Source organism: Pseudomonas mosselii, from assembly GCF_003205295.1.
Classification (GTDB): domain Bacteria; phylum Pseudomonadota; class Gammaproteobacteria; order Pseudomonadales; family Pseudomonadaceae; genus Aquipseudomonas; species Aquipseudomonas mosselii_B.
In genome coordinates, this window is record NZ_QJRP01000003.1 from 113,477 (window position 1) to 324,921 (window position 211,445).

Below are 211,445 nucleotides of genomic sequence, written 5' to 3' on the forward strand. Positions count from 1 at the left end.
GACTGTAACCGGGGGAGAGGACCGTGGGAGCGGGCTTGCCCCGCGATACCCATGCGGCCCTATCGCGGGGCAAGCCCGCTCCCACGACCCGATCTGTGCTTAGTGTCCGGCAGTATTGGAAAACACCTGGATCACCACCACCCCGCCGACGATCATGGCCATGCCCAGCATCGCCGGCATATCCAGTTTCTGCCCGTAGATCACCAGCGCCGCGATGCTGATCAGCACGATCCCCAGCCCCGACCAGATCGCATAGGCGATGCCCACCGGAATGCTGCGCACCACCAGGGTCAGCATCCAGAACGCCACGCCGTAGCCGCACACCATCAGCAGCAGAGGCAGCGGCGTGTTCAGCCCCTTGACCGCTTTCATGGAGGCGGTGGCGATGACTTCGGCACAGATGGCGATGGCGAGATAGGTGTAGGCGTTCATGGTGCGGGTCCTCCGTTGCTGGGTGGGCATTCTAGGGAATCCCTGGATGCGGTAAAGTCATTACCTATCTGTTTTGGAGATAGGGTGGAGATGACTGAGCACTGGAGCCTCGAGCAACTGCGCCTGTTCGTGCGGGCTGCCGAGCTGCGTTCGTTTTCCGCCGTGGCCCGTGAACAGCGCAAGGCCCAGTCGGCGATCAGCAGCGCCATCGCCTTGCTCGAGACGGACTTGGGCGTGACCCTGTTCGAGCGCAGCAGCGGGCGGCAGCCGCGCCTGACCGAAAGCGGCGCCGCGCTGCTGGAGGACGCCCGCGAGTTGTTGCGCCAGTGCGAGCGCCTGGATGGCCGGGCGTTGGCCTTGATGCGCGGGCAGGAGGCATTGCTGCGGGTGGCCCAGGACGAGGCCATGCCCTACCAGCCGGTGATCGACAGCCTCGACGAGCTGGCGGCGCGCTATCCCTACCTGGAGGTGCAATTGGCCAGCGGTGCCCAGGGCGATGTGGCGCGCAAGCTGGTGGAGCGGCGCGCCGACCTGGGGTTGTTCTTCCACCACGAAAGCATTCCCGCCTCGTTGGAGCGGCGCGCCCTGGGCAGTGTCGAGATGGTCACGGTGTGTGCCATCGATCATCCGCTGGCACACCTGGCCAAGGTCAGCCGCCAGCAACTGGCCCGCCATCGCCAATTGCTGATCACCCCGCAGCAGAGCGGCTATCCCGGCGGCGAGGCGATCAGCCCGCAGGTCTGGCGCGCCGACAGTTTCTACGCCATGGCCGAGTTGCTGATGCGCGGCCTGGGCTGGGCCTGGCTGCCCCGGCATGTGGTGCAGTACCCCACCTACCAGACGCAGATGGTCGAGCTGGACAGCGAGTGGCGCCCGCCGGCGCTGGTGGCAGAGCTGGCCTGGCGGCGCGACGAACCGTTGGGCCCGGCTGCGCAGTGGCTGGCCGAGCGCTTCGCCGTGCACCTGCGGGCGATTGGCTGACAGGCCTTTTCATCCAGTTCCTAGTAAACTCCGCCGCCATGAACAGAACCCTCTATACCCTGCTGTTTCACCTGGGCCTGCCGCTGGTCGCGCTGCGCCTGTTCCTGCGCGGGCGCAAGGCGCCGGCGTACCGTGCGCGGATCGCCGAGCGCTTCGCCTGCCAGCTGCCGCCCATGCGCCAGGGCGGCATCTGGGTGCATGCGGTCTCGGTGGGCGAGAGCATTGCCGCCGCGCCGATGGTGCGGGCCCTGCTCAAGCAGTACCCGGACCTGCCGATCACGCTCACCTGCATGACCCCGACCGGTTCCGAGCGCATCCGTGCGATGTTCGAGGGCGAACCACGGGTGCAGCACTGCTACCTGCCTTATGACCTGCCGTGGGCGGCCGGGCGGTTCCTCGACCATGTGCGCCCGCGCCTGGGCATCATCATGGAAACCGAGCTGTGGCCGAACCACATCCACCAGTGCGCCCGGCGCGGCATTCCGGTGGCGCTGGCCAATGCCCGGCTGTCCGAGCGCTCGGCCCGTGGTTATGCCCGCTTCGCCGGCCTGACCCGGCCGATGCTCGAGGAGATGAGCCTGATCGCCGTGCAGACCGAAACCGAGGCCGAGCGTTTCCGTGCGCTCGGTGCGCGCCACGAATGCGTGCAGGTGACCGGTTCGATCAAGTTCGACCTGAAGGTCGACGATCAACTGCTGCCACGGGCCCGCGCATTGCGGGAACAGTGGGCTGCCCAGCAACGTCCGGTATGGATCGCTGCCAGTACCCACGATGGCGAAGACGCGTTGATTCTCGAGGCTCACCGTGAGCTGCTGAAGGTCCACAGCGATGCGTTGCTGATCCTGGTGCCACGCCATCCCGAGCGGTTCGCTGCAGTGCATGAACTGTGCGCCGGCCAGTTCTCCACGGTACGTCGCTCGACTGGCGACGCGGTCACGGCGCAGACCCAGGTGCTGCTGGGCAACACCATGGGTGAGCTGCTGTTCCTCTATGCCCTGGCCGACATTGCCTTTGTCGGCGGCAGCCTGGTGGCCACCGGCGGGCACAACCCGCTGGAGCCGGCGGCGCTGGCACTGCCGGTGCTCATGGGGCCGCATGTGTTCAACTTCCTCGAGATCAGCGCGATGCTGCGCGAGGCGGGGGCGTTGCAGCAGGTGGACGACGCCGAAGGGCTGGCCGGGGCAGTGCGCCGTCTGGTCGAGCTGCCGCGGGATGCGCGGCGCATGGGCGAGGCGGGCAGGGCGGTGATGCAGGCCAACCAGGGCGCGTTGCAACGGTTGCTGGATGGGGTGGCTACGCTAATCCGCTGATCTGTGAGGCGGTGCGGTCCCAGTGGGAGATCGCCCAGCCCTTCGGGCTGCGCTGTTGTGCAGGCAACTGTCTCCTGTGGGAGCGGCCTTGCGTCGCGAAAGGGGCGCGTAGCGGCCCCTGATTTCGAGCCTCCATCGAAATTGCCGGGGCTGCTGCGCAGCCCTTTCGCGACCCAAGGCCGCTCCCACAGGGCCTAGCTAAATCAATGAGTTACGATTTGTTCCATGAGAGCGCCCGCGTGCTTCCTTGGCTCAAGGCCGGCGTTCGAAGTTCTTCGCCGCCGCCGCCGCCAGGTCCGGTGGCAGGAAATCCTTGTCCGGGTTGTAGTCGGCCTTCAGGTACCGCCCCAGGTCCTGCAGGTCCTGCGGGCTCAGGGTGCCGGCAGCCTGCTTCAGGCGCAGGTTGTCGAGAATGTAGTCGTAGCGGCTGTTGTTGTAGTCGCGCACCGAGGTGTACAGCTGGCGCTGCGCGTCGAGCACGTCGACGATGTTGCGGGTGCCGACCTGGTAGCCGATCTCGGTGGCTTCCAGCGCGCTCTGATTGGAGATGATCGACTGCTTGCGCGCCTGCACCTGCTCCACATCGGTGTTCACCGCGCGGTGCAGGTTGCGGGTGTTCTCCACCACCTGGCGGCGCAGGCTTTCGCGTTGCTGCTCGCTCTGGGTCAGACGGGCATAGGCCTCGCGTACCTGGGAGCTGGTCAGGCCGCCGCTGTAGATCGGGATGTTCAGTTGCAGGCCGATGCTGGTCTGCTCCACGTCACTGCCATAGCGCACGTTCGGTTGCGCCGCCGAGTTGGTGAAACCGAGGTTGTCATTGTCGCCCTTCTGGTACTTGGCCACCGCGTCGAGGGTCGGCGCATGGCCGGCCTTGCGCTGGCGCACGGTTTCCTCGGCGGCCGCCACGGCGTGGTTGGTCGCCAGCAGGTTAAGGTTCTGCCGCCCGGCGGTCTCGACCCAGGCCTTGGCGTCGTTGGGGGTCGGCACCTGCACCGGCAGGGTGTGGACCACGCCCTGGATCGCCGAGTACTGGCGGTTGGTCAGGGTGATCAAGGCTTCGAAGGCGTCCTGCACCTGGCGCTCGGCAATGATCCGGTTGGCCCGTGCGGTGTCGTAGCTCGCCTGTGACTGCAGCACGTCGGTCTTGTCAGAGAGGCCGACGTCAAAGCGCTCGTTGGACTGGTCGAGCTGGCGCTTGAAGGCCGCTTCTTCGGCCTTGGTCGAGGCCAGGTTGTCCTGGGCGCGCAGCACCGCGAAGTAGTTCTCGGCGCTTTGCAGGATCAGGTTCTGCTCGGTGGCCGACAGTTCCAGGGCGGCCTGTTCGTTGACCGACTCGGCAGCTTGCAGTTGGAACCAGCGGTCGGCACGGAAGATCGGCTGCGCCAGGGTCGCGCTCCAGGCGTTGCCGCTGCGGTTGGAGGTGACCGATGGTTCGTCGAGCTTGGTCCGGGTGTTCATCATTTCGGCGCCAGCCGAAAGGTTCGGCAGCAGGCCGGCGCGGGCCTGGGGCACCACTTCACGGCGGGCGCCGTAGTCGGCGCGGGCGGCGGCCAGGTCGGCGTTGTTGTCGACCGCTTCCTGGTAGACGCTGACCAGGTCGGTCTTCACCGTCGTGGGCGTATCCACTGCCCAGGCCACTCCGTGGGACGCACAAGACACGGCAATTGCCAGTGAGAGTTTGCGCAGCATAGGGCAATCCTTGATCAAATTTTATTTACTGTACTGTCGGGTATCGAGCGATGCGCCAGTGTAGTGCCGCACGCCGTCATCAACAATCCGCCGCGTGTGCCATTTATCACCCCCGGATTTACCTGCTTGGCTTTGCCGGCCACTCCAGTCTAGACTGCGCATGTTCTTGTCGGGGTGCCTTGAAGCAAAGGCTGAGATCGCAGAGGTGCGGATCCCGTTGAACCTGATCAGGTTAGCGCCTGCGTAGGGAACAAGATTGCTCTCACATCCCGGGAGCCTCTTGTGCCAGGTCCGGGATCGCCTCAGCTGCTTGCAGCCCAAGGCACCCCATGTCCGGCACTGCACTCGTCAACACGGGTGCGTCCACGCCTTTCAGGTTCACCCCGACATTCCACCGCCTGGAAGCTGTCTGGAGAGCCTGTGATGAGCAAACAAGAAAAAACAATCAGTCTGAGCGAGTCGGCCCAAGTCGACCAACAGTCCGTGCAACCCCTGCCCAATTCGCGCAAGGTCTATGTCGAAGGCTCGCGCCCCGACATCCGCGTGCCCATGCGCGAGATCAGCCTTCACGACACCCCCACCGACTTCGGCGGCGAAAAGAACGCCCCGGTACTGGTGTATGACACTTCCGGCCCGTACACCGACCCCAATGTCATCATCGACGTGCGCAAGGGCCTGGGCGACGTGCGCTCGGCCTGGATCGACGCCCGTGGCGACACCGAGCGCCTGGATGGCCTGAGCTCGAACTTCGGCCAGCAGCGCCTGAACGACGCGGAGCTTGCCAAGCTGCGCTTCGCCCATGTGCGCAACCCGCGCCGCGCCAAGGCCGGCGCCAACGTCACGCAGATGCACTACGCGCGCCAGGGCATCATCACCGCCGAGATGGAATACGTCGCCATCCGCGAGAACATGAAACTGCAGGAAGCCCGCGCCGCCGGCTTGCTGAACCAGCAGCACGCCGGCCACAGCTTCGGCGCAAGCATCCCGAAAGAAATCACCCCCGAGTTCGTCCGCGAAGAGATCGCTCGCGGCCGTGCGATCATTCCGGCCAACATCAACCACACCGAGCTGGAGCCGATGATCATCGGCCGCAACTTCCTGGTGAAGATCAACGGCAACATCGGCAACAGCGCCCTGGGTTCCTCGATCGAGGAAGAAGTGGCCAAGCTGACCTGGGGCATCCGCTGGGGCTCGGACACGGTCATGGACCTGTCCACCGGCAAGCACATTCACGAGACCCGTGAGTGGATCATCCGCAACTCGCCGGTGCCGATCGGCACCGTGCCGATCTACCAGGCCCTGGAGAAGGTCAACGGCGTGGCCGAGGACCTGACCTGGGAGCTGTTCCGCGACACCCTGATCGAACAGGCCGAGCAGGGCGTGGACTACTTCACCATCCACGCCGGCGTCCTGCTGCGCTATGTGCCGCTGACCGCCAAGCGCGTCACCGGTATCGTCAGCCGCGGCGGCTCGATCATGGCCAAGTGGTGCCTGGCGCACCACAAGGAAAACTTCCTGTACACGCACTTCGACGAGATCTGCGAGATCATGAAGGCTTACGACGTCAGCTTCTCGCTGGGCGACGGCCTGCGCCCGGGCTCGATCGCCGACGCCAACGACGCCGCCCAGTTCGGTGAACTGGAAACCCTCGGCGAGCTGACCAAGATCGCCTGGAAACACGACGTGCAGTGCATGATCGAAGGCCCCGGCCACGTGCCGATGCAGTTGATCAAGGAGAACATGGACAAGCAGCTCGAGTGCTGCGACGAGGCGCCGTTCTACACCCTCGGCCCGCTGACCACCGATATCGCCCCGGGCTACGACCACATCACCTCAGGGATAGGCGCGGCGATGATCGGCTGGTTCGGTTGCGCCATGCTCTGCTACGTCACGCCCAAGGAGCACCTGGGCCTGCCGAACAAGGATGACGTGAAGACCGGCATCATCACCTACAAGATCGCCGCGCACGCCGCCGACCTTGCCAAGGGCCACCCGGGCGCGCAGATCCGCGACAACGCGCTGTCCAAGGCGCGTTTCGAGTTCCGCTGGGAAGACCAGTTCAACCTCGGCCTGGACCCGGACACCGCCCGTTCCTTCCACGACGAGACGCTCCCCAAGGAGTCGGCCAAGGTCGCGCACTTCTGCTCGATGTGCGGGCCGAAGTTCTGCTCGATGAAGATCACCCAGGAAGTGCGTGAGTACGCGGCCAAGATCGAAACCGTTGATGTGACGGTCGAGCAGGGCATGCGCGAGCAGTCCGAGCGGTTCCGCCAGGAAGGCAGCCAGTTGTACCAGAAGGTCTGAGTAGACCTTGGGGGCCGCTTTGCGGCCCTTTCGCGATGCAAGGCCGCTCCCACAGGTCCTGTATATGGCTCAAGTCATGTACCGAACCTGTGGGAGCGGCCTTGTGTCGCGATACGAGGACGCAGTCCTCGCCAGCAACACCCACAATTTCCCGGCGAGCACCCACATGACCACCCCCAGCCACTTCTCCCCCGACCACCCGGTCCCCACCCATCACCGCCAGTTCGGTGCCCGCGACCTGTTCTCGCTGTGGTTCTCCCTCGGCATCGGCCTGATGGTGTTGCAGGTCGGCGCCCTGCTGGCGCCAGGCCTGGGCCTGGCCGGCTCGATCCTGGCGATCGCCCTCGGCACGGCGGTGGGCGTGCTGCTACTGGCTGCGGCAGGTGTGATCGGCAGCGACACCGGCCTGTCGGCCATGGCCACCCTGCGCCTGACGCTGGGCAGTCATGGCGCGCGTCTGCCGGCCTTGCTCAACCTCCTGCAGCTGGTTGGCTGGGGCTCGTTCGAGATCATCGTCATGCGCGATGCCGCCAGCCTGTTGGGCGCCCGTGCCTTCGGCGAGGGCAGCGGCTGGAGCAGCCCGCTGCTGTGGACCCTTTGCTTTGGCGTCCTGGCCACGCTGCTGGCGGTCAGCGGGCCGCTGGCGTTCGTGCGCAAGGTGCTGCGCAAGTGGGGCATCTGGCTGCTGCTGGGGGCTTGCATCTGGCTGACCTGGAACCTGTTCGCCAAGGCCGACCTGGCCGCTCTGTGGCAGCGCCCGGGGGATGGCTCGCTGTCCCTGGCCCTGGGCTTCGACATCGTCATTGCCATGCCGCTGTCGTGGCTGCCGCTGATCGCCGACTATTCACGCTTCGGCCAGCGGGCCAGCCGGGTGTTCGGCGGTACGGCATTGGGCTTTTTCATCGGCAATGCCTGGCTGATGAGCCTGGGCGTGGCCTATACCCTGGCCTTCGCCCCGAGCGGTGAAGTGAATGCGCTGCTGCTGGCGCTGGCCGGCGCCGGGCTGGGGATCCCGCTGCTGCTGATCCTGCTGGACGAGTCGGAGAACGCCTTTGCCGATATCCACTCGGCAGCGGTCTCCACCGGGCTGCTGGTCAAGCTGAAGGTCGAGCACCTGGCCTTGGCCATCGGCGTGTTGTGCACGCTGATCGCCCTGCTGGCGCCGTTGGCCCAGTACCAGAACTTCCTGCTGCTGATCGGCTCGGTATTCGCGCCGCTGTTCGGCGTGGTGCTGGTGGATCACTTCGTGGTCCGTCGCCGTCGCCTGCCGGCGCTGGTCGAGGGCTTGCACTGGCAGGCGCTGCTGGCCTGGGCGGTGGGGGTGGCGGCCTATCACCTGCTGGCCAGCCAGGCGCCGGAGCTGGGGGCGACCCTGCCGGCACTGCTGCTGGCAGGGGGGCTGCACCTGGTGCTATCGATCAGCCGCGGCCGGGAAACAGCTCGGGCCTGATCACGCCGTTGAGGCGCGGGTAGGGGATCTTCAGCTCGACGTGGCCCATGGAGTAGGGCGCGATGGCGTAGACCTCGTACTTGATCACCACCGCGCCATAGGTCAGGGCGATGTGCGGCGACTGCTTGAACGGCCAGGTCTTGACGAACTCGGGGTCCTTGTCCATGCCGGTGCTGATCAGCCAGGCGCGGTGGGACTCCTCGGCGGTCTTCCAGAAGGTCGCTTCCTGGCCGGGCACCAGCATGTCGTCAAGGGTCAGCACCTTGTCCAGCTTGCGCGAGTAGTTGATGAAGCCGCGCCCGGGCATGCCATGGGCGCCGCCGCTGTCCAGGTAGCTGGACAGCTCGACGATCACCAGCCCGTCATGCTGTTCGCGTACCTTGGCCTGCAGGTAGCTGCTGTTGCGCTTGTCGGCGCGGGCCAGGTACTGCTGTTCATAGGCTTGCAGCGAGGCCGGCGGGGTGCCGCGCTGGTTGTCCTCGGTCAGCATCAGCAGGCGTTTCTCGACGATGGCGTCGAGCTTGGGCAGGGTGGGGAAGTGCACCACGTCGATGTTGACCAGCGGGCAGTCGCTCTCGCTGCAGCCGGGCTTGACGTGCTCCCAGGCCTCGCGCTTGACCTCGAGCGGGGCGCGGTAATTGGGCGTGAACAGGCTCTGGCAGGCGCCGAGCGCCAGTGCCAGGACGGCCACGGAAGTCAGTTTGACAAGCGTCATGTTGCCTCTTTCACAACGGTGATGATCGGCCTTGGACCGCCTGCGCGGCCTTCAGTTCGCCACTAAGCTAACAGAGAGCGGCGCGCCTGTCCCGGCTGCCCGAACGGTCGCCGGAAAGGGGTGAAACCGGGCGGCGCGCAGAGTAGGATTGCGCGATGCGGTAAACGAGGTATCAAGGAGTTTGCATGACGGACACGTCAAATACAGTGCCCACCCAGGTCGAGATTGCCCGGCGCGAGCAATTGTTCAAGGGCTTCTACAAGCTCGACAAGCTGCATCTGCGCCATGAACTGTTCGCCGGTGGCATGAGCCGTGAGTTCACCCGCGAGCTGTTCGTGCGCCATGACGCCGTCTGTGTGCTGCCCTACGATCCGCAGCGCGACGAGGTGGTGCTGATCGAGCAGTTTCGCGTGGGGGCCATGGGCAAGGTCGACAACCCCTGGCTGATCGAGATGGTCGCCGGGTTGATCGACAAGGATGAGCAGCCGGAGGAGGTTGCCCATCGCGAGGCCCAGGAAGAGGCCGGCCTGACCTTTTCGGCACTGTGGCCGATGACGCGCTATTTCCCCTCGCCTGGCGGCAGCGACGAGTACGTCCACCTGTTCCTGGGTCGTTGCATCAGCGAGGGCGCCGGTGGCCTGCATGGCCTGGAAGAAGAGAGCGAGGACATCCGCGTGCGCGTCTGGGCGTTTGAGGACGCCCTGCAGGCGGTACGCGACGGGCGCATCTGCAACGCCGCCGCGATCATCGGCCTGCAATGGCTGGCACTCAACCGTGACGAAGTTCGAGGTATGTGGAAGTGAACCTGCTGCGCGAGCGCTATCGGGTCGACCTGGTCGGGCTGCAGTCGGCCTGCGAGGCCAACTATGCCCGCCTGATGCGCCTGCTGCCGGACATGCGCACCACGCAAAGCTCGCGGCGCATCGGCATGACCCAGGGCGACCAGATGCTCGGCGTGCTGGTGCTCGAAGTGCTGCTGGCCTGTCCCTATACCACCACCCTCAAGGTGCGCCAGGAGCACAGCTTGCCCTGGCTGCCGGTGCCCGAGCTGGAAGTGCAGGTCTATCATGACGCACGCATGGCCGAGGTGGTCAGCGCCGAACATGCCCGGCGCCTGCGCAGCATCTACCCGTATCCCAATACGGCGATGCACCAGCCGGACGAGAAGGCCCAGCTCAACCTGTTCCTCGGTGAATGGCTGAGCCATTGCCTGGCCTGTGGCCACGAACTGGAAGCGGTGCGCTGAAATGTGATGCGCGTCGGTTTCGAGTACTTGCTCGAAACCGATCCGCCGCCATAATCGGTGCTGAATCCGTTCGAGGAGACGGCCGTTGCCGCAACCACACTCACTTCCGTCACCCATCCATGTGGTGCAACTGACCGACGCCCACCTGTTCGCCGACCCGGCGGGCACTTTGCTGGGCCTGAATACCCGCGCAAGCCTCGGGCATGTGATCGCCCAGGTGCGCCGCGAGCAACCGCGCATCGACCTGCTGCTGTGCACGGGTGATCTGTCGCAGGATGCCAGCGTCGCCTCCTATCAGGCGTTTCGTGAGCTGAGCGCGAAGCTCGGTGCGCCGGCGCGCTGGTTGCCGGGCAATCATGACGAGGCCCAGGTGATGCAGGCCGTGGCGCCGGAGCTGGTACGGGCGGTGACGGACATTGGCCAATGGCGCATCGTCATGCTCGATTCGGCAGTGGTTGGTGCCACCTTCGGTTTGTTGGCGGATGACCAGCTGGCGGTGCTTGAACAGGCGCTGGGTGGTGCAGGCGAACGCCATTGCCTGGTGTGCTGCCACCACCAGCCGGTGGATATCGGCTGCGCCTGGATCGCGCCGATCGGGTTGCGCAACGCCGATGTGCTGTTGAACTGCTTGCGCAGTTATCCACAGGTGAAGGCGCTGCTATGGGGGCATATCCATCAGGAATGGGATGAGATGCGCGACGGCATCCGTTGCCTCGCCACGCCTTCGACCTGCATCCAGTTCGCGCCGGGCAGCGAGGAGTTCAAGGTGAGCGAAGAGCAGCCGGGCTACCGCTGGCTGCGGCTGCATGCCGACGGACGGTTGGAGACCGGGGTGGAACGGGCGCGCGATTTCGAGGTGAGGCTGGATTTCGACAGCCCGGGCTACTGAGTCGGGGGACCGCTTTGCGGTCCTTTCGCGACACAGGGCCGCTCCCACAGAGATCGTGGTCCCCGGCTGTTTGAAGAATTTGTTGCGAAAATCCCCACGCTGCGCCAATGCCCTTCGAACACGCTACACTGCGCGTCTTTGCGTCCGGGGGCAGCATGTCGGGTTCCATCCTCTATATCCATGGCTTCAACAGCTCGCCGCTGTCGAAGAAGGCGCGCCAGCTCGAGGCGGTGATGCAGCGGCTCGGCCTGTCCGACCAGCTGCGGGTCCCGGCCCTGCATCACCACCCGCGCCAGGCCATCGCCCAGCTGGAGGCCGCCATCGCCGAGCTTGGCGCCCCCTTGCTGGTCGGCAGCTCCCTCGGCGGCTACTATGCCACCCATCTGGCCGAGCGCCACGGGCTCAAGGCCCTGCTGGTCAATCCGGCGGTAGGCCCGCACCGCCTGTTCGACGGCTACCTCGGCACCCAGCGCAACCTCTATACCGATGAGGCCTGGGAGCTGACCCACGACCACGTAGACGCCCTGGCCGAACTGGAAGTGCCGCCGCCGCAGGACGCCACCCGCTATCAAGTGTGGTTGCAGACCGCCGATGAAACACTGGACTATCGCCACGCCGAGCGCTATTACCGCGCCTGTGCCCTGCGTATCCAGGCCGGTGGCGACCACAGCTACCAGGGCTTCGCCGAGCAGCTCCCGGCCCTGCTGGCCTTCGCCGGCATTGCCCGCGGGCAGTACGCGGCGCTGGATTTTTCTGTATTTTGACTTTTGCATTCACCAGACTGACGACGAGAACCCATGGCCAATCCCAGCGCTAGCGCCTATAACGCAGACGCCATCGAAGTCCTCTCGGGCCTTGACCCGGTCCGCAAGCGGCCGGGCATGTACACCGACACCAGCCGGCCCAACCACCTGGCCCAGGAAGTCATCGACAACAGCGTCGACGAAGCCCTGGCAGGCCACGCCCGCTCGGTGCAGGTGATCCTGCATGCCGACCATTCGCTGGAGGTCAGCGACGATGGCCGCGGCATGCCGGTGGACATCCATCCCGAGGAAGGCGTTTCCGGCGTCGAGCTGATCCTCACCAAGCTGCACGCCGGCGGCAAGTTCTCCAACAAGAACTACCAGTTCTCAGGCGGCCTGCACGGCGTCGGCATCTCGGTGGTCAACGCCCTGTCTAGCCAGGTGCGGGTGCGCGTGAAGCGCGACGGCAACGAATACCAGATGACCTTCGCCGACGGCTTCAAGGCCAGCGAGCTGGAAGTGGTCGGCACCGTCGGCAAGCGCAACACTGGCACCAGCGTGTACTTCACCCCCGATCCGAAGTACTTCGACTCGCCGAAATTCTCCATCAGCCGCCTCAAGCACGTGCTCAAGGCCAAGGCCGTGCTGTGCCCGGGGCTGTCCATCAGCTTCGAGGACAAGGGCACCGGCGAGAAGGTCGAATGGCACTACGAGGACGGCCTGCGTTCCTACCTGGTCGACTCGGTCACCGAGTTCCAGCGCCTGCCCGACGAGCCGTTCTGCGGCAGCCTGGCCGGTAACAAGGAGGCCGTGGACTGGGCCCTGCTGTGGCTGCCCGAAGGCGGTGACAGCATCCAGGAAAGCTACGTCAACCTGATCCCCACCGCCCAGGGCGGTACCCATGTCAACGGCCTGCGCCAGGGCCTGCTGGACGCCATGCGCGAGTTCTGCGAGTTCCGCAACCTGCTGCCGCGTGGGGTCAAGCTGGCGCCGGAGGATGTCTGGGAGCGCATCAGCTTCGTGCTGTCGATGAAGATGCAGGAGCCGCAGTTCTCCGGGCAGACCAAGGAGCGCCTGTCGTCCCGCGAGGCGGCGGCGTTTGTCTCTGGCGTGGTCAAGGACGCCTTCAGCCTGTGGCTCAACGCCCATCCCGAGCTGGGCATGCAGCTGGCCGAGCTGGCCATCAGCAACGCCGGCCGTCGTCTGAAGGCGAGCAAGAAGGTCGAGCGCAAGCGCATCACCCAGGGCCCGGCGCTGCCCGGCAAGCTGGCCGACTGTGCAGGCCAGGATCCGATGCGCGCCGAGCTGTTCCTGGTCGAGGGTGATTCCGCCGGCGGCTCGGCCAAGCAGGCGCGGGACAAGGAATTTCAGGCGATCCTGCCGCTGCGCGGCAAGATCCTCAACACCTGGGAAGTCGATGGCGGCGAAGTCCTGGCCAGCCAGGAAGTACACAACATCGCCGTGGCCATCGGTGTCGACCCGGGTGCCACCGATCTCTCGCAACTGCGTTACGGCAAGGTCTGCATCCTCGCCGACGCCGACTCCGACGGCCTGCACATCGCCACCCTGCTGTGCGCGCTGTTCGTCCAGCACTTCCGTCCGCTGGTCGAGGCCGGGCACGTCTACGTGGCCATGCCGCCGCTGTACCGCATCGACCTGGGCAAGGAGATCTACTACGCCCTGGACGACGCCGAGCGCGACGGCATCCTCGACCGGCTGGTCGCCGAGAAGAAGCGCGGCAAGCCGCAGGTTACCCGATTCAAGGGCCTTGGCGAGATGAACCCGCCGCAGCTGCGCGAGACCACCATGGACCCGAACACCCGGCGCCTGGTCCAGCTCACGCTGGATGACGTGCAGGGCACCACCGAGATCATGGACATGCTGCTGGCCAAGAAGCGTGCCGGTGACCGCAAGAACTGGCTGGAGACCAAAGGCAACCTGGCCGAGGTCCTGGTTTGATTCGTCCGCTGCTCATGGCCTGCCTGGCGTTGTTCGCCCTGCAGGCCCAGGCCGGTGACTGGCCGCAGCTCAAGCTCAGCGGCGAGCACGTGGTCGATGGCATGCGCGGCGGCAACCTGTCGGGCCTGGCCTGGTGCCGGGGGGCGTTGTGGGCGGTGTCCGACCGCGATGACGACCGCATCTACCGCCTGGACCAGGAGGGCGCGGCCTGGCAGGCCCAGCCGCTGACCTTCACTCCGCCGCCGGCCCCCGATACCGGGTTGCCCTGGGGGCTGAAATCGCGCAACTGGGCAGCCTCCTACATCCGTGGCGGCGCGCTGGATTTCGAAGGCATCACCTGCGACCAGGCCGGCAACCTGTTCATCGTCAGCGAGGCCCAGGCCGCCGTGTTGCAATTGCCCCTGGAAGGTGAGCCGGACTGGCTGAGGATCGATCAGGCCATGGTGCGCCAGGCGCGGGCCAGCGGCATGCTGCTGCATTTCAACGCACTGTTCGAAGGGCTGGCGATCAACCCGGCGGGCGACCGTCTGTGGCTGGCTGCCGAGCGTGAGCGGCGCGGCCTGCTGGCCGTGCAGCGTCAGCAATCGGTGTGGACCTGCGGGCGCGGTTGCGTACTGCTCAGCGAAGCCGGTGTCGAGATGCAGCCATCGCAGTTCCCCGAGGCGCGCCCGGTTTCCCGGGACTTCGCCGACCTGGCCTGGTTCGAGGGCAAGCTGTTCACCCTCGAGCGCAACGCGTACCGCATCTGCCGGCGTGATGCCGACAGCGGTGCCGTGGAACGCTGCTGGTCGTTCGCCGCCGATGCGCTGGTGGAGTCGCGCCGTTATTCACAGCCCTATGGCCTGGCCGAGGCGCTGGTGATCGACAAGGACGGCGCCTGGATCGGCGTGGATAACAACGACCGCCCGAGGGCGGACGGTGAAACGCGACCGGTCGTCTGGCGCTTCGGCGCGCCGGCCGGCGGCTGGAGCGCCAAGCCATGAGCCAGCCAGCGGGCAAGCGGGCGGGCAGGGTGCTGATGATCGTAGCCTGGGCGGCGGCGATGTTCCTGGCCACGCGCTTTTTCGGCCAATGGGAGGAGCGCCAGCAGAACCCTAACGCCGTGGTGCAGAGCGAGCAGGGCGACGGCTTCGTCGAGGTGCGTCTGCTGAGCAATGGCCAGGGCCATTTCGTCGCCGACGGCGCAATCAATGGCCGGGTGGTGCATTTCATGCTCGACACCGGCGCCACCGATGTGGCGATCCCCGAGGCGCTGGCCCGCGATCTGGACCTGGCCCGCGGCGCGCCGGTGCAACTGAGTACCGCCAATGGCCGCACCGAAGGCTACCGTACCCGGCTCGACAGTCTGCAGCTGGGCGATATCCACCTGCGCGACGTGCGCGCGCTGGTGGTGCCCGGCCTGGATGGCCAGGCTGTGCTGCTGGGCATGAGTGCCCTGAAACAACTTGAATTTACCCAGCGCGGCGGCACCATGCTGCTGCGCCAGAACCTGAAATGACGAGGCCCGCATGAGCGACTCACTCGAACTCAGCCTTGACGGCGTCGAACGCCGTTCTTTGGCTGACTTCACCGAACAGGCCTACCTCAACTACTCCATGTACGTGATCATGGACCGTGCCCTGCCGCACATCGGCGATGGCCTCAAGCCGGTGCAACGTCGCATCGTCTATGCCATGAGCGAGCTGGGGCTCGATGCCGACTCCAAGCACAAGAAGTCGGCGCGCACCGTCGGCGACGTACTCGGCAAGTTCCACCCCCACGGCGACTCGGCCTGCTACGAGGCCATGGTGCTGATGGCCCAGCCGTTCAGCTACCGCTATACCTTGGTCGATGGCCAGGGCAACTGGGGTGCGCCGGACGATCCGAAGTCGTTCGCCGCCATGCGTTACACCGAGGCGCGCCTGTCGCGCTATTCCGAAGTGCTGCTCAGCGAGCTGGGCCAGGGCACCGTCGACTGGGTGCCGAACTTCGACGGTACCCTGCAGGAGCCGGCGGTACTGCCGGCGCGCCTGCCGAACATCCTGCTCAACGGTACCACCGGCATTGCCGTGGGCATGGCCACCGACGTGCCGCCGCACAACCTGCGCGAAGTGGCCAGTGCCTGTGTGCGCCTGCTCGACGAGCCGAAGGCCACCATCGAGCAGCTGTGCGAGCACATCCAGGGCCCGGACTACCCGACCGAGGCCGAGATCGTCACCCCGCGTGCCGATATCCTGAAGATGTACGAGAGCGGCAAGGGCTCGATCCGCATGCGCGCGGTGTACCGCATCGAGGATGGCGACATCGTCGTCACCGCGCTGCCGCACCAGGTCTCTGGAGCCAAGGTGCTGGAGCAGATTGCCGCGCAGATGCAGGCCAAGAAGCTGCCGATGGTCGCCGACCTGCGCGATGAGTCGGATCACGAGAATCCCTGCCGCATCGTCATCATCCCGCGTTCGAACCGCGTCGATGCCGCCGAACTGATGCAGCACCTGTTCGCCACCACCGACCTTGAGAGCACCTACCGGGTCAACGTCAACATCATCGGCCTTGACGGGCGTCCGCAGCTGAAGAACCTGCGCGCGCTGTTGCTGGAGTGGCTGGAGTACCGGATCGGTACCGTTCGTCGTCGCCTGCAGCATCGCCTGGACAAGGTCGAGAAGCGCCTGCACCTGTTGGAAGGCTTGCTCACCGCGTTCCTCAACCTGGATGAGGTGATCCACATCATCCGCACCGAGGAGCACCCCAAGCAGGCCCTGATCGCCCGTTTCGGCCTTACCGAAATCCAGGCCGACTACATCCTCGAGACCCGTCTGCGCCAGCTGGCCCGTCTGGAAGAGATGAAGATCCGTGGCGAGCAGGACGAGCTGCTCAAGGAGCAGAAGCGCCTGACCACCTTGCTGGGCAGCGATGCCAAGCTGCGCAAGCTGGTGCGCAGCGAACTGATCGAAGACGCCGAAACCTATGGCGACGACCGCCGTTCGCCGATCGTCGAGCGCGCCGAGGCCAAGGCCTTGTCGGAAAACGAGCTGATGCCGACCGAGCCGGTAACCGTGGTGCTGTCGGAGAAGGGCTGGGTGCGTTGCGCCAAGGGCCATGACATCGACGCCACGGGGCTTTCGTACAAGGCTGGGGACGGCTTCAAGGCCGCCGCTGCCGGGCGCTCCAATCAATTCGCCGTGCTCATCGACTCCACCGGCCGCAGCTACTCGGTGGCGGCCCACAGCCTGCCATCGGCCCGTGGCCAGGGCGAACCGCTGACCGGACGCCTGACCCCGCCGCCGGGCGCCACCTTCGAGTGCGTGCTGCTGCCGGAGGACGACGCCCTGTACGTGGTGGCTTCCGACGCCGGCTACGGCTTCGTGGTCAAGGGCGAGGACCTGCAGGCCAAGAACAAGGCCGGCAAGGGCCTGCTCAGCCTGCCCAACGGCGCCAAGGTGATGACCCCGCGCCCGGTGGCCGACCGCGAGCAGGACTGGCTGGCCGCGGTGACCACCGAAGGCCGTCTGCTGGTGTTCAAGGTCGCCGATCTGCCGCAGTTGGGCAAGGGCAAGGGCAACAAGATCATCGGCGTGCCGGGCGATCGGGTGGCCAGTCGCGAGGAGTACGTGACCGACCTGGCGGTGATCAGCGAGGGCTCGACCCTTGTATTGCAGGCTGGCAAGCGTACCCTTTCCCTGAAGCCGGATGATCTCGAGCATTACAAGGGCGAACGTGGTCGCCGTGGTAGCAAATTGCCGCGTGGCTTCCAGCGCGTCGATGGGCTGATGGTGGAAACCCCCGCCTGAGTGGATGGGCCGTCTGTTGCGGCGCTTTCGGCGCCGCTTCAGGCGGAAATGCTGGAGTCTGGCGGCTAATTCGCGGATGATAGTGCCCTCGTGGCGCCGGCGTGGCCGAGTGCCCGGACGAATCTATATGAGTATCACTGCGGTCAGTCTGGTGACGGCCGCCTGGATGGGATGAATGAAATTTCTGCGCCTTCCATTTGCGCTGCTGATGACTGGCTTGCTGGGCCTGAGCGGATGCAGCATGCATCAGCCGGTTGCCCTGTATCAGCTCGACAGTGGTGAACCCGGCCAGCCTACCCAGGCGGCGGGCATGGCAGTGGTGCTCGGCCCGGTATCGGTGGCCGATTACCTGCAACGCGAAACCTTTCTCCAGCGTCAGACCGATGGCAGCCTGACGGCGGCCACCGATGGCCGCTGGGCCGGTAGCCTTTCGTCGGATATCGACCAGTTACTGGTGCGTCAGCTGGCCTGGCGCCTGGACAGCCAGCGCGTGGTGCTGGCGCCGGCGAGCGCCGGTTTTACGCCGGACGTGCAGGTACTGCTGTCGATCACCCGCCTGGACTCGGGCAAGAACCAGCCAGCGATCCTGGATGCCCAGTGGCGCGTGCTGGACCGCCGTGGCCAGGTGCGTGACAACCGCATCGTCCACCTCGAGCAGCCCCATGCGGGCACCGAGTCGGCCCAGGTCCAGGCCCAGGGGCAACTGCTGCAGAAACTGGCCGAACAGCTGAGTGCCGCAGTCAAGCCATTGGCCAACCAGCCGGCCATCGCCGAGGAGACGCCCCGCAAGCCGGCGGCGCCGGTACAGGTGAAGAAAGAGCCGGAGAAGCCGAAGATTCCGATGGCTTCGCCGATTCGTACCGACATGGAAGTGTTCCGCTTCTGATGCTCTAGGTGCGACAAAGCCCGCGCTAACGCGGGCTTTTTTGTGCCTGCTGTCGGTGTTATCCAGTCATTCTGTGCGCAGGGAGCCTATCGGATCGGCAGGTGTTATTTAATTGCCACAGGATACTTCCTATGCAGCGCTACCTTGGTCTCCCACGGTTGAGACACAAGGATCCTGCGCATGAACTACCACTGGGCTACAACGAAGCCCCCCACTTTTGGTGAGCCCTCCAGCCCTGAATCGGCAACGCACCCCGATATCACCTTCGAGCTTGATCAATACCATTTCGCATCACTTGCCCCAGGCACCCCGGAACAAGATGACGATGTTGTGCTTTCGATCCAGCAAGTCTTCGGTCGCGAGCGGATCAGTCTTCCTACACCTCATGACTATGCGAACGTCGTACTGCGCGAGTACCTGAAACTGCAGGGTATCGAAGAGGATCCCGATGACCTCGTCCTTAGCACGCTGTTCCTGGAGCATGTCCATGTGAAAGCCGGCCCCTGGGCTGCCCAGGTGGCGCATTCCATGACCCTGACCCAGGCAATGCTCGCCAACTGGCAGCAGCAGGGGAGTGGTCAGTGGCTGGATCACCTGGGTCACCCGATGGACTGGCGCAAGGAGGGCTATGAAGTGAGTCGGACGGTGCAGCTATCGGCTGCTCAACTGGCCGACAGCGAAGCCTATGATGGCATCTACCGGCGCACCCAGCCGCAAACCTATGGAGCGGCCACTCAGGTCAACCTGGACCCCACCGCTTTTCGCCGGCATGTCTGGGATGCGCAATTGCAGGGGCACTACCTGGAGTACTTGCGTCAGTTCTGGAGCAACCAGGGGCATAACTACCATTTGCTGCTCAAAGGTAACCTGGTGCATGCGGCCTTGTTGCAGCGCGATGAGGGATCGCTCAGCGACGAACATGCGGCGTTGGTGCTCAAGAGCCTGATGCTCAGTCCCGATACCAGCTGGGCGGGCACCTCGTTCCGTTACTTCGCCGACACTCCGGTATCCCGTACGCGTACGATTTCGGCATTCAGGATTTACGGATACGAAGCCACCGACATCATGGTATTCCAGGCGCACGGCCATGACGCCGTCGTGCTTTACATTCCTGGCAACTCCTCGCCACTGCATGGCTTCAGCAGTGCCAGGGAGCTGCGGGACTGGGTCGCCCAGCAATGCCGCGATCCACGCAAGCGGGCATCCCTGGCCAGTCATTTCAGCAGCAAGGACAGGGGAGACGGGGTCATCTACAGTGGCGTCGATACGGCCCTGGCAGGCCTCGGTGCGCACCCCGGGCGGCTGAACGATGCCACTGGTCATTGGTATCCAGGCAGCACCATCACGTTCAGCGAAGCCATATACCCCTATCCCATGAGCTACTTCCGTGACCAGACCCGATCCCGGTTGTTCTCGGATGCCGACTACGGCATTGGTACGCAAGGCAGGTACTACGCGAAATTGACCGCTTACGGCGTGGAGGTGGCGGCCAATGTCGTCGGTGCCATTGCCCTGGCGGTACCCGCGCTGGCACCTGTGGCGGTCGCACTTGGCGTCGGCCTGCTGGCGGTGGGAGCGGGCGAGATGATCACGGCCCACAATCAGGAGCAGGAGGCTGAAGGCGCGCAGCGCATCGTGTTCGGTCTGCTCAATGCTCTGCCGCTTGCCGGAGAGGTGTCGCAGCTTGGCAGGGTCACTGCGGCGCTCGATGAAACGGAGCGCGGCGTCGCTGTCGCTGCACAGACCGAGCATGCGGCCCAGCAGGCGCTGGAGGATGCGGCGGCTGCAGGCGACGTTCCGGTGTCGCCCGAAGAGCTCAAGGCCGTACGCCCTGTCCACGACAGCTTGCAGCACGATCTGCGAGCGCGCCTGCAAGACCTGGCCGTTACGCGGCCGATACGGGTATTGGGTGGTGGCAAGGGCACGTTTCTCGATGAGGGCAAGCTGTATGTGAGGATCCGCCCACGGGTGTATCGGGTGCAGTGGCTGGAGCACGAGCAGCAATTGCGTATCCGCTGCGAGGCCGAGCCGGTGGCATGGGGGCCATTCCTGAGCAGCATGGAAGACGGCTACTGGGATCTGGATCTGCGCTTTGGCCTACGAGGCGGGGCCCCGTTGCCGACCGTGCTGGAGCACCCCAGGCTACCGGTGGAGGTCATCGACTCGATCGAATGCCAGCCCATGGTGCCCAAGGTGGAAGTGAGCTTTGCCGTCGATGACCTGATCTGGAACCATGAGGCGTCTCGCTACGAGGCCGACATTGTTTTTCGTCATGACGATTTTGGTGAGCGGCTCGACGTCAAGCAGGTCTCTCGACAACCGGTCTGGTATGACGCTGATGCCGCTGCCTGGCGCCGCGGCCAGCAATACATATGGCGGGAGCGGCATGGTGGCAAGAACAGCCACCGTTGGCGAGCCGGCGAGGCGCGAGATTTCGAGCGCGTGCGACACAAGCTGCCGCACGAGCAGAGCATCACGACCTATCGCTTTCCCGACCTGCCTCAACTGCCGGTCGGCATGTCGCCGATCGCCCAGCAGGTCCATATGATCTGGGTGGGGGAGCGCGAGCTGGATTTCATGGTCAAGCGCACCATCGTCAAGAACCTGCGCAACAAAGGCTATCGTTTCATCCTGCACCTGGACAACGACAGTGCAGCGCTGGCGGCTAACCAAGCCTGGTGCGGGCAGGTGGGCATCGAGGCGAGGAACCTGCAAGAGCAGGCGTTTTTCCAGCGGTTCACCGCAGGCCGCGAGGGTATTGCCTACAACTATTTCCGCAATCCTGCCGCAGAATCGCGCAACTATGCGGCGGCGTCTGATTTTCTACGCCTGCGTTTGCTCGATGAGTATGGCGGCTTCTACATGGATGTCGATGACAAGTTGCTGACACTGGATGCCAGGCCGCTGTCAGCCGCGCCCAACGACGTGCTGGTCGGCGGGCTGTACAAGATGCCGTGGAACAGGAAGGACCTCGTGAACACCTCGCACTTCGCCAGTCACCCCGGCAACCCAGTGCTCAAGCGTTTGCTGCAGCGCGCCAATGCGCGTTTCGAGGCGCTTCCCGAGGCGTTCAAGGCAACGCCTCGGCCAGTGGTTTCCGCGTTCAAGAGCAAGGTCGAGGCCGAGCGGGCGATAAATGCCTACATGCAGACCATCGCCAGCCTGGCGGGGCCCGATGCTTTCAACAAGGACCTACGGGCGCTTCGACCCGACTACTTCGGACTGATTGGCAGCAAGCCATCGGACTCGTGGGTCGTCTCAACGGTGTATGAAGCGTATTACGACGAAGCCATCGCGCACTGGTTCCCGATGCGCATGGGAGGGGCAGTGTCGATGCAGCCGGGTAGCGCGCACACCTGGATGAGAACCTGAGCGAAACGGCCCCGCCTGCGCGGGGCCCTCGCAGGACGAGCTCGCTCTAGACCCTGCGCTCGTGCATCCGGGCCAATTGGCGTTCCAGCATCGATGGATACGGCTCCATCAACCGTTCCACGCAGCAGGCGCCTTCAGGGCTGGCGATTGGGCGGATACGCGCGCGCTGACGCACCAGCGCATCGTCGCTGATGCGACGCTCGACCAACAGCAGGTTGCGGCTGTGCTGCGACAGGGCCAGGGCGTCCTGGGCCTGCTCGGTCATCAGCAGGTCGACCTGATCCAGGCCTTGTAGGTCGTCGGCCAACACCAGGCCCAGTTGCAGCTGCAGGGTAATGCCGCTATCGGCCACCTCGATCTGCAGGGCGTGGCCCAGGGCGCGCAGCAGCTCGCCACAGCAGATGGCGTTGGTCAGGTAGTCCTCGCCGCTGTCGCTGCTGTGGAACAACAGCAGGGTGCTGCCGTCGTTCAGGGTATGAATTTCCCCTTCGTACAGTGAGGCGGCCTGGTCGAGGCAGTCACGGTAGCGCTCCAGCAGCTCGGTCAGACGGGTGCGTGGCAGGCGGCGCAGTTGCTCCTGAGAGCCCAGTTGCACGGCCAGGACGGCGCTGAACTGCGGTTCGTCGGACTCTGCGATGACAGGCTTGGCCGGAGCGCTTTGCTCATCCATCAGGTCGGAGAAGGCGTCGTCGTCCTCGTCGTGATCGGGCGCCTGCACCACTGCTTTCGCCCGTGGGGCAACCTTGGGCGCCGGTACGTCGTCGAAATCGTCTTCCACATCCTCTTCTTCCGGCTCCGGAGGTGGCGGTGGCGCGAGGCGGGCGTGCAGCTGGCGCGCCAGGTCGCCGATCTCGTCCTGGCGGTCGGTGCCCGGCGTGTAGGGGTGCGGGTCACGCAACCACACGCGCAGCTGCAGCAGCGGGGTCGAGATGAAGCGACCCAGGCGCAGGCTGAGGGTCAGGGCCAGGGCCAGCAGGATCGCGGCAAGAATGCCCATGCTCTGCAGGCTGATCAGCATCGGCTGCTGGAACTGGCTCATGTCGAGGCTGATGCGCAGCTGGCCGGCGGTCACGTCCTGGAAGGTGATCTTGGTCTGGTAGACCCCTTCGGTTTCGCCCAGCAGGCTGTTGCGCGGGCGCTGGCCGGCCTCGGCGAGGATGCGGTTGTCCACGCTGTAGATGGCCGCATGGGCCACCAGCGGGTTCTTCACCAGGTTGCCCAGCAGCACATTGAGGCTGAGGATGTCGTTGGACACCAGCAGCTCGGTGGCAGACGTGGCGGTCTGGGTGGTCAGGCTCTGGCCGACGGCATCGGCCTGCTCATGCATGGCCTGCTTGAACTGCAGGCCCATCACGCAGGCGTAGATCACCAGGGCCAGGGCCACCAGGAAGATGTTATGGCTGGCAATGCGCAGGGCCAATGGGATTCGGCGCTGGCTCAGGGCTCGGTAGATCATCAGGAAGAAGTTGTCGGGTTTTACGGGCGTGGGCCGGTTCACAGAGCTCGGCTCTTCATGGCGAGAAAGTTGCTGCGCAGTATAGCGATACGTGTTTTGTCGGCAAAGTATCGTTGGCGCCCGATGGTCATGGAAAATCGGTAGAATGCGCATTTTTCATCGAGTTGGAGCCCCGGTCTTGCGCGAAATCGTCCTGATCAACATCACTGGTGAAGACCGTCCAGGTCTCACCGCGGCCATCACCGGCGTCCTGCTCCAGGGCGGTGTGAACATTCTCGACATCGGCCTTGCGGTCATGCATGGCACGCTGTCGTTCGGCATCCTGGTCGACATCCCCGACAACGAAGTGGCCACCGCGCTGCTGCAAAGCGTGCAGTCCAAGGCACACGAGCTGAACTTGCAGGCCCGTTACACCCCCATCTCCGAGGCCGACTACCAACATTGGGCCGACAGCCAGGGTGAGGCACGCCATGTCGTCACCCTGCTCAGCCGCCGGGTTACTCCGCAGCAGTTGCAGCGGGTCAGCGCAATCATCAGCCAGTATGGTCTGACCATCGAGCGTATCGAGCGACTGTCCGCCCGCGTGGCGCTGGACGCACAGGCCGACAAGGGCAAGTCCGCGCTGGAAATTTCTGTGCGCGGCGAGGCCAGCGATGCCCAGGCCCTGCGTGCGGATTTCTTCGCCCTGTCCGAAGAGTTGAACATCGACATCGCCTTCCAGCGCGACGACCTGTTCCGCCGCAACCGCCGCCTGGCGGTGTTCGACATGGACTCCACCCTGATCGAGGCCGAAGTGATCGACGAGCTGGCCAAGGCTGCCGGCGTCGGCGAGCAGGTGGCGGCGATCACCGAGCGCGCCATGCGTGGCGAGCTGGATTTTCGCGCCAGCTTCAAGGAGCGCATGGCGCTGCTCAAGGGCCTGGACGTGGGCGTGCTCGACCAGATCGGTGCCTCGCTGCGCCTGACCGAGGGCGCCGAGCATCTGTTCGCCGAACTCAAGCGCCTGGGCTACAAGACGGCCATCCTCTCCGGCGGCTTTACCTACTTTGCCAAGCAGGTGCAGGCGCGCCTGGGGATCGACTATGTGTTCGCCAATGAACTGGAGGTGGTCGACGGCAAGGTGACCGGCGTGGCCGTCGAGCCGATCGTCGATGCCCAGCGCAAGGCCGAACTGTTGCAGAAATTGGCCAGCGAAGAAGGCCTGCAGCTCGAGCAGACCATCGCTGTCGGCGATGGCGCCAACGACCTGCCGATGCTGTCCCTGGCCGGCCTGGGCGTGGCCTTCCGTGCCAAGCCGCTGGTGCGCCAGTCGGCCAGGCAGGCGATCTCGACCTTGGGGCTGGATGGCGTGCTGTACCTGCTCGGCGTACGTGATCGCGAAGCGCGCGGTTGATCTTGAGCCGGGGCTGCAACGCAGCCCCAATAAAAAGGCCCTGCATGATTTGCATCATGCAGGGCCTTTTGCTTACCGGATGATCAAGCCTGGTTCGGCTGCGCCAGCAGCTCACCCATGCGCACGGCGGAGCCGGCACCCAGGCTCTCGGCCCACTTCACCTGCTCCGGCCCGAACAGCACGATGGCGGTGGAGCCCAGCTTGAACCTGCCCAGTTCGGCACCCTTCTCCAGATGGATCGGCGCACGGCTGGCGTCGTCGTAGCGGAAGGTCTTCAGCTCGCGCTTTGGTGGCGTGACCAGGCCGGCCCAGACAGTCTCGATCGAGGCGACGATCATCGCGCCGACCAGTACCACCGCCATCGGCCCACGCTCGGTGTCGAACAGGCAGACCACGCGCTCGTTGCGGGCGAACAGCTCAGGCACGTTTTCCGCGGTGGTCTGGTTGACCGAGAACAGCCGGCCCGGCACATAGACCATCTCGCGCAGGGTACCGGCCAGCGGCATGTGCACGCGGTGGTAGTCCTTGGGCGACAGGTAGATGGTGGCGAACTCGCCGCCCATGAACGGCGCGGCCAGGGCCGGATCGCCGCCCAGCAGCTCCAGGGCGCTGTAGCCGTGGCCCTTGGCCTGGAAAATGCGGCCGTGCTCGATCGGGCCGAGCTGGCTGACCGCGCCGTCGGCCGGGCAGAGGATCGCGCCGGGTGTTTCGTCCAGCGGGCGTGCACCGGGCTTGAGGGCGCGGGTGAAGAAGGCGTTGAAGTGCTCGTAGGCGCTGAGGTCTTCGACCAGTGCCTCGGACATGTTCACCTGGTAGCGCTTGGCGAACCAGGCGGTGAAGGCGTTCTTGAACCAGCGTGCGCGGCACTCGGCGACGCAGCCGGCCAGCCGCGACAGCAGATGGTGCGGCAGCAGGTACTGGCTGATGATGAACAAGCGGGATTTCATTGACTGTCCTTAAACTTCGACGGGCGTGTCGGGGTGGTTGCCCCATTCGCCCCAGGAACCGGCATAACCCTTTACCCGTGGATAGCCGAGGGCCTTGGCCACGAGGTAGGTGAAACCGGAGCGGTGGTGGGTCTGGCAGTGGGTGATCACTTCCTTGTCCGGAGTGATACCCAGGTTTTGCAGGACCTCGGCGATGTCCTTGCGGATGCGCAGGTGGTCGTTGAGATCCATGCCGGCGGTCCACTCGAAGTTGACCGCGCCGGGAATATGCCCGCCCTTGGCCGCCAGTACCTTCTCGCCACTGTATTCCAGTGGCCCGCGGGCGTCCCAGATGACCAGGTCGGCGGCGCCCAGGCGGCTTTGCAGGTATTCGCGGGTGGCAGTGGGTTCGCCATGCAGGTGCAGTTTCACCAGACCGCCAGCGACTTCAGGCGTTTCGGTGGACAGCTTGTCTGCCGGCCAGGCCTGGATGCCGCCGTTCAGGTAGTGGTAACCCTTGTGGCCGATGACGTCGAGCAGCCAGATGAAGCGCCCGGCCCAGCCGCCGCCCTCCTCGTCGTAGACCACATATACTGCATCGTCGCGGTGGCCGAGTTCACCGAACAGTTTTTCCAGGTCGGCCCTGGCCGGCAGCAGGCCGGGGGCCGGGGGCTGGCCCAGCTGGGTGCGTTTCGGGTCGACGAAGCGGGCTCCGGGGATGTGCCCGCTGCCATAGCGGTTGGCGCTGGTCAGGTCGACCAGGATCAGCCGCGGCGAATCCAGACGCGGCAACAGGTCCTTGGCTTCGATCACCAGGGGCAGGCCGGAAAAGTCAGTCATCCACGTTCTCCAGGGTGGAAAGAAGGGCGATTGTAGCGCAAGGGTCAGGCATTGCGGGTGGCAAACACGGCCAGGGCGCGTTCAACGCATTGCGCGGTCTTGCCGAACGCCTGCACGCTGACATCGGCCAGTGGCTTGCCGTCCTGGTCGGCCACCGCCAGCATCAGCACCTGGTCGCCCACCGCCAGCGAGCGCAGCATCAGGTGCTCGCCGCGAAAGAAGGCGCGCAGCGGCGCCGGCAGCAGGGTGCTGAACTGGGCATGGTTGTCGGGCGTCAGGCGCAGTTGGCCGGCTTTTGCCATCAACTTTTGCAACAATTTGTTCTGCGCGACGGGCAACGCCATGGCGGCGGCCTCTCGCGGCAGGCCGGCGGTCTGCTGCACGCGCAGGTAGTCGGTGGCCTTGTCCAGGCTCAGCAGCATGATGCGCTGCATTCCGCAGGCCAGCAGGGCGTCGCGGGCCTGGGTGGCCAGGTGCACGGCGTTGCTGAACGGGCTGGGCTGGGCCAGCAGTTCCTGGCACAGCGCACGCCAGTGGCCGAGATCCTCGGTGCTGGGCGGTGGCGGCGTGAGCATGTCCGGGTGCGGCCGGCGCTGGTGCCAGGGCCAGATCAGCGCCTCGGCCGGGTGGAAAAGCGCATGCCGGGCGTGATGGCGGGCACTGGCCGCAGCCTGTTGGTGGACCTGCTGCTGGACATCGTCCAGGGTGGTCTGCAGATACAGCGCGGTGAGCAGCTGCCAGCGCAGCAGGTGCGGGTTGTCCCAGCCGACCTGCGCCGCCAGGGCCAGGCCGTTGGCCAGCAGCACGGTGTTGGGGGGCTGGTTGAACCAGCGGCGCAGGGCCGGTTCGTCGTCCAGGCGCTGCTGCTGGACCAGCGGGTCCTGCTCGCGGGCGATGTTCAGCACCTGGGCGAGCTGCTCGCGCTCTTCGAGCAGCAGGCGGTAGCCCTGGATGACCCATTCGGGCAGGCGCCAGTGTTCGGCCAGGCTTCGGCACAGCTGCATCAGGCGCACCCCGAACAGCTCCTGCTCGACCACGGCAGCGTCCTCGCCCTTGTGGATCACCCGCAGTTCCCAGGTGTCGAGCAGCTTGGGGTAGGCCAGGGCCAGGGGCCACAGCGGCGAGAGGAACAGCAGGCTGCCCCAGTGGATCTCCTGCCACAGCCGTGCCAGGCGGCTGGCGAACAGGCCGTTGGCCTGCTGGGTGGCATGCTGGCTGATCAGCAGGAACTGGCGCAGTACCGGTGGAATGTCGTCGCCGGGCACCGCCGGCAAGCGTGCCAGCAGTTGGCTGATACGGGCCAGGCCCAGGCGGTTGAGGGCAATTTCCAGGCTTTCGGCAGGCTCCGCCTGGCTGGCATTGGCCGAATGGTTGGCCTCGCGCATCACGCACAGCACCAGCGCGGGGCTGTCCTGCATCAGTTCGGCAATGTCGCGCAGGGAGCGGCGACTGTCGTTGATGGCCTGCAGAACGCGGTCATGGCTCTCTTTCGGGACCGGCACGCGTACCCCGTCGAGCAGCTTTATCCAGCCCTCCAGGCTCGTCGGGACCTGAGTTGGCACCTTGGTTTCAATTGGCATATTGACATCAGTCCGAACTGGCTTTTCGCAATGAGTGGCTATAGTCTGGCGCAGTTCTGCCGATAAGTAGAAGAAGAGTTTTCAAGCTTCCGTTCCCTATCCTGACCACGACAGCAAGTGCTTCCAACTTATGGCTAAAATTATCGGCATCATCGTCGTATTCGCGAGCGTGCTCGGCGGCTACGTGCTTTCCCACGGCAAGATCGCGGCACTGATCCAGCCGTTCGAAGTGCTGATCATCGGCGGCGCGGCCTTTGGTGCGTTCCTCCAGGCCAACCCTGGTTACATGACCATGCATGTAATCAAGAAGTCGCTGAAGATGTTCGGCACCCGTTTCACCCACACCTTCTACCTCGAGGTGCTGGGCCTGGTGTACGAGATCCTCAACAAGAGCCGTCGTGAAGGCATGATGGCGATCGAGGGTGATATCGAGGACGCCGCGGCCAGCCCGATCTTCGCCAAGTACCCGGCAGTGCTGGGCGATGAGCGCATGACCGCGTTCATCTGCGACTACCTGCGGATCATGTCCACCGGCAACATGGCGCCCCATGAGCTCGAAGGCCTGTTCGACATGGAGCTGCTGAGCATGAAGGAAGAGCTGGAGCACCCGTCCCACGCGGTGACCGGCATCGCCGACGGCATGCCCGGCTTCGGTATCGTCGCGGCGGTACTGGGTATCGTGGTGACCATGGCCTCGCTGGGTGACGGCGACCAGAAGTCCATCGGCCTGCACGTGGGTGCGGCGCTGGTCGGTACCTTCTTCGGTATTCTCGCCGCCTACGGCTTCTTCGGCCCGCTGGCCAATGCCCTGCGCCACGATGCGAAAGAGGAACTGAACGTCTACGAGGCGATCAAGGCCTCGCTGGTGGCCTCGGCCTCCGGCATGCCGCCGTCGCTGGCGGTCGAGTTCGGTCGCAAGGTGCTGTACCCGGCGCACCGTCCGAGCTTCGCCGAGCTGGAACAAGCGGTTCGCGGTCGCTAAGCCATGGAGAACAATCAGCCCATCATCGTCAAGCGCGTCAAGCGCTTTGGCGACGGCCATCACGGCGGCGCCTGGAAGATCGCCTTCGCCGACTTCGCCACGGCGATGATGGCGTTCTTCCTCGTGCTCTGGCTGCTGTCGACGGCCACGCCCGAGCAGAAGATCGCCATCGCCGGTTACTTCAAGGATCCGATCGGTTTCTCCGAAAGCGGCACGCCCTACATCATCGACCTGGGCGGTTCGCCGCAGCTGGCGCCGGAAAAGACCATCAACCCGGAAGTAAAGTCCGAGCCGACGCCCGACACCAGCCTGCAGCTGGACAAGGACAAGGTCGAGACCATGGCCGAGCAGGTCGAGCGCGAGCGCCTCGAGTTGCTGTTGCAGGAGCTGCAGAACAAGGTCGAGGAAAACCCGCAGTTGCAGAAGTTCAAGGACCAGATCCTGTTCGAGATCACCCAGGACGGCCTGCGCATCCAGATCATGGATGCCGAGAACCGGCCGATGTTCGACCTGGGCAGCGCGCGTCTGCAACCGTATTTCGAAGACATCCTGCTGGCCATGGCCGACACCATCAAGGCGGTGCCGAACAAGATCAGCATCAGTGGCCACACCGACGCCAAGCCGTATTCCGGCACCGGAGATTTCGGCAACTGGGAACTGTCGGCCAACCGCGCCAACGCCGCGCGTCGTGCCCTGGTTGCCGGTGGCTATCCGGATGAGCAGGTGGCACGGGTGGTCGGCTACGCCTCGTCGTCGCTGTTCGACCGGGCCAATCCGTTCAACCCGGTCAACCGCCGCATCGATATCATCGTCCTGACCAAGAAGGCCCAGCGCGATATCGAGGGTGAGCAGGGCACGCCGGAGGCTACGCCACCGGCCACTGCCACGCCGCCTGCGGGCGCCGCACCTGGTGCCACCCCGGCACCGGGCGATGCGCCGATGCAGCCGCGCGAGCTGCGCCAGAAGCTGAACATCTTCGAGGATGGCGTGTTGAAGATGGATGAGGCCAAGGACCAGTAAATGACGGGGGCCGCTTTGCGGCCCCTGTGCATTCAGAAGCCTCGCCTGATCTTGGCCTTGAGATCGGCGTGAAAGAAATCCGCGTTGTCCCTGTCCGACAGGCTCCTGCGCCCGCTCATCGAGGCCATGGCGCGGCCAAAGGTCTGCTCGTCATGGTAGGCCCGCACGAACAGCTCGATATGTTCTCGCTCGCGCATTGCCGGCCATCTGCCCAGGCAATTCGGCAGCTCGCCGGTGCCTGCGTGATAGAAGCTCACTCTGCGATTGGCCATGGCTGCGGCGCCCAAAAGCCAGGCCGTCCACCAATCGTCGACAGTGTGCTCGGACAGCACGCCGATCCAGTGGGTGGCATCGGCCATGTGCTGGCAGAAGCTGCCATGCAGGTCGTTCAGCGTCTGCCCTTCGCTGTCGAAGGGCACCAGTTGGGTGGGAATGCCTTCGAGCAGCAGGCGTTCGTTGAGGATGAAGGCATCGAGCCGCTCATCCCGGCGGTAACTGATGAAAACCGGCATCCTTGTTGCCCTCCCTGATCAATGCCGACGACAAGGCATGACCATCAGGGAAAGCTGGGATAGGGACAATAGGTGACCGCAAAACCGGAGCGGTCCTACCTGCTCCGGTAACGCTTCCTACAGCTCGGGCAGTTCAACGCGCCAATCAGTAGGTATCTTCCGGCAGGCTGGCGATGATCGAGCGGTAGCTGTTCATGCGTTGCTGGGTCACGCTGCCGTCCTCCAGTGCCTTGAGCAGGGCGCAACCGGGCTCGCGGTCATGCTTGCAGTCGCGGAAGCGGCAGTTGCCGATCAGTTCGCGGAACTCGATGAAACCATCTTCCACATCGTCGCGGCTGACATGCACCAGGCCGAACTCGCGGATGCCCGGCGAGTCGATCAGGTCGCCGCCGTTGGGGAAGTGGTACAGCCGTGCGGTGGTGGTGGTATGAGTACCCTGGCCCGACCACTCCGACAGGTCGCCGACACGGGTGCCGGCCTCGGGCAGCAGGCTGTTGACCAGCGAGGACTTGCCCACGCCGGACTGGCCGACGAACACGCTGATATGGCCGTCGAGGGTCTCCTGCAGGCGCTGCATGCCATCGCCGTGGTGGGCCGAGACCTCCAGCAGCGGGTAGCCCAGGCCACGGTAGACCTCGAGCATCGCATGGAGGGTCGGACCGTTCTCGTCGTCGATCAGGTCGGCCTTGTTCAGCAGCAGCAGCGGGCGGATGCCGGCATGCTCGGCGGCTACCAGATAGCGGTCAATCAGGTTGGGGTGCGGCTCGGGCGCCGGGGCGAAGACGATGACGATCAGGTCGACGTTGGCCGCCACCGGCTTGAGCTGGCCGTGGTTGTTCGGTCGGCACAGCTCGGTGCTGCGCGGCATCTGCGCGACGATCACGCCGATGCCCTGGTTGCCGGCGCGCCAGACTACTCGATCGCCGGTGACCAGCGCCGGCAGGTTGGCCCGCAGATGGCAGCGGAAGACCTGGCCGGCGGCCTCGCCGTCTTGGGCTTCGACCTCGACCTGCACGCCGAAATGGGCGATCACCAGGCCCAGTTGTTCCGGCCCCAGGTCGCCCCCCTCCAGCTCCTGCAGCACGTGCTGCTCGCGTTTGGCGGCGCGGGCGGCGCGCTCGCCCTGGATCTTTTCGATGCGCCAGTTCTGGCGGCGGTTGAGCTGGCGTTTGGCCATGAAGGTTCCGTGTCGGCGGGGCAGAAAGAAAACGGCAGGCAGTTTAGCACGGCACGCCCACGAGCCGCCCCGCTAGGCTAATATGACGGGCTATTCGAGGAGCCTTTTCATGCAGAACCCACAGAACCTGATCTGGATCGATCTGGAGATGACCGGCCTGGATCCGGACAACGACGTCATCATCGAGATGGCCACCATCGTCACCGATAGCGAGCTGAATACCCTGGCCGAGGGGCCGGTGATCGCCATCCATCACAGCGACGAAGTGCTGGCGCGCATGGATGAGTGGAACACCCGCACCCATGGCAACTCAGGGCTCACTCAGCGCGTGCGTGAGAGCAAGGTGAGCATGGCCGAGGCCGAGGCGCAGACCATCGCCTTTCTCGAGCAGTGGGTGCCGAAGGGCAAGTCGCCGATCTGTGGCAACAGCATTTGCCAGGACCGCCGTTTCCTCTACCGCCACATGCGCGAGCTGGAAAACTACTTCCATTATCGCAACCTCGATGTTTCCACACTCAAGGAGCTGGCCGCGCGCTGGGCGCCGGATGTGCGCGACAGCTTCAAGAAGGGCAGCACCCACCTGGCGCTGGATGACATCCGCGAGTCGATCGGTGAGCTGCGCCACTATCGCGAGCACTTCATCAAGGTCTGACCTTGCCGTGCGCCGACGATCGTCGGCGCGCCCCCTTTTGGTGCCCCGCGCGACTGGTTAGACTGCGCGCCTTTCCCGCACGGATCTGCACCATGTTGCTGATGCTCTACCTCATTGCCATCACCGCCGAAGCCATGACCGGCGCCCTGTCCGCTGGCCGCCGCGGCATGGACTGGTTCGGCGTGGTGCTGATCGCCTGTGTCACCGCGCTGGGTGGCGGCTCGGTGCGCGACGTGCTGCTCGGGCACTACCCGCTGACCTGGGTGAAGCACCCGGAGTATCTGGTGCTGACCAGTTTCGCGGCGCTGCTGACCATCTTCATCGCGCCATTGATGCGCCACCTGCGGTCGCTGTTCCTGGTGCTCGATGCCCTGGGGCTGGTGGCGTTTACCCTGATCGGCTGCATGACCGCGCTGGAGATGGGGCAGGGGTTCTTGGTCGCCTCGATCAGCGGGGTGATTACCGGAGTGTTTGGCGGCATCCTGCGGGATATTTTCTGCAACGATATTCCGCTGGTGTTTCGGCGTGAGCTTTACGCCAGTGTTTCGTTTGCGGCGGCTTGGTTCTACCTGGGGTGTGTTTACTTCAAGGTGCCGGCGGAGCAGGCCATGTTGCTGACATTGTTTGGTGGTTTTCTGGTGCGGTTGTTGGCGATTCGGTTTCATTGGGAGATGCCGAAGTTTCATTATAACGATCAACAGTAAATTAGCGCTGAGCTTTGAGGGGTTCGGTTATCCCTGTGGGAGCCGGCTAGTCGCCGAGAGCCTATAACTTCGCTACACTGCCAGTGGTCCAATAGTTGGTTCATGTCTATTGATCTTGATCTTGATCTTGATCTTGCTTCTAAGTGCGCGGTAGTTCAGGCGACGCCAATTGCGACTTCAGGAGGCCGAGCGGAGTTCTTGCGGAGGGAGGTGACGGGCATGGATGCCCGTCAAGCGCTGCGCCCCAGGATGGGGCGTTCAGCGCGGTCCTCCCGGGAGCAAGAACGGAGCGAGGGAACCCCGGAGCGAAGCGTAGGGGCCGGATGAATGGAGCGAGGATTTTTTGGTGACTTTTTGATCCTTCAAAAAGTTACCCGCCGTAAGGGCGGAAAGGTGACTATGCGTCACCATCGCAAATGAATGCGCATATAACTTTCAAGGGGCACTCTCTCAAAGTCAAAGTCAAAGTCAAAGTCAAAGTCAAAGTCAAAGTCAAAGTCAAAGTCAAAGTCAAAGTCAAAGTCAAAGTCAAAGTCAAATGCGATCGGCGTGGGTTTTCACAGTTGTAAGCGCATTCATTAGCTATACTGACGCATAGTCACCTTTTCGCCCTTACGGCGAGTCCCTTTTTGAAGGATCAAAAAGGAACCAAAAAATCCTCGCTCCATTCATCCGGCCCTACGCTTCGCTCCGGGTCCCCTCACTCCGGCCTTGCTCCCGGGAGGACCGCGCTGCAGGGCCCATCCTGGGCCCCAGCGCTTGACGGGCATCCATGCCCGTCACCTCCCTCCGCAAGGCCTGCGTTCGGCCTCCTGAAGTCGCGAAGTTACGGGCGGCGCCTGGGCTGACGCAGCTGTCGCTAGCGGACTGTGGGGTTAGCCTTCTGATCGCCAAAGCCAAAGCCAAAGCCAAAGCCAAAGCCAAAGCCAGCAAGCGTCAAAGGGCGTCGTGGCGAGCCAGCGCCCACTCCACGTGCTCGCGTACCAGCTCCGAAGGATCATCCCGCCGCGCGTTGAGCGCTTCCAAGACGGGAACGGTCGAAGGCGCATTCCCCAGGCCCACCGCCAGGTTACGTAAAAACCGCTCATACCCCGCCCGCCGCAGGGGCGAACCCTCGGTGCAGCCGAGAAAACGCTTTTCATCCCACAGGAACAACTCGGCCAACTCAATATTGTCCAGCCCCCGGCGAGGCATGAAGTCGTCTTCGGTAGTGGTCTTGGCGAAACGGTTCCAAGGACAGACGATCTGGCAATCGTCGCAACCGAACACCCGGTTACCAATCAATGGCCGCAGTTCCAGTGGAATGGCACCGCGCAATTCGATAGTCAGGTACGAAATGCAACGCCGCGCATCGAGCTGGTAAGGCCCGACAAAAGCCTGGGTCGGGCAGATGTCGATGCACGCCTGGCAGCGCCCGCAATGATCGCTGCCCTGCACGCCGTCGATCGGTAACGGCAGGTCGACAAACAGCTCGGCGAGGAAGAAGTAGCTGCCGGCCTTGCGGTTGAGCAACAGGGTGTTCTTGCCGATCCAGCCCAGGCCGGCCTCCTGCGCCAGGGCCTTCTCCAGCACCGGGGCGCTGTCGACGAAGGCACGGTAGCCAAAGGGACCGATGGCCTCCTGGATGCGGTCGGCGAAGTGCTGCACGCGCTTGCGCACCAGCTTGTGGTAATCGCGGCCCAGGGCGTAGCGCGAGATGTAGGCCTTTTCCGGCTCCGCCAGACGCTTGGCCATCTGCGTGTCGCCGGGCAGGTAGTCCATGCGCAACGAAATCACCCGCAGCGTGCCGGGGATCAGCTCGGCCGGGCGCGAGCGCTTGTGGCCATGGTCGCCCATGTACTCCATTTCACCGTTGTAGCCAGCGGCCAGCCAGCGCTGCAGGTGCTGTTCGTGTTCGCCAAGGTCGACGCCGGCGATGCCGACATGGGCAAAACCGAGTTCGCGGCCCCAATCCTTGATCGATTGGGCCAGTGTGGCGATGTCTGGGAGGTTGGCGGACATGGATGAGCAAGCATTACAAGCGGAGGTGCGTATAATTCTGCCAGACATCGGAGCCTTTGACCCCATGCCTCAGACCAAACACCCTCCATTACTGCTGAGCAGCCTGACCTTGGCCGGGCTGCCGCCACGTGTCGCCGATGCCCACAAGGGCGATTTCGGCCATGTGCTGGTGATCGGCGGTGACCTGGGTACCGGCGGCGCAGTGATGCTCAGCAGTGAGGCGGCGCTGCGTTGCGGCGCCGGCCTGGTCAGTGTGGCGACCCGTCCCGAACACGTCACCGCCGGGCTGGCCCGCCTGCCTGAGGTGATGTGGCAGGGCGTGAGTTCGGCCAACCAGTTGCTCGGCCCGCTCGCGCGGGCCTCGGTGCTGGTCGTCGGTCCCGGCCTGGGCCAGGCGGCCTGGGGCCGCAGCTTGCTGTCGACGGTGACCCATGCGCACCTGCCGCAGGTGTGGGACGCCGATGCCCTCAACCTGCTGGCCGCCGCGCCACTGGCGTTGCCCAGCGGCAGCATCCTTACCCCGCACCCGGGCGAGGCGGCGCGTCTTCTGGGCATCTCCACCGAGGCGGTGCAGGCCGACCGACCAGGGGCCGCGCGCAAGCTGGCGCGGCGCTATGCCAGTGTCTGCGTGCTCAAGGGCGCGGGCACGCTGGTGGCCGATCCGGCCGGGCAACTGGCGCAGTGCGGGCGAGGGCACCCGGCCATGGCCGGTGCCGGGCTGGGCGATGTGCTCACCGGCGTGCTGGCGGCGTTGCTGGCCCAGGGGCTGGACGCCTGGCAGGCCGCGTGCCTGGGGGTATGGTTGCATGCTTGTGCGGGTGAGCGCCTGGGTGTCAAAGGTAGAGGGCTGGCGGCCAGCGATCTGGTCCCGGTCATTAGAGCGTTATTGGAGGAGCATTCAGCGTGTCAGGTTTAACCCTGTTTCTGGCCGACGAGCCAGCCACCGTCGCCTTTGGCACGAAGCTGGCCGAAGTGACCGGCGGCCATGGCGTGATCTTTCTCGAAGGCGACCTGGGCGCCGGCAAGACCACGCTGTCCCGTGGCCTGATCCGTGGCCTGGGCCACGATGGCCCGGTGAAAAGTCCGACCTTCACGGTGGTCGAGCCCTACGAAATCGGCGACATCCGCGCCTTCCATTTCGACCTCTATCGCCTGGTCGATCCGGAGGAGCTGGAGTTCATGGGCATTCGCGACTATTTCGAGGACGATGCGCTGTGCCTGTTCGAATGGCCGGATAAAGGCGCGGGCGTTTTGCCAAAGCCCGACCTGACCATTACCATAAGCCCGCAAGCGGGCGGACGTTCGCTGAACCTGTCGCCGCAGGGGGTACGCGGCGAAGCCTGGTGTGCCGTTCTGGCCAAAGAATTCAAACAGTAAGTGGGGAAAGGTATGCGCATACGCGCACTGGTCGCCGTCGTTGGGCTGCTGCTGACCGCGGTGACCGTTGACGCGCTGGCCGTCACTCAAGTCAAGAGCATGCGCCTGTGGCGCGCTCCGGACAACACGCGGCTGGTCTTCGACCTGTCCGGGCCTGTGCAGCACAGCGTCTTCACCCTGACCGCACCCGATCGCCTGGTGATCGACATCAATGGCGCCACCCTGGGCGCGCCGCTGAACGTCTCCACCTCGAACACACCGATCAGCAGCGTGCGTTCGGCCCAGCGCACGCCCACCGACCTGCGCGTGGTGGTCGACCTGAAGAAGGCCGTCTCGCCTAAAAGCTTTGTCCTGGCGCCGAATGCCCAGTATGGCAACCGCCTGGTGGTCGACCTGTACGACCAGGAATCCGACGCCATCGCCGCCAGCAACCCGACCCCGCCACCGACGCCGCAGCCGCCGGCCACCACGCCAGCGGTGCCGGTTACCCCGGCGCAGCCGGCGATCAAGCTGCCGCCAGCCCCGGCCGGCAAGCGTGACATCGTGGTCGCCATCGACGCCGGTCACGGCGGCGAAGACCCGGGTGCTTCCGGCTCGCGTGGCCAGCATGAGAAAGACATCGTGCTGGATATCGCCAAGGAACTGCAGCGCCAGATCAACTCCGAGAAGGGCTACCGCGCCGAGCTGACCCGTACCGGTGACTACTTCATCCCGCTGCGCAAGCGCACCGAGATCGCCCGCAAGAAGGGCGCCGACCTGTTCGTCTCGATCCATGCCGACGCCGCGCCGTCCAAGGCCGCCTTCGGCGCCTCGGTATTCGCCCTGTCCGACCGTGGCGCTACCTCCGAGACCGCTCGCTGGCTGGCCGACACGGAAAACCGATCCGACCTGATCGGTGGTGCCGGCAACGTCAGCCTCGACGACAAGGACCGCATGCTGGCCGGCGTATTGCTCGACCTGTCGATGACTGCGACCCTCAGCTCCAGCCTGAATGTCGGGCAGAAGGTGCTGGGCAACATGGGCCGGGTCACGCCGTTGCACAAGCAACGTGTGGAGCAGGCCGGGTTCATGGTGCTGAAATCGCCGGACATTCCGTCGATCCTGGTCGAGACCGGCTTCATCTCCAACGCCAACGAGGCCGCCAAGCTGGCCACCCGCAGCCACCAGCAGGCACTGGCGCGCTCGATCCACACCGGCGTGCGCCAGTTCTTCCAGCAGAATCCGCCACCGGGCACCTACATCGCCTGGCTGCGCGACAGCGGCAAGATCGCCCAGGGGCCGCGTGAACACACTGTGCGTCCCGGCGAAACACTGGCGATGATCGCGGTGCGCTACCAGGTCAGCGTCGCCAGCCTGCGCAGCAGCAACAGCCTGAAGACAGATGAGCTGAAAGTCGGCCAGCACCTGGACATCCCCACCACCGCCCTGGCGTCCCAGCAATGAGTGGCGGTTCGCGTATCCAGCTGCTCAGCCCGCGGCTGGCCAACCAGATCGCCGCCGGCGAGGTGGTCGAGCGCCCCGCGTCGGTGGCCAAGGAATTGCTGGAAAACAGCCTCGACTCCGGTGCCCGGCGCATCGAGGTCGAAGTCGAACAGGGCGGCGTGAAGCTGCTGCGGGTACGCGACAACGGCAGCGGCATCGCGCCTGACGACCTGCCGCTGGCCCTGGCGCGCCACGCCACCAGCAAGATCCGTGAACTGGAAGACCTTGAAGGCGTGCTCAGCCTCGGTTTTCGCGGTGAGGCCCTGGCCTCGATCAGCTCGGTGGCTCGTCTGACCCTGACCTCGCGCACCGCCGACGCCAGCGAAGCCTGGCAGGTGGAAACCGAAGGACGCGAGATGACGCCACGGGTGCAGCCCGCCGCGCATCCGGTCGGCACCTCGGTCGAAGTACGCGACCTGTTCTTCAACACCCCGGCCCGGCGCAAGTTCCTCAAGGCGGAGAAGACCGAGTTCGACCATCTGCAGGAAGTGATCCGGCGCCTGGCGCTGGCGCGCTTCGACGTCGGCTTCCACCTGCGCCACAACGGCAAGACCATCTTCAGCCTGCACGAGGCCGCCGACGAGATGGCCCGGGCGCGGCGCGTGGGCGCCATCTGCGGCCCGGGCTTCCTCGAGCAGGCGCTGCCCATCGATGTCGAGCGCAACGGCCTGCGGCTGTGGGGCTGGGTCGGCCTGCCGACCTTCTCGCGCAGTCAGGCCGACCTGCAGTACTTCTTCGTCAATGGCCGCGCCGTGCGCGACAAGCTGGTCGCCCACGCGGTGCGCCAGGCCTATCGAGATGTGCTGTTCAATGGCCGGCACCCGACCTTCGTGCTGTTCCTCGAGTGCGACCCGACCGGAGTGGACGTCAACGTACACCCGACCAAGCACGAAGTACGCTTCCGCGAAGGGCGCACGGTCCATGATTTCCTTTATGGCACCCTGCACCGTGCCTTGGCCGATGTGCGCCCGGAAGACCAGCTCGCAGCACCCACCGCGACCAGCGAGATGCTTCGCCCGAGCGGCCTGCAGGCCGGCGAGTTCGGCCCGCAGGGCGAGATGCGCCTGGCTTCGCCGGTGCTCGAGCAACCCCAGGGCGAGGCGCGTCCTGGCGTCTCCTCCGGCGGCTCTGGCGCCGGCTATCAGTACCAGTACACCCCGCGCCCCGCGCAGCCGGTCAACGTCGGCGAGGCCCAGGCGGTCTACCGCGAGTTCTACGCGCCGCTGGACAACACCACCGCCACGCCGAGTGCGCTGCCGGAAAGCCAGGGCGACATCCCACCGTTGGGCTACGCCCTGGCCCAGCTCAAGGGCATCTATATCCTCGCCGAGAACGCTGTCGGCCTGGTGCTGGTGGACATGCACGCCGCCCATGAGCGGATCATGTACGAGCGCCTGAAGGTGGCCATGGCCAGCGAAGGCCTGAGCGGCCAGCCGCTGCTGGTGCCCGAGTCGCTGGCGCTGAGCCAGCGCGAAGCCGATTGCGCCGAGGAACATGCCCAGTGGTTCCAGCGCCTGGGCTTCGAGCTGCAGCGCCTGGGCCCGGAAACCCTGGCGATTCGCCAGATCCCGGCGCTGCTCAAGCAGGCCGAGGCCAACCGCCTGGTGCAGGATGTGCTAGCTGACCTCATGGAATACGGCACCAGCGACCGGATCCAGGCGCACTTGAACGAACTGCTCGGGACCATGGCCTGCCACGGCGCTGTGCGCGCCAACCGGCGCCTGGCCATCCCGGAGATGAACGCGCTGCTGCGCGACATGGAAAACACCGAGCGCAGCGGTCAGTGCAACCATGGCCGGCCGACCTGGACCCAGATGGGCCTGGACGACCTGGACAAGCTGTTCCTGCGGGGTCGATGAGATGAATGCGAAACCCCCGGCGATATTCCTCATGGGGCCGACGGCGGCCGGCAAGACCGATCTTGCCATCGAACTGACCAAAGTGCTGCCCTGCGAGCTGATCAGCGTCGACTCGGCGCTGGTCTATCGCGGCATGGACATCGGCACCGCGAAGCCCTCCAAAGAGCTGCTGGCTGCCCACCCGCACCGCTTGATCGATATCCTCGATCCCGCCGAAAGCTACTCGGCCAAGCGATTCTGCACCGATGCCCTCGAGGCCATGGCCGAGATCACCGCGCGCGGCAAGATCCCGCTGCTGGTCGGCGGCACCATGCTCTATTACAAGGCGCTGATCGATGGCCTGGCCGACATGCCGGCGGCTGACCCGGCGGTGCGCGCCGAACTCGAGGCCCAGGCCGCCACGCTGGGTCTGGCCGAGCTGCACCGGCAGCTGGCCGAAGTGGACCCGGAATCCGCGGCGCGCATCCATCCGAATGACCCGCAGCGGCTGATCCGTGCGCTCGAAGTGTATCGGGTCAGTGGCCAGACCATGACCGCCCACCGGCAGCGTCAATTCGCGGAAAGTAGCGCTGCAGACGCAGGCGCGGGCGGGCATTTGCCCTATACTGTCGCGAGTTTGGCGATTGCTCCTACAGATCGTCACATTTTGCATCAGCGAATTGCGTTACGATTTTCGCAGATGCTGGAACAGGGCTTCGTCGACGAGGTCCGAACGCTGCGGGCCAGAAGTGACTTGCACGCGGAACTGCCGTCTATACGGGCAGTGGGCTATCGACAGGTCTGGGATTATCTCGACGGTCAGCTGACTGAGAATGAGATGCGAGAACGCGGTATCATTGCCACTCGCCAGCTGGCCAAGCGGCAGTTCACCTGGTTGCGCGGCTGGGAAGGCGTGCACTGGCTGGATAGCCTGGCCTGCGACAATCTGTCCCGCACCTTGAAATACCTGGGGACCGTCTCCATATTGAGCTGAGTCCCTGCCAAATGCCGTCTATTCTTGCGGACGGGCGGCATAATTTATCGATTTTCTTGATTTTCTACTATTGATCCTTACAGGAGTGCGGCATATGTCAAAAGGGCATTCGCTACAAGACCCTTACTTGAACACCTTGAGAAAAGAAAAAGTCCCGGTTTCGATCTATCTGGTCAACGGGATCAAGCTGCAGGGCCAGATCGAATCCTTCGACCAGTTCGTTGTGCTGCTGAAGAACACCGTCAGCCAGATGGTCTACAAGCACGCCATTTCGACTGTCGTACCTGCCCGTCCGGTTCGCCTGCCAAGCCCGTCCGATGCCGATCACGGCGACAGCGAGCAAGGCAACGCTTGAAAAAAGTAGGAGCCTGCATTGTTCTTTGAGCGCCACGGTGGTGGTGAGCGAGCGCTGCTCGTTCACTTGGAAGGTCAGAACCCTGAGGCGCGCGAAGACCCGCAGGAGTTTCAGGAGCTGGCGCTGTCGGCCGGAGCCGATATCGTCTCGCTGGTAACAGTGGCGCGGCATCAGCCCACCGCCAAGTTTCTGATCGGCAGCGGCAAGGTCGAGGAATTGCGCGACCTGGTCCAATCGGCCGAAGCCGACCTGGTGATTTTCAATCACACCCTCACGCCCAGCCAGGAACGTAACCTCGAGCGCGTCTTCGAGTGTCGCGTGCTGGACCGCACCGGGCTGATTCTCGATATCTTTGCCCAGCGGGCGCGTACTCACGAAGGCAAGCTGCAGGTCGAACTGGCCCAGCTCGAGCACATGAGCACGCGGCTGGTGCGCGGCTGGACCCACCTGGAGCGGCAGAAGGGCGGTATCGGCCTGCGCGGCCCGGGCGAAACCCAGCTGGAAACCGACCGCCGCCTGCTGCGGGTGCGCCTGCGCCAGATCAAGGCACGCCTGGAGAAGGTGCGCAGCCAGCGCGAACAGGCCCGTCGCGGGCGCAAGCGCGCGGATATCCCGTCGGTGTCGCTGGTGGGCTATACCAACGCCGGCAAGTCGACCCTGTTCAACGCCCTGACGCAATCCGAGGTGTATGCCGCGGACCAGTTGTTCGCCACCCTCGATCCGACCTTGCGCCGGCTCGAACTGGCCGACCTGGGGCCGATCGTGCTGGCCGACACCGTGGGCTTCATCCGCCACCTGCCGCACAAGCTGGTCGAGGCATTTCGGGCTACGCTCGAAGAGTCGAGCAACTCCGACCTGCTGCTGCACGTGATCGACGCCCATGAGCCCGAGCGCATGGAGCAGATCGAACAGGTGCTGGCGGTGCTGGGCGAGATCGGGGCCGAGAGCTTGCCGATCCTCGAGGTCTATAACAAACTCGACCTGCTCGAAGATGTCGAGCCGCAGATCCAGCGCGATGCCGACGGCAAGCCGCAGCGGGTCTGGGTATCGGCGCGGGATGGACGAGGCCTGGAGCTGGTTGGCCAGGCGATTGCCGAGTTGCTGGGGGACGACCTGTATGTCGGAACCCTGTGCCTGGAGCAACGGTTTGCCCGCCTGCGCGCGCAATTCTTTGCCTTGGGTGCTGTGCAGAGTGAAGAGCATGATGAAGAAGGGCGCAGCCTGCTGAGCGTGCGACTGCCCAGGGTCGAGTTGAATCGCCTGGTCAGCCGCGAAGGCATGGAGCCGCAAGTGTTTGTCGAGCAACACACTTTGCAATAAATGCCCGTCGAGGTCGTCGGGCAGCGGTGACAGGCATTCTGTAGCATTGGACGGCGCGCCGTGGGCGCGTCTTTGCTTTATCAGATGGAGAGCGCTATGGCTTGGAACGAGCCGGGTGGCAACTCGAACAATCAGGATCCCTGGGGCGGTCGCCGTAACGGCGGCGGCGGTGGTGGCGACAAGAAAGGTCCACCGGATCTGGACGAGGCCTTCCGCAAGCTGCAGGACAGCCTGAACGGCATGTTCGGCAGTGGCAAGAAACGCGGTGGCGGTGGCGACCGTAATATCGGCAAGGGCGGCAGCTATGGCTTGCTGGGCATCGGCCTGGCGGTATTGGCGGCTATCTGGCTGTACAACGCCGTGTACGTGGTGGACGAGCAGGAGCAGGCCGTGGTGCTGCGCTTCGGCAAGTACTACGAGACCGTCGGTCCCGGCCTGAACATCTACTTCCCGCCGATCGACCGCAAGTACATGGAAAACGTGACCCGCGAGCGGGCCTACACCAAGCAGGGGCAGATGCTCACCGAAGACGAGAACATCGTCGAGGTGCCGCTGACCGTGCAGTACCGCATCAGCAACCTGCAGGACTTCGTGCTCAACGTCGACCAGCCGGAAGTCAGCCTGCAGCATGCGACCGACAGCGCCCTGCGCCACGTGGTGGGTTCCACCTCGATGGACCAGGTGCTGACCGAAGGCCGCGAGCAGATGGCCGTGGATATCCGCGAGCGCCTGCAGCGTTTCCTCGACACCTACCGCACCGGTATCACCGTCACCCAGGTCAACGTACAGAGCGCGGCAGCCCCGCGTGAAGTGCAGGAAGCCTTCGACGACGTGATCCGTGCCCGTGAAGACGAGCAGCGTGCGCGCAACCAGGCCGAGTCCTACGCCAACGGCGTGGTGCCTGAGGCCCGCGGTCAGGCGCAGCGCATCATCGAGGATGCCAATGGCTACCGCGATGAGGTCATCGCCCGTGCCAAGGGTGAGGCCGATCGCTTCACCAAGCTGGTGGCCGAGTACCGCAAGGCGCCGGACGTGACCCGTCAGCGTCTGTACCTGGAAACCATGCAGGAGGTGTACAGCAACTCCAGCAAGGTCATGGTGGCGACCAAGGACGGGCAGAACAACCTGCTCTACCTGCCACTGGACAAGATGGTCGAAGGCAGCCGCAACAGCACGCCAGCGCCGGTCAGCGGTGTTTCGCCGTCGGTCAATGACGCCGCCGCACGCGCCGCGCAGGACCTGCAACAACAACCGCCGCTGCGTTCCAGGGAGAGCCGCTGATGAGCAATAAATCGCTGTTCGCCCTGATTGGCGCCGTGGTGCTGGCGATCGTCGCCTGGAACTGCTTCTACATCGTCTCGCAGACCGAGCGCGCGGTATTGCTGCAGTTCGGCCGCGTGGTCAAGGCTGATGTCCAGCCCGGCCTGCACGTGAAGGTGCCGTACGTGAACCAGGTGCGCAAGTTCGACGCCCGCCTGATGACCCTCGACGCCCCGACCCAGCGTTTCCTGACGCTGGAGAAGAAAGCGGTGATGGTCGATGCCTACGCCAAGTGGCGGGTCAAGGACGCCGAGCGCTTCTACACCGCCACTTCGGGCATGAAGCAGATCGCCGACGAGCGTCTGTCGCGTCGCCTGGAAAGCGGCCTGCGCGACCAGTTCGGCAAGCGCACCCTGCACGAGGTGGTGTCGGGTGAGCGTGACGCGCTGATGGCCGACATCACCGCCTCGCTGAACCGCATGGCCAGCAAGGAACTCGGTATCGAAGTGGTCGACGTCCGCGTCAAGGCCATCGACCTGCCGAAGGAAGTCAACCGCAGCGTGTTCGACCGCATGAGCACCGAGCGTGAGCGTGAGGCCCGCGAGCACCGCGCCAAGGGTAACGAGCTGGCCGAAGGTATTCGTGCCGACGCCGATCGCCAGCGCCGCGTGCTGCTGGCCGAGGCGTATCGTGAAGCGGAAGAGACCCGCGGTGATGGCGACGCCCAGGCGGCTGCCATCTATGCCAAGGCCTACAGCCAGGACGCTGATTTCTATGCGTTCCACCGTAGCCTGCAGGCCTACCGCGAGAGCTTCTCGAGCAAGAGCGACGTACTGGTCCTGGACCCGAAGAACGAGTTCTTCCGTTACCTGGACAAGAGCAAGCCCTGATGCTGCTCTCATGACGGGGCGCCCCGTCTGGCAGCTAAAATGCCAGGCGGGGTGCATCCTGAATGAAAAGGGGTGTATGATGCGGCAGCCGGGAAATTCCCGGCTTTTTTGCGTCTGCAAGGTTGATCGGCCCATGGCTTGTTGACGGTTTGGTCAGGACGCAAGGCAATTCGAGGGTGTTGGCTACGGTGGTTGCGCTGGGATCAGTGCTGCCCGCTATTGTGCGCCAACGCCTGCTTTACTCACGGCTCGCCTGCGGGCAGGCCGCCCGGACCAGAGGGGAAATGGCGTAATGGCAACGGTAGACCGCTGGCTGCTGCCAGATGGCATCGAGGAAGTACTGCCACCTGAGGCCGCGCGCATCGAGATCGCGCGGCGTCAGGTGTTGGACCTGTTCCAGAGTTGGGGTTACGAACTGGTCGTCACGCCGCATATCGAGTACCTGGAGTCGCTGCTCACCGGCGCCGGCCAGGACCTGGACCAGCGCACCTTCAAGGTCGTCGACCCGCAGTCCGGCCGCCTGATGGGCTTCCGTGCCGACTTCACCCCGCAGGTGGCGCGCATCGACGCCCACACCCTGCGCCGTGAAGGTCCGAGCCGCCTGTGCTACGCCGGCAGCGTGCTGCACGCGCAACCGCGTGCCCTGTCCACCTCGCGCAGCCCGATCCAGTTGGGCGCCGAGCTGTACGGCGACGCCAGCCCTACCAGCGATGTCGAGGTCATCAGCCTGATGCTCGCCACGCTGCAACTGACCGATGTGCCGGATGTGCACATGGACCTTGGCCATGTCGGTATCTACCGTGGCCTGGCCCGTGCCGCCAACCTGTCTGGCGCGGTCGAGCAGCAGCTGTTCGACGCCCTGCAGCGCAAGGCTGTCGACGAAGTGCAGGCGCTCACCGCCGACCTGCCGAAGGACCTGGGCAACATGCTGCGCGCCCTGGTCGAGCTGTGCGGCGGCCGTGAAGTGCTGGCCGAGGCCCGCGTGCGCCTGGGTCGTGCCCCGGCCAGCGTGCTGGCGGCGCTGGACGACCTGCTGGCGATCGCCGATCGCCTGGCGTCGCGTTATCCGGACCTGCCGTTGTACTTCGACCTCGGTGAGCTGCGCGGCTACAACTACCACACCGGCGTGGTGTTCGCGGTATTCGTGCCGGGCGAAGGTCAGTCGATCGCCCAGGGTGGCCGTTACGACGACATCGGAGCCGATTTTGGCCGGGCACGCCCGGCCACCGGATTCTCCACGGATTTGAAGACCCTGGTCACACTGGGGCGAGCGGAGGTCGTATTGCCTGCTGGCGGCATCTGGATGCCCGATAGCAGCGATGCGGCCCTCTGGCAGCAAGTCTGCCAGTTGCGCAACGAAGGCCAGCGTGTGGTCCAGGCCCTGCCTGGCCAGCCGTTGAGTGCTGCCTTCGAGGCGGATTGTGATCGGCAATTGATTCAGCAAGACGGGCGCTGGCAGGTACTGCCGCTGACCCACTGAGATTCTTCGCCGGCACTGGGCCGGCAACCAAGTTTGCGTGAATGAGGACAAGTGTTATGGGTAAGAATGTCGTCGTCCTGGGCACCCAGTGGGGTGATGAGGGCAAAGGCAAGATCGTCGATCTGCTGACCGAACATGCTGCCGCCGTAGTGCGCTACCAGGGTGGCCACAACGCGGGTCACACCCTGGTGATCAACGGTGAGAAGACCGTTCTGCACCTGATTCCCTCGGGCATCCTGCGTGAAGGCGTGCAGTGCCTGATCGGCAACGGCGTGGTCGTTGCTCCCGACGCCCTGATGCGTGAAATCACCAAGCTGGAAGAGAAGGGCGTGCCGGTGCGCGAGCGCCTGCGTATCAGCCCGGCTGCCCCGCTGATCCTGTCGTACCACGTGGCCCTCGACCAGGCCCGTGAGAAGGCCCGTGGCGAAGCCAAGATCGGCACCACCGGTCGTGGCATCGGCCCGGCCTACGAAGACAAGGTGGCGCGCCGCGGCCTGCGCGTGGGCGACCTGTTCCACCGCGAGCGTTTCGCCGCCAAGCTCGGTGAGCTGCTGGACTACCACAACTTCCAGCTGGTGAACTACTACAAAGAGCCGGCCATCGACTTCCAGCAGACCCTGGACGAGTGCATGGCCTACGCCGAGCAGCTCAAGCCGATGATGCTCGACGTCACCGCCGAACTGCACAACCTGCGCCGCGCCGGCAAGGACATCATGTTCGAAGGCGCCCAGGGCTCGCTGCTGGACATCGACCACGGTACCTACCCGTACGTCACCAGCTCCAACACCACCGCCGGTGGCATCTCCACCGGTTCCGGCGTTGGCCCGATGTACCTGGACTACATCCTGGGCATCACCAAGGCCTACACCACTCGCGTCGGTTCCGGTCCGTTCCCGACCGAACTGTTCGACGAGACCGGCGCGACCCTGGCCAAGCGTGGCCACGAGTTCGGCTCGACCACCGGCCGTGCCCGTCGTTGCGGCTGGTTCGATGCCGTGATCCTGCGTCGCGCCATCGACGTCAACAGCATCTCGGGTATCTGCCTGACCAAGCTGGACGTGCTGGACGGCCTGGAAACCATCAACATCTGCGTTGGCTACAAGAACGAGAACGGTGCCGTCATCGACGCGCCGTCCGATGCCGACAGCTACATCGGCCTGGAGCCGGTGTACGAAGAGATGCCGGGCTGGAGCGAGTCGACCCTGGGCGTGAAAACCCTGGAAGAGCTGCCGCAAGCCGCGCGCAACTACATCAAGCGCATCGAGGAGCTGGTCGGCGCGCCGATCGACATCATCTCGACTGGCCCGGACCGCAACGAGACCATCGTGCTGCGTCATCCGTTCGCCTGATCGGCCACTTCGGTAGCTGATTGAACGCCGCGCTCTCGCAAGGGAGCGCGGCGTTTTCATTTGCGAGCAAGGGTGGCGTTGCACAAATGCCTTACCCCCTTCTACTCATTGGCGTTTATACCTGCTGCCTCAGGCACAACCCTTGCTGTAAGAAGACTCTGTAGATGCCATCAAAGTAATGGCGCCAGAAACACGAGGGTTACAACGTGTCTGCCATCCTTTCACTGTTACGAAGCCGCCTCTTGCGGCCTGTGTTTGTTGCGCTTGGTATCGCTCTTCTGGTGCAGGTGCTGGTCGCTGTTGCACTGACACGGAGCACGGTCACCGCCCTGGAGGCCGATTTGGGCGCGCGCCTGGGGAACGACAGTCAGAAACTGGCCGCCGAACTGGAGCAGGCCGGGCAGGATGTCCGCGCCGGGCTCGACAGCCTGTCGGCCAGTACCCGCCAGCGCCTCAGTGCCGGCCTCTCCGAGCGTCTGCAGGGCGAGCAGCAGCAGCTGCGGGCCACCCTGGAGAAGAACCTCAAGGACTCGGCCAATGACATGGCCGAGCTGCTGGCCTCGGTCGCGCCGCGGGCGATCTGGGACAACGACGTGCCGACGCTGTCGGACTTTGCCCGTCGCGCCCAGCGCAACCCCAACGTGCTGTTCGTGATCTACGACGACGCTCAGGGGCAGCACCTGACCCGCTACCTCAACCGGCAGAACCCGATCAACCAGGCGTTGATGGACAAGGGGCAGGGCGAGCGGGCGCTGGACAAGGTGCTGGATGCCGCGCGCAAGGATCCGTCGGTGTACTACGTCGAGGCCTCGATCAACCCCAACGGCGCCGAGATCGGCAAGGTGCTGATGGGCGTCTCCACCGCGGGTGTCGACCAGGAACTCAAGGCCCTCGACCAACGTTTCGCCGCGCTGATCGCCAGCGGCGAGCAACTGGTCGGCGACAGCCTGGTGGCTGCCGCAGCCGACAGCGGCAAGGCCCTGCGCGCGCGCCTGGAGACGGCGCAGAACAGCGCCACGGCGATGCAGGCCAATACCGCGCAGACCGTGCGCGACGCCGCCGCCGAGCTGCGCTGGCGTATCGGCCTGGGGCTGGTGCTGGTGGGGCTGGGCGTGCTGCTGGTGGTGGCCGTGGTGCTCGGGCGCCGGGTGCTGAGCAAGCTCGGCCTGCTGATTGCCGCGTTGAACGACCTGGCTGCGGGCGAGGGTGACCTGACCAAGCGGGTCAAGCTCGACAGCCGTGACGAGATCGGCGACATGGCCTCGGCGGTCAACCGCTTCGTCGACAAGCTTCAGCCCATCGTCCGCGAGGCCGGCGAGGTGGCGCAGCGCACCGGTGTCGAGATCGACAGCATGGCCCAGCGCAACGCGGGCGCCGATGCCGCCGCCGCGCTGCAGCGCGACGAAGTGGCGGCCAGCCTGCGCGACCTGTCGAGCATGGCCGACGAGGCCCAGGCCGAGAGCCATGCCATGCAGGCGGCGTTGCAGCAGGTGGTGGACATTCGTCAGGCCACCGACGAGAACAGTCGTGCCTCCACCCAGCTGGCGCGCTTGATCGAGAACCTGGCCGGAGAGGTGCAGACCGGCTCCCAGGTGATCGAGCGATTGGCCAAGCAGAGTGAACAGATCGAGGTGGTGCTGACGGTGATCCATGGCATCGCCGAGCAGACCAACCTGCTGGCGCTGAACGCCGCCATCGAGGCGGCGCGGGCCGGGGAGACCGGGCGCGGCTTCGCCGTGGTGGCCGACGAGGTGCGGGCGCTGGCGAGCAAGACGCAGAGCTCGACCGGGGATATCCAGTCGCATATCGCCGCCCTGCAGCAGGGGGCCAAGGAGGCGGTGGCGACCATCAGCCAGGCCGGGCGCCAGGCCAGCGAAGGCCTGCTGGTGCTGCGTGACAACGAGCGTCGCCAGCAGTCGGTGCAGGCGGCGGTGGAGCAGGTGCATGCGGCGATCGGTCTGGCCACTCGCGCTGCTGAGCAGCAGGCCAATGGTGCTCAGGCGGTACGTGGGCGGGTGGAGAACATCCATGCCCAGGCCGAGCGTTCGGCCGAGGTGGTGATGCAGACCACGGCCAGCAGCAAGGTGCTGGATGACCTGGCGGCGCAGTTGCGGGCCAGCCTGGGGCAGTTCAGGGCATGATTCGGGCGAGGGCTGCGCCCTCGCATCGCGACACAAGGCCGCTCCCACAGGTTCGGCGCTGATCTTGAAGTCGGTGCATTACCTGTGGGAGCGGCCTTGTGTCGCGATTGGGCCGCAAAGCGGCCCCAGCGGGTCTTACGCCTTGTTCAGATACATCCGCGTAGTCAGCAGATACACCGGCAACCCCGACACCACGATCAGCAGTGCCGCATAAGGCGCCGCCGCCGCGAACTCGACGTTGGCGGTGTGCGCCCACACCTCGGTGGCCAGGGTGGTCATCCCGGTCGGGCTGAGCAGCAGGGTTGCGGTCAGCTCCTTCATCGCATCCAGGAACACCAGGGCGAACGCCGCCGCCATCGCCGGGAAGATAATCGGCAGGGTGACTCGGCAGAACGCCGCGAAACTGCTCGCACCCAGGGTTCGCGCGGCTTCTTCCAGCGTCGGCGAGGCCTTGTTCAGCGCCGTGCGCACCGGCGACTGCGCCAGGGGCAGGAACAGCAGGGCATAGGCCAGGATCAGCAGCGCGGTGGTCTGGTACAGCGCCGGCACATAATGCAGGGCGAAAAACACCAGGGTCAGGGCGATCACCAGGCCGGGCAGGGCGTGCAGCAGGTAGGGCAGGCGCTCGGCCCAGATCGCCAGGCGCCCCTTGTAGCGCACCACCAGGAAGCTGATCGGCAGGGCCAGCAGCACGCAGAAGCCGGCGCCGCCCAGGGATACCGACAGCGAAGTGGCCAGGGCCTTGCCGATGGCCGCGACCGGGAAGGCCGCGGACGAACCGACGCTCAGCCAGTAGCCGAGCATGGCGAGCGGAATGCCGCTGCCCAGCACTGCCAGCGCCAGGCAGAACAGTTGTCCCAGCGGCGTCCAGGCGCGCAGGCGCACCGGCTGCGCGCGGCGCGCCACGCCCTGGCCGATGCGCACATGGCGGGCCTTGCCGCGCACCCGCAGTTCTAGCCATAGCATCGCCAGACACAGCACCAGCAGCACCGCCGAGAGCATGGCCGCATTGGCGTTGCTGAATTCCAGCTCGAACTGCTGGTAGATCGCCGTGGTGAAGGTCTGCAGGCCAAGGATGGACAGGGCGCCGAACTCCACCAGCATATGCAGGGCGATCAGCAGCGCGCCGCCGAGCATCGATGGCCACAGCAGCGGCAGGGTGATCTTGCGGAACACGCCCCAGCGGCTGCAGCCCAGGGTGCGCGCCGACTCCTCGAGGGAGGTGTCCAGGTTGCGCAGGGTGGCGGCCACCGGCAGGAACACCAGTGGGTACTTCGACAGCGCCATCACGAAGATGGCCCCGCCCAGCCCCTCGAAGTCCGAACTCAGCGACACCCAGGTGAAGCTGCTGACGAACGACGGCACGGCGAACGGCAGGCACAGCACCACGCCCCACAAGCGCCGACCCGGCAGGTCGCTGCGCTCCAGCAGCCAGGCCAGGGCCACGCCCACCACCAGGCACAGGACCGTGACACCGACCATCAGCAGCAGGGTGTTGCGCAGCAGTCCCCATACAAACGGGCGCCACAGCAGGCGCAGGGCTTCATGCCAGCCGGCGTCCCAGGCCTTGAGCCCGACGTACAGCAATGGCAGCAGGCTCATCGCCACCAGGAACAGCACGGGCAGCAGCACCCAGACGGATGGCCGCTTGCGTTTCGGCACAAAGCGCGACAGGGAGGGCGAGGGCAGGGCGGCGGTCATCAGAGCAGGCCAACCTCACGTTCGAGCTCGATGGCTTCCTCGGCGTTGCCAAGGTCCGCCGGCGAGATCTTCGGCGGGCGCAGCTCATCGAACGGCTTCAGGCCGCGGTCCGAGACCATGCCCTTGTGCAGCGGGTATTCGGCGGTGGTCTGGGTGATCACCCGCTGGCCTTCTTCGCTGGCCATCCAGTTGAGCAGGGCCTGGGCTTCCTTGGGGTGCTTGCTGGCCTTGACCACCGCGGCACCGGAAATGGTGACCAGGTTGCCGGCGTCGCCATCGGCCAGGTAGTAGAGCTTGGAGTCCAGCTTGCCGCGTTCGCGCTCAAGCGCATACCAGTAGTAGTTGTTCACCAGTACGGCGGCCACTTCGCCCTTTTCCACGGCCTTGAGGGCAACCATGTTGTTGGTGTAGGTCTTGCCGAAGGCTTTCAGGCCGGTCAGCCATTCTTCGGTGGCTTCGCGGCCGTGCATCTTCAGGATGGCCACGGCCTGTTCCTGGAAGGCGCCGCTGGTGGGGACATAGCCGACACGTCCTTCCCACTCGGGGTTGGCGAAGTCCATGACCGTGGTCGGCAGGTCTTTCTCGTCGATCTTCTTCGGATTGAACACCACGATGCGGGTGCGGGCGGTGATGCCCATCCAGGTGCCGTTGGCGCCCACGTATTCCTTGGGCATCATGTTCGCGGTGGCGTCGTCGATCTTCGCCAGCAGGCCGAGCTCGCCCAGGTTGTTCAGGGGCGGGGATTCCTCGGTGTAGATGATGTCGGCCGGCGAGCGTTCGCCTTCCTCGATGATCTGGCTGGCCAGCTGGTTGCTGCTGCCCTTGCGGATATTGATATGGATGCCGGTCTTGGTCTCGTAGGCCTTGGCAATGGCGTCGCCGATTTCCTTGTGCTGGCCGTTGTACATCGTCAACGTGACCGGCTCGTCTGCCAGGGCGGCCGGAGCGCCGATCACCAGGCTCAGAACTGCGGCGGCCAGGGTGCGCATCAGCGGTTGCGGGCGGATCGTCATGCGGGTACTTCCTCGCTTACGGCTACATATTTGGAAACAATGGTAAACGAAATCGTTTCTCAAGTGGCCGGATGACGGGAAATTCATGGGATCTGTGTAGAAGCGGCCTTGTGCCGCGAAAGGGGCGCGCAGCGGCCCTCGGTTTTAGCGTTCACGCCAAGATCGCCAGGGTCGCTGTGCGACCCTTTCGCGGCACAAGGCCGCTCCTACAGGGGCGCGTCGGGTGGTTGCAAAAAACGCAGGCAAGAAAAAACCCACTAGCAAGCTAGTGGGTTTTTGTATGGTGCCCAGGAGAAGACTCGAACTTCCACGACCGTTAAGTCACTGATACCTGAAACCAGCGCGTCTACCAATTCCGCCACCTGGGCAAAGCTTTGAATCATCTGATGAAGGCGACTATCGTTCGCTTTCACACAGTAGTAACAGATCCTTGGTCATCTGTTACTTGAAAATTTTGGTGCCCAGGAGAAGACTCGAACTTCCACGACCGTTAAGTCACTGATACCTGAAACCAGCGCGTCTACCAATTCCGCCACCTGGGCACACATTCGAAACTACAAGATGCTTTACAGCGTCGTTCATCTCTACTACAACTTCGGGGTTGTCCGTCGTTGTGGTGCGCACTATACGGACGCTCCTGATGCCTGTAAACCCCCCGAACGAAAAAAATTTCAAAAAATTCAACTTGTTGATTCCATGGGCCTATTGCCGCTCTATGGACATGCTGCCGGGGCTGTCCAAGGCTGACATTTCCGGTTTCAATACGCCTATGCCAGAATTCATATCTATATACCCCAAGGTGAACCCCTTCTGATGGCCGATTGGCAATCCCTCGATCCCGAGGCCGCTCGCGAAGCGGAAAAATACGACAACCCTATCCCCAGCCGTGAGCTGATCCTGCAGCGCCTGGCCGATCGTGGCGAACCGGCTGCCCGTGAACAGCTGGCTGAAGAGTTCGGTCTCTACGAAGAAGACCAGATCGAAGCCCTGCGCCGCCGACTGCGTGCCATGGAGCGCGATGGCCAGCTTATCTATACCCGGCGCGGCACTTATGCCCCGGTAGACAAGCTCGACCTGATCTGCGGCCGCGTTTCCGGCCACCGTGACGGCTTCGGCTTCCTCATCCCCGACGACGGTAGCGAAGACCTGTTCCTCAGCCCGGCGCAGATGCGTCTGGTGTTCGACGGCGACCGCGGCCTGGCCCGGGTATCCGGTGTCGACCGCCGTGGCCGCCGCGAAGGCGTGTTGGTAGAAGTCATCTCCCGAGCCCACGAAAGCGTGGTCGGCCGTTACTTCGAAGAGGGCGGTATCGGCTACGTGACGCCGGACAACCCGAAGATCCAGCAGGAAGTGCTGGTCACCGCCGGTCGCAACGGCGGCGCCAAGATCGGTCAGTTCGTGGCGATCAAGATCACCCACTGGCCGACCCCGCGCTTCCAGCCCCAGGGCGACGTGATCGAGGTCATCGGCAACTACATGGCGCCGGGCATGGAGATCGACATCGCCCTGCGCAGCTATGACATCCCGCATGTCTGGCCGCAGGAGGTGATCAAGGAAGCGCGCAAGTTCCGCTCCGAAGTCGAGGAGAAGGACAAGGAGAAGCGCATAGACCTGCGCCACCTGCCGTTCGTCACCATCGATGGCGAGGACGCCCGCGACTTCGACGACGCCGTCTACTGCGAACCCCTGGGCAAGCTGCGCCTGTTCTCCGGCGGCTGGCGCCTGTACGTGGCGATCGCCGACGTATCCAGCTATGTGCGCCTGGGCTCGGCCCTGGACGTCGAGGCCCAGCAGCGCGGCAACTCGGTATATTTCCCCGAGCGCGTGGTACCGATGCTGCCGGAGGAACTGTCCAACGGCCTGTGCTCGCTGAACCCGCATGTCGATCGCCTGGCCATGGTCTGCGAAATGACCATGAACAAGGCCGGCCAGATGGTCGACTACCAGTTCTACGAAGGGGTGATCCACTCCCATGCCCGCCTGACCTACAACAAGGTCAGCAGCATGCTCGAGCATGCCCGCACCCGCGAGGGCAAGGCGCTGCGCGAGGAATACAAGGAAGTCCTGCCGGACCTGAAGAACCTGTACAACCTGTACAAGGTGCTGGTCGATGCCCGCCACACCCGTGGCGCGATCGATTTCGAAACCCAGGAAACCCGCATCATCTTCGGCGAAGACCGCAAGATCGACGAAATTCGTCCGACTGTGCGCAATGACGCCCACAAGCTGATCGAGGAGTGCATGCTGGCGGCTAACGTTGCCACCGCCGAATTCCTGCAGAAGCACAACGTGCCTTCGCTGTACCGCGTGCACGACGGCCCGCCACCAGAGCGCCTGGAAAAACTGCGTGCCTTCCTCGGTGAGTTGGGCCTGAGCCTGCACAAAGGCAAGGATCCGTCCCCAAAGGATTATCAGGCACTGCTGGCGAGCATCGCCGGGCGCCCGGACTTCCACCTGATCCAGACCGTCATGCTGCGCTCGCTGAGCCAGGCGGTGTACAGCGTCGAGAACAATGGCCACTTCGGTCTGAACTACGAGGCCTACACCCACTTCACCTCACCGATCCGTCGTTATCCGGACCTGCTGGTGCATCGCGCCATCCGCAGCGTGATCCGCTCCAAGGTCGATACCCCGCACGTCAAGCGTGCCGGCGCCATGAGCATCCCCAAGGCGCGCATCTATCCGTACGACGAGAACAGCCTCGAGCAGATGGGCGAGCAGTGCTCGATGACCGAGCGCCGCGCCGACGAGGCCACCCGCGACGTGGTCAACTGGCTCAAGTGCGAGTACATGCGTGATCGTGTCGGCGAGACCTTCCCGGGCGTGATCACCGCAGTGACCGGTTTCGGCCTGTTCATCGAGTTGACCGACATCTATGTCGAAGGCCTGGTGCATGTCAGCGCCCTGCCGGGCGACTACTACCACTTCGACCCGGTACACCACCGCCTGTCGGGTGAGCGCAGCGGTCGCAGCTTCCGCCTGGGCGATACGGTGGAAGTCAAGGTCATGCGCGTCGACCTCGAACAGCGCAAGATCGACTTCGAGATGTCCGAGAAGACCGTTACCGCGCCGGTTGGCCGCAAGCCGCGCAGCGTCGCAGCGCAGCCTGAAACCGAAAAGGCGCCCGCCCCCGAAGCGAAGATTTCGCCCAAGCCGCGTAGCCGCAAGAGCGAAAGCGCCGAGGCCTACTTCCCGAAGGACGCCGTGCAGCGCAACGCCGAGGTGCGTAAAAGCCGCGAGATGAAGAAGGCGCTGATGGGCGAGGCGCGCGCCAGCGGCCATGCCGGCAGCAAGTCGGAGAAGGGTGGCAAGTCTTCCGGCAAGCCGACCAAGCATCGCAAGGGGCCGCCCAAGTCCGGCGCGCCACGTAAAGGCAAGAACAAGTCATGAGTCAGCTGGAAAAGATCTACGGTGTACATGCGGTGCAGGCACTGCTGCAGCACCACCCCAAGCGCGTCAAGCAGATCTGGCTGTCCGAGGGGCGCAGCGAGCCGCGCATCCAGGCCTTGCTGGCCCTGGCCGCGGAAAACCGCGTCCAGGTCGGCCAGGCCGAGCGCCGTGAGCTCGACACCTGGGTCGAGGGCGTGCACCAGGGCGTTGTCGCCGAGGTGAGCCCGAGCCAGGTGTGGGGCGAATTGATGCTCGAGGAGTTGCTCGAACGCACCGAAACGCCGCCGCTGATCCTGGTGCTCGATGGCGTCACGGATCCGCACAACCTTGGCGCCTGCCTGCGCACCGCCGATGCTGCCGGTGCCACCGCCGTGGTGATCCCCAAGGACAAGTCCGCGAGCCTGACTGCCGTGGTGCGCAAGGTGGCCTGCGGCGCCGCGGAAGTGATTCCGCTGGTGGCCGTGACCAACCTCGCCCGCACCCTGGAAAAACTCCAGCAGCGTGGCCTGTGGGTGGTCGGCACCGCCGGCGAAGCCGAGCAGGAGATCTACCAGCAGGACCTGACTGGCCCGCTGGTGATGATCATGGGCGCCGAAGGCAAGGGCATGCGTCGCCTGACCCGCGAGCACTGTGATTTCCTGGTCAAGCTGCCAATGGCGGGCAGCGTCAGCAGCCTGAACGTCTCGGTGGCGACCGGGGTGTGCCTGTTCGAGGCAGTAAGGCAGCGTCAGGCCAAGCGCTGATTCATTGCCTGTGGGGCGGGCTCGTGGGAGCGGGCTTGTCCCGCGATGGCGGTGGAGGGTTTGCCATCGCATCGCGGGGCAAGCCCGCTCCCTCCTTCCATGAATACCCGCGAAATATGTTTCCGGCTGTTCAAATATTCGCCAATCACCTTGCTTGTCCCCCCGGCCTTCTCTACAATTGCGCCCCTTGCCAGCTGGCCGGTGCGCATGCGCCTACACGCCGGGGCAAGACTTACAGTGTCATTCACTCCTTGTCTGACCAGATTCGCTGGCAGACTACTAACCCGTAAGGAGCATTCATGCGTCATTACGAAATCATCTTCCTGGTTCACCCGGACCAGAGCGAGCAAGTCGGCGGCATGGTTGAGCGTTACACCAAGCTGATCGAAGAAGACGGCGGCAAGATCCACCGTCTGGAAGACTGGGGCCGTCGTCAACTGGCCTACGCAATCAACAATGTTCACAAGGCTCACTACGTGATGCTGAACGTTGAGTGCACCGGCAAGGCCCTGGCCGAGCTGGAAGACAACTTCCGCTACAACGATGCCGTGATCCGTAACCTGGTCATCCGTCGCGACGAAGCCGTTACCGGCCCGTCCGAGATGCTCAAGGCAGAAGAGAACCGCAGCGAGCGCCGTGAGCGTCGCGAACGTCCTGAGCATGCTGATGGCGCCGAAGGCGACGACAGCAATGACAGCGACAACAGCGATAACGCTGACGAGTAATCCACGGACCTTTTGAGGAGCCTATTACATGGCACGTTTCTTCCGTCGTCGTAAATTCTGCCGCTTCACTGCTGAAGACGTGAAAGAGATCGACTTCAAAGATCTCAACACCCTGAAAGCTTACGTATCCGAAACCGGCAAGATCGTTCCAAGCCGCATCACCGGTACCAAAGCTCGTTATCAGCGTCAGCTGGCTACCGCTATCAAGCGCGCCCGCTTCCTGGCCCTGCTGCCCTACACCGACAGCCACGGCCGCTGAGACCGGGTCGTCGACTTAAGTAGCAAGGGATAAGCATGCGAGCGTTAGCTGGTTTCATCATGCGCGGTCGTGTGCAGGCCACCCTGGTGGTGGTCATCAGCGCGGTACTGCCGTTGCTGTTCTGGTTGAGTGCCGCCGCCGGGAGCCTGGTGTTCCTGCGGCGCGGGTTCAAGGACGCGTCATCGATTATCGCCTGGGGCCTTTTGCCAGCGGTGATCCTGGCGTACTTCGGCGAACCGAGCACCTTGCTGGTGCTGCTGGGAACGCTGAGTCTGGCCGCCTTGTTGCGGGCCGGGCATTCCTGGACCCGGGTGCTGCTGTCCAGTGTCGCATTAGGCTTGCTGTACAGCCTGATCCTGGATGCGGTGATGCGCGAGACCTTCGAGGTGCTGGCCAAGGCGCTTGAAAAAGCCCTGCCGCAGATCGAGGGCCAACCGGTACTACCTGGTGAGCTGATCGGCCCGTTGCTGGTCGCTTCCAGTGCGGTAATGCTGCAGCTGTTCAGCCTGCTGGCCCTGATGCTGGCGCGCTATTGGCAGGCGGCGTTGTACAACCCTGGTGGTTTCGCCCGCGAGTTTCGCGAGCTGAGGCTGCCGCTGGTGCCAATGCTGGTGCTGGTGTCATTGATGGTGCTGGGCCCGTTCCTCGGGTCGTCGTTCATCGTCCTGGCCACCGCCTCCAGCCTGGTGCTGCTGCTTGCTGGCATCGCCCTGGTTCATGGGTTGGTGGCGCAGCGACGACTGGCCGGTTTCTGGCTGGTGGGGATGTACGTGACGCTGCCGCTGCTCATGCAGCTGATGTATCCGTTGCTCGTGGTTTTGGCCATTGTCGACAGCCTGATTGATTTTCGCGGTCGCAAGTCCCCTTCACAGGGTGACGACTCCGCGAACGGTGAAGGTTAAAAGTTAAGAGGTTTTACCAAATGGAACTGATCCTGCTGGAAAAAGTCGCCAACCTGGGCAACCTGGGCGACAAAGTAAACGTTAAGGCTGGTTACGGCCGTAACTTCCTGCTGCCATTCGGCAAGGCCACCGTTGCCAACGCCGCCAACCTGGCCGCGTTCGAAGAACGTCGCGCCGAGCTGGAAAAAGCCGCAGCAGACAAGAAAGCTTCGGCTGAAAGCCGCGCTGCCCAACTGGCCGAGCTGGAAGTGACCATCACTGCCACCGCTGGCGACGAAGGCAAGCTGTTCGGTTCGATCGGCACCCACGACATCGCTGATGCCCTGACCGCCTCCGGCGTTGAAGTGGCCAAGGCTGAAGTTCGTCTGCCGAACGGCACCATCCGTCAGGTTGGCGAATACGACGTAGCCGTGCACCTGCACAGCGACGTTGAAGCCACCGTACGCGTGGTTGTCGTAGCAGCCTAAGCTGCCTTAATCGACTGGCTCCTCGTGGGTCAGGCGGTTAACATCGGGCACGGTCCTGTTTTGTGCAGGCCGTGCCCTTTGTCTTTTTCATCTTCCAGAATTTTTTCGTGGCCATGAACGAGATCACCACCCCCGAACAACTCGACCTGCAAACCGCTGCCCTGAAGGTGCCGCCGCATTCCATCGAGGCCGAACAGGCCGTGCTCGGTGGCCTGATGCTGGACAACAACGCCTGGGAGCGGGTGCTCGACCAAGTTTCGGACGGCGATTTCTACCGGCATGACCATCGCCTGATCTTCCGTGCCATCCACAAGCTGGTGGATGCGAACCAGCCGTTCGATGTGGTGACCCTGCACGAGCAGTTGGACAAGGAAGGCGTGTCCACCCAGGTGGGCGGCCTGGCCTACCTTGCCGAGCTGGCCAAGAACACCCCGTCGGTGGCCAACATCAAGGCCTACGCCGCGATCATTCGCGAGCGGGCCACGCTGCGCCAGCTGATCAGCATCAGCACCGACATCGCCGACAACGCCTTCAATCCCCAGGGGCGCAACGCCGAGGAGATCCTCGACGACGCCGAACGGCAGATCTTCCAGATCGCCGAGGCGCGGCCGAAGACCGGCGGCCCGGTGGGGGTCAATGAGCTGTTGACCATGGCCATCGACCGTATCGACACGCTGTTCAACTCCGACAGCGATATCACCGGCGTGTCCACCGGTTACACCGACCTGGACGAGAAAACCAGCGGCCTGCAGGCGGCCGACCTGATCATCGTCGCCGGCCGTCCATCGATGGGCAAGACCACCTTCGCCATGAACCTGGTGGAAAACGCCGTGTTGCGCAGCGAGAAGGTGGTGCTGGTGTTCTCTCTCGAGATGCCCGGTGAGTCGCTGATCATGCGTATGCTTTCGTCCCTGGGCCGTATCGACCAGACCAAGGTGCGTTCCGGACAGCTGGACGACGATGACTGGCCGCGCCTCACATCGGCGGTCAACCTGCTCAATGACCGCAAACTGTTCATCGACGATACCGCCGGCATCAGCCCGTCGGAGATGCGCGCACGGACCCGCCGTCTGGCGCGTGAGCATGGCGAGATCGGCATGATCATGGTCGACTACCTGCAGTTGATGCAGATTCCGGGTTCGGCCGGTGACAACCGGACCAACGAGATTTCCGAGATCTCCCGCTCGCTCAAGGCGCTGGCCAAGGAATTCAACTGCCCGGTGATCGCCCTGTCGCAGCTCAACCGCTCCCTGGAGCAGCGCCCCAACAAGCGGCCGGTCAACTCCGACCTTCGTGAATCGGGTGCGATCGAGCAGGACGCCGACGTGATCATGTTCGTCTACCGCGACGAGGTGTATCACCCCGAGACCGAGCACAAGGGCGTGGCCGAGATCATCATCGGCAAGCAGCGTAACGGCCCCATCGGCTTTGTGCGCCTGGCGTTCATCGGCAAGTACACCCGCTTCGAGAACCTCGCGCCGGGCATGTACAACTTCGACGACGACGAGTAAAGCCATCAGGCTGGCTCTGTGGGGGCAGGTCGTGGGAGCGGGCTTGCCCCGCGATTGCTTTGTTGAAGCATCCATCGCCATCGCGGGGCAAGCCCGCTCCCACGGTGTTATTCGTTCGCACCCATGAATCCGACCATCACCGTCGGATTTGGTCAAAATTTGTGCTATATTCCGCGCCCGCGATTTTCCTGCACATTAGAACCGGTCACTGACATGCAAGCAGCCAAACCACTCTACGACTATCCCAAGTACTGGGCCGAATGCTTCGGGCCAGCGCCTTTCCTGCCGATGAGCAGGGAGGAGATGGATCAGCTCGGCTGGGATTCCTGCGACATCATCATCGTGACCGGCGACGCTTATGTCGACCATGCGTCGTTCGGCATGGCCATCATCGGCCGCCTGCTGGAAGCCCAGGGCTTTCGCGTAGGCATCATTGCCCAGCCGAACTGGCAGTCGAAGGACGACTTCATGAAGCTCGGCGAACCGAACCTGTTCTTCGGCGTCGCGGCGGGCAACATGGACTCGATGATCAACCGCTACACCGCGGACAAGAAGATCCGTTCCGATGACGCCTACACCCCCGGCGGCATGGCCGGCAAGCGTCCGGACCGCGCAAGCCTGGTGTACAGCCAGCGCTGCAAGGAAGCCTACAAGCACGTGCCGATCGTGCTCGGCGGCATCGAGGCCTCGCTGCGCCGCATCGCCCACTACGACTACTGGCAGGACAAGGTCCGCCACTCGATCCTGGTCGATGCCAGCGCCGACATCCTGCTGTACGGCAACGCCGAGCGGGCGATCGTCGAGGTCGCCCAGCGTCTGTCCCAGGGTGAAAGCATCGAGCACATCACCGATGTGCGCGGCACCGCGTTCATTCGTCGCGACACGCCGCAGGGCTGGTTCGAGATCGACTCCACCCGCATCGATCGTCCGGGCCGGGTCGACAAGATCATCAATCCGTACGTGAACACCCAGGACACCCAGGCCTGCGCCATCGAGCAGGCCAAGGGCGAGCAGGAAGACCCGAACGAAGCCAAGGTCGTGCAGATCCTCGACAGCCCGAGCGTCACCCGCGAGAAGTCGGTGATCCGCCTGCCATCGTTCGAGAAGGTACGCAACGACCCGGTGCTCTATGCTCACGCCAACCGCGTGCTGCACCTGGAGACAAATCCGGGCAACGCCCGCGCACTGGTACAGAAGCATGGCGACGTGGATGTGTGGTTCAACCCGCCACCCATTCCCATGACCACCGAAGAGATGGACTACGTGTTCGGCATGCCCTACGCGCGTATCCCGCACCCGGCCTATGGCAAGGAGCGCATCCCGGCCTACGAGATGATCCGCTTCTCGGTGAACATCATGCGTGGCTGCTTCGGTGGCTGCACCTTCTGCTCGATCACCGAGCATGAAGGCCGGATCATCCAGAACCGCTCCCACGAGTCGATCCTGCACGAGATCGAGGAGATGCGCGACAAGGTGCCTGGCTTCACCGGCGTGGTCTCCGACCTCGGCGGCCCGACCGCCAACATGTACCGCATTGCCTGCAAGAGCCACGATATCGAGAAACACTGCCGCAAGCCGTCGTGCGTGTTCCCGGGCATCTGCGAGAACCTCAACACCGATCACAGCTCGTTGATCGAGCTGTACCGCAAGGCCCGCGCCTTGCCGGGGGTGAAGAAGATCCTGATCGCCTCGGGCCTGCGCTACGACCTGGCGGTCGAGTCGCCGGAATACGTGCGCGAGCTGGTCACCCACCACGTCGGCGGCTACCTGAAGATCGCCCCGGAGCACACCGAGCGTGGTCCGCTGGACAAGATGATGAAGCCGGGCATCGGCACCTACGACCGCTTCAAGCGCATGTTCGAGAAGTTCTCGAAGGAAGCGGGCAAGGAGCAGTACCTGATCCCGTACTTCATCGCCGCGCACCCGGGCACCACCGACGAAGACATGATGAACCTGGCCCTGTGGCTCAAGGGCAACGGTTTCCGTGCCGACCAGGTGCAGGCGTTCTATCCGTCGCCGATGGCATCGGCCACCGCCATGTACCATTCGGGCAAGAACCCGCTGCGCAAGGTCACCTACAAGAGTGAAGGGGTGGAGATCGTCAAGAGCGAGGAGCAGCGCCGGTTGCACAAGGCGTTCCTGCGCTACCACGATCCGAAGGGCTGGCCAATGCTGCGCGAAGCGCTGCAGCGCATGGGCCGCGCCGACCTGATCGGGCCGGGCAAGCACCAGCTGATCCCGCTGCACCAGCCGCAGACCGACACCTACCAGAGTGCCCGGCGCAAGAACTCGACGCCGGCCGGCAGCCACAAGGTGGGCAAGGACCAGAAGATCCTCACCCAGCACACCGGCCTGCCACCGCGCGCCAGTGACGGTAGCAAGCCGTGGGACAAGCGCGAGAAGGCCAAGGCCGAGGCGTTCGCCCGCAACCAGCAGGCGGCCAAGGAGCGCAAAGAGGCAGCCAAGGGTGGCAAGGGCAAGAAGCCGCGCCAGCCGGTTATTCCGCGCTGATCCTGATGACTTGGTAGAGTCCTCTGTGGGAGCGGGTTTACCCGCGAATGCAATGGTGAAGCCCCCGCCGCATTCGCGGGTAAACCCGCTCCCACAGGCAAGGTGTATATCTGCCAGCAATCAATCTGGTTTGCGATCGACCCACTTCGGCAACACCGGCGATTCGAACCGCTCCATCCCCTCCAGCAGCTCATCCGGCTGCTGCCCCAGCAGCAGCATCGCCCGGTGCTGCGGCCGCACGAAGCCCTCTTCGACGATATGGTCGAGGAACCCGCCCAGCTTTTCATAGAAGCCATTCACATCCAGCAGCCCCAGCGGCTTGGCGTGATAACCCAGCTGCCCCCAGGTCCACACCTCGAACAGCTCCTCCAGCGTGCCCAGGCCTCCCGGCAGGGCGATGAAGGCATCGCTGAGCTCGGCCATGCGCGCCTTGCGCGCATGCATGCCGTCCACCACCTCCAGGCGGGTCAGGCCTTTGTGGCCGATCTCGGCGTTCATCAGGCTCTGGGGAATGATGCCGATGACCTCGCCACCGGCGGCCAGCGCGGCATCGGCGACGGTGCCCATCAGGCCGACCGCGCCACCGCCGTAGACCAGCGTCAGGCCACGACGGGCGATGGCCTGGCCCAGGGCCACGGCGGCTTCACGATAGGCGGGGTTGGCACCGATGCTGGCGCCACAGAAGACACAAACGGAACGTACAGGCATTGCTTATCTCCCTTTACATGCGCGCACAGGGTAAGGCGCATGCCTGTCGCTTCCAAGGGGAGATCACTCGGGGCGGGCGAACTCGCAGATGGCGCCACTGGCACCGTGGGCGTAGGCGGCGAGCAGGCTGTTCATGAAGCTGGAAAGGGACATTTCATTCAACTCCTAAATGAGAGGTTGTCCCATCGTCTATCAAGAGGGCATGATGTGCACTTTGATTGGTTGTATACAATCCATTGAACAAATCTACTGGCTGGCCACTTGACACCCCTTGACCCACATCAGGTACGGGCGTCCTGTTTTCAGGCAGTCTCGCAATTGATAAAACCCTGCCAAGGAGATTCATGATGTTTGCGAAAGCTGTAGCGGTATCCCTGCTGACCCTCGCCAGCGCCTCTGTCTTTGCCGCCGACTGCAAGGTGACTGTCGACTCGACCGACCAGATGTCGTTCAACACCAAGGAATTCACCATCGACAAGAGCTGCAAGACCGTCGAGATCGAACTGACCCACGGTGGCAGCCTGCCGAAGAACGTGATGGGCCATAACCTGGTCATCAGCAAGACCGCCGACATGCAGGCCATCGCCACCGAAGGTATGTCCCAAGGCCTGGACAAGGACTACATCAAGGCCGACAACGCCGCGATCATCGGCCACACCAAGATGATCGGTGCCGGCGAGAAGGACACCATCAAGCTCGACACCTCGAAGCTGGAAGCCGGTGGTGACTACAGCTTCTTCTGCACCTTCCCGGGCCACATCTCGATGATGAAGGGCAAGGTTGTCGTCAAGTAATTAAAGCCTGACGCCGTACCCTGTGGGAGCGGGTTTACCCGCGAATGCAATGGTGAAGCTACCGCCGCATTCGCGGGTGAACCCGCTCCCACAGGTCCTTTTAGCGTCTGATCAAGGCGCAAACGGCAGCTCGCGCTTGTGCTGGGTCTTGCGGTAGGTGGCGACGATGATGTCGAACGCCTCCTGGTCGACCGGCTGCCCATGCAGGAACGCATCGATCTGCTGGTAGGTCACGCCGTGTGACGCCTCGTCCGGCTTGCCCGGCTCGAGGTCTTCCAGGTCCGCGGTCGGCACCTTCTCCACCAGCGCCTGCGGCGCGCCGAAGCTGCGCGCAATGGCCCGCACCTGGTTCTTCACCAGCCCGCTCAGCGGCGCCAGGTCGCACGCCCCGTCACCGAATTTGGTAAAGAACCCCATCACCGCCTCGGCGGCGTGGTCGGTGCCGATCACCAAACCCGCGCGGGCGCCGGCGACGGTGTACTGGGCGACCATGCGGGTACGCGCCTTGACGTTGCCGACGACGAAGTCCACCAGCGTCGGCGAGCCGTTCTTAAGCTCCTCGACTTCGGCCGACAGGGCCTTCACCGCCGGGGCGATGTCGATGGTGTGCACTTCGTCGGCCTTGATCACCTCCAGGCAAGCCTGGGCATCGTGCTCGTCGTGCTGCACCTGGTACGGCAGGCGCACGGCGATGAAGGTGTAGGCCTGGTCGCCGGTCTCGCTGCGCAGTTCATTGATGGCGCGCTGGGCGAGCAGGGCGGCGGTCAGCGAGTCGACGCCGCCGCTGATGCCCAGTACCAGGGTCTTGAGCCGGGCATTGGCCAGGCAGTCCTTGATGAAGGCCACGCGCCGGGCGACTTCCCGCTCTAGCGCGGCGGCGTCTGCGAACGGCGGCTGCACCTTGAGCGCCCGGGCAATCTCTTGCTGAACGGCTTGCATGGGTTACTCCTTGCTGGGGACTTTGAATACGTGACGCAGGTAAGTGACGAAGTTCTCGTCGCGGCACTGGGTCTTGGCGGCTTCGTCGGAGATCTTCGCCACTGGCGAGCCGTTGCAGTCGGTCATTTTAAGCACGATGTTCATCGGCGCCACACCGGGGATGTCGCAGGTCAGGTTGGTGCCGATACCGAAGCTGACGTTGATGCGCCCGCGCAGGGCACGGAAGATCTCCAGCGAGCGGGTCAGGTTCAGGCCGTCGGAGAACACCAGGGTCTTGGTCATCGGATCGATCCCCAGTTGCTGGTAGTGGGCGATGGCCTTCTCGGCCCAGGCCACCGGCTCGCCGGAGTCGTGGCGCAGGCCGTCGAACAGCTTGGCGAAATACAGATCGAAGTCCTTGAGGAAGGCATCCATGGTGATGCAGTCGGTAAGGGCGATGCCGAGCAGGCCGCGGTACTCACGGACCCAGCAGTCCAGCGCGGCGATCTGGCTGTCGATCAGCCGCGGGCCGAGCTGCTGGTGGGCCATGATCCACTCGTGGGCCATGGTGCCCAGGGGCTTGATATCCAGTTTCCATGCCAGGTCGACGTTGCTGGTGCCGACGAAGCGGCCCGGGAACTCATCGCGCAACACACGCACCACTTCCTCCTGCACACGGCTGGAGAAGCGCCGCCGGGTGCCGAAGTCGGCTACCTGCAGTTCGGCCAGTTCGTCGTCGCTGGCGTGGGCGCGCAACCAGTCGAACTTGCGGTGCAGTTGGTCGCGGGCTTCGGCCAGGCGCATGCGCGGGTGCAGGTGGCGGTTGCGCACCTCGCTGATGATCGCCAACAGCGGCACCTCGAACAGGATCACATGAAGCCAGGGGCCGCGCAGGCGCAGGAACAGCTGATCGTTTTCGATACCGATGCGCACATAGCGCAGGTTGAAGCGGAACAGCCGCAGGAAGCGCAGGAAGTCCGGCTTGAGGAAGCTGATGCGCTCGAGGAAGGCCAGCTGGCCATCATCCAGGGTCAGCTCGCTGAGCAGTTCGAGCTGGTTGCGGATCTCTCCCAGGTAGGGCCGCAGGTCTTCGCCATTGCGGCAGCGGAACTCCCATTCGACGTCGGCGTCCGGGTAGTTGTGCAGGACGCCCTGCATCATCGTCAGTTTGTAGAAGTCGGTGTCGAGCAGGTTGTGCACGATGCGCTCGGCGAATGCGCTCTCGCTCATCAGGGGGAAGCTCCAAGGCGGGCAATGGCGACCATTGTGCCAGATCGCGGGGCAAGCCCGCTCCCACGCCGCCCGCGATCTTGGCCGCTACAGGTAATTTTCCGTGCACCGACTAGCCTTCTAACGGTGCCGCCTGTAGCAGTCACGCACCAGCGGTGTGCAGTTCGGTGACGTCCGCTGTTACAGGTTGGTTGCACGTTAACACTCGCAAGGGTTGCAATGATGGCGCTCGAAGGTTGCTCCTTGTCTAGGCGTGTCGGTAGCGCTTGCTCCGCAGTAGACGGTTGCACGCTCAATAAAGAAAAGGCCGCCGGTCGCCACTGTTCACCCCCTGTCGTGTGTTTTCCCGGAAGACAAAACCACTGGCACGGCCCTTGCTCGGAGCACAGGGCTGAGAAGTTGTAGTGCCAACCAAAAAAAATATTCTAGGAGCACCACCTCATGTCGCAGACGTTTTACAAGAAAGGTTTCCTGGCACTGGCCGTAGCCACGGCACTGGGTGTTTCTTCGTATGTTCAGGCCGACATCAAGATCGGCGTCGCGGGGCCCATGACCGGGGCCAACGCAGCGTTTGGCGAGCAGTACATGAAAGGTGCGCAGGCAGCGGCCGATGTGATCAACAAGGCCGGTGGCGTGAACGGCGAGAAGATCGTCCTGGTCAAGGGCGACGACGCCTGCGAGCCGAAGCAGGCCGTGGCCGTGGCCAACCGCCTGGTCGACCAGGACAAGGTGGCGGGTGTGGTCGGTCACTTCTGCTCCTCCAATACCATTCCCGCTTCCGAGGTCTATGACGAGGCCGGCGTGATCGCCATCACCCCCGGCTCCACCAACCCGCAGGTCACCGAGCGCGGCCTGTCCGCGATGTTCCGCATGTGCGGCCGTGACGACCAGCAGGGCATTGTCGCCGGCAACTACATCGTCGATGTGCTCAAGGGCAAGAAGGTCGTGGTGCTGCACGACAAGGACACCTATGGCCAAGGCTTGGCCGATGCCACCAAGGCACAGTTGATCAAGCGTGGTGTCACGCCGGTGCTGTACGAAGGCCTGACCCGCGGCGAGAAGGACTTCAGCGCCGTGGTCACCAAGATCCGCGCAGCCGGTGCCGATGTCGTCTACTTCGGCGGCCTGCACCCGGAGGCTGGCCCGCTGGTACGCCAACTGCGTGAGCAGGGCCTGAAGGATGTGGCGTTCATGTCCGACGACGGCATCGTCACCGACGAACTGGTGGCCACCGCCGGTGGCGCCCAGTATACCAACGGCGTGTACATGACCTTCGGCGCCGACCCGCGCCTGCTGCCCGACAGCAAGACCGTGGTCGAGGAGTTCCGCAAGAACGGCACCGAGCCTGAAGGCTACACCCTGTACGCCTACGCTTCGGTCCAGGCACTGGCTGCCGCCTTCAACGGCGCCAAGTCGAACAAGGGCGAGGACGCCGCCAAGTGGCTCAAGGCCAACCCGGTCAAGACCGTCATGGGCGAGAAGAAGTGGGACAGCAAGGGCGACCTGACCGTCTCCGACTACGTGGTCTACCAGTGGGATGCCAACGGCAAGTACCACCAGCTGGAAAAACAAAAATAACAACGGTCAACGGCCCGGGTGCGTTTCGCACCGGGCCGTAGCCCCGCGGTACCTGTCATTGTCAGTAGATCTGCACAGTTCTGCGCTGCGAGGGCCGTTGCATCCGGATCCTGCGTGGTCGGCGCTCGTGCAATCTCAATCAGGTGAGATTGCGTTATGGATGGGATTTTCCTGCAGCAACTGGTCAACGGCCTGACCCTCGGGTCGGTCTACGGCCTGATCGCCATCGGCTACACAATGGTCTATGGCATCATCGGCATGATCAACTTCGCGCACGGCGAGGTGTACATGATCTCCGCGTACCTCGCGGCGATCAGCCTGGCATTGCTGGCCTACTTCGGTATCGAGTCGTTTCCGCTGCTGATGCTGGGCACCCTGTTGTTCACCATCGTCGTCACCGGCGTCTATGGCTTCACCATCGAACGCATCGCCTACAAACCCCTGCGCAACTCCACCCGCCTGGCACCGCTGATCAGCGCCATCGGCATCTCGCTGATCCTGCAGAACTATGCGCAGATCAGCCAGGGCGCTCGCCAGCAAGGCGTGCCGACGCTGCTCGAAGGCGCCATGCGCGTCGAGGTTGGCACAGGCTTCGTGCAATTGACCTACACCAAGATCTTCATCCTGGTGGCCGCCTTCGTCGGCATGGCGCTGCTCACCTATGTCATCAAGTACACCAAGCTCGGGCGCATGTGCCGGGCGACGCAGCAGGATCGCAAGATGGCCTCGATCCTGGGCATCAACACCGACCGGGTGATCTCCTACGTGTTCGTCATCGGTGCGGTGATGGCCGCGCTGGCCGGTGTGCTGATCACCATGAACTACGGCACCTTCGACTTCTACGCCGGCTTCATCATCGGCATCAAGGCGTTCACCGCCGCGGTGCTCGGTGGTATCGGCTCGTTACCTGGGGCGATGCTCGGCGGCATCATCCTGGGGATCTCCGAGTCGCTGTTCTCCGGCCTGATCAACTCCGACTACAAGGACGTGTTCAGCTTCTCGCTGCTGGTGATGATCCTCATCTTCCGTCCCCAAGGCCTGCTGGGTCGCCCGCTCGTGGCTAAGGTGTGAAACATGTCTGCTGCCAATACTGCCTCTGCTTCGCAAACCAAGGGTTTCGACCTTAAACGCAGCCTGCTGGAGACGATCGTCGCCGGCCTGCTGGCGCTCATCGTCTTCGGTCCGGTCGTCGGCGTGGTGCTCGACGGCTACAGCTTCAACGCCGAGCCTGCCCGCGTGGCCTGGCTGGTCGGTGGCGTGATGATCGGGCGTTTCATCCTCAGCGTGTTCCTGCAGACACCGACCGGCCAGCGCATGCTCCAGGGCTTCGACAGCGGTGGCTCGGGCGTGCATGTGCTGGCGCCGGACTACAAGTCGCGGCTGCGCTACATCATCCCGGCGCTGATCGTCATCGCCATCGTGTTCCCGGTGTTCGCCAACAAGTACCTGCTGACCGTGGTCATCCTCGGCCTGATCTACGTGCTGCTGGGCCTGGGCCTGAACATCGTGGTGGGCCTGGCGGGCCTGCTCGACCTGGGGTACGTGGCGTTCTACGCCATCGGCGCCTACGGCCTGGCTCTCGGATACCAGTACCTGGGCCTGGGCTTCTGGAGCGTGCTGCCGCTGGCGGCGATCGCTGCGGCGCTGGCGGGGTGCATCCTCGGCTTCCCGGTGTTGCGGATGCACGGCGACTACCTGGCCATCGTCACCCTGGGCTTCGGCGAGATCATCCGCCTGGTGCTGAACAACTGGCTGTCGTTCACTGGCGGCCCGAATGGCATGCCGGCGCCGTCGCCGACTTTCCTGGGGCTGGAGTTCGGCCGCCGGGCCAAGGATGGCGGGGTGCCGATCCATGAGTTCTTCGGCTTCGATTACAACCCCAACCTGAAGTTCGTGTTCATCTACGCCGTACTGTTCCTGGTGGTGCTGGCGGTGCTGTACATCAAGCACCGGTTGACCCGCATGCCGGTCGGGCGCGCCTGGGAAGCCCTGCGCGAGGACGAGATCGCCTGCCGCTCGATGGGCCTGAACCATGTGCTGGTCAAGCTCTCGGCATTTACCCTCGGCGCCTCCACCGCCGGCCTGGCCGGGGTGTTCTTCGCCACCTACCAGGGCTTCGTCAATCCGTCGTCGTTCACTTTCTTCGAGTCGGCGCTGATCCTGGCCATTGTCGTGCTCGGCGGCATGGGCTCTACCGTGGGCGTGGTGATCGCGGCGTTCGTGCTGACGGTGGCCCCGGAGCTGCTGCGCAGCTTCTCCGAGTACCGGGTGCTGCTGTTCGGCGTGCTGATGGTGCTGATGATGATCTGGCGACCGCGTGGGCTGATCCGCATCAGCCGCACCGGTGTGGTCCCGCGTAAAGGAGTGGCGCCATGAGCGACGAAATCATTCTGTCGGTCGACAACCTGATGATGCAGTTCGGTGGGATCAAGGCGCTCAGCGATGTCAGCCTGAAGGTCAAGCGCAACCAGATCTTCGCCCTGATCGGCCCCAACGGCGCCGGCAAGACCACCGTGTTCAACTGCCTCACCGGCTTCTACAAGGCCAGCGGCGGGCGTATCGAGCTGAATGTGCGCGGCAGCCACACCAACGTTATCCAATTGCTCGGCGAGCGTTTCCAGGCCACGGACTTCGTCTCGCCAGCGCGTTTCGCCAACCGCCTGTACTACAAGATGTTCGGCGGTACCCACCTGGTCAATCGCGCCGGGCTGGCGCGTACCTTCCAGAACATTCGCCTGTTCAAGGAAATGTCGGTGGTGGAGAACCTGCTGGTGGCCCAGCACATGTGGGTCAACCGCAACCTGCTGGCCGGCGTGCTCAATACCCCGGGCTACCGCAAGGCCGAGAACGAGGCGCTGGACCACGCGTTCTACTGGCTGGAGGTCGTTGACCTGGTGGACTGCGCCAACCGCCTGGCAGGCGAGTTGTCGTACGGCCAGCAGCGCCGCCTGGAAATCGCCCGGGCCATGTGCACGCGGCCGAAGATCATCTGCCTGGACGAGCCGGCCGCCGGCCTCAACCCGCAGGAAACCGAAGCCCTGAGCCGCATGATCCGCGTGCTGCGCGACGAGCACGACATCACCGTGGTGCTGATCGAGCACGACATGGGCATGGTCATGAGCATCTCCGACCATATCGTCGTGCTCGACCACGGCAACGTGATCGCCGAGGGCACGCCGCAGGACATCCGCCACAACCCGACGGTGATCGCCGCTTACCTGGGTGCAGACGAAGAGGAGCTGATATGAGTGCGCCCATTCTCGAGTTGAAGGACCTGGATGTGTTCTACGGGCCGATCCAGGCCCTGAAGAAAGTCTCGATGCACATCAACGAAGGCGAGACGGTGAGCCTGATCGGCGCCAACGGCGCGGGCAAGTCGACATTGCTGATGTCGATCTTCGGCCAGCCGCGGGCGGCCTCCGGGCAGATCGTCTATCGCGGCACCGACATCACCCGCAAGTCGTCGCACTACATTGCCTCCAACGGTATCGCCCAGTCTCCGGAGGGGCGCCGGGTGTTCCCCGACATGACCGTTGAGGAGAACCTGATGATGGGCACCATTCCGATTGGCGACAAGCATGCCGGGGAGGACATGCAGCGTATGTTCGAGCTGTTCCCGCGCCTGAAGGAGCGGCGCAACCAGCGCGCCATGACCATGTCCGGCGGCGAACAGCAGATGCTCGCCATCGCCCGGGCGCTGATGAGCCGGCCCAAGTTGCTGCTGCTCGACGAGCCATCGCTGGGGTTGGCGCCGATCGTGGTCAAGCAGATCTTTTCCACCCTGCGCGAGCTGGCGCAGACGGGGATGACCATCTTCCTTGTGGAGCAGAACGCCAACCATGCGCTGAAGCTGTCGGACCGGGCCTATGTGATGGTCAACGGGCAGATCCGCATGACCGGCACGGGGCAGGAGCTGTTGGTCAACGAGGAGGTGCGTAACGCCTATCTGGGCGGGCACTGACTTATTTTTCGCAGATCGCGGGGCAAGCCCGCTCCCACAGAAGATACCCGTTGGGTCTGTGGGAGCGGGCTTGCCCCGCGATGCGTTTTGTGCCGGACGGCAGATGTGGACAACTTGTCGCATATCTTTCTTGAAACACTCCACGACCCCACTGCAAACCCTTGTTTCCACAGGTGGAAAACTTTCCACGGATTATGTGGAGCCGCCTGTGGAAAACATGGTGGCACCTCGCTCCAGCCCAGATAAATCAGTACATGCAAGTATTTGATCGTTTTTTGATCAAGTGCTGCTTGTGCATGATTTTGCAGGTGTTTTGCGCAGCAGATAATTTTGCCCACAGCGTAATATTTTCTGTGGATAACTCTGTGGGAAAACCTTGGACAGACCGCCAGAGGCGGCATGGTTGAAAGCGTTGCGCCATCATCCACGGATGTCCACAGCGAGCTGAGGTTCCCTTGGGCCGACGAGTTGCCCCCAATCCATGGGGAAAGCCTTGTGGATAAGATGCGCATAGCCCGGTGCAGCCCTTCTACCACGGGCCTTTGCAGGATTAGTACGTTTTTTGACCAGCGGCGATGACGGTTGTGGTCGAGCCTTGCGCCGGGCATGCTGCGAGGCCTGTCGACGACAATCCAACGCTGAGGAGAAGAGCATGACATCCACCGTATTCATCACTGGCGCGACCTCCGGTTTTGGCGAGGCCACCGCCCGCCGTTTCGCCGACGCCGGCTGGAAGCTGGTGCTCACCGGTCGGCGCAAGGAGCGCCTGGATGCGTTGTGCCAGGAATTGTCGGCCAAGACCGAGGTGCACGGCCTGGTGGTCGATGTGCGTGACCGCCAGGCAATGGAGGCTGCCATCGCCAGCCTGCCGCCGAGCTTCGACAAGCTGCAGGGCCTGGTCAACAACGCCGGCCTGGCGCTGGGCGTGGACGCCGCGCAGAACTGCAGCCTGGACGACTGGGAAACCATGGTCGACACCAACATCAAAGGCCTGATGTACACCACCCGCCTGCTGCTGCCTCGGCTGATTGCCCATGGCCGTGGGGCTTCGATCCTCAACGTCGGTTCGGTGGCGGGCAACTACCCCTACCCGGGCGCCAACGTGTATGGCGGCACCAAGGCCTTTGTCGGCCAGTTTTCCCTGAGCCTGCGCTGCGACCTGCGAGGGACGGGCGTGCGGGTGAGCAACATCGAGCCGGGGCTGTGCGAAAGCGAGTTCTCGCTGGTGCGCTTTGGTGGGGACCAGGCGAAGTATGACGCGACCTATGCGGGCGCCGAGCCGATCCAGCCGCAGGACATCGCCGAAACCATCTTCTGGATCCTCAACCAGCCGGCGCATATCAACATCAACAGCCTCGAGCTGATGCCGGTGAGCCAGGACTGGGCAGGGTTCTCGATTGATCGGTCTGCCAAGGGCTGAGCAACAACACCACCCGCTTGATCATGTTCAAGCGGGTGGAGTAATCACGGTTTTTCGAGCATTTCGTTCAGGTAGCTGGTGCTGGATGTTCGAATTTTTGCCCTCTGCAGTACATCATTCACTGCATCGTGCAGACCCAGATCTTCCTTGGCTGCGGTGCCATCCATCCAGCGTCTGAGAGTCAGCAGATAACTAAGTTTTCCATTGGCAAAGTGGTCAAAGTCTAGGCTTTTCTTGTCGATGATTTTTTTCGCAGCCGTATTGATCTCATTTTCAAGGAATGCTTTGAGCTCTGGGGGTACGGACTGTGGTTTGGGTGACGTGGTTTTAACTGCAGAGGACACCGGAGAGCGCTCCAAATCACTGCCAGTGACCACTCCTGACTTACCATCAGTAACCTTCTGAATGATGTCGGCGGCAAGTATTGGCGAAGCTGCCAGTCGTTTCTGGCTCGCGGTGAGTTGTGATTCGAACCTTTGGGAAAGCACTTTCTGATCCATCAAGCCAAGCTGAACTAGAACTTTCTCCAATGCGCTGACGAAGCCACGGTCCAAATCGGTCCTCTGCGGTTTGGGTTCAACCAGTTCGTCTGTCACGGTATCGCTCAGCAGTCGGCGAAATGTCATGAAGACTTGAAGTTGGCCGTAAGCGAAATGATCCTGCCTTTCCTTCAGTTTGATGATCTTGTTTGCAGCGCTATCGATTTCTTTCTCAAGAAAATCAATCAGGTTTTGTTTGGTTTCCTTTTCCATCAGTGAGCCGCTCATTGCTGTCACTTCCCGTCGTGGAGATGGGGAAACTATATGTAGCAGCTCCTCAGGGCGATACTGGTAAAAATGCTAGGTCTGCTGATGAAGGCCATCCAGGCAAGTTGCCAAGTGATAGGGCGTGGTCGAAGGCATGTCATGGCGGCTCACCGCCCCCTCGCCATCGCGGCACTCATGCCAGCCGCCTTCATGCAGGAAGCGCGATTCCAGCGCCGTGAGCTGCTCCAGCAGCCGCGCCTCGCTTCCCGGCCGCAGGGCCAACGCCCGCAGGTACTCCGCCTGGGCCCAGATACGCTGGGTTGCGTCGATCACCTTGCCGTCTGCATCCAGCATCGCCAGCACCGCCGCATCCTTCACGCCGCACTGCTCGGCGAAGTCGAAGGCCCGCTCGATGGAGGCATGCAGCGCAGTACCGCGCAGCAACTCGGAAGTGTCGAGCAGGTAGAACCATTCGAACTGGTGGCCCGGCTCGAACCAGTTATCCACAGCCCCGCGCGGCTTCTCCAGCATCAGCCCATGGATCGGTTCGATAAACTGCGCCTGCAGCGCTTCGCACAGCTGCAGCAGCGAATCGCGAACGTCTTCGTCCTCACGTACGGCCAGCACCTGCAGGAAGGCCTCGGCCAGGTGCATCTGCGGGTTCTGCAACGGGCCGCTGCCCAGGTCCGACCAATCCTCACCCAGGCTGGCCTCGTACAGGCCATCATCGCGTGCGAACTGCTCGTGGATCACCTCGAGGGCGCCATTGAGCGTGGCTTCCACCAGCCCCTCGCCGACCTTGCCCAGGTAATGGGCACAGGCGAAGACGATGAAGGCATGGGTGTAGAGGTCCTTGCGCCGGTCCAGCGGCTTGCCCTGGGCGTCGATGCTGTAGAACCAGCCGCCGTGCTCGGCGTCGTGGAAGTGCTTCTGCAGCGAACGGAACAGCGCGGCGGCGCGCTCGGCGGCGCCCGGTTGCCCGATGCGGTTGCTGAACAGATACAGCTGGCGGGCGCAGGCCATGGCCCGGTAGCGCTGTACCGGCAGTGGCCGGTGCTGGGTGTCCAGGGCTTCGTACGGCAGGGCCATGTCGGCGTTCCAGCCAGGGCCCTGCCACAGCGGCACGATGCGCTCGGCGAAGTGCTGTTGGAAACGGGTCAATGCGGGGCGGGGGTCGGACATGGTCGCGCTCGTGACGGTCGGGCAGGGCGCCATGGTAGCAGAAGTGGCAAGTGGTTCGTGGGAGCGGGCTTGCCCCGCGATAGCGCCATCGCGGGGCAAGCCCGCGCCCACGTTACCCGCTCCCATGCAACAACGTTGGCGAAGGTTTCAGCCGGGGTTACCCAGCCCTTGCCAGTGCCGCGCACCGACGAAGATGAAGCGCAGCTGCTGGGTGATCTTTTCCTGCGGCGTCAGCGCCTGTGGATGACCGGGCTCGGGGCTGTCGATCAGCTCGGGCAGGGTGGCGAACACGGTCTTGACCACCAGGTCGGCCATCACCGCCAGGGCGGCGCCGTCCAGGTGCTGCCAGCGCGGCATGCGCGCCAGGTCCGTGGCCAGGTCGCTGCTGATGTCCTGGCGCAGGCGGGCGATGGCCTGGCGTACCGGTTGCGAGCCGCCATATTGCTCGCGGGCAAGGAACAGGAACTGCGCCCGATGAGCGATGACCACATCGAGGAAGATGCGCACCGAGGCGTCGGTGATGCCCCCCAGTTCGAATTCGTTTTGGCGTACCAGGCGGATGGTCTGGCGGAAGGTGGTGTCCACCTCGGCAACCAGGGCCAGGCCCAGGGCATCCATGTCGGGGAAATGGCGGTAGAAGCCGGTGGGCACGATGCCCGCGGCCTTGGCCACCTCGCGCAGGCTGATGCTGCCGAAGCCCCGGCCGCTCTCCATGAGCAGGCAGGCGGCATCCAGCAGGGCCTGGCGGGTCTGTAGCTTCTGTTCGGCGCGCGGCAGCATGGGTCAGGATTCTATGACGGTACGGCTGGGCATTCTGGATAAAAAAACAAAGCCCGGTCAATGGACCGGGCTTGGAGGGGAGCAGGCGCAGCGGGGCGGGTTGTTGTTCTCGGCCATGGCGATCAGCTCACACGGCTGAGTTCGACCAGACGATCCGAGCCACCTTCGGCTACGCGGTTGTTGCGTTCGTTGAGGCGATCGGCGCCACCTTCGGCGACACGGTCGTTGCGTTCGATCAGACGATCCGAGCCACCTTCGGCGACACGGTCGTTGCGTTGGATCAGACGATCGGAGCCACCTTCGGCAACGCGGTCGTTGCGTTGGATCAGACGATCGGAGCCACCTTCGGCAACGCGGTCGTTGCGTTGGATCAGGCGATCCGAGCCACCTTCGGCGACACGGTTGTTACGTTCGAGCAGACGCTCGGAACCGCCTTCGGCCAGGCGGCCTGCGCGTTCCTGCAGGCGCTCGGCGCCACCTTCTGCCAAGGTGTTCAGCGGTTGGCTGACGGTGGCGGCGCTGGAGCGCGATTCGGCGCTCAGGTGCTGGTCTTCGGCTGGCAGGGCGAAGGCGTTGGCGGCAAGTACGGACAGGGTCAGGCTCAGCAGCAGATGGCGTTTCATGGTTCGGTGCTCCTCGGGGGGGGCTGGAAAGTGGGTACGAAGCCAATGCTACGCCTGGTAACTCCAGAGAAAAGTTCATCAGGATAATGGTAACAATCGACGGGATTGATACTGTGTGCGAAGGGCTCTGGAGCAATGTTTTCAGGGGGTGATAGGTACTGAGGCACGTCGGCCCCCCGGTAACACTGCCGCTGTCCGCAGAGCAAAAGCTGAGAAAGTCGTCAGGAAAATCCTGGTTATCATGGCGCGCGGATTAAACCCGGCGGTTTTTTATCAGTCCGACATAATTGAGTGCCATGCAGTCAGGAGAAACATGCAATGACGCGCCCTGCCAGAATCCTCATCTGGACCTTCGCCACCCTCGCCACCTTGTTGGCGATCCTGGTGGTGGTGATCGCCACCTTCGACTGGAATCGCGTCAAGCCGCTGCTCAACGAGAAAGTCTCCGAAGCCCTGCACCGGCCCTTCGCGATCAACGGCAACCTCGCGGTGCACTGGCGCACCGAGCCCGAGGAGGGCGGCTGGCGTGCCTTCGTGCCGTGGCCGCACTTCACCGCTGAAGACCTCACCCTGGGCAACCCCGATTGGCTCAAGGAGCCGCGCATGGTCGCCCTGGAGCGCGTGGACTTTCGCCTGGCGCCGTTGCCGCTGATTGTCCAGCGCATCAGCATCCCGCGAATCGACCTGGTCCAGCCCAGCGCCAGCCTTACCCGACTGGCTGATGGCCGGGCCAACTGGGTGTTCGATTTCGGGCCCAAGGATGAGAACGAAGAACCGTCGAAGTGGGTGCTGGACATCGGCGCCATCGGCTTCGACCAGGGCAATGTCAGCTTCGCCGACCAGACGCTGAAGACCAGCATGAGGGTGCAGGTCGATCCACTGGGCAAGCCGATCCCGTTCAGCGACATCGTCGGCAAGGCCCGCGCCGAGAAAGCCGGCAATGCCCAGGACTACGCCTTCGGTTTCAAGGCTCAGGGCCGCTACAAGGGCCTGGCAGTGGCCGGCACCGGCAAGCTCGGCGGCCTGCTGGCGCTGCAGGACGCCAGCCGGCCGTTTCCGCTGCAGGCCGATGTGCGTATCGGCGACACCCAGGTCGCGCTGGCCGGGACCCTGACCGATCCACGCAACCTCGGCGCCCTCGACCTGCGCCTGAAGCTGTCCGGCAGCAGCCTGGGCAACCTCTACCCGCTGACCGGCGTGACCTTGCCCGATACGCCCCCATACGCCACCGATGGTCACCTGAGCGCCAACCTGCACGCCGCCGAGGGTGCGCAGTTCCGCTACGAAGGCTTCAACGGCAAGATCGGCGACAGCGACATCCACGGCGACCTGGCCTTTGTCGCCAGCCAGCCCCGGCCGAAGCTCTCCGGCAACCTGGTGTCCAACCAGCTGCTGTTCAAGGACCTGGCGCCGCTGATCGGCGCCGACTCCAACAGCGAACAGAAGGCCCGCGGCGGCGCCAGCAAGCAGCCGGCCGGCAAGGTGCTGCCGGTCGAAGAGTTCCGCACCGAGCGCTGGCGTGCCATGGACGCCGACGTGACCTTCGCCGGCAAGCGCATCGTGCACAGCGAGAAGCTGCCGTTCAACGACCTGTCCGCCCATGTGATCCTCGAGGACGGCCTGCTGCGCCTGGAGCCGCTGCGCTTTGGCGTAGCCGGCGGCAACCTCGATTCCAACATCCGCCTGGACGGACGCAGCGCGCCGTTGCAGGGCCGCGCCCGGCTGACCGCGCGTGGCTTCAAGCTCAAGCAGCTGTTCCCCAGCTTCGCCCCGATGCAGACCAGCTTCGGCGAACTCAATGGCGATGCCGATATCAGTGGCCGGGGCAACTCGGTGGCGGCACTGCTGGGCACTTCCAACGGGGATCTGCGCCTGTTGATCAACGATGGCGCGATCAGCCGCAGCCTGATGGAAATCGCCGGGCTCAACGTGGGCAACTACGTGATTGGCAAGCTGTTCGGCGATGAGGATGTGAAGATCAATTGCGCTGCGGCCGATGTCGGGATCAAGGACGGCCTGGCCAGCACCCGTTTGTTTGTTTTCGACACCGAGAACGCGATCATCTCCATCGACGGCACGGCCAATTTCGCCAGCGAGCAGTTGGACCTGAGGATCACCCCTGAATCGAAAGGGCTGCGACTGTTCTCGCTGCGTTCGCCGCTGTATGTGCGCGGGCCGTTCGCCAAGCCGAATGCCGGGGTGCAGGCGGTTCCGCTGGCGCTGCGTGGCGCGGGGATGGTGGCGTTGGGCGTGGTGGCCGGGCCAGCGGCGGGGCTGCTGGCGCTGATCGCGCCGAGCAGCGGGGATGAGCCGAACCAGTGCACGCCGTTGTTGCAGCAGATGCGCGCCGGCAAGGCGCCGGCGGCGGTGAAGGGCAAGAAATAGGGCCGCTATGCGGCCCTTTCGCGACACAAGGCCGCTCCCACAGGTCAAGCACAAGATTCAGGCGCAGCGCCACGCCTGTGGGAGCGCCCTTGCCGAGGCGTCGGACCGGTCGGAAAGGGGCGCAAAGCGCCCCAGAAATCAAAGTCCCTGCAGCAGGTCCGACATATCGTCCGCGTGCTCTTCTTCCTGGGCCAGGATGTCCTCGAAGATACGCCGGGTGGTCGGATCCTTGTCGCCGATGTACTGGATGATCTCGCGATAACTGTCGATGGCGATGCGCTCGGCCACCAGGTCCTCCAGCACCATTTCCTTCAACGAACTGCCCGCCACGTACTGCGCGTGGGAGTTCTTGGTCAGGTTGTCCGGATTGAAGTCCGGCTCGCCGCCCAGTTGCACGATGCGCTCGGCCAGCTTGTCGGCGTGCTCGGCTTCCTGGTTGGCATGCTCGAGGAACTCCGCGGCGGCGACGCTGGCCTTGATGCCGCTGGCCATGAAGTAGTGACGCTTGTAGCGCAGGACGCAGACCAGCTCGGTGGCCAGCGACTCGTTGAGCAGGCGCAGGATTTTCTCGCGATCGGCGTGGTAACCCTCGGTCACCGCGCCTTGCTCGACATGCTGGCGGGCACGTTCGCGCAGGGTTTTCACATCGGTCAGTTCAACGCTCATGTTCATCTCCGAAAGCATCAGGGTGGTCATGGGGTGTCATGCGCCGTGCACGGCGTCGCTGTCTTGTTGGCGTTGCTTGCAGGTCTTGAAGCCCTTGGCGTCGACATGGCCGGTGGCGTCGAAACGCACGTAGTAGGGCTGCTGGTGGCCATCGCGGTTGAGGATGTAGTCGTTGCAGGTGCCGCCGTGGGGCAGGTCGATGACATTCGACGGGCTGCCGCCGATGGCGATGACCTTCTGCATGGTCATGCCGTGCTCGACCTGCTTGACCAGCGGCTCGTCGCGGTAGGTGACGTAGTCCACCGGGTTTTCCGGGCGGCTGCCGCAGGCGGCGAGGGTGGCGCTTGCCAGAAGGATGGCCAGGGTTCGCTTGTACATGGTCCCGCTCCTTGCTCAGGGTCTGTTCTGCTTGGAACCGCACGGCGCGCCGGGAGTTCGATTGCGCTTGTCTCCGATCGCGCTGTAGGGTGGGCCGGTCTGTTCACGGATGAGGGCAAGGGTGATGAGTCAGGAGCTGGCCACGCGTTATCCACTGGTGCTGGTGCCGGGCATGCTCGGCTTCGTGCGGGCGCTGGTCTATCCCTATTGGTTCGGCATTGTTCCGGCGTTGCGCCGGGGAGGCGCGCAGGTGTTCCCGGTGCAGGTGTCGCCGCTGCATTCCAGCGAAGTGCGGGGCGAGCAGTTGCTGGGCATCATCGAGGACATCTGCCAGCGCACAGGGGCCGACAAGGTCAACCTGATCGGCCATAGCCAGGGCGCCCTCAGTGCCCGTTATGCGGCGGCGAAGCGGCCTGATCGGGTGGCTTCGGTGACGTCGGTGGCCGGCCCCAACCATGGCTCGGAGCTGGCCGACCACCTCGAACGCACGGCACCTGGTGACACTGTCCGGGGGCGCATCCTCAAGTCCGTGCTGCATGGCTTCGCTGTGGTGCTGGGTTGGCTGGAGACCGGCTGGCGCCGCGATCCACTGCCGATCGATGTGCACGCCTCGCACCAGTCGCTGACCAGTGCCGGGGTGGCTCTGTTCAACCAGGCTTATCCACAGGGGTTGCCCGAGGTCTGGGGTGGCGAGGGGCCGTCGGAAGTGAATGGGGTGCGCTATTACTCATGGTCTGGAACCCTGCAACCGGGGCGCACCGACCGTGGCCTTAACCGCTTTGACGGCAGCAACCGATTTTGCCGGCTGTTCGCCTGCTGCTTCGTCAGGGAGAAGGGGCAATGTGACGGCATGGTCGGGCGCTTCAGCTCGCACCTGGGGCAGGTGATTGGCGATGACTATCCGCTCGATCATCTGGATATCGTCAACCAGTCGTTGGGCGCAGTGGGCAAAGGTGCTGAACCGGTGCGGCTGTTTACCGAGCATGCCGCACGGCTCAAGGCTGCGGGGCTGTGAGGAACCTGGGGCTGCTACGCAGCCCTTTCGCGACACAAGGCCGCTCCCACAGGAACAATGCTGCCCCTGAATCAGGTGCTTGATCTGTGGAGCGGCCTTGCGTCGCGAAAAGAGCGCGCAGCGCTCCCCAACGGTCAACGCCTTACCGGCGTGGTCCAACGCTCGGCCAGCAGCACGCCAACCAGTGTCAGCACACCGCCAACCAGGTGATAACTGGCCAACTGCTCATCCAGCACCACTGCCGCGATCACCGCCGTCACCACCGGCAACAGGTTGAAGAACAGCGTGGTCCGGCTAGGCCCCAGGCGATGCACCGCCTGCATCCACACCCGCGGCGCGACCATCGAGGCCAGCAGGCCGGCATACAGCACCAGACCAAGGTTGTGGCCGTTCAGGCCGGTCTTGGGTGACAGCAGGAACAGCGGCAGCAACACCAGGATCGCCACCAGCACCTGCAGGTACAGCAGTTGCAGCGGCGGCAGGCGCAGTTGCCATTTCTTCAGCAAGAAGCTGTACAGCGCATAGGCGAGAGTGGCCACCAGCATCATCAGGTCGCCGGCGTTCAGGCCCTGGTGCAGCAGCACGCCGGGTTGCCCGGCCGAGACCACCTCCAGCACACCGAAGAACGACACCAGCGCACCCAGCAGTGCGCCGTAGGTCAGGCGCTGGCCGAGCCAGGCGATGGACAGGGCCAGCGACATCAGCGGCATCAACGAGAGGATGATGCCCATGTTGGTGGCGCTGGTGATGGCGGCGGCGAAGTACGCCAGGCTCTGGTAGATGGCCATGCCCAGCACGCCCAGTACGAAGATCTTGCCCAGGTGCGGGCGGATGGCTGCGCGGTTGCGCCAGACCTTGGGCAGCAGGAACGGGGTAAACAGCAGGCCGGCCAGCAGCCAGCGGTAGAAGCCGATCTCGGCAGGGAAGATGGCGCCAGCGGACATCTTGGTGACCACAGTGTTGCCGGCCCAGATGAGGATGGCGATGAGGGGGAAGAGGTAATTCATGAGACATCTCGGATTACAGTGAACACCCGTGGGAGGGTGTGATGTCTGCCATTATCGCTTGTCTGTTCGTACGCCTATACTTCCATCCAGACAACCCGCCCCGCGAAGCAGACAGCATGGCCCACAAGTACCTCGACATCCCCCAGTTCGACCAGCTTCCCGCGCCGGTCTACTTCCGTTACGACGAATTCGGCGCCGATACCCGCAGCGCCCCGCACCGCCACGCCTGGGGCCAGCTCAACTATGCCTCCCACGGCCTCATGCACCTGGACGTCGAAGGCCAGCGCTTCATCTCGCCTCCGCACTACGCCGTCTGGGTGCCACCGGACACCGAACACGGTTGCTACAACCCCCAGGCCATCATCTACCGCTCGGTCTATCTGGAGCGCAGCCTGTGCGCCGAACTGCCGGCCCAACCCTGCAGCCTGGTGATCAGCGACATCCTCAAGGCAATCCTCGGCGACTTCGCCCGTCGCGACCTGCACATCGCCCAGGATGAGCGCGACCAGCGCCTGGTCCAGGTGCTGATCGACCAGTTGCATCGGGCACCGGCACAGACCTGCTACCTGCCGTTCGCCCGCAGCGACAGCCTGCGCCAGGTGCTCGAGGCGCTGCACGGCGAGCCTGGCGACAACCGTCCGCTCGCCCACTGGGCCGGGCAGGTGCATGTCAGTGAGCGCACCCTGGCCCGGCAGTTCCTGCGCGAACTGGGGATGAGCTTCGGTGAATGGCGTTTGCGTCTACGTTTTTTACGCGCCATCGAGGCGCTGGAGGTGGGCACGCCGATCCAGTCCATCGCCTTCGACCTCGGCTACAGCAGTGCTTCGGCCTTCATCGCCATGTTCCAGCGCCAGGCCAATTGCACCCCGGAGCAGTACCGGCGGCGGGCGCGGACAGAGATGTAAGAATTCTTGTCTACACTCAGCTGCGACGAGCGCGCATCCGGCGCGCAGGCAAGGAGACCACTCCATGAAGCTGCTGCACGTACCCCTGCTGGTGTTGGGCCTGTTGATCGCGGGCCAAGGGTTCGCCGCCACCGCGCAACAGGAAAAGATGAAGACCTGCAACGCCGACGCCACCACCAAGGCGCTCAAGGGTGACGAGCGCAAGGCGTTCATGAGCACCTGCCTGAAGAAGGATGTCCCCCAGACCCAGCAGGAGAAGATGAAGACCTGCAACGCCGACGCCACCACCAAGGCGCTCAAGGGCGATGAGCGCAAGACCTTCATGAGTGACTGCCTGAAGAAGAAATGACCTGCGCCTATGCCTCTGCCGTGAAGGCTGGCAGACTGCGGGACTTTCCGCTGTCTGCCGTTGAGGCTGTATGACTTTCACTCCCCGCCAGGTCACCCTGGCCAGCTGGATCATCGTCATGGCGGGCCTGTTGCTGGCGCTGCCGCTGAAGCTGCTGCCGAGCCTGCTGGCCGGCCTGCTGGTCTACGAGCTGGTCAACATGCTCACTCCACGGCTGCAACCGCTGATCGCCGGCCAGCGCGCACGCTGGCTGGCGGTGGCGCTGCTTGGCACCCTGGTGGTGAGCACGCTGACGTTGCTGATCGCCGGCGCCTTCAGTTTCCTGCTGCACGAGGCCGAGAATCCCGGCGCCTCGCTGGACAAGTTCATGGGCCTGGTTGAGCGCGCCCGTGGCCAGTTGCCGCCGTTCATCGAAGCCTATTTGCCGGCCAGTGCCGCCGAGTTCAAGGTGGCCATCGGTGACTGGATCAAGAGCCACCTGAGCGACCTGCAACTGGTGGGCAAGGGCATGGCGCACATGTTCGTGACCCTGCTGATCGGCATGATCCTCGGGGCCATCGTCGCCCTGCAGCGCATCCCCGACATCTCCCGGCGCAAGCCCCTGGCGGCGGCGCTGTTCGAGCGCTTGAGCCTGCTGGTGCAGGCGTTTCGCAACATCGTCTTCGCGCAGATCAAGATCTCGCTGCTCAACACCGTCTTCACCGGCATCTTCCTGGCCGTGGTGCTGCCGTTGTTCGGCGTGCACCTGCCGTTGACCAAGACGCTGATCGTGCTGACCTTCCTGCTCGGGCTGCTGCCGGTGATCGGCAACCTGATGTCCAACACCCTGATCACCATCGTCGGGTTGTCGCTGTCGATCTGGGTGGCGATGGCGGCGTTGGGGTACTTGATCGTGATCCACAAGGTCGAGTACTTCCTCAACGCGCGGATCGTCGGTGGGCAGATCAGTGCCAAGGCCTGGGAGCTGTTGCTGGCGATGCTGGTGTTCGAGGCGGCGTTCGGGCTGCCGGGGGTGGTGGCGGGGCCGATCTATTACGCCTACCTGAAGAGTGAGTTGAAGCGGGCGGAGTTGGTCTGACAGATTGCCGGGGCTGCGTTGCAGCCCTTTCGCGGCGCAAGGCCGCTCCTACAGAAGAGCGCGTCCCCCTGTAGGAGCGGCCTTGTGCCGCGAAAGGGCCGCAGAGCGGCCCCGGGATGGCTCAGGCCGCGCCGTAACGCTTGCGCGCCTCGATCGCCAGCCCGCTGCCGATGCTGCCGAAGATGTTGCCTTCCACATGCCGCGCATTGGGCAGCATCGCCGCCACGCTGTTGCGCAGCGCCGGAATCCCGCTGGAACCACCGGTGAAGAACACCGTGTCCACCTGCCCCTCGCTCACGCCGGCCTTGGCCAGCAGCTCGGTCACGCTGCCGCGCACCCGCTCCAGCAACCCGCCGATGGCGTCTTCGAACAGCACCCGGGTCAGCTCGGCCGACAGCTCCGGCTCGATCCGGCCAAAGTCGATGCGGCGGCTGTCGCGGTCGGTCAGCTCGATCTTGCTGGCCTCCACCTCCATCGCCAGCCAGTGCCCGGCGCGCTGTTCGATCAGGTTGAACAGGCGGTCGATGCCGAGGGTGTCCTCGATGTCGTAGCGCATGCTGCCTAGGGCCAGCTGCGATTTCTGCGAGTACAGGGCGTTGATGGTGTGCCAGGTGGCCAGGTTGAGGTGGTAGCTGGTGGGCATCAGGGCACCGCTCTTCATCCGGCTGCCGTAGCCGAACAGCGGCATCACGCCCTGCAGGCTCAGCTGCTTGTCGAAGTCGGTACCGCCGATGTGCACGCCGCCGGTGGCGAGGATGTCGTCCTGGCGCTCGGCCACCTGGTGGCGCTCGGGCGACAGGCGGATCAGGGTAAAGTCCGAGGTACCACCGCCGATATCGACAATCAGTACCAGCTCTTCACCGCTGATGCCCGACTCGTAGTCGAAGGCTGCGGCGATCGGCTCGTACTGGAACGACACGTCCTTGAAGCCGATCTTGCGCGCAACCTCCGCCAGGGTGTCCTCGGCCTCCTGGTCGGCAGCCGGGTCTTCGTCGACGAAGAACACCGGGCGGCCGAGCACCACCTGGTCGAACTCGCGGCCGGCATCGGCCTCGGCGCGCTTCTTCAGTTCGCCGATGAACATGCCCAGCAGGTCCTTGAACGGCAGGGCACTGCCCAGCACGCTGGTGTCGTGCTTGATCAGCTTGGAGCCCAGCAGGCTCTTGAGCGAGCGCATCAGGCGGCCTTCGTAGCCCTCCAGGTACTCGTGCAGGGCCAGGCGGCCGTACACCGGGCGACGCTCCTCAATGTTGAAGAAGACCACCGACGGCAGGGTGATCTTGCCGTCTTCCAGGGCGATCAGCGATTCGACGCCCGGACGGTGCCAGCCGACCGTGGAGTTGGAGGTGCCGAAGTCGATGCCAAGGGCACGGGCCGGGGATACGTCAGACATGAGGAAAGCTTCCGGAGGCAAAACGGCCGCGCAGTTTATGCCAGTCTGCGGCTAAATCAAGACCGGTCGTCTGCGATAGCGCAACCCCGGATGAACCTTGAAAGGCTATGCTTGACCCCAATCTTCAGTAGCAATACGTACATTCACATCGGTGATCCATAGATGGACTTCAAAGACTATTACAAGATACTCGGCGTCGAGGCGAGCGCGGACGAGAAGGCGATCAAGGCCGCGTACCGCAAGCTCGCGCGCAAGTATCACCCCGACGTCAGCAAGGAGCGTGACGCCGAGGACAAATTCAAGGAGGCCAACGAGGCCTACGAAGTGCTTGGCGACAAGGACAAGCGCGCCGAGTACGACGAAATCCGCAAGTACGGCGGCCAGCACGGTCGGCCGTTCCAGGCGCCGCCTGGCTGGGAGTCCCGCAACGGCGGAGGCGGTGGCTTCGAGGGTGGCGATTTTTCCGACTTCTTCAGCTCGATCTTCGGCGCCCGGGGCGGCAACCCCTTCGGTGGCGCCGGTGGCCGGCAACAACGCAGTGCCGGCAGGCGAGGGCAGGACGTGGAGCTTGAACTTGCAGTGTTCCTCGAAGAGACCCTGAACAAGGAATCCAAGCAGATCAGCTTCCAGGTGCCGCAGACCAACGGCGCCGGGCAACGTACCGGCTTCACCACGAAAACGCTGAACGTGAAGATCCCCGCCGGGGTGACCGACGGCGAGCGCATCCGCCTCAAGGGCCAGGGCGCGCCGGGCGTGGGCGGTGGCGCCAATGGCGACCTGTTCCTGACCATCCGCATGGCACCGCACCCGCTGTTCGATGTCGAAGGCCATGACCTGATCATCACTGTGCCCCTGGCACCGTGGGAAGCGGCGCTCGGCGCCAAGGTGGCCGTGCCGACCCTGACCGGCAAGATCAACCTGACCATCCGCCCCGACAGCCAGAGCGGCCAACGCCTGCGGGTCAAGGGCATGGGCCTTTTGAACAAGCAGGGCGAGCGCGGCGACCTGTACGCCCAGCTCAAGGTGGTCATGCCCGCCCAGTCCGATGCCGCCGCGCGCGAATTGTGGACCCAGCTCTGGGAGAAAGCCGCGTTCAATCCGAGGACTCAATGGAGTAAGTGATCATGAGCAGCACCCTGATCGTTCAACTGGACATGCGTACCCTGTGCCAGGAAGCCGATGTGTCGGCCGACTGGGTGATCGAGATCGTCGAGCACGGCATTGTCGAACCGTCGGGGCGAACGCCCGAAGAATGGGTGTTCGATGACCGCGCGCCGGTGACGTTGAAGCGCGCGGTGAAGCTGCATCAGGAGCTGGAGCTGGAGTGGGAAGGGGTGGCGCTGGCGTTGGAGCTATTGGAGGAAGTGCGGCAGTTGCGCAGCGAGAACAGCATGTTGAAGCAGCGGTTGGGGCGGTTCGTGCAGGGGTGACGCTAGCCTGACCTGATATTTTTACCAGTAGACGCTGCCTGGTGGGCGCTCTAGCGTTGAGACTCCATCCGCAGGGTGCGGATCTCTCAATGCAGGAGCGTCGACATGGCTGTGCAGCAAATCACCGAGGCGCAATTCGAAGACAAGGTGCTGAAGGCTGGGAAGCCTGTGGTGGTCGAGTTCTTCAAGTACAAGGCCGATGGCAGCGAAAATGCCAGCAAACGCATGAGCAGGGTCATCGATGACTGGGCAACCAAGGAGCAGGCTGCTGACTTTCTACGGTTACAATTGACTGACGGCTCGACTATTGCCGGCACCTACGATGTTCAGTCGGCGCCGACACTGCTGTTCTTCTCCAAGGGTGAGAAGAAGGAAGAGTTGGTGGGTTATTACACAGAAGATCGGCCTAAGGCGTTGTTGGCACCTCTGCTTTAATTCCGGCGCCCTGCAAGCGTTGGTCTGCCTGCGCGCTGCATGGCACCAGCGTTGCCGGTGTTCGCGGATAAACCCGCTCCCACGGGCGGTCCCGATCTGCTGTGGGAGCGGGTTTACCCTCGGAGGCATCAGCGCCGTTCCGGCGCCGGAGCCAGGACCTTGAAATACAACGCTGTCGGCCGATAAACCCCCTCCGGCCCGCAGGCATAGTCCGGGATCTCCCCCGCCTTGCTGTACCCCAGCGCCCGATAGAATGCCTCCGCCCCGGACCCAGCCTCGGTATCGAGAAACAGCATCCCCCGCCCGATCCGCCGCGCCTCGGCCTCCAGCGCGCTCATCAACTGCTGCCCCAGCCCACGCCGCCGCGCATCGCTGTGCACCAGCAGCTTCTGCACCTCGCCCCGGTTCAGCCCATTGGGCTTCAGGCACAACCCCAGCTGCACACTACCCAGCACCTCCTGCCCCTGGGCGATGACCCAGAGCAGTTGCTCGCCACCGGCCAGCTTTGCCTTCACCTCATCGAAGTAGGCCTTGGCCTGCTGCTCGTCGATATCGGCCATAAACCCCACCGACGCGCCCTGGCGTACCGCATCGAGCAAAAGGGCCACCAGCCCGTCGCGGTAGTACGCCAGGCCTTCGTGGGTGACGCGGTGCAACTGGGCGGTATTCATCGGCTTCAGGTCCTTGAAGGGGGAAGGGTGTTGTCATCCAGGTACAGCTGCATGAAGGTCAGGTCCAGCCAGCGCCCGAACTTCACCCCCACCTGCGGCATCTGCCCGGTGATGCTGAAACCCAGGCGTTCGTGCAGGCGGATCGACGCGGCGTTGCCGCTCTCGATGGCGGCGACCATCACATGTTTGTCGCAGCGGCGCGCGCGCTCGATCAGCGCTTCCATCAGTACAGGGCCAAGGCCCTTGCCACGCTGGTCGCCACGCACGTACACCGAGTGCTCGACGGTATGCCGGAAGCCTTCGAACGGCCGCCAGTCGCCAAATGAGGCATAGCCCAGCACGCCGCTGTCGTCCACTGCCACCAAAATAGGGTAGCCCTGCTGCGCACGGGCCTCGAACCAGGCCAGGCGGTTGCCCAGGTCCACGGGGGTTTCGTTCCAGATCGCCGTGGTGTTGGCCACGGCGTCATTGTAGATGTCGAGGATGCCCGGCACGTCGTCGATCAGGGCGTCGCGGATCTGGTAACTCATGACAGCGTCTCGCAAGGGAAGTGGTTGCAGATTAAATGGTAACCAGGCCGCGTACACCTTCGGTCTGCATGTTTTCACCCCGGCCGCGCTGGACGATTTCGCCGCGTGCCATGACCAGGTATTGGTCGGCCAGCTCTTCGGCGAAGTCGTAGAACTGCTCCACCAGCAGGATGGCCATGTCGCCCCGGTCGGCGAGCTTGCGGATCACCGCGCCGATCTCCTTGATCACCGACGGCTGGATGCCTTCGGTGGGCTCGTCGAGGATCAGCAGGCGCGGGCGGCTGGCCAGGGCGCGGCCGATGGCCAGCTGTTGCTGCTGGCCGCCCGAGAGGTCGCCGCCACGGCGTTGCTTCATCTGCTCCAGCACCGGGAACAGCTCGTAGATGAAGGCGGGTACTTCCCGTGCCTCGCGGGCGGGGAAGCGCGACAGGCCCATCAGCAGGTTTTCCTCGACGGTCAAGCGCGGGAAGATCTCGCGGCCCTGTGGCACGTAGGCGATGCCGGCGTGGACCCTTTGCTGGGGCTTGAGCGTGGTGATTGGCTTGCCTTCCCATTCCACGCGGCCCTCGCGGGCCGGCAGCAGGCCCATCAGGCAGCGCAGCAAGGTGGTCTTGCCCACGCCGTTGCGGCCCAGCAGGCAGGTGACCTCGCCGACCTTGGCCTCGAAGGACAGGCCGCGCAGGATGTGGCTGCCGCCGTAGTATTGGTGCAGGGTGTCGATCTTGAGCATGTGTTGTCCCTGAAATGTCTGCTTTGCCTGTGCCGGCCTCTTCGCGGGTAAACCCGCTCCCACAGGAACTGCGAGCGCATCGATCCCTGTGGGAGCGGGTTTACCCGCGAAAGGGCCGGCACTGGCACCCAAAATCCAAAGCCGATCACCGGCCGAGATACACCTCGACCACCCGCTCATCCTCCTGCACCTGCGCCAGCGACCCTTCCGCCAGCACGCTGCCCTGGTGCAGCACCGTCACATGGTCGGCGATGCTGCCGACGAAGCCCATGTCATGCTCCACCACCATCAGCGAATGCCGACCCGCCAACGAACGAAACAGCTCGGCGGTGAATTCGGTCTCGGCATCGGTCATCCCCGCCACCGGCTCGTCGAGCAGCAGCAACCTCGGCTCCTGCACCAGCAGCATGCCGATCTCCAGGAACTGCTTCTGGCCATGGGACAGCAACCCCGCCTGGCGCTGGGCCAGGGGCAGCAGGCGCAGGGTGGCCAGCACCTCCTCGATGCGCTGGCGCTGCTCGCCGGACAACCGCGCCACCAAACTGGCCCACACCGACTTGTCGGACTTGAGCGCCAGCTCCAGGTTCTCGAACACCGTCAGCGCCTCGAACACCGTGGGCTTCTGGAACTTGCGGCCGATGCCGGCCTGGGCGATCTGGCACTCGCTCATACGGGTCAGGTCGAGGGTGTCGCCAAAGAACGCGGTACCTGTATCGGGTCGGGTCTTGCCGGTGATCACGTCCATCATCGTGGTCTTGCCGGCGCCGTTGGGGCCGATGATGCAGCGCAACTCACCGACGCCGATGTACAGGTTCAGGTCGTTGAGCGCCTTGAAGCCATCGAAGCTGACGCTGATGCCCTCCAGGCTCAGCACCGTGCCATGGCGGGTGTCGAGCCCGGCCTCGCGGCGCCGGCCCAGGCCGATGGCCTCGCGCCCGCTGCCGATCTGGTCGAAGATCGGTTCCAGCATGAATTCCGGATGCACCGGGGGCACGCTTCTCATGGCTGGCTCCTTTTCTTCACAAGGCCGACCACGCCCTTGGGCAGGTACAGGGTGACGAGGATGAACAGCGCACCGAGGAAGAACAGCCAGAACTCGGGGAACGCCACGGTGAACCAGCTCTTCATGCCATTGACGACGCTGGCGCCAAGCAGCGGCCCGATCAGCGTGCCGCGCCCGCCGAGCGCCACCCACACGGCGGCCTCGATGGAGTTGGTCGGCGACATCTCGCTGGGGTTGATGATGCCCACCTGAGGCACGTACAGCGCTCCGGCCAGGCCGCACAGCACGGCGCTGAGCACCCATACCAGCAGCTTGAAGCCACGCGGGTCGTAGCCGCAGAACATCAGCCTGTTCTCTGCATCGCGCACGGCGGTGAGCAGGCGCCCGAACTTGCTCTGGGTCAGGCGCCAGCACAGGAACAGGCTGCCCAGCAGCAGTCCAACCGTCAGCAGGAACAGCACGGCCCGGGTGCCCTGGGCGGTGATGTCGAAACCGAGGATGGTGCGGAAATTGGTGAAGCCGTTGTTGCCGCCAAAGCCGGTCTCGTTGCGGAAGAACAACAGCATGCCGGCGAAGGTCAGGGCCTGGGTCATGATCGAGAAGTACACACCCTTGATCCGCGAGCGGAAGGCGAAGAAGCCGAACACCAGGGCCAGCAGCCCCGGCGCCAGCACCACCAGGCACAGCGCCCAGGCGAAGTGCTGGGTGCCGGCCCAGTACCAGGGCAGCTCGCTCCACGACAGGAAGGTCATGAACCCCGGCAGGCCGTCGCCGGCCGCCTGGCGCATCAGGTACATGCCCATGGCGTAGCCGCCCAGGGCGAAGAACAGACCGTGGCCCAAAGACAGCAAGCCTGCGTAGCCCCAGACCAGGTCCAGGGCCAGGGCGACGATGGCGTAGCAGAGGATCTTGCCAACCAGGGTCAGGGTGTAGGCCGAGACCTGCAGCGTGTGTCCGTCGGGCAGCAGCGACAGCAACGGCAGGGCCAGCAGCAGCAGGACGACAACGGCGCCGACGGCCAGCGACACCTGGGTGCCGGCCTTGCGCGAGGCAGTGACAATCAATGGCTGGTTCATCAGTCGATTACCCGTCCCTTGAGGGCGAACAGGCCTTGCGGGCGCTTCTGGATAAACAGAATGATCAGCGCAAGGATGAGGATCTTGCCCAGCACCGCACCGATCTGCGGCTCCAGCAGTTTGTTGGCGATGCCCAGCCCGAAGGCCGCCCACAGGCTGCCAGCCAGCTGGCCGACGCCGCCGAGCACCACCACCAGGAACGAGTCGATGATGTAGCTCTGGCCCAGGTCCGGCCCGACGTTGCCGACCTGGCTCAGGGCCACGCCGCCGAGCCCGGCGATGCCGGAGCCGAGGCCGAAGGCGAGCATGTCGACGCGCCCGGTGGACACCCCGCAGCAGGCTGCCATGTTGCGGTTCTGGGTGACCGCACGCACGTTCAGGCCCAGCCGCGTGCGGTTGAGCAGCAGCCAGGTGAGCACCACCACGGCCAAGGCGAAGCCGATGATCACCAGGCGGTTGTACGGCAGCACCAGGTTGGGCAGCACCTGGATACCGCCGGACAGCCAGGCCGGGTTGCTCACCTCGACGTTCTGCGCGCCGAAGATCAACCGCACGGCCTGGATCAGGATCAGGCTGATGCCCCAGGTGGCCAGCAGGGTTTCCAGCGGGCGGCCGTAGAGGTGACGGATCACCGTGCGCTCCAGCGCCATGCCGACGCCCGCGCTGACGGCGAAGGCCACCGGCAGGGCGATCAGCGGGTAGAACTCGATGGCGCCGGGGGCAAAACGCTGCAGCAGCACCTGGACCATGTAGGTGCTGTAGGCGCCGAGCATCAGCATCTCGCCATGGGCCATGTTGATCACGCCCAGCAGGCCGAAGGTGATCGCCAGGCCTAGCGCCGCCAGCAGCAGGATCGAGCCCAGCGACAGACCGCTGAAGGCTTGGCCGAGCAGCTCGCCGACCAGCAATTTGCGCTGCACTTGGGCCAGGCTGGTTTCAGCGGCGGTGCGCACGGCGGCGTCGGTTTCGGCGTCGGGTTGTAGTAGCGCTTCGAGGCGGGTGCGGGCCAGCGGGTCGCCGGTTTCGCCGAGCAGGCGCACGGCGGCCAGGCGTACCGCGGGTTCGCTGGCGCCCAGTTGCAGGTTGGCCAGGGCCAGGCCGAGGGCGGCGTGCACGGCGGCGTCCGGTTCGCTGGCGAAGCGGCGGTCGAGGAAGGCCATCTGCGCCGGCTGGGCGGTTTTCTGCAATTGCTGGGCGGCGGCCAGGCGCACGTTGGCTTGGTCGCTGAACAGTTGATGGCTGGACAGGGCGTTGTCGATCAGGCCGCGCAGACGGTTGTTCAGGCGCAGTTTGCGCGTGTCGTTTTCGGCGATGCGGCCCTGGCGCAGGCTTTCCAGCAGCGGCAGGCGGGCGGCATCGGGTTGCGCGGCCCAGGTTTGGAGCAGGTTGGCCTGTTCGGCGGGCTTGGCGCTGAGGAAGAATTCGCCCTCGCTGGCTTGGGATGCCAGGGGCAGAAGTAGGAGGAGGGTGAGCAGGAGTCTGAGCATGCGAGTAATCCTGGAAATCGGCGGTGGATTCTTCGCGGGTAAACCCGCTCCCACAGGTAGGGTGCAAGGCCTGAAACCTGTGCGGTCCCTGTGGGAGCGGGTTTACCCGCGAATGGGCCGCAGCGCGGCCCCATGCACTCAGTTACCTTTCACTGCATAGTCCGGCCGCTTGTCATTCCCCGGAATGAACGGGCTCCAAGGCTGCGCCCGCAGCGGCTGCTCGGTCTGCCACACCACACTGAACTGCCCGTCATCCTGGATCTCGCCGATCATCACCGGCTTGTGCAGGTGGTGGTTGCTCTTGTCCATGGTCAGGGTGAAGCCCGACGGCGCCTTGAAGCTCTGACCGGCCAGCGCCTCGCGCACCTTGTCCACATCGGTGCTGCCGGCCTTCTGCGCCGCCTGCGCCCACATGTGGATACCGACGTAGGTGGCCTCCATCGGGTCGTTGGTCACCGCCTTGTCGGCCCCCGGCAGGCCCTTGGCCTTGGCATAGGCCTTCCAGTCGGCGACGAACTTCTGGTTCACCGGGTTATCCACAGACTCGAAGTAGTTCCACGCCGCCAGGTGACCCACCAGCGGCTTGGTATCGATGCCGCGCAGCTCCTCTTCACCCACCGAGAACGCCACCACCGGCACGTCGGTGGCCTTCAGCCCCTGGTTGGCCAGCTCCTTGTAGAACGGCACGTTGGAGTCGCCATTGACCGTGGAAATGACTGCCGTCTTGCCGCCTGCCGAGAACTTCTTGATGTTGGCGACGATGGTCTGGTAATCGCTGTGGCCGAACGGCGTGTACACCTCTTCGATGTCCTTGTCGGTTACGCCCTTGCTGTGCAGGAAGGCGCGCAGGATCTTGTTGGTGGTGCGCGGGTAGACGTAGTCGGTGCCCAGCAGGAAGAAGCGCTTGGCGCCGCCGCCGTCCTCGCTCATCAGGTACTCGACGGCCGGGATCGCCTGCTGGTTGGGCGCCGCACCGGTGTAGAACACGTTCGGCGACATCTCTTCACCCTCGTACTGCACCGGGTAGAACAGCAGGCCGTTGAGCTCCTCGAACACCGGCAGTACTGACTTGCGCGACACCGAGGTCCAGCAGCCGAACACCACCGCCACCTTGTCCTGGGTCAGCAACTGGCGACTCTTCTCGGCGAACAGCGGCCAGTTGGACGCCGGGTCCACCACCACCGCTTCGAGCTGCTTGCCGTTGACCCCACCCTTGGCGTTGATCTGGTCGATGGTCATCAGCGCCATGTCCTTGAGCGAGGTCTCGGAAATCGCCATGGTCCCCGACAGCGAATGCAGGATGCCGACCTTGATGGTCTCGGCGGCCTGGGTGCTCCAGCTCAGGCCCATCGCGGCGATCGATGCGCCGAGGGTGAAGGCCTTGATCAGACTGCGTCGCTTCATGTGCTCTCTCCGCTGAGTTTTTATGGTGTTGGCCAAGCGGGGAGGGGTGTTGCAAGGGGTGTGCCTAGTGGCGCAAGTAGTGTGATAGAGGGGTTGTGCGAGGTGTTGGGGCGTTGTTCCGGTCCAGCTCGGTGCCTGAGGGCTTTGCGTGCACAGGATTGGGGCTGCAGAGCAGCCCCGAGACCATCAGCCGTTACGCATCACCCTGCTTCACTGACCCAGCCTCTTTCCTGATCTCGCCTATCTCCTTGATGAACGCTTCATCACCCGTCTTGGCCGTGTAAACCATGTTGAACCGTATATCCTCGATGATCGAAAGGTCCTTGAGCAGGTCCTCATCGCCCAACAGTTCCAGCGTCCACTGCGAGATGGCGCCGGTGCCTTCGAACGGCAGGTAACGGCCATCGTGGAACATCAACTCGTACACCCAGGTACCGGCATCGTAGCCAAGCCCGTCTTCGGCCACGGTCGACGACAATGCGATCTGCTGGTTTTCGCGGGGATTGCGCTGCACCAACCTGGGGTTTTCACGCGCGTCCGTTACCTTTTTGTCGCTTTCATTTCCAGGGTAGAACGAGCGGGCTGCACCCTTGTCCGGCTCGAGCAGCGTAGAGCTACCTGTCTGCTTGAGAATTGCACACAGCTCCTCCGGCTTTTTGTCTGCCTTGAGTACGAGCGTGACGGACACGTACTTCAGTTGGCGCAAGTAGTGGCCCGGGTAACCTTTGTCGAAGTCATCTGCCTTGAACTCGAACGTGTGCTTCAGCGAGGTGGTACGGTCGGCCTCCGTCTTGAAAATGCCGGCCCACTTTTCTTCTGGCTTGATTGCAAAACTGTCCAGTTGTTTCTTGAGGCTGAACGACTTCTTGATCGTCAGCCGCCGCTCGTTCCTGGCCAGGTATTCATTCTCCATCTGCTGCAAGTTCACCAGCAGCGATTCACCCACCAGCATGCCTTTGTAGTTGTCGCGCCAGGCTCTGGTATCGATGAAGCTGTCACGCCGGTAGTCACCGATCTCGTAGCGCCAGGCGGCTTCTACCCCCATGCACAGCGAGCGTACAGCGTCGTAGGCAGCGCCGTAGATATGCTCCTGGCGTGCCACCAGCCAGTTGTAGATGGGGATGATGGTGAACCCGGTGGTCATGGACACGTAGGCTTCCTTCAGGTTAACCAGATCCTGTCGGCACTTTTCAAGGTTGATGGTGCTGGCATTGAGTTCGATGTTGGTTTCGGCCAGTTGTTGGTCAATGATCTTCAGGTCCCATTCAGCCTGGCTTTTATCGAATGCCCAGCCGGCGGCGCGGCGGTTATAGGCTGCCTGGATTACCAGTTCATCGGCGATGACATTGCTGATGTCGGCTGCCATCTCGAAGCCTTGGCCAAGCCAAACGTTCATGGCTTCAGGTTTGTTCCCCCCCACCGCCAACCCGTAGATCGTGGGGACCGTAACACCCAATGCGCCCGCGATTGCAAAGTTATAGATGGCTGCAGCCTTGCTGGCTTTCGACATCCAAGAGAAGGCGGTGGCTAGTTCTTCTTCGGGAGAGCGACCGACATCGATGAGTTCGCCGAAATATTCTTTCTGCGCCAGCGCTTTGTCGCGGCTGATCAGCAGTACCTTTTTCTTGGCTTCAACGCCGCTGATGGCTTCTTTCTGCAAGCGGATCGCGAAATCGGCCATCTTGATATCCTGGGCTTTTAACTGCACCGCCAGGCTGGTGTTGAACTCTTCCTCCATCAAGCTCATGTAATGCCTGCCGAAGTCCGACAGCTGCTGGGCCGCTGCCTTGGCGAGTGGCAGCAACTGGCGGAAGCGGTAGTGGGGAATGGCATTGAGACCACTGCGGTAAGGAATTGGCACGTTGCTCACGCCGCCTCGGTCGTTGTCGAAGGCGTCCAGGCTTTCACTGTTCCAGTCCAGCGGCGGCAAGGCCTTGCCATCCAGGGTCAAGCCGTGGCGCAGGTTGTGCAGGCGGCTCAGCAGGGTCTTGCGCAACGCTAGTATCCTGGGGTTGAGCGGGCTCCTGAAGGCACTTGCGCTGACCGTGGCAAGGGTGGCTGGTTTCCAGCGCGAGGCATCGCCCTGGTTGGGCAGCGGGCCCAGTAGCTTCAACGCCTGCTGGTAGCACATCCAGGCGTGGTTGAGGTTGCTCAGGGTCGGCTGACGATAATAGTGGTCGCCCTGTTGCTGCCAGTTGTCCAGCAGCGCAAGGTAGATGGCCTGCTGATAATGCCGTGACTGGATGAAGACCTGATCGATGGGCTCCACCCTCTTGCGCAGTGCCGAGCGCAAGGTGCCCACTTGCGAGAGCGGGCGAGTACACCAGGGGGCTGGTCTGCCCTGCTCGTCCGCGTGGATTCGGTAGGGGTTGAACAGGTAGCGCAGGTACCAGTCCTCTGCCTCCTCGAACTGACACTGCTCGGTCAGGCGCATGGCAATCATCGCCGGCACATGCAGGAACAATTCACGGAAATAGAGCGCATTGGCGCCATGGAAGTCCATCTCTATTGTCTTGGTCGCGTCGTCGAGGTCAGGTTCGAGGAGTGTCTGGGTGTCCCAGTCCAGTACGCGATGGATGCTCTGACTGGCACGGGCGACCAGGTTCTTACCGAACAGAGTATTGAGGCGGATCTTGTCGTTCGTGAGGCGGGGCTGGAACACCTTGGCCAAGCTCAGGTCCAGGTATTGAGCCTGCGCTGTGTTCGAGGCAAGGCAAACAGACCATAATTCATCGACTTTAAGGTCCTTGACGGTAACGGTGTAGACGCTTTTATTGAGTAGCGTGCTCCCATGCTGATACTTCAGGGTGATTTCATATTCAGTGTCAGGGGTGTAGAGGAATTTCACGCGAGCGGCCAAGTGCTTGTGGTTCACCGAGAGATGGTCAGAGGCGGAGTGTGTGCTGTTGCCATTTTTTACACTGATTTCAAGCTTGAAATTGTTCCCCCAACTTCCATCCAGGAACCGTTCCTTGTTGTACAGAACACTGGCCGTCAGTTCTTTTTTACGGGCAGATGAAACTGCGAGGTGCAGGGTGAATGCTTGTTCTTTGGCTATTGCGGCGAAGCCGGCCTTGTCGCCAAGACCCGGTGGTGTTTCTTCGTGTGATTTTTCGTTACGCTCGATCACCACGGAAGTGCCGTTATAAGGGTGCTGGACTGTTTGAGCATTTTTATAACTTCTGAACAAGGCCTCGACGAGCTCTTTCTTGACGTTTGGGTCGTATTCCTTTCTTTCTATCAAGAGCAAGTCACGGCTCTCAAGGTGGTAGTCATCTGTGGTTGGTTTTTGAGCTGTTTTACCTTCCGTTGTTTCGTATCTTTTACTGTAGTCCACACTGCTGTCGTAGAGCAGGGCCGTGAGCCATGGATCGTTTTCTCGCTCGCCTTCGTCGTTGACCACGACAATCAGGCCGGGCTTGAAGTCGAGGCTTTTTGCATAAATCTTTTCATCCCAGTTGCCTTTGTCGTCATACCCGTCAAGACACAGCAGCTCATTGCTCGTACTCCATGTGCCATCGCTTTGGCGGAAAGCGTAATGCACCGACAACCGGCGTTTGCCGTGCAGTGTCTTGCTGGCATCCTTCTCCTTTGGCAGATCCGAGCTGGCGCGCTCCACCCAGAAAACATAATGACGCTTGGCGATGACCACTGGCCGTACAGCATCGAAGCACTTGCCGTCGTTCACGCTTTGCGCAATTTCGCCCGAGGGCGACAGGTCGACTTTCTCCCATTCACTCCAGGCCAGGGGGCTGATCCGGTCTTTGTCGTCCCGCAGGTTGAGGTCCAGGGTTCTCCAGTAGTACTGGTACGGCGTGGTATTGGTCTTGGCAATCAAGTGGTAGGTGTCATGCTTGGGATCATGCCCATCCAGATACCCACTGATCACTTGCAGGTTGCTGACCCGTTCGAACTTAGTCAGGTAGTTGCAGATCGCCGTGTCCAGCAGCGACGTGTCCATCTTGCCCTGATTGATCTCGACCTCGAGCTCCTGGAATGCCACGGTCTTGTTGGGCCGATCGGCGTAGTAGATGAGGTTTGCAGGGTGATTGCGCTGTTCCACGAGCCGTTTCCAGGTTCCGTACTGGCCCAGCCCTTGCTGCCATTGTGCCTGGAGCGTGCCTGAGGGCGTGGCGTCTGCGTATCCGGGCTCAAGGCGGGCCAGCAAACGGGAAACATAGTGCTGCAAGCTGCCGATGGCCTGATTGAGCGGCGTGGTGTTCACCTGACTGCCGACGAAGGCATCGCAGAGGCAGTAGTCGGACAGGTCATCAATGCTGCTGATGCTCCTGGTGTTGTCCTGCGCAGGCGCCCAGTGCGCGATCAGGTAGCCGGCCAGCGCGTCGCGCCAGCTTTCTTGTGCATGTGCTTCAACCGTTTCGCGCGTCGCATCGCCGCTGGCGGCCAGGAACAGCTGGCTGATGGCTTCGAACTCGATGTAAGGCGATGCCTCATCCAGTTCCGCGAGGTCCAGCAGGCTGCCGCTGGAAAGGCCGGTTCTTGCACTGAGCGCTTGTACACGCAGGATGAAGTCGATGTCTGAAACGGTCGTGGGTACGCACGGTAGCCATTCCACGCTTCTGACCTTGCCGCCGTCCAGCGCATCAAGGGTGATGGGGAAATAGCCGCGTTTCACGTCGCTCTTGTATTCCTCGCCTTTGGCTTTCCAGAGTTCGGGCTTGTGGGCCTTTTCGTATTGCTCCGGCGAGAGCAGCAACGGCTCTGGATTCTCGGCGAGAAAGGCCACCAGCTTGTCGACCATCGACTGGTGAGCGCCCTTGAACGCATAAGAGGCTGTGTATCGGTAGATGAATTCGCAGAAGAACGATTCCTCGCCCATTTCCTCGTACTTGCTTTTTTCCGCCGGCGTGAGGCTGGCCAGGTAGTCGTCAAATGTCGCGCGGGTGTTGCCTGCGTAGGTGGCTTTCTCGATGTGCGGGCTTGCTTCGAGGGTTTCCTGGGCGGTCCAGCCGATCAGTTCGGCCAGTCGCTTGCTCGCTTCTGTCACTTTGCCGGGTTCGAGGCTGTAGGGGTGGTTGGTCAGGTAACCGATGACGTCTTGCTCGTCATGCTTGTGCTGCTGGCAGACGATGACCCAAGCACGGAAGCGGCTGAGCTGATAGCAGAGATCAAGGTTGAGCGTGATGCCTGTCGCCGGTGTGCTTTCGAGGTCGAACCACGCGCCGTGGTTGCCTGGTGCATCCACCATGCCTGGGGTGAGGCGAAGCGCCTTGATCAGTTCACCGCAGCGCATCACTTTGGACCAGAGAGCGCCCGTGAGCTTCTCAAGAATGGCTCCGAGTTGCTTCGGGTCTTTGCCTTTAGCTGCCTCGTGAATGTTCTTGAGAAGGCCCTCGGCTGTTGTGCCGCACCATTTCAGCAGCGGTGCGACATGCAGTTTGGTCACCTCTTGCCGGCCTGATGCGTCGGCCAAGGCCAATCCCAGCATGGTGGCGGCAAGATCCTCCAGCTTGCTGTTGCTCTTGTCGGAGAAGGCCTGATCAATTGCCTGCAGATGATCGCCGATGACCTGGCCCAGTCGACTGTCCTGTGTAGGTTTCGCCTCGCCAGTCGGTGTCAGGGCGAGCAGCAGCGTCGTTGGCTGGATGCGCTCCTGGCGCAACCACTGGTCGAGATTGACCAGGGCGACCAGCATGTCGAGCACGTCGGGTGCGTTCAAATCGCTGATCTGCGGCGTGCCTGCCAACTGGTCCTGCAAGGTTGTGCCTGTACTGCCGAGCAATGCCAGAAGTGCCATGGCATCGTTGGGTGTGCGTTTGAGCAGCCGATGCAAGCGGCTCAGGCGATACAGGGATGACAGCAACGCCAGCGACAGGGTCGGGCTCTTCAGGTTCAATGCCTTGCAGGCCATCTTCAGGTAACCCAGTGTCACCGGCTCGGTCACGCCCAAGGCACTGCTCAAGGCAGGGAGTACCTTGTATTGGCCGTCGCCGCGATCGGCAGGGTCGAACGCGCGGCCATCGATGACCAGACTGCGCTGGCCCTGGGTGGTCCCCTGACCATCGAGCACGCGGTCTAGCATCGGTGTCCGCTCACCCACGCTGTAGGCCGACACTTCGAGCACCAGGGCGGCGAACTGTTCGGCACTGACGTCATAGGTGTCTTTCAGGTACTGGAACACGCCCAGTGCCCGCAGGGTGGCGGGCGTCAGGTGCCAGTTGCCGATCTGCCCCTCGGCGCGCAGGATCGACATGAGCAGCAGATCCACATCGGCGAAAGGCAGTGCCAGCGCACGTTGCAGGTGGATCATCTGGTACATGCGCGACAGGCAGTCGTAGTCGAGGGCGTCGAACTTCAGTGCGATGCCAGGGCTCTCCAATCCATCCTTGACGGTCAGTGCGGTCTTGCGCCGGGCGTTGATGTACGCCGCGCCGGGGTGGTACTTGTCGACAGCGTGGGTGGTGATCGGGTAGGCATCGGAGCGTCGTACGCTGCTGAAGCCGGATTTGGCGTTGTCGTCGATGCTCGACACCGCGATCATCTCCAGCACCTGCTCGGTGGTCAGCCCGGTTCGCTGGCAGTAGGTCTCCACATCCAGCAGCGCTTCGATCGCTTTCTTGGCGTCGGTACTGTTGTCGTACCCATACCAGGCACGCCACTCGTTGCCCGTGCTTCTCAACGGTTTCTCGGCCAGCAGCAATGCTTGCAGGGCAGGGCTGAACCCTGTGGCGTTGCGCATCACCTTACGCAGTTCCTGGGTGCGCAGTTGGCCATGGCGGAAGCTCGGGTAGGTGTACTCCGCCTGCTGCAACAGCTCGAAGTGAGGGATTTTCCTGTGCTTGAGTATTGCCTTGATCTGCTCCTGCGCCGCGTGGAACGGCAGGTTGGCGTGCTGGCCTGCCTCGGCCAGTACTTGCGGCAGGTGGGCGTCGCTTCCCGCATGCGCCTGCGCGGTGCGGGCAAGGCTGCGGATCGCCAGGGTCAGTGCCGTGACCGGTTGTTCCAGGCTCTTGGGGTCCAGCATCAGTTCGCCGATGTCGGGGCGACGCTGGGCCAGTGTCCGCCGGGCAGTGGAGGTACTGCTCGCCTCCTGTGCCAAGGCCTCCTGATACAGCGCATGCAGATAGGCGACTGGCCCGCAGTTCGCCTCGGGGGCGTCCGGGTTGCAGGTGTTGGCGAGCTGTTCGGGGAACAGCTTGGCGTAGGTGTTGGCGGTATTGTCGATTTGCTGGACGGTCATGGTGATCAACTCCCTGATACGTGATGGACACGGCTGCTGCAGGATGGGCGCTGAGGCTATTTGGAGGGCACGAGGGGAAAGGCACAACTGGCAAAAATGCCAGGTCACGACTGTTCAGGAGAGGATCGGCAGCGAACGTTTTGACACAAAAGCGGTACTTGAGTACCGTGCCGCACCGCAGTAGTTTCTGCGGTTCGGGATTGGCGTCCCGTATTCAGAGAGATCGAGCACTGACGCACCTTGCGGCGGTGTTCTGCATGGCTGCACCCGTTATGGGCGGCGCCGTGTGTGGGAGCCTTCGGGCTCACCGGTTCTCTCTGCCGGCACGCCAACCCGCACGGCTTCGTCCACCCATCCTGGCGTATGGGCGCGGAGCTTCTTAAAGAGAGAGCTGCAAGGAGATGCACCATGCTCAAGAAGATCGTTTCGGATCCACCCTTCGCATTTGTCGATATCGTCACCTTTCATCGAGAGGTGCAGCCATGAACCAGGAGTCGCTGGTCAACCTCACCCCCCGCAAATCACGTCCCGTCACCGCCAGTGCCCACTTTGGCACCTGCAATCACGCTCATGATCCGATTCTATCGGTACGTTCTGGCGTCGATAGCGAGGATGCACTGGTGTGCGCGGTGGCGGCGTTGAAGGCGGCGTATGAGACCAATGCTGCCGCATTGGAGAAGGCGGGGGAGCCGTTGCGCAGTTTGCTGACGGCGACCGAGAACTCGCTGGAGAAAGGCCTGGCGTTGGCCGAGGCGGTGCTCGATTAGTGCCTGGCTGAAGATCCTGGGGCTGCTGCGCAGCCCTTTCGCGACACAAGGCCGCTCCCACAGGCTGACGCGTCAGTTTGAAAAATTTGAGCAAGACAGTTGCTCCCACAGAGGATCGCAATTTCCTGTGGGAGCGGCCTTGTGTCGCGAAAGGGCCGCGCAGCGGCCCCATTGGCCGGATCAGTTGTTAGACGCTTCACGCACCGCCGCACGCGGCTGACGCCTGCTGCGCACAAACTGATAGGTCACCGCCAGGATCACAAACCAGATCGGCGTCACCACCAGCGCCGAGCGCGTATCCGCCTCCAGGCTCAACAGCACCAGGATGCCGGCAAAGAACACCAGGCACACATAGCACATGAAGCGCCCGCCGGGCATCTTGTAGGTGGACTGCTCATGCAGCGCCGCGCGCTGTTTGCGGTAGCTCAGGTACGACAGCAGGATCAGCGTCCACACGAACATGAACAGCACCGCCGACACCGTCGTCACCAGGGTGAAGGCTTCGATCACGTTGGGTACCAGGTAGATCAGCACCGCGCCCAGCAACAGGCAGGTGCAGGAGAAGTACAGGCCGTTGGCCGGCACCGCGCGGCGCGAGAGTTTCTCGAACGCCTTGGGTGCATCGCCCTCCTGGGCCAGGCCGAACAGCATGCGGCTGGTGGAGAACACGCCGCTGTTGGCCGACGAGGCCGCCGAGGTCAGCACCACGAAGTTGATGATGCTCGCCGCCGCCGGCAGGCCGGCCAGCACGAACAGCTCGACGAACGGGCTCTTGCCCGGCACCACGTCGCGCCATGGGGTGACGGCCATGATGGCGATCAGCGCCAGCACGTAGAACACGATGATGCGGACCGGGATCGAGTTGATCGCCCGCGGCAGGGTGCGCTCGGGGTTCTTCGCTTCAGCGGCGGTGGTGCCCACCAGCTCGATACCGACGAAGGCGAACACGGCGATCTGGAAGCCGGCGAAGAAGCCGAGCATGCCGTTGGGGAACATCCCACCGTCATTCCACAGGTTGGCCAGGGTCGCGGTGTGCCCGCTCGGCGACTGGAAGCCGGTGATGACCATGTACAGACCGGTGGCGACCAGGCCCATGATGGCGATGATCTTGATCAGGGCGAACCAGAATTCCATTTCGCCGAACAGCTTCACGGTCACCAGGTTCAGCGACAGCAACAGGGCCACGCAGCTCAGCGCCGGTATCCACTGTGGCAGGTCGGGGAACCAGAATTGTGTGTAGGCGGCGATCGCCACCACGTCGGCGATGCCGGTGACCACCCAGCAGAACCAGTAGGTCCAGCCGGTGAAGTAGCCGGCCCAGGGGCCGAGCAGATCGGCGGAGAAATCGATGAACGACTTGTAGTTGAGGTTCGACAGCAGCAGCTCGCCCATGGCGCGCATGACGAAGAACAGCATGAAGCCGATGATCATGTAGACGAAGATGATCGACGGGCCGGCCAGGCTGATGGTCTTGCCCGAGCCCATGAACAGGCCGGTGCCGATGGCGCCGCCGATGGCGATGAGCTGGATGTGGCGGTTGGTCAGGTTGCGTTGCAGGTGCTGCTCTTCGGAGGGTGTCTGGGAGGTCCGGGTCATGGGCTGCATTCCATTGAGGGTCAGTCTTTTTGTGAGTGAAAGCCGGGTAGGCTATCACGTCGCGTTCCGATCGCGGGTGTGGCAGATCGGCACGATCTTGGCCGAGCGGCCCGGACTTCTGGCTGACGGGGGTCAATGGTTTTATCGCAGGAGGCGCGTTGGTTGCGCAGGGCTGGACGGACAGTGCCTGTGGGCGAGCGTCTGGGAGGAGAGGGGCCCAGCGGGATCGTCACACAGGCACTTTTCGTATCAAGCCGAAGTATTGGGATGCTTTATTAGGTTCGAGCAGTTGCGGGCTCCGACGTTGGCCTGGTAAAGAGCAGGCGTAAGAGTGTTCGGTAAGAGAAAAGCAATCATTGCTAAGGTCGTTGCTATCGCTGTTGCTGTTGCTGTTGCTGTTGCTGTTGCTGTTGCTGTTGCTGTTGCTGTTGTGGGTTATGGATGATGGTGGTTGTACTCTCCCCTTTTTGGTCAGGGGTATTTGTAAAGTTTACGGTGAGAGGATACTCCTTTCCGCCTGCTGTCTTTTCTTTGATTTTTATTTTTGTATGATCCAATTTTTGAGTGGGGTCGGAAAGGGTTAAGCTAAAATTGCCATCCCTACGTTGAATCGAGAACAGCAAAGGCGTATTCAGTGTCAGATCAAGCTCGGCAAAGGAGAGGGTTGTGTCAGTGTCGTCGAATTTTGAGCCGATGGCAATATCGTCAGTGACTATGGCGTGAAGTTGGTCTTTGAGCGTCAAGCCTTCGATGAGCCAAAAAACTGGGCGCCTTGGAGCTGGTATGACGGGTTGGATGATGCAGGCGTAGTCTCCTTTTTTGTCTTTTGAATTATCTATCCCAAGCGTAAAAATCTCCTCGGTTAGTTTTTCGTCTGACATTCCCGTGTTAATTTCTCTCCATGAGCCTGAACGCTCCGATATCTCGACTGTGATTGTTTGGTTTTCGAGCGGAAAGATGTAGCGTAGATTGTCGTGGCGCACGCCGTGCTTACCATCGAATGTTAATTTTCCAGGTTGGTCGAGCTCTTTCTTTTTACCTTTTTTCGGTCTGACAGTTACTGTGTTTTTGCGTTTTACTTGATTGATAGTGGTGAAAACAGGATGCGACGCTTTTGAGCGATCTCCTGCATTACCCAAACAGATAACCATGTCGTCCAGAACGATAACTGACTTTTTTGCGCCCGTGATATTGCCTTTCGTCAAACACATCGAGGCGACTCCGTTGGTCCCGTCGCTCATGACGCCGCTAAAATCGTCGCTACCCCAGGCGCCTTTTCCCCAATCAATAGTGGGGAAGACAAAGTCCGGAATTTGCTCCACCGTGGTGCCAGGTATTTTTTGCCAGTCCATAACGGGCTGAATGTCTTCGTATTCCTTGCCATGCGACACCAGGAAGTAGCTACCACAACCGAGGTGGTAGCCTTTGAGGTTTTCTCCGTTGCCTGTTTCCGTGCCAACTGTTCGTGTCGATACGGTCTTCGTAAACAGTGCAAACCCTCTGCCTTGAGCGCTCAAGTAATCGTTGTGATAGAACGCCTTGCAGCCATCAGGTTGTGTTTCGCTCTCTCCGTCCGTGACTCTGGACTTGAGGCGCTCCAGCGCTGGTTTGTTACTTGAGCCGGGCATCAGCTCGTCACTCCAGCGCGTCCAATCGTCATTCTTTGTCATGCCACCGCGGCTGAGCGATCGCCCGCAGACGTGAAAGTCGTAATAGCCCTTGTAGGCAAACATTGCCATCCCCTCTGTAATGAACCGCTCAAGCGAGGCGATGGCGGTCGAGTCCAGCGAGAAAGCCCCCGATAGCAACTTCTTGAACGCGAGGATGGTGTTGACCAGCGAAACCCCATAAGACCCGGCATACAGTTGCGAATACACTTTCTTGTCCTGAACGGGGTTGTGCTGGCTGAACGAGTAGTCGTGGCGAATGCCTTCTCCTTGTTCGGGGCCGTCCAGGCCGACCGGCATGCACTGCGCCGCCACGGCTTTCGAGGCCGTGAGTGCATGTGTCAGGTAGGTGGCATCGGTGTTGATCTTCCAGCCGGCGAATGCCCACAGCAACTGGATCAAGGCGTAGTCGCTGCGATTGGCACCTGTGGATTTCAGGCCCAGGTGCGAGGTGCGCTGCAGGTAGGCCACCACGTTGCCGAGCTTGTCGCTGTTGTCGGCGTCGCTCAGCAACAACAGCCCCTGTGCCGCGCGCTTGGCCAGGCCAATCTGGCGCTGCCACCAGTTGCTTGTCTGGAAATCGCGCTCGACGTAGAACACCAGGGCTTTACTGGCGCAGGCGCAATAGTTCGCACGCTCTTTCTCGGGCGCGGTCCTGGCGTAGCTTGCAAGCTGCCTGACGCGCTCCAGATGTTCTTCCAGTGGTTCGACGTTTCTGCCGGCGTCCTGCTCGGGGTAGGTGATATCGGTGAACTGGCCGTCCTTGGCCGCCGCCAACCATTCGGCGGCCTTGCCGGAGGCCGGCAACACCGAAGCCGACGCCAGCAGGTTCTTCAGGTTCTCTGGTGCATCCTTTTCCAGTGCCGCTGTGGAGGTGTCGTCAGCCATTTTCGTCTCCTGCCCCAGGTTGTCGGAGGCGGCGCAATGCTCGCTCCGTTCGGGTAGAACGTCGGCTTTTATCCGGCATCCGACAACTGGCAAAAATGCCAGGTGCCATCGCGCGGCGAGCGGCCACGCAGGGCTCAGGCGTTGCTGAAAACCTTGCGGCGGATCACCAGGCTATCCACCCCCCACATCACCACCATCGAGATCCCCACCAGCGGGAAGGCGACCCCCAGCACCACCATCACCCCCACCGCCGCCTTCCAGCGCGGCAGGTCATGACGCAGCGGCGGCACGCCCAGCCCACCGGCCGGCTTGCGCTTCCACCACATCACCAGCCCGCTCACCGAGCCCAGCAGGATCATCAGGCATACGATCAAAATCACGATCTGGTTCAGCGGCCCGAACATCTTGCCCTCATGCAGCATCACCCCCAGCTCCGTGGCACGCGCCACCGGGCTGTAGTCCTGCCAGCGCACATCGGCCAGCACCTTTCCGGTGTACTGGTCCACATGCAGGGTGGCATCGTTGCGCGGGTCGTCGGCGAACACCGCGATGGTGAACACGCCGTCGGCAGTGGTCGGCAGGGTGATGCTGTAGCCCGGCTCGACCTCGCGCAGATCGGCGATGTTCTCGACCTGCTGCAGGCTTACCTGCGGTGCCGCCGGAGCCTGGTCCATCATGTGGTGCCCGGCGTGCTCGGCATGGGCGCCGGACACCGGCATCGGGGTGTTCTCCATGGCCCACGGCACGGTCTGGCGGTGGGCTTCATTCAGTTCGCGTGCCTGCTTGTCGGACTTGGGCACATCATTCCACATGGCCGCCGGGAAACGGTTCCATAGGTCGGCATACTGCTTGCCCCATAGCCCGGTCCAGGTCATGCCGCTGATCAGCATCAACAGCAGCAGGGCTGAGCCCCAGAATCCTGTAACAGCATGCAGGTCGCGCCACAGCACTCGGCCGCGTGCGCTCAAGCGTGGCCACAGCACGCCCGCGCTGTTGCGCCCGCGTGGCCACCACAAATAGAGGCCGGACACGACCAGGACAATGCCCCAGCCCGCCGCCAGTTCCACCAGCCGGTCACCGACCGTACCGACCATCAGCTCGCCATGCAGGGCGCGGGCGATGGCTTGCAGGTTCTGCTTGCCGTCCTGCGCGCCCAGCACCTTGCCGCTGTATGGATCGACGAACACGTTCATCTCACGACCGCCGTCGTGCACCACGAACTGCGCGCTGCGCTCGGCATTCATCGGTGGCAGGTACTGGCCGACATGGCCCTGTGGATAAGCCTGGCGCACGTTGGCCAGCAGTGTGTCGGCGCCCTGTCGATGATGGCCGGCCTCGACCACCATCAGCTCGCGGTACATCAGTGGGTCGAGCTGTGGCTTGAACAGGTAGATGATCCCGGTGATTGCCAGCAGGATCATGAACGGCGCCACGAACAGCCCGGCATAGAAATGCCAGCGCCACGCAAGGTTGTAGAAGGAAACGTTTGGTTTGCTCATGGGAGCCTCCCGTAGACCTTGGTTGGGCGCGGTCAGGTCCCGCGCCCGTTTGTTGTTGTCAGAAGCTGAAGTCGACCTTGGTCCAGAAGGTCCTGCCTGGCTCGTTGACCGGCTGCACGCTGTTCGCCGGGTAGCCAAACCCGGCGTTCCCGGCCAGGTTCAAGTGCTCGGCGTAGGCCTTGTCGAACAGGTTGTCGACGCCTGCGCTGAGCTTGAGGTTGTTGTTCACCTTGTAGGCACCGTTGAGCGAGAACACGCCGAAGCCGGCGCTCTTGTTGTAGTCCTTGCCCACCACATTGCCCTGGTTCTGGGCGATGCGGTTCTGCTCGGCCACCAGGCGCCACAGGGCTCCGACGCTCCAGGTGTCGCGGCTGTAGGTCAGGCCCAGGCGGCTTTCCAAAGGCGGCATTTGCGGTAGCGCCTTGCCATCACTGCTGTTCTTGCCCCAAGCGTAGGCGAGCGTGGCGTCGGCCTTCCAGTTCTCGGTCAGCTTGTAGGCCGCGCCCAGCTCGCCGCCCATGATTCGGGCATCGATGTTCTGCGCCTGGGAGGTGAGGTTGCCCATCATGTTGCGTTGGTAGTCGAACAGGATGTAGTCGCGGATCTGGCCAACATAGCCCGATGCCCAGGCTTCCAGGCGCTCGTCGCGGTACTGGATGCCGAAGTCGAGCTGGGTGGTTTTCTCCGGTTTGATGCCGTCGAAGGCGTTCACCGAGCCGGCCGGGGCGCGCTTGGGCGAGAACAGCTCCCAGTAGTCAGGGAAGCGCTGGGTGTGGCCCAGGCCGATGTAGGTGGTGGCGGGGATCGCGGCCAGGTCGTGCTCGTAGCGCACGAAGCCGCTGGGCAGGGTGTCGGCGCGGGTGTCGCCCTCGGTGGCGCTGCCTTTGCGGAAGTCGCGGGCCGAGGCGCGGTCCAGGCGGGCGCCGGTGACCAGGCGATCCTCGCCGGTCGCATACCAGGTGAGTTCGCCGAAGGCACCGTAGTTGTGGAAGTCGGCGTCCTTGGTCCAGGGCTTTCCTTTGTGCGCGTTGATGCCCATGCCGCCGCGCTGGCGATGCTCGTTGGTCTGCGCGTCGATGCCGCTGATCAACTGCACGTCGGCCCAGCGCCAGGTGGCCTTGATTCGCGCGCCCATGGTGCGGCGGTCGACGTTGCTGACCATGGGCATGCCCATCATGCCGGTGCCTGACGGGGTGCGCAGAGTGTAGTTGTCCATCACGTGGTCGGCGTAGTTGTAGTAGACCTGCGCCTCGACCTTGTCGAGCACCTCGCCAAGGTTGGATTTCTCGAAGCGCAGGCCCAGGCTTTCGCGCTTGAATTGCGAGCCGTCCATGCCGCGCCCGGCCGAACGCGCTTCGCCGTCGCCCTTGCCTGCGGTCATTTCCAGCAGGGTGTCGGCGTCCGGGGTCCAGCCAACCGAGACATCGCCGTTCCACTTGTCCCAGCGCGAAGGCACGGTGTCGCCGTTGCCATCCTCGAAGTCGTCCGAGTGCGACTGGTTGCCGATGAAGCGTACGTAGCCGAGCTGGTTGCCGGCCGCGGCGTCGAGCACCTTGTCGAAGCGGCCGTTGGAGCCGGCCAGCACGCTGCCGTTTACCCGGCTGCCCAGCTCGCCGAACTTCTCCGGGTCACGTTCGAACAGGATGGTGCCGGCGGAGCCGCCAGGGCCCCAGATCACGCTTTGCGGGCCCTTGATCACCGTGAGGCGGTCGTAGGTTTCCGGCGAGATGTACGAGGTTGGCGCGTCCATGCGGCCCGGGCAGGCGCCGAGCATCATGCCGCCGTTGGTGAGGATGTTCAGGCGTGAGCCAAACATGCCGCGCAGCACCGGGTCGCCGTTGGTGCCACCGGCACGGATCACCGAGAAGCCGGGGATGGTCTTGAGGTAGTCGCCGCCGTCGCTGGCCGGTACGGGCTGGCGTGGGTCCTTGGGGTTGGTGACCACGGTCAGTGGCGAGCTTGGGGCGATGGCGGTGATCACCGTCGGGCTCAGCTCAGCGGTGTCGTGCACATGGCCTTCATGGCCGGTTTCGGCGGCCAAGGCCAGTGGCGCGAGCAGCGAGCCGCACAGCACGGCGATGGTCCCGCGCAGGGAAAGGGCAAAAACAGGGGTGCAGCCGGACATAATGATTCCAGTCGATCAGTCATGAGTCAGCGCGAAGCCTCCTGGCTTCGGGCATTGATAACGTTGTGTTCAGACGAGGATCGAAAGGGGCGGCGCGCGGCTGCGGGCGCCGGGGAATACAGCCTGCCGGGCATGGCCCTGGCGCGTGGCGATGGTGAGGTGGCTGGGTGGGGTGACGCTGCCCGCGCTGAGCGGGCTGAGGGTCTGGGGCAGGGCGGGGCAGTTGAACAGCAGGCTGCAGTAGCCGCACTTCTCCCACATCACATGCAGCTGGCCGTCGTTGCCTTGGCCGTGGTGGTGATCGTGGCCGTGCTCCATGGGCATGGCCATCGACATATCCATGGACATGCCGGCGTGATGCTCCATCGGCATCGACTGGGAAACCAGCGGGCCGATGAAGATCATCCACATGGCGAACAGGCTCAGCCAGCCGCCACCGACGCGCCTGCGATCAGGGCGGGTAGTGCGGGCGGAGCTGTAGCGCGGCAGGCTCATGGCGAGCGCCAGTCAGCTATGGATCAGTGCGCGTGCTCGTGCGTCGCCTGGTCGGCGGGCGGCTGCTTCTGCACGGCGACCTCGACGGTGACGTCACCGGCTTTTTCGAAGTGCAGGGTCAGCGGGAAGCGCTTGCCATCGGTCAGCAGGCTGCGGTCCTTGGGCTGCATGATCATCACGTGGTAGGCGCTGGGGGCGAAGGACAGGTCTTTGCCGGCGGGCACCACCACGCTCTGCACCTGCTGCATCTTCATCGCGCCGGCGGCGCTCATCGCATGCTCGTGCAGCTGGGCGTCGGTACTGATCGGCGTGTCCACCGAAAGCAGGCGGTCATCGGCCTTGCCGTTGTTGTGCACGACGAAGTAGGCCGCGACGTTGGGCGCGTTCGGCGGCAGCTCCAGCGACCAGGGGTGGGCGATGTGCAGGTCGCCGACGCTGTACTCGTGGGCGTTGGCGTAGGCGCCGGGCAGCAGCAGGGCGGCCAGGACGAGGGCTTGCTTGAGCATGGGTGAGTCTCCGGTCTGTTCAGGTTCTGAAGGACAGCGTAGTGAACTCAGGCCAGAGGAGAGGCACGGGGATTGAGCGCGGGCCAGAGCTGGCGCGGCGTGGGTTGGTAGTCGGCGAGGTGTTGTAGGTGGCCTGCCGGCTGCACGGGCGGGTTGTGCAACTGCGGCGGGTAGCCGGGCAGGGCCAGCAAGGGCGCGGCGCCCAGGCAGCACCAGCAGTTCATCATGCTGGCGCTGTCGTCGCTTTGCGTGCCCAGGTCGATCTTGGCCAGGGCCTGGACATCGACCTTGGCCTTGCCGGCCATGCTGGAACAGAAAGCCCCCCACAGCAGCTGCTCGGCCGGGCCTTTCGGCGCGGCGGAGGACAGCGGCATGGCCAGCAGGTTGAACAGCACTGCGAAGCAGGCTATCCAGGCGATGTGCCGACGTGGGGGCATGGAGAGATCCGGTCAGGAATCGTGATGGCTATTGTACGGCGGAGTATAGGTAAAAAAGCCGGGGTGCGGTGAAGTGCCGCACCTGGGGGCTGCTGCGCAGCCCATCGCGACACAAGGCCGCTCCCACAGGAGGATACGTTTCCCTGTGGGAGCAACTGTCTTGCTCAAATGCTAAAAGCTGGCGCAATTACTGTGGGAGCGGCCTTGTGTCGCGAAAGGGGCGCAAAGCGCCCCCGGCGTTATCAGGCCTTGCCACGCCCCATCAGCCCACGCACGGTCTCCTGCAAGTCTGCCGGCAGCACCACCACCTTGGCATTGTCGCTACCCGCCAGGTTCTCCATCGCCCCGATATACCGCTCACCCAGCAGGTACATGGCCGGCACGGTCTCGCTGCCCACCGCTTCCTTGACCAGGGTGATCGCCCGCGCCGACGCCTCGGCCAGGTTGACCTGGGCTTCGGCATCCAGCTTGGCCGCCTGCAGGCGCGCTTCAGCTTCGAGAATCGCCGCCTGCTTGTTGCCTTCGGCGCGAGTCACGTCGGCCTTACGCTCACGCTCGGCGGCGGCCTGGCGCTCCATGGCGGTCTGCATGCTCGGCGATGGCTTGATGTCCTGGATTTCCACCGAGCGCACGGTCACGCCCCAGTCTTCGGTCTGCTCGGACATCGCCTCGCGCAGGCGCGCCTTGATCTGCTCGCGGCTGGACAGCGCTTCGTCCAGGTCCATGGCGCCGACGATGGCGCGCAGCGAGGTCATGGTCAGGCTGGTCACGGCGAACGAGAAGTTCTGCACGCCGTACGAGGCCTTCTGCGGGTCGACCACCTTGGCGAAGCACAGGGCGTTGGCGACGATCACCGCGTTGTCCTTGGTGATGATCTCCTGCTGCTGCACGTCGAGGATGATGTCCTTGGTCGGCAGGCGGTAGGCGACCACGTCCATGTAAGGGATGACGATGTTCAGGCCGGGCTTGAGGGTGCTGTGGTAGCGGCCCAGGCGCTCGACGATCCATTCCTCGCCCTGGGGCACGATGCGCACCCCCTTGAACACGGTGATCAGGACGAATGCGGCGAGGGTGCCGACGACGATGAGGCTGGTCATGCTTGCGAACTTCCTTTTAGTGCGGATTCAGGCCCGGGTGACCCGGGCGGTGTTGCCTTCGATGGCGGCCAGGCGCACGCGCTCGCCGGCGGGGATGTCGTTGTCGGCGACGCAGGTCCATTCCTCGTTGCCGAGGATCGGTTTCTGGAAGCGCACGCGGCCTTTCTGGAACTGCGACACGCTGGTGGTCAGCAGGCCGACCTCGCCGATCACGCTGTCGGCGGTCCAGCGTACATCCGGCTTCTTGCGGCGGAACACCTTGAACCAGAGCACGGTGGTGAGCGACGAGAACACTACCCACAGCAGGCCCTGTATATCGAGTTGCAGGCTGGGGGCGAGCAGCGAGATCAACGACACCAGCACGGCGCCGATGCCGAACCAGAGGATGAAGAAGGTGGGGAGCACCAGTTCCAGCAGGATCAGGGCCACGCCGAAGACGAGCCAGATCCACCATTGCATTTCCATATGGTTGGAGCCTTCCAGAAGGGGAGAGGTGATTCTACGGCAGGATCAAGGCACAGGGCCATCTCGTGATCGTCAGCGTGGGTATGTCACCCAGTCTTCCACACGCAACCCCGGAACACGCTGGAACTCGCGCAGGTTGTTGGTCACCAGCGTGAGGCCGCGAGCGCGGGCGTGGCCGGCAATCATTCTGTGGTAGGGGCCGATGGGCGTGCCGGCCTTGGCCAGCTCCGCACGTAGCTGCGCGGTGTGAGCGGCGCCCTGAATGTCGTAGTCAAGCACATCGAGCCGTGCGGCGAACCCCTCGACAATGGCCAGGTTACGTTCCGGCGCGGCGGATTTTTCCGCACCGTAGATCAACTCCATCAGGGTTACCGTGCTGATGGCCAGTTGGCCGTGGTAGCGATTGAATGCCTCGCGCACCACCTGTGGCTTGTTCTTGATGGTGAAAATGCAGATGTTGGTATCGAGCATGTACCTGAGCATCAGAATCCTTCGCGCTCCTGGTCGGCTGGCTGTTCCCTGCTTGCCATGAAGTCCGCACTCACATCGTCACCCTCGAACCAGCTGTCCCAGCTTTCGCCGGCAGGCGAGATGATACGGGAACGGCCCACCGCGACGATGTCCACGCGGGTGACGTCTTCTGGAAGAGCGAGGGCTTTTGGCATGCGGATAGCCTGGCTGCGGTTGCTTTTGAAGACTGCACCTTGCTCCATGATGGGCCTCCTTGAAAGCACAAATGTATGTCTGGAGTTTAATTCCAGGATTGGATATGTCAATGGGATATACAGTGTGCGAGTCAGGCCTTGGACTGGCCGAGTGCCTCCAGTAGCGACCCCGCATCCTGAAACGCCCGATCCACTTCCGGCAGCACCGGCCGCTTGAGTACCAGCACTGGAATCCCGCGCTCCCGCGCCACTTCCAGCTTCGGCTCGGTGGCCGTGCTGCCGCTGTTTTTGCTCACCAGCACGTCAATCTGCCGACGCTCGAACAGGGCACGTTCATCGTCGATGAGGAAGGGCCCGCGAGCACCAATCACCTCGCAGCGTTCATTGCCGGGGCACGCCTCGAGGGCGCGCAGGGTCCAGAACTGGTGTGGCGGGATTTCGTCCAGATGTTGCAGGGGTTCGCGACCAAGCGTGAACAAGGGGCGTTCGAATGAGGTCAGCGCCTCGATCAGCCCGGCCCAGTCCTCGACTTCGCGCCAGTCATCGCCAGGTTGTGCCTGCCACGCCGGGCGGCGCAGGGCCCAGCAGGAAATGCCTGCGCTGCGCGCGGCGAGAGCCGCATTGCGGCTGATCTGGGCGGCGTAGGGGTGGGTGGCGTCGATCAGCAAGCCGATACCGGCATCGCGAAGGTATTCGGCCAGGCCTTCGGCACCGCCATAGCCACCGACCCGCACCTGGCAGGCCAGGTCCTGGGGCACTCGGCCAATTCCGGCGAGGCTGTAGATATGCTGCGGACCGAGCCGGCGGGCGATGGCCAGGGCTTCGGTGACGCCGCCGAGGAGCAGGATGCGCTCGTTCATGCCACTCCCGCCTTGCCGACAATGCCGCCCTGGCGATCGATGGCGAACACTTCCACCTGCACCTGGGCAGGCACCACGCTGCGGGCGAAGACCAGGGCATGGCGGCACACCTCATCGCCCAGGGCGATGCCAGCGGCATGCGCGAGGGCGAGGGCCTGCTGGCTGGTGTTGGCGGCGATGATCGCCTGTTGCAGTGCCGCGTCCGCGCCAATGGCCGCCGCCCAGCCCGCGAGCTGTGGCAGGTCGATGCTGGAATGGCGGCTGTGCAGGTCCATGTGCCCGGCCGCCAGCTTGCTGATCTTGCCGAAACCACCACATAGCGTGAGCCGCGGCACGGGCACCTTGCGCAGATGCTTGAGCACGGCGCCGACGAAGTCGCCCATCTCGATCAGGGCGATCTCCGGCAGGTTGTAGACCCGGCGCATGGTGTCTTCGCTGGCGTTGCCGGTGCAGGCGGCGATATGGGTGTAGCCGTTGGTGTGGGCGACGTCGATGCCCTGGTGGATCGAGGCAATGTAGGCCGAGCAGGAAAATGGCCGGACGATGCCGCTGGTGCCCAGGATCGACAGTCCGCCGAGGATGCCCAGGCGCGGGTTCATGGTCTTCAGGGCCAGCTGTTCGCCGCCTTGCACGTTGACCGTCACCTCGAAACCGCCGTGGTAGCCGCAATCGCCCGCCAGTTGCAGCAGATGGTCGCTGATCATCTTGCGCGGCACCGGGTTGATGGCCGGTTCACCGACTGCCAGCACCAGCCCCGGGCGGGTCACGGTACCCACGCCCGTGCCCGCGACGAAGCGAACGCCAGGCTCGGCGAGCAGGCGCACCTGGCTGTAGAGCAGGGCGCCGTGGGTCACGTCGGGATCGTCGCCGGCATCCTTCAAGGTACCGGCCTCGGCCATGTCACCCTTGAGGTGGCAGAACTCCAGGCGCATCTGCACCACCTTGCCCTTGGGCAGGGTGATTTCCACCGCGTCGTGCCGTTGCCCGGTCAGCAGCAGGCGTGCCGCCGCCAGGCTGGTGGCGGTGGCGCAGCTGCCGGTGGTCAGGCCGCTGCGCAGCGGCGCGGGCTGTTCGCGGGTTTCTTCACGCATCGAGGGGCTTCACCACGTCGAGCAGGGTGATCGGCAGGGCCTGGCGCCAGGTGTCGAAACTGCCCAGAGGCTGGGTGTGGGCGATGTGGATGCGAGTCAGCTCGCCGCCATGCTGGTCGCGGAACTGCGCCAGGGCGACCTCGCTTTGCAGCGTGACGGCGTTGGCAACCAGGCGCCCGCCCGGCAGCAGGCGCTCCCAGCACAGGTCGAGCATGCCTTCGCGGGTGACGCCGCCGCCGATGAAGATCGCGTCCGGACGCTCCAGCCCGGCCAACGCTTCGGGGGCCTTGCCGCGAATCAGTTGCAGGCCGGGCACGCCAAGGGTGTCGCGGTTGTGTTCGATAAAGCCCTGTCGGCCCTCGTCGGCCTCGATCGCAAGGGTGCGGCAGCTGGGGTGGGCGCGCATCCATTCGATGCCGATGGAGCCGCAGCCAGCACCTACGTCCCACAGCAGCTCACCGGGTTGTGGTGCCAGGCGAGCCAGGGTGATCGCTCGCACGTCGCGCTTGGTCAGCTGGCCGTCGTGACGGAAGGCGCTGTCGGGCAGGCCGGCCACGCGCGGCAGGCGTGGGGTGTCGGGCGAGGCCTGGCATTCGATGGCGACCAGGTTGAGCGTGGCGATGTCGGTGTGCGGCCAGTCGTCGGCGGTGCCGCTCAGCATTCGCTCCTGCGGGCCGCCGAGGTGTTCGAACACCTGGAGACGGCTGGGGCCGAAGCCTCGTTCGCACAGCTGCGCGGCGATGGCCGCCGGACTGCTTTCGTCGTTGCTCAACACCAGCAGGCGCACGCCGCTGTGCAGATGGGCATTGAGCGCGGCCAGTGGGCGTGCCACCACCGAGACCACCTGCACCTCCTGCAACGGCCAGCCCAGGCGGGCAGCGGCAAGGGCGCAGGAGGAGGGCATCGACAGCACTTGCAGTTCCTCGGCGGGCAGCTGGCGCGCCAGGCTGGCGCCGACGCCGTAGAACATTGGGTCGCCGCTGGCCAGCACGCACACCGGCTCGCCGCGCAGGTCCATGACCGGGGCCAGCGAGAAAGGGCTGGGCCAGTGCAACTGCTCGGCGGTCACGCAGCGGGGTAGCAGGGCCAGCTGGCGTGGGGCCCCGATGATTCGCGTGGCCGACAGCAGGGCGCGCCGGGCCTGCTTGCCCAGGCCGCTGAAACCGTCTTCGCCGATGCCTATTACTGTCAGCCAGGGGGCCATCTGTTCCTCGTACCTTCCATTGATCGCGGGGCAAGCCCGCTTCCACGAAGTGACGTGGGAGCGGGCTTGCCCCGCGATTCGTCTTAGCGTTCGACCACCGGTTTTTCATGCCGCCGGACAAAGCAGGCATAATACCGCGCCTTCTACACTGAAGCGCACTTTCACGATTGCCGGATGCCCCCTTGACGCAGCCCCCGTCCCCCGAAGTTTCGCCCCGTCCCTCGGCCTGTCCGGGGTTGTGGCGCATCGTTGCCGCGCGCGACGGCGGCATTTGCCGGATCAAGCTACCTGGTGGCCTGCTGCTGGCCGACCAGGCCGATGCCGTGGCCGAGGCTGCCGAGCGCTTCGCCAGTGGGGTGATCGAGGCAACCAACCGGGCCAACCTGCAGATCCGTGGCATCGGTGACGACCGTCGGGGCCTGGTCGAGCATCTGCTGGCTGCAGGGCTCGGCCCGCGTGACGCGGCGGGTGATGATGTACGCAACCTCATGCTCAGCCCTCTGTCCGGGCTCGATCCGGCCATGCTGTTCGACACCCGGCCGTTGGCCGGGCAGATCCTCGACCTGCTGGAAAGCACACCCAGGTTCCACAAGCTGTCGGCCAAGTTCGCCGTGCAACTCGATGGCGGCGAAGCGCTGGCGATGCTCGATCACTCCCATGACCTGTGGCTGTCCGCCATGCCGCACGAAGGACGTATCTGGTTGCGCTTCGGGCTCGCGAGCAGCCTGTCAAATGGCCAGGCGTTGGGGGCAGTGCCGGTGGAACAGGGGCTGGCGCTGGTGCGCGCGGTGCTGGAGCGGTTCCTCGATCTGGCGACGCCCGAACAGTCGCGCATGCGTCAATTGCTGCAGGTGTGCCCGGTGGAGCACTTCCTCGAAGGGCTGGCGATCCAGATCGACGCCATGTCGATGGCCTGGCCGCGCCCCGTGGCGACAAGCCCGTGGCTGGGCGTGTTGCCCCAGCGCCAGGGCGTTGCCCTGGGCGTCGCGCCACCCCTCGGGCGCCTGACCCCCGCCATGCTGCGTGGTGCCGCGCGTATTGCCCGGCAATGGGGCGATGGCAGCCTGCGGCTGAGCCCTTGGCAGAGCCTGGTACTGACTTCCCTCAAGCCTGGCGAACTGGAAAACGCACGCGCGCAACTGACGGCGTCAGGCATGCTCTGTTACAACGAGCATCCGCTGGCGCGGGTTGTCGCCTGCACCGGATCCAGCGGCTGCGCCAAGGCCCAGGCCGACACCAAGGCCGACGCCGTCACCCTGGCCAACCTGTTGCACCACGGAGCCCCAGGCAGCGTGCACCTGTCCGCCTGCTCACGTTCCTGCGCCATGGCCCACGCCGCCCCGGCCACCCTGCTGGCCCGGGCCCCGGGCCGCTATGACCTTTACTTGCGCGACGCGCGCCTGCCGGGCTTCGGCAGGCTGCGCGCAGCCGACCTCACCCCAGAAGAAGCAGGCGCCATGCTCGACCTGCCGACGGAGCACCTTGATGATTGACTACATCCGCGATGGTCAGGAGATCTATCGCAATTCCTTCCGGATCATTCGCGAGGAGGCCCGGCTCGAGCGGATCCCCGCCGATCTCGAAAAGCTCGCTGTGCGCGTGATCCATGCCTGCGGCATGGTCGAGGCCATCGATGGCCTGCAGTTCTCCGAAGGCGCCGGTACCGCCGGCCGCGAGGCCCTGGCCAAGGGCGCGCCGATCCTCTGCGATGCGCACATGGTCGCCGAAGGCATCACCCGCGCCCGCCTGCCGGCCAGCAACCCGGTGATCTGCACCCTGCGCGACCCGAGCGTGCCGGATTTGGCCAAGGCTGAGGGCAACACCCGCTCGGCGGTGGCCCTGGAGCTGTGGCGCCCGCACCTGGAGGGCAGCGTGGTGGTGATCGGCAACGCGCCGACCGCGTTGTTCTACCTGCTGGAAATGCTCGATGCCGGTGCACCGAAACCGGCGCTGATCCTCGGCTTCCCGGTCGGCTTCGTCGGCGCCGCCGAGTCCAAGGCGATGCTCGCCGCCGACAGCCGTGGCGTGCCGTTCGTGATCATGCAGGGCCGCCTGGGCGGCAGCGCGATGGCCGCCGCCGCGGTCAACGCCCTGGCCACGGAGGTGGAATGATGCACGCACGCGGACGACTGCTGGGCCTGGGCGTGGGCCCGGGCGATCCCGAGCTGATCACGGTCAAGGCCCTGCGCCTGCTGCGCGAGGCCCCCGTGGTGGCGTACTTCGTGGCCAAGGGCAAGCGCGGCAACGCCTTCGGTATCATCGAAGCGCACCTGCAAGCCGAACAGACCCTGCTGCCGCTGGTATACCCGGTGACCACCGAGGCGCTGCCCGCGCCGCTCTCCTATGAGCAGGTGATCAGCGACTTCTACGACGAAGCCAGCCTGCAGGTTGCCGCGCACCTGGACGCCGGCCGCGACGTGGCGGTGATCTGCGAAGGGGATCCGTTCTTCTACGGCTCCTACATGTACCTGCACGATCGCCTGGCCTCGCGCTACGAGGCCCAGGTGATCCCCGGTGTCTGCTCGATGCTCGGTGGCGCCTCGGTACTCGGTGCGCCGCTGGTGTATCGCAACCAGACCCTCACCGTGCTCTCCGGCGTGTTGCCCCATGAAGAGCTCAAGCAGCGCCTGGCCACTGCCGACGCGGCAGTGATCATGAAACTGGGGCGCAACTTCCCCAAGGTGCGCCAGGTGCTCGGCGAGCTGGGCCTGGATAGCCGTGCGCTGTACGTGGAGCGGGCGACCATGGCCAACCAGAAAATCGTCGCGCTGGATGAAGTCGACCCGCAGTCCTCGCCGTACTTCTCGCTGATCATCGTGCCGGGTGAGAAATGGCAGGGATGATCAAGGCACCGGCAATCGTCATTCTCGGCCCGGGCAGCCTGGCTACCGCGCAGCGAATCCAGCAACGTTATCCACAGGCCGTGATCCATGGCCTGCAAGGGCGTGTGGAGGGTGCCGACCAATACTACGCAGTCTTCGGCGACACCCTGCGCGAGCTGTATCAACAAGACACGCCGATCATCGCCTTGTGCGCGGCGGGTATCGTGATTCGCACCCTGGCGCCGCTGTTGAGCGAAAAAGGCGTCGAGCCACCGGTGCTGGCCGTGGCCGAGGACGGCAGCGCCGTGGTGCCGCTGCTCGGTGGCCTGGGCGGGGTCAATGTCATGGCCCGCGAAATCGGCGAGGCACTGGGTGTAAGCGCGGCAATCACCACCAGTGGCGAGCTGCGCTTCGGCACCTGCCTGCTCAACCCGCCCGAGGGTTATGCACTGGCGGACCTGGAACAGGGCAAGCGCTTCGTCTCCGACCTGCTGGCGGGTGAAACCGTGCGTGTCGAAGGCGACGCGCCGTGGCTCGAGCACGCGCAGTTGCCCGCCAGTGACGATGCGCAACGCACTATCCACGTGGGCAGCGCACTGCGTCCGGCCAGCCGTGACGAACTGGTGATCCACGCGCGTTGCGTGGTGGTGGCGGTTACAGTCGGTAGCGCTGACCTGGCGCAACAGGTGCGCGAGGAGCTGCTGCGAGCGAACATTGCCGAGCCCGCGTTGGCCTGCCTGCTGGCGAGCGAAGCCGAGATGGCGGAGCCGACGCTGCACGAGGCTGCCCAGGCGCTGAACGTCGCCCTGCGCTTTGTCCCGGCCGCCGAGAGCCTGGAGCGGATGCTGGCTGATGCATTGCCGCAAGCGCGTCTAGGTTCGTCCGTGGGGCTCGCCCACGCCGTTGCCGCGGCACCGGTCGACATCGACCGCGTTGGCCGTCGCCGGGGTCGCCTGGCCGTGATCGGCTTGGGCCCTGGTGCCGCCGAGCTGATGGTGCCGGCGGTCAAGGCCGAGCTGGCGCGCGCCCAGGATGTGCTCGGTTACGAAACCTACGTGCGCATGGCCGGCCCCTTCCGCGACGATCAAGTGCTGCACTGCACCGACAACCGCGAAGAGATGCAGCGCGCCCGCCATGCCTTCGAGCTGGCGGCCCAGGGCCGTTCGGTGGTGGTGGTGTCGTCGGGTGATCCGGGCGTATTCGCCATGGCCGCCGCAGTGCTCGAAGCGTTGCACGAGTCCAGCGACCCGGCCTGGCAGAGCGTCGAGTTGGAGATTCTTCCCGGCGTCTCGGCCTCGCTGGCCACCGCCGCGCAAGCGGGGGCGCCGCTGGGGCATGATTTCTGCGTGATGTCGCTGTCGGACAACCTCAAGCCCTGGTCGATCATCGAGAAGCGCCTCGACCTGGCGGCCCAGGCGGATCTGGTGCTGGCGTTCTACAACCCGATCTCCAAGGCCCGGCCTCATCAGTTGGGCGGGGCGCTGGAGGTGGTACGTCGTCATCGCGACGCAGGCACCCCCGTGGTGCTGGGCCGTGATATCGGCCGGCCGGGCCAGACCCTGCGGGTAGTGACCCTGGGCGAGCTGCTGCCGGAGATGGTCGACATGCGCACCATGGTGCTGGTCGGCTCCTCGACCACCTGCACCTTCGCCCGGGCCGACGGCGGCCAGTGGGTGTACACGCCGCGCTGGTATCCCGCCAAGCCCTGAGCGTAGCCGGGGTCAGGGCAGCAGGTAGCCCTTGATCCCGGTGAAGATGATCTGCGCCGCCAGGGCACAGACGAACAGCCCCATCAGGCGGCTGACGATCTGCAGGCCCTGGTCGCCGAGCAGTCGCTCGATACGGTGCGAAAGGTACAGCACCAGGCCGACGGTGAAGCTGGCCAGGGCGATGCTGACGATGGCCAGCAGCTTGTCGTCCCAGTGCGGCTGGCCTACCCCCATCACCAGCAGCGCACCGATGGTGCCCGGGCCGACCGTCAACGGAATGGTCAGCGGCACGATGGTCACGTCCTGCTGCACGTTGTCGGTCTGCACCGCCGACTTGCCCTGGGCCATGCCCAGCGCCGAGATGAACAGCACCGAGCCCGCGCCGATGCGAAAGGCGTCGGCGGTGATGCCGAACACGCCGAAGATCACCCGCCCGAACAGATAGAGCAGCACGCTGGCCACCAGCGTGGCGATCGCCACGCGCCAGGCCAGTTGCTTGCGTTCCTTGCTGGAGTGGCCGCGGGTCAGGCCGATGAAGCACGACAGCACGAAGAACGGGCTGTAGAGCACGAGCATTTTCAGGTAGACGCTGAACAACTCATGGAGCATGGGGGCAGGTCCGCGGCGGTGAGATGCCACTGTATAGCACGGATCCTGTAGGAGATCGCTCAGCTCTTCGGGCTACGCTGTCGTGCAGGGAACCGTCCTCTGTGGGAGCGGCCTTGCGTCGCGAAAGGGGCGCGCAGCGGCCCCAGGTTCTAAGCCACCCTCGAAATTGCCGGGGCTGCTACGCAGCCCTTTCGCGACGCAAGGCCGCTCCCACAGGGGCTAGCTAAATCAATGAGTTACGGTTTGTTCCATGAGAGCGCTTCAATCGAGAGGGGCGGTGACCACCTGCCGCTGCCCCGCCCAGAACTGGATCAGCTCGCGCAACTGCGACAGCTCCACCGGCTTGGCCATGTGCCCATCCATGCCAGCCAGGCGCGCGCGCTCCTTGTGCTCGTTGAGAATGTGCGCGGTCAGTGCCACCACCGGGGTGCGCGGACGCTGGTTGGCGGACTCCCAGGCGCGCAGTTGCTGGGTGGCGGAGAACCCGTCGAGCACCGGCATCTCGCAGTCCATCAGCACCAGGTCGTAGTGCTTGGTCTTCATCGCCTGCAGGGCTTCTTCGCCGTTGCTGGCAGTATCCGGCTCGAGGTTGAGCTTGCCGAGCATGCCGCGGATGACCTTGGTCGAAATGCTGTTGTCCTCGGCCACCAGGATGCGGAAATCGCCGGGCAGGTCCAACGCTACCGGGGTACCGACCGGCAGCGGCGGCGCGGCCAGCTCGCGACCGCGCAGGGCAAGTTCCTCGGCGAGGGTGGTCTTGAGCGTGTAGCCGGCCACCGGCTTGGCGAGGATGCGCTTGACCCCGGCGTTGCGGGCAATGATCTTGCTCGGCGCATTGCTGATGCCGGTGAGCATCACCACCAGGATGTCGTGGTTCAGGCTCGGATCTTCCTTGATCTTGGCCGCCAGCTGCATGCCGGTCATGCCGGGCATGTTCTGGTCCAGCAGCACTGCGTCAAAGTAGTCGCGCAGGTGCGCCTTGGTGCGCAGCAGCGCCAGCGCTTCCTTGCCCGACGGCACTGCGCTGACGTTCATGCCCCAGGCGCTGCATTGCTGCACCAGGACCTTGCGGCAGGTGTCGTTGTCGTCGACCACCAGCACCCGCGCATCGCGCAAAGGGCCGTCGAGGTCGGTGGCCGGCTGCTCCAGGCGCTGCGGATCCAGCGGCAGGGTCAGCCACAGGGTGTTGCCCATGCTGGTGCTGGTCTTGATGCCGAACTCGCCCTGCATCAGGCCGATCAGCTGTTTGGCGATCACCAGGCCCAGGTGGCCGCCGAGCTTGTTGCTGGAGAGGAAGTGGCGGCTGTGCAGTTCGGCCTGCAGCAAGGCGTCGCGCTCGGCGGGCGGCATGGGCTCGCCGCTGTCCTGCACGGCGATGCGCAGGCGCGGGCTGTCGCCGCGCTGGTCGAGGGCCACCACCAGCAGGATCTCGCCCTGGGTGGTGTTCTTCAGGGCGTTGTCCAGCAGGCTCGACAGGGCCTGGCGCAGGCGTGTCGGGTCGCCGCTTACCACCCTGGGCACCTGGGGCTGGGTGAAGCTGATCAGCTCGATGTTCTGCTGCTCGGCCTTGGCCCGGAAGATGTTCAGGCAGTCCTCGATCAGGGCGTTGAGGTCGAACTGCACATCGTCCAGCTCGATCTGGCGCGACTCGAGCTTGGAGATGTCGAGGATCTCGTTGATCAGGGTGAGCAGTTCGTTGCCGGCGCTGTGGATGGTCTGCACGTAATCGCGCTGCTTGACCGACAGCGGCGTGCCCAGCAGCAGCTCGGTCATGCCCAGCACGCCGTTCATGGGGGTGCGGATCTCGTGGCTGATCTTGGCCAGGAACTCGGCCTTGGCGTTGATTTCGGCGTCGCTCGCGGCCAGGGCGCGGCTGGCGCGGAAGCGCTCCTCGCTGATCCGGCGCAGGCGCTCGCTGACCGCGAGGTTGAGCAGCAAGCCGCTGACCACGGTCAGCGCCATGAGGATGCACAGCAGCCAGGGCGTGGGGGTACGGGTCAGGCCCAGCAGGGCCGGGAGCAGCACCAGGCCGCCGAGGTTGAACACCAGCATCGCCACGGTGAACAGTCGCGCCGGGCCGTAGCCCTTGTACCAGTGATAGCTGCTGACCAGCAGCATGCTCACGCTGCCCAGGGCGAGCAGGGCGTAGGTCATCAGGTTCAGCGGCAGTGTGTCGACGAACAGCAGCACCAGGCCGCTGACCGCGGCCACCACCATTTCCATCTGCAGCAGGCGGTTGAGCCGCGCCGAACTGCAGGGGGAGAAGAAATGCAAGGTGAAGTACAGCCCGGCCAGGCCTGCCAGCACCAGGGTCAGGTAGGCCGCCGGGGTCTGCGCGCTGTGCCACAGCTGCCACCAGGGGCCGCTGAGATTGAGCAGGATCAGCGCGCTGAGCAGCATCAGGCCGTGGTACAGCGCCAGGACCAGCGTGGTGCTGGAGCGTGAATAGGCGAAGCGGATCAGGTTGTGCAGGATCAGCATCACCAGCCCGCCGAACAGCAGACCGAACAGCAGCGACTGGCGCTGGTCGGCGGCGGCGTGGGCGGTGGACTCGACGCTGATAGCCGGGCGCAGCTGGTGTTCGGAGACCAGCCGCAGGTAGATGTCCAGTGGCTGGCTGCTGTGCGGCAGCGGCAGCACATGGTCCCGGCCGCGCTGGGTCGGGCTCAGGCCATCGCCCTGGCGGCCATTGTGCAGCTGGCGCAGCAGCTTGCCGCCTTCGAGGGCGTAGAGGTCCAGGCGCGACAGGTCGGGGGCGAAGATGCGGACCAGTTGCTCCTGGTCGTGCGGTTCCAGGCGGTAGTGCAGCCAGAGCGCCTGGTCGGGGAGGGCGGCATCCAGTTCGTCGAGGGCCAGGGGGCTGAACTGGTTGCGGTAACGTTCGGAGCGTACATCGGACAATTGCAGGTTGGCCTGTTCATCGAGCAGCGCCGACCAGCCTGCGGCCTGTTCGGCGTGTGCCGGGAGCAGGCAGAGCAGGGTCAGCAGGCTGACGATCAGGGCTATGGCAATCCGAAGCCGACGCACGACGAAATCCCTTCTTAGCTAATGTGCCGGATAACAACTATGCGCGGCGCGCCAAGGCGAAGGCAAGGCCCCGGCAGGGCCTTGACGACGAGCCGAAGGCCGCGCGCGCGGAGCGCCACAGCCGTTCGGTACCCTTTTACTGCTGGTGCTCACCGCGCTCGCGGGCGATGGCCCGGTAGCCGATGTCGGTGCGGTAGAAGCTGGCGTCCCACTTGACCTGCTCGGCCAGGCGGTAAGCCTGCTGCTGGGCGGCCTCGACGGTGTCACCCATGGCGGTGGCGCAGAGCACGCGACCACCGGCGCTGACCACCTGGCCGTCCTTCAGCGCAGTACCGGCGTGGAACACCTTGCCTTCAAGCTTGGCGGCGGCATCCAGGCCGCTGATCGCGGCGCCCTTGGCATAGTCGCCCGGGTAACCGCCGGCAGCCAGCACCACGCCCAGGCTCGGGCGCGGGTCCCACTGGGCCTCAACCTTGTCCAGGGCCTTGGCGAAGGCGGCCTCGATCAGCAGCACCAGGCTCGACTCCAGGCGCAGCATGACTGGCTGGGTCTCCGGGTCGCCGAAGCGGCAGTTGAACTCGATGACCTTGGGGTTGCCCGCCTTGTCGATCATCAGGCCGGCGTAGAGGAAGCCGGTGTAGACATTGCCTTCCTCGGCCATGCCGCGCACGGTCGGCCAGATCACCTGGTCCATCACGCGCTGGTGCACGTCGGCGGTGACCACCGGGGCAGGGGAGTAGGCGCCCATGCCGCCGGTGTTCGGGCCGGTGTCCTTGTCGCCGACGCGCTTGTGGTCCTGGCTGGTGGCCATGGGCAGCACGTTGTGGCCGTCGACCATGACGATGAAGCTGGCTTCCTCGCCGTCGAGGAACTCTTCGATCACCACCCGCGAGCCGGCTTCACCGAAGGCATTGCCGGCGAGCATGTCGCGCACGGCGTCTTCAGCTTCCTGCAGGGTCATGGCGACGATCACGCCCTTGCCGGCGGCCAGGCCATCGGCCTTGATTACGATCGGCGCGCCTTTCTCACGCAGGTAGGCCAGGGCCGGCTCGATCTCGGTGAAGTTCTGGTAGTCGGCGGTCGGGATCTTGTGACGGGCCAGGAAGTCCTTGGTGAAGGCCTTGGAGCCTTCCAGCTGGGCCGCGCCCTTGGTCGGACCGAAGCAGTCCAGGCCGCGGCTGCGGAACAGGTCGACCACGCCGATGACCAGCGGCGCTTCCGGGCCGACGATGGTCAGGTCGACGTTCTTCTCGGCGAAATCGGCCAGTTGCTCCAGGGCGGTGACGTCAATGGCGACGTTTTCGCACTTGGCTTCGGTGGCGGTGCCAGCGTTGCCCGGGGCAACGAAGACTTTCTCGACGCGTGGGTCCTGGGCGACTTTCCAGGCCAGGGCGTGTTCACGACCGCCGCTGCCGATGATCAAAACTTTCATGTCAAAACCTCGAATTCTTTCGGACGGGAGGCAAAGCCTCACACTGTACGAGGTCGCAATGGAGCAGGTAGATGCAAGGCGGGGACGGTTCCGATGAGCGCAGTTGCCTTATGGCAATGAGCATCAGCGGAACCGGCCCCAACGCAGCAGATGCCTGCTTCAGTGCGGCCGATTGCCATAATCAGTGGCGGAAGTGGCGCATGCCGGTGAATACCATGGCGATACCGGCTTCATCAGCGGCAGCTATCACCTCGGCATCACGCATCGAGCCACCCGGCTGGATCACGGCGCTGATACCCACTTTAGCCGCATTGTCGATGCCGTCGCGGAACGGGAAGAACGCATCCGAGGCCATCACCGCGCCCTGCACCTGCAGGCCGGCGTGCTCGGCCTTGATCGCGGCGATGCGCGCGGAGTTGACGCGGCTCATCTGGCCGGCGCCGACGCCGATGGTCTGGCGGTTCTTGGCGTAGACAATGGCGTTGGACTTGACGAACTTGGCCACTTTCCAGGCGAACACCAGGTCGTGCACTTCCTGCTCGGTCGGCGCGCGCTTGGTGACGATCTTCAGGTCGTCGGCGCTGATCATGCCGATATCGCGGCTCTGTACCAGCAGGCCACCGTTGACGCGCTTGAAGTCCCAACCGGCGGCACGCTCGGCTGGCCACTCGCCGCACTCCAGCAAGCGTACGTTCTGCTTGGCGGCCACGACTTCGCGGGCGGCCTGGGAGATTTTCGGGGCGATGATCACTTCGACGAACTGACGCTCGACGATGGCTTTGGCGGTTTCGCCATCCAGTTCGCGGTTGAAGGCGATGATGCCGCCGAAGGCCGATTCGGTGTCGGTGGCGTAGGCCAGGTCGTAGGCCTTGCGGATGCCGCCTTCGTCTTCAGGCACCACGGCCACGCCGCAAGGGTTGGCGTGCTTGACGATGACGCAGGCCGGCTTGACGAAGCTCTTCACGCACTCCAGCGCGGCGTCGGTGTCGGCCACGTTGTTGAACGACAGCTCCTTGCCTTGCAGCTGGATGGCGGTGGAGATGCTGGCCTCGCCCTTCTTGGCCTCGACGTAGAACGCCGCGCTCTGGTGCGGGTTCTCGCCGTAGCGCATTTCCTGGGCCTTGACGAACTGGCTGTTGAAGGTGCGCGGGAACTCGCTGCGGTCTTCGGTCGACAGGGTTTGCTTGGCCTGGTCGATGGTGCCCATGTAGTTGGCGATCATGCCGTCGTAGGCGGCGGTGTGCTCGAAGGCCTTGAGCATCAGGTCGAAGCGCTGGGCGTAGGTCAGGCCACCGGCCTTGAGGCCCTCGACGATGCCGGCGTAGTCGCTGGCGTTGACCACGATGGCGACGTCCTTGTGGTTCTTCGCCGCCGAACGGACCATGGTCGGGCCGCCGATATCGATATTCTCGATGGCGGTCGGCAGGTCGCAGCCCGGCTTGCTGATGGTGGCTTCGAACGGGTACAGGTTGACCGCGACCAGGTCGATCGGCTTGATGCCGTGCTCGTTCATGATGGCGTCGTCGGTGCCGCGACGGCCGAGGATGCCGCCGTGGATCTTCGGATGCAGGGTCTTGACCCGGCCGTCCATCATTTCGGCGAAGCCGGTGTAGTCGGCCACTTCCACCGCGTTCACGCCATTGTCCTTGAGCAGCTTGTAGGTGCCGCCGGTGGACAGGATCTCGACACCGAGCTGCTGCAGCTCACGGGCGAATTCGAGGATACCGGTCTTGTCGGAGACGCTGATCAGGGCGCGGCGGATCGGCAGGCGGGTAGTCTGGTCGGTCATTTCAGATTCCATAACGCGGTGGAGTCAGCAAAAAAGGCGCCTTTTTGCATGAGCGCCTTTTCTGGTTGGGGTTCTGGCCTTACAACAGATCGTACTGCTTGAGCTTCTTGCGCAGCGTGCCTCGGTTGAGTCCGAGCATCTCGCTGGCCTTGGTCTGGTTGCCCTTGACGTAGTTCATCACGCATTCGAGCAAGGGCGCCTCGACTTCCGAGAGCACCAGGTTGTACACGTCCGTGACGGTAGCGCCTTCCAGGTGGGCGAAGTAGTTGTGCAGCGCCTTCTCGACGCTGTCGCGCAGGGTCTGGCCCTCCTCGCTCGGCGTGTTCAGGTGCTGCTTGAGGTTGGCGTTGTCGCTCACGGGCGTTGTTCCACTCACTAATGTCTCGGTCATCATCGTCATGCGGCCACCCCTTGATCGTCCTCTGTCCCAAGGCTCTGTCGACGTTCGGCGAAAAACGCCTGAACGTTGGCGCACTGCGCTTGTGTGTCTTCCAAAGCGTTGAACCGGCTGCGGAACTCCTTGCCGCCGGGTCGGGTCGCCAGGTACCAGCCCACGTGCTTGCGGGCGATACGCACGCCCATCACATCGCCGTAGAAGGCGTGCAGCGCAGCCAGGTGCTCCAGCAGAATGCGTTCCACTTCGTCCAGCGCCGGTGCGGGCAGGTGCTCGCCCGTGCGCAGGTAATGCTCGATCTCGCGGAAAATCCACGGCCGCCCCTGGGCGGCACGGCCGATCAGCAGGCCGTCGGCACCGGTGGCGTGCAGCACCGCCCGGGCCTTTTCCGGCGAGGTGATGTCGCCGTTGGCGAAAACCGGGATCGACACCGCCTGCTTGATCTCGGCGATGGTGTCGTACTCGGCGTCACCGGTGTACAGGTCGGCGCGTGTGCGGCCATGCACCGCCAGCGCCTGGATGCCGGCCTGTTCGGCGATCTTCGCCACATTCAGGCCGTTCTTGTTCGCCCGGTCCCAGCCGGTGCGAATCTTCAGCGTCACCGGGATGTCCACGGCGCCGACAACGGCGTGGAGGATCTCGGTGACCAAGGCTTCATCTCTCAATAAAGCAGAGCCTGCGGCCTTGTTGCAGACTTTTTTCGCCGGGCAGCCCATGTTGATGTCGATGATCTGGGCGCCGGCCTCGACGTTGGCCCGGGCCGCCTCGGCCATCATCTGCGCGTCGCCGCCGGCTATCTGCACCGAGCGCGGCTCGGGATCGCCTTCGTGGATGCGACGCAGGCTCGACTTGCGGCTGTTCCACAGGCGCATGTCGCTGGAGACCATCTCCGAGACCACCATGCCCGCCCCGAGGCGTTTGCACAGGGTGCGAAAAGGCTGGTCGGTGACGCCGGCCATGGGGGCCAGGATCAGGTTGTTCTGCAGTGTGTAAGGGCCGATGCGTACCGCCGACATAGGTGTTCCCTGTTGTGGGGCCGAATCATTGGAGTTCGAAAAAGGGATGGCATGATACCCGCTCTCGATGACCGGATAAAGATGAATCTGGATAAAATCTGAACAGTTGCGGCGTTATGACCGATGCCGCGAGTCTCGGAAATTCAACCGTTCAGTTGAACCTGGAGCCGCTTTGCGGTCCGTTCGCGACACCGGCAAGCCCGTAGGGCGGGCTTGCCGCTGGTCGTTTATTCCGGCGAGCGGAAGCTCAGGCTGTAGTTCACCGCCTTCGGCCCCGGGTCGAGGATGTCCAGGGCGATGTGGATCGGTGTCTGGCTGGGCATCTCGCCGCGACCGGCCAGCTCACCCGACAGGTATTCGCTGGGCTTGAAGCGCCGGCTGGCGATCAACTGGCCGTTGAGGTCGGCGAAGCGCAGCTCCAGCAAGGGGAAGGGTTGGGCGAAGGGCGCACGGTTGTAGATGATCGCGTCGACGATCAGCGCGCCCTTGAAGTCCGGGTGGCTGCGCACCACCAGGTTGCTGCTCTTGATACGCGAGATATCCACGCGGGTCGGCACTTGGCAGCCGAACATCGGGCACAGTTGCTGAAACCACGGGCGGTACTGGTCCTGGCGGGCCATTTCGTCGAAGTGGAACCAGACGTACTGGAATGCCAGCAGGGCGGCGGCCAGCAGGGTCAGGAAGCTCCATAGCAGGCGCTTGCCCCAGTTCGGCGCGGGCTTTTCCCAATCCAGCTGCAACGGGTCGTCGACCACGTCGACCAGCGGCTCCTTGCGCGTGCGCTCGGGCTTGATCGCCAGGCTGGGCTCCAGGCGTTGCCCGGATTGTTCGTCGGGTTCCTCGTCGCGGACCGAGAGCGGTTCGCTGCGGACCTCGTCGTCCAGCGCCGACAGGCCCTTTTCCGGAACTGGCTCGTCGTTGGCGGACAACCGTTCCAGTGGCTCGTCGAGGTCGTCGGCCGGTGGCTGGTGGCGCGTCGGCGGTTCGTCGTCCAGGTCGAGGTCGGCGTTGCCGAGGGTCGGTTCGGTGCGTTCGTCGGCCGCGGGCTCCAGGTCGAGCGGCTCCTGCTCGACCAGTACCGGCGCTTCCTCGCGCACCTGTGTGGGCGCCAGGTCATCATCGGTGGCCGTGCCAAACAGTTCGTCGCCGTGTCCATCGCCGACCTGCTCGTCGCGACGGGCCTGCAGCAGGCCCTTCGTCGCGCCGCGCCGGTCACCCGGGCTGCGCCGCTCGAGGCGCGCCAGTTCCTGGTCGAGGTCGAGGGCGTCCAGTTCTTCGGCCGTGACGCTCCAGTTGTCTTCGTCCGGTGCCGGGGTTTCGGCCACCGGCTCGGCTGCCGGGGCCACGGGTGCGACCGGCTGCGCCACGGCGGGCGGTGCCTCGATGCTGCCTTCACCAGTGGCGGCGCGGTTCTGCTCCAGCAACTGTTTCGCCGCGTTGAACACCTGCAGGCAATGGCCGCAACGCACCACGCCGCGAGCCACGCTCAGCTGGTGATGGGTGACGCGAAAGCTGGTCTGGCAATGCGGGCACTGGGTGACGAAACTGTCGGTCATGCGGATGTCCGAGGGGCTGTGCAGGAGATGAGTCTAGGCGCGCTTAGCGGCGGTGACCACTGATACGTACCCAGCCGTCGCGCACGACGATCGGGTCCAGGTCGAAGTCGGCGGCATAGGCGGCGGCTACTTCCTCGCCTTGTTCGGCAAGGATGCCCGACAGCGCCAGCAGGCCACCGGGGCGCACCAGGCCGGACAGTTGCGGCGCCAGCGAGACCAGCGGGCCGGCCAGGATATTGGCCACCAGCACGTCGGCCTGCATGGCCGGCATCTGCTCGGGCAGGTACAGGTCAAAGGTGTCGTCGGCAATGCCGTTACGCTGGGCGTTGTCACGGGAGGCCTCGATAGCCTGCACGTCGATGTCGGTGCCGACCGCGTGGCGGGCACCGAGCAGCAGCGCGGCGATGGCCAGGATGCCCGAGCCGCAGCCGAAGTCCAGCACCTGGGTGCCTTGCAACTGTTGGCCGTCGAGCCATTCCAGGCACAGCGCGGTGGTCGGGTGGGTACCGGTGCCGAAGGCCAGGCCCGGGTCGAGCAGCAGGTTGACCGCGTCTTTTTCCGGCGCTTCGTGCCAGCTCGGCACGATCCACAGGCGCTGGCCGAAGCGCATGGGCTGGAAGTTGTCCATCCAGCTGCGTTCCCAGTCCTGGTCCTCGATCACCTCAGCGTGGTGCTCGGGCAGCTCGGCGCCGGTCAGCAGGCGCAGGTGGGCGAACACCTGCTCGGGTTCGGCATCGGCCTCGAACAGCGCCAGCAGGTGCGTGTGCGACCACAGCGGGGTGGTATTGAGGTCTGGTTCGAAGATCGGCTGGTCTTCGGCGTCCATGAAAGTCACCGAGACGGCACCCACTTCGAGCAGGGCGTCTTCGTAGGTTTCGGCTTGTTCCGGGCTGATGGCCAGGCGTACTTGCAGCCAGGGCATGGCGGGCACCTTTGGTAAATCGACAGGGGCAGCCCGAGGCTGCGCGAAAAGGCCGCCAGTTTACTTGAGTGCGCAGGGTTTGTGCAGGACGCAGTTGTGGTGCGCGGGGCTGGCCCGCTCCCACGGGAGAGAGCGGGACTGCCCTGGGCTCAGAGGCTGCGTGCGCGGGTGACCCGCTCGACCAGGTACACCAGGCCGTGATAGTCGATGCCGCTGTGGCTCGACAGGCCGATTTCGCAGGTACGGCTGGTGGAAATCCCTTCGCTGCAATACTGCACGGCGTCCTTGAGTGTGCGCAGGGAGTGGGCGTTGAGTTCCGGGGTGGTGAAGCCCTTGTCGCCGGCGAAGCCGCAGCAATGGATGCCCTCGGGGATCACCACCTGCTTGCTGCAGCGGCGCGCCAGGTCGATCAGCGCCTGGCTTTCACCCAGGTGCTGGGTGCTGCAGGTCACGTGCACCGCCACCGGCTCGTCCTGGGGGGTGAACTCCAGCCTGTCGACCAGGTGGGTGCGGATGAAGCGCACCGGGTCGTACAGGTCCAGCCGCGACTCGCCCAGGTCTTGCATCAGGCGCAGGGTGCAGGGGCTGGTGTCGCAGTAGATCGGGTCGAGGCCGCCGCGGCTGGCGTGCAGCAGGGCGTTGATCAGCTCCTGGCGCTTGTGCTCGGCCTGCTCGGGGTAGCCCTTGGAGGCGAACGGCTGGCCGCAGCACAGGCTGTCGGCGTTGTCCGGGAACACCACCTGGTAGCCGGCCTTTTCCAGCAGGGTGCGGGTCTTGTCCAGCAGCGAGCTCTGTTCGCGGTCAGCGTAGGCCGGGCCCATCACCCGCGACACGCAGGCGGCCAGGTAGACGACCCGTGGGCGGGCATCGTGGCTCGGCGCGGGGAAGTCGATGGCCCGCAGTGGCTGCGGCATGGCGGGCGTCCACTGCGGCAGGCGGCCTTTGCTGGCCTTGCTCAGGCTGGCGCTGAGGCGGCTCATGCGTGGGGCACCAAGCAGCTTGCGCGCGCCATTGGCGGCGGCAAGGGTGAAGCGGGCGCCGCGCAGGGTGGCGTGGAAATGCTCGGCCAGCCAGTCGGCGGCCTTGCCGTGTTCGGCCGCCTGGCCGCGCAGCTTCTTCACCAGCTCGCCGGTATTGATGCCCACCGGGCAGCGCTGGGCGCACAGGCCCGTGGCGGCGCAGGTGTCGATGCCCTGGTACTGATAGGTGCGCAGCAGTTCGCGGGTGTCGACGCCTGCGCGTTTCTTCGCCTGGATATCGCGCCACATGACGATGCGCTGGCGTGGGCTCAAGGTAAGCCCTTTCGACGGGCACACCGGCTCGCAGAACCCGCACTCGATGCACTTGTCGACGATCTCGTCGGCGGCCGGCAGCGGCTTGAGGTTCTTCAGGTGGATGTCCGGATCCTCACTCAGCACCACATCGGGGTTGAGGATGCCGTTGGGGTCGAGCAGGCGCTTGAGCTGCCACATCAACTGGTAGGCGTCCTTGCCCCATTCCAGCTCGACGAACGGCGCCATGTTGCGCCCGGTGCCGTGCTCGGCCTTGAGCGAGCCACCGAACTCCACCGCCACCAGTTGCGCCACGTCGTCCATGAACGCCTGGTAGCGCGCCACCTCCTCGGCACTGTTGAAGCCCTGGGTGAAGACGAAGTGCAGGTTGCCTTCCAGAGCGTGGCCGAAAATGATCGCCTCGTCATAACGGTGCTTGTCGAACAGCTGGATCAGGCGGTTGACGCCCTCGGCCAGTTGCTCGATGGGGAAGGTGACGTCCTCGATGATCACCGTGGTGCCGGTCTGGCGCACGGCGCCGACGGCGGGGAAGGTGTCCTTGCGGATCTTCCACAGCTGGTTGTACACCGCCGGGTCTTCGCTGAAGGCGACCTTCTGCTCCAGCGGGAACTCCGCGATGGCGGCCATCACCTGGTCGAGCTGTTCGTGCAGCAGGCTCCGGCTGGCGGCGCGGGACTCGATCAGCAAGGCGCAGGCGTTGCCGGACAGGCCTTTCACCCAGGCCGGCATGCCGGGCATATCTTGCACCGAACGCAGGCTACGGCGGTCGAGCAGCTCCACGGCGGACACCGGTTGCGGCTTGAGCAGGGTCACCGCCCGGCAGCAGCTTTCGACGCTTGGGAACACCAGCAGCGCGCTGGCCTTGTGCGGATGGTCGGGCACTGTGTCGTAGGTGACGGCGCTGATGAAGCCGAGGGTGCCTTCGGAGCCGACCAGCAGGTGCTGCAGGATGTCGAGCGGCTGGTCGTAGTCCACCAGCGCGTTGAGCGACAGGCCCGTGGTGTTCTTCAGTCGGTACTTGTGTCGGATGCGATCGGCCAGTGCGAGGTTGGCGCGGGTCTCGCGGCCAAGGCGCGCCAGTTCGTCCAGCAGGCCGGCGTGACTTTGCCCGAAAGCGGCGACGCTGGCCGGGTCTTCGCTGTCCAGACGGGTGCCGTCGGCCAGCACCAGGCGCAGGCCGGCAAGGGTGTGGTAGGTGTTCTGCGCGGTGCCGCAGCACATGCCGCTGGCGTTGTTGGCGACGATGCCGCCGATTTTGCAGGCATTGATCGAGGCCGGGTCCGGGCCGATCTTGCGCCCGAAGGGGGCGAGCCAGGCATTGGCTTGGGCGCCGATCACCCCGGGCTGCAGGCGGATCTGCGTGCCCTGGCCGCGAATCTCCCGGCCATTCCAGTTGTCGCCGAGCACGATCAGCACCGAGTCGCTGAGCGCCTGGCCCGACAGGCTGGTGCCGGCGGCGCGGAAGGTCACGGGGACCCGGTCACGCTGGGCCAGCTGGAGCAGCGCGACCACTTCGTCCTCGGATTCCACACGCACTACCAGCTTGGGAATCAGCCGGTAGAAACTGGCGTCGGTGCCGAAGGCCAGGGTCGAGGTCGGGTCGTCGAAGCGGCGTTCGGTGGGGATCAGGTGCTCGGCATCACGCAGGAACGCGGCGGGCAGGCTCATGCAGTCTCCTCGCGGGGCCGCGGCGTCTGGTGCGCGGCGTGCCCCGGGCAATCAGGCGGTGGCGGGCGCTCAGGCGCCCAGTTCGCGGACCAGCGAGTCGCGGGTGATCTCGCTGATGGACTTGGCACCGGTCAGCACCATGGCTACGCGCATCTCTTTCTCGAACAGCTCCAGCAGGTTCTTCACACCCGCTTCGCCATGGGTGGCCAGGGCATAAAGGAAGGCGCGGCCGATCAACACGGTGTCGGCGCCCAAGGCGACCATGCGCACTACGTCCAGGCCGCTGCGGATACCGGAGTCGGCGAGGATCTTGATATCGCCCTTCACCGCGTCGGCGATCGCCGGCAGGGCGCGGGCGCTGGACAGTACGCCGTCGAGCTGGCGGCCGCCGTGGTTGGAGACGACGATGCCATCGGCGCCGAACTTGACCGCGTCGCGGGCGTCGTCGGCGTCGAGGATGCCCTTGATGATCATCGGGCCGTCCCAGAATTCGCGGATCCACTCCAGGTCTTTCCAGGAGATGGACGGGTCGAAGTTGTTGCCCAGCCAGCCGATGTAGTCGGCCAAACCGGTCGGGTTGCCCCGGTATTTCGAGATGTTGCCCAGGTCATGGGGGCGGCCGAGCAAGCCGACATTTAGCGCCCATTGTGGGTGGGTCATGGCCTGCCACACGCGCCGCAGCGGCGCGTTCGGGCCGCTCATGCCGGAGTGGGCATCGCGGTAGCGGGCGCCGGGTACCGGCATGTCGACGGTGAACACCAGGGTCTTCACGCCGGCCGCTTTCGCGCGCTCCAGGGCGTTGCGCATGAAGCCGCGGTCTTTCAGGACATACAGCTGGAACCACATCGGCCGGTCGATGGCCGGGGCCACTTCCTCGATCGGGCACACCGACACCGTCGACATCGTGAACGGAATGCCATGGGCCGCCGCCGCGCGGGCCGCCTGCACTTCGCCGCGGCGGGCGTACATGCCGGTGAGGCCGACCGGGGCCAGGGCCACGGGCATGCTCAGGGTCTCGTCGAACAGCCGGGTCTCCAGGCTCAGGTCCGACATGTTCTTCAGCACGCGCTGACGCAGGGCGATGCTGGCCAGGTCCGAGACGTTGTGGCGCAGGGTGTGCTCGGCGTAGGCACCGCCGTCGGCGTAGTGGAAGAGGAAGGGGGGCAGCTTGCGTTGGGCCGCGGCGCGATAGTCGGTGGAGGCGGAAATGATCATGGATTCTCGCAGCGTGGGTTGAAGGAGATGCCGGGCGCTGACTGGCGCCCGGCCCCTTTCACTTTAGTGATGAACCAGCATGCCAGTGAGCCAGTAGGCCTGGACCAGGGTGATCAGGCCGACGATGGTGGCGAAGAACAGGCTGTGCTTGACGGTGAAGCGGAACAGGTCGGATTCCTTGCCGACCAGGCCGGTGGCGGCGCAGGCCACGGCGATCGACTGCGGCGAGATCATCTTGCCGGTCACGCCGCCGCTGGTGTTGGCCGCCACCAGCAGGGTGTCGCTGACCCCGATCTGGTGTGCGGTGGTGGCCTGCAGTGAGCTGAACAGGGCGTTGGACGAGGTGTCGGAACCGGTCAGGAACACGCCCAGCCAGCCCAGGAACGGCGAGAAGAACGGGAACGCGGCGCCCGTGCCGGCCAGCACCAGGGCCATGGTCGAGGACATGCCCGAGTAGTTGGTGACGAAGGCGAAGGCCAGCACCATGCCGATCGACAGGATAGGCCAGCGCAGTTCCCAGAAGGTCTCTTTAAAAGTGGTAAGACCAGTTTTGAGGTTGATTTTCAACACCCACATCGAGATCAGCGCCGAGAGGAAGATCGCCGTGCCGGTGGCGGAAATCGGGTCGAGCTTGAACACCGCCGGCATGGCAGTCGGCGCGGTAACGATAGGTGCGGTCTTGATCACCAGCTGGTCGAGGTGCGGGATGGCGAAGTTGAACACGAAGTTGTACATCGCCCCGCCCGGGGCGAAGGCTGCCTTGAACGGCTTCAGGGTCCAGATCGTGACTAACACGGTCAGGATCAGGAACGGCGACCAGGCTTTGAAGATCTCGCCGAAGCTGTACGGCGAAGGCTGGCTGCCACCCGATTGCACGACGGCGGCGCCGACGCTGCCCTTGGCTTCGGCGAACGAGCGCTTGGGCTGCCAGACCTTGAGGAACAGGGTCAGGGCGATCAGGCTGGCCAGGGCCGAGGTGATGTCCGGCAGCTCCGGGCCGATGAAGTTGGAGGTGAAGTATTGGGTGACGGCGAAGCTCAGGCCGGCCACCAGGGCGGCAGGCCAGGTCTCCTTCACGCCGCGCACGCCGTCCATCATGAACACCAGCCAGAACGGCACGAACAGCGACAGCAGCGGCAGCTGGCGGCCGGTCATGGCACCGATGTGGAAGGCGTCGATGCCGGTCACTTGCCCTGCGACGATGATCGGGATGCCCAGGGCGCCGAAGGCCACCGGCGCGGTGTTGGCGATCAGGCACAGGCCGGCGGCGTACAGCGGGTTGAAGCCCAGCCCCACCAGCAGCGCGGCGGTAATGGCCACCGGCGCGCCGAAACCGGCCGCGCCTTCGAGGAAGGCACCGAAGCAGAAGCCGATCAGCAGTACCTGCAGGCGCTGGTCGTCGGTGATCGACAGCACCGAGCTGCGGATCACTTCGAACTGGCCACTCTTGACCGTGAGTTTGTAGAGGAACACCGCGGCGACGATGATCCAGGCAATTGGCCACAGGCCGTAGAGGAAGCCATAACCCGCGGCGGCCAGGGCCATGTCGACAGGCATCTGGAAAGCGAAGATCGCCACCAGGATCGACAGCGCGAGGGTGATGCTGCCGGCGACGTGGCCCTTGAGGCGGAACACGGCGAGGGCGAGGAAGAAGAACACGATGGGGATGACCGCCGCCAGCGCGGACAGGCCGAGGCTACCAAGCGGGGTATAGAGTTGTTGCCAGGTTTGCATATGGGGTGGCCCCTAATTGTTGTTGGTCAAGGCACTGGCATTGGATAATTGGTAAGACCAATTTACAATGGCTGGACGCTAGGTTAAGAGCGCCGCGCAGGGTGTGTCAATTTGTCCTGTGGAAAACTTTGGTCTCAAGCCGATGAGCGGACATCTGTATGGCAGGGAAAATCGCCGCCTGATGGGTGTCGGCGTAGGCCGGATAGGCGCAGAATAGGCGCCCCCGGATTCGCATCCCCGGGGTTCGTGGAGAGCAAGCAATGGTTTTTGATCAGGTCCGCCAGCGGCGCCTGTCCGACGACATCGTCGATCGGTTGGAAGGGATGATTCTCGAGGGCACGTTGACTTCGGGGCAGCGCCTGCCCGCCGAACGCGTCCTGGCCGAGCAGTTCGGCGTGTCCCGTCCGTCGTTGCGCGAGGCGATCCAGAAGCTGGTGGCCAAGGGGCTGCTGGTCAGCCGCCAGGGTGGCGGCAACTATGTGGCCGAAGCCTTGGGCTCCACCTTCAGCGACCCGCTGTTGCAACTGCTGGAGCGCAATCCGGATGCCCAGCGCGACCTGCTGGAGTTCCGCCACACCCTGGAGGCGTCATGTGCCTACTACGCGGCCCAGCGCGCCACCGAGCCTGATCGCGAGCGCTTGAAGACGGCATTCGACGCGCTGCAGGATTGCTACAACCGTGTCGGCGAGGTGGACCGGGCGCAGGAGGGCGCGGCCGATGCGCGATTCCACCTGGCCATTGCCGAAGCCAGCCACAACGCCGTGCTGCTGCATACCATCCGCGGCTTGTTCGACCTGCTCAAGCGCAACGTGGTGACCAATATCGGCGGCATGTACCAGCAGCGCACGGAGACGCGCGACATGCTGATCAGTCAGCATCGCGAGCTCTATCTGGCGATTGTCGAGGGGCGGGCGGACGATGCGCGGGAGGTGTCTAGCCGGCATATCCTGTATGTCCAGGAGGTGCTGCAAGAGGCGCAGCAGGAGGCCCAGCGGGTGGCACGGGCGGAGCGGCGCAGCGGGCGCTGAGATGCGGCATGCGCGGTTCTTGTGGGAGCGGCCTTGTGTCGCGAAAAGGGCGCGCAGCGGCCTCTGGATCTATGCGTCACACAGATTGTAGGGGGCCGCTTCGCGGCCCTTTCGCGACACGAGGCCGCTCCTACAGTGACCGCGAGGGTCGGGCTTACTCTTCCTTGCCCTTGTTGCGCATCGTGCGCTGCAGCTCGCGGTTGGAGTCGCGCTCGCGCACGGTATCGCGCTTGTCGAACTCCTTCTTGCCCTTGCCGAGCGCGATCTCGCACTTGATCAGGTGCTTGCTCCAGTACAGCGACATCGCCACGCAGGTGTAGCCCTTCTGCGCCACGGCCGCTTCCAGGCGCTCCAGCTCGCGCTTGTTCAGCAGCAGCTTGCGGGTGCGGATCGGGTCGGCGATGACGTGGGTGCTGGCGGTGTTCAGCGGGGTGATGTGGCTGCCGAACAGCCAGGCTTCGCCATCCTTGAGCAGCACGTAGCTGTCGGTCAGGTGCGCCTTGCCGGCCCGCAGGCTCTTTACTTCCCAGCCGGACAGGACCAGCCCGGCCTCGAACTTGTGTTCGATGAAGTAATCGTGTCGCGCCTTCTTGTTCTGCGCGATGGTCCCGGTCGGATGTTTCTTTTGCTTAGCCATAGGGGCGGCATTATAGGGAGAGTCCGCGTCCTCGGCTATGGGGTTTAGGTGCGCTTGAGCCAGTTGTGTGAATCCCGGACAATACAGGCCTCGTTCTGCCGCGCAGAACCGTATTCGAGGCGCTGCGACGCGCCGCCGCCCAGATTGGAAGTGACGCCTGGATGACTACCCATATTCAACGCTCCGCCCTGCTGCCGTTCCCTGCCCAGGCGCTCTACGACCTGGTCAACGATGTGGCCAGCTACCCGGAGTTCCTGCCCTGGTGCTCGGCTTCCACCGTGCTCGAGGCCAGCGACACGCACATGCGGGCCAGGCTGGAAGTGGCCAAGGGTGGCATGAGCCAGCAGTTCACCACGCGCAACGTGCTGGTGCCGGGGCAGTCGATCGAGATGAACCTGGAGGATGGGCCGTTCACCCAGCTGCACGGTTTGTGGGTGTTCAAGCCGCTGGGCGAGAAAGCCTGCAAGATCAGCCTCGACCTGTCGTTCGACTACGCCGGCGCCTTGGTGCGCGCGACCTTGGGCCCGCTGTTCAACCAGGCGGCCAATACCATGGTCGATGCGTTTTGCCAGCGCGCCAAGCAGATCAATGGCTGAATAGTGCTGGCCTGAACCAAAGGCTTTTCGAAGGCGCAACAAAAAGCCCGGACTGGATCCGGGCTTTTTAGTGTCGGCGCATTTACTGCGGCGAGGTTTCCAGTGGTGCTGGCGTCGGGACCGGGGTGGTCTCGATGTTGTCGATTTCCTTCTGCAGCGTGTCTTCCAGTGAGCCTGGCTTGGCCGGCTTCTCGGGCTGGCTCGGCTGCTTGTCCGGGCTGACCGTGGTGTCGCCGCTGCCGCCGAGGATTTCCTGGTCGCGGCTGACGCCCGGCATGAAGTCGCCGGAGAGGCTGACCAGTTGGTCGTTCTCGTTGAAGAAGATGCTCATGCGCTCCTGCTGGCGCTGGCCGCCGCCGGGTTGCAGGCTGTACAGGTAGTCCCAACGGTTGGTGTGGAAGGTGTCCTGCAGCAGGGGGTTGCCCATGATAAACCTTACTTGCCGACGGGTCATTCCCGGGCGCAATTGGTCTATCATGTCTTGCGTGACGACATTGCCCTGCTGGATGTCGATTTTGTAAACCCCGGGAAACGAGCAACCGGCGAGTGCGAGCAGTCCCACTAGAGTGAGGCTGGTTAGCAAGAGCTTGGTGTTTTGCATCGGTGGGCGACTTCCACTATCTTGGCTGGACAACGTAAACCCCGATCATACCCGTATTAAGAGAAGCTGCGAAGCAGCATCGGCGAGAAAGCTGACCATGGTTGAAAATAGCGAATTGCGCAAAGCGGGCCTCAAGGTAACCCTGCCTCGAGTAAAGATTCTTCAGATGCTCGACTCGGCCGAGCAGCGTCACATGAGTGCCGAGGACGTCTACAAGGCGCTGATGGAGGCTGGCGAGGATGTCGGTCTGGCGACCGTGTACCGCGTACTGACCCAATTCGAAGCGGCGGGCCTGGTGGAGCGCCACAACTTTGATGGCGGCCACGCGGTGTTCGAGCTGGCGGATGGCAAGCACCACGATCACATGGTCAACGTGGACAGCGGTGAAGTCATTGAATTCTTCGATGCCGAAATCGAGAAGCGCCAGAAAGAGATCGTTGCCGAGCATGGCTTCGAGCTGGTGGATCACAATCTGGTTCTGTATGTGCGTAAAAAGAAGTAACGATTTAGATCGTTATTGAAGACAAAGGCGACCTTCGGGTCGCCTTTGTGCTTTGTGGTATCTCAAGTCTTGCGCGATCTCTGTAGGAGCGGCCTTGTGTCGCGAAAGGGCTGCGTAGCAGCCCCTGCAATTCTGAGTCATGCAGAGATCCTGGGGCCGCTGCGCGCCCCTTTCGCGACACAAGGCCGCTCCTACAGGGACCGCACAGGCTCAGGCCTTGCTGCTCACCACCATCTTGCGTGCATGGGCCAGCGATTCCTTGGTCAGGTCGATCCCGCCCAGCATCCGCGCCACTTCCTCGACCCGCTCGCGCTTGCCCAGGCTGGACACGGCGGTGTGTGTGGTGTCGCTGTTGCGTACCTTGTGCACGAACAGATGGTGATGGCCCTGCGCGGCCACCTGGGGCAGGTGGGTCACTGTCAGTACCTGGCCGCGCTCGCCGAGACGACGCAGCAGTTGGCCGACGATTTCCGCGGTCGGGCCGCCGATCCCCACATCCACTTCGTCGAATACCAGGGTGGGAATGCGCGAGGTCTGCGCGGTGATCACCTGGATCGCCAGGCTGATACGCGACAGCTCACCGCCTGAGGCGACCTTGGCCAGGCCCTTGAGTGGCTGACCGGGGTTGGCGCTGACCAGTAGTTCGATCTGCTCCAGGCCATGGGGCGAGAGGTCGCCGTTATCAAAGGGCGTGAGCTCGATGCAGAATCGCCCGCCGGGCATGCCCAGGCGCTGGATTTCCTGTTCGACGGCGGTGGCCAGCTGTTTGGCGGCTTGCTGGCGCAGCGCGCTCAGCTCGCGGGCCTTCTCTTTATAGTGCTGGGCGTAGGCGGCCAGCTCCTCGCCGAGGCGCTCGATCGATTCGTCGCTGGCGTTAAGCCCTTCCAGCTCCTCCATCAGGCGCTGTTGCAAGTGCGGCAGCTCGGTGGGGTGCACGCGGTGTTTGCGGGCGAGGGTATAGATAGTATCCAGGCGTTCTTCGAGGGCCTGCAGGCGCATCGGGTCGGCGTCGAAGTTGTCGAGGAAGCGGTTGAGCTCGCCGACGGCTTCTTCCACCTGGATCTGCGCGCTGGCGATCAGGTTGACCGCCTCGCCCAGTGCCTTTGGGCTGTTGCCGACCGCGGTGAGCCGGTTGAGGCTGACGGTCAGGGCACTCAGCACGTTACCCGAGTCGCTTTCGCTGCACTGGTCGATGACCTGGCGGCAGATGCCGAACAGCGCCTCGGCGTTGGTCAGGTTCTTGTGTTCCTGCTCCAGCTGTTCCAGCTCGTTTTCGCCAAGGCCCAGGTTGTCGAGTTCTTCCAGCTGGTAGCTGAGCAGTTGATGGCGCGCCCGTTGCTCGTCCCCGGAATTGCTCAGGCGCTCCAGCTCCTGGCTGGTCTGGTTCCAGCGCTTGGCGGCCAGCTGGACCTGGCGGGACAGGTCGGTGGCGCCGGCATACTCGTCCACCAGCCGGCGGTGGGTGTCGGTTTTCAGCAGTGACTGGTGCTCGTGCTGGCTGTGGATGTCGATCAGCAGCTCGCCCAGGGCCTTGAGGTCGCCCAGCGGGCAGGGGGTGCCATTGATGTAGCCGCGGCTGCGGCCCTCGGCGGTGATCACCCGGCGCAGGATGCATGGCCCGTCGCTTTCCAGGTCGCGCTGGGCGAGCCAGGCATGCGCTTCGGGGATGTCGACAAGGTCGAAGGTGGCGAGGATATCGGCCTTGTCGGTGCCCGGACGCACCACGCCGCTGTCGGCGCGGTCGCCGAGTGCCAAACCGAGGGCATCGAGCATGATCGACTTGCCGGCCCCGGTCTCGCCGGTGATGACGGACATGCCGCGGGCGATCTCGAGGTCGAGGTGTTCGACGATGGCGTAGTTGTGAATGGACAGGTGCACCAGCATGGGGCGGCTCCCGAAGGGTCGTGTCTGGATATTTATACAGTGCTTTTCGTGAGTCTGCCAATAGCCGGTCGATGAATGTGGAAAAGCGCTTTGCCCCTTGAACCTGGTTTTTCCGACCCCATATAGCCGGCAAGACATGGCGAGCCTGGCTCGCACGACAGAAATCGTGGAGGAGAAACCCAATGGCTGACGAACAGCTGGATGAGAAGAACCTGAATTCCGAAGAAGCCGGTGCTGCGAATGTCGATGCCCGCGTCCTGGAGCTCGAGGAGCAGCTGGCCGCCGCCAAGGACCAGTCCCTGCGCACCGCCGCCGACCTGCAGAACGTCCGCCGCCGCGCCGAGCAGGATGTCGAGAAGGCCCACAAGTTCGCCCTGGAGAAGTTCGCCGGCGACCTGCTGCCGATCATCGACAGCCTGGAGCGTGGCCTGGAGCTGTCCAGCGCCGACGACGAAACTATCAAGCCGATGCGCGAAGGTATCGAGCTGACCCTGAAGATGTTCCAGGACACCCTCAAGCGCTACAACCTGGAAACCATCGAGCCGCACGGCCAGCCATTCAACGCCGAGCACCACCAGGCGATGGCCATGCAGGAAAGCGCCGATGTCGAGCCGAACAGCGTGCTGAACGTGTTCCAGAAGGGCTACCTGCTCAATGGCCGCCTGCTGCGCCCCGCCATGGTGGTGGTCAGCAAGGCGCCGAGCGCCCCGCAGCCTTCGATCAATGAAAAGGCTTGAAATCTTTCCGGGCACCCCCATCTAGGTGTCAAGCCTTCAAGTATTAGTGCAGTTGGCCAAAGCAGTCGCTGCTACCAAATTCAAGTTTCGGGAGAATCAACATGGGTAAAATCATCGGTATCGACCTGGGGACCACCAACTCCTGCGTCTCCGTGCTGGAAAACGGCACCGCCAAGGTCATCGAGAACGCCGAAGGTGCGCGTACCACCCCTTCGATCATCGCCTACGCCAACGACGGTGAGATCCTGGTCGGCCAGTCGGCCAAGCGCCAGGCGGTCACCAACCCGCATAACACCCTGTTCGCGGTGAAGCGCTTGATCGGCCGTCGTTTCGAAGAAGATGTCGTGCAGAAAGACATCAAGCTGGTGCCTTACAAGATCGTCAAGGCCAACAACGGTGACGCCTGGGTTGAGGCTGCCGACAAGCAGATGGCTCCGCCGCAGATCAGCGCCGAAGTCCTGAAAAAGATGAAGAAGACCGCCGAAGACTACCTCGGCGAGCCGGTCACCGAAGCGGTCATCACCGTTCCGGCCTACTTCAACGACAGTCAGCGTCAGGCGACCAAGGACGCCGGCCGTATCGCTGGCCTGGACGTAAAACGTATCATCAACGAACCGACCGCCGCCGCGCTGGCCTACGGCATGGACAAGGGCAAGGGCGACCACACCGTGATCGTCTATGACCTGGGTGGTGGTACCTTCGACGTATCGGTCATCGAAATCGCCGAAGTCGACGGTGAGCACCAGTTCGAAGTACTGGCCACCAACGGCGACACCTTCCTGGGTGGCGAAGACTTCGACATGCGTCTGATCGACTACCTCGTCGACGAGTTCAAGAAAGAGTCCGGCATGGACCTGAAGAACGATCCCCTGGCCCTGCAGCGTCTGAAAGAAGCCGCTGAAAAAGCCAAGATCGAGCTGTCCTCCGCTCAGTCGACCGACGTCAACCTGCCGTACATCACTGCAGATGCCACCGGTCCCAAGCACCTGAACGTGAAGATCTCCCGCGCCAAGCTGGAGTCGCTGGTCGAAGACCTGGTCAACCGCACCATCGAGCCATGCCGTATCGCGCTGAAAGACGCCGGCATCGACGCCAGCAAGATCGACGACGTGATCCTGGTCGGTGGCCAGACGCGTATGCCGATGGTGCAGAAGGCTGTTGCCGACTTCTTCGGTAAAGAAGCGCGCAAGGACGTCAACCCTGACGAAGCCGTCGCCATGGGCGCCGCCATCCAGGGCGCCGTTCTGGCTGGTGACGTCAAGGACGTGCTGCTGCTGGACGTCAGCCCGCTGACCCTGGGTATCGAAACCATGGGCGGCGTGATGACCGCGCTGATCGAGAAGAACACCACCATCCCGACCAAGAAGTCGCAGGTGTTCTCGACCGCCGACGACAACCAGGGCGCCGTGACCATCCACGTGCTGCAGGGCGAGCGCAAGCAAGCTTCGCAGAACAAGTCGCTGGGCAAGTTCGACCTGGCCGACATCCCGCCGGCTCCGCGCGGCGTACCGCAGATCGAAGTGACCTTCGACATCGACGCCAACGGCATCCTGCACGTCGGCGCGAAGGACAAGGCCACCGGCAAGGCGCAGTCGATCGTGATCAAGGCCAACTCCGGCCTGTCCGACGAAGAAATCGAGAAAATGGTGCGTGACGCCGAGGCCAACGCCGAGGAAGACCGCAAGTTCGAAGAGCTGGCCGCCGCCCGTAACCAGGGTGACGCGCTGGTCCACTCGACCCGCAAGATGGTCACTGAAGCCGGTGACAAGGTCACCGCTGAAGAGAAGACCGCCATCGAGGCCGCCGTGGTCGCCCTGGAAGCCGCCGTCAAAGGCGACGACAAGGCCGCCATCGACGCCAAGGTCGAGGAGCTGTCCAAGGTTTCGGCGCCTGTCGCTCAGAAGATGTACGCCGAGCAGCAGGCCGAGCAACCGCAGGGCGGCGCCCAGCAGGCCGAGCCGGAAGCCAAGCACGATGACGTGGTTGACGCCGAGTTCGAAGAAGTGAAAGACAACAACAAGCAGTAATTCCTGCATGTTGTCGGCCGGTTCACCGTCGTTTGTCGGTGAACTGGTAGGATGTCGCCGCGCGGGAGCTTGCTCCCGCGTTGGCGTGTCTGGAACACGAGAATTATTTACGGCATCTGTCACGGCGTATTCGCTTATGACGACAGGTGCTGGTGGCATGGCGCACGATGCGCCGAGGTATGCCGAACGCCCCCAAGAGTGCATATGACCTATGGCAAAGCGTGATTTTTATGAGGTCCTGGGTGTCGAGCGTGGCGCCAGTGAAGGTGATCTCAAGAAGGCCTACCGCCGTCTGGCGATGAAGTACCACCCGGACCGCAACCCGGGCGACAAGGAATCGGAAGACCTGTTCAAGGAGGCCAACGAGGCCTACGAAGTGCTGTCCGATGCCAGTAAGCGCGCGGCGTACGACCAGTATGGCCATGCCGGCGTAGACCCGAGCATGGGTGGCGGCGGTGCCGGTTTCGGCGGTGCCAACTTCTCAGACATCTTCGGCGATGTCTTCAGCGACTTCTTCGGCGGCGGCCGCGGTGGCGGTCGTGGCGGTGCCCAGCGCGGCAGCGACCTGCGCTACACCCTCGAGCTCAACCTCGAAGAGGCGGTGCGCGGCACCACGGTCAACATCCGTGTGCCCACGCTGGTCAACTGCAAGCCGTGCGACGGCTCCGGCGCCAAGAAGGGCTCGACACCGTCGACCTGCCCGACCTGCGGCGGCATCGGCCAGGTGCGCATGCAGCAGGGCTTCTTCGCTGTGCAGCAGACCTGCCCGCGTTGCCATGGCCAGGGCAAGATCATCACCGACCCTTGCGGTTCGTGCCACGGCGAAGGTCGTGTCGAGGAATACAAGACGCTGTCGGTCAAGGTGCCGGCCGGTGTCGATACCGGTGATCGCATTCGCCTGTCCGGCGAAGGCGAGGCGGGCGCCCATGGCGGTCCGACCGGTGATCTGTATGTGGTCGTCAATGTGCGCGAGCATCCGATCTTCCAGCGCGACGGCAAGCATCTCTACTGCGAAGTGCCGATCAGCTACACCGACGCCGCCCTGGGTGGCGAGCTGGAAGTGCCGACACTCGACGGTCGCGTGAAGCTGAAGATCCCCGAAGGCACCCAGACCGGCAAGCAGTTCCGTCTGCGCGGCAAGGGTGTGGCGCCGGTGCGCGGTGGTGCGGCGGGCGACCTGCTGTGTCGCGTGGCGGTGGAAACGCCGGTCAACCTCAGTCGTCGCCAGCGCGAACTGCTCGAAGAACTGCGTGATTCGCTCGAGGGCGACAGCTCCCATTCGCCCAAGGCCAGTGGCTGGTTCGAGGGTATGAAGCGCTTCTTCGGCGATCTCTGAGAAGGAACAGGCTATGCGACGTATTGCGGTAATGGGCGCGGCGGGACGGATGGGCAAGACCCTCGTCGAGGCCGTGCAGCAGCAGGCGCCCCAGACGGGCCTGACGGCGGCGATCGATCGCCCGGACAGCTCGCTGGTCGGGGCCGATGCCGGTGAGCTGGCGGCCCTGGGGCGTATCGGCGTGCCGATCTGCGACGACCTGGCCAAGGTCGCCGACGAATTCGATGTGCTGATCGACTTCACGCATCCTTCGGTGACGCTCAAGAACCTGGCGTTCTGCCGCAAGGCGGGCAAGGCCATGGTCATCGGTACCACCGGTTTCACGCCGGAAGAGAAAGACCAGCTGGCAGAGGCGGGCAAGGAGATCCCGATCGTCTTTGCGGCGAATTTCAGCGTGGGCGTGAACCTCAGTCTCAAGCTGCTGGACATGGCGGCCCGGGTGCTGGGCGACGATGTGGATATCGAGATCATCGAGGCCCATCACCGGCATAAGGTCGACGCACCGTCGGGGACCGCGCTGCGCATGGGTGAAGTAGTTGCCAATGCGCTGGGGCGCGACCTGCAGGAAGTGGCGGTTTATGGTCGTGAAGGCCAGACCGGCGCCCGTGATCGCAAGACCATCGGTTTCGCCACGGTGCGGGCGGGTGATGTGGTCGGTGATCACACGGTGCTGTTCGCCGCCGAAGGCGAGCGCCTGGAGATCACCCACAAGGCCTCCAGTCGCATGACCTTCGCCAAGGGCGCCGTGCGCGCTGCGCTGTGGCTGGAAGGGCGTGAGCCAGGCCTGTATGACATGCAGGACGTGCTCGAGCTGCGTTGATGTGGCGGGGCTGCCTGGCAGCCCCTTGTCGCATTCGTGTGTTTTAGAGACACATCTACGGTAGACCGAAAACGCACTTTTCTGTAAGCTACAGCTTTAGTGTGTCCACTAAAAGCGCGCAGCGAATTGAATTCAGCACATGAAAGCGGGGTGACGTGTCCATACGTCATTCCGCTTTTTTGCAACCTGCGATCGCCCTTTCATGCTTGATTTACGGGAGGTCTTCTTGACAAAGCCAGCCATACTCGCCCTTGCCGACGGCAGTATTTTTCGCGGTGAAGCCATTGGTGCCGACGGTCAGACCGTTGGCGAGGTGGTATTCAACACCGCTATGACCGGCTACCAGGAAATCCTTACAGACCCTTCCTATGCCCAGCAAATTGTTACCCTGACCTACCCGCACATCGGCAACACCGGCACCACCCCTGAAGACGCGGAATCCAGCCGCGTCTGGTCCGCTGGCCTGGTCATTCGCGACCTGCCGCTGCTGGCCAGCAACTGGCGCAACACCCAGTCGCTGCCTGACTATCTCAAGGCCAACAACGTCGTCGCCATCGCTGGCATCGACACCCGTCGCCTGACCCGTATCCTGCGTGAGAAGGGCGCCCAGAACGGCTGCATCCTGGCGGGTGACAACATCAGCGAAGAGGCCGCCATCGCTGCCGCTCGCGCCTTCCCGGGCCTGAAGGGCATGGACCTGGCCAAGGTCGTTTCCACCAAGGAACGCTACGAGTGGCGCTCCAGTGTGTGGGAGCTGAAGACCGACAGCCACCCGACCATCGAAGCCGCCGACCTGCCGTACCATGTGGTCGCCTTCGACTACGGCGTCAAGCTGAACATCCTGCGCATGCTGGTCGCCCGTGGCTGCCGCGTCACCGTGGTGCCCGCCCAGACCCCGGCCAGCGAAGTCCTGGCACTCAATCCTGATGGCGTGTTCCTGTCCAACGGCCCTGGCGACCCCGAGCCGTGCGACTACGCGATCCAGGCGATCAAGGAAATCCTCGACACCGAGATCCCGGTATTCGGTATCTGCCTCGGCCACCAGCTGCTGGCCCTGGCCTCCGGCGCCAAGACCGTGAAGATGGGCCACGGCCACCACGGCGCCAACCACCCGGTCCAGGACCTGGACACCGGCGTGGTCATGATCACCAGCCAGAACCACGGTTTCGCTGTCGACGAAGCCACCTTGCCGGGCAACGTCCGCGCCATCCACAAGTCGCTGTTCGACGGTACCCTGCAGGGCATCGAGCGCACCGACAAGAGCGCGTTCAGCTTCCAGGGCCACCCTGAAGCGAGCCCAGGCCCGACCGACGTCGCGCCACTGTTCGATCGTTTCACCGATGCCATGGCCAAGCGCCGCTGAGCATCCTGCATCAAGGCCCCGGGCCGGCTCCTGCCGCGCCCGGAAGCGCCTGACCCAGATTGTTCAAAGCGGCTTGCCGACTGACCCCGGATTTGAGTGACCACCATGCCAAAACGTACAGACATCAAAAGCATCCTGATTCTCGGCGCTGGCCCGATCGTGATCGGCCAGGCCTGCGAATTCGACTACTCCGGCGCCCAGGCCTGTAAAGCCCTGCGCGAGGAAGGTTTCCGCGTCATCCTGGTGAACTCCAACCCGGCCACCATCATGACCGACCCGGCCATGGCCGACGCCACCTACATCGAGCCGATCAAGTGGCAGTCGGTGGCCAAGATCATCGAGAAAGAGCGTCCGGACGCGGTGTTGCCTACCATGGGTGGCCAGACCGCACTGAACTGCGCCCTGGACCTGGAGCGCCATGGCGTTCTGGAGAAGTTCGGCGTAGAGATGATTGGCGCTAACGCCGACACCATCGACAAGGCCGAAGACCGTTCGCGCTTCGACAAGGCGATGAAGGACATCGGCCTGGAGTGCCCGCGCTCCGGTATCGCCCACAGCATGGAAGAGGCCAATGCGGTCCTCGAGAAGCTTGGCTTCCCGTGCATCATCCGTCCGTCGTTCACCATGGGCGGCACTGGCGGTGGTATCGCTTACAACCGTGAAGAGTTCGAAGAAATCTGCACCCGCGGCCTGGACCTGTCGCCGACCAAGGAGCTGCTGATCGACGAATCGCTGATCGGCTGGAAAGAGTACGAGATGGAAGTGGTCCGCGACAAAAAGGACAACTGCATCATCGTCTGCTCGATCGAAAACTTCGACCCGATGGGCGTGCACACCGGTGACTCGATCACCGTTGCCCCGGCACAGACCCTGACCGACAAGGAATACCAGATCATGCGCAACGCCTCGCTGGCGGTGCTGCGTGAAATCGGTGTCGAGACCGGCGGTTCCAACGTGCAGTTCGGTATCTGCCCGAATACCGGCCGCATGGTCGTGATCGAGATGAACCCGCGGGTTTCCCGTTCCTCGGCCCTGGCTTCCAAGGCCACCGGCTTCCCGATCGCCAAGATCGCTGCCAAGCTGGCCATTGGTTACACCCTCGACGAACTGCAGAACGACATCACCGGCGGCCGCACCCCGGCGTCCTTCGAGCCGTCGATCGACTACGTCGTCACCAAGCTGCCACGCTTCGCCTTCGAGAAATTCCCGAAAGCCGACGCCCGCCTGACCACCCAGATGAAATCCGTGGGTGAAGTCATGGCCATCGGCCGCACCTTCCAGGAATCCCTGCAGAAAGCCCTGCGCGGCCTGGAAGTCGGCGCCTGCGGCCTGGACCCGAAAGTCGACCTGGCCAGCCCTGAGGCTGCCGGCATCCTCAAGCGCGAGCTGACCGTACCGGGCGCCGAGCGCATCTGGTATGTCGCTGACGCCATGCGTTCGGGCATGACCATCGAGGAAATCTTTGCCCTGACCGGCATCGACCTGTGGTTCCTGGTGCAGATGGAAGATCTGATCAAGGAAGAAGAGAAGGTCAAGACCCTGGCCCTGTCGGCGATCGACAAGGACTACATGCTGCGCCTCAAGCGCAAGGGCTTCTCGGACCAGCGCCTGGCCAAGCTGCTCGGCATCACCGACAAGAACCTGCGCCGTCACCGCCACAAGCTGGAAGTGTTCCCGGTGTACAAGCGCGTCGACACCTGCGCCGCCGAGTTCGCCACCGATACCGCCTACCTGTACTCGACCTACGAGCAAGAGTGCGAGGCCAACCCGTCGACCCGAGACAAGATCATGATCCTGGGTGGCGGCCCGAACCGTATCGGCCAAGGCATCGAGTTCGACTACTGCTGTGTGCACGCCGCGCTGGCACTGCGTGAAGACGGTTACGAGACCATCATGGTCAACTGCAACCCGGAAACCGTCTCCACCGACTACGACACCTCCGACCGCCTGTACTTCGAGCCGCTGACCCTGGAAGACGTGCTGGAAGTCTGCCGCGTCGAGAAGCCAAAGGGCGTGATCGTCCACTACGGCGGCCAGACCCCGCTGAAACTGGCCCGCGCTCTGGAAGAAGCCGGCGTACCGATCATCGGTACCAGCCCTGACGCCATCGACCGCGCCGAAGACCGTGAGCGCTTCCAGCAGATGGTCCAGCGCCTGAACCTGCTGCAGCCGCCAAACGCCACCGTTCGCAGCGAAGACGAAGCCATCGCTGCCGCCGGCAAGATCGGCTACCCGCTGGTGGTTCGCCCGTCCTACGTACTGGGTGGACGCGCCATGGAGATCGTCTACGAGCTGGACGAGCTCAAGCGCTACCTGCGCGAAGCGGTACAGGTCTCCAACGACAGCCCGGTGCTGCTCGACCACTTCCTCAACTGCGCCATCGAGATGGACGTGGATGCGGTCTGCGACGGCACCGACGTAGTGATTGGCGCGATCATGCAGCACATCGAGCAGGCTGGCGTTCACTCCGGTGACTCGGCGTGCTCGCTGCCGCCTTACTCGCTGAGCAAGGAAGTACAGGACGAAGTCCGCGTCCAGGTCAAGAAAATGGCCCTGGAGCTGGGTGTGGTCGGCCTGATGAACGTGCAGCTGGCCCTGCAGGGCGACAAGATCTACGTGATCGAGGTCAACCCGCGCGCCTCGCGTACCGTGCCGTTCGTCTCCAAGTGCATCGGCACTTCCCTGGCGATGATCGCGGCCCGCGTCATGGCCGGCAAAACCCTGAAGGAGCTGGGCTTCACCCAGGAAATCATCCCGAACTTCTACAGCGTCAAGGAAGCCGTCTTCCCGTTCGCCAAGTTCCCGGGGGTTGACCCGATCCTCGGCCCTGAGATGAAATCGACCGGTGAAGTCATGGGCGTCGGCGACAGCTTCGGCGAAGCCTTCGCCAAGGCCCAGATGGGCGCCAGCGAAGTGCTGCCGACCGGCGGTACCGCGTTCATCAGCGTGCGTGACGACGACAAGCCGCAAGTGGCTGGCGTTGCCCGCGACCTGATCGCCCTGGGCTTCGAAGTGGTCGCCACCGCTGGCACCGCCAAGGTGATCGAAGCGGCCGGCCTGAAAGTGCGTCGCGTGAACAAGGTGACCGAGGGTCGCCCGCACGTGGTCGACATGATCAAGAACGACGAAGTGTCGCTGATCATCAACACCACCGAGGGCCGTCAGTCGATCGCCGACTCCTACTCGATTCGTCGCAATGCGTTGCAGCACAAGATTTACTGCACCACCACCATTGCGGCCGGTGAAGCCATCTGCGAGGCGCTGAAATTCGGTCCGGAAAAGACCGTTCGTCGCCTGCAGGATCTGCATGCAGGACTCAAAGCATGAGCATTACCAAGTACCCGATGACCGTCCAGGGCGCTCGCGCCCTGGAGGAAGAGCATCTGTTCCTGAGCAAGACCGAGCGTCCGCGCCTGAGCCAGGCGATCGGCGAGGCTCGCGAGCTGGGCGATCTCAAGGAAAACGCCGAGTACCATGCCGCCCGCGAGGAGCAGGGCATGGTCGAGGCGCGTATCCGCGATATCGAAGGCCGTCTGCAGAACTCGGTGGTGATCGACGTCACCACCATCGCCCACACCGGCAAGGTGATCTTCGGCACCACCGTGGTGCTGGCGAACACCGAGACCGATGAAGAGGTGACCTACCAGATCGTCGGCGAGGACGAAGCCGACGTGAAGCAGGGCAAGCTCTCCAGCGGTGCGCCGATCGCCCGTGCCATCATCGGCAAGGAAGAAGGTGATACTGTCGTCGTCAAGACGCCAAGTGGCACGGTCGAGTACGAGATTGTCGAAGTCAAGCACATCTGACCGGCGCCTGCGGGCGCCATCCCTCGAGGGGATCCTCTGGCAGCTGGCCCAGGTGTTCTGGGTCGGCGGCCTGTGGGTGTTCCACGTGGGGCTGGTGCCGGCGCTGAAGGTCAGTAGCCTGGCGCCGTTGCTGGTGCAGGACATTGCCGTGCAGATCGACCGCTGGTTGATCGGCGTGGCGCTGCTCGGGCTGTTGACCCAGCTGGCGGTATTGGCGAGGGTGGATGGCCTGGCGGCCTGGTGGCGGCAGTTCCGCGGCCAGATGCTGCTGCTCGGCCTAGGTGCCTGCGTCAGCTACTACACGCTGCGCTACGGGATTTCCGTGGGCGAGCGTTGGCAGATGTTCTGCATTCTGGTGCTGGGCTTCTCCGGCATCGTGCTGGTGGCCCAGCCTGTCCCGGTCAGGGCACGGCGGTAAGCGACTCAAGATCGCTGGGGCCGCTTTGCGGCCCTTTCGCGACACAAGGCCGCTCCCACAGGGATTGCGCTGCGCCGTAGGTCGGTGCAATCCCTGTGGGGGCGGCCTTGTGTCGCGATGGGCTGCGCAGCAGCCCTGCTACCGTTACTTGTAACGGTGGATGTTGGACAGCTGCTTGTTCGGCTGCGGGTTCTTGCGATAGATCAGCGCTTTCTTGCCGATGGTCTGCACCAGTTCGGCGCGGCCGGCCTTGCACAGTTCGGCGATGGTCTCGGCGCGTTCCTCGCGATCTTCCGAGCGAATCTCGACCTTGATCAGCTCGTGATCGACCAGGGCGCGTTCCAGTTCGGCGATCACGCCTTCATTCAAACCGTTGCCAGCAACGATCAGGACCGGCTTCAGGTCGTGACCAATGGACTTGTATTGCTTCTTCTGCTCGTTATTGAGCGGCATAATCTGACCCTTTTCGTCTGATTCTGTAAAATTGACGGGCATTTTACCCGAGGGCCTGTGGCTCCGCCCAGTCAAACACGACGCATATCATCGAGGTGCCCCGTGGTACAACGTTCCAAAAGCAGCGCAAACTGGCTGCGCGAACATTTCAACGATCCTTTCGTCAAGCAGGCGCAGAAGGATGGCTACCGCTCGCGCGCGAGCTACAAGCTGCTGGAGATCCAGGAGAAAGACCGCCTGATCCGTCCCGGCATGAGCGTGATCGACCTCGGTGCCGCGCCGGGGGGCTGGTCGCAGGTGACCAGTCGTCTGATTGGCGGTCAGGGCCGCCTGATCGCCTCGGACATCCTGGAAATGGACTCCATCCCCGACGTTACCTTCATCCAGGGCGACTTCACCCAGGACGAAGTGCTGCAGCAGATCCTGCAGGCGGTCGGCGATTCGCACGTGGACCTTGTGATTTCCGATATGGCCCCCAATATGAGTGGTACGCCCGCAGTGGACATGCCGCGCGCCATGTTCCTCTGCGAACTGGCCCTGGATCTGGCGACCCGCGTGCTCAAGCCCGGCGGGGATTTCCTGATCAAGATTTTCCAAGGCGAAGGCTTCGACATGTACCTCAAGGACGTGCGCAGCAAGTTCGACAAGGTGCAGATGCGCAAGCCCTCGTCCTCGCGAGACCGTTCCCGTGAACAGTACCTGCTGGGCAAGGGTTTCAAGGGCGCATGAAAGGCGTATTGCGGGGTTGCCGATAGTTATTTCCAATCGGCCGCCCCGTCTGGATCGTCCGAACTTCGTGTAGTCTAGCTTTCACAAAGGGTTACAGACGGTGCCTGCGGATGCGTGGGTAATGTAGTAAGTTAGGGCGATGAATATCATGCGAGGCACGGCTGCGTCGTGCGCCGGCCTCAGAGGGTAGCGAATTGAACGACATGGCAAAGAATCTGATCCTCTGGTTGATCATCGCCGCCGTCTTGGTGACGGTGATGAACAACTTCTCCAGCCCTAACGAGCCGCAGACCCTCAACTATTCCGACTTCATCCAGCAGGTCAAGGATGGCAAGGTCGAGCGCGTGACTGTCGACGGCTACATCATTACCGGCAAGCGTACCGACGGCGACAACTTCAAGACCGTGCGCCCGGCCATTACCGACAACGGCCTGATCGGCGACCTGGTGGACAACCACGTCACCGTCGAAGGCAAGCAGCCGGAGCAGCAGAGCATCTGGACCCAGTTGCTGGTCGCCAGCTTCCCGATCCTGGTGATCATCGCCGTGTTCATGTTCTTCATGCGCCAGATGCAGGGTGGCGCTGGTGGCAAAGGCGGGCCGATGAGCTTCGGCAAGAGCAAGGCGCGTCTGTTGTCCGAAGATCAGGTCAAGACCACCCTGGCCGACGTTGCCGGTTGCGACGAAGCCAAGGAAGAGGTTGGCGAACTGGTCGAGTTCCTGCGCGACCCGGGCAAGTTCCAGCGCCTGGGTGGCCGTATCCCGCGTGGCGTGCTGATGGTGGGCCCGCCAGGTACCGGTAAGACCCTGTTGGCCAAGGCCATCGCCGGCGAAGCCAAGGTGCCGTTCTTCACTATCTCGGGTTCCGACTTCGTTGAAATGTTCGTCGGTGTCGGTGCCAGCCGTGTGCGCGACATGTTCGAGCAGGCGAAGAAGCACGCCCCCTGCATCATCTTCATCGACGAAATCGACGCCGTCGGTCGCCACCGTGGCGCCGGCATGGGCGGCGGTCACGACGAGCGTGAGCAGACCCTCAACCAGCTGCTGGTCGAGATGGATGGCTTCGAGATGAACGATGGCATCATCGTCATCGCCGCCACCAACCGTCCGGACGTGCTCGACCCGGCGCTGCTGCGCCCGGGCCGCTTCGACCGCCAGGTGGTGGTCGGCCTGCCGGACATCCGTGGTCGTGAGCAGATTCTCAAGGTCCACATGCGCAAGGTCCCGATTGGCGAGAACGTCAACCCGGCTGTCATTGCTCGCGGTACCCCTGGTTTCTCCGGTGCCGACCTGGCCAACCTGGTCAACGAGGCGTCGCTGTTTGCCGCGCGGTCCAGCAAGCGCGTGGTCGAGATGAAAGAGTTCGAGCTGGCCAAAGACAAGATCATGATGGGCGCCGAGCGCAAGACCATGGTCATGTCCGAGAAAGAGAAGCAGAACACTGCATACCACGAGGCGGGTCACGCCATTGTCGGTCGCGTCGTTCCCGAGCACGACCCGGTCTACAAGGTCTCGATCATTCCCCGTGGCCGCGCCCTGGGCGTGACCATGTTCCTGCCGGAAGAAGACCGCTACAGCCTGTCCAAGCGCGCGTTGATCAGCCAGATCTGCTCGCTGTACGGTGGCCGTATCGCCGAAGAGATGACCCTGGGCTTCGACGGTGTCACCACCGGGGCCTCCAACGACATCATGCGCGCCAGCCAGATTGCCCGGAACATGGTCACCAAGTGGGGCCTGTCCGAGAAACTCGGCCCGTTGATGTATGCGGAAGAGGAGGGCGAGGTATTCCTCGGCCGTAGCGCGGCGAGCCAGCATGCCAGCGTCTCGGGCGAGACCGCCAAGATGATCGACTCCGAGGTGCGCAGCATCATCGATCAGTGCTACGCCACGGCCAAGCAGATCCTCACCGACAACCGTGACAAGCTCGACGCCATGGCCGAGGCCTTGATGAAGTACGAAACCATCGATGCCGACCAGATCGACGACATCATGGCTGGCCGTACCCCGCGCGAGCCGCGTGACTGGGACAATGATTCCGGTACCTCCGGCAACCAGGCTTCCCAGGACGATCGTCCGGAGTCGCCGATCGGCGGTCCAGCGGCTCAACACTAAGGGCATCTATGAGCTCAGTGCAGTACCCGACCCGGTTGCCTTGCGGCAACCGGGTTCTTGATTTGTCCCGTACCCATGTCATGGGTATCCTCAATGTCACTCCTGATTCGTTCTCCGATGGTGGGCGCTTCAATCAGCGCGACGAGGCCTTGCGCCATGCCGAAGCCATGGTTTCAGCGGGGGCTACGCTGATCGATGTCGGAGGCGAGTCCACCCGCCCTGGTGCGAGGGCGGTATCCCCGCTTGAGGAGTTGGAGCGCGTCGCGCCGATCGTCGAGGCGATCAGCAGTCGGCTCGATGTGATTATCTCGGTCGATACCTCTACACCCTCGGTCATGCGTGAGACGGCCCGCCTTGGTGCAGGGCTGATCAACGACGTGCGCGCCCTGGAGCGTGACGGCGCGCTTGATGCGGCTGCCGATACCGGGTTGCCGGTGTGCTTGATGCACATGCGTGGCGAGCCGGGCACCATGCAGGACAATCCGCAGTATGAGGATGTGACAGCCGATGTAACGCGCTATCTTGAACAGCGAATGGCAGCCTGCGCGGCGGCCGGCATCGGGGCTGAGCGCATCATCCTCGATCCAGGGTTCGGCTTTGCCAAGACCCTCGAGCACAACCTGAGCCTGTTCAAGCACATGGAAGCGCTCTATCGCTTGGGGTGCCCTCTGCTGGTGGGGGTCTCGCGCAAGAGCATGATCGGCCTCGCGCTGGACCGCCCGGTCGGCGAACGGCTTTACGGCAGTCTGGCCCTGGCCGCCCTGGCCATGACCAAGGGTGCGAGCATCCTGCGGGTGCATGACGTCGCCGAAACCGTCGACGTCGTGCGCATGATCGCAGCGGTCCAGAACGCCGAATAGGAACATTGGAGTCACTATGAGCAGAAAATACTTTGGTACCGATGGTATCCGTGGTCGCGTCGGCCAGTTCCCCATCACCCCGGACTTCATGCTGAAGCTCGGCTGGGCCGCCGGCATGGCCTTCCGCAAGCAGGGCAACTGCCGGGTGCTGGTGGGCAAGGACACGCGGATCTCCGGCTACATGTTCGAATCCGCGCTCGAGGCGGGCCTGTCCGCCGCCGGTGCCGACGTGATGCTGCTCGGCCCGATGCCGACGCCGGCCATCGCCTACCTGACCCGCACCTTCCACGCCGAAGCCGGCATCGTCATCAGCGCTTCGCACAACCCCCATGACGACAACGGCATCAAGTTCTTCTCCGGTGCCGGCACCAAGCTGCCGGACGAAGTCGAGCTGATGATCGAAGAGCTTCTCGACCAGCCGATGAATGTTGTCGAGTCCAGCAAGTTGGGCAAGGTCTCGCGCATCAACGACGCGGCGGGGCGCTACATCGAGTTTTGCAAGAGCAGTGTGCCCAGTAGCACCAGCTTCGAAGGCCTGAAGATCGTCGTGGACTGTGCCCACGGCGCCACCTACAAGGTCGCACCGAGCGTGTTCCGTGAGCTGGGTGCCGACGTCACCGTGCTGCACGCTGCCCCGGATGGCCTGAACATCAATGAGAACTGCGGTTCGACCCATATCGAGTCGCTGCAGGCGGCGGTCCTGGTTGGCCATGCGGATATCGGCATCGCCTTCGACGGCGACGGCGACCGCGTGCTGATGGTCGATCACACCGGCACCATCGTCGACGGTGACGAACTGCTGTTCATCATCGGTCGCGACATGCAGGAGCGCGGCAAGCTGCAAGGCGGCGTGGTCGGCACCCTGATGAGCAACCTGGGCCTGGAGTTGGCGTTCAAGGAGCTGGATATTCCATTCGTGCGGGCCAAGGTGGGCGACCGCTACGTCATGGCCGAGCTGCTCGAGCGCGAATGGCTGCTGGGTGGCGAAAACTCCGGTCATGTCGTCTGTGGCAGCCACACTACCACCGGCGATGCGATCATCGCCGCGCTGCAGGTGCTGATGGCGCTCAAGCGTCGTGGTGAAAACCTTGCCCAGGCCCGCCAGGCCGTGCGCAAGTGCCCGCAGGTGCTGATCAACGTGCGCTTCGCGGCGGGCAAGAGCGATCCGCTGGAGAACCCTCTGGTCAAGGAAGCCAGTGCCAAGGCCACCGAGGCCATGGCCGGTCGCGGCCGCGTGCTGCTGCGCAAATCCGGTACCGAGCCGTTGGTGCGGGTGATGGTCGAGGGCGACGATGAAAACCAGGTGCGCGGCCATGCCGAGGCACTGGCCAAGCTGGTCGAAGAAGTTTGTGCCTGAAAGAAGCTTGCCAGCGCAGATCTGGTTGGGTAAGATTTGCGCCCACTTTGACCGACGAGGTAAAGCATGCGTCGCCCCATGGTAGCTGGTAACTGGAAGATGCACGGTACCCGCGCCAGCGTCGTAGAGCTGACCCAGGGCTTGGGCAAATTGTCCCTGCCGAGCGGAGTGGAAGTCGCGGTGTTTCCACCGTCCTTGTTCATCAATCAAGTGATTGATGGCCTGGAGGGCAAAGGAATCAACGTAGGCGCACAGAATTCTGCAGTACAGCCTGAACAAGGCGCGCTGACCGGCGAAGTTGCACCGAGTCAGTTGGCTGAAGTCGGTTGCAAATATGTATTGATTGGGCATTCCGAGCGTCGCCAGATTATTGGTGAAAACGACGAAGTGCTGAATCAGAAGTTTGCAGCTGCTCAGAAAAGTGGTTTGACGCCAGTGCTGTGTATAGGGGAAACTCTTGCAGAGCGCGAGGCAGGTGAGACGCTCGAAGTTGTAGGGCGTCAACTAAGCGTTGTTATCGACGTATTTGGTATCAAGGCTTTCGCCAATGCAGTTATTGCCTATGAGCCTGTCTGGGCCATTGGTACTGGTTTGACGGCCTCGCCACAGCAAGCCCAGGATGTGCATGCAGCCATCCGCAAGCAGTTGGCGGCGAAGGACGCCGAAGTTGCAGAAAGTATGCAGCTTCTCTACGGCGGCAGCGTGAAGGCGGCCAATGCGGCTGAACTGTTCGGCATGCCGGATATCGATGGGGGGCTCATTGGTGGAGCGTCCCTGAACGCAGACGAATTCGGTGCAATTTGTCGCGCCGCAGGAAACTGAACAAATGCTGGAAACAGTCGTAGTTGTTTTTCATCTGTTGGCGGCGTTGGCACTGGTTGTAATGGTGCTGCTGCAACAGGGTAAGGGTGCGGAAGCCGGTGCATCTTTTGGCGCAGGTGCTTCAAATACTGTGTTCGGAAGCCAAGGTTCCGCTACCTTTTTGAGTAAAGTTACTGCTATACTTGCTGCCACTTTCTTTTTGACTGCACTTGGGTTAGGATACTTCGCCAAGCAGCAGGCTCACCAGCTGACTCAAGCTGGTCTGCCAGATCCAGCGGTGCTGGAAGTCAAAGAGCCAAAGCCGGCAGTCAATGATGATGTACCGGTGCTCCAGCAGCAGAAGAGTGAAACCACCAACTCCGGTGACGTACCTCCTCCAGCCAAAGAGCAGCAGTAACGGGTTTCAAGAAGTAGTATTGCCGAGGTGGTGGAATTGGTAGACACGCAACCTTGAGGTGGTTGTGCCCATAGGGTGTAGGGGTTCGAGTCCCCTTCTCGGTACCAATTGAAGCATGAGAGCCCGCTTTAGCGGGCTTTCTTGCAGGTGGAGGTCGGATTGACCCAGCAAAGGGTTCAGTCTTATACTTTCGCCCCAGCTTTGTCGCGGGGTGGAGCAGCTTGGTAGCTCGTCGGGCTCATAACCCGAAGGTCGTTGGTTCAAATCCAGCCCCCGCAACCAGCTTCAGCAGAGCCCCTTTTCAGGGGCTTTTTGCTAGCCGAACAGTTTTGGCGTCGTTGTCCAACGGCGCTTTCAGGGATGGGCGCTTCGCCCATTTTTTATTTGCACAGCATGCACGAGGGGGTTCAGGTGTCGAGCAAGCTAGAACAGTTGCAGGCCTTGTTGGCCCCGGTTGTCGAGGGCCTGGGCTACCAATGCTGGGGGATCGAATACGTCTCCCAAGGCAAGCATTCGGTACTGCGTATCTATATCGACAAGGAAGGCGGGATCCTGGTGGAAGACTGCGAAGCCGTCAGCCGTCAGGCCAGCGCCATCCTCGATGTGGAAGATCCAATCAGCTCTGAATATACCCTCGAGGTGTCCTCTCCAGGCATGGACCGCCCGCTGTTCACCTTAGAACAGTTTGCTGCGCATGCCGGCGAGCAGGTGAAGATCAAGCTGCGTACGCCCTTCGAGGGCCGTCGTAACTTCCAGGGCCTTCTCCGTGGTGTGGAGGAGCAGGATGTGGTGGTGCAGGTGGACCAGCACGAGTTCCTGTTGCCGATCGACTCGATCGACAAGGCCAATATTATTCCCAGTTTTGACTGAGACGTGCCGGGCCCGGTGAAACACCCGGGGCCAATGGCTTGCGCAAGGCGAGGCGTACGATGAGCAAAGAAGTACTGCTGGTTGTTGAATCGGTATCCAACGAAAAGGGTGTACCGCCCGGCGTCATTTTCGAGGCGCTGGAAGTGGCCTTGGCCACTGCAACCAAGAAACGTTTTGAGGACGAAGTCGACCTGCGTGTGGAAATCAACCGCCACACCGGTAGCTACGAGACCTTCCGCCGCTGGACCGTGGTCGACGAGAACGACCTGGACGATCCGGCGATCGAGACCTGGCTGGAAAAGATCCAGGACACGCACCCGGACGCCAAGATCGGTGACGTGATCGAAGAGAAGATCGAGTCGATCGAGTTCGGCCGCATCGCCGCCCAGACCGCCAAGCAGGTCATCGTGCAGAAGGTCCGCGAGGCCGAGCGCGCCCAGGTGGTCGACGCCTACCGCGAGCGCGTGGGCGAGATCATCTCCGGTACCGTGAAGAAGGTCACCCGCGACAACGTCATCGTCGACCTGGGCAACAACGCCGAGGCGCTGCTGGCCCGCGAAGACATCATTCCCCGTGAGACCTTCCGTGTCGGCGTGCGCCTGCGTGCGCTGCTCAAGGAAATCCGCACCGAGAACCGTGGTCCGCAGCTGATCCTGTCGCGTACCGCGCCGCAGATGCTGATCGAGCTGTTCCGCATTGAAGTGCCGGAAATCGCCGAAGGCCTCATCGAAGTCATGGCCGCCTCCCGTGATCCGGGTTCGCGTGCCAAGATCGCCGTCCGCTCCAAGGACAAGCGCATCGACCCGCAAGGCGCCTGCATCGGCATGCGCGGTTCGCGTGTCCAGGCCGTATCCGGCGAGCTGGGTGGCGAGCGTGTGGATATCGTCCTGTGGGACGAGAACCCGGCGCAGTTTGTCATCAACGCCATGTCGCCGGCAGAGGTTGCCGCGATCATCGTTGACGAAGATGCCCATGCGATGGACATCGCCGTGGCCGAGGACAACCTGGCCCAGGCCATCGGACGTGGCGGCCAGAACGTCCGTCTGGCCAGCCAGCTGACTGCATGGACCCTGAACGTGATGACCGAGAAGGACATCCAGGCCAAGCAACAGGCTGAGACAGGCGACATCCTGCGTAACTTCATCGAGGAACTGGAAGTCGACGAAGAGCTGGCACAGGTGCTGGTCGACGAAGGCTTCACCAGCCTCGAAGAAATTGCCTACGTACCGTTGGAGGAAATGCTCAACATCGATGGCTTTGACGAGGACATCGTCAATGAGCTGCGCGCTCGTGCCAAGGACCGTTTGTTGACCAAGGCCATCGCTACCGAAGAAAAACTGGCAGACGCCCATCCGGCTGAAGACCTGCTCTCCCTCGAGGGCATGGACAAGGACCTGGCGGCGGAACTGGCGGTGCGCGGCGTGGTTAACCGCGAAGACCTGGCCGAGCAGTCGATTGACGACCTGCTCGACATCGACGGCATCGACGAAGAGCGTGCCGGCAAGTTGATCATGGCCGCCCGAGCCCACTGGTTCGAGTAATTAGGCGCGGCCTGAGGAGAGAAGTGCATGACGCAAGTCACGGTGAAAGAACTGGCCCAAGAGGTCGAGGCACCGGTAGAGCGCCTGCTGCAGCAGATGCGTGAGGCAGGTCTGCCGCACACCGACGCCGGTCAGGTAGTGACCGACAATGAGAAGCAGACCCTGCTGACTCATTTGAAGAGCAGCCACAAGAGCAAGGCGGAAGAGCCGCGCAAGATCACCTTGCAGCGCAAGACCACCAGCACTCTGCGTGTCGCCGGTAGCAAGAGCATCAGCGTAGAAGTACGCAAGAAGAAAGTATTCGTGCAGCGCAGCCCGGAAGAGATCCAGGCTGAGCAGAAACGCGAGCAGGAAGAGCGCCGCGCCGCCGAAAATGCAGCACGCGAGAAGGTTGACGCCGAAGTTCGCCAGCGCAACGAGGAGCAGGCACGCCGTCAGGCTGCCGAGGCCCCGGCCGCCGCGCCAGCGCCCAAGGCCGAGCCTGCCCCGGCTGCTGCCCCGGTAGTGGCCAACGCGCCGGTGTCCGAAGACGCCGCCGCCCGTGCCGCCGAGCGCAAGAAGGACGAGACCCGTCGCAACGAAAGCCGTACCCGTGATGACGATCGTCGCGGTGGTGGCCCGGCTGCGGCCGGTCGTGGCGAAGCGCCGCGCATGTCGGTCAAGGTCAAGGTCAAGGAGAAAGAAAAGGCTCCGACTCCGCGCGCCGCACCACGCACCACCGACGAAGAGAGCGATGGTTTCCGTCGCGGCCGCGGCGGCAAGGGCAAGGGCAAGAAGCGCAATGCGCATGGCTTCCAGAGCCCGACCGGTCCGGTCATTCGTGACGTGACCATCGGCGAGACCATCACCGTCTCGGAACTGGCGCAACAGATGTCGGTCAAGGCCGCTGAAGTCGTCAAGTTCATGTTCAAGCTGGGTACCCCGGTCACCATCAACCAGGTGCTCGACCAGGAAACCGCTCAGTTGGTCGCCGAAGAGCTGGGCCACAAGGTCACCCTGGTCAGCGACACTGCCCTGGAAGACTCCCTGGCCGAATCGCTGAAGTTCGAAGGTGAGACCACCTCGCGTGCTCCGGTCGTGACCGTCATGGGTCACGTCGACCACGGCAAGACCTCGCTGCTCGACTACATCCGTCGTGCCAAGGTCGCCGCTGGCGAAGCCGGTGGTATTACCCAGCACATCGGTGCCTACCACGTCGAAACCGACCGTGGCATGGTCACCTTCCTCGACACCCCGGGCCACGCTGCGTTTACCCAGATGCGTGCACGTGGTGCCAAGGCGACCGACATCGTCATCCTGGTGGTGGCGGCGGACGACGGTGTGATGCCACAGACCCGCGAAGCCGTTCAGCACGCGAAAGCTGCTGGCGTTCCGCTGGTAGTTGCGGTGAACAAGATCGACAAGCCGGGTGCCGACCTCGATCGCATCCGTAACGAGCTGTCGGTCGAAGGCGTGACCTCCGAGGACTGGGGTGGCGACACGCCATTCGTCAAGGTTTCGGCGAAGATGGGTACCGGCGTCGACGAACTGCTCGAAGCTGTCCTACTGCAGGCCGAGATCCTCGAACTCAAGGCCACCCCGACCGCTCCTGGTCGAGGTGTCGTGGTCGAATCGCGTCTGGACAAGGGCCGTGGCCCGGTGGCCACCATCCTGGTTCAGGACGGTACCCTGCGTCAGGGCGACATGGTCCTGGTCGGCTCCAACTATGGCCGCGTACGTGCCATGCTCGACGAGAACGGCAAGCCTGTGAAGGAAGCCGGCCCGTCGATCCCGGTCGAGATCCTCGGCCTGGACGGTACGCCGGACGCTGGCGAAGAGATGTCGGTGGTTGCCGACGAGAAGAAAGCGCGTGAAGTTGCGCTGTTCCGTCAAGGCAAGTTCCGCGAGGTCAAGCTGGCCCGTGCTCACGCCGGCAAGCTGGAAAACATCTTCGAGACCATGGGTCAGGAAGAGAAGAAGACCCTCAACATCGTCCTCAAGACCGATGTGCGTGGTTCCCTCGAAGCGCTGCAGGGTTCGCTCGGCAGCCTGGGCAACGACGAAGTTCAGGTACGCGTCATCGGTGGCGGCGTCGGTGGTATCACCGAGAGCGACGCCAACCTGGCACTGGCCTCGAACGCGGTGCTGTTCGGCTTCAACGTGCGTGCCGATGCCGGTGCGCGCAAGATCGTCGAGCAGGAAGGTCTGGATATGCGTTACTACAACGTGATCTACGACATCATCGAAGACGTCAAGAAGGCCCTGACCGGCATGCTCGGCAGCGATGTTCGCGAGAACATCCTGGGTGTGGCCGAAGTCCGCGACGTGTTCCGCTCGCCGAAGTTCGGCGCCATCGCTGGCTGTATGGTCATCGAGGGTACCGTGTACCGCAACCGTCCGATCCGCGTACTGCGCGATGACGTGGTGATCTTCGAAGGCGAGCTGGAATCGCTGCGTCGCTTCAAGGACGACGCCTCCGAAGTGCGTAACGGCATGGAGTGTGGTATTGGCGTCAAGAGCTACAACGACGTCAAGGTCGGCGACAAGATCGAAGTCTTCGAGAAAGTCCAGGTGGCTCGTACCCTGTAAGGGCCGAGCCGGGTGCAGGCCCCGTCGCAAGGCGGCTGGCGGCCCCTCTGAAGGTAGCGCCCGGTCAGGCTTCAGCCTGACCGGGCGTTTGCCGCTTTACGTTACAGGTAGCAAGAATGGCAAAAGAATACAGCCGTACCCAACGTATCGGCGATCAGATGCAGCGTGAGCTGGCAGAACTGATCCGCCGTGAAGTCAAAGACCCGCGTGTCGGCCTGGTGACCATCACCGCCGTGGACGTCAGCCGCGACCTGGGCCATGCCAAGGTTTTCATCACCGTCATGGGCGAGGAAACTCCCGACGCCGTGAAGCAGTCGCTCAAGGCGCTGAACAGTGCCGCCAGCTTCCTGCGCCTGCACTTGGGCCGCTCGATGCAACTGCGCAGCGTGCCGCAGTTGCACTTCCATTTCGATGAAAGCGTCAGCCGTGGTGTCCATCTGTCGGCGCTGATCGAGCGTGCGGTGGCCGAAGACCGCCTGCACAAGGATGCCGACGAGCTGGACGCCAAGGAGTAAGCGGTGGCCCAGGTCAAACGTATCCGCCGCAATGTCAGCGGCATCATCCTGCTCGACAAGCCGTTGGGGTTCACCTCCAACGCCGCGCTGCAGAAGGTTCGCTGGTTGCTCAACGCGGAAAAGGCTGGCCACACCGGCAGCCTCGATCCGCTGGCCAGTGGCGTGCTGCCGCTGTGCTTCGGTGAAGCCACCAAGTTCTCGCAGTACCTGCTCGATTCCGACAAGGGCTACGAGACGGTGATGCAGATGGGCCACACCACCACCACCGGGGATGCAGAAGGCGAAGTCCTGAAGACCCGTGAGGTGACCGTTGGTCGCGCCGACATCGAAGCGGTGATCCCGCGTTTTCGCGGGCAAATCCAGCAGATACCGCCGATGTACTCGGCCCTCAAGCGCGACGGCCAGCCGCTGTATAAACTGGCGCGTGCAGGGGAAGTAGTGGAGCGCGAGGCGCGTTCTGTTACTATTGGCCGGCTTGAGCTGCTCGAGTGCGAAGGTACCCGTGCGCGCCTGTCGGTTGGCTGCAGCAAAGGCACCTATATCCGTACGCTGGTCGAGGATATGGGCGAGGCGTTGGGCTGTGGTGCCTACGTCGCCGAGCTGCGCCGTACCCAGGCGGGCCCCTTCGAACTGGCGCAGACCGTCACGCTCGAAGAGCTGGAGCAGGCCCATGCCGAAGGTGGCAACGAAGCACTCGATCGCTTCCTGATGCCGTCCGATAGCGGGCTGCAGGACTGGCCGCTGGTGCTGTTGTCCGAGCACAGTTCGTTTTACTGGCTGCATGGCCAGGCGGTACGCGCCCCGGATGCCCCACAGTTCGGCATGGTCCGGGTGCAGGATCACAATGGTCGCTTCATCGGTATCGGTGAAGTGAGCGAAGACGGGCGCATTGCGCCGCGTCGGCTGATTCGGTCGGAATGACCGAACCCACAGGGCGAGGTCAACGCTTTGCCCTGCGGACTCGAGGATGGCTGTCAGTAGGCACGGTCATTACTCTTTTTATTAATACAGGGATCCAGTCCCTGGCCTATTGGACCCCGCTTGCGGGTTCCGTTTATCAGGAGAAGCCAAATGGCCCTCAGCGTCGAAGAAAAAGCCCAAATCGTTGCAGACTATCAGCAAGCCCAAGGCGACACCGGTAGCCCGGAAGTTCAGGTTGCCCTGCTGACCTTCAACATCAACAAGCTGCAAGGCCACTTCAAGGCCAACGAAAAAGACCACCACTCCCGTCGTGGCCTGATTCGCATGGTTAACCAGCGTCGTAAGCTGCTGGACTACCTGAAGGGCAAAGACACCACTCGTTACAGCGCCCTGATCGGTCGTCTGGGCCTGCGTCGCTAATAGCGGCCTGGTCAGTGGTGTGCATGGCGTGTCGCAAGCTTCGGCTATGCTGCTTCGCAGCATTGTCGTCGGGCACGCCACGCGTATCTCCGAGGTTGGCAGCCTGGCAATGCTGAGCGGATTGTTCCGCTTGGCGCCAGGCTCCCAGCCTCGTGTTGTATCTGGACGGTCAATGGGGCCGATTCCCCGTTCTGCCCAAGAATTCGCAAGAACCAGTTCCCCCAAGAGCCACTGAAAAGGTAGGAAACCGTGAACCCGGTAATCAAGAAATTCCAGTTCGGTCAATCGACCGTTACTCTCGAAACGGGCCGCATTGCCCGTCAGGCAACCGGCGCCGTGCTGGTTACCGTCGACAACGACGTCACTGTTCTGGTGACCGTGGTCGGTGCCAAGCAAGCCGACCCGGGCAAGGGCTTCTTCCCGCTGTCCGTGCACTACCAGGAAAAAACCTACGCCGCCGGCAAGATCCCAGGTGGTTTCTTCAAGCGTGAAGGCCGTCCTTCCGAGAAAGAGACCCTGACCTCGCGCCTGATCGACCGTCCGATCCGCCCGCTGTTCCCAGAAGGCTTCATGAACGAAGTGCAGGTCGTCTGCACCGTGGTTTCCACCAGCAAGAAGACCGACCCGGACATCGCCGCGATGATCGGTACCTCGGCTGCCCTGGCGATCTCCGGCATTCCGTTCGAAGGCCCGATCGGCGCTGCCCGCGTTGCCTTCCACGAAAGCACCGGCTACCTGCTGAACCCGACCTACGAGCAACTGCAGGCTTCGAGCCTGGACATGGTCGTGGCCGGTACCGAATCGGCTGTACTGATGGTTGAATCGGAAGCCCAGGAGCTGACCGAAGACCAGATGCTGGGCGCCGTACTGTTCGCCCACGACGAATTCCAGGCCGTGATCAAGGCGGTCAAAGAGCTGGCTGCCGAAGCCGCCAAGCCGACCTGGGACTGGAAACCTGCCGTTGCCAACACCGAACTGTTCAACGCCATCCGCGCTGAATTCGGCGAAGCCGTTTCCCAGGGCTACACCATCACCGTCAAGGCCGACCGCTATGCGCGCCTGGGCGAGCTGCGTGACCAGGCCATCGCCAAGTTCTCCGGCGAAGAAGGCCAGCCGTCGGCTGCTGAAGTCAAAGAGATCTTCGGCGAAATCGAATACCGCACCGTTCGCGAAAACATCGTCAACGGCAAGCCGCGCATCGACGGTCGCGACACCAAGACCGTGCGCCCGCTGAACATCGAAGTCGGCGTTCTGCCGAAGACTCACGGTTCGGCCCTGTTCACCCGTGGCGAAACCCAGGCCCTGGTCGTCGCGACCCTGGGTACTGCCCGTGACGCCCAGTTGCTGGACACCCTCGAAGGCGAGAAGAAAGACCCCTTCATGCTGCACTACAACTTCCCGCCGTTCTCGGTTGGCGAGTGTGGCCGCATGGGTGGTGCCGGTCGTCGTGAAATCGGTCACGGCCGTCTGGCCCGCCGTTCGGTCCAGGCCATGCTGCCGGCCGCCGACGTGTTCCCGTACACCATCCGCGTGGTTTCGGAAATCACCGAGTCCAACGGTTCCAGCTCCATGGCTTCGGTCTGCGGCGCTTCGCTGGCCCTGATGGACGCCGGTGTGCCGATGAAGGCGCCGGTTGCCGGTATCGCCATGGGCCTGGTCAAGGAAGGTGACAAGTTCGCCGTCCTGACCGACATCCTCGGTGACGAAGACCACCTGGGCGACATGGACTTCAAGGTAGCCGGTACCGCCAAGGGTGTCACCGCGCTGCAGATGGACATCAAGATCAACGGCATCACCGAAGAGATCATGGAAATCGCCCTGGGCCAGGCCCTGGAAGCGCGCCTGAACATCCTCGGCCAGATGAACCAGATCATCGGCGAGTCGCGTACCGAGCTGTCGGCCAACGCCCCGACCATGATCGCGATGAAGATCGACACCGACAAGATCCGTGACGTCATCGGCAAGGGCGGCGCCACCATCCGCGCCATCTGCGAAGAGACCAAGGCTTCGATCGACATCGAAGACGACGGCTCGATCAAGATCTTCGGCGAGACCAAGGAAGCCGCGGACGCTGCCAAGCAGCGCATCCTGGGCATCACCGCCGAGGCCGAGATCGGCAAGATCTACGTCGGCAAGGTAGAGCGCATCGTCGACTTCGGCGCCTTCGTCAACATCCTGCCGGGCAAGGACGGCCTGGTGCACATCTCCATGCTGAGCGATGCTCGCGTCGAGAAGGTCACCGACGTGCTGAAGGAAGGCCAGGAAGTCGAAGTACTGGTACTGGACGTGGACAACCGCGGCCGTATCAAGCTGTCGATCAAGGACGTTGCCGCTGCCAAGGCATCGGGCGTCTAAGCCTTCCGAGGCTGAAAGGAAGGACCCTTCGGGGTCCTTTTTTTATGCCTGAGGCTTTGTCTTGTGGACTTGCATCTTGCATGCAGGATTTTGCCCTGGCTTGCAAAATGCACGACCATCGATGTTGTGTTTATTGGTTAGGTTATTGATTTATAAGATAAAAATTAAAATAAAAAAACTGGCACACGCCCTGCAACGTTACTCCTACCTGACGCCAGGAACCACGGCGCAGACCTTTCGAAAAACAGGAGTGACCCACATGAAGAAGTTCGCCATTGCTGCCGCTACTGCCACCGCTCTGACCCTGACCATGGCTAACGCGGCGTTCGCTGCCCAGTCCACCCAGGCCCCGATGACGCTGGCGGCCGGTGAGGTGACCAAAGCCAAGGAAGCTACTTCCGACACCTGGATCACCACCAAGGTGAAGGCTGACCTGATGACCGAGAAAGGCGTGCCAGGCAGTGACATCAAGGTCGAAACCAACAAAGGCGTAGTGTCCCTGTCCTCGGATGTGGCCATTACCGATGCGCAGAAGGACATGGCGGTTGCCATCGCCAAGAAGATCAAGGGCGTGCAGGCCGTCTCAGCTGATGGCCTGAAGTCTGAATAAGGAATGTCCCGTCGGCCAAAAGGATTTGGCCACCCCTTCAAGCAAAAGCCCCGGCAATCGCCGGGGCTTTTGCTTGGGGCCACATGCAGCCATTTCTTTGTAGGAGCGGCCTTGCGCCGCGAAAGGGCCGCGTAGCGGCCCCATCAGTTTCTGCCTCGCAGCAGAGATTCTGGGGATGCGTTGCACCCCTTTTGCGGCGCAAGGCCGCTCCTGCACAGGGCGCTATAGCGCTGGATTACGTGCGATCACATCGCTCTCGAAGCACACCTGTTCCACGATCAACGGTTCCACCAGAGGGCGGCTATCCCGGAAATGCGCGGTCTGGGTATGGGCCTCATAAGCAGCGTCATCCTGGTAGATCTCGTACAGGTAGATCACATCCGGACTCTCCCTATCCTGCGCTACATCGAACACCAGGCAGCCCGGCTCGGTGGCCACCGAAGCGGCGGCATTGGCCTTGATCGCCGCCAGGAAGGCTTCGGCGGTACCGGGTTTCACGTGCGTCTTGATAAACAGGCAGTACACAGGAAGCTCCTTTTGTTTTAAATTCAGATTCGAATTGTATACAAAATAGGAGCCGCGCTCATGTCCGATCTACCTGCCCGCCCAGGTCGCCTGAATGGCCTGCGTCATATTGCCTTGCTGGTCCCCAACTTGGAGGAATGCGAGCGTTTCTACGTGGATGTGCTGGGCATGGAGGTGCTGAACCGTGCCAACGAAGACCTGGTCTACCTGACTTGCGGCAACGACAACCTGTCACTTGGGCGCGGCGCTGGTGCGGCCAACGGGCTGCAGACCCTGGATCACTATGGTTTCATCGTCGACAGCGTGGAGGAGCTTGAAGCCTGGTACCAGTACTTCAAGGCCCACGGCGTGACGCTGCTCGATCGCCCCTTCAATCATGGCGATGGTGCCCGTAGCTTCCATTTGCTGGACCCTGCGGGGAACAAGGTGCAGCCGCTGTATCACCCGGCGGTGTCGGGGCAACGGCTGGTCTGATGGGATTGATCGCCTGTGCTGCCCTCATCGCCGGCAAGCCGGTGATGAGGGCGACTCGGTGGCGGAGGGTTACTCGGCATCCAGGTGCATCGGCGTCACCACACGCCCATCGCTCTCTGCCTGGCCAAGATTGGTGTCGATGAAGTACACCCGGTCATCTTCCAGCTGGCCCTTGTCCACCAGGTAGTCCTTGATGCTGCTGGCGCGCTCCTGGCCGAGGGTGCGCAGCAGCGCGGCGCTTTCCGCCCAGGACTTGATCACCGCCTCGCGCAGCTTGGCGCTGCGTTCGTCACGGCCCAGCTTTTCCCACTCGGCCGGAGGTTGCTGCTTGAGGCGGGTGCGGTAAATACCTTCGAGCATCGCCGGCTTGTCGCTGTCATCGACCACCAGCAACGAGGCGTTGGCCGGTACCTTGTCGCCGCGGCGCTGGAGGATCTTGTACCAGGTGGCCTGGTACTCGCGCTCCAGGCGCTGCTGGGCAATCAGCGGACCGTCACTGCTCTGGGCGGCGGTGCCCTCGATCTCCAGGCGCAGCTCGGGGCGCTCCTTGAGGGCCGAGGCGAGCTTGTCCAGGGACGTTTGCACTTCAGGGGTCAGGTCGCTGGAGCCCGCCGCGAAAGAGACATTGCCCAAGTCCTCCGAGCCGCCGCCGGCGACCAGCCCGCCGAGCAGCTTGAACGGTGCCTGGGCCGCGCGCAGCACCAGGTTGCGCAGGGTCTGCCAGACGATCGGCATCACGCTGAACTGCGGGTTGTTGAGGTCGCCCGATACCGGCAGCTCGATGGATATCTTGCCTTCGGTGTCCTTGAGCAGGGCGACCGCCAGGCGAATCGGCAGGTCCACGGCGTCCGGGCTGTCGACCTTCTCGCCCAGTTGCAACTGCTCGATCACTACCTTGTTTTCGGCCTTCAGCTGGCCATTGGTGATCAGGTAGTGCAGGTCGAGGTTCAGCCGGCCCTTGCGGATGCGCAAGCCGGCGAACTTGCCGGAGTAGGGGGTGAGGGTGGTCAGCTCGACACGCTTGAAGCTGGTGGCGATGTCCAGGCTGGCCAGCGGGTTGAACGGGTTGAGCGCGCCCTTGATGGTCACCGGCGCGTAGCGGTCCACCTTGCCCTTGATATCCACCTTGGCCGGCAGTGGCTTGCGGTTGTCGATGGTGCCGATCTGGCCATTGAGCTGCTGCACGGCGGTAGCGAAATTGGGCGTCAGGGTCAGGTCGGCGAAGTTGGCCGAACCGTCGTTGATACTGATCTGGCCGATATGGATGCCCAGTTCCTTGCCATTGCCGGACGCTGCCGGTTTGCTTGGCGCCGCGGCCGGTTTGTCGGCGGTTTGCGGGATCAGCAGGTCGTCGACGTTGGTGGTGCGGTCTTCGTTGATGATAAAGCGCGCATAGGGCTGCAGCAGGGTGACCTTGTCGATCGACAGGGCATCGCCGTGCACATAGGACAGGCCATCGACGTTGACCTGCTGCCATTTGACGAAGTCGCGGTTCTTGATGGTGTCCAGGGTGTGCAGCTGGTTGGCTTGGGCCTTGCCGGTGATGCTGAAGGCCAGTGGCTCGGTGCTCTTGAGGTCGACCTTGAGGTCGCTGGAGAGCATGCCGCTGCGCAGTTCCAGGCGGATGAACGGGCTGATGTAGGCCTGGGCGACCCGCAGGTCGATATCGCGGGTGGTGACGTCGAGTTTCGCCGTGACCGGCGCCAGGTTGACCTGGCCTGCGGCCTGCAGCTTGCCCTGCTTGCCCACGCCGGTGTCGAGCTTGAGGGTGAAGGGCGACTGGTTGAGGCTGTCGAAGTTCTGCAGGTCGAGGTTGAGTGGGCCGACATCCAGGGCCACGGGCTCTTTCTGGCTACGGTCAGCCAGGTGAATGAGGTAGTTGCGCGCCTGCACGTCCTTGAGCAGCACCTGCCAGGGTTTGCTGGGTTCCTTGGCGGCCTGTTGTTCCGGAGTCGGCTCGGCGGCTGCGGGTTCTGCCTTTTCCTTGGGCGTGGCCTTGGCCGGCTGGCTGGCGAACAGCTTCTGCCAGTCGAGCTGGCCGTCCTTCTCCAGGGCTGCCCAGGTCTCCAGCTTCTCGCTGCGGATCTTGCCGACGGTGACCTGCTGTTTGGCCAGGTCGATGGAGGTCTCGCTGACCTCCAGACTGGCTAGGCGTGCCAGCGGGCGACCGTCCGGGGCCTTGATGGCGAAGGGCGCGACCCGAACCGAGGTGTTGTCGAGCAGCAGCTCGGTTTCCTTGGCGAGGTTGAGCTTGTAGTGGGTGTCGAGGCTGACCATGCCGTCTTCCAGCACCAGCGGCACGGCATCGCGCACATAAGGCCAGAACAGCTTCATCTTGCCGTCGGTGACCCTGAGGGTGCCTTCGGAGGCGATCGGGGCCAGGCTAAGGGTGCCGCTCCAGTCGATGCGTCCGCCCGCCGGGCCGTTGGCTACCAGGGTCATGTCGGCGTTGTCGTCGGGCAGGGTGCTGAGGTTCTTCAGCTCCAGGTTCATCGAGTCGTAAAGGAACTCGATCGGCTCGCTCGGGCGCAGGTCCTGGAAATGCAGGTAACCTTCGCTGAGCTTGATGCTGGCGATGCGCAGCGGGAACGGGTCGCTGGGCGGATCTTCCGGTTTGGGCTCGCTGGGCGGGATCTTGAACAGTTGGGCCAGGTTGAGGCTGCCGTCCTTGGCGAACAGCAGCTCGGTGCGCGGCTTGTCCAACTCCACGGCATCCAGGCGCAGGGCCTTGGTCCACAGGCTGTCGAGGGACAGGTTGGCGTACAGGCGCTCGAAGCCGACCTGCTCCTTGCCGGGCTCGCCGATCTGCAGGCCCCAGAGCGTCAGTTCAAGGCTGAACGGGTTGAGCTCGATGCGCTGCAGGTGCGCCGGCACCGTGGCGTATTGCGCCAGTTGCTGGTTGGCGATGCGCAGGGCGACACCGGGGAGAATGAAAAAGCCGAGCAGGCCGTACAGGGCCACGAGGGCCAGCAGTGCGCCGATAGCGCGGGTCAATCCTTTGGGCATGTGTCGCATCGTCTGTATCAGGCTGGAGTGCTTGGAGTATGGCACGTTAAATCGGTTCCGATGAACGGAGCAAAATACCTCATTCGATGCCCATGCGCCGCCGTGCGCGGTGCGCCGAACCGTCGCGCATGGCCCAGCGCAGCACCGGGGCGGTGTTGTTCAGGCCCAGGCGGATCATGCGCCGCTCGACCGCGCCCTGGTGCAGGCCGAGCATTTCGCTGGCCCATTCGGGCAGCAGGTCGATGCCGGCCTTGAGCATCAGCTTGCCCACCGGCTCGGCCATCCGGCTGGGCGCCGGCGCCTTGAGCAGGATGTCCACCACCTCCAGGCTGCGCGCGTCGCACTGCAGGTGCGGGCGCATGCGGCGCAGGTACTCGTCGACCTCGGCGCAGGAGCGTGGCACGTCACGTGCGCCGAGGCGCTCGGCGATCAGTGCGATCTCGTCGTAGTAGGCGTCCTGCTCGGCGCGTGGCAGGCGTGGATTGCGGTAACGCAGGTGGGCGGCGAGGAAGCTGCTGACTTCGGCCACATGCACCCAGGTCAGCAGGTCGGGGTCGCTCGCCGCATAGGGACGGCCATCGGGCGCGGTGCCGGTCACCTTGAGGTGGATGGTGCGGACCTTGTCGATCAGCCACTCGGCGTCGCGGGTCGAGCCGAAGGTGGTGCCGGAGATGAACTGGCTGGTGCGGCGCAGACGCCCTAGCAGGTCCTGGCGGAAGTTGGAGTGGTCCCACACCCCGGCCAGTGCCAGTGGGTGCAGCAGTTGCAGCATCAGCGCGCTGATCCCGCCCACCAGCATGCTGGGGAAATCGCCATGCACCTGCCAACTGATGCTCTGCGGGCCGAACAGGCCGGGATCGCCCTTGGGCGATTCCAGGTCGAGCTGGCCGAGGGCCAGCCCGGTAAGGCTCATGACCTGGGTTTCGATGCGACGACGTAGGACTTCCATGGCGACCTGTGCTGGCCGCCATGGCGGCCGTCTATGAGTTGAGGTGTTTATCGTTCAGCCGGTCATCAGCCGGGCCTGAGGTGGCGAGCGTCTCGAGCGCGCCATCCTGGACATGATAAACCGTGGGCTCCTCGGAAAAATACGGCGCCAGGCGGGCCATGAAGACCTGGTGGTCCTCACTGGCCTCGAAGCCAGGCGTGTGATCCTCGAGGGATTGCCACTGCACGATCAGGTTGAACTGATGGGGTTTTTCAATTCCTTGCGCGAGCAGGTGGCTGATGTGCCCTTTGGCCCGGCTTAGCAGAGGGGCGACTTCGGCGAAGGCGTGCCTGAAGCTGTCGATGCGCATCTGCTGGATGGGAAGTATGGCGATTTCGTAGATCATGGCGGTCCTCATGATTGAGTTGGGCTATGGGGCGTCAAGCGTTGCTGGGTTCGGCTGCAGGCACGACCGCAATGGCGATCTTCCCTTGCAGGCCATTGTTGGGGCTTTGCAGCCGGGCATGGGCGAGCGCAACGTCGGCCAGGGGATAGACGGCGCCCACATGTGGCCGCAGTTGTCCGTGCTCGACCAGCGCGCTCAGCTCATCGAGCTTGCCGCGCTGCTGCCGGGTGAAGACGAAGTGATAGCTCGCGTTCTTGCCCCAGGCCTGGATGAGGTTCTGCGGTTGCGCGATGTCCACGATGGACACCACGCGCCCCAGCTGCGCCAAGGCGTCCGGGCTGCGAGACAGGGCATCGCCGCCGATGGTGTCGAACACCACATCGACGCCATGGCCTCCTGTTTCCCTCAGGATGACGTCGACATAGTCCTGGCGCTCGTGGTCGATGACCACATCGGCGCCCATGCGCCGCGCGAATTCGGCGTTCGCTTCGCGCACCGTGGTGAAGACCCTGGCGCCCATGGCCTTGGCCAGCTGGATCGCCACATGGCCGACGCCGCCGGCACCGCCATGCACCAGGATGCTCTCGCCCACCCTGAGCGCCGCGCGGACCACCAGCGCCTCCCAGGCCGTGCCGCCGACCAGGCTCAGGCTTGCCGCCTCTAGATGGCTCAGCGACGGCGGCTTCAGGCCGACGATGTCTTCGGCGGCGACGTGGTACTCGGCATAGCTGCCAGCGCCCTCGAAGATCTGTGGGGTGTACCACACCTCGTCACCGGGGCTGAACGCCGTCACCCCAGGCCCGACGGCTTCGACGACGCCGGAGACGTCGTGCCCGGTAATGGCCGGCAGCGGCACCAGGTCGGCATAGTCGCCACGGCGAACCTGGTAATCCAGCGGGTTGACGGAGGTGGCATGCACCCGGACCAGCACCTGCCCGGCCTGCGGCACCGGTTTGACGATGTCGCGACAGACGAACGCATCCGGGCCGCCGAAGGCATCCAGTATCAACGCTTTCATGGTGTTTCCTCACTTCGGTAAAAAGGGATATCGAGAAATATCGATTTATTAAGTCAGATCAAGCTGCCTTTCTGGTTTTGGGCGCCTGGCAGGCACCTTGATGGTTGCTCCTTGATTTCGTTAAAACGAGATATCGAGAAATATCGATATAATGAGGTAAAAGCAAACCCTACAGTTCGCTCCCGATCAGCTCGGCGAGCGCGCTGATAGCCGCTTCGTTGCGCTTGTAGTAGGTCCACTGGCCAATGCGGCGGACCTCGACCAGGCCTGCACGCTGCAGGGTGGCCAGGTAGTCGGACACCGTTGACTGCGACAGCCCCACGCCTTCCTGGATACTGCTCACACAGACACCCACGGTATGAACGTCACCTTCGTCCTGTGGAGGAAAGTGATTCACCGGGTCTTTCAGGCCTTTGAGGATCTCGAGGCGTGTGCGGTTCGAGAGTGCCTTGAATACGTCGAGCAGTTCCATGACGCGATAATATCGGCATTTACCGATATGTCAATTCGCCGCAGGACGGCCGGCTGCGGCCGCCCTGCGAAGCTGCCTACTGATTCAGGCGTTTGTCGATGAGGCCCTGGACCACGCTCGGGTCGGCGAGGGTGGAGGTGTCGCCCAGGTTGTCCAGTTCGTTGCAGGCGATCTTGCGCAGGATGCGCCGCATGATCTTGCCCGAGCGGGTCTTGGGCAGGGCAGGGGCCCACTGGATCAGTTCGGGCTTGGCGAAGCTGCCGATCTCCTTGCTGACCAGGGCCAGCAGTTCGGCCTTGAGCGCATCGTCCGGCACCACGCCGTTCATGGGGGTGACGAAGGCGTACACCCCCTGGCCCTTGAGGTCGTGGGGATAACCGACCACGGCGGCCTCGGCGACGCTGTCGTGCAGCACCAGGGCGCTCTCCACCTCGGCGGTGCCGATACGGTGGCCGGAGACATTGATCACATCGTCGATGCGCCCGGTGATCCAGTAGTCGCCATCGGCATCGCGGCGGGCGCCGTCGCCGGTGAAGTAGTAACCGGGCATCGGTTTGAAATAGGTGTCGACCATGCGCTGGTGGTCGCCGTAGACGCTGCGGATCTGTCCGGGCCAGCTGGCCTTGATCGCCAGCAGCCCGGCGCCGGGGCCTTCGATCAGCTTGCCTTTGTCGTCCAGCAGCACCGGTTGCACGCCGAACATCGGCTGGGTGGCGCAGCCCGGCTTGAGCCGTGGTGTGCCGGGGAGGGGGGTGAGCATGATGCCGCCGGTCTCGGTCTGCCACCAGGTGTCGACGATGGGGCAGCGTTTCTGTCCGACCTCTTCGAAATACCATTCCCAGGCTTCCGGGTTGATAGGCTCGCCGACGCTGCCGAGCAGGCGCAGGCTATCGCGCCGGGTAGTCTTCAGCGGTCCGGCGCCTTCGCGCATCAGTGCCCGCAACGCGGTGGGCGCTGTGTAGAAGATATTCACCTGGTGTTTGTCGACTACCTGCCAGAAGCGCGAAGTGTCGGGGTAGTTGGGCACGCCTTCGAACATCAGCGAGATCGCGCCGTTGGCCAGCGGGCCATAGACGATATAGCTGTGGCCGGTGACCCAGCCGACGTCGGCGGTGCACCAGAACACCTCGCCGTCACGGTAGTCGAACACGGTCTTGAAGGTCATGGTCGCCTGCAGCAGGTAGCCAGCGGTGGTATGCAGCACACCCTTGGGTTTACCGGTGCTGCCCGAGGTGTAGAGGATGAACAGCGGATCCTCGGCGTTCATCGGTTCGACCGGGCAATCGTCAGCGGCCATTTCCGTCACCTCGTGGTACCACAGGTCGCGACCTTCGCTCCAGGCCACATCAGCGCCGGTGCGCTTGATCACGAACACGCTGCTTACCGCCGGGCAACTGGCGAGGGCCTTGTCGACGTTCTGCTTGAGCGGGATGCGCTTGCCGCCACGCACGCCTTCGTCGGCGGTGATCACCGTGCGGCAGTCGGCGTCGAGGATGCGGTCGCGCAGGGCATCGGGGGAGAATCCGCCGAACACCACCGAGTGGATGGCGCCGATGCGCGTGCAGGCGAGCATGGCGTAGGCAGCCTCGGGGATCATCGGCATGTAGATGCACACGCGGTCGCCTTTTTTCACGCCACGGGCTTTCAAGGCGTTGGCCAGGCGGCAGACCTGGCGATGCAGCTCGCGGTAGCTGATGGCCTTGCTGTCGTCGGGATTGTCACCCTCCCAGAGTAGGGCGGTCTGTTCGCCGCGCGTGGCCAGGTGGCGATCGATGCAGTTATGGCTGACGTTCAACTGGGCACCGTCGAACCAGCGGGCACTGCCGGTCTTCAGGTCGCACAGCTGCACGCTCGACCAGGGCTTGATCCAGTCCAGGCGCCTGGCCTGTTCGGCCCAGAAGGTGTCGGGGTCATCCACCGACTGGCGGTAGAGGCGGCGGTACTCGTCGTCGTTGAGGGTGGCGGACTGGCTCACGGCCAGGGCCTGGGGATAGTCGCGGATATCGAACATGGCGGGTGGTCCTGCTCTTGTTAGGGGCGAGGGACTGCAACGGCTATTCGATGGACAGTGTAGAAGGTGGGGGTGTTCCCTGGGTGAAACGCCGTCCGTGTAGGAGCGGCCTTGTGTCGCGAAAGGGCCGCGCAGCGGCCCCAGCAATCGAGGCAGTATCGCTGAAATCCTGGGGCCGCTGCGCGGCCCTTTCGCGACACAAGGCCGCTCCTACAGAGAGCGGCGGTGTGGCCTATGGCATCAGCCGCGGTGACGGCCGCGGAAGTAGTTGATCAGGCCCTGGGTCGAGCCATCTTCGGCGTTGTCTTCCTGGGCGCCGACCAGGCGCTGGTAGACACCCTTGCCCAGTTCCTTACCCAGCTCCACGCCCCACTGGTCGAAGGCGTTGATGCCCCAGACCACGCTCTGCACGAACACCTTGTGCTCGTACATCGCCACCAGCGCACCGAGGCGGCGCGGGCTGATGCGCTCGACCACCAGGGTGTTGCTCGGGCGGTTGCCCGGGATCACCTTGTGCGGCGCCAGCTTGGCGATATCGGCCTCGTTCAGGCCCTTGGCGCGCAGTTCGGTCTCGGCCTCTTCGCGGGTCTTGCCGAGCATCAGCGCCTGGCTCTGCGACAGGCAGTTGGCGTACAGCCACTGATGGTGGTCCGCCACCGGGTTGAAGCTCACCACCGGGACGATGAAGTCGGCCGGGATCAGCTGGGTGCCCTGGTGCAGCAACTGGTGGTAGGCGTGCTGGCCGTTGCAGCCGACGCCGCCCCAGATGACAGGGCCGGTGTCGGTTTTCACCGGGGTGCCGTCCTGCAGCACGCTCTTGCCGTTGGATTCCATGTCCAGTTGCTGCAGGTGCTTGGTGATGTTGCGCAGGTAGTGGTCGTACGGCAGGATCGCATGGGCCTGGGCACCCCAGAAGTTGCCGTACCACACGCCCAGCAGGGCCAGCAGCACCGGCATGTTCTTCTCGAACGGCGCGGTCTGGAAGTGCTGGTCCATGGTATAGGCGCCGGACAGCAGTTCCTTGAAGTTGGCGGTGCCGATGGCCAGGGCGATCGGCAGGCCGATGGCCGACCACAGCGAGTAGCGCCCGCCGACCCAGTCCCACATCGGGAAGATGTTCTCTTCGCGGATGCCGAAGGCCACGGCCGCGGCCTTGTTGCTTGATACGGCGATGAAGTGGCGGTACAGCTCGGCTTCCGAACCGCCCTGGGCCAGGTACCAGGTGCGTGCGGCCTGGGCGTTCTTGAGGGTTTCCAGGGTGTTGAACGACTTCGACGAGACGATGAACAGGGTGGTCTCGGCACGCAGGTTGGCCGACAGCTCGTGGAACTCGCTGCCGTCGATGTTGGCCAGGTAGTGGCAGCGCACGCCGCGCTGGGCGTAGGGCAACAGCGCCTCGGAGACCAGCTCGGGGCCCAGGAACGAGCCGCCAATGCCAATGTTGACCACGTCGGTGATCGGTTTTTCGCTGTAGCCGCGCCACAGGCCATCGTGGATGCGGCCGACCAGTTCGGTGATCTGGTTCAGTACCTTGTGCACTTCCGGCATCACGTTGACGCCGTTCACGCTGAGCTTGTCGCCGACCGGGCGGCGCAGGGCAGTATGCAGCACCGGGCGGCCTTCGGAGGTGTTGATGATCTCGCCGCTGAACATCGACTTGATGGCCGCTTCCAGGTCGACGTCCCTGGCCAGGTTCACCAGCAGGTCACGGGTCTGCTCGGTGATCAGGTTCTTCGAGTAGTCGAGGAACAGGCCGCAGCTGCTCAAGGAGAACTGCTCGAAGCGCTTGCCGTCGGCGGCGAAGGCTTCGCGCATGCTGAAGCCCTGCATGGCGTCGCGGTGTTGCTGAAGCGCCTGCCAGGCGGGCAGCGCCGTCACATCGTGGGGGGTACGGTAATACGCCATTGCGGGTGGTTTCCTTGGTGCATGGTCAGGCTTGGACAGCGGCATTCGTTGCCGGTTGCAAGCTGGACATTATAGGCATTGGCGCCAAGGCGGGAATGGGGAGAGGCGAACGGCGTGGATTAAAAATTGTCACCGGCCGGATACCTCGCGTGCGTGGGGCGGCGGTTCGCCGCGCCCACGCGGAGGTCTCAGGCGGTCTGCTCTTCCAGATGCAGGTAGATGTTGTCGATCAGCCGGGTGTTGCCCAGGTACGCCGCCGCAATCACCACCAGGTCACGGTCGTCGATCATCGCCGGGTGCAGCGTCAGGGCGTGGCGCACTTCCAGGTAGTCCTTGCGCAGGCCTGCGGCTTCCAGCTGCGCCTGGCCCTCGGCGATCAGCGCCGCAAAGTCGCGCTGGCCACGGTGCAAGGCGTCGGCGATGCCGCTCAGGGTGCGGTAAAGCACCGGGGCGGTGGCACGCTGATCCGGCGTCAGGTAGCCATTGCGCGACGACAGCGCAAGGCCGTCCTCGGCGCGCACGGTCGGCTCGCCGATGATCTGGATCGGCATGTTCAGGTCGCGGACCATGGCGCGGATCACCGCCAACTGCTGGTAGTCCTTCTCGCCGAACACGGCGAGGTCTGGCTGGACCATGTTGAACAGCTTGCTGACCACCGTCGCCACGCCTTCGAAGTGCCCGGGGCGGCTGGCGCCGCACAGGCCTTCGGACAGCTGCGGCACGCTCACCCGAGTCTGCACGGCCATGCCGTCGGGGTACATCTCTTCGACGGTGGGGGCGAACAGCAGGTGGCAGCCGGCCTGAAGCAGTGTTTCCTGGTCGGCGACGAGGGTGCGGGGGTACTTGTCGAGGTCTTCGCCGGCACCGAACTGCAGTGGGTTGACAAAGATGCTGGCGACCACGAAGTCGGCGCGCTGGGCGGCCTTGGTCACCAGGGCGGCGTGGCCGCTGTGCAGGTTGCCCATGGTCGGCACGAAGGCGATGCGCTTGCCTTCGCCACGGGCGCGGGCCACGGCGGCACGCAGTTCACGGACGGTCTTGACGGTATTCATGCGCTGAACCCATGTTCGCTGCCTGGGAAGCTGACGTCCTTGACCGCTCGGACATAGGCGGCCAGGGCACTCTGGATGTCCGGCTGGCCGGCCATGAAGTTCTTCACGAACTTCGGCACCCGGCCGCTGAGCGATAGCCCGAGCATGTCATGCAGGACCAGCACCTGGCCATCGGTGGCGCTGCCGGCGCCGATGCCGATCACCGGAATGCCCACCGCCTGGGTGATCTCCGCCGCCAGTTCGCTGGGCACGCACTCAAGCAGCAGCATGGCCGCGCCGGCCTGCTCCAGGGCGATGGCGTCGGCGCGCATCTGCCGGGCCTGGGCTTCCTGGCGGCCCTGGACCTTGTAGCCGCCCAGCACGTTGACCGTCTGCGGGGTCAGGCCCATGTGCGCGCACACCGGCACGCCGCGCTCGGCCAGCAAGCGGATGGTTTCGCCCAGCCAGGCGGCGCCTTCGATCTTGAGCATGTGGGCGCCGGCGCGCATCAGTTCGGCGGCGTTGGCGAAGGCCTGCTCAGGGGTGGCGTGAGCCATGAACGGCAGGTCGGCGAGGATCAGAGCGCCATCGTTGCCACGTTTGACGCAGGCGGTGTGGTAGGCCATGTCGCGGTTGGTGACCGGCAGGGTGCTGTCATGGCCCTGCAGGACCATCCCCAGGGAGTCGCCCACCAGCAGGACTTCCACACCGGCCTGGCTGGCGGCCTTGGCGAAGGTCGCGTCGTAGCAGGTCAGCATGGTGATTTTTTCGCCCTTGGCCTTCAGGCCATGCAGGGTGGTCAGGGTTACTTCAGGCATGTAGGGGAATCCTCGTTCAGGCGCTGTGAACAACAACTGCGTACAACGCGTGTATTCATCTTCCGGAGCGGCACATCATCGTCTGTGATGTTCGGGCACAGGTCCGTCCGGGCCTAAATGGGTGATTGCGGCAGAGTGGCGCCGCGGGACGCCTATAGTCGTGAGCGAGGTGGGGGAAGTCAACCAGCCGTGTTACCGCATTGTTACGGTGCCGGTGTTACTGGCGTTACCGCCGTCGGAAACGCCCGGGTTACAGGCGTTCCAGGCCGACGAACGGACAGTCTTCGAGCAGCTGCGCCAGGGCGCGACCGTCGGCGAGGCGGAATTCGGCGGGCACCAGCTCGGCGAGCGGGTAGAGCACGAAAGGCCGGGCGTGCATATGGTAGTGCGGCACTTGCAGGCGCGGCACATCGATGACCTGGTCACCGAACAGCAGCATGTCGAGGTCGAGGGTGCGGGGGCCCCAGCGCTCCTGGCGCACACGGCCCTGGTCGTTTTCGATGGCTTGCAGCGCGTCGAGCAGGTCCAGCGGCGCCAAGGCCGTGTCGATGGCCGCCACGGCATTGGTGTAGCGCGGCTGGCCGGGCAGCAGCGAGTCGCTGGTGTAGAGCGCCGAGGCCGCCGCCAGGCGGGTGTCGGCGATCAGGTCCAGCGCCTGCAGGGCGCTGCGCAGCTGCTCGGCGGGTTCATCCAGGTTGCTGCCCAGGCCGATGAACGCACGGGTGTGCATGCTCAGTCCCAGGCCTGCTCGTCGTCGCGCTTGCGTTTGCCGCCGCTGCGCTTGCGCTTGCGTGGGCCGGCAGTGCCGCTGGCGCCATCGTCGCGGCTGCCGAGCTCGCGGATCATGTCGCGGCGCTGGCTGTCGTTGGCATCCTGGTAGTCGGTCCACCATTGGCCCAGGCCGTCGGTTTCCTCGCCGGCGCTTTCACGCAGCAGCAGGAAGTCGTAGCCGGCGCGGAAGCGCGGGTTGTCCAGCAGCATATCGGCACGCTTGCCGCTGCGCCGTGGCAGGCGCTCCTGCATGTCCCAGATTTCGCGGATCGGCAGGGTGAAGCGCTTGGGGATGGCAATGCGTGCGCATTGTTCGGCGATCAGGTCGTGGGCCGCGCCGTTCATGGCCGGGATCGGCGGCACGCCTTGGCTCTGCAGGTACAGCGCGCGGCCCGGCAGGGCTGGCCAGAGCAGGGCGGCAAAGAGGAACGCCGGGGTCACCGGCTTGCCCTGTCTGACGCGCAGGTCGGTGTTGCTCAGGGCCTGGCTGATCAGGGTGTGGGTGTAGGTCGGGCGCTCTTCCAGGGCCTGGCTGCTGGCCGGGAACAGCGGCTCGAACAGTTGCAGGTCGACCAGCATCTCGAAGGTGATCGCGCCCTGGCCGTTGAGGAACAGCTTGAGGCTCTCTTCGAACAGGCGTGCCGGCGGGATGTCACGCAGCATGGGCGCCAGCTCGCGGATCGGCTGAACGGTGTGCTTCTCGATGCCGAAGTCCAGCTTGGCGGCGAAGCGCACGGCGCGCAGCATGCGTACCGGGTCTTCCTGGTAGCGGTGCGTCGGGTCGCCGATCAGGCGCAGCAGGCGGTTACGGATGTCGTGGACACCGTTGGCGTAGTCGAGGATGCGCTCGCTGACCGGGTCGTAGTACAGGGCGTTGATGGTGAAGTCGCGGCGTTGCGCGTCTTCTTCCAGAGTGCCGTACACGTTGTCGCGCAGGATGCGGCCACTGGCGTTGTGCGACGAGCGGTGGCTATCGGACTGGTCTTCATCCGAGTGCGGGGCACGGAAGGTGGCGACCTCGATGATGTCGCGGCCGAAATGCACGTGGACCAGCTTGAAGCGCCGGCCGATGATACGGGCGTTGCGGAACTCCGCGCGGACCTGCTCGGGCGTGGCGCTGGTGGCGACGTCGAAGTCCTTGGGCGTGATGCCCAGCAGCAGGTCGCGCACGCAGCCACCGACCAGGTAGGCCTGGTAACCGGCCGCCTGCAGGCGCTCGACGATGCTCACGGCATGGCGGCTGAACTGGCTGCGCTGCAGCGAGTGCTGGCTCTTGTTGATCACTTCAGGCGTGGTGCGCCTGTGGTGCTGGCCACGAACGGGCGGGCGGAACGACTGGAACAGCTTCTTCAGCATGGGATGCACTGTTTGAAGGAATGATCGGCCAAGGATAGGAGAATGGCCGCATGATGGGCGGGGATTCTAGCATTTACTGGGGGAATGGTGTAGGCGGTATGCCAAGGGCGATGCGAAGGGGAGAAACGACATGGGGAGCCGAAGCTCCCCATCAAGTCGTTGCGTGCTCTTATTGTTCTTCTGTCGGGCTTTTTGTTTTTGTTGAATGCCCTGTCCACAAATCTCGAAGCTTGTGGACGTCCCCCCAAACCGGGGGTGAAGAGCAAACGGATTGCTTTGGTCGCCGAGTTGATGCTGATCTGTCGATCCAATCAGTTCAGGTGCTGCTTTTTAGTGCAGTTTTTGTTGTTCTCTGCCTGATCGTGGGGCAAGCCCCAAACACAACGCCTCTCCAAAAGAATCAGTTAGCTGCGCCTCCGCCGTCTTGTTCTTATTGTGCGTGAGCCGTTTCGTCTTGTTCTTATTCTGAGTTGCAGTGCTTGTTATTGTTCTTGTACCAGACATATAGCAGGTGCCGTGCCAACTTTTGAAAACCCAATGAAATCGGGGGTTTCAGCGGTTCGGGCAGGTTTTTGGACGGGGCAAATGTAGAAATTTCGTTACCTTACGCCTCGGGGGATGTTACGGCTGACAGGGTGGGTAACAGATTTTTGCGGAAACTGATGTGTTACCGCGCAAACGCATCGCGGGGCCAGCCCGCTCCCACGGACCAGGCAAGGCTGGCGTGGGAGCGGGCTGGCCCCGCGATCGGATTACACAGAGTCAGTTGTCGCTGGTGGCGTTGCTCTTGCGTCGCGGGATACCCAGGCGCTGGCGGCGTTCCCACAGGCATTTGCGGCTGACGCCCAGCTTGCGCGCCAGCTCGGTCTCGGTCATGTGGTCCTGGTGCTCGAGGACGAAATGCTGGAAGTAATCCTCCAGCGACAGATCCTCGGTCGGCTCGTGGCTGGCGTTGTTGGCGCTGGCCAGGCTTGGCAGGCTGTCCAGCACGTCATCGTCCTCCAGGTCGCTCAGCTCGATATCGATGCCCAGCAGGTCGGCGGAAATTTCCGCGCTCTCGCTGAGAATCACTGCGCGCTCCACGGCGTTTTCCAGTTCGCGCACGTTGCCCGGCCAGCTGTAGTGACGGATGGCCTGCTCGGCCTCGTGGGAGAAGTGCAGGTCGTCGCGGCCGATGCGTGCGCTCTGGCGGGCAAGGAAGGCATTGGCGATCTCGTTGACGTCGCTGCCGCGCTCGCGCAGGGCTGGAAGCTTCAGGGCGATCACGTGCAGGCGGTAGTACAGGTCTTCACGGAACTGCCCGGCCTTGGCCAGGTTCTTCAGGTCGCGGTGGGTCGCGGCGATCAGGCGCACATCGACCTTCTGCGATTGCACCGACCCGACCCGGCGGATCTCGCCTTCCTGCAGCACGCGCAGCAGGCGGGCCTGGGCTTCCAGGGGCAGTTCGCCGATCTCGTCGAGGAACAGGGTACCGCCGTCGGCGGCCTCGACCAGGCCCGCGCGCCCGGCGCTGGCACCGGTGAACGCGCCCTTCTCGTGGCCGAACAGTTCCGACTCGATCAGGGTCTCGGGGATCGCCGCGCAGTTCACCGAGATCATCGGTGCCTTGGCCCGGCGCGAGAGGTTGTGCAGGGCACGGGCGACCAGCTCCTTGCCGGTGCCCGACTCGCCCTGGATCAGCACATTGGAGTCGGTAGGGGCGACCTTGCGAATCTTGACGTACATGTCCTGCATTGGCGGGCAGGAGCCGATGATGCCGATCTCGCCGCTGGCTGGCGCGCTACCTGCCTTGTCGCTGGCGGCCTTGCCGTTGCCGGCGCGTGGCTCGGCGGCAGGGGCGGCGGCTGGAGCGTTCTGCCGGTCGCGCAGGATGCGGGCCACCGCCTGGAGCATCTCGTCGTGGTCGAAGGGCTTGGCGATGTAGTCCACCGCGCCCATCTTCATCGAGTCCACCGCCGAGCGCAGGCTGGCGTAGCTGGTCATGATCAGCACCGGGGTGCCCTGGCCGAGCTTGATCAACTCGGTGCCCGGGGCGCCCGGCAGGCGCAGGTCGCTGACGATCAGGTCGAAGGTGGCAATGCTGAAGCGTTCCTGGGCTTCCTGCACCGAGCCGGCTTCGCTGACCTGGTACTGGTTCCGTTCGAGCAGGCGACGCAGGGCCGAACGGATGATGGTTTCGTCTTCGACGATCAGAATATGCGGCATTGATTCAATTCTCTCGACGGTCTCGAATTTCAGGGGACGTCGCTACGACATGCCGGGGCAGGGTCACGCGGATCCGGGTACCACGTTGGCGCTCGATGTCGGCCGGGCTGTCGATGGTGATTTGCCCATAATGCTCTTCCACGATGGAATAGACCAGAGCGAGCCCCAGTCCGGTTCCTTCGCCCGGGTCCTTGGTGGTGAAGAAGGGTTCGAAGAGGCGGTCCATGATGCTTTTCGGGATGCCGCTGCCTTCGTCCTCGACGATCAGGTCGACGGTGTGTTCGTTCACTTCGCTGCGCACGCGCACGGCGCTGCCGGGAGGGGAGGCGTCGCGGGCGTTGGAAAGCAGGTTGATCAGCACCTGGGCCAGGCGCTGCGGGTCGCCCTCGACCCAGTGTTGCGGGTCGCAGAGGTTGAAGAACTGTACTTCGAAATTGCGCCGGTTCAATGCCAGCAGACCAATGGCGTCCTGCGCGACTTCGGCCAGGCATACTGGCTCTTCGCTGTTCTGCTGGCTACCACCGGCATGGGCGAAGCTCATCAGCGACTGGACGATGCGCGACACGCGCTTGGTCTGCTCGAGGATCTGGCTGGACAGCTCGATGATCTCGCCGTCGCCCTCGCGCTCCTCGCGCAGGTTCTGTGCAAGGCAGGCGATGCCGGTGATCGGGTTGCCGATCTCGTGGGCCACGCCTGCCGCCAGGCGGCCGATGCTGGCCAGGCGTTCGGAGTGCACCAGCTTGTCTTCCAGCGCCTGGGTCTCGGTGAGGTCCTCGACCAGCAGCACCAGGCCGCTGTTGCCCGGGGCCAGCGGCTCGTCGATGGCCGCCTTGTGCAGGTTGAGCCAGCGCGGCTGGCCATCGAGGGCCAGGCGCTGCTTGTGCAGGTGCTCGTCGGGCACGTTGATGAAACCTTGCAGCAGGCCGCGCCAGGGCTCGCCGATTGTGACCAGGCGCGAACCGACCACATGCTTTGCGGCGATCCCGGTGAGCTCCTCCATGGCCTTGTTCCACATCAGGATTTCCTGGTCCTTGGCCAGCGAGCACACGCCCATGGGCAGTTCCTGCAGGGTCTGGCGGTGGTAGCGGCGCAGGGCGTCGAGCTCGGCGGCAAGGCCGGTCAGGCGTGAGTGGTAATCCTCGAGCCGGCTCTCGATGAAGTGGATGTCCTCGGTGACGTAGTTCTCGTTGCCGGATTTGTAGGGCAGGAAGGTCTCGACCATGTCCTGGGCCACGCTCGGGCCCATCAGGCCGGAGAGGTTGGCCTCGATGCGGTCGCGCAGGCGGCGCAGGGCGTAGGGGCGGCGCTCGTCGAAGGGCAGGTAGAGGTCGCGCAGGGCTTGTTCCACCTCTTTCTGCGCGGCCTTGGCGCCCAGCGGCTTGGCCAGCTGGGTGGCGAACTCCTGGGGCGAGGCGGCATGCAGCTCGCGGCGTTGCGGGCGACGCACGTTATCCACCGCGCAGGCCTCGGCGGCGCTGACCTCTTCGCTGCTGGCGTTGGTGAACAGCGAGATCAGGGTGAACAGCAGGACGTTGGCCGCCAGCGAGGCGATGGCCGCCATGTGCCAGCTGGTGTCGTCCAGCACGTAGATCATGTCCAGCAGCGGGATATAGAAGCCCTGCAGGTTGCCCAGCAGCGGCAGCAGCATGGTCACCATCCACACCAGCATGCCGGCCAGCAGCCCGGCGATGAAGCCCCGGCGGTTGGCGGTCGGCCAGTACAGCACCGAAAGCACGCCGGGCAGGAACTGCAGGGTGGCGACGAAGGCGACGATGCCCAGGTTGGCCAGGCTCTGGTGTGTGTTCTGGGTCAGGTAGAAGACGAAGCCGGCGGTGATGATGGCGACGATCAGCGCTCGGCGGGTCCATTTCAGCCAGCGGTAGATGTTGCCTTCGGCCGGCGGCTGGTACAGCGGCAGCACCAGGTGGTTCAGGGCCATGCCCGACAGAGCGAGGGTGGTGACGATGATCAGCCCGCTGGCGGCCGACAGCCCGCCGACATAGGCCAGCAGCGCCAGCGCTTCGTTGTTGGCGGCGATGCCCAGGCCCAGGGTGAAGTACTCGGGGTTGGTGCTGGCGCCCAGGCGCAGGCCGGCCCACAGCACCAGTGGCACGGCCAGGCTCATCAGCAGCAGGAACAGCGGCAGGCCCCAGCTGGCGCTGACCAGCGAGCGTGGGCTGAGGTTCTCGGTGAAGGCCATGTGGTACATGTGCGGCATGACGATCGCCGAGGCGAAGAACACCAGCAGCAGGGTGCGCCACGGCCCCTCCTGCAGTGGCGTGTGCAGGGCGGCGAGGGCGGTCTGGTTCTGCAGCAGCCAGACTTCCAGGCCGTGGGGGCCGCCGAACACGCCGTACAGCGCGTAGAGGCCGACGCCACCCAAGGCCAGCAACTTGATCACCGACTCGAAGGCGATGGCGAACACCAGGCCCTCGTGCTTCTCGCGGGTGGCGATATGGCGCGAGCCGAAGAAGATGGTGAACAGGATGATCAGCACGCAGAAGGCGAACGCCACCCGTGCCTTGACCGGCTCGCCGGTGAGGATGCTGATCGAGTCGGCCACCGCCTGGATCTGCAGGGCCAGCAGCGGCAGCACGCCGATCAGCATGAAGATGGTGGTCAGCGCGCCGGCCCAGGTGCTGCGAAAGCGAAACGCCAGCAGGTCTGCCAGCGACGATAGCTGGTAGGTGCGGGTGATCTTGAGGATCGGGTAGAGCAGCACCGGCGCCAGCAGGAACGCCCCGGACACCCCCAGGTAACAGGCGAGGAAGCCGTAGCCGTACTGGTAGGCCAGGCCGACCGAGCCATAGAAGGCCCAGGCACTGGCGTAGACGCCCAGCGACAGGGTGTAGGTCAGGGGGTGGCGGATGACCGCGCGCGGGATCAGCCCGCGTTCGCTGATCCAGGCCACGCCGAACAGCACCAGCAGGTAAGCGGCGCTGATCAGGATCATCTGGGTCAGGCTAAAGCTCATCGGCATCTCGTTGGCTCTGCAGGATGAAGGTGACGACGATCAGGATCAGCCAGAGCAGGTAGGGGCGGTACCAGGCTCCGGTCGGCTCGATCCACCAGTCCATGATGGCCGGGGAGAACAGATAGATCCCCACGACCAGAAGCAGGACCAAACGATAGATGTACATGCTGGCCTCGATGGGTTGGGCGCTGCGGGCTTGGACTTATTATTGGCGCAAATGGCTGGGGCGATGCTAGCGGGAATCGGGGCGGTTCGCCAAGGGGTTGAATTTGTTGGGCTTTTGATTTTGCTGAAACGCAGGGCTTGCTGTCTTGCGCGGTCCCTGTAGGAGCGGCCTTGTGTCGCGATGGGCTGCAAAGCAGCCCCGGCAATATCTGCGGCAACACTGAAAACCCTGGGGCCGCTGCGCGCCCCATCGCGGCACAAGGCCGCTCCTACAGGGACCGCGTTGGCCGGTCGGATCAGGGCATTAATGCAATTCAGCCTCGGGCACCGTCATCTGCCGCGCAATATGCTCCGGTCGCCACTGCTGCCGCGCCACCGCCAGCACCTCGGCCGGGCTGGCCCCCGTCAGTGCCGGATCCGCCTGCTGCCCCAATGCCCGCAGGGCACGCAGCAGCAACGGCGTCGCCTGGTCCGCCTCCAGCGGTGGCGAGCGGTACGACTTGCCCAGCTTGTGCCCGTCCGGCTGCACGATCAATGGAATGTGCAGGTAACGCGGCTGCGAGAACCCCAGCAACTCCTGCAGGTACAGCTGGCGCGGCGTGTTGTCCAGCAGGTCGGCGCCGCGCACGATATCGGTAACCCCCTGCCAGGCATCGTCCAGCACCACCGCCAGTTGATAGGCATACAGCCCGTCGCGACGCTGGATGACGAAGTCGCCCACCTCGCGCCCCAGGTGCTGCTCGAACGTGCCCTGGACCCGGTCACTGAATCGGTAGATCAGTTCCGGAACCCGCAGGCGGATCGCCGCGCCTTCGCGGGCGTGCCCTGCGTTGCGGCAAAAGCCCGGGTAGATGCCGTTGTGGCCTTCCAGCTGCTTGCGCGAGCAGGTGCAGGCATAGGCCAGGCCCATGTTGAACAGGCGGTCGACCACCGCGGCATAGGCGTCGTGTCGCTGGCTCTGGAACACCACCTCGCCGTCCCACTCCAGCCCGTAGCGCTCCAGCGTCTGCAGGATCGCGTCACGGGCGCCGGGCATCTCCCGGGGCGGGTCGGTATCTTCCATGCGCAGCAGCCAGCGGCCGTTCACGGCGCGGGCGTCAAGCCAGGAGGCGAGGGCGGCGACCAGCGAGCCGAAGTGCAGGAAGCCACTGGGGGTGGGGGCGAAGCGGCCGATGTAGCGGGAGTCGTTCATGGATTGCACAGCTATATAAATGAAGACGGGGCGTACCCGTCGTAGAAAGCGGGCAAGCCCGCTTCCACAACCGATACGCCCCGTCTGCGAGGGTCAGGGATCAGCCTTTACCGACAGTCTTTTCCTTCTTCTCTGCAAGCTCCTTGCAGTCGAAGCACAAGTCTGCGGTTGGGCGGGCTTCGAGACGACGCACGCCAATTTCAACACCACATGCGTCACACCAGCCGTACTCTTCGTCCTGGATCAGTTGCAGGGTCTTGTCGATCTTCTTGATCAGCTTGCGCTCGCGGTCTCGGTTACGCAGCTCCAGAGCAAACTCTTCTTCCTGGCTGGCACGGTCAGCAGGATCGGGGAAATTGGCCGCTTCGTCCTTCATGTGGTCCATGGTCTTGTCGACACTGACCATGAGCTCCTGCTTCCAGCCGTTCAGGAGTTTGGTGAAGTGGGCCCTCATCGGGGCACCCATGTATTCTTCACCCTTGGCTACCTGGTATGGCTGGACGCCATAAAGCGATTGACTGGCTTTTTGCTTTTCTAGGGTGGACATGAATAGACCGCCTCTCACTCATCTGATCCAATGCGCAGGCTTGCTTCCATCTCCGGCGCCCGCCGGCCCTGCGACTGCGAGCCGCCGAACTTACCAGATAGATCCGGGGTGCGCTACCCCGCCCTATGCCTGCCTTTGACAGCGGCTTGACCGGCGCGTTCGTTGGCGTGCACAGGTAGAATCACCAGTTTAGACCCAATTGAGAGAAGGCCCATGGCTCAGCCACACAGTGCGCGCAGTCGCGCCATCGAACCCTTCCACGTCATGGCCCTGCTGGCCCGTGCCAACGAGCTGCAGGCCGCGGGCCACGACGTGATCCACCTCGAGATCGGCGAGCCGGACTTCACCACCGCCGCGCCGATCGTCGCCGCAGGCCAGGCCGCCCTGGCCGCCGGCCACACCCGCTACACGGCGGCCCGTGGCCTGCCGCAACTGCGCGAGGCGATTGCCGGGTTCTATGGCCAGCGTTACGGTGTGGACCTCGATCCGGAGCGCGTGCTCATCACCCCTGGCGGCTCCGGCGCCCTGCTGCTGGCCAGCAGCCTGCTGGTCGATCCGGGCAAGCATTGGCTGCTGGCCGACCCAGGGTATCCGTGCAACCGGCATTTCCTGCGCCTGGTCGAAGGCGGCGCGCAGCTGGTGCCGGTGGGCCCGGACGTCAATTATCAGCTGACCGCTGATCTGGTCGAGCGTCATTGGGACAAGGACACTGTCGGCGCCCTGGTCGCCTCACCGGCCAACCCGACCGGCACCGTGCTCGACCGCGACGAGCTGGCCAGCCTTTCCAGGGCCACCCGCGAGCGTCACGGGCATCTGGTGGTGGACGAGATCTACCACGGCCTCACCTACGGCATGGATGCGCCGAGCGTGCTGGAAGTGGACGATGAGGCATTCGTCCTGAACAGTTTTTCCAAATATTTCGGCATGACCGGCTGGCGCCTGGGTTGGCTGGTGGCCCCGCCGTCGGCGGTGGCAGACCTGGAAAAGCTGGCGCAGAACCTCTACATAAGTGCCCCGAGCATGGCCCAGCACGCTGCGCTGGCTTGCTTCGAGCCGCAAACCCTGGCCATCCTCGAGGAACGCCGCGCCGAGTTCGCCCGTCGCCGCGACTACCTGCTGCCGGCTTTGCGCGGGCTGGGCTTCGGCATCGCCGTGGAACCGCAGGGGGCCTTCTATCTGTATGCCGATATCAGCGCGTTCGGCGGCGATGCCTTCGCGTTCTGCCGGCATTTCCTGGAAACCGAGCACCTGGCGTTCACCCCGGGCCTAGACTTCGGCCGGTACCAGGCAGGTCACCATGTGCGTTTCGCCTATACCCAGAGCCTGCCGCGCCTGGAAGAGGCGGTACAGCGCATCGCCCGTGGCCTGCAGAGCTGGCAGGGCTGACCGATGCAGTTTCCGCCCCTTGAACAGGCGCGCCTGCTGCGCCGCTATAAACGCTTCCTGGCCGACATCGAGCTGGCCAGTGGTGAGCAGATCACCATTCATTGCCCCAACACCGGCTCAATGCTCAACTGCATGCGCGAGGGCGGACAAGTGTGGTTCAGCCGCTCCAACGACCCCAAGCGCAAGTTACCCGGTACCTGGGAGATCAGCGAAACGCCCCAGGGTCGCCTGGCCTGCGTCAATACCGGGCGTGCCAACGCCTTGGTGGAAGAGGCGCTGCGCGCCGGGGTGATCAGCGAACTGACTGGCTTCACCACGCTCAAGCGTGAGGTGGCCTATGGCGAGGAGCGCAGCCGCATCGACTTCTATCTTGAGTATGCCGACGGCGCCAAGGCCTATGTCGAGGTCAAGAGCGTGACCCTGGGTTACCCCGACACGCCGGTGGCGGCCTTCCCAGACGCCGTCACCCAGCGCGGCGCCAAGCACCTGCGCGAGCTGGCCACCCTGGCGCGCCAGGGTATCCGCGCGGTGCAGCTGTATTGCGTGAACCTGACCGGCATCGAGGCCGTGCGCCCTGCCGAGGAGATCGACGCCGCCTATGCCCAGGCCCTGCGCGCCGCCGTGGCGCAAGGGGTCGAGGTACTGGCCTACGGCACGCGCCTGGATGCCCAGCAACTGGTCATCGACCGCCCACTGCCGGTGCTGCTCAATCCGTGAGCCAGATGCCCTGGCTGTCTTCTTGGCAGTCCAGGGCCTCCAGCCATTCGCCCGCGCAGGGGCCGGTGATGCATTCGCCGCTTTCTATCAGGAACTGGGCCCCGTGATGGGCGCACTGGATCACGCTCGCGCTGTCGTCGAGAAAGCTGTCCGCCGCCCAGTTCAGCGGGATGCCCCGGTGCGGGCAGCGGTTGCGGTAGAGGTGGACCTTGCCTTGGCGGCGCACGCCGAACAGCGGCACGCCGGCTACGCTGAAGGCGCGGCTGTGGCCCTCGGCGAGGTCGTTGGAGGCGCAGAGAAAATGCATTGCAGCGGAGTTTCCGGTTAAGCCGTGTGACAAAGGGATGGCTTGACGCTTCAATGCGAATAATTATCAAATTGCCCGCATTCGCCGCGCCAGGCTGTCTATGGTGCGCACTTGTGCCGCCCGCCACAAGGTGTGCTGCCCGCCCTCTGCAAAGGAATCCGATGATGCGCCGTCCCGCTGCCTTGATTGCCCTGTGCGCCGGTCTTGCCCTGTCCGCCCAAACCATGGCCGCCGAGCTGCCGCAGCGCTGGGTCAGCGCCGGTGGTGCCCTGAGCGAGTGGATCAGCGCCCTGGGCGGCGAGCAGCGGCTGGTCGGTGTCGACACCACCAGCCAGCACCCCGAGTCGCTCAAGGCGCTGCCCAGCATCGGTTACCAGCGCCAGTTGTCGGCCGAGGGCATCCTCAGCCTGCGCCCCGATGTGCTGGTGGGTACCGAGGAAATGGGGCCGCCGCCGGTGCTGGCGCAGATCCGCAAGGCGGGGGTGCGGGTCGAGCTGTTCTCCAGCAAGGCCGAGGTCGGCGCGGTGGACGAGAACCTCAAGCATTTGGGAGCGTTGCTGGGTGACGAGCAGAAGGCCGATGCGCTGGCGACGGACTATCGCCGGCAACTGGAGGCGCTGCACAAGCAGGTCGAGCAGGTCCAGGCCGGGCACAAGGCGCCCGGCGTCCTGCTGTTGGTCGGTCATGCCGGCGCCAAGCCGATGATCGCCGGGCAGGGCACCGCCGGGGACTGGGTGCTGCGCCAGGCGGGAGGACGCAACCTTGCCGACCATCAGGGCTACAAGAACTTCTCGGTGGAGGCCCTCGCCGCGCTGAATCCGGACGTGGTGGTGTTTTCCGACCGGGCCCTCAGCGGCGAGCAGGCCCTGCAGGCACTGATCAAGGAAAATCCGGCCCTGGCGACTTCGCGCGCGGTGCGCGACAAGCGCCTGCTGTCCCTCGACCCGACGCTGCTGGTCGGCGGCTTGGGCCCGCGCCTGCCCGCCACCCTGCATGAGCTGGCCGCCAGCTTCTATCCTGGCGCCAAGGCCAGCCTCAACCCATGAGGCAGCGGGTCCGACCACGCACGTTGTTCATTACCCTGGCGTTGCTGTGCCTGCTTGCGATCTGGCTGTCGCTGGCGCTGGGGCCGGTCAGCCTGCCGTTGCTCGACACCCTGCGCGCCGGTTTGCGCCTGATCGGCTTGCCGGTATCCGGCGAGGGCCTGGAACAGGCCGAGATGATCCTCGGCCAGATCCGCCTGCCGCGCACCTTGCTGGGGTTGGCGGTCGGTGCCGTGCTGGCGTTGTCCGGCGTGGCGATGCAGGGGTTGTTCCGCAACCCGCTGGCCGATCCGGGCCTGGTCGGCGTCGCCAGTGGCGCTGCCCTGGGCGCGGCGGTGGCGATCGTCGGCGGCAGTTGGCTGGGGGGCATTGCCGACTGGTTCGCGCCTTACCTGCTGTCGCTCTGCGCCTTCGTCGGTGGGCTGGGCGTGACGGCGATGGTCTACCGCCTGGGGCGGCGTGACGGGCAGACCAATGTGGCGACCATGCTCCTGGCCGGTATCGCCATGACCGCGCTGGGCGGCTCGGCGGTGGGCCTGTTCACCTACCTGGCCGACGATGCCACGCTGCGCACCCTGACGTTCTGGAACCTGGGCAGCCTCAACGGTGCCAGCTACGAGCGGCTATGGCCCTTGCTGTTGGTTTCGGCGGCTGTGGCCCTGTGGCTGCCGCGCCGGGCACAGGCGCTCAACGCGCTGCTGTTGGGCGAGTCGGAGGCCCGTCACCTGGGCATCGAGGTCGAAGCGCTCAAGCGCGAACTGGTGTTCTGCACGGCGCTGGGCGTGGGGGCGGCGGTTGCCGCCGCCGGCCTGATCGGTTTCATCGGCCTGGTGGTGCCGCACCTGGTGCGCCTGGTGGCGGGGCCCGATCATCGGGTGCTGCTGCCAGCGTCGCTGCTGGCGGGCGGTACCCTGCTGCTTTTCGCCGACCTGATTGCGCGCCTGGCCCTGGCCCCGGCGGAATTGCCGATCGGCATCGTCACCGCCTTCATCGGGGCGCCATTCTTCCTGTTCCTGCTGGTGAAGGTACGTAGCTGATGCTCGACGTCCAAGGGCTGTCCCTCAAGCGCGGTGGCAGCCTGGTGCTGCACGACATCAACCTGACGCTGCGGCCCGGGCAGATTCTCGGCGTGCTCGGGCCCAACGGCGCTGGCAAAAGCAGCCTGCTCGGCGCCCTGTGTGGCGAACTGGCGCCCAGCGCCGGACAGGTGCAGCTCGATGGCCGCAGCCTGGAGGGCTGGTCGGGTCAGGAAAGGGCACGCCGGCTCGCAGTGTTGCCGCAGGTGTCCAGCCTGGGCTTTGCGTTCAGTGTCGAGGAGGTGGTCGGCCTGGGGCGGCTGCCCCACGCCAGCGGCCGTCAGCGTGACCAGGAGATCGTCGAGGCGGCGCTGGCGGCGGCGGATGCGGGGCATCTGGTCGAGCGCAGCTACCTGGCGCTGTCCGGCGGCGAACGCCAGCGCGTGCACCTGGCACGGGTGCTGGCCCAGCTGTGGCCTGGCGAGCCGGGTACCACGCTGCTGCTCGACGAGCCCACCTCCGCGCTCGACCCGCTGCACCAGCACACCACGCTGCAGGCGGTGCGCAGCTTCGCCGACCGCGGCGCGGCGGTGCTGGTGATCCTGCATGACCTGAACCTGGCGGCGCGCTACTGTGACCATATCCTGTTGCTGGAGCAGGGCCGCTGCCATGCCCTGGACACCCCGCAGCAGGTGCTGACACCGGCGGCGCTGCGGGCCGTATTTGGTATCGATGTCCTGGTCCAGCCGCACCCGGAGCGCGGCCATCCGCTGATCATCACTCGCTAAGAGGCTTTCCCCATGCGCCATCCCCTGCTGTCCGGCCTGTCCATCTGCCTGGCGCTGGCGCTGGGAGGTTGCCAGGCGAGCCTGCCACCCGTGCCTACCTGGCAGGGTACCGAGGGTCGCGACAACGTCCACTTGGGGCAGATCATCGAGTTGTCCAGTGGCCAGGCACTGAGCCCCGGGCAGTTGGTCCAGCGCCTGGCCGATGCGCCACGGGTACTGGTGGGTGAAAAGCACGACAACCCTGATCACCACCACTTGCAGCTCTGGTTGCTGCGCGCCCTGGAGAGCCGCCGGCCGCAGGGCAGCCTGCTGCTGGAAATGCTCGAGCCGCGGCAGCAGGCCCTGGTCGATGCGCAGAAGGGCGAGGCGTCGCCGGCAGCCGACCTGCCCAAGGCCCTCGACTGGCAATCCGGCTGGGACTGGGCGTTGTACGGGCCGATCGTCCGCGAGGCCCTGGGCCAACCTTACTCGCTGCTGGCCGCGAACCTGTCGCCGGAGGAAGTCCGCCAGGCCTATCGCCAGCCAGTGACACCCCCGGGCGAGCGCTCCAATGCGCCGGCCGTGGTGCAGGCGCTGCTGGAACAGGTGCGCGCCGGCCACTGCAACCTGCTGCCGGAAAGCCAGCTGCCGGCGATGCTGGCGGTGCAGCAGCAGCGCGACCGACGCATCGCCGAGCGGCTGCTGGCCGCGCCGCAACCGGCGCTGCTGTTCACCGGCAGCTACCATGCGCGCAAGGATCTGGGCGTGCCCCTGCATCTGGCCGACCTCGACGCCAAGGCCGAGGGCAAAGTGCTGTTGCTGATGGAGGTGGGGGAGACGGTCGAGCCGGGCATGGCCGACTATGTCTGGTACACCCCGGCGACGCCGGAGCAGGACTACTGCGCCCAACTGCGCAAGGCGCACTGAATCGCGGGCAAAAAAAGACCCGGCAAAGTGCCGGGTCAATAACCGTGATTAGCCTGATGAGGAGATAATCTGAGCGTCCGAACCAGGGAGCATTCAGGTTACCCAACCGGTCTCGCGACCAGTTGTGATAATCATAACGATTCTCATTTCGGCGTCAATGCCTTTTACGAATTATTTTTCGTTTTTCTGTGCCGGGCATTTCGCGTCGAGCTGCTGGTTCAGCGCTTGCTTGCGTTCGGCCGGCAGGTCGTTCCAGTGCATGTCCAGCAGGGCCCCCTCGATGGCGTATAACAACACCTTCGAAGCCCGGAATCCTCGCGTTCTCACGGCTTGATAGGCACCCACCGCGCCGAGCCGGCGCAGGTCCGAAGCACTGTGGATACCGACGGCGTGCAGCCATTGCGCGGAGGTCTTGCCAAGGTTTTTCAGATGCTGCAATTCATCGTTCATCGAGCCTCCTTGCGATGGCTGAACGGGTCGTGGGGATAAATCGCGAGCAGGTCAATGAGGAGTGTAGCGGGGGTTGCGAATAACGCGGCCTTTTGCCATCGGGGCCGACGGGATGCAGTACATTCGCTGGATGGAGCCCTGTGGGAGCGGCTGCGTGGGAGCGGGCTTGCCCCGCGATGGCGATTGCGGGGACCGACGCTATCGCGGGGCAAGCCCGCTCCCACGTGTGTCCGTTCCCACAGCGTTCTTGTCCACAGCCTTGTGCAGGCCAAAGCCTACCCTTGGCGCTGGCTTCGATAACGCATCCGCGTCCCAAACTTCACCGACATCAGGATCTCGTCGGCGCTCAGCTCGGCCGGGAAGTAGGTCCCGGAGATCTGCGCATGGGCGAGGCTGGCGCCCTCAAGGCCGTTTTCGCGCAGGTCGAGCCCGCGCAGGTCGGCGGCGCGAAAGTACGCATCGGTGAAGTCGATGCCGCGTACATCCAGGTCGCGCAGGTCCAGGCCGCGGAAATCACCGCCACGAAAGTCGATAGTCGAATCGCTGGGTTTTTCGCGGTTGAACGCCGCGATCTTCTCGTCGCGGATCATCGTGTACAGGACGTTGTCCAGCTGACGGGGCTGATTCATGGCGGCGCCTCCTCCGTGGGGTGTGATGATATTGTAATGACATCACTGGAGGGGCGCCGGACTTCAGGCGTGAACTGTCGACTGCTTCACGCCTTGCGGGTCAAAGGCCGGGCAGGTGCTGGCGGATCTGTTCGATCAGTTGGTCCATGCTGGCGCTTTCCTGGGTGTTCACGCGCTTGCTGTGCTTCTGCTCCTCGGCATCCAGCGGGTCGCGGCTGGCTTGCTGCGCCTGGATCACTTCCAGGGTGGCGTCCGAAGGGTCGATGGCTTCGGCCTGGCGCTGGGCCAGCCAGCTGGCGATCACCGCGTCGGGGGCCTGGCAGTCGAGAATCAGGAACGGTACGCCGGTCTCGCTGGCGACGTCCGCCGCCGCCTTGCGCTGGTCATGCTTGAGGTAGGTGGCGTCGAGCACCACCGGGAAACCGGCGTGCAGAATGGTTGCCGCCAACTCATGCAGGCGCTGGTAGGTGGCGATGCTGGCTTCCTTGTCGTAGATGCCGGCCTTGAGCTTGCCGGCGTCGGCTGCCGACTGCTTGCCGAACAGGCGCTTGCGCTCCACGTCCGAACGCACGCGCACCGCGCCCAAAGCCTCGACCAGGCGCATCGCCACGTGGCTCTTGCCCACGGCCGAGACGCCCTGGGTGATGGCCAGCAGTCGTGAAGGAATGGCGCTGTAGCTTTCGGCCAGGTTGGCGTAGTTGCGGTAGGTGCGCAGGGTGGTGGCGCGCTGCACGCCGTCGGCGTCGGGCGACAGGCTGAACAGTGCGACCTTGGCCCGCACCAGGGCGCGGTAGGCCTTGTAGAAGTTCAGCAGCTCCAGACCTTCGTAGTCACCGGTCAGCTCCAGGTACTGGCTGATGAAGCGTCGCGACAGGCATTTCAGGCCTCGGTCCTCGAGGTCCATGGCCAGGAAGCCGACGTCGGCGTAGACGTCGGTCAGGCGGAACGGCTCGTTGAACTCGATGCAGTCGAAGATCACCACCTTGCCGTCGATCAGGGTGGCGTTGCCCAGGTGGATGTCGCCGTGGCATTCACGAATGAAACCATTGGCCTTGCGCGCCTCGAGCAGGCCATGCAGGCGCTTGAAGCTGTCCTGGGCCCAGGCCTGCAGGTTGTCCAGTTGTTGCAGGTCGGCCTTGTCGGTCAGGAACGGGCGGATCTGCTCGAAGTTCTGCTCCACCGGCGCCATGACCGCATCCGGGGTACCCAGCGGGTGTTCGACCGGCACTTTCGGCGCCTGCAGGTGGAACTCGGCGATCTGCCGGGCCATCTGGTCTATGTGACCGGCGTTCAGCTCGCCGTTGGCCTGCAGGTTGCTGAGCATCTGGTCCTGGGGGAACTGGCGCATCTTCAGCGCGTACTCGATCGCCGGGCCTTCGCCGCCGATCTGCGGGGCCTCGACGCTACCGGTGATCGGCAGCACCTCCAGGTACAGGCCTTCGGTCAGGCGCTGGTTCAGCCGCAGCTCTTCGTTACAAAAATGCCCGCGCTGGTCGAGGCCGGTGAAGTCGAGGAAACCGAAGTTCATCGGCTTCTTGATCTTGTAGGCGTACTCGCCGGTGAGTAGAACCCAGGAGATGTGCGTCTCGATGAGCTGGAAGCCCGCGACAGGGTGCGGATAGAGGGCGGGGTTCTGCAGCGCGCTGATCAGGGCTTGGCTCACGGATCATCCTTCAGGGGTCAGGGAATTCGAATCGGACATTATGGTCAATGGTGCCGTCCCTGCAAACCGCCGTAGGCGTCTGCCCCCCTTTTCCAAAGTGCGTATAATCCGCCGCCATGACACGTACCCGAAATTCCCGCACCCCTAAAAAACGCCCGACCGGCCGCGCCCGCGCCTGGCTGGGCTGGGCTCTCAAGCTCAGCCTGGTCGGCCTGGTGCTGATCGCCGGCTTCGCGGTCTACCTCGATGCCACCGTCCAGGAGAAGTTCTCCGGCAAGCGCTGGACCATCCCGGCCAAGGTGTATGCCCGGCCGCTGGAGCTGTTCGTCGGCCAGAAGCTGAGCAAGAACGACTTCCTTACCGAACTCGATGCCCTGGGCTATCGCCGCGAAGGCGTGGCCAATGGCCCGGGCGCCGCGTCGGTCAACGGCAACAACGTCGACCTCAACACCCGTGGCTTCCAGTTCTACGAGGGCATGGAACCGGCGCAGTTCGTGCGCGTGCGCTTCTCCGGCGACTATGTCGCGGGCCTCAGCGGCGCCAATGGCGGCAAGCTCGACGTGGTGCGCCTCGAGCCGCTGATGATCGGCGGCATCTACCCGAAGAACCTCGAAGACCGCATCCTGATCAAGATCGACCAGGTGCCGCCGTACCTGGTGGAAACCCTGATCGCCACCGAAGACCGCGACTTCTACAGCCACTTCGGCGTGTCGCCCAAGTCCATCGCCCGGGCCGTCTGGGTCAACACCTCTTCGGGGGCCATGCGCCAGGGCGGCAGTACCCTGACCCAACAGCTGGTGAAGAACTTCTTCCTCACCAACGAGCGCAGCCTCAGCCGCAAGCTGACCGAAGCGATGATGTCGCTGCTCCTGGAAGTGCACTATGACAAGCGCGAGATCCTCGAGGCCTACCTGAACGAAGTGTTCATCGGCCAGGACGGACAGCGCGCCGTGCACGGCTTTGGTCTGGCCAGCCAGTTCTTCTTCAGCCAGCCGCTGCAGGAGCTCAAGCTGCACCAGATCGCCTTGCTGGTGGGCATGGTCAAGGGCCCGTCCTACTACAACCCTCGTCGCCACCCTGAGCGCGCCCTGCAACGGCGCAACCTGGTGCTCGACCTGCTCGCCGAGCAGGGCGTGGCCACCCAGGAGGTGGTCGACGCGGCGAAGAAGATGCCGCTGGGCGTGACCAAGCGCGGCAGCTTGGCCGACAGCTCGTTCCCGGCTTTCCTCGACCTGGTCAAGCGCCAGCTGCGCCAGGACTACCGCGACGAAGACCTGACCGAAGAAGGCCTGCGCATCTTCACCAGTTTCGACCCGATCCTGCAGATGAAGGCCGAGACCGCCATGAGCGAGACCTTCAAGCGCCTGGCCGGACGCAAGGGCGCCGACGAAGTGGAATCGGCGATGGTCGTCACCAACCCCGAGACCGGTGAAGTGCAGGCACTGATCGGCAGCCGCCAGTCGGGCTTCGCCGGCTTCAACCGCGCCATCGACGCCGTGCGGCCGATCGGCTCGCTGGTCAAGCCGGCGGTCTACCTGACCGCGCTGGAGCAACCGAGCAAGTTCACCCTGACCAGCTGGGTGCAGGACGAGCCGTTCTCGGTCAAGGGTGCCGACGGCCAGGTGTGGCGTCCGCAGAACTACGACCGCCGCCCCCACGGCACCATCTACCTGTACCAGGGCCTGGCCAACTCCTACAACCTGTCGACCGCCAAGCTCGGCCTGGAAGTGGGCGTGCCCAACGTGATCAAGACCATCGGTCGGCTCGGCGTGCAGGTCGACTGGCCGGCATTCCCGTCAATGCTCCTGGGCGCCGGCGGCATGTCGCCGATGCAGGTGGCAACCATGTACCAGACCATCGCCAACGGTGGCTTCAACACGCCGATGCGCGGTATCCGCAGCGTGCTCACCGCCGAAGGCGAGCCGCTCAAGCGCTACCCGTTCCAGATCCAGCAGACCTTCGATCCGGGGTCGATCTACCTGGTGCAGAACGCCATGCAGCGGGTAATGCGCGAAGGCACCGGTCGTTCGGTGTACAGCGTGCTGCCAAGTTCGCTGACCCTGGCGGGCAAGACCGGCACCAGCAACGACTCGCGCGACAGCTGGTTCTCCGGCTTCAGCCAGGACCTGCTGGCGGTGGTCTGGCTGGGCCGCGACGACAACGGCAAGACGCCGTTCACCGGTGCCACCGGCGCGCTGCAGGTGTGGACCAGCTTCATGAAGAAGGCCGACCCGCTGCCGCTGGACATGCCGCAGCCGGACAACGTGGTGCAGGCCTGGATCGATCCGTACAGCGGCCAGGGGTCCGACGGCAGCTGTCCGGGAGCGGTGCAGATGCCGTATATTCGTGGCAGTGAACCACCCGCTGGCGCCGCCTGTGGCGGCGAACAGAGCCCGGCCGAAGAGGTGATGGACTGGGTCAAGGGCTGGATGAATTGAGCGCGAGCTTCTGAAGAGGGTGTGAAGTGAACAAGTGGTGGATTCCTGCCGTGGCGGCAGTGACCGTGCTGCACGGCTGTGCCAGCGTCCCGCGTGGCAACATTCCGGTGGTCGATTCGAGCACCCGGGTCTCCAACAGCGAGCGCGTCTCGGCCAACCGCACGTCGGCCTATCCGACCAGCGGCGGCAGCAGCCAGGCCCGGTCGTTGCCGGAAGACTCCGGCGTCACCGTGATGATCCCGCAAGGGACCGGCGGCGCGCCGATCCAGTCGTTCCCGGCAGGTACCGGCCCGGCACCGATCAGCACTGGGCCGATCACCCCGGGTCCGGTCAGCAGCGGCCCGATCAGTACCAACCCCAACCCGATCGCCGACGAGCCCTTCGACATCGCCTCGATGAGCAATCCGGCGCCGGTCACCAGCGCGCCCACCGGGATTCCGCGGGGCAACGTCTCCGGCGGCGGCCTGTCCGCCGACGAACAGCTCGACGGCCCGGTGCTGGCGCTGCTGACCACCGCCCAGCAGCAGCAGGGCAGTGGCGACTTCAACGGCGCCGCGTCGAGCCTGGAGCGTGCCCAGCGCATCGCCCCGCGTGAGCCGCAGGTACTGTTCCGCCTGGCCCAGGTGCGCCTGTCGCAGGGCGACGCCGCGCAGTCCGAGCAACTGGCGCGCCGTGCCTTGACCTACGCCAACGGTCGCCCCGACCTGCAGGCCCAGCTGTGGAACACCATCGCCCAGGCCCGCGAGAAGCAGGGTGACAGCGCCGGTGCGGCACTGGCGCGGCAAAAGGCGCGGGTCAACCTGTGATGGAACAGCGCATCCTCGATATCGCCGACCACCTGCTGCTGATCGAGCGCGAGCTCAAGGTCCAGGGCTGGTGGAACGATGCCGCGCCCAGCGCCGAGGCGCTGGCCAGCGTGGTGCCGTTCGCCGTCGACAGCATGGCCTTCGAACAGTGGCTGCAGTGGATCTTCCTGCCGCGGATGAAGCTCATTCTCGAGCACGGCCACCCGCTGCCCAATGCCTCGGGCATCCTGGTCATGGCCGAGACGGTGTTTGTCGACCGTCCGGAACAAAGCCGCGAGCTACGGCGCCTGTTGGCAGAGTTCGACCAATTGATCAGCCCCTCCGCCTGATTTCTTCTCTTTTTCCATCAAGGGCCGCAGATTGTGGCCCTTTTTTATGGAAATCTTCTTAAATCTGCTGCTGAGCACCTTTTTAGTGGTTGCAGCGATTCATCTTGCGGAAAAATTGGCAATAATTTTTCTTGACTTGTGCGCGCCGAATCACAAGAATCCAGATTCCGCTGTAGAGGGACTGCCAGAAGCAGACCCGCTAAGCAGATCATGAGGCGCACACCCGCGCCGACTTGTAACACCCCGCAACGCGTTACCTCGCGCTGGGTGGGAAGGCCCGCAACACACCAGGGCACTCCCAATACTTGCTCAGTCAGTGCTGACGTTCGCTCATGCTCTGCTTGGCAGTAAACCTATTAAGACCCGCTCAGTGAGGGCGGTATTCTGGCGTTTTAGAGGTGAACAACGTGGAGCTTTTATCTGGCGCTGAGATGGTCGTCCGCTTCTTGCGTGACGAAGGCGTTAAGCACATCTACGGGTACCCTGGTGGTGCTCTCCTTCATGTTTACGATGCCCTGTTCAAGGAACCGGAAGTCCAGCACATCCTGGTTCGCCACGAGCAGGCTGCCACCCATATGGCGGACGGTTACGCCCGTGCCACCGGCAAGGCCGGCGTGGTACTGGTGACTTCCGGCCCGGGCGCGACCAATGCCATCACCGGCATTGCCACCGCCTACATGGATTCCATTCCGATGGTCATCCTGTCTGGCCAGGTGCCCAGCACCATGGTCGGCACCGACGCGTTCCAGGAAACCGACATGATCGGTATCTCCCGGCCGATCGTGAAGCACAGCTTCATGATCAAGCACGCCTCGGAAATCCCGGAAGTCCTGAAAAAAGCCTTCTATCTTGCGCAGTCCGGCCGCCCCGGCCCGGTCGTGGTCGACATTCCAAAAGATATGACCAACCCGGCCGAGAAGTTCGAGTACATCTACCCGAAAAAGGTCAAGCTGCGTTCGTATAGCCCGGCTGTTCGTGGCCACTCCGGCCAGATCCGCAAGGCGGCCGAGATGCTCCTGGCGGCCAAGCGCCCGATCGTCTACTCCGGCGGCGGCGTGATCCTCGGCGGCGGCTCCGAAGCCCTCACCGAAATCGCCAGGTCGCTTAACCTGCCTGTCACCAACACCCTGATGGGCCTCGGTGGCTTCCCCGGCACCGATCGCCAGTTCCTCGGCATGCTCGGCATGCACGGCAGCTACACCGCCAACATGGCCATGCACCACGCCGACGTGATCTTCGCCGTCGGTGCGCGGTTCGACGACCGCGTGGTCAATGGCCCGGCCAAGTTCTGCCCGAACGCCAAGATCATCCACATCGACATCGACCCTGCGTCGATCTCCAAGATGATCAAGGCCGACGTGCCGATCGTCGGCCCGGTCGAGAGCGTGTTGAGCGAGATGCTCACCATCCTCAAGGAAATCGGCGAGCAGCCCGACAAGGCGGCGCTGGATGCCTGGTGGAAGCAGATCGACGAATGGCGTGGCGACGGTGAACTGTTCCCTTACGACAAGGGCGACGGCAACGTCATCAAGCCGCAGCAGGTGATCGAGACCCTGTGCGAAGTGACCAAGGGCGATGCCTTCGTCACCTCCGACGTGGGCCAGCACCAGATGTTCGCGGCGCAGTACTACCGCTTCAACAAACCCAACCGCTGGATCAACTCCGGTGGCCTGGGCACCATGGGCTTCGGTTTCCCGGCGGCCATGGGCATCAAGCTCAACTTCCCCGACCAGGACGTGGCCTGCGTGACCGGTGAAGGCAGCATCCAGATGAACATCCAGGAGCTGTCCACCTGCATGCAGTACGGCCTGCCGGTGAAGATCGTCAACATGAACAACGGTGTGTTGGGCATGGTCCGCCAGTGGCAGGACATGGCTTACAACGGTCGCCACTCGCATTCCTATGTCGAGTCGCTGCCTGACTTCGTCAAGCTGGCCGAGGCCTATGGCCATGTGGGTATCCGCATCACCAGCCTGAAGGACCTCAAGCCGAAGCTGGAAGAAGCGTTTGCCATGAAGGACCGCCTGGTCTTCATCGACATCGCGATCGACCGTACCGAGCACGTCTATCCGATGCAGATCAAGGATGGCTCGATGCGTGACATGTGGCTGAGCAAGACGGAGCGTACCTGATATGCGGCATATCATTTCCCTGCTGCTGGAAAACGAACCCGGTGCCTTGTCTCGCGTGGTCGGCCTGTTCTCCCAGCGCAACTACAACATTGAAAGCCTGACCGTGGCGCCGACCGAAGACCCGACCCTGTCGCGTCTGACGCTGACCACCGTTGGCCATGACGAGGTGATCGAGCAGATCACCAAGAACCTGAACAAGCTGGTCGAAGTGGTCAAGCTTGTCGACCTGTCGGAAAGCGCCCACATCGAGCGCGAACTGATGCTGGTCAAGGTCAAGGCCACCGGTGCCCAGCGCGCTGAGATCAAGCGCACCACGGATATCTTCCGTGGCCAGATCGTCGATGTGACCGCCAGCGTGTACACCGTGCAGCTGAGCGGCACCAGCGACAAGCTGGATAGCTTCATCCAGGCCATCGGCACCGCATCGATTCTCGAAACCGTGCGCAGTGGCGTCACCGGCATTGCCCGTGGCGACAAAGTGCTCAGCATCTAACTTCAAAAACTAGCGATGGCTCCGCTGGGGCCGAGATATAACAGGGGTATTTCATGAAAGTTTTCTACGATAAAGACTGCGACCTTTCCATCATCCAGGGCAAGAAAGTCGCCATCATCGGTTACGGTTCGCAAGGTCACGCCCAGGCGTGCAACCTGAAGGACTCCGGTGTGGACGTTACCGTCGGTCTGCGTAAAGGTTCGGCTACCGTTGCCAAGGCAGAAGCCCACGGCCTGAAAGTGGCTGACGTGGCTACCGCCGTCGCCGCTGCCGACCTGGTCATGATCCTCACCCCGGACGAATTCCAGGGCCAGCTGTACAAGAACGAGATCGAGCCGAACATCAAGAAGGGCGCCACCCTGGCCTTCTCCCACGGCTTCTCGATCCACTACAACCAGGTCGTTCCGCGTGCCGACCTCGACGTGATCATGATCGCGCCGAAGGCCCCGGGCCACACCGTGCGTTCCGAGTTCGTCAAGGGCGGTGGTATCCCTGATCTGATCGCCATCTACCAGGACGCCTCGGGTAACGCCAAGAACGTCGCCCTGTCCTACGCCGCTGGCGTCGGTGGCGGCCGTACCGGCATCATCGAGACCACCTTCAAGGACGAGACCGAAACCGACCTGTTCGGTGAGCAGGCCGTTCTGTGCGGCGGTACCGTCGAGCTGGTCAAGGCCGGTTTCGAAACCCTGGTCGAAGCGGGCTACGCCCCGGAAATGGCCTACTTCGAGTGCCTGCACGAGCTGAAGCTGATCGTCGACCTCATGTACGAAGGCGGTATCGCCAACATGAACTACTCGATCTCCAACAACGCCGAGTACGGTGAGTACGTCACCGGCCCTGAAGTCATCAACGAAGAATCCCGTAAGGCCATGCGCAACGCTCTGAAGCGCATCCAGGACGGCGAATACGCGAAGATGTTCATCAGCGAAGGCGCCACCAACTATCCTTCGATGACCGCCAAGCGCCGCAACAACGCCGCCCACGGCATCGAAATCATCGGCGAGCAACTGCGTTCGATGATGCCGTGGATCTCGGCCAACAAGATCGTCGACAAGACCAAGAACTGAGTCTTGCGTCGATAAATGAAAAACGCGGCTTCGGCCGCGTTTTTTCGTTTGCGCGGTCAGCTTCTGGTATAAAGCGACCAGTGGCTCGCTGTTAGAACGGTTTTGCCGAGCCCATGTCGAACATATTCCACCCTGTTGCAAGGTACTTTTCATGAGCGAACGTCCCGAAGAGCCGAACAAGCCCTCCGACGCCGAAAGCCTGCTACCTGTCGATGAGCACGTTGAAGAAGGTCACGACGCCGAAGGGCGCAAAGTGCGTCACCGCGGTATCTATCTGCTGCCTAACCTGTTCACCACCGCGAACCTGTTCGCCGGCTTCTATTCCATCATCAGCTCGATGAGCGCGCAGAGCGCCCTGAGCGCGGGTGATCCACGGGAGGCGAGCAAGTATTTCGCCTTCGCCGCCATCGCCATCTTCGTCGCCATGGTCCTCGACGGCCTCGACGGCCGCGTGGCGCGCATGACCAATACGCAAAGCGCCTTCGGTGCCGAGTACGACTCGCTGTCGGACATGGTCGCCTTTGGCGTGGCGCCGGCGTTGCTGGCGTTCGGCTGGGCCCTGGGCGACATGGGCAAGGTCGGCTGGATGGTCGCCTTCATCTATGTGGCCGGCGCCGCGCTGCGTCTGGCTCGTTTCAACACCCAGGTCGGCACCGCCGACAAGCGCTACTTCATCGGCCTGGCCAGCCCGGCGGCGGCCGGCGTGGTGGCCGGTACCGTCTGGGCGTTCAGCGACTACGGCATCCAGGGCTCCAAGCTGTCGTTCCTGGTGGCGCTGCTGGTAGCCGCCGCTGGCATGCTGATGGTCAGCAACATCAAGTACAACAGCTTCAAGGAGCTCGACCTCAAGGGGCGCGTACCCTTTGTCGCGATCCTCGCCGTGGTGCTGGTGTTCGCCGTGGTGTTCAGCGACCCGCCGCGCATCCTGCTGTTGATCTTCCTCGCCTATGCCGCGTCGGGGCCGATCCAGTTCCTGTTGCGGGCGCGCCGTCGTAAATCCTGACAAGGATTTAATCGCGGAATAACCTGCCGGCTCCATAGTCTTACGTGTACATCAGTGACCCGTACTGTGGAGCCGCCATGCTCATCAAGCTTCCCCGACCGTCCGATTGCAAAGCATCGGAGATCACCCCCGAACACATTTACTTCTCTCGTCGTACGTTGCTGGGCGCAGGCCTGGCGGGCGCGGCCCTGGGCGCGTTGCCGCGGTTTGGCGCGGCTGCCGAGATGTCCCGCTATGCCGACGTCGCCGCCGGTGCCGCGCCCGGCTGGTTCAACGACAAGCTGGCCAGTACCCATTGGCAGGCGGTCACCGTCAGCGGCGAGGCGATCACGCCGTTCAAGGACGCCACCCACTACAACAACTTCTACGAGTTCGGACCCGACAAGGGCGATCCGGCGGCCAATGCCGGCAGCCTGAAGACCGAGCCGTGGAGCCTGGTGGTCGATGGCGAGGTGGCCAAGCCCGGGCGCTATGCGCTGGAGGACTTCATCAAGCCTTACCAGCTCGAGGAGCGGATCTACCGCCTGCGCTGCGTGGAAGCCTGGTCGATGGTGATCCCCTGGCTTGGCTTCCCCTTGGCGCAGGTGCTCAAGCAGGTCGAGCCGACCTCGAAAGCGCGCTATATCCGTTTCGAAACCCTGCAAGACCCCAAGAGCATGCCCGGTCAGCGGTCCGGCTTCGCCCTGATCGACTGGCCGTATGTGGAGGGCCTGCGCCTGGACGAGGCGATGAACCCGCTGGCAATTCTGGCGGTGGGCATGTATGGCCGTGAGCTGCCCAACCAGAATGGCGCGCCGCTGCGCCTGGTGGTGCCATGGAAGTACGGATTCAAGAGCATCAAGTCGATCGTGCGCATCAGCCTGGTGGCGGAGCAGCCTGCGACTACCTGGCAGGGGCTGGCGCCGGACGAGTACGGCTTCTATGCCAACGTCAACCCGACGGTCGACCACCCACGTTGGACCCAGGCGCGGGAGCGTCGCCTGCCCAGCGGGCTGTTCAGTCCCAATGTGCGCGATACGCTGATGTTCAACGGCTATGCCGATGAAGTGGCGTCGCTCTATACCGGCCTCGACCTGCGGAAGAACTACTGATGCGTTATCCCTGGCTGCGCCTGGCGATCTTCGTGACCGGGTGCCTGTTCCCACTGTGGTGGCTGTATGAGGCGGCCATGGGGCTGCTTGGGCCGGACCCGGGGAAGATCATGGTGGACCGTCTTGGCCTGGGGGCGTTGGTCTTTCTCTTGGTCACTCTTGGCATGACGCCGCTGCAGCGGATTACGGGGTGGTCGGGGTGGATCGTGGTGCGGCGTCAGCTGGGGCTGTGGTGCTTTGCTTATATAGTGCTGCACATGACGGCGTACATGGTGTTTATCCTGGGGCTGGACTGGGGGCAGTTTGGTGTCGAGCTGCGCAAGCGGCCCTATATCATTGTCGGCGCGCTGGGCTTTCTTGGTTTGCTGGCGCTGGCGGTCACTTCCAACCGGTATAGCCAGCGGCGTCTTGGCGCGCGATGGAAGAAGTTGCACCGGCTGGTCTATGTGATTCTCGGGCTTGGACTGTTGCACTTCCTGTGGATCGTGCGCTCAGACCTTAAAGAGTGGGCGGTGTATGCCGCTATCGGGGTGTTCCTGCTGGTGCTGCGCATTCCCCCGGTATGGCGGCGTGTTCCTCGATTGGTCGGGCGGGGGAGGGCGGTCTGAAATCTTTCTGCAATAAAAGGTTGACGGGCTTTCAGATCCCCTTATAATGCGCCCCACTTCCAGCGACATCGGAACGAAAAACTCCTTGAGTATCAATGAGTTGATTGTTGTAGAGGGTTGCGGAGGTGCTTCGATCATCTGATCGGCAGCGGTGAAAA

180 protein-coding genes, 4 tRNA genes, 2 pseudogenes and 1 riboswitch are annotated in these 211,445 nt (G+C 63.9%); of the genes and pseudogenes, 103 read left to right on the forward strand and 83 right to left on the reverse strand.

Going from position 1 to position 211,445, the window contains the following annotated elements:
* Nucleotides 1-99 precede the first annotated feature (99 nt).
* Nucleotides 100-432 carry a DMT family transporter gene (locus tag DMX06_RS04060; protein ID WP_110734838.1) on the reverse strand — a complete coding sequence of 111 codons (333 nt, stop codon included), beginning with the start codon at nucleotides 430-432 and terminating at the stop codon, nucleotides 100-102.
* Nucleotides 433-522: 90 nt separating this feature from the next.
* On the opposite strand from DMX06_RS04060, the gene DMX06_RS04065 reads away from it, so the two are divergent.
* Nucleotides 523-1,413 carry a LysR family transcriptional regulator gene (locus DMX06_RS04065; RefSeq protein WP_050707182.1) on the forward strand — a complete coding sequence of 297 codons (891 nt, stop codon included), beginning with the start codon at nucleotides 523-525 and terminating at the stop codon, nucleotides 1,411-1,413.
* A 38-nt stretch (nucleotides 1,414-1,451) separates the two neighbouring features.
* Nucleotides 1,452-2,723, forward strand: a complete 1,272-nt coding sequence (gene waaA / locus DMX06_RS04070) for a lipid IV(A) 3-deoxy-D-manno-octulosonic acid transferase (protein ID WP_110734839.1) — start codon at nucleotides 1,452-1,454, stop codon at nucleotides 2,721-2,723.
* A 252-nt stretch (nucleotides 2,724-2,975) separates the two neighbouring features.
* On the opposite strand, the gene DMX06_RS04075 is transcribed toward waaA, so the two are convergent.
* Nucleotides 2,976-4,412, reverse strand: coding sequence for a TolC family outer membrane protein (locus DMX06_RS04075; protein ID WP_110734841.1), 1,437 nt, complete (start codon nucleotides 4,410-4,412; stop codon nucleotides 2,976-2,978).
* A 160-nt stretch (nucleotides 4,413-4,572) separates the two neighbouring features.
* Nucleotides 4,573-4,679, forward strand: a riboswitch (TPP riboswitch).
* A gap of 156 nt (nucleotides 4,680-4,835) precedes the next feature.
* On the opposite strand from DMX06_RS04075, the gene thiC reads away from it, so the two are divergent.
* Together thiC and cytX are read left to right on the forward strand one after the other, a co-directional pair.
* Nucleotides 4,836-6,716, forward strand: a complete 1,881-nt coding sequence (gene thiC / locus DMX06_RS04080; RefSeq protein ID WP_050707179.1) for a phosphomethylpyrimidine synthase ThiC — start codon at nucleotides 4,836-4,838, stop codon at nucleotides 6,714-6,716.
* 166 nt (nucleotides 6,717-6,882) lie between these two features.
* A complete protein-coding gene (gene cytX / locus DMX06_RS04085) occupies nucleotides 6,883-8,166 on the forward strand; it encodes a putative hydroxymethylpyrimidine transporter CytX (protein WP_110735174.1) in 1,284 nt (427 codons plus the stop codon).
* Here cytX and DMX06_RS04090 read toward each other — a convergent pair.
* Nucleotides 8,135-8,881, reverse strand: a complete 747-nt coding sequence (locus tag DMX06_RS04090) for an RsiV family protein (protein ID WP_110734843.1) — start codon at nucleotides 8,879-8,881, stop codon at nucleotides 8,135-8,137. The two genes, cytX and DMX06_RS04090, sit on opposite strands and share 32 nt — an antisense overlap.
* 185 nt (nucleotides 8,882-9,066) lie before the next feature.
* On the opposite strand from DMX06_RS04090, the gene DMX06_RS04095 reads away from it, so the two are divergent.
* The 10 genes from DMX06_RS04095 to DMX06_RS04140 all read left to right on the forward strand — a co-directional run bounded on the left by DMX06_RS04095 (nucleotide 9,067) and on the right by DMX06_RS04140 (nucleotide 21,743).
* Nucleotides 9,067-9,684 carry an NUDIX domain-containing protein gene (locus tag DMX06_RS04095; RefSeq protein WP_110734846.1) on the forward strand — a complete coding sequence of 206 codons (618 nt, stop codon included), beginning with the start codon at nucleotides 9,067-9,069 and terminating at the stop codon, nucleotides 9,682-9,684.
* The gene (locus DMX06_RS04100) at nucleotides 9,675-10,127 is read left to right on the forward strand and encodes a DUF1249 domain-containing protein (protein WP_023630808.1); all 453 of its coding nucleotides are present in this window, start codon (nucleotides 9,675-9,677) and stop codon (nucleotides 10,125-10,127) included. The genes DMX06_RS04095 and DMX06_RS04100 overlap by 10 nt, the downstream gene beginning before the upstream one ends.
* A gap of 85 nt (nucleotides 10,128-10,212) precedes the next feature.
* Nucleotides 10,213-11,016, forward strand: a complete 804-nt coding sequence (gene cpdA, locus DMX06_RS04105; RefSeq protein ID WP_258378803.1) for a 3',5'-cyclic-AMP phosphodiesterase — start codon at nucleotides 10,213-10,215, stop codon at nucleotides 11,014-11,016.
* Nucleotides 11,017-11,171: 155 nt separating this feature from the next.
* On the forward strand, nucleotides 11,172-11,780 hold the full coding sequence (locus DMX06_RS04110; protein WP_110735179.1) for a YqiA/YcfP family alpha/beta fold hydrolase: 609 nt from the start codon (nucleotides 11,172-11,174) through the stop codon (nucleotides 11,778-11,780).
* Between the two features lie 33 nt (nucleotides 11,781-11,813).
* Nucleotides 11,814-13,718 (forward strand): DNA topoisomerase IV subunit B, encoded by a 1,905-nt coding sequence (gene parE / locus DMX06_RS04115; RefSeq protein WP_110734848.1) that lies wholly within the window; start codon nucleotides 11,814-11,816, stop codon nucleotides 13,716-13,718.
* On the forward strand, nucleotides 13,715-14,701 hold the full coding sequence (locus tag DMX06_RS04120; protein WP_110734850.1) for an esterase-like activity of phytase family protein: 987 nt from the start codon (nucleotides 13,715-13,717) through the stop codon (nucleotides 14,699-14,701). The genes parE and DMX06_RS04120 overlap by 4 nt, the downstream gene beginning before the upstream one ends.
* Complete coding sequence (locus tag DMX06_RS04125) at nucleotides 14,698-15,216, forward strand: retropepsin-like aspartic protease family protein (protein WP_110734853.1); 519 nt, start codon at nucleotides 14,698-14,700, stop codon at nucleotides 15,214-15,216. The genes DMX06_RS04120 and DMX06_RS04125 overlap by 4 nt, the downstream gene beginning before the upstream one ends.
* A gap of 10 nt (nucleotides 15,217-15,226) precedes the next feature.
* Nucleotides 15,227-17,485 (forward strand): DNA topoisomerase IV subunit A, encoded by a 2,259-nt coding sequence (parC, locus tag DMX06_RS04130; protein ID WP_110734855.1) that lies wholly within the window; start codon nucleotides 15,227-15,229, stop codon nucleotides 17,483-17,485.
* A 175-nt stretch (nucleotides 17,486-17,660) separates the two neighbouring features.
* Nucleotides 17,661-18,371 carry a PqiC family protein gene (locus DMX06_RS04135; RefSeq protein ID WP_110734858.1) on the forward strand — a complete coding sequence of 237 codons (711 nt, stop codon included), beginning with the start codon at nucleotides 17,661-17,663 and terminating at the stop codon, nucleotides 18,369-18,371.
* 180 nt (nucleotides 18,372-18,551) lie between these two features.
* Nucleotides 18,552-21,743 carry a dermonecrotic toxin domain-containing protein gene (locus tag DMX06_RS04140; protein WP_110734860.1) on the forward strand — a complete coding sequence of 1,064 codons (3,192 nt, stop codon included), beginning with the start codon at nucleotides 18,552-18,554 and terminating at the stop codon, nucleotides 21,741-21,743.
* Nucleotides 21,744-21,789: 46 nt separating this feature from the next.
* On the opposite strand, the gene DMX06_RS04145 is transcribed toward DMX06_RS04140, so the two are convergent.
* Entirely contained in the window at nucleotides 21,790-23,241 is a 1,452-nt protein-coding gene (locus DMX06_RS04145; protein WP_110734862.1) for a histidine kinase, read from the reverse strand.
* A gap of 136 nt (nucleotides 23,242-23,377) precedes the next feature.
* Here DMX06_RS04145 and serB point away from each other — a divergent pair, with 136 nt between their 5' ends.
* Nucleotides 23,378-24,592, forward strand: a complete 1,215-nt coding sequence (serB, locus tag DMX06_RS04150; protein ID WP_110734865.1) for a phosphoserine phosphatase SerB — start codon at nucleotides 23,378-23,380, stop codon at nucleotides 24,590-24,592.
* A gap of 83 nt (nucleotides 24,593-24,675) precedes the next feature.
* Here serB and asd read toward each other — a convergent pair whose 3' ends face one another.
* From asd to DMX06_RS04160, 3 genes are read right to left on the reverse strand one after another with little or no spacing between them, the layout of a single operon-like run.
* Nucleotides 24,676-25,539 (reverse strand): archaetidylserine decarboxylase, encoded by an 864-nt coding sequence (asd, locus tag DMX06_RS26450; RefSeq protein ID WP_203648196.1) that lies wholly within the window; start codon nucleotides 25,537-25,539, stop codon nucleotides 24,676-24,678.
* A 9-nt stretch (nucleotides 25,540-25,548) separates the two neighbouring features.
* Nucleotides 25,549-26,358, reverse strand: coding sequence for a rhodanese-like domain-containing protein (locus DMX06_RS26455; RefSeq protein WP_220037404.1), 810 nt, complete (start codon nucleotides 26,356-26,358; stop codon nucleotides 25,549-25,551).
* A gap of 44 nt (nucleotides 26,359-26,402) precedes the next feature.
* Nucleotides 26,403-27,938 (reverse strand): HDOD domain-containing protein, encoded by a 1,536-nt coding sequence (locus tag DMX06_RS04160; protein WP_110734868.1) that lies wholly within the window; start codon nucleotides 27,936-27,938, stop codon nucleotides 26,403-26,405.
* A 130-nt stretch (nucleotides 27,939-28,068) separates the two neighbouring features.
* Here DMX06_RS04160 and motA point away from each other — a divergent pair, with 130 nt between their 5' ends.
* Both motA and motB read left to right on the forward strand, forming a co-directional pair.
* Nucleotides 28,069-28,920 carry a flagellar motor stator protein MotA gene (gene motA, locus DMX06_RS04165; RefSeq protein WP_023630652.1) on the forward strand — a complete coding sequence of 284 codons (852 nt, stop codon included), beginning with the start codon at nucleotides 28,069-28,071 and terminating at the stop codon, nucleotides 28,918-28,920.
* Nucleotides 28,921-28,923: 3 nt separating this feature from the next.
* Nucleotides 28,924-29,940, forward strand: coding sequence for a flagellar motor protein MotB (motB, locus tag DMX06_RS04170; RefSeq protein ID WP_110734870.1), 1,017 nt, complete (start codon nucleotides 28,924-28,926; stop codon nucleotides 29,938-29,940).
* 32 nt (nucleotides 29,941-29,972) lie between these two features.
* Here the strand turns inward: motB and DMX06_RS04175 are convergent, their stop codons facing one another.
* On the reverse strand, nucleotides 29,973-30,452 hold the full coding sequence (locus DMX06_RS04175; protein WP_110734872.1) for a molecular chaperone Tir: 480 nt from the start codon (nucleotides 30,450-30,452) through the stop codon (nucleotides 29,973-29,975).
* A 145-nt stretch (nucleotides 30,453-30,597) separates the two neighbouring features.
* Entirely contained in the window at nucleotides 30,598-31,629 is a 1,032-nt protein-coding gene (gene rsgA, locus DMX06_RS04180; protein WP_110734880.1) for a small ribosomal subunit biogenesis GTPase RsgA, read from the reverse strand.
* Between the two features lie 109 nt (nucleotides 31,630-31,738).
* Here rsgA and orn point away from each other — a divergent pair, with 109 nt between their 5' ends.
* Nucleotides 31,739-32,281 carry an oligoribonuclease gene (gene orn, locus DMX06_RS04185; RefSeq protein WP_110734882.1) on the forward strand — a complete coding sequence of 181 codons (543 nt, stop codon included), beginning with the start codon at nucleotides 31,739-31,741 and terminating at the stop codon, nucleotides 32,279-32,281.
* A gap of 92 nt (nucleotides 32,282-32,373) precedes the next feature.
* Nucleotides 32,374-32,985, forward strand: coding sequence for a trimeric intracellular cation channel family protein (locus DMX06_RS04190; protein WP_023630647.1), 612 nt, complete (start codon nucleotides 32,374-32,376; stop codon nucleotides 32,983-32,985).
* A 936-nt stretch (nucleotides 32,986-33,921) separates the two neighbouring features.
* Here DMX06_RS04190 and queG read toward each other — a convergent pair.
* Complete coding sequence (gene queG / locus DMX06_RS04200; protein WP_110734885.1) at nucleotides 33,922-34,986, reverse strand: tRNA epoxyqueuosine(34) reductase QueG; 1,065 nt, start codon at nucleotides 34,984-34,986, stop codon at nucleotides 33,922-33,924.
* Between the two features lie 64 nt (nucleotides 34,987-35,050).
* On the opposite strand from queG, the gene DMX06_RS04205 reads away from it, so the two are divergent.
* The 13 genes and pseudogenes from DMX06_RS04205 to DMX06_RS26730 all read left to right on the forward strand — a co-directional run.
* Nucleotides 35,051-35,902: an NAD(P)H-hydrate dehydratase gene (locus DMX06_RS04205; RefSeq protein ID WP_110734887.1), complete on the forward strand. Its 852-nt coding sequence runs from the start codon at nucleotides 35,051-35,053 to the stop codon at nucleotides 35,900-35,902.
* Nucleotides 35,890-36,363 carry a tRNA (adenosine(37)-N6)-threonylcarbamoyltransferase complex ATPase subunit type 1 TsaE gene (gene tsaE, locus DMX06_RS04210; RefSeq protein WP_110734889.1) on the forward strand — a complete coding sequence of 158 codons (474 nt, stop codon included), beginning with the start codon at nucleotides 35,890-35,892 and terminating at the stop codon, nucleotides 36,361-36,363. Before DMX06_RS04205 ends, tsaE begins: the two co-directional genes overlap by 13 nt.
* Before the next feature lie 12 nt (nucleotides 36,364-36,375).
* Nucleotides 36,376-37,806 carry an N-acetylmuramoyl-L-alanine amidase gene (locus DMX06_RS04215; protein WP_110734892.1) on the forward strand — a complete coding sequence of 477 codons (1,431 nt, stop codon included), beginning with the start codon at nucleotides 36,376-36,378 and terminating at the stop codon, nucleotides 37,804-37,806.
* Nucleotides 37,803-39,704: a DNA mismatch repair endonuclease MutL gene (gene mutL, locus DMX06_RS04220; RefSeq protein WP_110734895.1), complete on the forward strand. Its 1,902-nt coding sequence runs from the start codon at nucleotides 37,803-37,805 to the stop codon at nucleotides 39,702-39,704. Before DMX06_RS04215 ends, mutL begins: the two co-directional genes overlap by 4 nt.
* Before the next feature lies 1 nt (nucleotide 39,705).
* On the forward strand, nucleotides 39,706-40,677 hold the full coding sequence (gene miaA, locus DMX06_RS04225) for a tRNA (adenosine(37)-N6)-dimethylallyltransferase MiaA (protein WP_110734897.1): 972 nt from the start codon (nucleotides 39,706-39,708) through the stop codon (nucleotides 40,675-40,677).
* Between the two features lie 94 nt (nucleotides 40,678-40,771).
* Nucleotides 40,772-41,032 (forward strand): RNA chaperone Hfq, encoded by a 261-nt coding sequence (hfq, locus tag DMX06_RS04230; RefSeq protein ID WP_028688261.1) that lies wholly within the window; start codon nucleotides 40,772-40,774, stop codon nucleotides 41,030-41,032.
* A gap of 18 nt (nucleotides 41,033-41,050) precedes the next feature.
* Nucleotides 41,051-42,352 (forward strand): ribosome rescue GTPase HflX, encoded by a 1,302-nt coding sequence (hflX, locus tag DMX06_RS04235; RefSeq protein WP_050707076.1) that lies wholly within the window; start codon nucleotides 41,051-41,053, stop codon nucleotides 42,350-42,352.
* Between the two features lie 96 nt (nucleotides 42,353-42,448).
* Entirely contained in the window at nucleotides 42,449-43,633 is a 1,185-nt protein-coding gene (gene hflK, locus DMX06_RS04240) for an FtsH protease activity modulator HflK (RefSeq protein WP_110734900.1), read from the forward strand.
* A complete protein-coding gene (gene hflC / locus DMX06_RS04245) occupies nucleotides 43,633-44,502 on the forward strand; it encodes a protease modulator HflC (RefSeq protein ID WP_110734902.1) in 870 nt (289 codons plus the stop codon). The genes hflK and hflC overlap by 1 nt, the downstream gene beginning before the upstream one ends.
* A 292-nt stretch (nucleotides 44,503-44,794) precedes the next feature.
* Nucleotides 44,795-45,982, forward strand: a complete 1,188-nt coding sequence (locus tag DMX06_RS04250) for an ATP phosphoribosyltransferase regulatory subunit (protein WP_110734905.1) — start codon at nucleotides 44,795-44,797, stop codon at nucleotides 45,980-45,982.
* Nucleotides 45,983-46,038: 56 nt separating this feature from the next.
* On the forward strand, nucleotides 46,039-47,331 hold the full coding sequence (locus tag DMX06_RS04255) for an adenylosuccinate synthase (protein WP_028688256.1): 1,293 nt from the start codon (nucleotides 46,039-46,041) through the stop codon (nucleotides 47,329-47,331).
* A gap of 1,022 nt (nucleotides 47,332-48,353) precedes the next feature.
* A pseudogene (locus tag DMX06_RS26725) lies at nucleotides 48,354-48,566 on the forward strand (methyl-accepting chemotaxis protein); the annotation flags it as partial.
* A 390-nt stretch (nucleotides 48,567-48,956) separates the two neighbouring features.
* Nucleotides 48,957-49,472 (forward strand): annotated as a pseudogene (locus DMX06_RS26730) (methyl-accepting chemotaxis protein); the annotation flags it as partial.
* A gap of 135 nt (nucleotides 49,473-49,607) precedes the next feature.
* Here the strand turns inward: DMX06_RS26730 and DMX06_RS04265 are convergent.
* The 4 genes from DMX06_RS04265 to DMX06_RS04280 all read right to left on the reverse strand — a co-directional run bounded on the left by DMX06_RS04265 (nucleotide 49,608) and on the right by DMX06_RS04280 (nucleotide 52,728).
* A complete protein-coding gene (locus DMX06_RS04265; protein ID WP_110734909.1) occupies nucleotides 49,608-51,173 on the reverse strand; it encodes an ABC transporter permease in 1,566 nt (521 codons plus the stop codon).
* The gene (locus DMX06_RS04270) at nucleotides 51,173-52,186 is read right to left on the reverse strand and encodes an extracellular solute-binding protein (RefSeq protein ID WP_110734910.1); all 1,014 of its coding nucleotides are present in this window, start codon (nucleotides 52,184-52,186) and stop codon (nucleotides 51,173-51,175) included. The genes DMX06_RS04265 and DMX06_RS04270 overlap by 1 nt, the downstream gene beginning before the upstream one ends.
* Before the next feature lie 281 nt (nucleotides 52,187-52,467).
* Nucleotides 52,468-52,554 (reverse strand) — tRNA-Leu (locus DMX06_RS04275).
* 87 nt (nucleotides 52,555-52,641) lie between these two features.
* A tRNA-Leu gene (locus DMX06_RS04280) sits at nucleotides 52,642-52,728 on the reverse strand.
* A gap of 271 nt (nucleotides 52,729-52,999) precedes the next feature.
* Here DMX06_RS04280 and rnr point away from each other — a divergent pair.
* The 8 genes from rnr to DMX06_RS04320 all read left to right on the forward strand — a co-directional run bounded on the left by rnr (nucleotide 53,000) and on the right by DMX06_RS04320 (nucleotide 62,694).
* Entirely contained in the window at nucleotides 53,000-55,576 is a 2,577-nt protein-coding gene (gene rnr / locus DMX06_RS04285) for a ribonuclease R (protein ID WP_110734913.1), read from the forward strand.
* Nucleotides 55,573-56,319, forward strand: a complete 747-nt coding sequence (gene rlmB / locus DMX06_RS04290) for a 23S rRNA (guanosine(2251)-2'-O)-methyltransferase RlmB (RefSeq protein ID WP_110734916.1) — start codon at nucleotides 55,573-55,575, stop codon at nucleotides 56,317-56,319. Before rnr ends, rlmB begins: the two co-directional genes overlap by 4 nt.
* 299 nt (nucleotides 56,320-56,618) lie before the next feature.
* Nucleotides 56,619-57,044 (forward strand): 30S ribosomal protein S6, encoded by a 426-nt coding sequence (gene rpsF, locus DMX06_RS04295; protein WP_011535936.1) that lies wholly within the window; start codon nucleotides 56,619-56,621, stop codon nucleotides 57,042-57,044.
* A 28-nt stretch (nucleotides 57,045-57,072) separates the two neighbouring features.
* The gene (gene rpsR / locus DMX06_RS04300) at nucleotides 57,073-57,303 is read left to right on the forward strand and encodes a 30S ribosomal protein S18 (protein WP_003249563.1); all 231 of its coding nucleotides are present in this window, start codon (nucleotides 57,073-57,075) and stop codon (nucleotides 57,301-57,303) included.
* A gap of 35 nt (nucleotides 57,304-57,338) precedes the next feature.
* Nucleotides 57,339-58,205 (forward strand): hypothetical protein, encoded by an 867-nt coding sequence (locus DMX06_RS04305; protein WP_110734918.1) that lies wholly within the window; start codon nucleotides 57,339-57,341, stop codon nucleotides 58,203-58,205.
* Between the two features lie 20 nt (nucleotides 58,206-58,225).
* A complete protein-coding gene (gene rplI, locus DMX06_RS04310; RefSeq protein ID WP_011535934.1) occupies nucleotides 58,226-58,672 on the forward strand; it encodes a 50S ribosomal protein L9 in 447 nt (148 codons plus the stop codon).
* Nucleotides 58,673-58,785: 113 nt separating this feature from the next.
* Nucleotides 58,786-60,183, forward strand: coding sequence for a replicative DNA helicase (dnaB, locus tag DMX06_RS04315; protein WP_110735182.1), 1,398 nt, complete (start codon nucleotides 58,786-58,788; stop codon nucleotides 60,181-60,183).
* Between the two features lie 213 nt (nucleotides 60,184-60,396).
* On the forward strand, nucleotides 60,397-62,694 hold the full coding sequence (locus DMX06_RS04320; RefSeq protein WP_110734921.1) for a YgiQ family radical SAM protein: 2,298 nt from the start codon (nucleotides 60,397-60,399) through the stop codon (nucleotides 62,692-62,694).
* Nucleotides 62,695-62,814: 120 nt separating this feature from the next.
* Here DMX06_RS04320 and DMX06_RS04325 read toward each other — a convergent pair whose 3' ends face one another.
* Nucleotides 62,815-63,402 carry an LOG family protein gene (locus DMX06_RS04325; RefSeq protein WP_110734923.1) on the reverse strand — a complete coding sequence of 196 codons (588 nt, stop codon included), beginning with the start codon at nucleotides 63,400-63,402 and terminating at the stop codon, nucleotides 62,815-62,817.
* A gap of 347 nt (nucleotides 63,403-63,749) precedes the next feature.
* On the opposite strand from DMX06_RS04325, the gene azu reads away from it, so the two are divergent.
* Nucleotides 63,750-64,196: an azurin gene (gene azu / locus DMX06_RS04330; RefSeq protein WP_050707129.1), complete on the forward strand. Its 447-nt coding sequence runs from the start codon at nucleotides 63,750-63,752 to the stop codon at nucleotides 64,194-64,196.
* Between the two features lie 111 nt (nucleotides 64,197-64,307).
* Here the strand turns inward: azu and nadE are convergent, their stop codons facing one another.
* Together nadE and pncB are read right to left on the reverse strand one after the other, a co-directional pair.
* Complete coding sequence (nadE, locus tag DMX06_RS04335) at nucleotides 64,308-65,135, reverse strand: ammonia-dependent NAD(+) synthetase (RefSeq protein WP_110734926.1); 828 nt, start codon at nucleotides 65,133-65,135, stop codon at nucleotides 64,308-64,310.
* A gap of 3 nt (nucleotides 65,136-65,138) precedes the next feature.
* Entirely contained in the window at nucleotides 65,139-66,344 is a 1,206-nt protein-coding gene (gene pncB / locus DMX06_RS04340) for a nicotinate phosphoribosyltransferase (protein WP_110734929.1), read from the reverse strand.
* A gap of 441 nt (nucleotides 66,345-66,785) precedes the next feature.
* Between pncB and DMX06_RS04345 the strand changes: the two genes are divergently transcribed.
* The 6 genes from DMX06_RS04345 to DMX06_RS04370 all read left to right on the forward strand — a co-directional run bounded on the left by DMX06_RS04345 (nucleotide 66,786) and on the right by DMX06_RS04370 (nucleotide 73,303).
* Nucleotides 66,786-67,922, forward strand: coding sequence for a branched-chain amino acid ABC transporter substrate-binding protein (locus DMX06_RS04345; protein ID WP_110734931.1), 1,137 nt, complete (start codon nucleotides 66,786-66,788; stop codon nucleotides 67,920-67,922).
* A gap of 156 nt (nucleotides 67,923-68,078) precedes the next feature.
* Nucleotides 68,079-68,993 carry an ABC transporter permease subunit gene (locus tag DMX06_RS04350; RefSeq protein ID WP_102683954.1) on the forward strand — a complete coding sequence of 305 codons (915 nt, stop codon included), beginning with the start codon at nucleotides 68,079-68,081 and terminating at the stop codon, nucleotides 68,991-68,993.
* 3 nt (nucleotides 68,994-68,996) lie between these two features.
* On the forward strand, nucleotides 68,997-70,298 hold the full coding sequence (gene livM, locus DMX06_RS04355) for a high-affinity branched-chain amino acid ABC transporter permease LivM (protein WP_110734933.1): 1,302 nt from the start codon (nucleotides 68,997-68,999) through the stop codon (nucleotides 70,296-70,298).
* Nucleotides 70,295-71,170, forward strand: coding sequence for an ABC transporter ATP-binding protein (locus DMX06_RS04360; RefSeq protein WP_110734935.1), 876 nt, complete (start codon nucleotides 70,295-70,297; stop codon nucleotides 71,168-71,170). The genes livM and DMX06_RS04360 overlap by 4 nt, the downstream gene beginning before the upstream one ends.
* Nucleotides 71,167-71,883, forward strand: a complete 717-nt coding sequence (locus DMX06_RS04365; RefSeq protein WP_028688239.1) for an ABC transporter ATP-binding protein — start codon at nucleotides 71,167-71,169, stop codon at nucleotides 71,881-71,883. The genes DMX06_RS04360 and DMX06_RS04365 overlap by 4 nt, the downstream gene beginning before the upstream one ends.
* A gap of 652 nt (nucleotides 71,884-72,535) precedes the next feature.
* A complete protein-coding gene (locus tag DMX06_RS04370) occupies nucleotides 72,536-73,303 on the forward strand; it encodes an SDR family oxidoreductase (RefSeq protein ID WP_023629361.1) in 768 nt (255 codons plus the stop codon).
* A 44-nt stretch (nucleotides 73,304-73,347) separates the two neighbouring features.
* On the opposite strand, the gene DMX06_RS26510 is transcribed toward DMX06_RS04370, so the two are convergent.
* The 4 genes from DMX06_RS26510 to DMX06_RS04390 all read right to left on the reverse strand — a co-directional run bounded on the left by DMX06_RS26510 (nucleotide 73,348) and on the right by DMX06_RS04390 (nucleotide 76,634).
* The gene (locus DMX06_RS26510) at nucleotides 73,348-74,070 is read right to left on the reverse strand and encodes a hypothetical protein (RefSeq protein WP_258378804.1); all 723 of its coding nucleotides are present in this window, start codon (nucleotides 74,068-74,070) and stop codon (nucleotides 73,348-73,350) included.
* Between the two features lie 72 nt (nucleotides 74,071-74,142).
* Complete coding sequence (locus DMX06_RS04380; RefSeq protein ID WP_110734938.1) at nucleotides 74,143-75,231, reverse strand: AGE family epimerase/isomerase; 1,089 nt, start codon at nucleotides 75,229-75,231, stop codon at nucleotides 74,143-74,145.
* A 147-nt stretch (nucleotides 75,232-75,378) separates the two neighbouring features.
* Entirely contained in the window at nucleotides 75,379-76,011 is a 633-nt protein-coding gene (locus tag DMX06_RS04385) for a TetR family transcriptional regulator (protein WP_110734940.1), read from the reverse strand.
* Between the two features lie 122 nt (nucleotides 76,012-76,133).
* A complete protein-coding gene (locus DMX06_RS04390; protein ID WP_110734942.1) occupies nucleotides 76,134-76,634 on the reverse strand; it encodes a phage infection protein in 501 nt (166 codons plus the stop codon).
* Nucleotides 76,635-76,952: 318 nt separating this feature from the next.
* Between DMX06_RS04390 and DMX06_RS04395 the strand changes: the two genes are divergently transcribed.
* The gene (locus DMX06_RS04395) at nucleotides 76,953-79,019 is read left to right on the forward strand and encodes an AsmA family protein (RefSeq protein WP_110734945.1); all 2,067 of its coding nucleotides are present in this window, start codon (nucleotides 76,953-76,955) and stop codon (nucleotides 79,017-79,019) included.
* 138 nt (nucleotides 79,020-79,157) lie between these two features.
* On the opposite strand, the gene DMX06_RS04400 is transcribed toward DMX06_RS04395, so the two are convergent.
* Both DMX06_RS04400 and osmE read right to left on the reverse strand, forming a co-directional pair.
* Nucleotides 79,158-79,715 (reverse strand): ferritin-like domain-containing protein, encoded by a 558-nt coding sequence (locus DMX06_RS04400; RefSeq protein WP_110734947.1) that lies wholly within the window; start codon nucleotides 79,713-79,715, stop codon nucleotides 79,158-79,160.
* Nucleotides 79,716-79,721: 6 nt separating this feature from the next.
* Nucleotides 79,722-80,063: an osmotically-inducible lipoprotein OsmE gene (osmE, locus tag DMX06_RS04405; protein ID WP_028688233.1), complete on the reverse strand. Its 342-nt coding sequence runs from the start codon at nucleotides 80,061-80,063 to the stop codon at nucleotides 79,722-79,724.
* Between the two features lie 124 nt (nucleotides 80,064-80,187).
* On the opposite strand from osmE, the gene DMX06_RS04410 reads away from it, so the two are divergent.
* Nucleotides 80,188-81,078, forward strand: a complete 891-nt coding sequence (locus tag DMX06_RS04410; protein ID WP_110734950.1) for an esterase/lipase family protein — start codon at nucleotides 80,188-80,190, stop codon at nucleotides 81,076-81,078.
* Between the two features lie 134 nt (nucleotides 81,079-81,212).
* Here DMX06_RS04410 and DMX06_RS04415 read toward each other — a convergent pair whose 3' ends face one another.
* A complete protein-coding gene (locus DMX06_RS04415; RefSeq protein ID WP_110734953.1) occupies nucleotides 81,213-82,085 on the reverse strand; it encodes a DMT family transporter in 873 nt (290 codons plus the stop codon).
* Between the two features lie 116 nt (nucleotides 82,086-82,201).
* Here DMX06_RS04415 and DMX06_RS04420 point away from each other — a divergent pair, with 116 nt between their 5' ends.
* The 3 genes from DMX06_RS04420 to DMX06_RS04430 all read left to right on the forward strand — a co-directional run bounded on the left by DMX06_RS04420 (nucleotide 82,202) and on the right by DMX06_RS04430 (nucleotide 84,417).
* Entirely contained in the window at nucleotides 82,202-82,990 is a 789-nt protein-coding gene (locus DMX06_RS04420) for an AraC family transcriptional regulator (RefSeq protein ID WP_110734955.1), read from the forward strand.
* A gap of 64 nt (nucleotides 82,991-83,054) precedes the next feature.
* On the forward strand, nucleotides 83,055-83,339 hold the full coding sequence (locus DMX06_RS04425) for a PsiF family protein (protein ID WP_050707114.1): 285 nt from the start codon (nucleotides 83,055-83,057) through the stop codon (nucleotides 83,337-83,339).
* A 70-nt stretch (nucleotides 83,340-83,409) separates the two neighbouring features.
* Entirely contained in the window at nucleotides 83,410-84,417 is a 1,008-nt protein-coding gene (locus DMX06_RS04430) for an AI-2E family transporter (RefSeq protein WP_110734957.1), read from the forward strand.
* Nucleotides 84,418-84,538: 121 nt separating this feature from the next.
* Here DMX06_RS04430 and DMX06_RS04435 read toward each other — a convergent pair whose 3' ends face one another.
* Nucleotides 84,539-85,810, reverse strand: a complete 1,272-nt coding sequence (locus tag DMX06_RS04435; protein WP_110734960.1) for an Hsp70 family protein — start codon at nucleotides 85,808-85,810, stop codon at nucleotides 84,539-84,541.
* Nucleotides 85,811-85,972: 162 nt separating this feature from the next.
* On the opposite strand from DMX06_RS04435, the gene cbpA reads away from it, so the two are divergent.
* The 3 genes from cbpA (at nucleotide 85,973) to DMX06_RS04450 (ending at nucleotide 87,675) form a co-directional block, all read left to right on the forward strand.
* Entirely contained in the window at nucleotides 85,973-86,932 is a 960-nt protein-coding gene (cbpA, locus tag DMX06_RS04440) for a curved DNA-binding protein (protein ID WP_110734963.1), read from the forward strand.
* 2 nt (nucleotides 86,933-86,934) lie between these two features.
* Nucleotides 86,935-87,240: a chaperone modulator CbpM gene (locus DMX06_RS04445; protein ID WP_110734966.1), complete on the forward strand. Its 306-nt coding sequence runs from the start codon at nucleotides 86,935-86,937 to the stop codon at nucleotides 87,238-87,240.
* A gap of 105 nt (nucleotides 87,241-87,345) precedes the next feature.
* On the forward strand, nucleotides 87,346-87,675 hold the full coding sequence (locus tag DMX06_RS04450; protein ID WP_110734968.1) for a thioredoxin family protein: 330 nt from the start codon (nucleotides 87,346-87,348) through the stop codon (nucleotides 87,673-87,675).
* A 128-nt stretch (nucleotides 87,676-87,803) separates the two neighbouring features.
* On the opposite strand, the gene DMX06_RS04455 is transcribed toward DMX06_RS04450, so the two are convergent.
* From DMX06_RS04455 to DMX06_RS04490, 8 genes are all read right to left on the reverse strand, one after another.
* Nucleotides 87,804-88,346 (reverse strand): GNAT family N-acetyltransferase, encoded by a 543-nt coding sequence (locus DMX06_RS04455; protein ID WP_110734970.1) that lies wholly within the window; start codon nucleotides 88,344-88,346, stop codon nucleotides 87,804-87,806.
* A 5-nt stretch (nucleotides 88,347-88,351) separates the two neighbouring features.
* Entirely contained in the window at nucleotides 88,352-88,876 is a 525-nt protein-coding gene (locus DMX06_RS04460; RefSeq protein WP_110734973.1) for a GNAT family N-acetyltransferase, read from the reverse strand.
* Nucleotides 88,877-88,907: 31 nt separating this feature from the next.
* Entirely contained in the window at nucleotides 88,908-89,606 is a 699-nt protein-coding gene (urtE, locus tag DMX06_RS04465) for an urea ABC transporter ATP-binding subunit UrtE (RefSeq protein ID WP_110734975.1), read from the reverse strand.
* Between the two features lie 145 nt (nucleotides 89,607-89,751).
* Nucleotides 89,752-90,609: an urea ABC transporter ATP-binding protein UrtD gene (urtD, locus tag DMX06_RS04470; protein ID WP_181427776.1), complete on the reverse strand. Its 858-nt coding sequence runs from the start codon at nucleotides 90,607-90,609 to the stop codon at nucleotides 89,752-89,754.
* On the reverse strand, nucleotides 90,606-91,685 hold the full coding sequence (gene urtC / locus DMX06_RS04475) for an urea ABC transporter permease subunit UrtC (protein WP_110734978.1): 1,080 nt from the start codon (nucleotides 91,683-91,685) through the stop codon (nucleotides 90,606-90,608). Before urtC ends, urtD begins: the two co-directional genes overlap by 4 nt.
* Nucleotides 91,685-93,172 carry an urea ABC transporter permease subunit UrtB gene (gene urtB / locus DMX06_RS04480; protein ID WP_110734981.1) on the reverse strand — a complete coding sequence of 496 codons (1,488 nt, stop codon included), beginning with the start codon at nucleotides 93,170-93,172 and terminating at the stop codon, nucleotides 91,685-91,687. Before urtB ends, urtC begins: the two co-directional genes overlap by 1 nt.
* A gap of 138 nt (nucleotides 93,173-93,310) precedes the next feature.
* Nucleotides 93,311-94,576, reverse strand: coding sequence for an urea ABC transporter substrate-binding protein (urtA, locus tag DMX06_RS04485; RefSeq protein WP_110734983.1), 1,266 nt, complete (start codon nucleotides 94,574-94,576; stop codon nucleotides 93,311-93,313).
* Nucleotides 94,577-94,769: 193 nt separating this feature from the next.
* On the reverse strand, nucleotides 94,770-101,777 hold the full coding sequence (locus DMX06_RS04490) for a Tc toxin subunit A-related protein (RefSeq protein ID WP_110734986.1): 7,008 nt from the start codon (nucleotides 101,775-101,777) through the stop codon (nucleotides 94,770-94,772).
* Nucleotides 101,778-102,259: 482 nt separating this feature from the next.
* Between DMX06_RS04490 and DMX06_RS04495 the strand changes: the two genes are divergently transcribed.
* On the forward strand, nucleotides 102,260-102,544 hold the full coding sequence (locus DMX06_RS04495) for a hypothetical protein (RefSeq protein ID WP_110734989.1): 285 nt from the start codon (nucleotides 102,260-102,262) through the stop codon (nucleotides 102,542-102,544).
* Nucleotides 102,545-102,724: 180 nt separating this feature from the next.
* On the opposite strand, the gene cycA is transcribed toward DMX06_RS04495, so the two are convergent.
* From cycA to cbiE, 14 genes are all read right to left on the reverse strand, one after another.
* A complete protein-coding gene (gene cycA / locus DMX06_RS04505) occupies nucleotides 102,725-104,140 on the reverse strand; it encodes a D-serine/D-alanine/glycine transporter (protein WP_110734993.1) in 1,416 nt (471 codons plus the stop codon).
* A 371-nt stretch (nucleotides 104,141-104,511) separates the two neighbouring features.
* Nucleotides 104,512-106,695, reverse strand: a complete 2,184-nt coding sequence (locus DMX06_RS04510; protein ID WP_110734996.1) for a polysaccharide lyase family 8 super-sandwich domain-containing protein — start codon at nucleotides 106,693-106,695, stop codon at nucleotides 104,512-104,514.
* Nucleotides 106,696-106,829: 134 nt separating this feature from the next.
* Entirely contained in the window at nucleotides 106,830-108,194 is a 1,365-nt protein-coding gene (locus DMX06_RS04515) for a PepSY-associated TM helix domain-containing protein (RefSeq protein WP_110734999.1), read from the reverse strand.
* A 58-nt stretch (nucleotides 108,195-108,252) separates the two neighbouring features.
* Nucleotides 108,253-110,319, reverse strand: coding sequence for a TonB-dependent copper receptor (locus DMX06_RS04520; protein WP_110735001.1), 2,067 nt, complete (start codon nucleotides 110,317-110,319; stop codon nucleotides 108,253-108,255).
* Nucleotides 110,320-110,388: 69 nt separating this feature from the next.
* Complete coding sequence (locus DMX06_RS04525; RefSeq protein WP_110735003.1) at nucleotides 110,389-110,814, reverse strand: DUF2946 domain-containing protein; 426 nt, start codon at nucleotides 110,812-110,814, stop codon at nucleotides 110,389-110,391.
* A 23-nt stretch (nucleotides 110,815-110,837) separates the two neighbouring features.
* Nucleotides 110,838-111,320, reverse strand: a complete 483-nt coding sequence (locus DMX06_RS04530) for a copper chaperone PCu(A)C (protein ID WP_110735005.1) — start codon at nucleotides 111,318-111,320, stop codon at nucleotides 110,838-110,840.
* A gap of 47 nt (nucleotides 111,321-111,367) precedes the next feature.
* Nucleotides 111,368-111,757, reverse strand: coding sequence for a DUF2946 domain-containing protein (locus tag DMX06_RS04535; RefSeq protein ID WP_110735007.1), 390 nt, complete (start codon nucleotides 111,755-111,757; stop codon nucleotides 111,368-111,370).
* Nucleotides 111,758-111,999: 242 nt separating this feature from the next.
* Nucleotides 112,000-112,854, reverse strand: coding sequence for an SPFH domain-containing protein (locus DMX06_RS04540; RefSeq protein ID WP_110735010.1), 855 nt, complete (start codon nucleotides 112,852-112,854; stop codon nucleotides 112,000-112,002).
* Nucleotides 112,855-112,881: 27 nt separating this feature from the next.
* A complete protein-coding gene (locus DMX06_RS04545; protein ID WP_110735012.1) occupies nucleotides 112,882-113,319 on the reverse strand; it encodes an NfeD family protein in 438 nt (145 codons plus the stop codon).
* A 72-nt stretch (nucleotides 113,320-113,391) separates the two neighbouring features.
* Nucleotides 113,392-113,802, reverse strand: a complete 411-nt coding sequence (gene vapC, locus DMX06_RS04550; RefSeq protein ID WP_110735014.1) for a type II toxin-antitoxin system tRNA(fMet)-specific endonuclease VapC — start codon at nucleotides 113,800-113,802, stop codon at nucleotides 113,392-113,394.
* Complete coding sequence (gene vapB, locus DMX06_RS04555) at nucleotides 113,802-114,032, reverse strand: type II toxin-antitoxin system VapB family antitoxin (protein WP_011535889.1); 231 nt, start codon at nucleotides 114,030-114,032, stop codon at nucleotides 113,802-113,804. The genes vapC and vapB overlap by 1 nt, the downstream gene beginning before the upstream one ends.
* A gap of 83 nt (nucleotides 114,033-114,115) precedes the next feature.
* Nucleotides 114,116-114,844: a cobalt-precorrin-6A reductase gene (locus DMX06_RS04560; RefSeq protein WP_110735017.1), complete on the reverse strand. Its 729-nt coding sequence runs from the start codon at nucleotides 114,842-114,844 to the stop codon at nucleotides 114,116-114,118.
* Nucleotides 114,841-115,935, reverse strand: a complete 1,095-nt coding sequence (locus DMX06_RS04565; RefSeq protein ID WP_110735019.1) for a cobalt-precorrin-5B (C(1))-methyltransferase — start codon at nucleotides 115,933-115,935, stop codon at nucleotides 114,841-114,843. The genes DMX06_RS04560 and DMX06_RS04565 overlap by 4 nt, the downstream gene beginning before the upstream one ends.
* A complete protein-coding gene (gene cbiE / locus DMX06_RS04570; RefSeq protein ID WP_110735021.1) occupies nucleotides 115,928-117,139 on the reverse strand; it encodes a precorrin-6y C5,15-methyltransferase (decarboxylating) subunit CbiE in 1,212 nt (403 codons plus the stop codon). Before cbiE ends, DMX06_RS04565 begins: the two co-directional genes overlap by 8 nt.
* Before the next feature lie 167 nt (nucleotides 117,140-117,306).
* Between cbiE and cobG the strand changes: the two genes are divergently transcribed.
* The 4 genes from cobG to cobJ are packed head-to-tail and all read left to right on the forward strand — an operon-like array spanning nucleotide 117,307 to nucleotide 121,670.
* Entirely contained in the window at nucleotides 117,307-118,632 is a 1,326-nt protein-coding gene (cobG, locus tag DMX06_RS04575) for a precorrin-3B synthase (RefSeq protein ID WP_181427777.1), read from the forward strand.
* Entirely contained in the window at nucleotides 118,625-119,251 is a 627-nt protein-coding gene (locus DMX06_RS04580; RefSeq protein WP_110735027.1) for a precorrin-8X methylmutase, read from the forward strand. The genes cobG and DMX06_RS04580 overlap by 8 nt, the downstream gene beginning before the upstream one ends.
* Nucleotides 119,248-119,982, forward strand: a complete 735-nt coding sequence (locus DMX06_RS04585) for a precorrin-2 C(20)-methyltransferase (RefSeq protein ID WP_181427778.1) — start codon at nucleotides 119,248-119,250, stop codon at nucleotides 119,980-119,982. Before DMX06_RS04580 ends, DMX06_RS04585 begins: the two co-directional genes overlap by 4 nt.
* Nucleotides 119,970-121,670, forward strand: coding sequence for a precorrin-3B C(17)-methyltransferase (cobJ, locus tag DMX06_RS04590; protein ID WP_110735031.1), 1,701 nt, complete (start codon nucleotides 119,970-119,972; stop codon nucleotides 121,668-121,670). Before DMX06_RS04585 ends, cobJ begins: the two co-directional genes overlap by 13 nt.
* A 12-nt stretch (nucleotides 121,671-121,682) precedes the next feature.
* On the opposite strand, the gene DMX06_RS04595 is transcribed toward cobJ, so the two are convergent.
* The 11 genes from DMX06_RS04595 to DMX06_RS04645 all read right to left on the reverse strand — a co-directional run bounded on the left by DMX06_RS04595 (nucleotide 121,683) and on the right by DMX06_RS04645 (nucleotide 138,324).
* Nucleotides 121,683-122,279, reverse strand: coding sequence for a MarC family protein (locus DMX06_RS04595; protein ID WP_028691281.1), 597 nt, complete (start codon nucleotides 122,277-122,279; stop codon nucleotides 121,683-121,685).
* A gap of 261 nt (nucleotides 122,280-122,540) precedes the next feature.
* Nucleotides 122,541-125,306, reverse strand: a complete 2,766-nt coding sequence (locus DMX06_RS04600; protein WP_110735033.1) for a hybrid sensor histidine kinase/response regulator — start codon at nucleotides 125,304-125,306, stop codon at nucleotides 122,541-122,543.
* A gap of 136 nt (nucleotides 125,307-125,442) precedes the next feature.
* A complete protein-coding gene (gene purD / locus DMX06_RS04605; RefSeq protein ID WP_110735036.1) occupies nucleotides 125,443-126,738 on the reverse strand; it encodes a phosphoribosylamine--glycine ligase in 1,296 nt (431 codons plus the stop codon).
* A 181-nt stretch (nucleotides 126,739-126,919) separates the two neighbouring features.
* Nucleotides 126,920-128,527, reverse strand: a complete 1,608-nt coding sequence (purH, locus tag DMX06_RS04610; RefSeq protein ID WP_110735038.1) for a bifunctional phosphoribosylaminoimidazolecarboxamide formyltransferase/IMP cyclohydrolase — start codon at nucleotides 128,525-128,527, stop codon at nucleotides 126,920-126,922.
* A gap of 79 nt (nucleotides 128,528-128,606) precedes the next feature.
* Nucleotides 128,607-128,927, reverse strand: coding sequence for a DNA-binding transcriptional regulator Fis (gene fis, locus DMX06_RS04615; protein ID WP_011535876.1), 321 nt, complete (start codon nucleotides 128,925-128,927; stop codon nucleotides 128,607-128,609).
* Nucleotides 128,924-129,937 carry a tRNA dihydrouridine synthase DusB gene (gene dusB, locus DMX06_RS04620; protein ID WP_110735041.1) on the reverse strand — a complete coding sequence of 338 codons (1,014 nt, stop codon included), beginning with the start codon at nucleotides 129,935-129,937 and terminating at the stop codon, nucleotides 128,924-128,926. Before dusB ends, fis begins: the two co-directional genes overlap by 4 nt.
* 227 nt (nucleotides 129,938-130,164) lie before the next feature.
* Nucleotides 130,165-131,493, reverse strand: a complete 1,329-nt coding sequence (locus DMX06_RS04625; protein WP_110735043.1) for a DUF3426 domain-containing protein — start codon at nucleotides 131,491-131,493, stop codon at nucleotides 130,165-130,167.
* Nucleotides 131,494-131,536: 43 nt separating this feature from the next.
* A complete protein-coding gene (prmA, locus tag DMX06_RS04630; RefSeq protein WP_110735045.1) occupies nucleotides 131,537-132,415 on the reverse strand; it encodes a 50S ribosomal protein L11 methyltransferase in 879 nt (292 codons plus the stop codon).
* Between the two features lie 149 nt (nucleotides 132,416-132,564).
* Nucleotides 132,565-135,375, reverse strand: coding sequence for an FAD-binding and (Fe-S)-binding domain-containing protein (locus tag DMX06_RS04635; protein WP_110735048.1), 2,811 nt, complete (start codon nucleotides 135,373-135,375; stop codon nucleotides 132,565-132,567).
* A 69-nt stretch (nucleotides 135,376-135,444) separates the two neighbouring features.
* The gene (lldD, locus tag DMX06_RS04640) at nucleotides 135,445-136,590 is read right to left on the reverse strand and encodes an FMN-dependent L-lactate dehydrogenase LldD (protein WP_110735050.1); all 1,146 of its coding nucleotides are present in this window, start codon (nucleotides 136,588-136,590) and stop codon (nucleotides 135,445-135,447) included.
* A 63-nt stretch (nucleotides 136,591-136,653) separates the two neighbouring features.
* Complete coding sequence (locus DMX06_RS04645) at nucleotides 136,654-138,324, reverse strand: lactate permease LctP family transporter (protein ID WP_110735051.1); 1,671 nt, start codon at nucleotides 138,322-138,324, stop codon at nucleotides 136,654-136,656.
* A gap of 260 nt (nucleotides 138,325-138,584) precedes the next feature.
* Here DMX06_RS04645 and DMX06_RS04650 point away from each other — a divergent pair, with 260 nt between their 5' ends.
* Entirely contained in the window at nucleotides 138,585-139,352 is a 768-nt protein-coding gene (locus DMX06_RS04650; protein WP_110735053.1) for an FCD domain-containing protein, read from the forward strand.
* A gap of 154 nt (nucleotides 139,353-139,506) precedes the next feature.
* On the opposite strand, the gene smpB is transcribed toward DMX06_RS04650, so the two are convergent.
* Nucleotides 139,507-139,989 carry an SsrA-binding protein SmpB gene (gene smpB, locus DMX06_RS04655; RefSeq protein WP_023629355.1) on the reverse strand — a complete coding sequence of 161 codons (483 nt, stop codon included), beginning with the start codon at nucleotides 139,987-139,989 and terminating at the stop codon, nucleotides 139,507-139,509.
* A gap of 161 nt (nucleotides 139,990-140,150) precedes the next feature.
* Here smpB and DMX06_RS04660 point away from each other — a divergent pair, with 161 nt between their 5' ends.
* A complete protein-coding gene (locus DMX06_RS04660; protein ID WP_028691270.1) occupies nucleotides 140,151-140,585 on the forward strand; it encodes a type II toxin-antitoxin system RatA family toxin in 435 nt (144 codons plus the stop codon).
* Between the two features lie 82 nt (nucleotides 140,586-140,667).
* On the opposite strand, the gene bamE is transcribed toward DMX06_RS04660, so the two are convergent.
* Nucleotides 140,668-141,186, reverse strand: a complete 519-nt coding sequence (bamE, locus tag DMX06_RS04665) for an outer membrane protein assembly factor BamE (protein WP_110735055.1) — start codon at nucleotides 141,184-141,186, stop codon at nucleotides 140,668-140,670.
* A 97-nt stretch (nucleotides 141,187-141,283) separates the two neighbouring features.
* On the opposite strand from bamE, the gene fur reads away from it, so the two are divergent.
* Nucleotides 141,284-141,688 carry a ferric iron uptake transcriptional regulator gene (gene fur, locus DMX06_RS04670; RefSeq protein ID WP_028691268.1) on the forward strand — a complete coding sequence of 135 codons (405 nt, stop codon included), beginning with the start codon at nucleotides 141,284-141,286 and terminating at the stop codon, nucleotides 141,686-141,688.
* 210 nt (nucleotides 141,689-141,898) lie between these two features.
* Here fur and recN read toward each other — a convergent pair whose 3' ends face one another.
* Complete coding sequence (gene recN / locus DMX06_RS04675) at nucleotides 141,899-143,572, reverse strand: DNA repair protein RecN (RefSeq protein WP_110735057.1); 1,674 nt, start codon at nucleotides 143,570-143,572, stop codon at nucleotides 141,899-141,901.
* A 182-nt stretch (nucleotides 143,573-143,754) separates the two neighbouring features.
* Here recN and grpE point away from each other — a divergent pair, with 182 nt between their 5' ends.
* The 8 genes from grpE to DMX06_RS04715 all read left to right on the forward strand — a co-directional run bounded on the left by grpE (nucleotide 143,755) and on the right by DMX06_RS04715 (nucleotide 154,079).
* Nucleotides 143,755-144,309, forward strand: coding sequence for a nucleotide exchange factor GrpE (gene grpE / locus DMX06_RS04680; RefSeq protein ID WP_110735060.1), 555 nt, complete (start codon nucleotides 143,755-143,757; stop codon nucleotides 144,307-144,309).
* Between the two features lie 101 nt (nucleotides 144,310-144,410).
* On the forward strand, nucleotides 144,411-146,336 hold the full coding sequence (dnaK, locus tag DMX06_RS04685) for a molecular chaperone DnaK (RefSeq protein ID WP_102683185.1): 1,926 nt from the start codon (nucleotides 144,411-144,413) through the stop codon (nucleotides 146,334-146,336).
* A gap of 211 nt (nucleotides 146,337-146,547) precedes the next feature.
* The gene (dnaJ, locus tag DMX06_RS04690; protein WP_102683186.1) at nucleotides 146,548-147,672 is read left to right on the forward strand and encodes a molecular chaperone DnaJ; all 1,125 of its coding nucleotides are present in this window, start codon (nucleotides 146,548-146,550) and stop codon (nucleotides 147,670-147,672) included.
* Nucleotides 147,673-147,685: 13 nt separating this feature from the next.
* Nucleotides 147,686-148,492: a 4-hydroxy-tetrahydrodipicolinate reductase gene (gene dapB, locus DMX06_RS04695; RefSeq protein ID WP_110735063.1), complete on the forward strand. Its 807-nt coding sequence runs from the start codon at nucleotides 147,686-147,688 to the stop codon at nucleotides 148,490-148,492.
* A 226-nt stretch (nucleotides 148,493-148,718) separates the two neighbouring features.
* Nucleotides 148,719-149,855, forward strand: coding sequence for a glutamine-hydrolyzing carbamoyl-phosphate synthase small subunit (carA, locus tag DMX06_RS04700; RefSeq protein WP_110735065.1), 1,137 nt, complete (start codon nucleotides 148,719-148,721; stop codon nucleotides 149,853-149,855).
* 105 nt (nucleotides 149,856-149,960) lie between these two features.
* On the forward strand, nucleotides 149,961-153,182 hold the full coding sequence (gene carB / locus DMX06_RS04705) for a carbamoyl-phosphate synthase large subunit (protein WP_110735067.1): 3,222 nt from the start codon (nucleotides 149,961-149,963) through the stop codon (nucleotides 153,180-153,182).
* Nucleotides 153,179-153,661 (forward strand): transcription elongation factor GreA, encoded by a 483-nt coding sequence (greA, locus tag DMX06_RS04710; protein ID WP_011532131.1) that lies wholly within the window; start codon nucleotides 153,179-153,181, stop codon nucleotides 153,659-153,661. The genes carB and greA overlap by 4 nt, the downstream gene beginning before the upstream one ends.
* Nucleotides 153,639-154,079 carry an MFS transporter gene (locus DMX06_RS04715; RefSeq protein ID WP_110735068.1) on the forward strand — a complete coding sequence of 147 codons (441 nt, stop codon included), beginning with the start codon at nucleotides 153,639-153,641 and terminating at the stop codon, nucleotides 154,077-154,079. The genes greA and DMX06_RS04715 overlap by 23 nt, the downstream gene beginning before the upstream one ends.
* A 144-nt stretch (nucleotides 154,080-154,223) precedes the next feature.
* On the opposite strand, the gene yhbY is transcribed toward DMX06_RS04715, so the two are convergent.
* Nucleotides 154,224-154,532, reverse strand: a complete 309-nt coding sequence (gene yhbY, locus DMX06_RS04720) for a ribosome assembly RNA-binding protein YhbY (protein ID WP_003249945.1) — start codon at nucleotides 154,530-154,532, stop codon at nucleotides 154,224-154,226.
* 102 nt (nucleotides 154,533-154,634) lie between these two features.
* Between yhbY and rlmE the strand changes: the two genes are divergently transcribed.
* The 16 genes from rlmE to DMX06_RS04805 all read left to right on the forward strand — a co-directional run bounded on the left by rlmE (nucleotide 154,635) and on the right by DMX06_RS04805 (nucleotide 170,608).
* A complete protein-coding gene (gene rlmE / locus DMX06_RS04725) occupies nucleotides 154,635-155,261 on the forward strand; it encodes a 23S rRNA (uridine(2552)-2'-O)-methyltransferase RlmE (RefSeq protein WP_011532133.1) in 627 nt (208 codons plus the stop codon).
* Nucleotides 155,262-155,464: 203 nt separating this feature from the next.
* Nucleotides 155,465-157,372, forward strand: a complete 1,908-nt coding sequence (ftsH, locus tag DMX06_RS04730; RefSeq protein WP_110735071.1) for an ATP-dependent zinc metalloprotease FtsH — start codon at nucleotides 155,465-155,467, stop codon at nucleotides 157,370-157,372.
* A gap of 8 nt (nucleotides 157,373-157,380) precedes the next feature.
* A complete protein-coding gene (folP, locus tag DMX06_RS04735; protein ID WP_110735073.1) occupies nucleotides 157,381-158,232 on the forward strand; it encodes a dihydropteroate synthase in 852 nt (283 codons plus the stop codon).
* A gap of 16 nt (nucleotides 158,233-158,248) precedes the next feature.
* Complete coding sequence (glmM, locus tag DMX06_RS04740; RefSeq protein WP_110735076.1) at nucleotides 158,249-159,589, forward strand: phosphoglucosamine mutase; 1,341 nt, start codon at nucleotides 158,249-158,251, stop codon at nucleotides 159,587-159,589.
* 66 nt (nucleotides 159,590-159,655) lie between these two features.
* On the forward strand, nucleotides 159,656-160,411 hold the full coding sequence (gene tpiA, locus DMX06_RS04745) for a triose-phosphate isomerase (protein WP_110735078.1): 756 nt from the start codon (nucleotides 159,656-159,658) through the stop codon (nucleotides 160,409-160,411).
* A 4-nt stretch (nucleotides 160,412-160,415) separates the two neighbouring features.
* Nucleotides 160,416-160,808, forward strand: a complete 393-nt coding sequence (gene secG / locus DMX06_RS04750; protein ID WP_028691255.1) for a preprotein translocase subunit SecG — start codon at nucleotides 160,416-160,418, stop codon at nucleotides 160,806-160,808.
* A 21-nt stretch (nucleotides 160,809-160,829) separates the two neighbouring features.
* Nucleotides 160,830-160,915 (forward strand) — tRNA-Leu (locus DMX06_RS04755).
* A gap of 98 nt (nucleotides 160,916-161,013) precedes the next feature.
* Nucleotides 161,014-161,090: transfer RNA gene (locus DMX06_RS04760), tRNA-Met, on the forward strand.
* Nucleotides 161,091-161,219: 129 nt separating this feature from the next.
* Nucleotides 161,220-161,678, forward strand: coding sequence for a ribosome maturation factor RimP (rimP, locus tag DMX06_RS04765; protein WP_038707604.1), 459 nt, complete (start codon nucleotides 161,220-161,222; stop codon nucleotides 161,676-161,678).
* Nucleotides 161,679-161,737: 59 nt separating this feature from the next.
* Nucleotides 161,738-163,219 (forward strand): transcription termination factor NusA, encoded by a 1,482-nt coding sequence (gene nusA / locus DMX06_RS04770; protein WP_110735081.1) that lies wholly within the window; start codon nucleotides 161,738-161,740, stop codon nucleotides 163,217-163,219.
* 27 nt (nucleotides 163,220-163,246) lie between these two features.
* Nucleotides 163,247-165,787: a translation initiation factor IF-2 gene (infB, locus tag DMX06_RS04775; RefSeq protein WP_110735084.1), complete on the forward strand. Its 2,541-nt coding sequence runs from the start codon at nucleotides 163,247-163,249 to the stop codon at nucleotides 165,785-165,787.
* Nucleotides 165,788-165,903: 116 nt separating this feature from the next.
* On the forward strand, nucleotides 165,904-166,302 hold the full coding sequence (rbfA, locus tag DMX06_RS04780) for a 30S ribosome-binding factor RbfA (RefSeq protein ID WP_028691251.1): 399 nt from the start codon (nucleotides 165,904-165,906) through the stop codon (nucleotides 166,300-166,302).
* A 3-nt stretch (nucleotides 166,303-166,305) separates the two neighbouring features.
* Complete coding sequence (gene truB, locus DMX06_RS04785; RefSeq protein ID WP_110735086.1) at nucleotides 166,306-167,223, forward strand: tRNA pseudouridine(55) synthase TruB; 918 nt, start codon at nucleotides 166,306-166,308, stop codon at nucleotides 167,221-167,223.
* Nucleotides 167,224-167,373: 150 nt separating this feature from the next.
* Nucleotides 167,374-167,643, forward strand: coding sequence for a 30S ribosomal protein S15 (gene rpsO / locus DMX06_RS04790; protein ID WP_110735089.1), 270 nt, complete (start codon nucleotides 167,374-167,376; stop codon nucleotides 167,641-167,643).
* Nucleotides 167,644-167,892: 249 nt separating this feature from the next.
* The gene (gene pnp / locus DMX06_RS04800) at nucleotides 167,893-169,998 is read left to right on the forward strand and encodes a polyribonucleotide nucleotidyltransferase (protein WP_110735091.1); all 2,106 of its coding nucleotides are present in this window, start codon (nucleotides 167,893-167,895) and stop codon (nucleotides 169,996-169,998) included.
* 259 nt (nucleotides 169,999-170,257) lie between these two features.
* Nucleotides 170,258-170,608: a BON domain-containing protein gene (locus tag DMX06_RS04805; protein ID WP_050706982.1), complete on the forward strand. Its 351-nt coding sequence runs from the start codon at nucleotides 170,258-170,260 to the stop codon at nucleotides 170,606-170,608.
* 222 nt (nucleotides 170,609-170,830) lie between these two features.
* Here the strand turns inward: DMX06_RS04805 and DMX06_RS04810 are convergent, their stop codons facing one another.
* Nucleotides 170,831-171,133 carry a putative quinol monooxygenase gene (locus DMX06_RS04810; RefSeq protein ID WP_110735094.1) on the reverse strand — a complete coding sequence of 101 codons (303 nt, stop codon included), beginning with the start codon at nucleotides 171,131-171,133 and terminating at the stop codon, nucleotides 170,831-170,833.
* Nucleotides 171,134-171,193: 60 nt separating this feature from the next.
* Between DMX06_RS04810 and DMX06_RS04815 the strand changes: the two genes are divergently transcribed.
* Entirely contained in the window at nucleotides 171,194-171,607 is a 414-nt protein-coding gene (locus tag DMX06_RS04815; RefSeq protein WP_110735096.1) for a VOC family protein, read from the forward strand.
* Between the two features lie 69 nt (nucleotides 171,608-171,676).
* On the opposite strand, the gene DMX06_RS04820 is transcribed toward DMX06_RS04815, so the two are convergent.
* From DMX06_RS04820 to dksA, 16 genes are all read right to left on the reverse strand, one after another.
* The gene (locus tag DMX06_RS04820; RefSeq protein ID WP_110735098.1) at nucleotides 171,677-174,613 is read right to left on the reverse strand and encodes a DUF748 domain-containing protein; all 2,937 of its coding nucleotides are present in this window, start codon (nucleotides 174,611-174,613) and stop codon (nucleotides 171,677-171,679) included.
* Nucleotides 174,614-174,692: 79 nt separating this feature from the next.
* Nucleotides 174,693-175,562 carry an oxygenase MpaB family protein gene (locus DMX06_RS04825; RefSeq protein WP_110735100.1) on the reverse strand — a complete coding sequence of 290 codons (870 nt, stop codon included), beginning with the start codon at nucleotides 175,560-175,562 and terminating at the stop codon, nucleotides 174,693-174,695.
* 31 nt (nucleotides 175,563-175,593) lie between these two features.
* A complete protein-coding gene (locus DMX06_RS04830) occupies nucleotides 175,594-175,947 on the reverse strand; it encodes an antibiotic biosynthesis monooxygenase family protein (protein ID WP_110735102.1) in 354 nt (117 codons plus the stop codon).
* A gap of 34 nt (nucleotides 175,948-175,981) precedes the next feature.
* The gene (locus DMX06_RS04835; protein WP_110735105.1) at nucleotides 175,982-176,965 is read right to left on the reverse strand and encodes a zinc-dependent alcohol dehydrogenase family protein; all 984 of its coding nucleotides are present in this window, start codon (nucleotides 176,963-176,965) and stop codon (nucleotides 175,982-175,984) included.
* A gap of 169 nt (nucleotides 176,966-177,134) precedes the next feature.
* Nucleotides 177,135-177,437: an ArsR/SmtB family transcription factor gene (locus tag DMX06_RS04840; RefSeq protein WP_110735107.1), complete on the reverse strand. Its 303-nt coding sequence runs from the start codon at nucleotides 177,435-177,437 to the stop codon at nucleotides 177,135-177,137.
* A 76-nt stretch (nucleotides 177,438-177,513) separates the two neighbouring features.
* The gene (acs, locus tag DMX06_RS04845) at nucleotides 177,514-179,448 is read right to left on the reverse strand and encodes an acetate--CoA ligase (RefSeq protein ID WP_110735110.1); all 1,935 of its coding nucleotides are present in this window, start codon (nucleotides 179,446-179,448) and stop codon (nucleotides 177,514-177,516) included.
* Between the two features lie 240 nt (nucleotides 179,449-179,688).
* Nucleotides 179,689-181,353: a glucose-6-phosphate isomerase gene (gene pgi, locus DMX06_RS04855; RefSeq protein WP_110735114.1), complete on the reverse strand. Its 1,665-nt coding sequence runs from the start codon at nucleotides 181,351-181,353 to the stop codon at nucleotides 179,689-179,691.
* A 188-nt stretch (nucleotides 181,354-181,541) separates the two neighbouring features.
* The gene (gene panC / locus DMX06_RS04860; protein ID WP_110735116.1) at nucleotides 181,542-182,405 is read right to left on the reverse strand and encodes a pantoate--beta-alanine ligase; all 864 of its coding nucleotides are present in this window, start codon (nucleotides 182,403-182,405) and stop codon (nucleotides 181,542-181,544) included.
* Nucleotides 182,402-183,202: a 3-methyl-2-oxobutanoate hydroxymethyltransferase gene (gene panB / locus DMX06_RS04865; protein ID WP_110735118.1), complete on the reverse strand. Its 801-nt coding sequence runs from the start codon at nucleotides 183,200-183,202 to the stop codon at nucleotides 182,402-182,404. The genes panC and panB overlap by 4 nt, the downstream gene beginning before the upstream one ends.
* Before the next feature lie 250 nt (nucleotides 183,203-183,452).
* Nucleotides 183,453-183,932: a 2-amino-4-hydroxy-6-hydroxymethyldihydropteridine diphosphokinase gene (gene folK / locus DMX06_RS04870; RefSeq protein ID WP_110735121.1), complete on the reverse strand. Its 480-nt coding sequence runs from the start codon at nucleotides 183,930-183,932 to the stop codon at nucleotides 183,453-183,455.
* Between the two features lie 2 nt (nucleotides 183,933-183,934).
* The gene (locus DMX06_RS04875; RefSeq protein WP_110735123.1) at nucleotides 183,935-185,329 is read right to left on the reverse strand and encodes a polynucleotide adenylyltransferase PcnB; all 1,395 of its coding nucleotides are present in this window, start codon (nucleotides 185,327-185,329) and stop codon (nucleotides 183,935-183,937) included.
* A 762-nt stretch (nucleotides 185,330-186,091) separates the two neighbouring features.
* Nucleotides 186,092-187,534, reverse strand: coding sequence for a sigma-54-dependent transcriptional regulator (locus tag DMX06_RS04885; RefSeq protein WP_110735127.1), 1,443 nt, complete (start codon nucleotides 187,532-187,534; stop codon nucleotides 186,092-186,094).
* Nucleotides 187,535-187,538: 4 nt separating this feature from the next.
* The gene (locus DMX06_RS04890) at nucleotides 187,539-190,514 is read right to left on the reverse strand and encodes a sensor histidine kinase (protein WP_181427779.1); all 2,976 of its coding nucleotides are present in this window, start codon (nucleotides 190,512-190,514) and stop codon (nucleotides 187,539-187,541) included.
* On the reverse strand, nucleotides 190,498-190,674 hold the full coding sequence (locus DMX06_RS04895) for a hypothetical protein (protein WP_003250005.1): 177 nt from the start codon (nucleotides 190,672-190,674) through the stop codon (nucleotides 190,498-190,500). Before DMX06_RS04895 ends, DMX06_RS04890 begins: the two co-directional genes overlap by 17 nt.
* 303 nt (nucleotides 190,675-190,977) lie before the next feature.
* Entirely contained in the window at nucleotides 190,978-191,865 is an 888-nt protein-coding gene (gene gluQRS / locus DMX06_RS04900; protein WP_110735132.1) for a tRNA glutamyl-Q(34) synthetase GluQRS, read from the reverse strand.
* Nucleotides 191,866-191,965: 100 nt separating this feature from the next.
* Nucleotides 191,966-192,412: an RNA polymerase-binding protein DksA gene (gene dksA, locus DMX06_RS04905; RefSeq protein ID WP_110735134.1), complete on the reverse strand. Its 447-nt coding sequence runs from the start codon at nucleotides 192,410-192,412 to the stop codon at nucleotides 191,966-191,968.
* A 213-nt stretch (nucleotides 192,413-192,625) separates the two neighbouring features.
* Between dksA and DMX06_RS04910 the strand changes: the two genes are divergently transcribed.
* Together DMX06_RS04910 and sfsA are read left to right on the forward strand one after the other, a co-directional pair.
* Nucleotides 192,626-193,798: a pyridoxal phosphate-dependent aminotransferase gene (locus DMX06_RS04910; protein WP_110735136.1), complete on the forward strand. Its 1,173-nt coding sequence runs from the start codon at nucleotides 192,626-192,628 to the stop codon at nucleotides 193,796-193,798.
* 3 nt (nucleotides 193,799-193,801) lie between these two features.
* Nucleotides 193,802-194,515 carry a DNA/RNA nuclease SfsA gene (gene sfsA / locus DMX06_RS04915; RefSeq protein ID WP_110735138.1) on the forward strand — a complete coding sequence of 238 codons (714 nt, stop codon included), beginning with the start codon at nucleotides 193,802-193,804 and terminating at the stop codon, nucleotides 194,513-194,515.
* On the opposite strand, the gene DMX06_RS04920 is transcribed toward sfsA, so the two are convergent.
* Nucleotides 194,505-194,822: a Rieske (2Fe-2S) protein gene (locus DMX06_RS04920; RefSeq protein ID WP_110735140.1), complete on the reverse strand. Its 318-nt coding sequence runs from the start codon at nucleotides 194,820-194,822 to the stop codon at nucleotides 194,505-194,507. The two genes, sfsA and DMX06_RS04920, sit on opposite strands and share 11 nt — an antisense overlap.
* Before the next feature lie 161 nt (nucleotides 194,823-194,983).
* Here DMX06_RS04920 and DMX06_RS04925 point away from each other — a divergent pair, with 161 nt between their 5' ends.
* Genes DMX06_RS04925 through DMX06_RS04940 form a run of 4 tightly spaced genes read left to right on the forward strand, consistent with a single transcriptional unit; the run spans nucleotide 194,984 to nucleotide 198,575 of the window.
* Nucleotides 194,984-195,868 carry a heme/hemin ABC transporter substrate-binding protein gene (locus DMX06_RS04925; RefSeq protein ID WP_110735142.1) on the forward strand — a complete coding sequence of 295 codons (885 nt, stop codon included), beginning with the start codon at nucleotides 194,984-194,986 and terminating at the stop codon, nucleotides 195,866-195,868.
* A gap of 50 nt (nucleotides 195,869-195,918) precedes the next feature.
* The gene (locus DMX06_RS04930) at nucleotides 195,919-196,902 is read left to right on the forward strand and encodes a FecCD family ABC transporter permease (protein WP_181427780.1); all 984 of its coding nucleotides are present in this window, start codon (nucleotides 195,919-195,921) and stop codon (nucleotides 196,900-196,902) included.
* Nucleotides 196,902-197,669 carry a heme ABC transporter ATP-binding protein gene (locus DMX06_RS04935; protein ID WP_110735147.1) on the forward strand — a complete coding sequence of 256 codons (768 nt, stop codon included), beginning with the start codon at nucleotides 196,902-196,904 and terminating at the stop codon, nucleotides 197,667-197,669. The genes DMX06_RS04930 and DMX06_RS04935 overlap by 1 nt, the downstream gene beginning before the upstream one ends.
* 12 nt (nucleotides 197,670-197,681) lie before the next feature.
* The gene (locus DMX06_RS04940; protein WP_110735149.1) at nucleotides 197,682-198,575 is read left to right on the forward strand and encodes a ChaN family lipoprotein; all 894 of its coding nucleotides are present in this window, start codon (nucleotides 197,682-197,684) and stop codon (nucleotides 198,573-198,575) included.
* A 171-nt stretch (nucleotides 198,576-198,746) separates the two neighbouring features.
* Here the strand turns inward: DMX06_RS04940 and DMX06_RS04945 are convergent, their stop codons facing one another.
* From DMX06_RS04945 to DMX06_RS04955, 3 genes are all read right to left on the reverse strand, one after another.
* Nucleotides 198,747-199,025 (reverse strand): TfoX/Sxy family protein, encoded by a 279-nt coding sequence (locus DMX06_RS04945; RefSeq protein ID WP_028691223.1) that lies wholly within the window; start codon nucleotides 199,023-199,025, stop codon nucleotides 198,747-198,749.
* 275 nt (nucleotides 199,026-199,300) lie between these two features.
* On the reverse strand, nucleotides 199,301-199,654 hold the full coding sequence (locus tag DMX06_RS04950; protein WP_110735150.1) for a pentapeptide repeat-containing protein: 354 nt from the start codon (nucleotides 199,652-199,654) through the stop codon (nucleotides 199,301-199,303).
* 100 nt (nucleotides 199,655-199,754) lie between these two features.
* Complete coding sequence (locus DMX06_RS04955) at nucleotides 199,755-201,317, reverse strand: bifunctional aminoglycoside phosphotransferase/ATP-binding protein (RefSeq protein ID WP_110735152.1); 1,563 nt, start codon at nucleotides 201,315-201,317, stop codon at nucleotides 199,755-199,757.
* A 116-nt stretch (nucleotides 201,318-201,433) separates the two neighbouring features.
* Here DMX06_RS04955 and mrcB point away from each other — a divergent pair, with 116 nt between their 5' ends.
* From mrcB to msrQ, 9 genes are all read left to right on the forward strand, one after another.
* Nucleotides 201,434-203,755: a penicillin-binding protein 1B gene (gene mrcB / locus DMX06_RS04960; RefSeq protein ID WP_110735154.1), complete on the forward strand. Its 2,322-nt coding sequence runs from the start codon at nucleotides 201,434-201,436 to the stop codon at nucleotides 203,753-203,755.
* Nucleotides 203,756-203,781: 26 nt separating this feature from the next.
* Nucleotides 203,782-204,561, forward strand: coding sequence for a tetratricopeptide repeat protein (locus DMX06_RS04965; RefSeq protein ID WP_050706955.1), 780 nt, complete (start codon nucleotides 203,782-203,784; stop codon nucleotides 204,559-204,561).
* Nucleotides 204,558-204,890 carry a YqcC family protein gene (locus DMX06_RS04970; RefSeq protein WP_110735157.1) on the forward strand — a complete coding sequence of 111 codons (333 nt, stop codon included), beginning with the start codon at nucleotides 204,558-204,560 and terminating at the stop codon, nucleotides 204,888-204,890. Before DMX06_RS04965 ends, DMX06_RS04970 begins: the two co-directional genes overlap by 4 nt.
* 407 nt (nucleotides 204,891-205,297) lie before the next feature.
* The gene (locus DMX06_RS04975) at nucleotides 205,298-207,022 is read left to right on the forward strand and encodes an acetolactate synthase 3 large subunit (RefSeq protein ID WP_110735190.1); all 1,725 of its coding nucleotides are present in this window, start codon (nucleotides 205,298-205,300) and stop codon (nucleotides 207,020-207,022) included.
* Between the two features lies 1 nt (nucleotide 207,023).
* Nucleotides 207,024-207,515, forward strand: a complete 492-nt coding sequence (gene ilvN / locus DMX06_RS04980; protein WP_003250040.1) for an acetolactate synthase small subunit — start codon at nucleotides 207,024-207,026, stop codon at nucleotides 207,513-207,515.
* Nucleotides 207,516-207,568: 53 nt separating this feature from the next.
* Nucleotides 207,569-208,585 carry a ketol-acid reductoisomerase gene (gene ilvC, locus DMX06_RS04985; RefSeq protein WP_027917653.1) on the forward strand — a complete coding sequence of 339 codons (1,017 nt, stop codon included), beginning with the start codon at nucleotides 207,569-207,571 and terminating at the stop codon, nucleotides 208,583-208,585.
* A 151-nt stretch (nucleotides 208,586-208,736) separates the two neighbouring features.
* Complete coding sequence (gene pssA / locus DMX06_RS04990) at nucleotides 208,737-209,588, forward strand: CDP-diacylglycerol--serine O-phosphatidyltransferase (protein WP_028691215.1); 852 nt, start codon at nucleotides 208,737-208,739, stop codon at nucleotides 209,586-209,588.
* A gap of 77 nt (nucleotides 209,589-209,665) precedes the next feature.
* Nucleotides 209,666-210,679 carry a protein-methionine-sulfoxide reductase catalytic subunit MsrP gene (gene msrP, locus DMX06_RS04995; RefSeq protein WP_110735160.1) on the forward strand — a complete coding sequence of 338 codons (1,014 nt, stop codon included), beginning with the start codon at nucleotides 209,666-209,668 and terminating at the stop codon, nucleotides 210,677-210,679.
* The gene (msrQ, locus tag DMX06_RS05000) at nucleotides 210,679-211,287 is read left to right on the forward strand and encodes a protein-methionine-sulfoxide reductase heme-binding subunit MsrQ (protein ID WP_110735162.1); all 609 of its coding nucleotides are present in this window, start codon (nucleotides 210,679-210,681) and stop codon (nucleotides 211,285-211,287) included. The genes msrP and msrQ overlap by 1 nt, the downstream gene beginning before the upstream one ends.
* Nucleotides 211,288-211,445: the final 158 nt, after the last annotated feature.

Coding starts and splice junctions, on each gene's coding strand:
- dnaK (WP_102683185.1), top strand. CDS start 144,411: ATGGGTAAAATCATCGGTATCGACCTGGGGACCACCAACTCCTGCGTC.
- DMX06_RS04805 (WP_050706982.1), top strand. CDS start 170,258: ATGAAGAAGTTCGCCATTGCTGCCGCTACTGCCACCGCTCTGACCCTG.
- DMX06_RS04370 (WP_023629361.1), top strand. CDS start 72,536: ATGACATCCACCGTATTCATCACTGGCGCGACCTCCGGTTTTGGCGAG.
- DMX06_RS04140 (WP_110734860.1), top strand. CDS start 18,552: ATGAACTACCACTGGGCTACAACGAAGCCCCCCACTTTTGGTGAGCCC.
- prmA (WP_110735045.1), bottom strand. CDS start 132,415: ATGCCCTGGCTGCAAGTACGCCTGGCCATCAGCCCGGAACAAGCCGAA.
- msrP (WP_110735160.1), top strand. CDS start 209,666: ATGCTCATCAAGCTTCCCCGACCGTCCGATTGCAAAGCATCGGAGATC.
- lldD (WP_110735050.1), bottom strand. CDS start 136,590: ATGATCATTTCCGCCTCCACCGACTATCGCGCCGCGGCCCAACGCAAG.
- DMX06_RS04540 (WP_110735010.1), bottom strand. CDS start 112,854: ATGACCAGCCTCATCGTCGTCGGCACCCTCGCCGCATTCGTCCTGATC.
- DMX06_RS04435 (WP_110734960.1), bottom strand. CDS start 85,810: ATGTCTGACGTATCCCCGGCCCGTGCCCTTGGCATCGACTTCGGCACC.
- bamE (WP_110735055.1), bottom strand. CDS start 141,186: ATGCAAAACACCAAGCTCTTGCTAACCAGCCTCACTCTAGTGGGACTG.
- DMX06_RS04270 (WP_110734910.1), bottom strand. CDS start 52,186: ATGACGATCCGCCCGCAACCGCTGATGCGCACCCTGGCCGCCGCAGTT.
- DMX06_RS04895 (WP_003250005.1), bottom strand. CDS start 190,674: ATGTACATCTATCGTTTGGTCCTGCTTCTGGTCGTGGGGATCTATCTG.
- nadE (WP_110734926.1), bottom strand. CDS start 65,135: ATGCAAGCCGTTCAGCAAGAGATTGCCCGGGCGCTCAAGGTGCAGCCG.
- pssA (WP_028691215.1), top strand. CDS start 208,737: ATGAGCGAACGTCCCGAAGAGCCGAACAAGCCCTCCGACGCCGAAAGC.
- DMX06_RS04945 (WP_028691223.1), bottom strand. CDS start 199,025: ATGAACGATGAATTGCAGCATCTGAAAAACCTTGGCAAGACCTCCGCG.
- cbpA (WP_110734963.1), top strand. CDS start 85,973: ATGGACTTCAAAGACTATTACAAGATACTCGGCGTCGAGGCGAGCGCG.
- DMX06_RS04450 (WP_110734968.1), top strand. CDS start 87,346: ATGGCTGTGCAGCAAATCACCGAGGCGCAATTCGAAGACAAGGTGCTG.
- DMX06_RS04075 (WP_110734841.1), bottom strand. CDS start 4,412: ATGCTGCGCAAACTCTCACTGGCAATTGCCGTGTCTTGTGCGTCCCAC.
- DMX06_RS04830 (WP_110735102.1), bottom strand. CDS start 175,947: ATGATCTACGAAATCGCCATACTTCCCATCCAGCAGATGCGCATCGAC.
- hfq (WP_028688261.1), top strand. CDS start 40,772: ATGTCAAAAGGGCATTCGCTACAAGACCCTTACTTGAACACCTTGAGA.
- DMX06_RS04950 (WP_110735150.1), bottom strand. CDS start 199,654: ATGAATCAGCCCCGTCAGCTGGACAACGTCCTGTACACGATGATCCGC.
- miaA (WP_110734897.1), top strand. CDS start 39,706: ATGAATGCGAAACCCCCGGCGATATTCCTCATGGGGCCGACGGCGGCC.
- rpsO (WP_110735089.1), top strand. CDS start 167,374: ATGGCCCTCAGCGTCGAAGAAAAAGCCCAAATCGTTGCAGACTATCAG.
- parE (WP_110734848.1), top strand. CDS start 11,814: ATGGCCAATCCCAGCGCTAGCGCCTATAACGCAGACGCCATCGAAGTC.
- DMX06_RS04445 (WP_110734966.1), top strand. CDS start 86,935: ATGAGCAGCACCCTGATCGTTCAACTGGACATGCGTACCCTGTGCCAG.
- DMX06_RS04400 (WP_110734947.1), bottom strand. CDS start 79,715: ATGACCACCCTGATGCTTTCGGAGATGAACATGAGCGTTGAACTGACC.
- DMX06_RS26510 (WP_258378804.1), bottom strand. CDS start 74,070: ATGAGCGGCTCACTGATGGAAAAGGAAACCAAACAAAACCTGATTGAT.
- DMX06_RS04110 (WP_110735179.1), top strand. CDS start 11,172: ATGTCGGGTTCCATCCTCTATATCCATGGCTTCAACAGCTCGCCGCTG.
- yhbY (WP_003249945.1), bottom strand. CDS start 154,532: ATGCCGCTCAATAACGAGCAGAAGAAGCAATACAAGTCCATTGGTCAC.
- rsgA (WP_110734880.1), bottom strand. CDS start 31,629: ATGGCCAAACGCCAGCTCAACCGCCGCCAGAACTGGCGCATCGAAAAG.
- DMX06_RS04560 (WP_110735017.1), bottom strand. CDS start 114,844: ATGAACGAGCGCATCCTGCTCCTCGGCGGCGTCACCGAAGCCCTGGCC.
- urtC (WP_110734978.1), bottom strand. CDS start 91,685: ATGAACCAGCCATTGATTGTCACTGCCTCGCGCAAGGCCGGCACCCAG.
- DMX06_RS04875 (WP_110735123.1), bottom strand. CDS start 185,329: ATGCTGAAGAAGCTGTTCCAGTCGTTCCGCCCGCCCGTTCGTGGCCAG.
- fur (WP_028691268.1), top strand. CDS start 141,284: ATGGTTGAAAATAGCGAATTGCGCAAAGCGGGCCTCAAGGTAACCCTG.
- DMX06_RS04215 (WP_110734892.1), top strand. CDS start 36,376: ATGCGCATACGCGCACTGGTCGCCGTCGTTGGGCTGCTGCTGACCGCG.
- dksA (WP_110735134.1), bottom strand. CDS start 192,412: ATGTCCACCCTAGAAAAGCAAAAAGCCAGTCAATCGCTTTATGGCGTC.
- DMX06_RS04460 (WP_110734973.1), bottom strand. CDS start 88,876: ATGAGTTACCAGATCCGCGACGCCCTGATCGACGACGTGCCGGGCATC.
- orn (WP_110734882.1), top strand. CDS start 31,739: ATGCAGAACCCACAGAACCTGATCTGGATCGATCTGGAGATGACCGGC.
- DMX06_RS04650 (WP_110735053.1), top strand. CDS start 138,585: ATGGTTTTTGATCAGGTCCGCCAGCGGCGCCTGTCCGACGACATCGTC.
- DMX06_RS04205 (WP_110734887.1), top strand. CDS start 35,051: ATGCCTCAGACCAAACACCCTCCATTACTGCTGAGCAGCCTGACCTTG.
- DMX06_RS04060 (WP_110734838.1), bottom strand. CDS start 432: ATGAACGCCTACACCTATCTCGCCATCGCCATCTGTGCCGAAGTCATC.
- DMX06_RS04190 (WP_023630647.1), top strand. CDS start 32,374: ATGTTGCTGATGCTCTACCTCATTGCCATCACCGCCGAAGCCATGACC.
- acs (WP_110735110.1), bottom strand. CDS start 179,448: ATGTTCGATATCCGCGACTATCCCCAGGCCCTGGCCGTGAGCCAGTCC.
- DMX06_RS04090 (WP_110734843.1), bottom strand. CDS start 8,881: ATGACGCTTGTCAAACTGACTTCCGTGGCCGTCCTGGCACTGGCGCTC.
- urtB (WP_110734981.1), bottom strand. CDS start 93,172: ATGCTCAGACTCCTGCTCACCCTCCTCCTACTTCTGCCCCTGGCATCC.
- folK (WP_110735121.1), bottom strand. CDS start 183,932: ATGCACACCCGTGCGTTCATCGGCCTGGGCAGCAACCTGGATGAACCC.
- DMX06_RS04840 (WP_110735107.1), bottom strand. CDS start 177,437: ATGGAACTGCTCGACGTATTCAAGGCACTCTCGAACCGCACACGCCTC.
- DMX06_RS04545 (WP_110735012.1), bottom strand. CDS start 113,319: ATGGAAATGCAATGGTGGATCTGGCTCGTCTTCGGCGTGGCCCTGATC.
- DMX06_RS04345 (WP_110734931.1), top strand. CDS start 66,786: ATGTCGCAGACGTTTTACAAGAAAGGTTTCCTGGCACTGGCCGTAGCC.
- dnaB (WP_110735182.1), top strand. CDS start 58,786: ATGAACGAGATCACCACCCCCGAACAACTCGACCTGCAAACCGCTGCC.
- grpE (WP_110735060.1), top strand. CDS start 143,755: ATGGCTGACGAACAGCTGGATGAGAAGAACCTGAATTCCGAAGAAGCC.
- DMX06_RS04455 (WP_110734970.1), bottom strand. CDS start 88,346: ATGAATACCGCCCAGTTGCACCGCGTCACCCACGAAGGCCTGGCGTAC.
- panB (WP_110735118.1), bottom strand. CDS start 183,202: ATGCCTGAAGTAACCCTGACCACCCTGCATGGCCTGAAGGCCAAGGGC.
- hflK (WP_110734900.1), top strand. CDS start 42,449: ATGGCTTGGAACGAGCCGGGTGGCAACTCGAACAATCAGGATCCCTGG.
- DMX06_RS04320 (WP_110734921.1), top strand. CDS start 60,397: ATGCAAGCAGCCAAACCACTCTACGACTATCCCAAGTACTGGGCCGAA.
- glmM (WP_110735076.1), top strand. CDS start 158,249: ATGAGCAGAAAATACTTTGGTACCGATGGTATCCGTGGTCGCGTCGGC.
- DMX06_RS04935 (WP_110735147.1), top strand. CDS start 196,902: ATGCTCGACGTCCAAGGGCTGTCCCTCAAGCGCGGTGGCAGCCTGGTG.
- dusB (WP_110735041.1), bottom strand. CDS start 129,937: ATGTCGGCGGTACGCATCGGCCCTTACACACTGCAGAACAACCTGATC.
- rnr (WP_110734913.1), top strand. CDS start 53,000: ATGGCCGATTGGCAATCCCTCGATCCCGAGGCCGCTCGCGAAGCGGAA.
- dnaJ (WP_102683186.1), top strand. CDS start 146,548: ATGGCAAAGCGTGATTTTTATGAGGTCCTGGGTGTCGAGCGTGGCGCC.
- DMX06_RS04520 (WP_110735001.1), bottom strand. CDS start 110,319: ATGTCCGGCTGCACCCCTGTTTTTGCCCTTTCCCTGCGCGGGACCATC.
- smpB (WP_023629355.1), bottom strand. CDS start 139,989: ATGGCTAAGCAAAAGAAACATCCGACCGGGACCATCGCGCAGAACAAG.
- parC (WP_110734855.1), top strand. CDS start 15,227: ATGAGCGACTCACTCGAACTCAGCCTTGACGGCGTCGAACGCCGTTCT.
- DMX06_RS04415 (WP_110734953.1), bottom strand. CDS start 82,085: ATGAATTACCTCTTCCCCCTCATCGCCATCCTCATCTGGGCCGGCAAC.
- DMX06_RS04365 (WP_028688239.1), top strand. CDS start 71,167: ATGAGTGCGCCCATTCTCGAGTTGAAGGACCTGGATGTGTTCTACGGG.
- rplI (WP_011535934.1), top strand. CDS start 58,226: ATGGAACTGATCCTGCTGGAAAAAGTCGCCAACCTGGGCAACCTGGGC.
- cbiE (WP_110735021.1), bottom strand. CDS start 117,139: ATGGCCCCCTGGCTGACAGTAATAGGCATCGGCGAAGACGGTTTCAGC.
- mutL (WP_110734895.1), top strand. CDS start 37,803: ATGAGTGGCGGTTCGCGTATCCAGCTGCTCAGCCCGCGGCTGGCCAAC.
- DMX06_RS04250 (WP_110734905.1), top strand. CDS start 44,795: ATGGCAACGGTAGACCGCTGGCTGCTGCCAGATGGCATCGAGGAAGTA.
- greA (WP_011532131.1), top strand. CDS start 153,179: ATGAGCATTACCAAGTACCCGATGACCGTCCAGGGCGCTCGCGCCCTG.
- thiC (WP_050707179.1), top strand. CDS start 4,836: ATGAGCAAACAAGAAAAAACAATCAGTCTGAGCGAGTCGGCCCAAGTC.
- DMX06_RS04325 (WP_110734923.1), bottom strand. CDS start 63,402: ATGCCTGTACGTTCCGTTTGTGTCTTCTGTGGCGCCAGCATCGGTGCC.
- motA (WP_023630652.1), top strand. CDS start 28,069: ATGGCTAAAATTATCGGCATCATCGTCGTATTCGCGAGCGTGCTCGGC.
- azu (WP_050707129.1), top strand. CDS start 63,750: ATGTTTGCGAAAGCTGTAGCGGTATCCCTGCTGACCCTCGCCAGCGCC.
- DMX06_RS04625 (WP_110735043.1), bottom strand. CDS start 131,493: ATGACCGACAGTTTCGTCACCCAGTGCCCGCATTGCCAGACCAGCTTT.
- DMX06_RS04925 (WP_110735142.1), top strand. CDS start 194,984: ATGATGCGCCGTCCCGCTGCCTTGATTGCCCTGTGCGCCGGTCTTGCC.
- DMX06_RS04635 (WP_110735048.1), bottom strand. CDS start 135,375: ATGAGCCTGCCCGCCGCGTTCCTGCGTGATGCCGAGCACCTGATCCCC.
- fis (WP_011535876.1), bottom strand. CDS start 128,927: ATGACGATGATGACCGAGACATTAGTGAGTGGAACAACGCCCGTGAGC.
- DMX06_RS04125 (WP_110734853.1), top strand. CDS start 14,698: ATGAGCCAGCCAGCGGGCAAGCGGGCGGGCAGGGTGCTGATGATCGTA.
- folP (WP_110735073.1), top strand. CDS start 157,381: ATGAGCTCAGTGCAGTACCCGACCCGGTTGCCTTGCGGCAACCGGGTT.
- DMX06_RS04360 (WP_110734935.1), top strand. CDS start 70,295: ATGAGCGACGAAATCATTCTGTCGGTCGACAACCTGATGATGCAGTTC.
- infB (WP_110735084.1), top strand. CDS start 163,247: ATGACGCAAGTCACGGTGAAAGAACTGGCCCAAGAGGTCGAGGCACCG.
- DMX06_RS04265 (WP_110734909.1), bottom strand. CDS start 51,173: ATGACCGCCGCCCTGCCCTCGCCCTCCCTGTCGCGCTTTGTGCCGAAA.
- DMX06_RS04385 (WP_110734940.1), bottom strand. CDS start 76,011: ATGCTGCCGCGCGCCGAACAGAAGCTACAGACCCGCCAGGCCCTGCTG.
- DMX06_RS04645 (WP_110735051.1), bottom strand. CDS start 138,324: ATGCAAACCTGGCAACAACTCTATACCCCGCTTGGTAGCCTCGGCCTG.
- purH (WP_110735038.1), bottom strand. CDS start 128,527: ATGACCGACCAGACTACCCGCCTGCCGATCCGCCGCGCCCTGATCAGC.
- DMX06_RS26455 (WP_220037404.1), bottom strand. CDS start 26,358: ATGACTGACTTTTCCGGCCTGCCCCTGGTGATCGAAGCCAAGGACCTG.
- tpiA (WP_110735078.1), top strand. CDS start 159,656: ATGCGTCGCCCCATGGTAGCTGGTAACTGGAAGATGCACGGTACCCGC.
- ftsH (WP_110735071.1), top strand. CDS start 155,465: ATGGCAAAGAATCTGATCCTCTGGTTGATCATCGCCGCCGTCTTGGTG.
- cytX (WP_110735174.1), top strand. CDS start 6,883: ATGACCACCCCCAGCCACTTCTCCCCCGACCACCCGGTCCCCACCCAT.
- carB (WP_110735067.1), top strand. CDS start 149,961: ATGCCAAAACGTACAGACATCAAAAGCATCCTGATTCTCGGCGCTGGC.
- ilvN (WP_003250040.1), top strand. CDS start 207,024: ATGCGGCATATCATTTCCCTGCTGCTGGAAAACGAACCCGGTGCCTTG.
- DMX06_RS04565 (WP_110735019.1), bottom strand. CDS start 115,935: ATGCGTGAAGAAACCCGCGAACAGCCCGCGCCGCTGCGCAGCGGCCTG.
- urtE (WP_110734975.1), bottom strand. CDS start 89,606: ATGCTCAAGATCGACACCCTGCACCAATACTACGGCGGCAGCCACATC.
- urtD (WP_181427776.1), bottom strand. CDS start 90,609: ATGAGAAGCGTGCCCCCGGTGCATCCGGAATTCATGCTGGAACCGATC.
- DMX06_RS04135 (WP_110734858.1), top strand. CDS start 17,661: ATGAAATTTCTGCGCCTTCCATTTGCGCTGCTGATGACTGGCTTGCTG.
- dapB (WP_110735063.1), top strand. CDS start 147,686: ATGCGACGTATTGCGGTAATGGGCGCGGCGGGACGGATGGGCAAGACC.
- gluQRS (WP_110735132.1), bottom strand. CDS start 191,865: ATGAACGACTCCCGCTACATCGGCCGCTTCGCCCCCACCCCCAGTGGC.
- DMX06_RS04825 (WP_110735100.1), bottom strand. CDS start 175,562: ATGGAAGTCCTACGTCGTCGCATCGAAACCCAGGTCATGAGCCTTACC.
- DMX06_RS04585 (WP_181427778.1), top strand. CDS start 119,248: ATGATGCACGCACGCGGACGACTGCTGGGCCTGGGCGTGGGCCCGGGC.
- DMX06_RS04595 (WP_028691281.1), bottom strand. CDS start 122,279: ATGCTCCATGAGTTGTTCAGCGTCTACCTGAAAATGCTCGTGCTCTAC.
- livM (WP_110734933.1), top strand. CDS start 68,997: ATGTCTGCTGCCAATACTGCCTCTGCTTCGCAAACCAAGGGTTTCGAC.
- nusA (WP_110735081.1), top strand. CDS start 161,738: ATGAGCAAAGAAGTACTGCTGGTTGTTGAATCGGTATCCAACGAAAAG.
- DMX06_RS04390 (WP_110734942.1), bottom strand. CDS start 76,634: ATGAAACGCCATCTGCTGCTGAGCCTGACCCTGTCCGTACTTGCCGCC.
- ilvC (WP_027917653.1), top strand. CDS start 207,569: ATGAAAGTTTTCTACGATAAAGACTGCGACCTTTCCATCATCCAGGGC.
- recN (WP_110735057.1), bottom strand. CDS start 143,572: ATGCTGGTGCACCTGTCCATTCACAACTACGCCATCGTCGAACACCTC.
- DMX06_RS04495 (WP_110734989.1), top strand. CDS start 102,260: ATGAACCAGGAGTCGCTGGTCAACCTCACCCCCCGCAAATCACGTCCC.
- pncB (WP_110734929.1), bottom strand. CDS start 66,344: ATGAGCGAGAGCGCATTCGCCGAGCGCATCGTGCACAACCTGCTCGAC.
- vapC (WP_110735014.1), bottom strand. CDS start 113,802: ATGCTCAGGTACATGCTCGATACCAACATCTGCATTTTCACCATCAAG.
- rlmB (WP_110734916.1), top strand. CDS start 55,573: ATGAGTCAGCTGGAAAAGATCTACGGTGTACATGCGGTGCAGGCACTG.
- motB (WP_110734870.1), top strand. CDS start 28,924: ATGGAGAACAATCAGCCCATCATCGTCAAGCGCGTCAAGCGCTTTGGC.
- DMX06_RS04660 (WP_028691270.1), top strand. CDS start 140,151: ATGACTACCCATATTCAACGCTCCGCCCTGCTGCCGTTCCCTGCCCAG.
- DMX06_RS04535 (WP_110735007.1), bottom strand. CDS start 111,757: ATGCCCCCACGTCGGCACATCGCCTGGATAGCCTGCTTCGCAGTGCTG.
- DMX06_RS04890 (WP_181427779.1), bottom strand. CDS start 190,514: ATGCCGATGAGCTTTAGCCTGACCCAGATGATCCTGATCAGCGCCGCT.
- DMX06_RS04885 (WP_110735127.1), bottom strand. CDS start 187,534: ATGCCGCATATTCTGATCGTCGAAGACGAAACCATCATCCGTTCGGCC.
- pgi (WP_110735114.1), bottom strand. CDS start 181,353: ATGGCGTATTACCGTACCCCCCACGATGTGACGGCGCTGCCCGCCTGG.
- waaA (WP_110734839.1), top strand. CDS start 1,452: ATGAACAGAACCCTCTATACCCTGCTGTTTCACCTGGGCCTGCCGCTG.
- DMX06_RS04940 (WP_110735149.1), top strand. CDS start 197,682: ATGCGCCATCCCCTGCTGTCCGGCCTGTCCATCTGCCTGGCGCTGGCG.
- rpsF (WP_011535936.1), top strand. CDS start 56,619: ATGCGTCATTACGAAATCATCTTCCTGGTTCACCCGGACCAGAGCGAG.
- DMX06_RS04395 (WP_110734945.1), top strand. CDS start 76,953: ATGACGCGCCCTGCCAGAATCCTCATCTGGACCTTCGCCACCCTCGCC.
- asd (WP_203648196.1), bottom strand. CDS start 25,539: ATGAAATCCCGCTTGTTCATCATCAGCCAGTACCTGCTGCCGCACCAT.
- vapB (WP_011535889.1), bottom strand. CDS start 114,032: ATGGAGCAAGGTGCAGTCTTCAAAAGCAACCGCAGCCAGGCTATCCGC.
- DMX06_RS04255 (WP_028688256.1), top strand. CDS start 46,039: ATGGGTAAGAATGTCGTCGTCCTGGGCACCCAGTGGGGTGATGAGGGC.
- rbfA (WP_028691251.1), top strand. CDS start 165,904: ATGGCAAAAGAATACAGCCGTACCCAACGTATCGGCGATCAGATGCAG.
- DMX06_RS04835 (WP_110735105.1), bottom strand. CDS start 176,965: ATGAAAGCGTTGATACTGGATGCCTTCGGCGGCCCGGATGCGTTCGTC.
- panC (WP_110735116.1), bottom strand. CDS start 182,405: ATGAATACCGTCAAGACCGTCCGTGAACTGCGTGCCGCCGTGGCCCGC.
- DMX06_RS04530 (WP_110735005.1), bottom strand. CDS start 111,320: ATGCTCAAGCAAGCCCTCGTCCTGGCCGCCCTGCTGCTGCCCGGCGCC.
- cycA (WP_110734993.1), bottom strand. CDS start 104,140: ATGACCCGGACCTCCCAGACACCCTCCGAAGAGCAGCACCTGCAACGC.
- secG (WP_028691255.1), top strand. CDS start 160,416: ATGCTGGAAACAGTCGTAGTTGTTTTTCATCTGTTGGCGGCGTTGGCA.
- DMX06_RS04815 (WP_110735096.1), top strand. CDS start 171,194: ATGTCCGATCTACCTGCCCGCCCAGGTCGCCTGAATGGCCTGCGTCAT.
- msrQ (WP_110735162.1), top strand. CDS start 210,679: ATGCGTTATCCCTGGCTGCGCCTGGCGATCTTCGTGACCGGGTGCCTG.
- mrcB (WP_110735154.1), top strand. CDS start 201,434: ATGACACGTACCCGAAATTCCCGCACCCCTAAAAAACGCCCGACCGGC.
- DMX06_RS04490 (WP_110734986.1), bottom strand. CDS start 101,777: ATGACCGTCCAGCAAATCGACAATACCGCCAACACCTACGCCAAGCTG.
- queG (WP_110734885.1), bottom strand. CDS start 34,986: ATGTCCGCCAACCTCCCAGACATCGCCACACTGGCCCAATCGATCAAG.
- DMX06_RS04510 (WP_110734996.1), bottom strand. CDS start 106,695: ATGGCTGACGACACCTCCACAGCGGCACTGGAAAAGGATGCACCAGAG.
- DMX06_RS04175 (WP_110734872.1), bottom strand. CDS start 30,452: ATGCCGGTTTTCATCAGTTACCGCCGGGATGAGCGGCTCGATGCCTTC.
- DMX06_RS04350 (WP_102683954.1), top strand. CDS start 68,079: ATGGATGGGATTTTCCTGCAGCAACTGGTCAACGGCCTGACCCTCGGG.
- DMX06_RS04425 (WP_050707114.1), top strand. CDS start 83,055: ATGAAGCTGCTGCACGTACCCCTGCTGGTGTTGGGCCTGTTGATCGCG.
- osmE (WP_028688233.1), bottom strand. CDS start 80,063: ATGTACAAGCGAACCCTGGCCATCCTTCTGGCAAGCGCCACCCTCGCC.
- DMX06_RS04910 (WP_110735136.1), top strand. CDS start 192,626: ATGGCTCAGCCACACAGTGCGCGCAGTCGCGCCATCGAACCCTTCCAC.
- DMX06_RS04065 (WP_050707182.1), top strand. CDS start 523: ATGACTGAGCACTGGAGCCTCGAGCAACTGCGCCTGTTCGTGCGGGCT.
- DMX06_RS04410 (WP_110734950.1), top strand. CDS start 80,188: ATGAGTCAGGAGCTGGCCACGCGTTATCCACTGGTGCTGGTGCCGGGC.
- urtA (WP_110734983.1), bottom strand. CDS start 94,576: ATGAAGCGACGCAGTCTGATCAAGGCCTTCACCCTCGGCGCATCGATC.
- sfsA (WP_110735138.1), top strand. CDS start 193,802: ATGCAGTTTCCGCCCCTTGAACAGGCGCGCCTGCTGCGCCGCTATAAA.
- DMX06_RS04580 (WP_110735027.1), top strand. CDS start 118,625: ATGATTGACTACATCCGCGATGGTCAGGAGATCTATCGCAATTCCTTC.
- DMX06_RS04160 (WP_110734868.1), bottom strand. CDS start 27,938: ATGCCAATTGAAACCAAGGTGCCAACTCAGGTCCCGACGAGCCTGGAG.
- DMX06_RS04525 (WP_110735003.1), bottom strand. CDS start 110,814: ATGAGCCTGCCGCGCTACAGCTCCGCCCGCACTACCCGCCCTGATCGC.
- rpsR (WP_003249563.1), top strand. CDS start 57,073: ATGGCACGTTTCTTCCGTCGTCGTAAATTCTGCCGCTTCACTGCTGAA.
- DMX06_RS04920 (WP_110735140.1), bottom strand. CDS start 194,822: ATGCATTTTCTCTGCGCCTCCAACGACCTCGCCGAGGGCCACAGCCGC.
- DMX06_RS04515 (WP_110734999.1), bottom strand. CDS start 108,194: ATGAGCAAACCAAACGTTTCCTTCTACAACCTTGCGTGGCGCTGGCAT.
- DMX06_RS04305 (WP_110734918.1), top strand. CDS start 57,339: ATGCGAGCGTTAGCTGGTTTCATCATGCGCGGTCGTGTGCAGGCCACC.
- DMX06_RS04820 (WP_110735098.1), bottom strand. CDS start 174,613: ATGCCCAAAGGATTGACCCGCGCTATCGGCGCACTGCTGGCCCTCGTG.
- hflC (WP_110734902.1), top strand. CDS start 43,633: ATGAGCAATAAATCGCTGTTCGCCCTGATTGGCGCCGTGGTGCTGGCG.
- purD (WP_110735036.1), bottom strand. CDS start 126,738: ATGAAAGTTTTGATCATCGGCAGCGGCGGTCGTGAACACGCCCTGGCC.
- cobJ (WP_110735031.1), top strand. CDS start 119,970: ATGGCAGGGATGATCAAGGCACCGGCAATCGTCATTCTCGGCCCGGGC.
- DMX06_RS04095 (WP_110734846.1), top strand. CDS start 9,067: ATGACGGACACGTCAAATACAGTGCCCACCCAGGTCGAGATTGCCCGG.
- DMX06_RS04380 (WP_110734938.1), bottom strand. CDS start 75,231: ATGTCCGACCCCCGCCCCGCATTGACCCGTTTCCAACAGCACTTCGCC.
- DMX06_RS04420 (WP_110734955.1), top strand. CDS start 82,202: ATGGCCCACAAGTACCTCGACATCCCCCAGTTCGACCAGCTTCCCGCG.
- DMX06_RS04430 (WP_110734957.1), top strand. CDS start 83,410: ATGACTTTCACTCCCCGCCAGGTCACCCTGGCCAGCTGGATCATCGTC.